This is a genomic window from Streptomyces fungicidicus, assembly GCF_003665435.1.
GTDB classification, from domain to species: Bacteria; Actinomycetota; Actinomycetes; order Streptomycetales; family Streptomycetaceae; genus Streptomyces; species Streptomyces fungicidicus.
Map to the genome: position 1 here is coordinate 3,232,740 of NZ_CP023407.1, position 226,156 is coordinate 3,458,895.

Genomic DNA, 226,156 nt, shown 5'->3' on the forward strand with positions numbered 1-226,156 from the left:
GGCCTTCCAGGGCCGGGTCGCCCCCGGCTCCACCATGAAGATCGTCACCGCCGCCATGCTCATCGACAACGGCGTGACCTCGATGAACGGCCCGGCCCCCTGCCCGCCCACCGCGACCTGGCAGAGCCAGACCTTCAAGAACCTCACCGACATGGAGCCGAACGAGGGCGCCAGCCTCGCCAACAGCTTCCTGCGCTCCTGCAACACGGCCTTCATCAAGCTCATCGACGAGGAGCCGCTCACCGACTCCTCGCTGACCGAGGAGGCGCAGGAGCGGTTCGGACTCGGCCGGGACGACTGGAAGACGGGCATCGCCTCCTTCGACGGCAGCGTCCCCGCCTCCGGCGGCCCGGACCGCGCGGCGAACGCCATCGGCCAGGGCGAGGTGCAGATGAACCCGCTGAACATGGCCTCCGTGACGGCCACCGCCATCACCGGCGCCTTCCGCCAGCCCCACCTGGTCTCTCCGGAGCTCGACGACCGGGAGCAGGCGCAGGCGCGCGGACTGCGGGCGGACACCGCCGCCCAGCTCAAGCAGATGATGCGGCTCACCGCCACCCAGGGCACCGCCCAGCAGGCCATGGCGGGGCTCAGCGGCGACATCGGCGCGAAGACCGGTTCCGCCGAGGTGGACGGCAAGGCCACCTCCGACAGCTGGTTCACCGGCTTCCGGAACGACGTGGCGGCCGCGGCCATGGCCCAGCAGGGCGGCCACGGCGGCGACGCGGCCGGGCCGATTGTCGCAGCCGTGCTACGAGCGGGCAGCTGATCGCGTAACGGACCGGCCGGGACCCTAGGGTGGGGGCCGTCGTCGGTACACGAGCGCCAGAGGCGTCACGAGGGCCGCGGGGGGCCCGGCGGACAGCGGAGGAACGGACAGCAGTGGGCAACAGAAGGAACGTCGCCGAGCGGCGCAGGACGAGACCCGCCGTGCTCGGCGGAGCGATCGCCGTGGTCGTAGGCGGCGCCGGATTCGGTGCCTACGCGCTGCTCGGCGGCGGCGACGGGGACGGCACGCGGACGTCCTCCGCGCAGCAGGCCGAGACCGTCAGGACCGGCCCGCTGTCCGCGGCCGAGGTCACCGGCGCGGCGGAGCGGTTCCTCACCGCCTGGCAGGCCGGGAAGGTGGGCGAGGCGGCCGCCGCCACCGACGACCCGAAGGCCGCGACCGCCCTGCTCACCTCCTACGCCAAGGACGCCCGGATCGAGGACCTCACCCTCACCGCGGGCGCCCGCACCGGCGGCAAGGTCCCCTTCGCCGTAAAGGGCACGGTGTCGTACGACGGGGCCGGCAAGCCGCTGGCGTACGACAGCGCGCTGACCGTGGTCCGCCGGGCCGGGGACGGGGAGCCGCGGGTGTCCTGGCAGCCGTCCGTCGTGCACCCCGAGATGAAGGACGGCGACAAGCTGGTCACCGGCGAGGCCGGCACACCGCCGGTCAAGGCGCTGGACCGGGACGGCGGTGAGCTGACCACCGCCGACTACCCGTCCCTGGGGTCGGTGCTGGACGGGCTGCGCGAGAAGTACGGGGAGAAGGCGGGCGGCGAGGCCGGCGTCGAGCTGCGGATCGTACGCGGCAAGGAGTCGAAGAAGGCCGAGCTGTCCGACAAGACCCTCCTGGAGCTGAGCGAGGGCACGCCCGGCACGGTGAAGACCACGCTGAGCCCCTCCCTGCAGGCCGCCGCCGAGGCCCAGGTGACGAAGAAGGACCGCGCGTCGCTGGTGGTCGTACGCCCGTCGACCGGCGAGATACTCGCGGTGGCGAACTCCTCGCACGGCTTCAACACCGCGTTCCTGGGTTCGCTCGCCCCGGGTTCCACCATGAAGGTGATCACCTCCTCGCTGCTGATCGAGAAGGGCCTCGCCTCCATGGACGAGAAGCACCCGTGCCCGAAGTACTTCAGCTACGGCGGCTGGAAGTTCCAGAACGACGACAAGTTCCAGATCAAGGACGGCACGTTCAAGGCGAGCTTCGCCCGCTCCTGCAACACGGCCTTCATCAGCCAGGCGCCCGAGCTGGCGGACGACGACCTGACCAAGCAGGCCCAGGAGGTCTTCGGGCTGTCGAGGAACGACTGGCAGGTCGGCGTGCCCACCTTCGACGGCTCGGTCCCGGTGCAGACGAAGGCGCCGATGGCGGCCTCCCTGCTCGGCCAGGGCGGGGTGCGGATGAACCCGCTGAACATGGCGTCGGTGTCGGCGACCGTGCAGTCCGGCGTGTTCCGGCAGCCGTATCTGGTCTCCCCGGACGTCGACGGACGGAAGACGGCGACGGCCTCGCGCACCCTGTCGGCCGGCACGCTGGCCCAGCTGCGGGAGATGATGTCGTACACCGCCTCCTACGGCACCGCCGCGGAGGCGATGGCCGGGGTGAGCGGTGAGCGGGGCGCCAAGACCGGGTCGGCGGAGGTCGACGGGCAGAAGAAGCCCAACGGCTGGTTCACCGCCTACCGCGGGGACCTGGCCGCCGCGGGCGTGGTCCAGCGGGGCGGCCACGGCGGCTCGACCGCGGGACCGCTCGTCGCGGCGCTGCTGAAGAGCGGCGGCTGAACGGGCGCCGTCCGGGGTCAGTGCGGGACGGGTTCGGCGGCGCTGTACGTCCGCCGCAGGAACCGCGCCAGGGTCTTGGTCTCGAACTGCACCACCGACACGCCCTGCGCGGTGTGGAACTCGACCACGGCCTGCACCCGGCCGCACGGCCACACCCTGACCTCGCCCCTGCCCGTGGGGGCGAGCATGCCCCGCTCCAGCAGCTCCCGGTCGACGATCCATTCCCGGGGCGCGGCGCCCGGAAGGGTCACGCGGACGCAGAGCGGGTCGTCCTCGGGGTCGTAGCGGAGCACGACGGGTACCGCTCCCACGTCCTCGTCGAGGACATCGGTGACGACATGGACTCGCGCGTACTGCTCGACAACGGACATCGTGGGCCCCTTACGCTGCGTCGACCTGCATGAAAGGCGTGCAGTCCGTATACCCGCCCCCCGTTCAATCGTGCACCGAATCCGGAATTCGCGCGTCCGAGAGGCGCATATCACAGCCGGGGTCAGCGTGAGGTAAAACAACCGGCTCGCTCTTGCGCAGCGTTTGCAACAGGCCACATCATCGAGTCCGTGCACGCACCTGACGGATTCATCAACGCCCCCGTGTCCGCCGCGGTCGGAGTGGTCGCCGCCGCCGCCGTCGCCGTGAGCCTGCGCGGCGCCCGCCGGGAACTGGGCACGGAGCGCGCCGCGCCCCTGGCCGGGCTGGTGGCGGCGTTCATCTTCGCCGTGCAGATGCTGAACTTCCCCGTGGCGGCGGGAACCAGCGGCCATCTGCTCGGCGGCGCCCTCGCCGCGATCCTGGTGGGCCCCTACACGGGGGTCCTCTGCGTCTCCGTCGTGCTGCTCATGCAGGCCGTCCTCTTCGCCGACGGCGGGCTGACCGCGCTCGGCGTGAACATCACCGACATGGCGATCGTCACGACGGTCGTCGCCTACGCGCTCTTCCGCGGTCTGGTGAAGGTGCTGCCGCGCACCCGCCGTTCGGTGACCGCCGCGTCCTTCGTCGCCGCGCTGGCCTCGGTCCCGGCGTCCGCCGCCGTCTTCACCCTGCTCTACGCGATCGGCGGCACCGCCGACGTCTCGATCGGCAAGGTCGCCACCGCCATGGTGGGCGTGCACGTCCTCATCGGCCTCGGCGAGGCCGTGATCACCGCGCTGACCGTCGGCGCCGTCATCGCCGTACGGCCGGACCTGGTGTACGGGGCGCGCGGACTGGGGCAGCGGCTCAAGCTGCGGGTGAACGGCGAACTCGTCGACGCCCCGGACACCGGGCAGACCGGGGAGCCCGTCCCGGCCGCCGCCCGCTCCCGCCGGAAGGTCTGGGCCGCCGGCCTGGTCACGTCGCTGCTCCTCGCCGGTTTCGTCAGCTTCTACGCCTCCGCGAACCCCGACGGCCTGGAGAAGGTCGCCACCGACCACGGCATCGACGAGAAGGCCGAGGAGCACGCGGCCGCCGGCTCCCCGTTCGCCGACTACGGCGTCGAGGACGTCGACGACGCCCGTCTCTCCGGCGGACTCGCGGGCGTGATCGGCGTCGGCGTGACGGTCGTCGCCGGCACCGGCGTGTTCTGGCTGGTCCGCAGGCGCCGCGGCGCCGAGACGGCCGACACCGCCGCCCCCAGCGGCACGAGCGTCTGACGTGGGAGCCGGCCACGCGCACAAGCTCTACCGGCACGGGCGCTCCCCCGTGCACGCCCTGCCGCCGCACACCAAGCTCGCCGCGGTCTTCGCGTTCGTGCTGGTCGTGGTCTCCACCCCGCGGGAGGCGATGTGGGCGTTCGCGGTCTACGCCGTACTGCTCGCCCTCGTCGCGTACGCCGCCCGCGTCCCGGCAGGGTTCCTGCTCAAGCGGCTGCTGATCGAGGTCCCGTTCGTCGCCTTCGCCGTCCTCCTGCCGTTCGTGGCGGAGGGCGAGCGGGTCGGCGTCCTCGGGCTGTCGCTGAGCGTGAACGGACTGTGGGGCGCCTGGAACGTGCTGGCCAAGGGCACCCTCGGAGTGGCCGCCTCGGTCCTCCTCGCCTCCACCACCGAACTGCGCGACCTGCTGACGGGTCTCCAGCGGCTGAGGCTGCCGCCGCTGCTGGTGCAGATCGCCTCCTTCATGGTCCGCTACGGCGACGTCGTCACCGACGAGATGCGGCGCATGCGGATCGCCCGCGAGTCCCGCGGCTTCGAGGCGCGCGGGGTGCGGCACTGGGGCGTCCTCGCCAAGTCGGCGGGCGCGCTGTTCATCCGCTCCTACGAACGCGGCGAGCGGGTGCACCTCGCGATGCTGAGCCGCGGATACGCCGGTTCCATGCCGGTGATCGACGAGGCGGCCGCGTCCCGGGCGCAGTGGTCGTACGCCCTCGCCCTCCCCTGTGCCGCCCTCGTCGTGTGTCTGCTGGGATGGACCCTGTGAGTACCGCTTCCCTGGAGGTCTCCGGCCTCGCCTTCGCCTACCCCGACGGCCATCAGGCCCTGTTCGGCGTCGACTTCTCGATCGCCCGCGGCGAACGGGTCGCGTTGCTCGGCCCGAACGGCGCCGGCAAGACCACCCTCGTGCTCCATCTCAACGGCATCCTGACCGGGGGCGCCGGCACGGTGACGGTGGCCGGGCTCGAGGTCGGCAAGCGGCACATGGCCGAGGTCCGGCGCCGGGTCGGCATCGTCTTCCAGGACCCGGACGACCAGCTCTTCATGCCGACGGTGCGCGAGGACGTGGCGTTCGGTCCCGCGGCGGCCGGGCTCCGGGGACCCGAGCTGGAGGAACGGGTCGACCGGGCGCTGGGCCTGGTCGGCATGGCGGAGTTCAAGGACCGCCCGCCGCACCACCTCTCCTTCGGCCAGCGCCGCCGGGTGGCCGTGGCGACCGTCCTCGCCATGGAGCCGGAGATCCTGGTCCTGGACGAGCCCTCCTCCAACCTGGACCCCGCCTCCCGCCGCGAACTCGCCGACATCCTGCGCTCCCTGGACGTCACCGTCCTGATGGTCACCCATGACCTGCCCTACGCCCTGGAGCTGTGCCCGCGGTCGCTGATCCTCAGCGACGGCGTGATCGCGGCGGACGGCGCCACCGCCGGACTGCTCGCGGACGACGCCCTGATGCGCGCCCACCGCCTGGAGCTTCCCTACGGTTTCGATCCGCGTTCCGTACCGGCCACGCCCGGCCGTCCGTAGACAATGGGCGCGTGACGAACGAGAAGCCCGCCGAGGAGGGCGCCTCACTGCTGCTCGACGAGCAGTTGTGCTTCGCGCTGTACGCCGCCCACCGCGCGGTGACGGCCGCGTACCGTCCGCTCCTCGACGAGCTGGGGCTGACGTATCCGCAGTACCTGGTCCTGCTGGTGCTCTGGGACCGCGGCGAGACGACCGTCAAGGAGCTCGCGTCCGCCCTGCGGCTCGACTACGGCACGATGTCGCCGCTGCTGAAACGGCTGGAGACGGCCGGTCTGGTGCACCGGGCGCGTGCCGCGCACGACGAGCGGACGGTGCTGATCGCGCTCACCGGCCGGGGCGAGGAGCTGCGCGAGCGTGCGGCGGTGCTGCCGGGCGCGCTGCTCTCGGTGGCGGAGCTGAGCGGGCCGGAGGCCGCGCACCTGCGCGCCACGCTGTGGCAGCTGGCCGGCCGCGCGGACGCGGCGGCGGAGAAGGCCCGCTAGGGACGGCGGTTCCCCGGCCCGGACCGGGACGCCGGCCGCAGGAATCGCGGGTGAAAAATGGCTGTTACACCCACTGGCACAGGAGGGTGGAGCGGGCGAGGGGAAGGGACGCGGGACGTGGACGTGCACGGCACAGTGGCGGGGGGCTTCGAGCCGGTCGGGGAGGCGTTCGCGCGGAACTTCGGCACGCTCGGCGACCGGGGGGCGGCCGTCGCCGTCTACCGGGACGGCCGCAAGGTCGTCGACCTGTGGGCCGGCGTGAAGGACGTCGACGGCACCGAGCCCTGGCGCCGGGACACGGCCCAGGTGGTGCGCTCGGCGACCAAGGGCGTCGCCGCCGCCGTACTCCTGCTGCTGCACCAGCGCGGCGAGCTGGACCTGGACGCGCCGGTCGGCCACTACTGGCCCGGGTTCAAGGCGCACGGCAAGGAGCGGCTGCTGGTCCGGCACGTGCTGAACCACCGCGCCGGGCTCCCGGTCCTGGACGACCCGCTCACCCCGGCCGAGGCGGCCGACCCGCCGCGGGCCGCCGAGGCGGTCGCCGCGCAGGCGCCCGCCTGGGAGCCGGGCACCGACCACGGCTACCACGCGCTGACCTACGGCTGGCTGGTCGACGAGCTGGTGCGCCGGGTGACCGGCAGGGGCTGCGGCGAGTGGATCGCGTCGGAGATCGCCGCCCCGCTGGGCCTGGACCTGTGGGTGGGGCTGCCGGACGAGCAGGCCCACCGGGTGGGCACGGTCGGCAGGATCGAGGGCCCCGAGCCCTCCGGAGCGCTCCGCGCCCGCCCCAAGCGCTCGGTCACCGACGCCTACGCCGACCCGGCCTCCCTCACCCGCCGCACCTTCGCCGCGATCACCCCCTTCCCGGACCACAACGACCCGGCGTTCCGCGCGGCGGCCCTGCCCGCCGCCAACGGCATAGCGACGGCGGACGGCCTGGCCCGCTTCTACGCGTCACTCATCGGCCGGGTCGACGGCGTCCGGCTCCTCGACCCGGCCACCGTCGAGGCCGCCCGCGCCGAGGAGTCGGCGGGCCCCGACCGGGTGCTGGTCGTCGGCACCCGCTTCGGACTCGGCTACATGCTGCACGGCAGCGCCTCCCCCTTCCTGGCCCCGGGCTCCTTCGGCCACCCGGGCCGCGGCGGCTCCCTCGGCTTCGCCGACCCGGAGTCGGGCATCGCCTTCGGCTACGTCACCAACGGCTTCCGCAGGACGGTGACGGCGGACCCCAGGGCCCAGGCGCTGATACGGGCGGTACGGGCCGCGCTCGGCGGCTGATCAGACGTGGATCGGGTGGGAGATCCGGCCCGAGGCGTCGTCGATCTCGCCGTGCGCCTTGGTCAGCATCTGCATGGCGAGTTCGTTCAGCGCCCGCGCACCGGCGATCTCCTCCCCGACCCGGGGCTGATTGGAGTCGGTGTGGTGCCGGTTCGCGTGCCCTTCGGCCCGTACCTCGGTGCCGTCGGGCAGCCGGACCAGGGCGGCGGCGCGGGTCTGCCGCTCGTCCTCCATGAACTCCATCTCGACGTGCCATCCCACTGCGGTGTGCATCATGCGGATCACCTCCGGAATACCTAGTTCCAGGGTGCCTCCCGCTCCGCTCCCGTGCACCCGCCCGTACGACGGCGGAGCGGCTACCCCGTGCGCAGCATCAGCCCGATGCCGACGACCAGCAGTCCGGCCGCGGCGATCCGCGGCGCGCCGAACCGCTCCTTGAAGAACACCGCCCCGATCGCGGCGCCCACGATGATCGACGACTCCCGCAGCGCCGCGATGGGAGCGAGAGCCGCGCGGGTCTGGGCCCACAGGACGAGCGCGTACGCGGCGACGGACAGCGCGGCGCCGAGGAGTCCGAGTCCGGCGTGCGGGCGGAGCCGGGCGTACGTCTCCCGGCGCCAGCGCCAAAGGGCGTACGCCGGGATCACCGTGCCCTGGACGGCCATCAGCCAGGCGATGTAGCCGAGGGACGAACCGGAGGCGCGTACCCCGAGCCCGTCGACGACCGTGTAGACCGCGATGGTCAGGCCGGTCGCCAGGGCCGCGCCGATCGCCGCCCAGTCGGGCCGGCTGCCGCGCAGTCCCCACAGGGCGACGCCGGTCAGGCCCGCGCAGGACAGGGCGATCCCGGCGGCGGCCCAGCGGTCGGGCACCTCGTGCGCGAACACGGCGGCGAGGAGGGTGACCACCAGCGGCGCGCTGCCCCGCGCGATCGGGTAGGCCTGGCCGAAGTCGCCCAGCCGGAAGGACTTCATCAGCAGCGCGTAGTACGCCATGTGGACCGCGGCCGAGAGGAGCAGGTACGGCCACGCCCCGGCCGCCGGGAACGGCAGGAACGGCACTGCGGCGAGCCCGATCAGCAGCCCGCCGCCGGAGATCAGCGTGAACCCGACCAGTTTGTCGGTGATCCGGTGCGCGATGGCGTTCCAGCTGGCGTGGGTGACCGCGGCGAGCAGCACGGCCGCGGTGACCAGCGGGGTCAAGGGGTGCGCTCGCGAGTCGTTGTGTACACCTGGGACACCATGTACCGTTGGGCCATGACCGAGATGCCCATAGAGTCCATTCGTGACGTGCGCGCCCACCTGGCCGAGGTGGTCGAACGGGCGGACCGGGACGACACGCCCACGGTCATCACCCGGCGAGGCAAGCAGGTGGCCGCAGTCGTGTCGATGGAGGTCCTTCGCAAGTACCAGGAATGGGAAGAGCGCGAGATCAACCGGATCATCGACGAGCGCATGGCGAACCCGGCAGCCGGTATCCCGATCGAGGACGTCATGCGGGAGACGCTGGAGCGCGGTGAGTAGCGGCTACCGCACCGTCTTCCGGCCGGAGGCTCAGGCGGAGCTTCGCAAGATTCCCCGGGACATGGCCCTGAGGATCCTGGTCAAACTGACGGAACTGGAAACGGACCCGCTCGGCTTCCGCACCACGGCGCTCGTCTCCCGGCCCGACCGGCGCCGGCTCCGTGTCGGCGACTACCGCGTCATCTACACGATCGACAACGGCGAGTTGACGGTCTGGGTCGTTCATGTCGGACACCGCTCCACGGTATACGACACCTGACACGGCGTCCGTCTTCTTCCGCCGCCCCGGCCGCGGAAGCAGCCGGTGAGGGCTCTCCGTCCCCACGGAGCCCTCACCGGCCGGTCTGTGCGGTCGTCCCTGGCGGTCAGGCCCGGACGAGTTCCCGGTTGTCGTCCTTCTTGTCGTCCTCCGTGCGCAGGCCCTCGCCCTCGACGTCCACGTTGGGCAGGATCCGGTCCAGCCACTTCGGCAGCCACCAGGCCTTGTCGCCGAGCAGGGCCAGCACGGCCGGGACGATCGCCATGCGGACGACGAACGCGTCGAAGAGGACGGCGACGGCGAGGCCGAAGCCGATCATCTTGACCATCTGCTCGCTGGAGCCGATGAAGCCGGAGAACACCGCCATCATGATCACCGCGGCCGCGGTCACCACCCGGGCGCTGTACTTGAAGCCGGTCACCACGGCCTGGGCGGGCTTCTCACCGTGGACGTGGGCCTCCCGCATCCGGGTCACGAGGAACACCTCGTAGTCCATGGCCAGTCCGAAGACCACACCGACCATGAAGATCGGCATCATCGACATGATCGGGCCGGTCTCCTCGACGCCCATCAGGCCGGACAGCCAGCCCCACTGGTAGACCGCGACGACCGCGCCGAGGGCGGCCAGGACGGAGAGCAGGAAGCCGAGGGCCGCCTTCAGCGGGACCAGGATCGAGCGGAACACCACGATCAGCAGCAGGAACGCCAGCCCGACCACCAGCACCAGGTACGGCACCAGCGCGTCGTTGAGCTTCTGCGAGACGTCGATGTTCATGGCCGTGGAGCCGGTCACCAGGACGTCGGCTTCGGTGCCGGCCTTGATGTCCGCGCCGGTGTCACGGATGTCGTGGACCAGGTCCTCGGTGGTCACCGAGGACGGCTTGGAGTCGGGGATCACGGTGATCGTCGCCGTGTCGCCGGCCTCGTTGGGGGCCGCCGGGCTGACGTTCACGACGTTGTCGAGGCCCTTGATGTCGTCGCCGGCCTGCTGGAACACGGCCTTCGGGTCGTCGCTGTCCTTGGCGTCGACCACGACCACCAGGGGGCCGTTGAAGCCGGGGCCGAAGCCCTCGGAGAGCAGGTCGTAGGCGCGGCGCTGGGTCGTGGACGTCGACTGCGAGCCGTCGTCGGGCAGGCCCAGTTCCAGCGAGGCCGCCGGGACGGCCGCGGCGCCCAGGCCGACGACGCCGAGCAGCAGCACGGCCACGGGACGGCGCACGACGAAACTGGCCCAGCGGGTGCCCATGTTGGGGCGCCGCGGCTTCTTCGCGGCCCGGCCGCCGCCGAGCAGCTTGCTCTTCTCACCGGCGGGGCGGACCCGGCGGCCCGCGTAGCCGAGCAGGGCGGGGATCAGGGTGAGGGCGATCAGGACCGCGAGGGCGACGGTGCCGGCGGCGGCGACGCCCATCTTCGTCAGCATCGGGATGTTGACGACGGACAGGCCGACCAGGGCGATGACGACGGTCAGGCCGGCGAAGACCACCGCGGAGCCCGCGGTGCCGACGGCCCGTCCTGCCGCCTCCTCGCGCTCGCGGCCCTCGGCCAGTTCGGCCCGGTAGCGGGAGACGACGAACAGGGCGTAGTCGATCCCGACCGCGAGGCCGATCATCGAGGCCAGGATGGAGGTGGTGGACCCGAGGTCCAGGGTGCTGGCGAGGGCGGTGATGCTCGCGACGCCGATGCCGACGCCGACGATCGCGGTGAGCAGCGGCAGTCCGGCGGCGAGCAGCGAGCCGAAGGTGATGACCAGGACGACCGCGGCGACGCCGATGCCGATGACCTCGGCGGCCCCGGTGTGCGGGACGGCCTGGAGGGCGTCGCCGCCGATCTCCACGGTCAGTCCGGCGTCACGGGCGTCCTCGGCGGCGCCCTCGAGGGCGTCGCGGGAGGAGTCCTCCAGCTCCATGCCGGAGACCTTGTAGCTCACCGAGGCGTAGGCGACGGTGCCGTCCTTGCTGACCCCGCCGCCCTCGTAGGGGTCGGTGACGCGGGCGACCTCGGAGCCGTCGGACAGCTCGCCGACGGTCTTCTCGACGGTCGCCCGGGGGCCGGCGTCGGTCATCTTCCCGCCGTCCGGGGCCTTGAAGACGACGCGTGCGGTCGCCCCGTCGGCACTGGAGCCGGGGAAGCGTTCCTCCAGCAGGTCGAAGGCCTTCTGCGCCTCGGTGCCGGGGATGGAGAAGGAGGAGCTGCCGGCCGCCGGGGCGCCGGCCGCGCCGGCGCCCGCGAGCGCCAGCAGCGCCACCCAGAAGAGGGCTGTGAAGTGCCGTCGCCGGAAGGCGAACCGGCCGAGTCGGTAGAGCAAAGTGGCCACGAGGGCGTACTCCCGGTCAGGTCGTGGTTGCTTCGGGGCAGGTGTGATCAGCCCGACGACGTGAGCGGTGACGTCAGGTGGTGGTCGGCCGAGGGGACGGTCAGTGAGGGGGCACGCCGAGGGCGGGGAGCACCACGGCGTCGATGTACGAGGTGAGGAACGCCTGAGTGGGCGGCAGGTCGTCGATCAGCGTCCGGGTGGCGAACGCGCCGACGAGCATGTGCACCATGAAGTCCAGCGCCGGGTTGTCCGGGCGGATCTCGCCCCGGTCGACCGCCCGCCGGATCATCCGCCGGAACTCCTCCATCTCCGGTTCGACCAGGAGGTCCTTGAACGCCTGGCGGAGATCGTCGTTCTGGTGCACCGCCATGGCCAGGGCCCGCATCAGCGCCGCGTTCTGCGCCATGACGCAGTCGTCCTCGCGCCCTGCGATGGCGTGCAGGTCGCCGCGGAGGGTGCCGGTGTCGATGTCGGCGATGCCGCCGGGCTTCTGGCTGCGCATCGCTCTCACCACCAGCTCGGCCTTGCCGCCCCACTGGCGGTAGAGGGTGGCCTTGCTGGACCGGGTGCGGGCGGCCACGGCGTCCATGGTCACGGCGTCGTACCCGACCTCGCGGAGCAGGTCGAGCACGGCCCGGTACAGCTCGGCCTCGCGCTCGGGGGTGATCCGGCTGCGACGCGTCGTCGCTACTTCGTTCATAACCGCTCACCCTTCCGCTCCGACGTCCACCGCGTCAAAGGAACGACACGGTTTCGTACAGGACGAAGGTACTCCTTCCCGCTAGCGAAACGAAACGGTTTCGTTCGTGTTCTGCGTCACGGTTGTCGGTTACTCATAAGTTGCCGGGGTCCGGGCCCCGGCAAAGCATGGGAAAGGTGACCTATCTGCGTCTGCCGCACCTCAAGGACGACCTGCTGTGCTTCGTGGCGGAGGACGACCTGTGGCTCGCCCCGCTCGACCGCCCGGGCCGCGCCTGGCGGCTCACCGCCGACCGCACCAAACTCGGACACCCCCGCTTCTCCCCCGACGGCCGGCACATCGCGTACACGAGCTGGCGCAGCCTCGACCCCGAGGTGCACCTCGTCCCGGTGGACGGCGGACCGGGGCGGCGCCTCACCTACTGGGGCAGCAGCGACACCCGGGTCTGCGGCTGGGCGCCCCCCGACGACGGCGGCCACGCCGAGATCCTCGCCGTCGCCTCGCACGGCGAGCCCTTCTCCTACTTCACCTGGGCCTACAAGCTCGGCCCCGACGGCAGCCCGGGCCGCAAGCTGCCCTGGGGCCCGGTCTCCGACATCCAGGTCGCCGACGTCGCCGGGGAGCGCAGGTCACTGCTGCTCACCGGCACCCCGCCGCACGAACCGGCCTCCTGGAAGCGCTACCGGGGCGGCGCCACCGGCAGGCTGTGGCTGCACGGGCACCGGCTGCTCGACGGCCTCGACGGCCATCTGCACTCCCCCATGTTCGTCGGCGGGCGGATCGCCTTCCTCTCCGACCACGAGGGCGTCGGCAACCTCTACTCGTGCGCGTACGACGGCACCGGCCTGCGCCGTCACACCGACCACGACGCCTTCTACGCCAGGCACGCCTCCAGCGACGGCACCCGGGTCGTCTACCAGTGCGCCGGCGACCTGTGGATGGTGGACGACCTGTCCCCCGGCGCCGTCCCGCACCGCCTCGACGTGACGCCGGGCGGCAGCCGCTCCGGGCGGCGCCCCTACCAGGTGCCGGCCGCCCGGCACCTCGACGGGATCTCGGTCGACGAGACCGGCCGCGCGAGCGCCGTCGTCGTGCGCGGCAGTCTGTACTGGCTCACCCACCGCGACGGCCCGGCCCGCATCCTCACCGACACCCCGGGCGTACGGGTCCGGCTGCCGGAGATGCTCGGCGCCGGCGACCGGGTTGCCTATGTGACGGACGCCGAGGGCGACGACGCCGTCGAGATCGCCTCGCTGCCCCGGGCCACCGGCCAGCGCGATCCCCGGCGGCTGGCCCGGGGCCGGCTGGGCCGGGTGCTGGAGATGGTGGCCGACCCGGAAGGGCAGCGGCTGGCCGTCGCCGCGCACGACGGCCGGCTGCTGCTCGTCCCGACCGACGAGCCGGCCGACGGCACGGAGGGCGAGGTCACCGAGCTGGCGCGGTCCGTCAACGGGCCGGTGCGCGACCTCGCCTTCTCCCCCGACGGGGCATGGCTGGCCTGGTCCCACCCCGGGATCGGCCGGTCGCTGCGGCAGATCAAACTCGCCCGGATCGAGGACCGCACGGTCCTCGACGTCACCAACGGCCGGTTCGAGGACGAGAACCCGGTCTTCACCCGGGACGGCCGCTATCTCGCCTTCCTGTCCTGGCGCGGCTTCGACCCGGTGTACGACGTGCACACCGGCGACCTGTCGTTCCCGCTGGGCTGCCGCCCCTATCTGGTGCCGCTGTCGTCCGCGACCCCCTCGCCGTTCGCCCTGAGCCCCGAGGGCCGTCCGGCCGCCGGCGGCCTGGACCCGGTCGAGCGCGAGGAGGCGGAGGAGGGCGCCGAGGGCGCCACGGTCGCCGTCGAGGCGGAGGGCCTGGAGAACAGGGTCACCCCCTTCCCGGTGACCGCCTCCAAGTACTCGGGCCTGTACCCGGTGGCGGGCTGCGGCCTGGTCTGGCTGCGCTGGCCGATCTCCGGCGCGCTCGGCGAGACCTTCGTCAACCCCGACGACACCAGCGGCCGGCCGGCCCTGGAGCACTTCGACATCGGCAAGGCGAAGAGGACCGAACTCGTCTCCGACCTGGACTTCTTCGCGGTGAGCGGCGACGGCTCCCGGCTGGTCGTGGTCGACGAGGGCGAACTGCGCGCGGTGCCCGCCACCGAGTCCGGCGACAGCGACTCCACGGTGTGGATCGACGCCCGCCGCATCCTCCACCAGGCCGACCCGGCGGCCGAGTGGCGCCAGGCGTACGCGGAGGCCGGGCGGCTGATCCGCGCCTACTTCTGGGAACCGGACATGTGCGGCATCGACTGGGACGCGGTCCTGGAGCAGTACCGCCCGCTGGTCGAACGCGTCGCCTCCCCCGACGAGTTCGCGGACCTGCTGCGCGAGGTCCTCGGCGAACTCGGCACCTCCCACGCCTATGTGACCGCCGCCCGCCGCAACGAGGGGCCCCCGCACTACCAGCGCCGGCAGGGACTGCTCGGCGCCAACCTGGTGCCCCGCGAGGAGGGCTGGACGGTCAAGCGGATCCTGCCCGGCGACTCCTCCGACTCCCGCGCCCGCTCCCCGCTGGCCGGCACCGGCATCCGCGAGGGCGCGGTCCTCACCCATGTCGACGGCCGCCCGGTGGACCCGGTCGCGGGCCCGTATCCGCTGCTCGCGGGCGCGGGCGGTACGACGGTGGAGCTGACGTTCGTGCCCGCCGGCGCCGCGGGCCCGCCCCGGCGGGTCGCCGTCGTCCCGCTGGTCGACGAGACGCCGCTGCGCTACCAGGACTGGGTGGCCAAACGCCGCGAGGTGGTGCGGGAGTTGAGCGACGGGCAGTGCGGCTATCTGCACATCCCCGACATGGGCGGCTCCGGCTGGGCCCAGTTCAACCGCGACGTGCGCATGGAGATGTCCCGTCCGGCGCTGATCGTGGACGTGCGCGGCAACGCCGGCGGCCACATCAGCGAACTCGTCGTGGAGAAGCTGACCCGCACCATCATCGGCTGGGACCTCACCCGGGACGCCCAGCCGGTGTCGTACGCCTCCAACGCCCCGCGGGGACCGGTCGTCGCGCTGGCGGACGAGGCGACCAGCTCCGACGGCGACATGATCACCGCCGCCTTCAAACTGCTCCAGCTGGGCCCGGTGGTGGGCCAGCGCACCTGGGGCGGCGTGGTCGGCATGACCGGCCGGCACCAACTCGGCGACGGCACGGTGATCACGGTGCCGATGAACGCGGCCTGGTTCGACGCGTACGGCTGGTCCGTGGAGAACAAGGGCGTGGCCCCGGACCTGGAGGCGCTGCGCACCCCGCTGGACTGGGCCGAGGGCCGCTACGCGGTGCTCGACGACGCGGTACGGCTCGCCCTGGAGCTGCTGGAGTCCAATGCCCCCGCCACTCCGCCGACTTACCGCGACGTCCCGGACCGCTCCCGGCCCCGGCTGCCGCCGCGGGCATGAGAAAGGGGTGCCCTTCGCCGGGGCACCCCTTCCGGTCACTCATGACGCGTCAGGCGTCCGTCGCGCTCGGCGTCAGACCTCGTGGTCCTGGTCGAAGCGCTCCTCGGACGGCCGCTGACGCTGCTGCTCGTCCATGCCCTCGTCCCGGCGGCGGCCGCGGTTCTGCAGCTGCTCCTTGCCCTGCTGGGCACGCTGCTTGGCCTGCTGCTGGAACTGCTCGGACTTCTCCTGGAACTGATCCTTCATACCCATGTGGGTTCACTCCCGTTGTGGGGTGGGGGAACTTGCCCGACCAGATTCACACGGGCCATCACCCTGCGCATGTCGATCAGTTACGGACCGTGTTCCGGTGCTGTTCGTCGGCGTTCCCGCCCGCCCCGACCAGTCCCGTGCGGAGGCCGGTGAGCCGGTCCCCGAAGCGCCGCATCTCCCGCTGGCCGACGGTCCCGATGATCCCCGGCAGGGCTCCGCGCACGCCCTGCATCCCGCGCAGCCACCACTGCCCGTAGACATGGCTCGCCCGCCGTTCGACGCCGGCCACGAGCCGGTCCACCGCGGGGCCCAGCGGGTAGGTCTTGTTCGACGGCCACGGCAGCCGCTGCCGCAACTCCCGCATCACGTCGTCCTGGTCGGCCCCGCGCACCATGTCGGTGTCGGTCCACGACAGATACCCGACGCCCACCTTCACGCCCCGGTGCCCGACCTCGGCCCGCAGCGCGTGCGCGTACGCCTCCACACCGGACTTGGAGGCGCAGTACGCCGTCATCATCGGCGCCGGGGTGAGCGCGGCGAGGGAGGCGATCTGCAGCAGATAGCCCCGGCTCTCGGTGAGCAGCGGCAGGAACGCCCGCGCGGTGACCGCCGATCCGACCAGGTTCACCTCGATCACCCGCCGCCAGGACTCCGGATCGGAGTCGGCGAACGGACCGCCCGTCGCCACACCGGCGTTGGCGACCACGATGTCCACCCGGCCGAACCGCTCCCGGACCTCCTCGGCGACCCGGGCCATCGCCTCGTGGTCGGTGACGTCCGCGTGCCAGTGGTCGCTGTCGCTGTGCAGCCGCGCGCAGACGTCCTTCAGCGCGTCCGGCTCCAGCCCGACCAGCGCCACCCTCACCCCGCGCGCGGAGAGCTTGCGGGCCATCAACTCCCCCACGCCGCGCGCCGCTCCGGTGACGACGGCGACCTTTCCCTCGAGATCTACCCTGCTCATGCGCTCTCCTCGGCGGGTGCGGCGTGGATGTGGGCGGCGGCGAGGTCCCGGATCCTCCGGGTGACCTGGCCGGGCGCCTCGACGGGCGTCATGTGGCCGACGCCGGGCAGTTCGGTGACGCCGACGCAGTGGGGCAGCGCCGCGGCGATCGCCCGGGCGTGCACGGGCGGGGTGAGCCGGTCGTCGGCGCCGGCGACGATCTCCACCGGCACCCGCAACTGCCGTACGCCGTCGTCGAGATCGAGCCGGTCGAGCACGTGCGACCAGGAGTGGCGCACCGCCCGCGGACAGGCGTGCACGATACGGGCGCAGGCCTCGACCATGTCCGGGGCCGAGGCGGGTCCCATCGTGCCGTACCTGAGTATCCGGCGGGCGAGCGGCGTGACCGGTCCGAGCGGGGCGCGGGAGCCGAGTATGCGCCCGGTCAGCCAGGTCCGCAGCCGGCCCGGCCGCAGCGGCAGCACCGTCGACTCGGCGACCAGCCGCGAGCTGCCCGTGCTGCACAGCAGCACGGCCGCCGCGTGCGCGCGGAACGCGGGTCTGGTGGCGGCGGCCATCACCGTCATCCCGCCCATGGAGTGCCCGGCGATCACGGCCCGTTCGCCAGGGCCGAGGGTGGCGGTGAGGACGGCCTCGAGGTCGTCGGCGAGCGCCTCGGTGCTGCACGCCGGGCTCGCCGGGGTGCGTCCGTGGCCGCGCTGGTCGTAGGCGATGACCCGGTGGTCGGCGGAGAGGTCGCGGATCTGCGCCGCCCAGAAGGCGGTCGAGCAGGTCCAGCCGTGGGCGAGGACGACGGCGGGCGCCCCGTCGGGGCCGTGCACCTCGACGTGCAGCCGGGCGCCGTCGGCGGAGAGCGCGGTCAGTTCGCGGGCGGCGGCGGGCGGGGCGTACGGCCCGGAGCCGACGTGGGTGAGGCGGCTCACGCGGTCACCCCGGCGCTCTCCCCGGCGGTGGCGGCCGGGGAGCCGGCGGACGCCCGCAGCACGGCGTACTCGGCGAGGTCCACGCGCCGGGTCTCCCGCCGGAACTCGCTCGTGGTGCCCGGCCAGATGGTGGTGTTGCGTCCGCTCTCGTCGAGGTACCAGCTGGTGCAGCCGCCGGTGTTCCACACCGTGCGCTTCATCCGCTCCTGCACCCGGTGGTTCCAGGCGCGTACGGCGCTGGGGCGGGCGTCGAGGGCGACCCGGCCGCCGAGCACGTCCAGCTGGCGCAGGTAGTCGGCCAGGTAGTTCAGCTGGGACTCGATCATGAGGATCATGGAGGAGTTCCCGAGGCCGGTGTTGGGCCCGATGATCGTCATCCAGTTGGGGAACCCGGCGGCCGCGGCGCCGCGCAGGGCCTGCATGCCGCCCGCCCAGCTCTCGGCGAGGGTCTTCCCCTCCGCGCCGACCACCCGCTCGGCGATGGGCATGTCGGTCACGTGGAACCCGGTCCCGAACACGATCGCGTCGACCTCGGCCTCGGTGCCGTCGGCGCCGACGACGGTCGACCCGCGCACCTCGCTCAGGCCGCTCGCGACGACGTCCACGTTGGGCCGGGCGAGCGCCGGGTAGTACGTGCTCGACAGCAGGATCCGCTTGCAGCCGATGCGGTAGTCGGGGGTGAGTGCGGCGCGCAGGGCCGGGTCCTTGATGGCGCGGCCCATGTTGCGCTTGGCCAGCTGCTCGACGAAGCCGAGCTCGCCGGGGTGCTTGGTGAACGCCTGGACCTGCAACTCCCTTACGCCCCAGAGCAGTCCGCGCCGCATCTTGGTGGTGAAGGGCAGCCTGCGGTGCAGTGCGCGCTCGGCGGCGCTGATGGGCCGGTCGACGCGGGGCAGCACCCAGGCGGGCGTGCGCTGGAAGAGCGTCAGCCGTGACACGAGCGGCTGGACGGCCGGCACGATCTGGATCGCCGACGCCCCGGTGCCGACCATGGCGACCCGCTTGCCGCGCAGGTCGTAGTCGTGGTCCCACTGGGCGGAGTGGAACACCTTGCCGGGGAAGGTGTCGAGGCCGGGGACGTCCGGCAGTTTGGGCTCGGACAGCGGGCCGGTGGCGGACACCACCACGTCGGCGCTGAGGTGGCCGCTGCTGGTCTCGATGTCCCACCGCAGCCGCTCGGTGTCCCACACCATCCGCTTCACCTCCGAGTCGAGGCGGATGTGGGGCCGCAGCCCGAAGACGTCGGTGACGTGCTCGAGGTAGGCGCGGATGTGCTGCTGCCCGGAGAAGGAGCGGGGCCAGTCGGGATTGGGCGCGAAGGAGAAGGAGTACAGGTGCGACGGCACGTCGCAGGCGCAGCCGGGATAGCTGTTGTCGCGCCAGGTGCCGCCGACGCTGCCCGCCCGCTCCAGGACGACGAAGTCGGTGATCCCCTCGCGTCGCAGCCGCACGGCGGCCCCGAGCCCGCCGAATCCCGACCCGACCACCGCCACCCGTACGTGTTCGTGCTCGTGCTCGGCCATCCCGAAGCCTCCACGCGTCGCTCAGTAACCCTGCCAGTGAACACTGGCGCAATGGGGAGAGTAGAGCAGGCGCGTACTGATGGGTAGGGGGCGGGCGAGGAAAGTTACCGCCGGTACGGCCTAGGCTGCTGACGTGGCAGAGGACACCTCAGGACCCGGCGAGCGGCGCGAGTACCGCATGGACGAGCTGGCCCGGCTGGCCGGCATCACCGTGCGCACCCTGCGCTTCTACCGCGAGCGCAAGCTGATTCCGCCACCCCGCAGGGAGGGCCGAATCGCCTGGTACGACGACCAGCACCTGGCCCGGCTGCGCACGATCACGGCGCTCCTGGAACGCGGCCACACCCTGAACGGCATAGCCGAACTCGCCGAGGCCTTCGACCACGGCCGGGACGTCGGCGACCTCCTCGGCATGGACAACCCCACCGAGGAGACCCCGGTCCGCCTCACCCCCGAGGAGCTCGCCGACCACTTCTCCGGAGAGGTCACCCCGGAGAACCTGGCCGCCGCGCTGGACCTCGGCTATCTCGGCGTCGACGGCGAGGAGATCGTCCACATCAGCCGGCGTCTGCTGGACGTCTCCTCCGCACTGGTCCGCGAGGGGATCCCGCTCGCGGAGGTGCTCCGCACCGGCGCGGAGGCCCGCGTCCACGCCGACGCCCTGGCCGACCTCTTCGCCGCCCTGATCCTGCGCCACGCCCCGGAGGAGACCGTCCACCGCCTGCGCCCCCTGGCCCGCAGCGTGGTCGACGCCGAACTCTCCCTGGCCCTGGACCGCCGCCTGCGCAAGCCTGACTAGCGCGCGAGCCGGACCAGTGCCTGTTGCTAGGCGTTCCCCACGTACCCGAGGTCGACGGGTGTCACCGGCGGTCCGTTCCGGCGGACGTCGGCCAGCAGCTCCGGCAGCCGCGGCGGCCACAGCTGCTCGGTGGCACCGGCCAGCTCCCGGGGCGACCACCACCGCCACCGCAGGATGCCCTCCTCGGCGTGCAGGGCGAGGAGGTCGCCCTCGGGGTCACGGCGCGGTCCGGCGGCGAGGAAGATGTGCTCGCTCTGCCGCACCGGCACTCCGGCCCGGGTGAAGTCGTGCTCCCACCGGCACAGCAGGGTGCCGTCGAGCGCGATGTCGTCCCACCCGGTCTCCTCGCGCAGCTCCCGCCGCGCGGCCTGCCCGGGCGTCTCCCCCGGCTCCATGCCCCCGCCGGGCAGCGCCCAGTGGACGCCGACCTCGTCGTTGTCGTACCGGAACATGAAGACGGCGCCGTCCGGATCCAGCACGGCGACCCGGGCGGCCCGCCGGGGCGTCCGCATCAGCCGGCCGCCCGCTCGAAGACGACCGTCACCGGCGCGTGGTCCGACCAGCGCTCGGCGTGTGTGGCGGCGCGCTCGACGTAGGCCTTCACCGCACGGCCCGCGAGCCCGGGCGTCGCGACGGCCAGGTCGATCCGCCATCCGGTGTCGTTGTCGAAGGCCCGTCCCCGGTAGGACCACCAGGAGTACGGTCCGTCCACGTCCGGGTGCAGCGCCCGCACCACGTCGACGTATCCGCCGTCCGCCGGGTCGAGCACCCGGGAGAGCCACTCCCGCTCCTCCGGCAGGAACCCGGAGCTCTTGGTGTTCCCGCGCCAGTTCTTCAGGTCGGCCTTCTCGTGGGCGATGTTCCAGTCCCCGCAGACGACGACCTCGCGCCCGTCGGCGGCGGCACGCTCCCGCAGCCCCTTGAGATGGGCGAGGAACTCGCCCATGAACCGCATCTTCTCGTCCTGCCGCTCGGTCCCGACCTCCCCCGAGGGCAGATACAGCGAGGCGACGGTCACACCGGGCAGGTCGACCTCCACGTACCGCCCGGCCGTGTCGAACTCCGCCGACCCGAACCCCACACGCACCCGGTCGGGCTCACGCCGGGTGTACAGGGACACCCCCGCACGCCCCTTGGCGGCGGCCGGCGCGTGCACGACATGCCACCCCTCGGGCTCCCGCACGGTCTCCGGCAGCTGCTTCGCCTCCGCCCGCACCTCCTGCAGACACAGCACATCGGCGGAGGTCCCGGCCAGCCACTCCACGAATCCCTTCTTGGCGGCGGCCCGCAGTCCATTGACGTTGACGGAGGTCACAGTGAGCATCAGGGAACGATACGACACTCCCCGTCCGGTCGTGTTTTACCGTAATCGGCATGGATATCCGCCCGGTCCCCTACGACCACCCCGACGCCGTGAAGCTGGACAGTGAGGTCCAGGCCGAGTACCACGTCCGCTACGGCGACGGCGGCGACGCCACCCCCATGGACCCCGCGGACTTCAGGCCCCCGAACGGCGTCTACCTGATCGCGTACGACGAGTCCGGCGTCCCCGTGGCCTCCGGAGGCTGGCGCGTCCAGGACGCCAACGGCGAGGGCAACCGGGACGGCGACGCCGAGCTCAAGCGCATGTACGTGATCGAGCAGATGCGCGGCCGCGGCCTGGCCCGCCGCATCCTGGCCGCCCTGGAGGACGACGCCCGCGCCGCCGGCCGCGTCCGCATGGTCCTGGAGACCGGCACGAAGCAGCCGGAGGCCGTCGCCCTGTACGCCTCCAGCGGCTACGAGCCCTGCGAGAAGTTCGGCTACTACCGCTTCCACGCCGACAGCCTCTGCTACGCCAAGCCCCTCTGACCCAGGGCTTCGGGTCGCTCTCCGGCAACCCCCGTAAATAGTCGGGGTGTTGTCGGCGCCGCACCCTAGGGTGGGCCTCCCGATCGCATCGAGCGGTCGACGCGTTTCAAGGGGAGGTCACGCACTTGCGTACACGAAGATCCGCGGGAGGAACGGCACTCGCCGCCATCGCCGCGTCAGTGACCCTGTTCGTCAGCCCGGCCCAGGCCCAGGGTCAGGCACAGGACCAGAGCCAGAGCCAGAACAGCGTCGTGCTGCCGGTGACCTCGCACTGGCAGACGCTCGCCGACAGCCGGCACGTCTACGTCTCGGCCCCCGGACAGGACTCCGTGGTGGCCACCGACCACGACGGACAGGTGATCAAGACCGTGGAAGGCCTCGACGGGGCCCGCGGCATGACGCTCACCGCCGACGAGTCCCACCTGTACGTCGCCCTCCCCGAGGCCGACGCCATCGCGGAGATCGACACGGTCACCCTGACCGAGACCCGTCGCTTCCTCACCGGCACGGACACCGAACCGGAGAATCTCGCCCTCGCCGGCGGCCGGCTCTGGTTCTCCTACCAGGCGACCGTGTTCGACAGCGGCATCGGGTCCGTGGCCGTCGCCGAGACCGCCCCGAGCGTCGATCTGGACGACAACCCGGTCTGGTACGGCAAGCCCCGGCTCGCGTCGTCGCCGGGTGCGCCCGACCGGCTGGTCGCCGCGGAGAGCGCGGGTGCGGCCGGAATGCGGGTGTACGACGTGGCGTCCGGCACCGCCGAGGAGATCGCCTACACCGACGGCGTCGTCGACGTCGAGGACCTGGCCGTCACGGCGGACGGCAGCAGCGCGATCACCGCGAACGGCGGCACCTACTACCACCAGCGGTGGTCGCTGCCGGACCTCACGGAGGAGACCGGGTACGACACGGGGGCCTACCCCAACGCCGTCTCCATCGCCTCCGACGGCACCGTGGCCGCGGGAGTGATGGCCTCCGGGGACTGGGACATCTTCGTGTACCGGCCGGGTGAGACCGCCCCCTTCCGCACCGTCTCGCTGAACTACGGTCATATGGAACTGCTGGAACGGGGAGTGGCCTGGGTACCGGACGGCAGCCGCCTGTTCGGCACCCGTTTCCCGTACTCCGGCGAGGTCGTCCTCGACATCATCGACGACGTGCACAAGGCGAACAGCGACATCACCCTCACCGCGCCGCAGACGCACCCCTACGGCCAGCCGGTGACGATCAGCGGGAAGCTCACTTCCCTGGTGCCGTTCCCGAAGCACAAGGTGGTCACCGTCACGCGGAACAACGAGCCCTTGACGACGGTGAAGGTGAAGTCCGACGGCAGCTTCCACTTCACCGACCTGCCGGCCGACTACATGCGCTACCCCGAGTACGTCGTGACCTACGCGGGCGACGCCGAGCACGTGTCCGGCAGGGCCGCCGTGACGGTGGAGATCGTCACCTAGACGGCAGTTCCGAGCGGGGCCGGACGACCGGCGTCCGGCCCCGTCCTCACCCGTGACAGGAGACCTTTCCCATGAATGTTCCGGAGCCGGCGGCGGACGGCGGCCGCAGGACCGACGTCTGGCCGTTGATCCGCGCCGAGCGGGCGGCGCTGGCGGCCGATCTCGCGGGCCTGACCGACGAGCACTGGCGAACGCCCTCGCTGTGCGCCGGTCTGACCGTGCGTGAGGTGCTGGCGCATCTCACCGCGGGCGCGAGCCTCAACTCCGTGCGCTGGATGGCGGGCGTGATCCGCTGCCGGTTCGACTTCGACAAACAGGTGGCCGTGCAGCTGGCCAGGCAGCTGGGCGCGGGTCCGGCCGAGACCCTCGAGCGGTTCCGGCGCGTCGTCCCGAGCACGACGAAGCCTCCCCTGCCCGCCGTCGCCATGCTGGGCGAGACGCTGGTGCACGGGGAGGACATCCGGCGCCCGCTGGGCATCCGCCGGGACTACCCGATCGGTGCCGTCACGCGGGTGGCCGCGTACTACCAGGGCTCGGACCTCGTGGTCCTCGCCAAGGGACGCATCGGCGGGCTGAGACTCGCCGCGGACGACGGCCCCTTCACCACCGGCTCCGGACCCGTGGTGTCCGGGCCCACCGTGGCCCTGGTGATGGCCATGACCGGACGCGCGGCGTACTGCGACGAACTCGACGGCGACGGCGTGGAACTGCTCCGCAGCCGCTGCGGGACCGCCTGAGAAGCCGGTTCCGCCGCGGCCGATGATTCCCGCAGGCCGGTGGAGTCTGCCCCGACGGGGAGCAGTCACGCGTCCGACCACATGAGGCAAGGAGTCAGTGATGGCGGTAGGCATCTTCGCCGGTATCGCGGTACGGGACTACCGGAGCGCGCTGGAGTGGTACCGGCGGCTGTTCGGAGCGGAGCCGGCCTTCTTCCCGAACGACGTCGAAGCGGTGTGGCAGCTGGCCGAGGACCGGTACGTGTACATCATCGAGGACGCCCGCCGCGCCGGCGGTGCGGTGGGCATGGTCTGGGTGGACGACCTCGAGTCCGAGGTGGCGGAGATCGGCGAGCGGGGGCTGCGGCCGGTGGACGTCGAGAAGCACGGCGATGTGTGGAAGTACGTCTACCACGATGCCGACGGCAACGAGACGGGGATCGGTGGCAGGGCCTCAAGGCCCGAGTGAGGGCGTGCCGTTCCGCGGCAGCCGGTACGACATGTCAAAGCCCCGGTCGGGAAATCCCTACCGGGGCTTTGAGCTGCGTGGACCTGAGGGGATTCGAACCCCTGGCCCCCTCGATGCGAACGAGGTGCGCTACCGGACTGCGCCACAGGCCCTTGCAACGAGTGAAACTTTAGCACCCCGATCCGGGTGCTCGGAAATCCGTTGTCCTGGGCCTATTCGTTGGCGGCCTTCGGGCGCTCGCCGTCCTCGTACTGGTCGAAGAGGGGGGTGCGGCCGCGCTCGCGGGAGCGGCGGGCGGAGGCCGCCCGGCGTGCGTCGGTGCGGTCGCCGTCGTCGTCGGAGGCGTCGGCGTCCGGCTCCTCGGCGGCGGCCCGCGCCTCGTCGGCGGGCACGGCGCTGGAGCGTGCCGAGCTCCACGTGTCCGGGGCTCCGAGGTCCACGTCCCTGGTGGCACGGGGGGCGACCGGGGCGGTCACATACGTCGGGAGCGGCACCGGGACCGGGTCCCAGCTGTCGCCGCCCCGGCCGGGCCGGTGCTGCCGCTCGCGCTGCTGGTCGACCCACTCGGCGTGGTCGGTCTGCTCGACGAGCGCGCGCCGGTCCGCGGCGAGGGCGGAAAGGCCGGGGTCGGTGGTGATCCCGGCTTCCGGGCCCTCCGGTTCGTCGGGGTCGGCGTCCTCGACGGACGGGCGGCGGCGCGGCTGGCGCTCCCGCTCGCGCAGCCGCTGGGCCGCGACCTCGGCCTGACGGCGGTCCATCTGGTAGGCGAAGCGGCGGCGCTCCTGGGAGCGCAGATAGACGATGTAGGCGCTCAGCAGCAGGGCCGGTACGCCGGGCGCCCACAGGAACGCCAGTCCGCCGACCGCCGCGACGACCGCGCCCAGCGTGAAGGCGGCGAACAGCAGGGTGGTGGTGCGCCGGCGGCGGGCCAGTGCCTTCGTGCGCCGGGCGCGGGCCGCGGCGGCCTGCGCGGCCCGTGCGTCGGGGTCACGGCGGGCGGCCGGGACGCGTCCGCGCGCGGCGGCCGGTTCGGGCGCCCTGCGGTCCACGCGCTCGCGCGGCGGCCGGACGGGTTCCGGTTCCGGCCGCTGCGCGGGGGGTGACGGTAGGGGCGCCTGGGTCTGCGGACGGGTCTGGGACACGGCGAAGGCCCGGACGTCCACCGAGTCGGTGGCCGCGTCCGGGTCGTGGACGCCGTGCTCCTCCTCGTCGGTGGAGCGCGCCCGCAGGTCCTTGGCGTACCGGCGCTCCATGCCCGCCCGTCCGGACAGCAATCGGATGGCGGTGCTGAAGCGTTCCGTCGGACGGGCCTCGTTCAGCTCGTCCTGCCTACGGAGCCACATCGGCACCAAGTAGGCGGCCCAGGCCCCGACGATGACTGCGTAGATGAGGCCGCTGCTGCTCACGCCTCACACGGTAGAGGGGTTTGCACGGGGCCATCCGCCAATTGGGCCGGTGTGTCGCACGATCTGGCTGATATTTCGAACTTTTCTTGTGATCGATGCGATCAGACAGCCACTCGAACCCGGAATTCCGCGCCCGAAGGCGGTCATCCATCGCTCAAATTCGAACGTATATTCAATTTCCCGGTCCGTGCGGGATTCCCGGGTGGTGCCGCTCGCGTCCGGGCAGCTCGTGGCCCGACCGCCCCCGGGAGCGTGCCCGGCGCCACCGGGCGAGCAAACCGTCGGGGACTTCCTCCGCCGTGAGCGCGTAGACGAGATGGTCGCGCCAGGCGCCGTCGATGTGGAGATAGCGCGGACGCAGCCCTTCCTCGCGGAATCCGAGTTTCTCCACGACCCTGCGGCTGGGCCCGTTCTCGGGGCGAATGCAGACCTCGATGCGGTGCAGTCCGACGGTGCGGAAACAGTGGTCCACGACCATCGCCACGGCGGTCGGCACCACTCCCCGGCCGGCCACCTCCTCGTCCACCCAGTAACCGATGTGGCCCGAGCACATCGAGCCCCAGGTGATCCCGGCGACCGTCAACTGACCGACCAGACGGCCCTGGTACTCGATGACGAACGGCAGCATCCGGCCCGCGTGCGCCTCGGAGCGCAGATGGCGGACCATCTGACGGAAGGTCGGCCGGTGGGTGACCGGTCCGCTGGGCGTGGGCGGCGGGATGGTCGCCTCCCAGGGCCGCAGCCAGTCGCGGTTGCGCCGGTTGACCTCGCGCCAGGCCTTCTGGTCGCGCACCTTTATCGGCCGGAGGACGATGTCGCCGTCCACCAGCACGGCCGGCCAGTGTGGGCTGTTCAGCTCGCACCCCCGCCGGTGGCGTCCGCCCGCGGATGGTCCCCGCCGCGCAGCTGGTCGACGGCGTGCTTCAGCAGCGGCTCCAGGACGGCCAGGCCGTCCTTCACCCCGCCGCTGGACCCGGGCAGGTTGACGATCAGCGTGCCGCCCGCGACTCCCGCGAGGCCCCGGGAGAGGGCGGCCGTGGGCACCTTGTCCCGGCCGTACGCGCGGATGGCCTCCGCGATGCCGGGGACCTCGAAGTCGATGACCCGGCGGGTCGCCTCGGGGGTGCGGTCGGTGGGCGAGACGCCGGTGCCGCCGGTGGTGACGATCACGTCGTAGCCGGCGTCGGCTCCCGCGCGCAGGGCCGCTTCCACGGGGTCGCCGTCGGGGACCACCCGAGGGCCGTCCACGGCGAATCCGAAGCGCCTGAGCCCTTCCGCGACCAGCGGGCCGCCCTTGTCCTCGTAGACCCCGGCGGCCGCCCGGTTGGAGGCGGTGACCACGAGCGCGGCGTACGACGCGAGGAGTGCTCCGCCGATTGTCGCGTCCCCTGTCATGACCGGCTCCAGTCGCCCGACTTGCCGCCGGTCTTCTCCTCGACCCGCACGTCCGTGATGACCGCCTCCTTGTCGACCGCCTTGACCATGTCGATCACGGTGAGCGCGGCGACGGAGACCGCGGTGAGCGCCTCCATCTCGACGCCCGTGCGGTCCGTCGTCCGCACGGTCGCCGCGATCTCCACGGCGTCGTCCGCGACCGACAGGTCCAGTTTCACACCGGACAGCGCCAAGGGGTGGCACAGCGGGATCAGGTCGGGGGTGCGTTTGGCGCCCATGATGCCCGCGATCCGCGCGGTGGCCAGGGCGTCGCCCTTGGGGACGCCCTCGCCGCGCAGCAGCTCGATCACGCGCGGGGCGACGAGGACGCGGCCGGTGGCCCGCGCGGTGCGCGCGGTCACGTCCTTGCCGGACACGTCGACCATGCGGGCGGCGCCCGCCTCGTCGATGTGGGTCAGACGGGACTGCCCCGAGGGGGCCGAGGGGTCGGAGGGTCCGGGGGTCGCCCCCCGGGAAGGCACGGTCATGATCGTGTGGCGCTCCCGGTCCTGGCCCGTGGCGGTGCGGCGCGCGGGCCTGCTGTGCGCGACACGGTACCGCCAACCGGTCCCGCTCAGCCGAGCAGGACCACCTCGACCTCGGTGCCGGGCGCGACGGACTCGGCGTCCTCGGGGACGACGATCAGCGCGTCGGCCTGTGCGAGGGCCGCCACGAGATGGGAGCCGGCGCCGCCGACGGGCGTCACCGTGCCGTCGGTGTACCGGGCGCGCAGGAACTGGCGGCGTCCCCGGGGCGAGGTGAGCGGGCGGTCCGCGGTGAGCTTCGCGCGGGCCCTCGGCCGGTGCACGTCCGTCAGGCCCATCAGGGTGCGGATGGCGGGGCGGACGAACAGCTCGAAGGAGACGTAGGAGGAGACCGGGTTGCCGGGCAGGGCCAGCAGCGGGGTGTGGTCGGGGCCGATGGAGCCGAAGCCCTGGGGCTTGCCCGGCTGCATGGCCAGCTTGCGGAACTCGACGCCGCTGCCGGGCTCGTCCTCGTCCGCCGCGTACGACAGCGCCTCCTTGACGACGTCGTACGCCCCGACGCTCACCCCGCCGGTGGTGACCATGAGGTCGGCGCGCACCAGCTGGTCCTCGATGGTGTCCCGCAGGGTCGTGGCGTCGTCGGCGACGGCGCCCACCCGGTAGGCGATCGCGCCGGCGTCCCGCGCGGCGGCGGTGAGGGCGAAGCTGTTGGAGTCGTAGATCTGACCGGAGCGCAGTTCCTCGTCGGGCTGGACGAGTTCGCTGCCGGTGGAGAGCACCACCACGCGCGGGCGCGGCCGGACCCGTACGGTGCCGCGGCCGATCGCGGCGAGCAGGGAGATCTGCGGCGGCCCGAGGACGGTGCCGGCCGCCAGGGCGCGGTCGCCGGCCTTGACGTCGCTGCCCTTGGCGCGCACGTGCGCGCGCGCCTCCGCCGGCCGGTGGACGCGGACCTGCCCGGTGGCGCCCCCGGGGTCCAGGCTGCCGGCGCGCATCCCGGTGACCGGGCCCTCGCCGAGGCCGCCGTCGGTCCACTCGACGGGGACGACGGTCTCGGCGCCGGGCGGGAGCGGGGCGCCGGTCATGATGCGCGCGGCCTGGCCGGGGCCGACATGGAGGAGGTCGGCCTGTCCGGCGGCGACGTCCCCGACGACCTCGAGGGCCGCCGGGTACTGCTCGCTTGCGCCCGCGACGTCCGCGACCCGTACCGCGTACCCGTCCATGGAGCTGTTGTCGAACGGGGGCAGGGAGACCGGCACCGTGATGTCCTCGACGAGGACGCAGCCCTGGGCGTCGAGGAGATGCAGTTCGATGGGTTCGAGGGGCCGGACGGTCGCGAGGATGTCGTCCAGGTGCTCGTCCACCGACCAGAGGTGGTCCGGTCCTGCGGTGCGGGGCGCGGCGGTGCTCAACGTTGCTGCATCTCCTCGGTCACGTAGCGCTGGAGCCAGGTCCGGAAGTCCGGTCCCAGGTCCTCACGTTCGCACGCGAGTCGGACAATGGCACGCAGGTAGTCCCCGCGGTCGCCGGTGTCATAGCGGCGGCCCTTGAAGACGACGCCGTGCACCGGACCGCCGATCTTCTCGTCCGCCGCGAGCTGCTGGAGGGCGTCGGTGAGCTGGATCTCGCCGCCGCGGCCCGGCTCGGTCCTGCGCAGTATGCCGAAGACGGCCGGGTCGAGGACATAGCGGCCGATGACGGCGTAGTGGGACGGCGCGTCCTCGACGGCGGGCTTCTCGACCAGGCCGCTGACCTTGACGACGTCGGCGTCCGTGGTGGTCTCGACGGCGGCGGAACCGTAGAGGTGGATCTGCTCGGGGGCCACCTCCATGAGGGCGATGACGCTGCCGCCGTACTCCTGCTGGACGTCGATCATGCGCTGGAGCAGGGGGTCGCGCGGGTCGATCAGGTCGTCGCCGAGGAGGACGGCGAAGGGCTCGTCGCCGACGTGCGGGGCGGCGCACAGCACGGCGTGGCCGAGGCCCTTGGGGTCGCCCTGGCGGACGTAGTGCATGGTGGCCAGGTCACTGGACTCCTGGACCTTGGCAAGGCGGCCGGCGTCGCCCTTCTTCTGAAGAGCCGACTCCAGTTCGTAGTTGCGGTCGAAGTGGTCCTCCAGGGGGCGCTTGTTGCGGCCCGTGACCATGAGGACGTCGTCGAGACCGGCGGAGACGGCCTCCTCGACCACGTACTGGATCGCCGGCTTGTCGACGACCGGCAGCATCTCCTTGGGAGTGGCCTTGGTGGCCGGCAGGAACCGGGTGCCGAGACCGGCCGCCGGGATGACAGCCTTGCTGATCCGAGGGTGTGACTGAGACATGTCGGACACCATATCCGGTGCCATTGTGCGGAATCTGTGGCTCCGAATATTTGCTGCTCATATGAGCATTTTCGGAACGGTACAGGGACGAACTTGAGACACAACGATCGCGCCGACGAGTCTGACAAGCGGGAACGGCGCCGGGAAATCCTCTCGGTGAGGAACGGGTTGACACCCGATGACGTGCGGGTGTCGGCCGCCGCGCTGGCCCGGCGGGCACTGGAGCTGCCCGAACTCGCGCACGCGCGCACGGTGGCCGCGTACGTCTCGGTGGGGAGCGAACCCGGCACGCTCGCGCTCCTGGACGCGCTCCGCGCCCGCGGGACCCGCGTGCTGCTGCCCGCGCTGCTGCCCGACAACGACCTCGACTGGGGGGCGTACGAGGGCGGGGAATCACTCACCCGGGTCCAACACGGCACGCGAATGGCGCTCTTCGAGCCGTCGGGGCCGCCGCTCGGACCGGACGCCGTGACCGGGGCGGACGTGGTGCTGCTGCCGGGCCTCGCCGTCGACGCGCACGGGACGCGTCTGGGACGCGGCGGCGGCTCCTACGACCGGGTCCTCGCCCGCCTGGACCGCGCGGGCGCGCACCCGTCCCTGGTGGTGCTGCTGTACGACACGGAGGTCGTCGCCCGTGTCCCCGCCGAGCCGCACGACCGGCCGGTGCACGCGGTGGTGACACCGTCCGGGGTGCGCCGGTTCGACTGAGCCGCCGGTTCCGCCGCACACGCGGAAGCGGCCCCCACACGCGTGTGCGGAGGCCGCTTCCGGCGGGACGGTGACGGGGTCAGGGCTTCAGCAGCAGGGTGTCGCTGGTGCTGCCCTCGACCGCCTTCTCCGAGTACGACCACTCCAGCAGCTCGCCCTCGGCCCACTTGTCCGTCTGGTCGACGTAGTGGGCGCTGTAGGCGTGGCCGGAGGCGCCGGTGAGGTTGATCCACCGGGACTTGTCGAGGTCGCCGAGGTTGACCACCATCCGCATGGACGGCACCCACACGACCCCGTAACCCCCGGCGGCGTTCCAGCCCGTCGCGTTGACGGTGGCCTCGCCGCCGCCGAGCTTCCACGGGCCGCGGTTGAGGAGGTACTGCAGGAAGCCCGGGCCCTCGGTGCCGAGGGTCTGGTTCTTCAGGAACAGGCGGTGCAGCCGGCCCCAGCTCCAGGTGTCGATGTCCTTGCCGAGCTTGGCGGTCAGCTCCCAGCGGGCGTCGATCATGGCGCGCTTGAACAGCTCGTCACGGTTCTCCGCGGCGGGGCGGGTGCCCGACTTGGGCGTCGTCCACCAGTCGCTGTCCTCCTTGTCCATCAGCTTGCGGACCACCTCGAACCAGCGGTCGCCGCCGTCCGGCTGCGCCTGGTCGGCGGCGCGCTGACCGCACTCGCGGACCTTGGCCGCCTCGTCGGCGGGACCGGTGGTGTTGACCGGCTCGACCCACAGGCACTGGCCCTTGACCCGCAGTTCCTTGGGCAGCTTGTGGGCGAAGGCGAGCCTGAGGATGTTGCGCCAGACCGAGTTGAAGTAGGCGGCGGCCGCCGAGTCTGCGTCCTGGGTGTAGTCCCAGCCCTCCAGCAGCTTCTGCGCCTCGCGGACGTCCGCGTCCTCGGTGTCGATCTTGAGCAGGTGCGGCACCAGCAGCTTGGCGATGGTGCTGGAGTTGTCGAGCTGCATCTGCCGCATGTCGTCGGTGGAGATCTTGCCGCCGTCCTTGATCTTCGACTGGATCAGCTCGGTGATCCGCTGGCTGCGGGCGCCGTAGCCCCAGTCGGTGGTCAGGGTGTACGGGTAGTCCTTGCCGACGACGGCCTGGTTGGCGGTGACGATGTAGCCGCGCTCCGGGTTGTGCTCGTAGGGCAGCGCGTCCTGCTCGATCCAGCCGGTCCACTCGTAGTCGGGGTCCCAGCCGGGTGCGGGGAGGGAGCCGTCGTGGTTCTCCGCGCGGGTGGGGATCTTCCCGGGGAGGGTGTAGCCGATGTCGCCCTCGGTGTCGGCGAAGACGAGGTTCTGCGAGGGCACCTCGAACAGGGCGGCCGCCTCGCGGAAGTCGTCCCAGTCCTTCGCGCGGTTGATCGCGAAGACGGAGTCCATGGTGCGGCCGGGGTCCAGGGCGGTCCAGCGCAGCGCGACGCCGTAGCCGTCGCCGCGGTCGGGCGCCGCGCTGTTGACGGTGGCCTTCTTGCCGGTCTTCACGAGCTCGCTGGAGCGGTCGGAGAGCAGCGGGCCGTTGTTGGTCTCGCGGACGACGATCTTCTGCGCCTTGCCGCCGGCGACCTCGATCGTCTCCTCGCGCGTCTCGAACGGCACGACCTTGCCGTCGTACTGGTAGCCGTCGCCGGTGATCTTCTCCAGGTAGAGGTCGGTGACGTCGACGCCGGAGTTGGTGAGGCCCCAGGAGATGTCCTGGTTGTGGCCGATTATGACTCCCGGCATGCCCGCGAAGGTGTAGCCGGTGACGTCGTACTGGCACTTGGCGGAGACGCTGCGGCAGTGCAGGCCCATCTGGTACCAGACGGACGGCAGCGCGGCCGAGAGGTGCGGGTCGTTGGCGAGGAGCGGCTTGCCGGTGATGGTGTGCTCACCGGCCACCACCCAGGAGTTGGAGCCGATGCCGTCGCCGTTGACACCGACGGCCGTGGGGAGGTCCTCGAGGACCTGCTGGAGACCGGTCAGCTGACCTTCCAGGGCGGAACCGCCGGTGCCGGTTCCGGTGCCGGTACCCGTGCCGGTTCCGGTGCCGGTACCCGTACCGGTTCCCGTGCCAGTTCCAGTGCCGGTTCCGGTTCCGGTGCCGGTCTCCGTACCCGTCCCGGTCCCGGTGCCCGTTCCCGTGTTCTCGCCCTGCTCGTACGCCCCGGTGAGCTCGTTGTACTGGCCCTCCTGGATCACCGGCTTGTTCCGGCTGTACGGGTACTCCGGGTACAGGTCGGCGATCTGCTTCGGGCCGAGGCGGCTGGTCATCAGCGCGCGGTCGATCTCGTCCTGCATGTTGCCGCGCAGGTCCCAGGCCATCGCCTTCAGCCAGGCCACGGAGTCGACCGGGGTCCACTCCCCGGGCCTGTAGTCGTTCTCGAAGCCGAGAGCCGCGTACTCCAGGGAGATCTCCGCGCCCTCCTTGCCCTCCAGATAGGCGTTGACCCCCTTGGCGTACGCCTGGAGGTACTTCTTCGTGGCGGGGGAGAGCTTCTTCTCGTACTCCTCCTTCGCGACCCGGTCCCAGCCCAGGGTGCGGAGGAACTCGTCGTTGTCGACCTGGCCCTTGCCGAACATCTCCGAGAGGCGGCCGGCGGTCATGTGCCGGCGCACGTCCATCTCGTAGAACCGGTCCTGCGCCTGGACGTAGCCCTGCGCCATGAACAGGTCCTCGTCGGAGGAGGCGTAGATCTGCGGGATGCCGTAGCCGTCGCGTTTGACGTCGACGGTCCCCGACAGTCCCTGGAGCGTGGCCGAGCCCTCGGTCTGCGGGAAGGAGGCGCGCACGGTGCTGACGGACCAGTACCCCCCGTAGGCGACACCGCCGATCAGGGCCAGCACCAGGACCAGCACGATCAGCCGGCCTTTGCGCCCTTTCTTCCTGCCGGACTTGCCGGGCTGCTGACCCGTGGAGGCGGTGGTGTCGGTGGGCATCGCTGTCCTTGCTGTCCTAACGCGAGCGGCAGGTCGGGCTGTGCTTTTAACTGAGCGCTGGAGCAACGATAGGCGCAGGGGCCCGCGGTACTTGACGCGGAGTACGGAACCAGCCCGGACGGACGTTCGATCTTGCCGTCAACAGCGTCAAGAACGCGTCAAGAGTTAGGTAAGGTAACGAAGTAGTTTGCCGCGGAAGCGGTGGCTCGCACGCGATGTACGTGAGCTCACGCGCGGTGCGCAGGAGCCAGGGAAGGGAACGCCGCTGACTGTCCACCACCTCAACCAGCTTCTGCTCGTCTGTTCGGTCGTCCTGCTCGTCGCCGTCGCAGCGGTCCGGATCTCCTCGCGCAGCGGGCTCCCCAGCCTGCTCGTCTACCTCGGCATCGGCATCGCCATGGGCCAGGACGGCATCGGCGGCATCCACTTCGACAACGCCGAACTGACCCAGGTCATCGGCTACGCGGCCCTGGTCGTGATCCTGGCCGAGGGCGGTCTGGGCACCAAGTGGTCGGAAGTGAGACCGGTGCTGCCCAGCGCCGCCGTGCTCGCGCTGGTCGGTGTCGCGGTCAGCGTCGGCGTCACCGCGTCCGCCGCGCACTTCCTGGTCGGCCTGGAATGGCGGCAGGCGCTCATCATCGGCGCGGTGGTGTCCTCGACCGACGCGGCGGCCGTCTTCTCGGTGCTGCGGAAAATACCCCTCCCGTCGCGGGTCACGGGCGCGCTGGAGGCCGAGTCCGGCTTCAACGACGCACCCGTCGTCATCCTGGTCGTCGCCTTCTCCTCGGCCGGACCGGTCGAGCACTGGCAGGTCCTGGTCGGCGAGATAGCGCTGGAGCTGGCCATCGGCGCCGCCATCGGGCTCGCGGTCGGCTGGCTGGGCGCCTGGGGACTGCGGCACGTCGCGCTGCCCGCCTCCGGCCTCTACCCGATCGCCGTCATGGCCATCGCCGTCGCCGCCTACGCCGTCGGCGCCATCGCCCACGGCAGCGGCTTCCTCGCCGTCTATCTCGCCTCGATGGTGCTGGGCAACGCCAAACTGCCGCACTGGCCCGCCACCCGCGGCTTCGCCGAGGGGCTCGGCTGGATAGCCCAGATCGGCATGTTCGTCCTGCTCGGTCTGCTGGTCGCCCCGCACGAGCTGGGCGACGACATCGTGCCCGCGCTGGTCATCGGGCTGGCGCTCACCATGCTGGCCCGTCCGCTGAGCGTCGTCCTGAGCCTGCTGCCGTTCCGGGTGCCCTGGCAGGAGCAGACGCTGATGTCATGGGCGGGACTGCGCGGCGCGGTGCCCATCATCCTGGCGACGATCCCCATGGTCCAGGGCGTCGACGGGAGCGAGGAGATCTTCAACATCGTCTTCGTGCTGGTCGTCGTCTACACCCTCATCCAGGGTCCGACACTGCCCTGGCTGGCCGGAAAGCTGCGCCTCGGCGGGGACACCGCCGCCGACCTCGGCATCGAGTCGGCGCCCCTGGAGCGGCTGCGCGGGCACCTGCTGTCGGTCGGCATCCCCGAGGGGTCGAGGATGCACGGCGTGGAGGTCGCCGAACTGCGGCTGCCGGCCGGAGCCGCCGTCACCCTCGTCGTACGCGACGGGACGTCCTTCGTGCCGTCGCCGGCGACGGTGCTGCGACGCGGCGACGAGCTGCTCGTCGTCGCCACGGACCCGGTGCGGGACGCCGCCGAGCGGCGGCTGCGCGCGGTCGGCCACGGCGGCAAGCTGGCCGGCTGGCTCGGCACCGACGGACCGGCGACCGGACGCTGACCTGGTGCTCCTTCTCACAGGAACCCCCGCGAAAGATACCTGTACGATGCAAACGCACCCCAGATCGAACCAACTCTGCCTGACGCAGAGCTGGCGCGACCGTATGGCGGCCGGAACGCCCTGAGCTGTGGCCCCGGCATCTACCGCAGTCAGCGCAAGAGGACAGCTCTCGGCGCGCCCGCGCGGGCCGCGCTACCAGGTGGCGGAAAGGCACGGGCCGTGGCATCCACGGTCACCCCGTCGAAGGACTCGGCGGCCGCCTCCCGGCCGGGATACGGCCGTCTGCTGCGCACCCCCGGCGCGTGGACGTTCCTGCTCCCCGGCTTCGCGGCACGCCAGCCCTTCGCGATGCTCACCATCTCCCTCGTGCTGCTGGTGCAGCACACCACCGGCTCGTACGGCGCGGCCGGCGCCGTCGCGGCCGTCACCGGCGTCTCCATGGCGCTGTTCGCGCCCTACGGCGGCCGGCTCGCCGACCGCTACGGACAGCGCGCCGTCCTCGTTCCCGGCGTACTGCTGCACACGGCTTCCGGGCTGGCCCTCACCGCGCTGGCGCTGACCGGCGCGCCCCTGTGGGCGCTGTTCGTGGCCGCCGTGCCGACGGGCGCCTCGGTGCCGCAGATCGGGCCCATGGTGCGGGCCCGCTGGGGCGTCACCCTCAAGGGCTCCCCGCTGATGACCACGGCGGCTGCCTTCGAGTCGGTCACCGACGAGTTCACCTTCGTCGTCGGGCCGCTCCTCGCCACGGCGCTGTGCACGGCCGTCGACCCGGCCGCGGGCCTGATCACCGAGGCCGCGCTCACCCTGGTCGGCGGTCTGCTGTTCGCCGCCCGGAAGGGCACCCAGCCCGAGGTCGCCGCCCGCGACGGCCGCGCGCGCGTGGAGCACGTCTCCGCGCTGCGGGTGCCCGGGGTGCGCGTGCTGATCGTGACCTTCCTGGGCATCGGTTCCGTCTTCGGCGGCATGCAGGTCTCGCTGGCCGCGTTCAGCGAGTCGATCGGCAACCCCGGCCTGAACGGCGTCCTCTACGGCGTCTTCGCCGCGGGCAACATGCTGTCCGGCGTCGTCTGCGGCGCGATCGCCTGGAAGAAGGCCCCGCAGCGGCGCCTGGTGATCGGCTACGCGGCGCTCGCGCTGACCGCCTCCGCCCTGTGGACCACTCACTCGGCGCTGTCGCTGGCCGGGATCGGCCTCCTGGTCGGCATGTGCATCGCACCGGCCCTGATCACCGGCTACACCCTGGTGGAGAGCCTGGTCCCGGCGGGCGCCCGCACGGAGGCCTTCACCTGGCTGACCGGCGCCGTCGCGCTCGGCCAGGCAGTCGCCGTCACGGCCGCCGGACAGCTGGAGGACCGCCTCTGGGACGGCGCCGGATTCCTGGTGCCGATGGCCGGCACGGTGCTCGCGCTCATGACGCTGCTGGCGCAGCGGTCGCGGCTGGTTCCGGCCCCGCGCGGGCGCACGGTGGCACGTGGCGTGGGTCACCGCGAGCCCGTCGCAGTGGACTGAATCCCGGGAATGCGTCACTATGGACCGTCGTTAGCACTCATCGAGTGAGAGTGCCAGGAGGAAGACTAGTGCCGACCTACCAGTACCAGTGCACCGAGTGCGGCGAGGGCCTCGAGGCGGTGCAGAAGTTCACCGACGACGCCCTGACCGAGTGCCCCAACTGCCAGGGCCGCCTGAAGAAGGTGTTCTCGGCGGTCGGCATCGTCTTCAAGGGCTCCGGTTTCTACCGCAACGACAGCCGCGGCTCCTCGTCGAGCAGCTCCCCGGCGTCGAAGCCGTCGGGCGCCTCGTCGTCGACGTCCTCCGCGGCCTCCTCGACGTCTTCCGCTTCGTCGTCCTCCTCCTCGAGCTCCGGTTCGGGCTCGAGCTCGTCGGCCGGTTCCACCACCGCCGCGTAGGACCGCTCTTCCCCGGAACCCCGTCGTCCGCCGACGACGGGGTCTTCGGCGTTTCCGGGGGCCGTTAGGGTGCGGGCATGGCGAACAAGGCGAACGCCCGGATCGGCGTGATCGGCGGCTCCGGTTTCTACTCCTTCCTCGACGACGTGACCGAGGTGCAGGTGGACACCCCGTACGGGGCGCCGAGCGACTCCCTGTTCCTCGGCGAGGTGGCCGGCCGGCGGGTCGCCTTCCTTCCCCGGCACGGGCGCGGCCACCATCTGCCGCCGCACCGGATCAACTACCGGGCCAACCTCTGGGCGCTCCGCTCGGTCGGGGTGCGCCAGGTCCTCGGTCCCTGCGCGGTCGGCGGTCTGCGGCCCGAGTACGGGCCGGGCACGCTGCTGGTGCCGGACCAGCTGGTGGACCGTACGAAGTCCCGGACGGGCACCTACTTCGACGGGCTGCCGCTGCCCGACGGCACGGTGCCGAACGTGGTCCATGTGTCCCTGGCCGACCCCTACTGCCCCACCGGACGGGCCGCGGCGCTGAAGGCGGCCCGCGGCCGGCACTGGGAGCCGGTGGACGGCGGCACGCTGGCGGTGGTCGAGGGGCCCCGCTTCTCCACCCGCGCCGAATCGTTGTGGCACCGGGCGCAGGGCTGGTCGGTGGTGGGCATGACCGGCCACCCCGAGGCGGCGCTCGCCCGTGAACTGGAGCTCTGCTACACCTCCCTCACCCTGGTCACCGACCTGGACGCCGGCGCCGAGACCGGTGAGGGCGTCTCCCACGACGAGGTGCTGCGGGTGTTCGCCGCCAACGTGGACCGGCTGCGGGGCGTGCTCTTCGACACGGTGGCGGCGCTGCCGGAGACGGAGGCACGGGACTGTCCGTGCACCTCGGCGCTGGGCGGCATGGACCCGGGATTCGCGCTGCCGTAACGGCTCACGGGCTGCTCACGGGCTGCTCACGGGGCGGCGGAACTGCCCGTTCGGGTGGGGTGGTTGTCCACAGGTCCGGGGTGGATGCACAGGGCCCGGCGGGCCGCCGCGGAAGGCCTCATCGTGGGATCCGCAAGCCGGTCCCTCGTCGCAGGTGGTGATCCCCGTGTCCCGTCCTCCCTCTCCTCCCGCCCCCTCCCCCGTCGTCCCGCGCCCGCCCGGCGCGGACGTCCCTCCGCCGTGCGAGGTGCCGCACTTCGCGCCGGTGCGGGTGCGTGGCGGCCTGCCGCTGCCGGGCCGGCTCGTCCGGCACCGGAGGCGGGCCGTGGCGGTGGGCCTCGCGGTCACGGCGGCGGCGCTCGTGGCGGCGGGCCCACGGGAAGCGGACGGGGCCCGCGGCCGTCCCGGGGGCTCTCCGGCGGCCAGGACGGCGCCTGCGGCCCCCGGTGATCCTCCCCCACGGCCCCGGCAGGCGGGCGCGACCGTCGCGGCGCCGGTGCGGATCGCCGACGCGGCGGCGGTGCGGCTGCTGCGTCCCGGCGACCGGGTGGACGTGATCGCCGCCGGGGAGGCGGTCTCCGGGGGCGGGGCCCGGGTGGTCGCGCGCGGGGCACGGGTGACCGAGGTGCCGGAACCGGTGGACGGCGCCGGCGACGAGGGCGCTCTGGTGGTGCTGTCGGTACCGCGCGCCACCGCCGCGGACCTCGCGGGCGCGGGCGCCTCGGCGCGGCTGGCCGTGACCCTGTGGTGAACGGCGCCCCGCCGGCGCGCATCCTCGGCACGGCGGGCGGCTGCCCCCCCCCCGGGGCTCGATTGGACACACCGGCATACGGGTGACGTAGGTTGCGGAGCGTTTTCTTCCGCAGGCTGTGCACAAGGAATGAGGGCTCGAAGTGAGCGACCAGGAGAAGACGAGCGTGCTGCAGGGCTTCAAGGCCTTCCTGATGCGCGGGAACGTCGTCGATCTGGCTGTCGCGGTGGTCATCGGCGCGGCCTTCACGAACATCGTCAACGCGGTCGTGAAGGGTGTCATCAATCCGCTGGTGGGAGCCTTCGGCACGCAGAACCTGGACAGCTACAGCTCGTGTCTGAAGGCCCCCTGCGAGGGCACCGGCGACGACGCGACCGGCATCACGATCATGTGGGGCTCGGTCCTCGGCGCGACGCTGCAGTTCGTCATCACCGCGGCGGTCGTCTACTTCCTGATGGTGTTGCCGATGGCGAAGTACCTGGCCCGGGTGGAGGCCCGCCGGAAGGCGAAGGAGAGCACGCAGGAGGTCATCGAGATCACCGAGCTGGAAGTGCTCAAGGAGATCCGCGACACCCTCGTCGCCCAGCGCGGCCAGGGCCCGGGCGAGCGCTAGTCAGATGTGGTGGGGCGGCTTCTCGTCCAGGAAGCGCTTCAGATCGGACGCGCTGTCGCCGGACGGGCGCTCGCCCCATCCGCGGTCGGTGTCGTCCGAGGACTGCTGGTCCAGCGGGTCGTCGAAGACCAGCGCCGGCTTCGGCTCACGCGGCCGGGGATCGGGGGCGGTGCTCATACGTCCAGAGTACGGCCGCGCCCGACCGGGCATGACTGGCCGCATGACAGCTGACGCTCTGACGGATGTGGCCGGTGTGCGCGTGGGGCATGCGACACGTGCCGGTGCCGGGTGGCTCACGGGCACCACGGTGGTGCTCGCGCCCGAGGGCGGGGCCGTGGCCGCGGTGGACGTGCGCGGCGGCGGCCCCGGCACCAAGGAGACCGACGCGCTCGATCCGCGCAACGTGGTGCAGAGGATCGACGCGATCGTGCTGACCGGGGGCAGCGCGTACGGGCTCGACGCGGCGTCCGGGGTGATGGCCTGGCTGGAGGAGCGGGGCCGCGGGGTGCGCGTCGGTCCGGACCCCGCGCATGTGGTGCCGGTGGTGCCGGCGGCGTGTGTCTTCGACCTGGGCCGGGGCGGCGACTTCCGGGCCCGGCCGGACGCGGCCACCGGCCGGGCCGCGGTCGAGGCGGCGGCGCGTGAGCCGGGCGGGCCGGTGCCGCAGGGGTGTGTGGGCGCCGGCACGGGGGCCGTGGTCGGACAGCTGAAGGGCGGCGTCGGCACGGCGAGCACGGTGCTGGACTCGGGCGTCACGGTGGCCGCGCTGGTGGTGGCCAACGCGGCGGGGTCGGCGGTGGATCCGGAAACGGGGGTGCTGTACGGGGAGTTGTTCGGGGGCCGGGTGCGCTACCCGGAGCCGGAGGTGCACGAGGCCGCGCTGCGCCGGCTCGCGGAGGTCGCCGCGCGCCACGCCGCTCCCCCGCTGAACACCACGCTGGCGGTGGTCGCCACGGACGCCGCCCTGTCCAGGGCACAGGCGCAGAAACTGGCCGGCACCGCACACGACGGCATCGCGCGGGCGGTGCGGCCGGTGCATCTGCTGAGCGACGGCGACACGGTCTTCACCCTGGCCACGGGCGCCCGCCCGCTCGACCCGGCGGACCCCCTCGCCCTCAACGAGGTCCTGGCGGCGGGCGCGGACACGGTGACCCGCGCGATCGTCCGCGCGCTGCGCTCCGCCGCCCCGACGGACGGACCGGGTGGATCGTGGCCGTCGTACGGGGAGTTGTACGGCGAGCGCTGACGACGGCCCTACCGCCGGGAACTTGTCGCGCGGCCCGCGCGTTTTCCAGCCACACGTTTTCTCGGTTCCTGGACATGACGTCCGACCGAGGGGCTACGGTATGCACCCACAAGGTGACATGCAGCAACGCCGGGAGAAACCTTGAGCGTTCCGTACGAGACGGCAGCGTACGAATCACCCGACTCGCCCGAGTCTCCGGAGGAGCACCTCGCGCGCCTCCTCGGCCGCGCCCTGAACTCCTTCGAGTTGCCGGACGAGACGCTCCGGCGGCTGGACTGCGCGCTGGCGCACGACGGTTCGCTGCACTCCGCCCACCACAGCGCGGGGCTGCACCGGGAGACGTACCGGCACACCTGGCTGCTCGCCGACGGTTCGGCGCTGACGCTCTGGGAGCTGGTGCACAACACCGCGCCGGGAGCCGAGCCGCAGCACGAGGTGTACGTGGACGAGGAGGAGCTGCGCACGGCGACCTCCCGGCTGCCGTTCCCGCCGGACGCTCCGGACTTCGAACTGCCGGTGACGGTGCAGCTGTCCGCGCCCCCGGCGTTGCGGCAGGTGTATGTGCCGGACCGGTCCGCGGACCACGGGCGCCGCTTACTGCGCCGGGCGGAGAACGCGGACCGGCCCGGCGCGGAGACGGCCGCGCTGCTGGCGACGGCGCGCGCGCACCGGATCACGCAGGCGTTCGGCCGCCCGTCCCGCGCGGGGCGTCCGGGCCAGTGCTTCTCGCTCTACGAGCACGCGTTCCTGCTGGGCGACGGCGCGGAGTTGTCCCTGTGGGAGGTCGAGCACACGGTGACGCCGGACGGGCGGCACATGTGCGAGGTGTACGTCAGTGAGGACGCGGCACGGGACGCGATGGAGCGCCGGGCGGCACAGGTCTCCTGACGCGAGGGTCAGCCGCCCTCGCCGAAACGCCGTACCAGCACGGCGAACGCGTCGCGCTCGGCGTCGGTGAGCGGTACCGCCTCCACGTGCGGGCCGGTCCGCCGCTGGCGCGGGATCGCCGGGGTGCCGTGGGGCGTGTGCCGGGGGGCGGGCGGCCCGGAGTGGTCCGGGGTGCGTGCGCGCGTCCGTTCGCGCCGCCGCCGCAGGGCGTCGGCCAGACCCGCCGCGCAGGCCACGGCGACCAGGGTGACGACGGTGGCGCCCGCCGTCCGCGAGAGCGTCTTGTCCTCAGACATGCGCCCCAGTACACACCACGGTCCGGGACTTTGGGCCCGGACCGTGATGAGCGTGATCTATATCGCAGTACGCATGAACCGCGCACACCTACCCAAACGGGCGCATCGCCGTGTGTCCTGGGCCATGTCGGCCTAGGCGGCCACCGGCTCCCCGGCCCGCGCCGCCGGGGCCGTGCCCGCGCCGGAGTCCGCGCCGGCGGCTCCCGGCGCCGGCTTGCGCAGGCCCTTGAGGACGATCACCAGGGCGGCGGTGACACAGACGCCGGCGGCGACCGCGACCAGGTAGAGGAACGGGTTGCCGATCAGCGGGACCACGAAGATCCCGCCGTGCGGGGCGCGCAGGGTGGCGCCGAACGCCATCGACAGGGCTCCGGTGACCGCTCCGCCCGCCATGGAGGCCGGGATCACCCGCAGCGGGTCGGCCGCCGCGAAGGGGATCGCGCCCTCGGAGATGAAGGAGGCGCCCAGGACCCAGGCGGCCTTGCCGTTCTCGCGTTCGGTCCGGTTGAAGAGCTTGCCGCGGACGGTGGTGGCCAGGGCCATCGCCAGCGGCGGCACCATGCCGGCGGCCATCACCGCGGCCATGATCTTCATCGCGGAGTCGCCGGGGTTCGCGACGGCGATCCCTGCGGTGGCGAAGGTGTAGGCGACCTTGTTGACGGGACCGCCGAGGTCGAAGCACATCATCAGGCCGAGCAGGGCGCCGAGGAGGACGGCGTTGCTGCCGGTGAGGCCGTTCAGCCAGTCGGTCATGCCCTTCTGGGCCTCGGCGATGGGCTTGCCGATGACGACGAACATCAGGAAGCCGACGACCGCCGCGGAGATCAGCGGGATCACCACCACCGGCATGATGCCGCGCAGCGCAGCCGGTATGCGCGCCTTCTGGATCGCGATCACCACACCGCCGGCGATCAGGCCGGCCGCGAGGCCGCCGAGGAACCCGGCGTTGATGGTGAGGGAGATCGCGCCGCCGACGAAGCCGGGCACCAGACCGGGCCGGTCGGCCATGCCGTAGGCGATGTACCCGGCCAGGACCGGGACGAGGAAGCCGAAGGCGACGCCGCCGATCTGGAAGAGGAGGGCGCCCCAGCTGGCGGCCTGGGTCCACACGAAGTGGTCCATCACCGAGGGCGCCTCGTTGATCTCGTAGCCGCCGATCGCGAAGCCGAGGGCGATGAGCAGACCGCCGGCCGCGACGAACGGGACCATGTAACTGACGCCCGACATCAGCCACTTGCGCAGCTTGGTGGCGTAGCCCTCGCCGCCGTCGCCGGTGCGCTCGACGGGTGTGCCGGACGCGGCGGCCGCGGTGGTCTCGCCCCGCTCCGCCTTGCCCCTCACCTCGGCGATCAGGTCGGCGGGGCGGCTGATGGCCGCCTTGACGCCGGTGTCGACGGTGGGCTTGCCCGCGAAGCGGTCCTTCTCCCGTACGGGGACGTCATGGGCGAGGATCACGCCGTCCGCGGCGGCGATCACGGCCGGGTCGAGGCGGGTGAAGCCGGCGGAGCCCTGTGTCTCCACGACGACCTCGACGCCCGCCTCGCGGCCGGCGTTCTCCAGCGACTCGGCCGCCATGTAGGTGTGGGCGATGCCGGTGGGGCAGGAGGTGACGGCGACGACCCGGAAGGGGCGGTCCGGCTCGGGGGCGGTGCTGCCCGTGGCGGCGCCGGCGGAGGCCGCCGCCGGCGCCGCCACGGTGTCCTCGGATCCGCCGGTGTCCTCGCCCCGGACGAGCGCCGCCGCTGCCGCCGCGTCGCCGGCCGACCGGAGGGCGTCGGTGAACGAGGTGTTCATCAGCTGCCGGGCCAGCGACGACAGGATCGTCAGATGGGCGTCGTCCGCACCGGCCGGGGCGGCGATCAGGAAGACCAGGTCGGTGGGTCCGTCCGCCGCGCCGAAGTCGATCCCGGTGGCGCTGCGCCCGAAGGCCAGGGTGGGCTCGGTGACGTGCTCACTGCGGCAGTGCGGGATGCCGATGCCGCCGTCGAGCCCGGTCGGCATCTGCGCCTCGCGGGCGGCGACGTCGGCGAGGAAGCCCTCCAGGTCGGTCACCCGGCCCTGGGCCACCATGCGCTCGGCGAGGGCGCGTGCCGCCGCCTCCTTGGTCTCGGCGGACAGGTCGAGATCGACCAGCTCCGCAGTGATCAGGTCACTCATCGCGGGCTCCTTCGCACGCGTATCGCCCGTACAGCGGGGTGGGCGGGAAAGGGGACGGGGGGTGCGGGTGCTTTCATGACGCCGGCTCCCGCAGGGGGCGGTTCACCGGTACCTCGGTCGTGACCGTCACCGCCGAGTGCTTGAGGTCGGCGGGGCCGGGCATCACGCTGCCGGGGAGCTGGACGGCCGCCGCGCCGTGGGCCACGGCGGAGGCGAGCGCTCCGGGGCCCCGGCCGCCGGCGACGAGGAACCCGGCGAGCGAGGAGTCGCCGGCGCCGACGTTGCTGCGGACGGCGTCGGCCGGGGCGGTGCCGAACCAGGCGCCGTCGTCGTCGACGAGGAGCTGTCCGTCGGCGCCGAGGCTCGCGAGGACGGCGCGGGCGCCCGCCGCGCGCAGTTCCTCGGCGGCCTTCAGCGCGTCGCCCACGGTGGCCAGGGGCCGCCCCACGGCCTCGGCGAGTTCCTCGGCGTTCGGCTTCACCACGTCGGGCCGCTCGCGCAGGGCCGCCGGCAGCGCCGGTCCCGAGGTGTCGAGGGCGATGCGTGCGCCGGCGTCGTGCACCCGGGCGACCAGTTCGGCGTACCAGGAGGGGGCGAGGCCGCGCGGCAGGCTGCCGCAGCAGGCGATCCAGTCGGCGCCGGGCGCGAGCCGGCGCACGGTGTCCAGCAGCAGTTCCTGTTCGTCCGCCGTCAGCTGCGGACCCGGCGCGTTGATCTTCGTCAGTACGCCGTCCGTCTCGGCGAGCGCGATGTTGGAGCGGGTGGCGCCGGCGACCGGGACCGGGGCGACCTCGATGCCCTGCGCGTCGAGCAGGCCGGCGACGAGGGCGCCCGGCGCGCCGCCCAGGGGCAGCACGGCGACGGTGCGCCGGCCGGCCGCGGCGACGGCGCGTGAGACGTTGACCCCCTTGCCGCCGGGGTCGACGCGTTCGCCGGTGGCCCGGACGACCTCGCCGCGGTGCAGCGAGGGGACCTCGTAGGTGCGGTCCAGGGACGGGTTGGGGGTGACGGTGAGGATCATGCGCGTACTACTTCCGTGCCGCCGTGCTCGATCGCGGCGGCGTCCTGCGGGCTCAGCCCGGTGTCGGTGATCAGCAGGTCCACGTCGCCGAGGCCGCCGAAGCGGGCGAAGTGCTCCTGGCCGTGCTTGGAGGAGTCGGCGAGGAGCACCACGCGGCGGGCGGCGGCCATGGCGGCCCGTTTCACGGCGGCCTCGGCGAGGTCGGGGGTGGTCAGCCCGTGCTCGACGGAGAACCCGTTGGCGGCCACGAACAGGACGTCGGCGCGGATCTCGGCGTAGGCGCGCAGCGCCCAGGCGTCCACGGCGGCGCGTGTGCGGTGCCGTACGCGCCCTCCGACGAGGTGCAGCTGGATGCCGGGATGGTCGGCGAGACGGGCCGCGATGGGCAGGCTGTGGGTGACCACGGTGAGGGAGAGCTCCACCGGCAGGGCCCCGGCGAGACGCGCGGCCGTCGAGCCGGCGTCGACGATCACGGTGCCGTCGGCCGGGAGTTCGGCGAGGGCGGCCCTGGCGATGCGGTCCTTCTCGTCGGCGGCGGTGGTCTCCCGCTCGGCGAGGTCCGGCTCGAAGTCGAGGCGGCCGGCGGGGATGGCCCCGCCGTGCACCCTGCGGACCAGTCCGGCCCGGTCGAGGGCCTTCAGGTCCCGGCGGATGGTCTCGGCGGTCACCTGGAACTCCTCGGCCAGCGAGACGACGTCCACCCTGCCGCCGTCGCGGGCGAGCCGCAGGATCTCCTGCTGGCGTTCCGGTGCGTACATGCCCGCCTGCCTTCAAGTCCGTTCGTGCCCGAACATGTGGTTTCGTTCGGAGCGTACGTCCGATCGACGGCAAAGTAAACAGCAAAGCAGACACGTGCGGGCATGAACGGGCACGAACGGGCATCCCCGGGTGGCGTGCTCCGGCGCACGGGAAGGGCCCGGCACCCCCGTGGGTGCCGGGCCCTTCCTCACAGACGTTCGCTCAGGAGACGAGCTCCCGCTCCTTCTCCACCGCCGTCGGAGCGTCCCCCGTACCCTCCACGTGCTGCGCGGGCCGCCTGGGCAGCGCGAACATCAGCAGGAAGATCACGCCGAGCACCGCGGCGACCCAGCCCAGCGCGTGCCGGAAGCCCTCCGCGAAGGCCGGGCCCACCTCGGCGGCCGCGAGCGGCTCGTCGATCACGCCGAAGAACACCACCGACACCAGACCGAGCCCCAGCGCGTTGCCCATCTGCTGCACGGTGTTGATCAGCCCCGAGGCCGACCCGGCGTGCTCACGCGGCACCTCGGACAGCACCGCGTCCGTCAGCGGAGCCACGATCAGGCCCATGCCGGCGCCCATGACCACCAGCGGGAGCGCCATCTGCCAGGAGGTGATGCCGAGTCCGTACCGCTCCGCCTCCCACATGTAGAGCAGCACACCGGCGCCCATCAGCAGCGCGCCCGCCTGGAGCACCTTGCGCCCGTAGCGCGGGACCAGCAGTTGCACCGACATCCCGGCCGCCGCGGAGACCGCGACGGAGAACGGCACGCCGGTCAGCCCGGCCCGCAGCTCGCTCCAGCCGAGGCCGACCTGCATGTACAGCGTCCACACCAGGAAGAAGATGCCGAGGCCGACGCCGAACACCGTCTGCACGGCGATGCCCGCCGCGAAGCTCTTCACCCTGAACAGCGACAGCTCGATCAGCGGGGAGCCGTCCCGGGCGCCCTTGCCCCGCTCGTACGCCACCAGCGCCGCGAAGACCAGCAGCGACCCGGCCATCGACACGTACCCCCACACCGGCCAGCCCAGCTCGCGGCCGCGGGTGAGCGGGTAGAGCAGCATCAGCAGGCCCACCGTCACCAGCGCGGCGCCCACCAGGTCGAGCTTCAGGGCGCGCGGCGCCTTCGACTCGGTGATGAACCGGGCGCCGAGGACGAGTCCGGCGATGCCGACCGGCAGGTTGATCAGGAAGATCGGCCGCCATTCCAGGCCGAACAGGTTCCCTTCCGTCAGCAGCGCGCCGAGCAGCGGCCCGGAGACCGCGCCCAGGCCGACGATCGCGCCGAACAGCCCGAACACCTTGCCCCGCTCGTGCGGCGGGAAGGTCGCGTGCACGATCGACAGCACCTGCGGCACCATCAGCGCCGCCATGGCCCCCTGCAGGATGCGGGAGGCGACTAGCATCTCGGGGTTGACGGCGAAGCCGCACAGCGCGGAGGCGAGGGTGAAGCCGCCGATGCCGACGAGGAAGATCCGCTTGCGGCCGTGGATGTCGCCGAGCCGACCGCCGGTGACGAGACCGGCCGCGAAGGCCAGCGCGTAGCCCGCGGTGATCCACTGGATCTGGCTGAAGGTGGCGCCCTCGTTGCGCTGGATCGACGGGATCGCGATGTTGACGATCGTGACGTCGACGAGGTCCATGAAGGCCGCCGTCATCACGATCGCCAGCGCGAACCAGCGCCGGCGGTCGCCGGCCACGGGCTGCGCTGCTTGCGGGGTGTCGGTGAAGGTCATGTACCGCAACCTATGGCCCCAGTAGGTCGGATCGTGTCCTAGATCTGCGGCATCCTCGTTCCCATGACGACGGACACCCCGGCCCGGCTCCTCCAGCTGCTGTCCCTCCTGCAGACGCCCCGCGAATGGCCCGGCGGCGAGCTGGCCGACCGGCTCGGGGTGTCCCGGCGCACGGTCCGGCGGGACATCGACCGGCTGCGGGAGCTCGGCTATCCCGTGCGGGCGACGATGGGCGCGGACGGCGGCTACCGGCTGGTCGCCGGAAAGGCGATGCCGCCGCTGGTGCTGGACGACGAGGAGGCGGTGGCCATCGCGGTCGGGCTGCGGGCCGGCGCGGGGCACGCGCTGGAGGGCGTGGACGAGGCCTCGGTGCGGGCGCTGGCCAAGCTGGAGCAGGTGCTCCCCGGCAGGCTGCGCCACCGGGTCAGCACGCTCCAGGCCGCGACCACACCGCTGACCACCGGGGACGGGGCGACGATCGCCCCCGAGACGCTGACCGTCATGGCCTCCACGATCGCCGGGCACGAGCGGCTGCGGTTCGCCTACCGCGCGGCCGACGGCACCGGCTCCCGGCGGGTGACGGAACCGTACCGGCTGGTGTCGACGGGGCGGCGCTGGTACCTCGTCGCCTACGACCTCGACCGCGCCGACTGGCGCACCTTCCGCGTCGACCGGGTGAGCGAGCCCTTCGCGACGGGGGCGCGCTTCACCCCGCGCGAGCTGCCGACCGGGAACGCGGCGGAGTTCCTGCGCCGCTCCATGTACGGGGCCCGGGAGTCGTACGCGCTCGACGTCACCTTCGCCGCACCGGCCGACGTGATCGCCGCCCGTCTCCCGGTCCGGCTGGGCCCGCCCGAGCCGCTGGACGAGGGCAGCTGCCGGCTGCGCGCGACGGTGAGCGAGGCCAAGGACTGGATGGCGGTACGGCTGGCGATGCTGGGCCACGACTTCACGGTGCACGCGCCCGAGGAACTGGTCCGGGAGGTCCGGGAGCTGGGCGCACGCCTGAGCCGTGCGGCCGGGACCGAACCCACGTGAGATGACGCCCCGACCGACCACTGACCGCCGGCCAGGCCGACACTTCCCGGGGACAGCTCCCGTGGCGGGCCACCCGAAACCGGCCGCCCCTCACGCCAACTCCCCCAGGCCGGCCCCCATGACGCGCCGACCGGCCCCGGTCGCCGCCGGTCAGGCTGACTCACCCCCAGGGCAGCCTCCGTGGCGCGCCACCCGCCCCGAGCGCCCATCTCGCCGACTCCCCCCGAAAGCTCCCGTGGCGGGCCACCCGACCCCGCCCGCGCATCAAGCCGACGGCTCCCAGGGAAAGTCCCGTAGTGCCGCGAGGTTGGCGATCGCCAGGTCGGCCGGGCCCTGGGGGCCCTCGGAGGGGCCGTCGCCCGACGCCCAGCTCTCCATCGCCGTGCGGACGGCGGCGCTGGCGACGGCGGCGGTGAAGTCCAGCCGTGACCGCGCGGCAACGTTGTCGGCGCCGGTGGGGACTTGAGCCGCCGTCAGCCGTTCCGCCAGCACCTCGGCGAGCTGCCGCTCCGCCGCCCGGCACGCCTCCGCCCACACCCTGCGCAGCGCCGGGTCCGCCTCGGCCAGCCGGATCAGGGTGCGCGCCCAGCCGAAGGAGGCCTCCGACACCAAGCGGCCGGGCGTGAGCGTGTGACGGGCGGCGTCCTCGAGGACCCGCGGCAGGGGCCTCCCGGCGGGGGCGGCGCGCACCGCCTCCACCCAGCGCCGGGCGCCGTCGGCGTACAGCGGGCCGATGGCCTCTTCCTTGCTGGCGAAGTACCGGTAGAAGGTCCGCGGGGCGACGCCGGCCGCCTGGGCGATGTCCTCGGCGCGGGTGGCCCGCAGTCCCTGGCGGACGAAGAGACCGGCCGCCACACGGGCGATCTCCATACGGGTCTCGGCCTTGCGCCGTTCGGTCAGCGAGACCGCGGGAGGCGGAGGGGGCGGCGTCGGGGTGGTGCTGCTCACGCCCGGCAGGCTATGCCCATGTGGCACAATCTGCCATCTGGTGGGCCACCCCGGGGTTCAGGTTCGGGGTGGCCCGCTTGTGCTGTCGGCGGCATGGGGAAGCCGGGCCCGGCACCCGGGGGGAGGGCGCCGAACCCGGCTTGGGAAGTCCCGGCGCCGGGGGGGTGGTGCGTCGGGACGTGGCTCTGTGGATCCAGGGTCTCAGATTCCCGGAGTACGAACTCCTATGCCTGGCATTCTTGTTCCCTGGCCCCCAAGGGTTGAAGCGGCGGGGAACGGCCATGTTTTGCGCGGTCTTGCGCCACCCGGCGTACGCGCCCGTGAGCCGCCCGGGACCCGGCCGCTCCCCAGGTCCACCCGGCGGCCCCGGACGCCCTCCCCGGACCCGGCCGCCCCAACGGCCGAGTCCAGCAGCGGACTACGCGTCATCACGCCGTCCCCGGTCTCACGCCGCCGCGTCGAACCCGGTGTCGCGGGCCAGCTTCTTCAGCTCCAGCAGCGCGTGCTTCTCGATCTGGCGGATGCGCTCGCGGGTCAGACCGTGCTCCTTGCCGACCTCAGTCAGCGTGCGCTCGCGGCCGTCCTCGATGCCGTACCGCATCTTGATGATGGAGGCCGTGCGCTGGTCGAGGCGGCCGATCAGGTCGTCCAGCTCCTCGCTGCGCAGCAGCGTCAGCACCGACTGCTCGGGCGACACCGCGGAGGTGTCCTCCAGCAGATCGCCGAACTGGGTCTCGCCCTCGTCGTCCACCGACATGTTCAGCGACACCGGGTCACGGGCCCAGTCGAGCACGTCGACGACGCGCTCCGGCGTGGAACCGAGCTCGGCGGCGACCTCCGCGGGCTCCGGCTCCCGGCCGTGCTCGCGGTTGAACTCGCGCTGCACGCGCCGTATCCGGCCCAGCTCCTCCACCAGGTGGACGGGGAGGCGGATGGTGCGCGACTGGTCGGCGATCGACCGCGTGATGGCCTGACGGATCCACCAGGTCGCGTACGTGGAGAACTTGAAGCCCTTGCGGTAGTCGAACTTCTCGACCGCGCGCACCAGACCGGCGTTGCCCTCCTGGATCAGGTCGAGCAGCGGCAGACCGCTCCTCGGGTACCGGCGGGCCACGGCGACGACCAGGCGCAGGTTGGAGCGGATGAAGACGTCCTTGGCCCGCTCACTGGCGTCGTAGAGGGCCTGGAGCTCCTCGGTGGTGGCCCCGGCCTTGTTCTCCTCGGTGCCGTCGAGGATCTGCCGCGCGAACACGCCCGCCTCGATGATCTGCGAGAGCTCGACCTCCTTGGCGGCGTCGAGCAGCGGTGTGCGCGCGATCTCGTCCAAGTACATGCCGACCAGGTCGCGGTCGGCGATCTCGCCGCCATGGGCGCGGACACTGCGTGCCGAGTCGGCCGTCTCGCCTGTGGCGGACTGACGACGGGCGACGGCGCGGGTTGCCATGCGTGCTCCCTTGCGATGATGAGGTCGGCAGGTGGTCCTGTGGACGCCCGACACGCCTCTCAGGTCCCTCCGGACTCTGGTCGAGTGCCCTGCATCCGATGGAAACAACGACTGGAATCCGGACAGAATTCCCAACCCGCCCCCCGAATTTTCTGATCATGCAGTACCCTGTCCGACCACGTGGGGGAGGCGCGATGCCGTCGGAACACGAAGAGGTCCAGGTCAGGCCGGGCGAGGAGGGTGATCTGAGGGCCCTCACCGACCTGTACAACCACTACGTCCGTGAGACGGCGATCACATTCGACACGGCGACTTTCACCCCGGAGGAGCGCCGGCCCTGGCTGCTCTCCCACCCTGTAGACGGCCCGTACCGCCTGATGGTTGCCACGGACACCGGTTCACGGCGGATTCTGGGGTACGCCACCTCCAGCCCCTTCCGGCCCAAGCCCGCCTACGCGACCTCGGTGGAGACGACGGTGTACGTCGCCCCGGACGCCGGCCGGCGCGGCGTCGGCACCCTTCTCTACAAGACCCTCTTCGAGGCCCTGGCGGGCCAGGACCTGCACCGCGCCTATGCCGGCGTCGCCCAGCCGAACGACGCCTCGACGCGGCTGCACGAGCGCTTCGGCTTCCGGCACGTCGGCACGTACCGGGAGGTGGGCCGCAAGTTCGGCCGCTGGTGGGACGTGGCCTGGTACGAGAAGGAGCTGTAGCCCCGCCCGGCTCGCACGGCCCACCCGGCCCGCCGGCCGGCGGGCTCAGCCGAACTGCACCGAGCGCTTGGCCAGCCCCATCCAGAACCCGTCGATCACGGACTTCTGTTCCCCGAGCTCCCCCGCGGCGTCCGCGGCGCCCATGGTCACGAAGAGCGGGGCGAAGTGCTCGGTGCGCGGGTGGGCGAGCAGGCCCGCCGGGGACTTGCGGGTGAAGTCCAGCAGCGCGTCCACGTCCCGCGCCTCCAGAGCCTCCCGGCCCCAGGCGTCGAACTCCGTCGACCAGGCGGGGATGCCGCCCTGGCGCAGCGCGGCCAGGTTGTGGGTGAAGAACCCGGAGCCGATGATCAGCACGCCCTCGTCACGCAGCGGCGCGAGCCTGCGGCCGATCTCCATCAGCTTCACCGGGTCCAGCGTCGGCATGGAGACCTGGAGCACCGGGATGTCGGCGCCGGGGAACATCTCGACCAGCGGGACGTAGGCGCCGTGGTCCAGGCCCCGGTCGGGGACGTCCTGCACGGGCATGCCGGGGGCGCGCAGCAGCTTGCGCACCGACTCGGCGAGCGCGGGGGCGCCGGGGGCTCCGTACTTGACCTGGTAGTAGTGCGCGGGGAAGCCCCAGAAGTCGTAGACGAGGGGCACGGTCTCGGTGGCGCCGAGGGCGAGCGGGGCCTCCTCCCAGTGGGCGGAGACGACGAGGATCGCCTTCGGGCGGGGCAGCCCGGCCGACCACGCGGCCAGCTCGCCGGGCCAGACCGGGTCGTCGGCCAGCGGCGGCGCTCCGTGGCTGAGGTAGAGAGCGGGCATGCGGTCCTGGGTGGCGGCGGTCATGACAGCGGCTCCCTTCACGGGCGGTGTCGTGCTTATTACTTGAACTCTCAATTGACACAACCGACTGTACGCCGAACTTGTTTAACATTCAAGGAGAGCGGCCGTACAGTGGAGGCATGAACACGGCACCCGCAGCATCGGCGGCATCCGCCGAGGAACCCCGCTGGCTCACCGACGAGGAGCAGCGCGTCTGGCGCTCGTACATCGAGGCCGCCACCCTCCTGGAAGACCACCTCGACCGTCAGCTCCAGCGCGACGCGGGCATGCCGCACGTCTACTACGGCCTGCTGGTGAAACTCGCCGAGGCCCCGGACAACCGGCTGCGGATGACCGAGCTGGCGATGTCCGCGAAGATCACCCGCTCCCGGCTCTCGCACGCCGTGGCCCGCCTGGAGAAGAGCGGCTGGGTGCGTCGTGAGGACTGTCCCTCCGACAAGCGCGGCCAGTTCGCCGTCCTGACCGACGAGGGTGAGCAGTGGCTGCGCCGGCACGCGCCCGGCCATGTGGACGCCGTGCGCCAGGCGGTCTTCGACCGGCTGACCCCCCAGCAGCAGAAGGCCCTCGGCGAGATCATGCGGATCATCGCCGAGGGACTGCAGCCGAGCGGAGCGGGCGCGGACCTGCCCTGGCTCCGCTGACGTCGACGCGGCGCGGGGCCGCGGCACCGGCACCGTAGACGGCGGCCCGCCCCAGAGGTGGAAACGGACCTGCCCCGGCCCGCCGACGAGGCGGGGCCGGGGCAGGTCCGGGGAGCCGTACGGGCGAGGCGTCCCCTCCTCGCCCGTACGGATGGCCTTCCGAAGCGGTGAGGGAGAGTGGTGTGCGGCCGTCCGTCAGTGCGCGACGACCGGCACCGCCAGCTCCTCCCCGGCGTTCTCGGCGTCCCGGCCGGCGGACCCGGCGACCGCGGTGCCGCCCGGCCGGCCCGCGTTGATCAGGGTCAGGGCGATGACCGCGGCCAGCACCAGGATCCCGACGGCGAACCAGATCGCGCTCGTGTACCCCTGCACCTGTCCCTGGAGCTGCACCAGCTGCTGCTGGGACCGGCTCGCGGCGCCGCCGATGTGGTCGGTGATGTAGGACGTGGTGGCGGAGGCGGCGATGGTGTTCAGCAGGGCCGTACCGATGGCGCCGCCCACCTGCTGCGAGGTGTTGACCATCGCCGAGGCGACACCGGAGTCACGCGGCTCGACGCCCAGCGTGGCCAGCGACATGGCCGGCATGAACGCCGTGCCCATGCCGAGGCCGAGCAGCAGCATGCCGGGCAGCAGGACGGCCGCGTACGAGGAGTCGATCTCCATCTGGGTCAGGAAGAGCATGCCGACCGCGGCGACCAGGAAGCCGGGGCCCATCAGCAGCCGGGGCGCGACCCGGGTCATCAGCCGGGTGCCGATCTGCGTCGAACCCGTGATCATGCCCGCGACCATCGGCAGGAAGGCGAAGCCGGTCCTGACCGGCGTGTACCCCTTCACGACCTGCAGGTAGTACGTCAGGAAGAGGAACAGGCCGAACATCGCGATGATCGCCAGACCCAGCGACAGGTACACCCCGCCGCGGTTGCGCTCGGTGATCACGCGCAGCGGCAGCAGCGGCGCCTTGACCCTGGCCTCGACCGCCACGAACGCGGCGAGCAGCACGGCGGACGCGACGAACATGGCGACCGTGACGGAGTCGCTCCAGCCCTCGGACTCCGCGCGGGTGAAGCCGTAGACCAGCGCGACCAGGCCCAGGGTGGACAGCACCACGCCAGGGATGTCGAGCGGCGAGCGGTTGCGGCCGCCACCCGGCTCCCGGATGACGAAGTACGCGCCGGCCGCGGCGACGACGGCGAACGGGATGTTCACGAAGAACGTCCAGCGCCAGTTCAGGTACTCGGTGAGGAATCCGCCGAGGATCAGGCCCACGGCGCCACCGCCACCGGCGATCGCACCGTAGATGCCGAACGCCTTGGCGCGCTCCTTGCCGTCGGTGAACATCACCGCCAGCAGGGACAGCGCGGCGGGCGCGAGCAGCGCGCCGAACACGCCCTGCAGCGCGCGGGCGCCGAACATCATGGCCTCGTTGGTGGCCGCGCCGCCGAGCGCCGAGGCCAGCGCGAAGCCGCCGAGACCGAGCACGAAGGCCCGCTTGCGGCCCCACAGGTCGGCGATCCGGCCGCCGAACAGCAGCAGTCCGCCGAAGGCGAGGGCGTAGGCGGTGACCACCCACTGGCGGTTGCCGTCCGAGATGCCCAGGTCCGTCTGGGCGGAGGGCAGGGCGATGTTCACGATGGTGGCGTCCAGGACGACCATCAGCTGGGCGAGCGCGATGAAGACGAGCGCTTTCCAGCGGTTGGCGTCCGGGGCGCTCCGCGCACTCAAGGCCTTTCCGGCCGCTGAGGCTGTTTCAGACATGGGGGTACCCACTTCGGAAGTTCGTGACGGAAATTGTGATGAATAAAGAGAAAAAACGGTGTCGTCAGGGAACGGCTCGCCCTAGGGACGGCCGCTGGAACGGGATGGTGCTCGCGTCAGAGATCGCTCAGCAGCGCAGATCCTCCACGGTCACGGCCGTACCCGGCAGGACGGCAGGGGACGGAGCCCGCATCCCGTCCAGGAACAGCTGCAGAAGGCGGTGGAGGAAACGGTCGGCGTTGCCGCAGCCGGTACCGGCCGGGGGCCGGCTCAGCTGGGCGACGCCCACCATCAGATCGCCGTACTCCACGTCGGCACGGAGCTGACCGGCCGCCTTGGCGCGGTCCATCAGCTGTGCGACGAGGCTCTCGGCGCGCCGGCGCGCGTCCTCCAGGTCGGGGTGGTGCTGGTCGAAGGTGCTGGAGACCATCGGGCACAGCGCGCTGATCCGCTCGTCGGCGGCCGTGTGCGCGAAGCGCTCGAGTGCCTCGAAGGCGTCCCCCGTCTCACTGAGCGCCTGCTCGGCCGCCCGCACCGTACGGTCCATCACGGAGCAGACGACCTCGCGAACCAGCGCGTCGCGGTCGGGGAAGTTGCGGTACACCGTCGCATTGCCGACACCCGCCCGGCGGGCGACCTCGTCGAGCGGCACATCGGGCCCGAACTCGACGAACATCTCCCGGGCCGCGGTGACGATCCGCTCCCGGTTACGCAGGGCGTCGGCGCGGGGCCGGGGCGCCTTGCGCGGTACGGGGGTGGCGGTCTGCACGGTGCACTCCTCGCGTCGTCGTTTCGTGGTTCCTGTGAGTCCTGTGCCGTGCAGGTGATCCGGGGAAGGAGTCCCCGTTTCGCACGGACACAGGTCTAAACGGGGAAACGATCCCCGGTTATTTCCCGCTCCCGAACTCTTTTCATGTGACCCACCCCACACCTTGGTCGGGCGAGGGGCTCACGTCTCCCTCGGGTGAGGGGCTCACGTCTCTCTCGGGTAGGGGCCTCACGTCTCCCTCAGGCGAGGGCCCCACATCTCCCGCCGGACGAGGGCCCCACATCTCCCCTCGGACGAGGGCCCCACGCATTCCTCCCGCGAGGGCCCACGATCGGCCCTCCCAGCGAGCGCCGCCACACCCCGCGGCGGAGGGTGATCGAGAGGGTGCAGTCGGAGACCGGCGGCTGCCGTGTGGAGCGGAGGTCCCCGCATGCAGCCGCAGCCGCGCCGACGCCGGATATCCCCGCGCCGACTGGCCGCACTGGCATCCGTGGCCGCCCTGACCCTCGCGGTCTGCACCTCCGCCGGGAACGGCCACCTCTCCCCCGGCACCTCCACCGCCGGCGCCGGCCCCAGCGCCCTGTCCCGCACCTCCGCGCACGGCCCCTGCATGATCACCGGCGACGGCGAGGTCCAGATGTCCGAGGGCATCCCCACGACGCCCGGCTACACCCGCTCCACCGGCACGGTCCGCGCCCTCACCCTGATGATCGACTTCTCGGACGCCCCCGGCGACGGCGACGCCCTCGACCGCTACCGGGAGTTCTTCCCCCAGACCCGCGAGTGGTTCACCACCAGCTCCTACGGGCGCCTCGACTACCGCCCCGAACTCCCCGTCCCCGACTGGCTCCGCATGCCCAAGTCCTTCCGCGCGTACGGCATAGAGCGCGGCGCCCCCTTCGACCCCGGCTACCGCGAACTGGTCCACGACATCGTGGCCGAGGCAGATCCCGACGTGGACTTCCAGTCGTACGACCTGCTGAACATCCTGGTGACTCCCAACGCGGGCCCGGCCGCCCTCGACACCGTCCTCTCCGTCACCTTCGCCGGCAACAAGGAGGCCCCGAGCGCGGACGGCGTAGCCGTGGCCAACGCGTCCTTCGTCTACTCCCGCCAGGACGACGGCTCCGGCTCCTACGACCGCACCGGCTACCGCGTCCTGCCGCACGAGAACGGCCACGTCTTCGGCCTGCCCGACCTCTACACCGCCGAGGGCGGCGGCGCGGTCGGCCACTGGGACATCATGAGCGAGGACTGGGGCGCCAACAACGACCTCCTCGCCTGGCACAAGTGGAAACTGGGCTGGCTGGACGCGTCCCAGGTCGGCTGTGCCACCGGCAAGGGCACGAGGGAGTACCCCCTCACGCCCCTCGCCCGGGCCGGCGGCCCCAAACTCGTCTTCATCCCCCTGAACGCCCACTCCGGCTACGCCGTCGAACTGCGCACCCGCGCCGGCAACGACGAGGCGGTGTGCCGCCCCGGCGTCCTCATCTACCGCGTCGACGCCGACGTCGACACCGGCATGGGCCCGATCACCGTCTACGACTCCACCCGCGACAGCGGCGGCTGCACCCGCGCCCCCAACGTCCACGCGGAACTCTCCGACGCCACCTTCACCCCCGGCCAGAGCTTCGTCGACCGCCGCAAGGGCATCCGCGTCAAGGTCCTCCCGACCCACCGCGTCGAAGTCACCCGAACCTCCCAGGGCTGACGCCCGCGCCCACCCGTACCGGGTCTGCGTCCCCGCTGCCGCAGGTCACCCCCTCACGGCGGCACCGCCCCACACTCCTCACCACCACTCCGCCCCTATCCGCTACGCTGTTCACGTCAGCGGCCAGGTCGCGCGACGTGTCCGCCCGGGATTCCGGAGCAGCCACGAGCAGACCCCCACTGACCAGCGGGCTTGTACACCTGGGCCGAAGATCCACCCGATGGACCTTCACCAAGGCCTCCCACAAGCCCCCGCCTTCGTAGCTCAGGGGATAGAGCACCGCTCTCCTAAAGCGGGTGTCGCAGGTTCGAATCCTGCCGGGGGCACCAGCGCAAAGGCCCCGGACCGATCATGGTCCGGGGCCTTTGACATCCACTTCTGACATCAACGAGGGCGGTCACTGACGACCGGGACGCCTCCGCAGCAGCCGATCCATGTGGCTCATGGCCTCGCGCTGGGTGTCCTGCACGACGTGCGTGTACACGTCCATGGTGATGCTGATCTGCGAGTGGCCCAGGATCTCCATCACGACACGGGGTGCGACCCCGGCCGCCGTGAGAAGTGTGGCCGTGCCGTGCCGGGCATCGTGCAGGCGGATCACGCGGAGGCCGGCGGACTGGGCGACGCGGGTGAAGGAGCGGTAGAGGTTCCGCGGCTCGACCGGGCGACCGGTGCGGGTGGTGAAGACGTAGGCGGACTCCTGCCAGGTCTCCCCCGCTTTCGCACGAGCCGCCGCCTGCCGCATGCGGTGCCAGCGCAGGGGCGCGATGCAGAGCGCGGGCAGCGGGATAGCACGGCGACGACGGCTCTTGGGATCGTCGTCGTACAGGACGCCACGGCGACGCTGCATCTGCTGGCGGACGTACAGGACGCGGCCGTCGAGGTCGACGTCCGACCAGCGCAGCCCGACGATTTCTCCCCGCCGAAGGCCCATGGCGATGGCCAGCACAAAGGCCGCATAGAGAGGGTCTTCACGCGAGGCTGCCAGGAAGTCGAGCGTCTCGTCCAGGGTCCAGGGCTTCAACTCACGGTTGTCGGTACGAGGAGGTTCGACAAGCTTGGCGACGTTACGCGTGATCATTTCCTCGCGGCAGGCGGAGGACAGCGCCGACCGCAGCACACGGTGTGCCTCCTTGGCCGTCGCCGCCGTGGTCTTCTCCTCCAGGCGGACGAGGAAGCGGCGTACGTCGGCGACGCCGAGGGATTCGAGCCGCTTGGCGCCGAGGAGCGGCACCAGGTAGAGCCGAACGTGCGCTTCGTACTTGTCGTACGTGCTGAGCTTGCGCCGGGGCTTGATGACGTTGTCCAGCCAGTACGGCAGCCACTCTGCGAGCCTGGCCGACCGGGTCGGCACGGGCACGCCCTGGTCGACCTTGTCGAGCAGTTCCCGACGCTTGGCGTCGCACTCGGCCCAGGTCTTGCCGTACGCGAACTTGCGGGCGCGGGTGCCGTCCGGCTGGAGGACGTACACCGCGCACTGGAAACGGCCGTCCTTGCGCTTGGTGATGGTGCCGGCGCCGTTGGGGTTCCGCTTGCGTTGCTGGGCCATCAGGCCGCCGCCTCCAGTTCGTTGGTGATGTACTCGCGGACGGCCCGCGCCGGAATGCGGCGGCACCGGCCGATGGTGATCGAGGGCATGCGACGGGACCGGATCAGGTCGTAGACCGTGGAGCGACCGACCTTCAGCCGTGCCATCACCTCGGGCACCGTCAGCAGCTCGTCATCACGCATGGGTCGGTTCTCCTTCCGTACCGGGAGAGGGTTGGCGAGAGGCGGCGAGCCAGGTCTCTGCGGCGGTCAGTCCCGTGCCGGCGAAGCGCCAGTGCGAGAGGACGAGGACGGTGTCCGGGTCGGGCAGCGGGTGACCGGCTTCGGCTGCGCGTTCGCGGGTGAGAGCTTCGTTGTGGTCGGCGCGTTCCTGGCGGAGGGCGCCGAGGGTGACGGAGTAGGCGCGGGACTTGGTGGAGAAGTGGCCGCGGAAGCCGAGCATGTGGGCCCACTTGCGCAAGCGCAGGTCTTCGAGTTCGGGCAGCGCGCCGAGGTGCCAGCAGGTGAGGATCATGCGTCGGGCGTGGTCGGTGACGCCGGAGCCGATCAGGTCGGTAATCGGGTTGCGGATGGGCCGGTCGAGGGTGCCCGCGGTCTCGGCTCCCTTGGTGGCGTACTTGGCGATGTAGGCGGCCACGGCGCGGCTGGACAGTTCCGAGCTGCCTGCGAAGTCGGCCGAGCGGATGGGGCGGGTGTCGAGCTGGTCGCCGAAGCGGAAGGTGTACGCGCGTCCGTCGAGGACCGGGCCGGGAGTCTCGGCGAGCCGGGCCGCTGAGCGGATCGCGTCGGTGAGGAGTTCGGTCGTGGCCCAGGCCGGCGGGGCGTCCTCGGCGCCGTCCGGGCCGTCGAGGCGGATGACGGCGTGGAAGTGGACGGCGCCGCGCCGCTGGTACTCGGCGACCTTGGCGTAGGAGACCTTGAGGCAGTGACGCAGCGCCGAACGGCTGAGGCCCGCGCGGGAGGCGAGGTGCTGGCGCAGGTAGGTGGTGAAGCGGCCCCAGAGCTTCCCCGCGTGAGCGTTCCATAGGACGGCCGCGCGGTAGTCGTATCGGTCCGGGTCCAGGGGCGTGCCGAGGGCGGGGTCGTCGTCCGGGTGGAGGCGTCCGCAGCGGCACCGGCCGCCGCCTGGGCGGTTGTGGACGGGGCCGAAGGACGGGGCGGTGAAGGTGGCGAAGACGCGCGGGTGTTGGGCGACCGACGGCCCGATGCCCTTGCCGCCGCTCAGGCCGGCCGTGACGAGGTGGAAGGTGTCTTTGCGGTACACCTCGGCGCAGGTGGCGCACCGGGTGGCCCGGCGGTTGTTGCAGCGGATGAGGAGTTGTCCGGCCGGAAGGTCGCGGTCGACGACGTCACGAACGATCTCTCCCGTGGCGGCGTGGACGTCGAGCCGGTGGCCCTCCATCCGTACGGGCCGCTCGCAGCCGCCGAGGCGCTGGATCTGTCGGGCGTAGGCGCTGAGGTCACCGTGCCGGGCGAGGGATGCCAGTTGGCGGATGGCTCCGGCCGGAGCCGTGGAGTGCATGTGCGGTTTCCTCCTGGCAGAGAGGTCGAGGATCGGAAGCTGGCCACACCCGGCCTGTCGAGGGGGCTAGACAGTGCAGGCAAGCCGGTCGGGCGGGACGCGACGAAGTCAGCGGCGATGCAGAAGAGAGCGGAGGACGACGGCGCACACGGCCACGGACGCAGCCGTGATGGCGACGGCAAGGAGCATGGAGACCAGGACCGCGCCGACGACCAGGACCACGGCGGTACCGCCGCCGACGAGGGCGAGCGCGGTGCCAGGGGTCAGCTGGACAGCCGGGCGTGACGGCGCGGCGGGCACGGGGGCCGGCGGCGGGGTCGAGGCGGCAGGGGTGACGGTGGTCGGCTCGACGACGGCGGGCGGGGCAACCGGGCCGGTCGGCTGGGGCATGGGCGGGATCTTCGGCTGGAACACGAGCGGTCTCCCTTCGCGGTTACTTGACGGTGGAGTCGATGACGGGGGCCAGCACGCTGTCAGCGAGGAGGTAGCCGCCCAGGAGCAGTGCGGCGATCAGCCACCAGGGCGGGCGGATGAGCTTGACGCCGAGGACCCCGACGACGAGCAGGGCGAGCCAGAGCGGAACGTCCATGGCGGTGGTCTCCTGTCAGGCCGAGCAGCGGTGGGTACGGGCGGCGAGTTCGGCGGCGGCGCGGCTGTCGTACTCGGCGGAGAAGTCGCAGCGGGGCGCGGTGCAGGCCGCCAGGTGGCGGTTACGGCCGCGGTCGATGTACGAGGCGACGTTGACCGGGCCGATGCGGCGGACGTTGCGGAAGCGCGGGTTCATTGGTGGTGCTCCTCTCTCAGAGGTGAGCGGCGACTGATGCGGTCATGGACGGAGGCAAGCCGAGCCGGGCACGTACGGCGTCGGGATCAGCGGGGCGGCCGGTGGTCGAGCGGTGTTCGTCGGCAAGGGCCCGGACCCGGTCGACGAGGGCGGGCGGAAGGGCCACAGCGGGGACAGACACCGGAGCGGGAGCGGCTACCGGTTCGGCGGGATCTGGATCGGTGAGCGGCGCAGGGAGCGCATCCCGGTCGGTCACCTCAGCGGCGGTCGGCGGGGCCGGGTGCGGCTCCGGTTCCGCGTTTGTGGTCAATGCGGTTGGCTCCCCCGCCCCTTCGCGAACGTGGGGTGCGTGGGCCAGGAGAGTTCCGCCGAAGAAGGCGACGGCGGGCCAACCCGCAACCGTGACGCGGAGCCAGGCCGGCACGTCGTCCAGGTCGAGGAGTCCGGCCGTGGCGACGTTGGCGCCAAGGGAGGCGGCCAGGGCGATCAGGAACCACAGCCGCGGACCACCGGCCGCCTGTCCCGCTTGCTGCGACTGACGCATCCGGCGCCAGGCGGCGACCAGGAGCAGGTCGACACTCACGGGGTAGGCCCATGCCTTCCAGCCGCTCTGTCCGGCCGCCGCAGCGAGGTCGTGCAGGTGGGAGAAGGACAGGGCACCGGCGATGACGGCCTGAACGATCACGGCGTCCACGCGAGCCAGGTGAGCACGCATCGGCTCGGTCTCCTTCCGGTTTCGGGCATGGGAGGGGTAGGGACAAGGCGCGAGGCGGTCACGCCGACCGTGGGAGAGGGGAGCGCGCCTACTCGGTCACCGGGCCGGCGACTGGAGCCGTAGCCGAGGGCGAGGGAGCCTTGGCCGCCTTGATGGCGACGACGGGCCGGAAGGATTCGAGCCGGGGCAGTTTCGGCACCAGGGCGGCGGTGTCACGGCAGACGGCCGCAGCGTCGTCGAGGGTCAGGTGCGGTGAGCGGACGCGGGACCAGCCGCCGGAGGAGTCACCGACGACGGCGACGCCGGGCCGCTCGGCCGGGATCGAGGTCGCTGCCAGGGCCGCTTCGGGGGAAACGTCGGCCAGCGCCATATTGGCCGAGGACTCGTCGTTGACGCGGTGGCAGATCCGGCCGGTCAACTGAGCACGGAGCATCGTTGCCCCCTTGCCGAGTTCGGAGCCGAAGCGCTGGCCGCACACCTCCAGGTAGATGCCGGCCGCGCGGCCGAGCTGGGCGAGGCGGATGAGCTTGGTGACCATGGCGTCCCGCCGCTTCTCGTCGTCCTTGCTCGCGGCGAGGAAGAGTTCTGCCACTTCGTCGACGACGACCACGACCGGCACCGGCCGTACGGCTTCCGGCAGCCCCCACACATCCGAGGTGAGCACGGAGTCCGGACCGGCCACGCTCGAGAGCCCGATCAGGCGGAACCGCGCCTCCATCTCCTCCAGCAGGACATCGAGGAGATCGTTGGCCCGGTCCGGCTGGTCGGCGAGGGCGGACAACCGCGGTGCGAACGGCGCCAGTTCGACACCCCACTTGCAGTCGATACCGACGAGCACGACCCGTTGCCGGGCCAGGCCGCACAGCAGGTTGCGCAGATAGACGGACTTGCCGGACTGTGTGGCTCCGAGAATGAGTTCGTGCGGCACGGTGCGGAAGTCCCGGACGTGCCATGCCCCGTCCTCCCGCAGCGCGAGAGGCAGGCGAAGCGGGCCGTCCGTCTGTCGACGCCGGGCGGGACGGACCTCGGCGAGTACGTCCCAGCCGACCAGGCGCAGTTCGAGGCGTCCCGGCTTGGTGGAGCGGACGTGCACGGCATGAGCGCCCCAGGCGTGCCGCAGCCGGTCGGCCGAGGCGGTGAAGTCCTCGGGCGCCTGCCCGGCCGCCAGACGCAGCCTCATCACGAGACCGGATCCGGTCGGCCACGGCAGCGAGTGACGCGGCGGTACGGGAGCCGCCTGCCACCCCACCACCCTGGCCGTGGCCCGGCGCACCGCCGAGGCCGGGACCGTCAGGCCGCACGCATCCATCGTCGCCCGGTACGAGGTGAGCACCCGCAGCGCGACGGCCGGGTACCCGACGAGCCACCAAAACAGGACCGGTAGCCGACGGCGAAGTACGAGTAGCGCGGCCACGACCAGCAGGACCGGTAACAGCACGCGGACGATGTCAGCCATGGCCGTCAGCCCTGAGCCGGTGCGGCGGCGTTGACCATGACGGCGTCGGCCCGGTAGGCGATGCCGTGCCGGGCCCGCCCGCCGAACTCGCTCTCCCAGGGCCGGGCCACCAGGCCCGACAGGAAGACCGGTGCGCCCATCACCAGGCCGTCACCGATGCCCTGTTCGGGGACGGTGACCTTGATCATGTCCGAGCCGCCGGCCGCGATGAACACCAGCTCCAGCGTCATGAGCCGCTGATTGGTCACCGGGTCCACCGCGACCTCTCCGGTCTGCCGGTCCCTCACCTTGACCTCGGGCAGCTTGGTGACGAGGAGCGTCGCGTCCGAGGTGTTCACGGGGATGACACGCATTTCTGAACCTCACTGGTCTGGCGGCGCCAGTCGACCCGGCACCGCGCGAACTGAATACCCCCCTAGACACCGCCAGGGAGAGCCACCCCATCTGTCTAGGGGGGTTGACGACCACCGTAAACCGACGCCCCGTCAACTGTCTAGGGGGGTATACGCGCGTGTCTTGGCGTCCGCGGACGAACTACGGCAGCACCCAGTGAAGGACGGTGGCGTCGTCCCGCGCCTTGCCGCGCGGCCAGCGTCGGCCGTCGGGGTCGCCGGCCTCGGCTTCGCGCACGCGGCGGATCAGCTCGTCCGGCCCGGAGGAGTCGAGGACGGCCAGGGTCTGCCGCCAGTCGGCAAGTTGGAAGCGGTCAACGAGTCGGGTCGCGCCGTCGCTGAGCAACGTCACGGATGCCAGTGATTCCAGCGGCACCGCCCCTGTCAGGGCGTGTTCGGCCGCCCGCGGGTCGGGGCCCGCGATCCAGAAGCCGCCCGGCCGATTACGGAGACCCGTCAGGGCGTCCCGGTACTCGGCGAGCGCAGCGGAGTGCTCGGGCGAGCCGGTGGGCAGAGCGTCGACCGGCCCGCGCAGCCGCTTGCCCACCTCGTCCAGGCGCCGGTCGGTGACCACGTCCGCGCTCCCGCCCTTGTCGGCGAGGAGGAGTGAGGAGTCACCGAGGACGAGGTACTCCAGCACTCCCCCGCCGGACCGTACGGCGACGACCGTGCTGGTGGGACTGGCCCGGTAGGTCAGATCACAAGTGTCCTCGTGCAGGGCCCGGACGAGGCCGATGGAGTCGGCCAGACAGTCAGCGAGCGGCCGGGCCGGCTGCACGGTGATACTGCGCAGCAGCAGGCCGCCCAGCGTCGAGGAGAACCAGGCGACGCCATGCGTGCACCCGGTCTCAGCACCTGCAACACCGGCACCGTCGAGGAGGACGGCCGCGCCGGGAGCAGCAGCGGCGAAGTCCTCATTACGACTGTCCGGGTCAGCGGAGAGCGACGCGAGGGCGATCCTCACGCCTCGGTCTCCTCGTCGTGCCGATACAGAGGGCAGAGCAGCTCGACGGACTGCGGTTCGCTGGTCTCGGGGTCGTACTCGACACCCACCAGCGTGGAGAAGCGGCGGTCTCCCACCTGCCCCCACAACGTGTTGAGGTCATTGGCGAGCAGCTGCACGACGCCGAGGGAGCCTTGCGTGTGGATGCCGGCGATGGCGAGGAGTGAGCCGGAGCCGTCCGGGCGGGACAGTCTGCCGATGTATCCGACGTCGTACGGCCGTGCGGGATCGCTGTCCTGTCCCGAGCGGTGCACGGTGCCGGTGCGTCGGTCCACCACCGTCCAGGGCCCGTCTTCCGCGCGCTCCCAGCGCAGTACGGGATCCTGCCCGTATGTCTCCCACATCTCCTGAGACATGCGCGGCCCGCAGACGACGACCAGGCCGTCCCGGTTGAGGTCGATCTCACCGCTCACCGGCACGTGTTCCGAGGTGACGTCGAGCCCGTAAGACCGCGCCAGGTCCTCCAGACGCTTGCCGGAACTGACGTCGTCCACAGCGACGACCGTCCGCCCGCGCTCGTCGTCACGCCGCAGCGGAGTGGCCACCGTGACCGCGCCCTGTCCGAGGAAGGCGCCTTCCGGCGCCGGACCGGTGTGCCGGATCTGGTGAATGCGCCCGCGGCTCAGGCCGGCCTTCGCCGCGATCTGCGCGTACGACAGCCCTTGCGCGTGGAGGTCCTGCACCACACGCCGGCGAAGCCGGGCCAGCTCGGTCACCTCTTGCTGCGCATCGGCCAACCGGGTCGTGACCTCGCGCAGGAGCAGGTACGGATCGTCAATCGCCATGATCCGTTGCAGCTCGTCCGACATGACCTCACCTCCTAGCAGTAACCAGGAGTCTAGGGCCCTAGACGAAATGGGCGGGAGACGCCGTCCCGTACGAACGCCTACGACGAAGAACCTGGCCCGCCTCCGAGGAACACCCCGAGGACTCACCCGCCACTGCCCGCGAGGTGACCATGAGGCGTTGCCACCATGAGGGCGGTCACACGCCCTCCCGCGCGAGGTCTGCCCACACCGAGCGACCCTCGGGCCAGGTCTTCACGCCCCAGTCCTTCGCGCAGGCGGCGATCATCTGCAACCCGCGGCCGCCCTCTTCCTGACCGGTCGCGTCACACAAGTGCGGCACGCGGTCGCCGCCCTGGTCGACGACCTCGATGCGCACGAGATCGTCACCGAGGCCGATCACCACGAGGAACCAGCCGCCGACCGAGCCGCTCAACGTGTGCCGCACGGCGTTGGTCGCGAGCTCACTCACGACCAGTACGGCGTCGTCGACAGGCCCCTGTTCTTGCAGCAAGGCAGCGATGAAGTGACGGGCATGCGCCACTTCCTCAGGCAGCCCGGGGAAGGCACGGCACCACTTGGAACGCATGGGACTCTCCTCACCTATGTCTAGGGGGCTAGACAGCCCAGCGGGAAGAGTATTCCCATGCGCGACCAACAAGCCAGGCATCATGAGGAATTATTCCTCTAAGGGGTGACGGCGTCTCCCAAGTCACGGAACTCCTTCATCACCCGCACCAGCAGCTCCCGCACCTCACCGCCGAAGACCGCAGCCCGCTCGAAGTGGCCGAACGTCTCCTCATACGCGGCAACTTCATCGGCATCGTCGGACACGCGCTCACCGCTGAAGTTCTCCACCACGACGGCCCGCCGGTCGCACAACGTGAACCCGTGACGAGGCAGAACCGGCACCGGCCGACGCCAGGGGATGACTCCGAGCCGCACCGTGCTCAGACTCTCGACCACCAGCAACCGATCGAGCTGGGCGAGCATGAGGGCCGGAGTCCCCGGCCAGGTCCGCAGCACAGCTTCCGTCAGCACGAACACCGACTCCCGCCCCGGCTCGTACAGGACGCTCTGCCGATCCACGCGAGCAGCGACAGCCCGGCCAACTTCTCCAGGCATCACAGCCGGCGCGCTCTCGAAGACGTGCCGGGCGTACTCCGCACTCTGCAGCATGGCCGGAAGAACGACGCACTGGAATGAACGCACCAGTTGAGCGGACCGAACCTCCTCATCAACCGTCATGCCGGCCGGAGTAGCGCCGCCCGTCGGCTGGTCAAAGTCGGACGCAGCTTCCACCGCGGCCAGCAGCTCCCGGACTTCACCTGCAGTCGGCTCGTCGAGCCCGAGAGCACGCGAGAGCCTGTCAAGCACATCGGCACTCGGAACCATGCGCCCGGTCTCGACCTTGGAAACGGTCGGCTGTCCCACCCCAGCCCTCTGCGCCAACGCGGCACCCGTAAGGCCAGCCTCTGCACGAAGCCCACGAAGACGCGCCCCGAGTACCTTCGTCCGCTCCCGCCGTTCACTCCCCATGCCCAGGGTTCTACACCACTCGCCAGTAGCAACCGGGACTGCGAGCCGCTCCAACCGTCGGCAGGGACCGAACCGTCAAGCATTTACCGGGACCGGACACACCCGTAGCCCGATGTCGGGTCCCAGTTGATGCCTGACGTTCGGGTCTCACCTGATGCTTGACGGTGGGCCTAGACAACATCGGAAATTTTGTGGGGCTTGTTGGCTTTCACGTTACGGACCGGGACGTCGGTGGTGCGCCGGATGACTCGGATCTGGCCGTCGAGGTCGACGGTGATCGTGGTGTCCGAGACGTGGACGGTCACGGTCTGGCCTGCGTAGGGGCGACCGAGGGAGACGGTCTGGCGGCAGACCATGACCGTGCCCACCGCGCTGACCTTCCGCTGCACCCGGACCGGCTCGACACGGGGCCGGGGCGGCGGGCCGGCAGGCCGCAGACCCCGCACCCTGCGGACTTCCTCGCCGGTCAGCGGGTTGGGCCGCACTCGCAGCAGTTCCCGTGAGGACGGATCGAAGAACGACAGCGTCTCGTCGTCGATGCGGACACCCACCTGGCGGCCGCCGAGGATCTCCGCCGCCAGCACCTGGTGGCCGCCCAGGCCCACCAGGCCGCTGTTGTTCACGACCCGGTCCACCTCGAACGCGGCCCCGTCACTGTCACCGGCGGGAAGCGGCGGAGGGCCGGCCGCACGACCGCCCCGGGCCGCCAGCCGCCCCAGATCCGCAACCGACAGATGCGACCGCACCGTCTTGATCCGCGTCCCGGCGATCAGCAGATGGATCACCGACGTGTCCGCCCAGAACGTCACCGTCAGCCCCGCCCGGGCCGGCCCCAGCCAGAACTGCTTGCCCGCGACCTGCAGATTCCCACTCGCCGGCACCACCCGCTCGAACTCCACCGGCCCACCCGCCTCCACCGGCACCGGGGCCAGCCCCGGAAGGCCGGGCGACACGGGCGCCTCAACGACCGGTTCCGGCTCCGCGGGAGGTGTCCGCTGCGGCGGCACCACCGCCAGCATCCCGGGCACCCTCAGGCCCAGCATGTCCCGCTCCTCGTCTGGAACGGGGGTGAACCGGTCGGCGGGAGACTGCATGTCCAGCGCCTGATGCGGACGCATCGAGTTGTATTCATCCACCCACACATCCAGCGCCGCCTGAGCATCCTCGATGCTCACGAAGGCGCCGCAGTCGTCGAGGAGTTCGCGCCGCAGCGTCTGGTGGAACCGCTCGACCTTGCCCGTCGTGGTCGGCGAGGCCGGCTGGGTGAGCCGGTGGGCGATCCCGTTCTCCCGGCAGATCCGGTCGAACAGCACCTCACCGCCATGCCCGAACCGGTCGGTGAACTGCTTGCCGTTGTCGGTCAGCACCTCTTCCGGCACTCCGAACCGCTGCAAGGCCCTCGCGAACGCCGAGCAGACCGCCCGACCGGTCGCCCGCTCCACCACCGACGCGATCACGCAGTACCGGGAATGGTCGTCCACCCCGGTCACGACCTTCGCCTCGGTCAACTCACCCGTCACTGGGTCGACGAGCATCACACCGCCGACGATGTCCATCTGCCACAACTGCATCGGACGGTCCCGCTGCCAGCGCTTGTAATCCGACCGCTTCCGGCGCCGCACCCCCGGCTCCACCAGCCCATGACGGACCAGGATCCGATACACGGTCATCCGCGACGGCACCGGCAGGACTGCCCCGGACTTCTCCAGCACGAACGCGATCCGCCGCGGCCCCCACTTCGAGTGCTTGCGCCGCAGCTCACACACCGCCGCCTCCACCTCGGCAGACGCCTGATGCGGACACGACGCCGGCCTACGCGACCGATCCGCCAACCCAGCCAGGCCCGAGGCCTCATACCGGGACTTCCACCCGCTCACCGTCTGCCGCGACACCCCCAGCGAGGCGGCGACCTCCGTCACCGTCGCACCCGCCAGCACCGCAAGCACAGCCCGGTATCTCTGCTCGACAACCGACAACTCCACCAGCGCCAATCCCGGCCTCCCCACACGCACCGCAACGACGCGCACAGAAAAGCCGAACACGGCCACTGTCAACCATCAGCTGGGACCGAACTGTCAAGCATCTACTGGGACCGGACACACCCGTAGCCCGAGCGTGATTCAAACTTTCTCTACTGGTTCAAGGCCCGCGCACGGCGCGGGCGCGCGCCGCCTCTGCGGCGCGGCCTGCCTCCTGTCTTCGCCCCGGCTGGCCGCGCCCGGCGGCGCGCTGATGGCTGCGAGCATGGGTCGAAAAACCCTCTGTGGCTGAGGCCGGTCGGCTCCACGGCTTTAGCCACCTCCCTGGTTCGGGTCCCGCGTCGAGCAAGACCAGGGGGCCACTCGCGCACATTGCGGGCAGGTCCAAAGCCTGCCCGAGTTTCCAACCAGTGTACGGCCCCCTGATCATGCTCGACCCCAAACCGTGCAGGCCACCGGCCAAACCTGTTCCGCCGACCTCTCATTAAAAACATCAGCCGATCAGGCTGACCGGACGCTAGGCTACCCCGAAGACCAACTCTGGGGGCTCACAGATGAGCGATTTTTACGGCAAGCAGGAGCTTCACAAAGCCGCGGATAAGTTCCCGGCAGGTAAATGGCCACGACTCCTCTGCCCCCGTTGCGAAAGCGGAACACTGCAAGTAAGGGATGCAGACAGTGTAATGAAAGTCGAGGCCGCTGATTCTGCATCGGAGCTCTGGAAGCAGCATGAGGGATGGGAGCCCGACTGGGTTTACGGCTACTTTCATGGGGTTTTGCACTGCTCATATTCCGAGTGCGGCGAACCTACCATCGTCACGGGCGAATACAAGGTCGACGCTATACCTGATCCCGATTGGGGGATCGATTACGAAGAGAGACTGCGACTGCGGTTTTCGATTCCTGCACTGTGCATCATGAAAATTCCGGAGAATTGCCCGAAGCCTGTCAAGGATCGCATTCAGGACGCCGCAAAGTTACTGTGGAGCGATCCGGCATCTGCCGCCAATCGCCTTCGCTCTGCTATTGAGGAACTCCTCACATCGCAGAGGATACCGCGGACCAAGCTAATTTCCAGGGCAGGAGCTCAATCCAAGCGACGCAAGAGACTAAGCACGCACGAACGCATCATCATGCTCAAGGCAAGAGAACCTGACGCGGCGAACCTACTGGAGGCAGTTAAATGGATCGGTAACAGTGGAAGCCACGAAGGGTCGGTACGACCGGATGATGTGCTCAATGGGGTCGCCCTCTTGGAACATGCATTGCACGATCTATATGACGATAGAGGAAAAGAGCTAGCCAGGATCGCCAAGGAGATTAATGCAAGGAAAGGACCCGTACGCAAAGGAAACAGGTGAAGAACTCGACAAAATGATCACACGCGAGGGCATGTGACCTAGCGTGATGCGCCGGCCTTCTCAGGCGAATCATAAGACGCAAGAACGAGAACGGCCCCGATCCGGCTGCTGGGGGGCGTTGGCACGCTACCCAAGAAGCGGCAGGCGCGGCCACGCAAGCTGACTAACTGACGGGGCGGAGCCGCCGGAAATCGTATTCCTGCCTCCATTCTTCGGCTTGCATCCCGAGAGAATTACGGCGAGGCGAGAGGGCATACCGCTCCGAGATACCTTGGAGCGACTGAGGTTGAGTGACCAAGCCGGCATTGGGTCATCCGGCGTGAGCGCCTAACTGAGTGATAACGCCAGCGGACAGCGGCGGACACTCAGGCACACTTGCGGACCATCGCAGCAGGTAAGTGGCAGACCAGCCCAGGGTCAAGCGCCCGCTCACGTCGCTTCGGGACGAAGAGGCCAGCGGATGCGAGCGCTTACTCCGGAATTTCTCCGGAGCATACCGGAGTCATTCCGTCATCCACCTAAGGCTAAAGGACGTGGAAGGTCTGCATCTGCTGTGAGGAAGTTTTTCACCTTGCCCATCTGCGCCGAGAAGCCAACCGGGCTGTGGTCCGCGAGGACATCGAGGTGATCCGCAGGCCAATCCTGGGGCACACCTTTCAAAATCACCAACCGTTGGTTAAAATCGTAGTCAGCCCTTCCAATCCGCTGCACAAGCGACAAGGCGTGCTCAATGCCTGCCTCAGTGCCGCCAACCGCTTGAATAATCACCGGCCTTGTTGGCGCGTCAACCCTAGCTGTGGGACGTACCTGAGAGCCGCGGGGCAGCCTGATCGTGGGTCGTTTGGTGTAGTGCATATGAGCAGCATCTAGGAAGTCGTAGAGCTGCCTGATCAGTGGACTTTCTCGCTCAGGCGCTACCATCCAGCGCAGCCCATCAGCGGTGAGCATGGCACTAGCGATATCGGACGCCAACTGCTCCGCTTGTTTGACCGGGCGCCGGCCTACAATGCGTCCGTCAACTTCCCTCAGGTGGAAGGCGGCCAGCAACTCGGTCCATGCGGCTGCCGCCTTAGTCGTTCCCCATACGTCGATCCCTGCGTCGGCCAGCCGGGCAGCGGTCCTGCCGCCGTCGCTGGCAAGTGCATCGTTGCCTGATACCCGGATCAGGACGGTGACTCCGTCACCATCGGCAAAGTATTGGCGGCCAGTGAGCGCGATCGTGCCAGGCTTGTTGCCAGGCGCGATGTGCCAGCACTTCAACGCACTGCCGAGGCGCTCGTCGATGTAACTCGGAGTGCTCACGGGTAGTCCTCCAGTCCATCGAACGTGGGCTGCGTCAGTGGAACCGCTGGCGGCACCCAGGCGTAGGCCCCTCCTATCGTCATCTTGCACTCTGCGATGAAATCGCGCACTACCCGGTCGTACTCCTCATCCATGCTTTCGAGCGTTGCGCCGAGGATCGGGTCTGGGTTGTGGCGTATGTCGTTGGGGGCGTAGACGTCCTTGTTGCCTCGGGCCTTGCTCCACTTGTGCTTGTGAGTACGGTTGAGGTAACCCTCACCGGTCTCACGGTCGAGGTGAGTGCCACGGATGTCCAGTCGCTTCAGGCAGGTTCTATCTGACGGGTGAAGCACCATGAGGGTGTACTCCCAGAGCACATCGAGCCCTATGCGCATCCGCAGTTCCAACCGACATGATAAGTCGGTCTTAAGCGGTGCCCACGCCTCAACGTGGACGGGTTTGTGTGCACGCTTCGGCATGTTCTTCTGCTTCCAGGTCAGCGGCGTGTTCAGTACTCCCCCTACCGTTCCACTGAAGATCTTTTCGGCCAAGGCGTCGGTCATCTCGTCGTCAGGTTGCACCTGCCCCCCTTCCTCCCTGCGAAGCACAGACGTTAGCGCTGGGAGAGCGACTCTGCACCGTGCGGTACCAAATCGCTCCCAAGAGGTATTCGAGCAGCGGTTTCGAATCAGACCATGATCCCGGACTACAACCGCTCACCACAGACGACGCTGCCGCGCGTGCGGGCCGTCTCTGGGCCGTGCGGGGGCGCACAACGACGACCAACGCTGAGTATCACTGACAGCAAAGTCACAGGTCGCAGCGTTGATCGACTACACGGTCACAGGTCAGAAACCTGGCCCTTCACTTCTAGCTGTCCCCTCGCGAAGCCCTTGGGAGAGCCCTTCCCTCCTGACCAGGGCAAGGGCAAGGGCAGCTAGTAGTATTCCCGGATGTATCCCAGTGCCTTCCCGAAGACATCCTGGTCACGGATCTTGAACTTGATGTAGAGCGCCTTGCGGAGCGCCTGCTGGACGAGACGATCGCCTTCGCTGGTGCTCTGCCAGCCGTCAAAGCGGACGGTACGGACGACGGAGTCGACCTCGTCGACGACCTTCTCGACGATGATCGGGGTCTCCTCGCTCTTGAGCGACTCGAAGAGGTCGGTCAGGGCGGCCTTTCCGCGTTCCTCGCGGGGCACCTCGGCGGCGGCCTTCTCTGCTGCGACTGTGTCTCGCGCCAGCGCGAACAGTTCCTTGAGGAACTCCAGCGATGCTTGCTGGGAGTGGGCGTACTTCTCCCGCAGAGCATTCAACCGCTGGCCGAGCTCGACGAAAGCCGGGTTGCCGACGTGCTTGGCGATGCGGGCGGTGATCCACTTCTCGACCTCCACGGGGTCGATGTCCTTGCGCTTGCCGGTCATCAGGTCCTCGATGACCTGCGCATCGAGGACGATGGTCTCCAGGTCGGTGCGGGGGACCTCGACGGTGACGTGCTCGTTTATGAGCTCGAGGGTCTTGGCGCCCAGCGTGTGCCAGACCAGCCGGCCGGTGACGTCGGTGGGCTGCACGGACTGGTAGACGTCGGTCAGCCAGCGGTAGTCCGACTCGTACTCGGACAGGATCGGGTCCGGGGAGAGGGTCTCCCACAGCTGGGCGACGACGCTGTACGCGGCTCCGAAGGCGTCGCGGGACTCGTCGGAGTCGATCGCGGTCTGCGCCTGGATCAGGCCCTCATAGCCGCCCACGGTGCGGTCGACGCCTGGGAAGAACGCCAGAGCAGCCTCGATCGCGGGGCCGAGCTGCTCGCGGAGTACAGCGATGTTGGAGATGACCTGCTGGACGGACTTGTCGTCGAACTCGAAGGCCTTGGCGACGGCGTCAAAGATGCCGAGGTAGTCCACTATCAAGCCGTGGGTCTTCACGGGCGGGTAGACCCGGTTGGTGCGGCAGATTGCTTGGAGCAGGGTGTGTTCGCGCAGGGGTTTATCGATGTACTGGGCGTAGAGGATCGGGGCGTCGAAGCCGGTGAGCAGCTTCGCGGTCACAATGATGATCTTCAACGGGTCGGCCGGATCGTTGAAACGGGCGGTGATCCGCTCCAGCTCCTCCCGACCCGGGGTCCACTGCTTCCACGCCGGCTTGTCGCTGCGGCTGGTGGACATCACGATCGTGGACACGTCCGGGCCGAGCAGGCGGTCGAGCTCCTCCTTGTACGCCACGCAGGTGGCCTTGTCGTAGACCACGATCTGCGCCTTGAAGCCCTGCGGCTCGACCTTGGTGGTGAAGTGCTCGGCAATGTCGGCGGCGATCTTGCGGACCCGGGCGGGGGCCTTGATCAGTGCCTCCAGGGAGGCGGCCTTCTTCGACAGGGTGGTGCGGTCCTCCTCGGTGAGCCCGTGGCGGTCGGCGAGCTCGTCGAAGGCCGTGGTGATCGCTTCCTCGTCCAGATGGATCTCCGAGAGGCGTGGCTCGAAGTGCAGCGGCAGGGTGGCGCCATCGCGGATGGAGTCGGAGAAGGAGTAGCGCGAGAGGTACCCGTGCTCGTCGGCGTCGGAGCCGAACCACATAAACGTGTTGCGGTCGCGCTTGTTGATCGGCGTCCCGGTCAGCCCGATCAGGAACGCGTTGGGCAGCGCCTCGCGCATCTTGCGGCCGTAGTCGCCCTCCTGGGAGCGGTGAGCCTCGTCGACCATCACGATGATGTTGTCACGTGCGTCCAGCACACCGGGGGCTTCGCCGAACTTGTGGATCGTGGTGATGATGATCTTCCGCGCCCCCGCAACCAGGAGTTCCTGTAGCTCCCTGCGGGACTCGGTGGAGACCAGGTTCGGTACGTCGGAGGCGTTGAACGTCGCGGTGATCTGGGTGTCCAGGTCGATCCGGTCGACCACGATGAGCACCGTCGGCGAGGTCAGCCCCGCCATCGCGCGCAGCTTCCGCGCGGTGAACACCATCAGCAGCGACTTCCCTGATCCCTGGAAGTGCCAGATCAGCCCTTGCTTGATCCGCCCGTGCAGCACCCGCTCCACGATCAGGTTGGTCGCCTGGAACTGCTGGAACCGCGCTATCACCTTGATCTTGCGGTGCTTCTTGTCGGTCGCGAACAGCGTGAAGAACCGCAGGAAGTCCAAGATCAAATTCGGATCCAGAACGCCCTCGACCGCCTCCTTGACCGCCCCGAGGCCTACCTTCACCGGCGTGTGGTCGTCACCGGACTCATCCGCCCGCCACGGTCCCCACAGCTCCACCGGCATCCCGACCGCCCCGTAGCGGAAGTCCTTGCCCTCGGTGGCGAAGTTGAGCACATTCGGCACGAGGAACGCCGGCACGTTGACTTCGTAGTCCTCCTTGACCTGCGCGGCCGCGTCGATCCAGGAGTACGCCGGCCGCACCGGTGACTTCGCCTCCCCTACGACCAACGGGAAGCCGTTGCACCAGATCACCAGGTCGAAGCGCCGCTCCAGCCGCCCGACCCCGTAGGTCACCTCGGTGGAGACGAACCAGTTGTTCGCACCGTGCTCGCGGGGGTGGTCGAAGTCGATCAGTTTGACGGTCACATGCTCGCCATCGGGCCCGAACGGCATCGACTTCTGCCCTGTGAGCCAGGCCGCGAACTCCTCGTTCGCCACCACCGGATTCGGCGTGCTGCGCGCGGAGATCAAGATCGCCCGCAGCTGGTAGATCACCTCATCGGCCAGACGCGGATCCGCCTCGATGGCCGGGTTGAGGCGGATTAACGCCTCCCGCACCTGCTGCTCCAGCATGACCTCGTCGGTGCGCCGCGGCAGATGCCTCCCCGGCACGAACCGCACATCGACCGACTTCACCAGATCCCGGACGAAATCGCGCACGGTGTTAGCCTCGCTGAAGGTCACCCGGCGCCTCCGAAGACGTTGTTGAGCATCCCACTCCGCACGACTCGCAGACTGTCCAGCTCATCCGCGAAGCGGTCCGATGCTGACTGAATTGCCGTCGTCGCACTCACGAGCACTCGCTGCTCGTCCAACGAGAGAGCCGGGATCTGGACCTTCTTTAGAGCGCCTACGTTGAAGTGCTGCTGCGCAGTTCCAGCCGACCTGCGCGTGATCTGGGCGCGCCCGTAACCAGAGTTCAGGAACAATTCGACGAACTTCGAGTCGACGTGTTGCCCAGGTCTGACAATGATTAGATCAATACAGTTGTATCCTGCGACTTCTGCTGGCACGACAGCCGCATCCCCGGGGCGGCCCGTTCGAATCACGACAATGTCGCCTTCCCGCAGCGTGGACTTTTGAAGATCCGCAGCGCTTTCCGGGCGGAAGTACACGAGATCTGTTAGGTCGAAGCCGCCAGGTAGGACGTTGAGGCCCCGAAGGGCAGGAACGCCTGCACTTCGATCATTGGTGTAGTACTGGGTTGGCTTCACAACAACGCCTACCGTCATCTCGTCAATGACGTCCGGCGCTGGCACCAGCTCGGCAGCATGCCTGGCTAGCATCTCGGAAAAGTACGCGTCCGCTGCGGCAGCAGCGCTTACCTTCGAATCTGTCACAGTCAGACGATGGCGCTCGACGGCCCAGAGCAGGTCGGCTAGGCGTCGCTGTTCGTCGAGGGGTGGGAGGTCGAACTCGTACGCGGCCAGCTCGCCCCAGTTCAGGTAAGGGTTGACCGAGCCACGTGAGTGAGCGATCGCGTACGCGTGGAACCTCTCGGCCGAGAGAACGAACGGGAGAAACTCCTGCAGGAGCAGGTTCTCGTCGAGGGTCTCCAGTACGAAGGTCTTCTCGCCCGTGATCCCCTCGAATTGCGGGACGGCGACCTTGCGGAGGTACGTTCGCCTGGAGACGTAGAGGACGTGGCCGGGCTTGAACCGCTTGTAGAACATCGGCCCTATCGGGTCGCGCCCGATGACGCCCCAGTCGGTGATCGAGAGGCTGCCGCTGGGGATGTGCTCGCCGGCGAGGAACCGCTCCAGGCCAGAGGTCTCGGCGTCAACCCGGTCGGTGACATGCCGGACCACCTCTTTAAGGGTGACGCGCTTCCAGGTGGTCTTGTCGAGGCTCAGGCTCATGCCGAGGCCTCCGTTCGCATCAGGGACAGGACATCGGCGACGGCCGTGTCAGAGCTCTGCGCAGCAGTACGCCAGGCAGCGAGGGCCTCGGCGAGGTCGATCTGTTCTTCCTCGCCGCTGTCCACGACGCCCCCGACGTACGTCGCGATGGCCAGGCTGAAGCCCTTGGCAGCAATCTCATCGGGGGTGGCGACCGTCGCGAACTGCTTTATGTCCGTGAAGCTGCGGTAAGCATCGAGGATCCTCTGCTGGTGAGTCTCGCGCAGGAAAGCCTGTCCCTGTTCGCGGGAGACCTCATTGAGGGCGTTGATGAAGAGAACCTTGCCCTGACGCTCGGCGGGCTTGCGTGTCCGCAGGATGATGACGACGGCCGGCATCGGGGAGTTGTAGAACAGGCCCTCGCCGAGGCCGAGCACACACTCGACTAGGTCGGACTTGACCAGCCGCTCGCGCATGGCGGCCTCGTCACGGCGGAATAGGACCCCGTGGGGGAACAGGATCGCGGAACGCCCGGTGATGGGGTCCAGACTCTTGACGATGTGCTGGAAGAAGGCGTAGTCGGCGCGCCCCTGGGGCGGTAGGCCCCACATGTTGCGCCCGTAGGGGTCCTTGGCGAACGCGTCGCGGTTCCATGCCTTGATGGAGTAGGGCGGGTTGGCCAGGACGACGTCGAAGGTCTGCAGGCCGCCCCGGGCGTTGAGGAAGGCAGGCTTGGTGAGGGTGTCACCATGGGCGATACGGCTGTCGGTGACGCCGTGCAGGAACAGGTTCATGCGGGCGATGGCAGAGGTTCCGTAGTTGAGCTCCTGGCCGTACAGGCGCAGGTTTCGCCACTCCTTGCCCTGGCGCTTGACCTCGGCTGCGGTGGAGATGAGCATGCCGCCGGTGCCGCAGGTCGGGTCGTAGACGGACTCGCCGGGCTGGGGCTCGAGCATGAGCGTCATCAGGTGCACCAGGGTGCGGTTGGTGTAGAACTCCTGGGCGGTGTGGCCGGAGTCGTCGGCGAACTTCTTGATCAGGTACTCGTAGCCCTGCCCAAGCTCGTCCTCGGGCAGGTTCGCCACCGACAGCGTCTTGGTCGAGAAGTGCTCGATCAGGTCCGAGAGGGTTGCGTCCGGGAGCAGGTCCTTGTTGGTCCACTCGCCGTCGCCGAAGACGCCGGGGAGGGTGTCAGGGTTGGCGGACTCGATGGCCCGCATAGCGGCCTTGAGTGCGGTGCCGACGTTGCTGGTGACCTTGCGCAGGTCGGCCCAGTGGGCACCGTCGGGGATGGCGAAGCGGTGGTTCTCCGGGAGGTCGGCAAACTCCTCATCGCCGTACTCCTCCAGGGCGGCGGCGTGCTCCTCGTCGTAGACGTCGGAGAGGCGCTTGAGGAAGACCAGCGGGAAGATGTACTGCTTGTAGTCACCGGCATCGATCAGCCCCCGCAGCAGCACTGCAGCACCCCACAGGTAGGACTCCAGATCCCGCTGGGTGATCCGCTTCGGGCTCGTCGTGGTCATACGCCCAGCCCCCATTCCGCCAGCTCGGCCTCCAGCGCTGCGCGGGTCTCGCGGGCCTTCGCGTGCGCGGTCTCCAGGTCGGCCACGGCCTGCTCCAGGGTGACCTGCTCGCCGACCTCGGCGGGCTCGACGTACAGCCGGATGTTCAGGTTCCAGCTGTTGTCCTTGATGTCGTCCAGGGTCGCGACCGCGGCCAGGCCGGGCTGGTCGGCGTACTGCTGATACGCCTTCAGGAGGGTCTCGGCGTGGTCGGGCTCCAGGGTGTTCTGGTTGCGGCCTCGCTTGAAGAGCAACTCTCCGTTGACGAAGAGCACCTTGTCCTGTTGCTCGACGGGGCGCTGACGGCGCAGGATCAGCACGCAGGCGGCCAGGTTGGTGCCGTAGAACAGGTTAGGCGCCAGGCCGATGACGGCCTCCACGATGCCGGCTTTGAGGATGTGCTCGCGGATGCGGCTCTCGGCGCCCTGGCGGAACAGGGCGCCCCGTGGGAGGACGACTGCGACCCTTCCTCCGGTGGGTGCAGCGGAGGTGAGCATGTGCTGGGCCCAGGCCCAGTCGGCGTACCCCTTCGGCGGCACCCCACCCAGTTCATTGCGGCCCCACGGATCGGAGGCCCACTGCTCATGGCCCCAGTTCTCCAAGGAGAACGGCGGGTTGGCGATCACGCAGTCGAACCTGGCCAGCCGGCCGTGGTTGAAGTAGGCCGGGTCGCGCAGCGTGTCGCCGCGCTCGATGTGGAAGTCCTCCATGCCGTGCAGCAGCAGGTTCATACGGGCGATCGCGGAGGTGGTGAGTACCTTCTCCTGGCCGTACAGCTTGCCGAGCACGGTCTTCGGGTCACCGCCGAGGGCCTTGATGTGCTGGATGACCTCGATCAGCATGCCGCCGGTGCCACAAGCCGGGTCGTAGACCGTCTCGCCCTCCTGGGGGTCGAGGATGTTGACCAGCAGCGCGATCACCTCGCGCGGGGTGTAGTACTCGCCAGCCTTCTTGTTGGACTGGTCGGCGAACCGCTTGATCAGGTACTCGTATGCCTGCCCCAGCACGTCGGGGGCGGCCTGGGAGATCGAAAGGGTCTTGGTCGAGAAGTGCTCGATCAGGTCAATCAGTTTGCGGTCCGGGAGCTTGTCCTTGTTGGTCCAGGTCGCGCCGCCGAAGATGCCGTACAGCGTGCCCTGGTTGGCCTGTTCGATCCCGCGGAAGGCGGTCTTGAGCGCTTCACCGACGCTCTCGGTGCGTTCGCGCACGTCAGCCCAGTGGCATCCCTCGGGGATGGTGAACCGGTGGTTCTCCTCGAACGCCGCATACGTGTGGTCGCCACCGGACTCGTCCAGCGCGCGGGCGTACTCCTCGTCGTACACATCGCTGATCCGCTTGAAGAACATCAACGGGAAGATGTACGCCTTGAAGTCCGCCTGGTCGATGCTGCCCCGCAGCAGATCAGCCGCCTTCGCCAGATACGACTCCAACTCCCCCAGCGTCAACGGCATCGGAAGCTCCTGCTCCCCAACACCGACCGCACTCGACCCCACTCGATCACTGCCCGTTTCCATACTCGGCCTGCTCGGCTCGCCGTCCCGGCGCACGTGTCGGAGCCTAACGGGATCCGCCAAGGCTGTACCAAATACATGTCGAAATTTCGACCTCCCAGTCCAGGCCACGGCATAGGTCAACTGATGCACGTCGGGGACGAAAGCGCATAAAATTTCGCAAGCCGCCACAAGAGCGACTGGGCCCGCCGGTTCCCGTTCCCCGAGCCGGATACTGTCCGGGCGCGGTGGGAGGCTCGACAATCCCGCCGCGTGGAACTGGACGCGATCCGTATCAGCTCCTTGTTCAGCGAGGAGGGCAGGCCGACGATGAGGTCGCCGACCCCAACGGCTTTACCCCTTCGGAACGACGCGAGCGGGAGCGGGAGGAGATCGTTCAGCGTTTCCGCGTCGAGGAATCCATGAAGTACGCCGAGGGCGTCGCCAAGCTGAGGGTTCAGGCACGTCAGCACGTGCCGGCCGTCGTGACTTGCTCTCGTCGATGGCACTGCCAACGTGGTGAAGGCCGGTGGGGGTGCAGCGAGGCACACGCGCGCCTGATCGGTCAGCGCACCCGCCATCGTGGCTGACTGTCGTCGGCTGAGGTTCGTGCCACAACCGTGCCAGATACAGGGGTCAGCCACGGTCAACACCGGTGTTTTGTGGTCGAGTAGCCACTTGCTTCCCCAGCCAGCAGAGCCGCAGCTCAGGCGCGAGATCACCCAGCCTCTCTCCTAAAGTGGTTATCCAACCCTGTGACTGGGGCCAGACCCGCTGGAATTCTTCGGCCGTCATGGCTTCCAGCGGGCCCTCCTCAGGGGTTCGATCGCCTGGTCTGTCAATAAGCCGTGCTCGCCGTCTGGGTGCTGCCAGCAGTGCCGGAGGAGTCGGCCGGCCAGAGAGCCAGCTCAGCCTGCTTGATGGCGATCAACTCGCTGGCTTCCCCTGGATCGCCAGACGAAACTCAAGGCGCTAGCTCCCCCGCCAAGATTGTCGCTGCTTCGAGGATACTTTTCTCCTCTACATCGTAACCTCGACGCAGCAAAACTGTCTTAGCCTCCATAGGTCGCAAGACGATCTCCTCCACGGGCCCTTCGTCAAATCGCAGCGGACGATACGGATGAATAGCCTCAGGATTATCGTTTCGCACAGAAACAAAGATTGAAGGATACCGTTTTACTGAACCATCAAGGTCACGCAGGACCTCGCTCTTGAACCCGTACCAGAGGAGCCATTGCGGCACTCGATCCTCGTCCAATACTTTCCCGAACCAAGAATTACCCTCAAGATCAAGGTCCTCCAGCAAGGCATACGAACTCAAATCCGGGGTGCCCTGGAGCAGGATGGACCACCCCCGGGCCTTGAATGCATCCGACAAGGCCATGAAAAACTGATCTGGAAGGATCTTCCAGAGATCAAACCTGTCTCTCACGGTGGACAACAAGCGATCTGCGACGATTTCCCGGACGTAGTCCGGGCGCGACATGAGCCGAACCGTCCGATTCAGCACCAGAACAAACAGGTCGTAGAGCGGGAGCATGTCGCCGTCGTCACTTCGCGCCAGAGCGTCATAATACTGTCCGCGGTCTACGCTTGAACGCACCAAGAGAGGCGGGAATCCGTTTCGCGCCAGAGACATGTTCGCAAGCAGGCGAGCCATTCGGCCGTTTCCATCCTCGAATGGATGAATGTGCGTGAGCCAGGCGTGGACAACGGTGGCCTCCAGTGCAGGGTTCACATCGCACTGCTGCCACCAGTCGGAGAGCTCACTCATGTGAATGGGTACTTCCCAAGGAGCAGAGGTGCGATGCTTGGTGCCACCGATTTCATTCTCCACCTCCTTATACCGGCCGGCATATACTTCCCCGCTAGCGATTAGCTCATGCAGCGAGCGCATCTCATACTCGCGCGGCCTCACAGAGCCACGCGCCCATTCGTCTGCGATTTCGTGTGCCTTATAAAGCCCGAGCGCCTCGTAGACTCTCGGATCTTGCCTGACTGCCTGCATCAAGGAACCCACGGGTGCCTGCAGTAGCTCTCTGTAGGTGAGAGCAACTTCGTTGACCTGCCTGTAAGTCCAGTCATAGCCTTCAATGCGATTACTTTCCGCGACGAGTCGAGTCCTGATTGCCCGCGCGTAGGGCTCGAACATCTCTTGGCCTTCGAGGGCGATGCGCTCCTGTACGGCAATCGACTTTTCCCGTGAGCGCGTTGCCTTTTCTTCCACGATTCTGAAACGAGAAATAGCTGCCTCATCTTCAGCAATCAAGTAAGGGGTGCCCGCGAAAATTTCATCAACCTCTCTCATGAGCCAACCTTACGGGCCGAAACGCACCTGTGACAGGCTTTCAGTCATTCCTGACCGCTAGCCTCGATCTTGCATGACGGTCCGCCGACGGGGTCGGTGGACCGTTTCGCTTTCGGTGGCTGATGGCGGGCATTCCGAGGGCCCGAGTGTCGCCTCGGGTGGGCGCCGGGTTCCACTGTTCCGGGCTGGGTCCTCTTCTCGTAGGGACAGGCGAATCTGCTGGTCAGCCGGGGTTGGGCAGGAGCGCAAGCCGTTCAAGGGCGGCGGTGATCTCGCCGGTCCAGGGCCAGTGGCGGGCGAGGCGGAGGATGCGGCGCCGGCCGGTGGTGACGAGCTGGCCGGCCGCGGAGAACAGGCGGAACCGCAGCCGGCGGGGCTCGAAGAGGCGGGCCTGGCCGGTCAGGGCGAGCATGGGCATCCAGGCGAGCAGGTCGAGGGCGATCTGGACGATCTCCAGCCAGACCTTGTTCTGGGCGGTGTGGTGCAGGGGCAGGTTGCGCAGTCCGGTCGTGCGGGCGGCCCGGATGCGGTCTTCGGCCCGGGCCCGCAGGCGGTGGCGGAGCTCGAGCTCGGCGATCGGCCGGTCAGCGGTGTTGGTGGCGAAGCAGGTGATCCGCATGCCGTCCGCGTCGGTGATCCTCAACTGGGCCCCGGGATCCGGCCGTTCCTTTCGGACGATCAGTCGCATGCCCGTGGGCCAGCCGTCCAGCAGCCTGCCGGTGAGCTCGGCGACCCAGGCCCCGTCACGGACCTCACCATTGGTCTCGACGGCCGGCGTCCAGGCCGGGGCGGGGACCTTCAGCACGTGTTCGTGGATCGCTTCGGTGACCGTCATGCCGACCGAGTAGGACAGCCAGCGTCCTCGCTTCGCGAGCCAGGACACGAAGTCGTGGGTGCCGCCCGCGGAGTCGGTGCGGATCAGGGTCCGGCGCCCGCGCCGGTACTTCTTCGGCAGTTGGGCCAGGGCCAGCTGGGTGGCGGTGATGTGGTCGGTGGCGGTGTTCGAGCCCGCGTTCCCGGGCCTGAGCAGGGCTGCCACCGGCTCTCCGGTGCCGCCCGGCCCGTGGTCGACGAACCTCATCAGCGGGTGGTGACCGTAGGTCCGCTTCCAGGTCGGGGCCGCGTCCTCCTTGTCGGAGTGCGCGATCACCAGCACCCCGTCGAGATCGACGGTCACCGTCCCGTCGGCATCTGCGCTTCCCGGTCGGCCAACCGCCAGACTCGTTCGCGTGCTTCGGCCCGCGCGGCCCGGATGGCCTGCAGAGCTCGGTCGCCGGAGGCGGCGAGGGTGTCGATCAGGCGGGAGACCGTCGGGTCGGAGGCGACAGGCCCGAACACGGCCGGCTCGGCCCGCAGCATGCCGACATCGGCGAGGCAGTCTCCGCCCAGCGCGACCGCCAGGGCCACGTCCAACAGGATCTTGCCCGGATCGTGCACCGCCCGCGGCTTCCGCCACGGCGTCAGCGCCGCGGATATCGCGGTGTCCAAGCCGGCCTTGCGGACGGTCTCGACCAGCAGCACGCTCCCGGCCTGCGAGACCACCGCCCGGCCGCCGCCCTCGGTGCGGACAGACGGGTAGGACCCGATACGCTTCTTCACCTGGAGAGTGCTTCTTTCCCTACGGCGACATGACCCTAGACAAGTCACATCGTTGCAGGTCAGGAGCACTCTCCGCTTATTTGATCAAGCCTCGGACGCCCCACCTCGTGAAAGCGCGAGGCTAGGAGAGGCAGTGCCGTGTTGACGGCGCCCAACGAAGCACAGCAACCCCCGTAACCGTCAGCGCCCAGCGCCGGCCCGCACAGCACTCCCCGCAACATGACCGCACCACAAACGCACCAGATCCAGCGAGGAACCACGGTGAAGGCAACCGGGCCCAATGTGGCTGCATCACAGCCATTCGCCCAGGTCAGCGCCCAACCAGCCTGCACATGATCGCTGCTTCCCAAGCTGATGGCTTTGCGCCGGCCTTGACCCGATCGCTCGGTGCTGATCGAGTCACCCCCATGGCTACGGACCCAAGCGAGTACGACAAGGCAATGCCGATCGTGGCCGCCCATCTCGCCAAGATCGAACCAGCGGTTGTCCGGACCCGTGCCTCGTATGGGGGGCAACCGTTCGCGGCGGTCCATCAGGCACTCGCCGAAGCGCTGCAAGACGAGGGCGCTCAATGGGTCGTGCCCCAGGTCGTCGCGGAGTTGGCGCGCCAGATCTCGGATGCAGCAACCGATCCGAGAGGAGCGGCGGGGTGAGTGTGCAGTTGCGTGACAACGCCGACGAACAACGGCGGACGCGGACGTCAGCGGACCGTCAGCGCAGATGAGAGGCGCACCAGCCCAAGGCAGAGCGCTCACCCAAGTTGCTTCGGGACGAAGAGGTCATAGACCCCGCTACTCAGTTCGGCCGAGGGATCTCGTGCTGCTGCAGTGCGTCCTCGTAGCGCGTCAGCAGAGCGTCGAGGCCCACCAGGAGCAGGCCGGCTGAGTCCCGCGCTTCGGCCAGGTCGCCCCGCGCGCACGCTTCCACCACCTCGGCCAGGTCACTGCGAAGGATGTGAAGGGAGTCGCCCTGCATCAGCACACCCGGGAACTTCCGGCCGGGCAGGCGAACCACAGCATCATTGCCACCATCAGTGAACAGCTCTGCCTCAACGCGCTCCATCACACCATCCAACCTGACATCACCATCTGACATCAACGACGGTGTACAAAGGCAGCCTTGAGCGACCGAACACGCCGGACGGGCGAGCGCGTCAAAGCTCCAGGGTGGCCGATGGATCGAACTCCTGAAGCGGGTGTCGCAGGTTCGGATCGTGCCGGGGGCGCAGCCAGAAGAGCCAGCTCAGGAGGGGTTTCCTCCCAGGCTGGCCCTTCGTCGTGTCCGGGGTCGTATAGCTCTGAGCTTCCCTAGTTCAGAGCGCGAGTTCGATTCTCCTCACCCGCTCCACGATGAGGGCCTTGGTCAACGACCGGGGCCTTCACGTCTTCCCGAGAGGCCGCCCAGGTGCCGCACCGCCGCCGGCCTCGCACGCCGGGGAACCTCTCACGACCTCTGAGTAAAGTGCGGAGAAGGTAGCGCGTTCGGACGCACGAGGCACCTGAGCTCCACGGAACATCGCATGGTGGGGGCGGAGATGACTAGATCAGGGCGCCGAGATTGGCAGCGGGAGCTCGAGGCCGAAGTGACGCCCTGCGGCGAGGTGTTGGCCGGGCACGCCTTCGTTCCGGGCGTCCCCGGGACGCCGCCGAAGGCGGTGGACGACTGGGCACGCGGCCTCGACGCGTACGACGCCGCTTCTCGCGCCTTGCATCGCCGCAGACAAAACAAGGACGTCCAGCGAAGCCCCGAACCCCGCACCCCTCCGGACCGTGTCGGCCTGCCGTTCCTTCTCAGTAGCGCGGCTGCCACCCTGTACCTGATCCCTGGACGGCTGCTCATGATTCTCCTCTCCTGACTGCCGCACCCGCCTCGCCTCGCTTTGGCAGCGAAGCGAGCACCGGCCAGCCGGCCCGCATGGCGCTTGACTGCGTAGTTCCTCATGATCTGAGCCCTACGGTAGCCATGTGCCTCTGCGCGCATACTCCAGTATGCTTGACTTATGTCCTCAACGACTCGCATCACCGTCACGCTTCCCAGCGACCAGGTGGCGGAGCTCCGCAAGCTCACGGACAACGTCTCCGGCTACGTGGCGGAAGCTGTAGCCCGCCAGATCCGACACCAACTCCTGGGCGACGACCTTCGCCACCATGAGGAGGAGCACGGACCCTTCAGTGACGAGGAACTCGCCGAGGCCCGGGCGAAGATCTTCGGCTCCGGCGGCTCCTCCAAGGACGCGGACGCCGCGTGAGCGAGCGCATCGAGACCGTCGTCCTGGACTCGGAAGGGCTCTCCGCCTGGATCGCGCAGGACCGCAAGCTCCTCGCGATGCTTCAGGTCTTCCACGACATGGGAGCCGACCTCGTGATCGGGGCGAACACCATCGTGGAAGTCAGCCACTCCCGTATCAACGTCCCCCGCTTGAACTGGGCCCTGTCCCGGGTCAAGGTAGAACCGGTCACCGAGCAGGCGGCCAAGGCTGCGGCGGCGCTCCTCAAAGGCGCAGGGCTGCACGGGCACAAGTACGCAATCGACGCCACGGTCGCCGAGGTCGCGCTCCGCCAACCGAAACCCGTCTCCCTGCTGACGTCCGACAGCGACGACATGACCAAGCTCTGCGGCAACCAGGTCCGCGTCATCCCCCTCTGACCCACCAGCCCACCCGGAGCATGTACCTCGGTAGGGTCCGCCGTACCGCCGCCCTCGTGCCCCATCCGTACCGCACTGAGGTGTCAGCCCGCGCTCGTCCACGCGTCCGGGCGGGGTGCCAGCACCGCGGAGACAACCGCTCCGGACGAGGCCGCGACATCAGCCACGAATCGCAGGCGTCCGATGCCGAGTCGTCGCAGCGCGGGACCGTGGTCGGTGGCGACGACGAGGGAGACCGCGAGCAGAAGAAGCTGCCACAGGGCCATCACCGGGCGACGCATCGCGCGGGGCAGCTCCACCAGGGAGGCGTGCAGCCGCTCGCAGTGGAACGGAACGTGGCGCTGCTCGTCGGACAGGATCCGCCCCGCCACATCCGAAGTGAGCGAGTCGTGGGTGCCATCGCGCAGGGCCCGGTAATACCGCAGTGCCACCACTTCCGCGATCATCAGCGTCAGCAATTCCATGCGCAGGCCCAGGAGACGCCGCAGCCGTACGAAGACCGTGTCGCTCCAGTGGCCGGGCAACGTCGACACGCCACCCGCGGCCAGCAGCCGAGCGAGGAGACGGGCGTGGTTCTGCTCCTCGGCGACGAAGAGCCGGATTGCCTGCGCGTAGTCGCCGTCGCCGGCCTCCTCCGCCTTGCCGACGAGGTTGGCGCCGTCACCGTCCTCGCCGACCTGGAAGCGTTGAATGCTGGCCCACACCGCCGGATGCAGTGTGGCGCTTTGCCCCCAGTCCGGGTCGCCCTGGACGCGCCTGCGTTCGCGCTCGTCCTCGAACCGCCTTGTCCACTTGGCGAAGTCGCCCGTACGCACCCGGCCTCCCCTCTCCGGGGGCACGGCCACCGTGCCCTGGAGAGGGGAGACGCCGGCGGACATCAAACCGTTCCGCTGGTGTCCGGCGTCGCCAACTGCACGAGTTCAAACGCGCGCACCGTGCGAGAGACGGACAGGCCATCTCATGAACAGCAACTTTTTACAGTCATGGATCCGGGTAGTCCGAGGAGAATCAGCAGCCCCCGAAGCTCTTAGTCGTGGGTCGTGCCGCACGTGTGCTGCTATGTCCCGCTCGGCACCTCCTCGGAGCGGCAGGGAGGCCGGGATCAGCCCACCGTACGAACCACGACTTCGAATCCGAGGTCGCTCAGCAGCTTGGCAGCGTGGTTCTTGCCGCCGGAGAACTCGTCGCGTCCCAGAGGTTCACGGCCGGACAGATAGCCGTGCGCCGCGCCCACGATGGCCTTCGAGTCGTATTGCTTGCCGTCGATCTCGAGCAGGTAGCTGCGCGACGGTCCGAATCCGTATCTCTCCAGGAACGCATCCCGACCGAGCCGGTCGTACTCCGCAACCGCCTGCAGGACCGCGGATCGAGTGATTTCGTTCAGCGTCATGGTGGGAAGGTAGACGAAGCCGCCGACAAACGGGGCCGCACCGGCCGACAAGTGCCGGGGCGCAGGGGAAAGGGCCAGCTCAGGAGGGGTTGCATCCCAGGCCGGCCCTCTCGTGACCGGAGTTCCGCCAGCCGGCGGCCTCCTCCTTCGAGTGAGGTCAGGCGCCGGTGGCCGCGGTGTAGCGGGTGGCGACGTCCTCCCAGTTGACCAGGTCCCAGAGCTTGGTGACGTAGTCCGGTCGGACGTTCTTGTACTGCAGGTAGTAGGCGTGCTCCCAGGCGTCGAAGACGAGCAGCGGGGTGCTGCCCTGGCCGACGTTGCCGTGGTGGTCGTAGACCTGCTCGACGATCAGGCGCTTGCCGAGAGGTTCCCAGGCGAGCACGCCCCAGCCCGAGCCCTGCACGGATGTGGTGGCCACGGTGAGCTGCTTCTTGAATGCCTCGAAGCCGCCCAGGTGCTCGTCGATCGCGGTCGCCAGCGCTCCGTCGGGGCGGTCGCCGCCGTCCGGGGAGAGGTTCTCCCAGAAGATCGAGTGCAGGACGTGCCCGGAGAGGTTGAAGGCGTAGGTCTTCTCCAGGCCGACGAGGCCGGTGGGCGTGATCTGGTCCTTGTCGCGGATCTCCGCGATCTGCTCCAGCGTGTCGTTGGCTCCCTTGACGTAGGCGGCGTGGTGCTTGGCGTGGTGGAGTTCCAGGATTTCCGGCGTGATGGCCGGCGCGAGCGCTGAGTAGTCGTAGGGCAGGTCGGGAAGCGCGTAGGTGCCCATCTGGCGCGTCTCCTTCGGTGGGTTGATCTTCCTGGGACAGCCTACGGCGTTATTGCGCATGACTTGCAACAGCTTGCTAATTGCATCAGCATGAGTCGCAGCGGGGTCGGCCCGTCAGCTTTCGGTGGTGCGGCACCCGGCACGGGTGCGGTCCTTCCAGGAAGGTGATCGTCTTCTCAACCGGCGTCCGCCGGATCCGGCCGGCCCCGCACCCCCGGAGTGGTCGGCCATTGAGCGGTGAGTGTCTGGCGCCGCCCGCCGCGGGCCGTGGTGAGATGGTGCCGTGAGCCGTGCTGCCGAAGAGACCAATCGCCGTATGCTCCGAGCACGTGACGTGATGGACCGCGACTACGCGCAGCCGCTGGACGTGCCCGCCCTGGCCCGCATCGCGCATGTGTCGCAGGCGCACTTCACGCGTACCTTCCGGGCCACGTTCGGCGAGACACCGCACCGCTACCTGCAGCGTCGCCGCGTGGAACGGGCGATGTTCCTGCTGCGGGAGACCGACCACAGTGTCACGGCCATCAGCTTCGAGGTCGGTTTCACCAGCCCGGGCACCTTCAGTCGCACCTTCCGCGACATCGTCGGCCGGTCGCCGCGGACGTATCGCAAGGAAGCGGTCGCCGCGAGCGTGCCGACGTGCTTCACGATGGCGTGGGCGCGACCGTACGCATGAGCGGCCGGCGCAACTTCGGGTCGGCTGAGCAGTTTTGGATAAGTTTTCGTCCTGCCTGATCGCTAACGTCTGAGTCATGTTCAACGCCATCACGCAGTCACAGATATACGTCCTCGACCAGGACGAGGCCGTCGACTTCTACGTCGGCAAGCTCGGCCTGGAGATCACCGCAGACATCGACATGGGGTTCATGCGCTGGCTGACCGTCAGCCTCCCCGGTCAGCCGGAGCGGCAGATCCTCCTGGAGAAGCCGGGCGCGCCGGCGATGTCGCAGGAGACGGCCGAGCAGGTGCGCGAACTGGTGACGAAGGGAGCCATGGGCGGTTGGCTCATCCTCACCACGGACGACTGTCGCAAGACCTACGAGACCCTGCTCGGGAAGGGGGTGGAGTTCACCGAGGAGCCCACCGAGCGTCCGTACGGGATCGACTGCGGTCTGCGCGACCCCTTCGGCAACCGCATCCGCTTCACCCAGCCGAAGGCTTGAATGTCTCGGCCCGTAGACGCACCGGGCTTGACCGGTTACGGCGGAGGTTACGGGTTCGCCCGAGTGGCCCGGTGCAGGGGCGGGATGCTCACCGGTGCGGTGGCCCCGGACGGATGTGGTGCGGGGCCACCGCCACTTGTGGGCCTGCTCAGTCCTCGTACATGGCGATGAGGCGGCCGACGACGCCGCCCTTGCGGAGGCGTTCCAGGCCCTCGGGGATGCGGTCCGGGGTGATGCGGTTCAGGGGCGGGTTGAGGTCGCCCGAGCGCATGAGGTCGTAGAGCTCCTCGAGGTCCTGCTTGGTGCCCGACTTGGAGCCGAGGACCCGCAGCTGCTTCAGGATGATCGCGCCGGTGCTGATCGTGGACTCGAGGCGGCCCATGCCGACCTGCACCAGGGTGCCGAACTCGCCGAGTGTCTCGATGGCCTCGGCGGTGGTGGTGCCGAAGCCGGCGTAGTCGACGATGAGTTCGAGTTCCTTGTCGGCGAACTCGGTGATCGACTCGGCGACGCCGGCCAGGCCGACCTCGTCGGCGAGCTCGCGGGTGGCCGGGTTCACCTCGGCCGCGTACACCTCGGCGCCCTTGAGGACGGCGGCGCGGGCGCCGATGTAGCCGAGGCCGCCGAGGCCGATCACGCCGACGCGCATGCCCTGCTTCGCTCCGCCGAGCGTGACCATGGCGTGGTACGAGGTGAGGCCCGCGTCGGTCGCCATCGCGCCCAGCTCGAACGACACCTCGTCCGGCAGTCGCACCAGGTTGGCGTCGGTGGCGCGCACCTTGGGCCCGAAGCCGCCGTCCCAGGCTCCGTAGCCGATGGCGTCGCCGTCCGGCATCATCGGCGAGAGGCCGACGCGGTCGCCGACCTTCCAGTGCTCCATGCCCTCGCCGACCTCGCTGATCACGCCGGCGTTCTCGTGTCCGAGCGTCATCGGGATCCGCGGGAACATGGGCATCCAGCCCGGGTCGTCCATCGCGCTGACGTCGGAGTGGCAGAGACCGGCGGCTTTGATGTCGACGACGACCTCGCCCGGTCCCGCGTGCGGCGCTGCCACCTCCTCCGAGGTGAGCGGCTGGTTGGTTCCGTGGAAGCGCCAAGATTTCATGGTGTCGCCTGTCCTCGCTCTGGCCTCTCGACCGGACGGCGCCTCGGTGGAGGCTCTCTCCGGACGATGCGGACGGTGCCCGGGGTGGTGGGCCCGTCACCGACGCTACCCCGGATTTTGTTGAAGGGTAAACTTTTTACGCGTGGGCTATTTCACCGCCTCCGCGGTCCCCGACGCGCGGAGTACCGGGCTCGCGCGCCCCTGTCACGCGGCGCCTCGATCACGCGACGCCTCGATCACGCGACGCCTCGATCACGTGACGCCTCGATCACGCGACGCCTCGATCACGCAGCGCCGCGATCACGCGACACCCTCCGGGCTATACCGCGCACAATGCACATTCTGCGCTTCTCCTCCGCGAGGACACGAACCGGGACGGTCGGAGGGCGGACGGACCCCCGCCACCCACGTGGCGTACGTCCGCTGTCAGGCGCGGGCTGCCGCTCGTAGCCTCCGAGAGACACGGCAGACGATGCGAGAGGTGCCCGCGGTGGCTCTGCACAACGCCAAGGAGACGGCCGCTGATCCGGCCGCCGACATCTTCACGTCGCCGATCAGCGAGCGCCCCTTGCCCAAGCGGACGATGCCGGAGCTGCCCGCGCCCCCGCACGTCGTCCACCAGCTGCTGCGCAACGAACTGCTCCTGGACGGCAACGCGGCCCAGAACCTGGCGACGTTCTGCACCACGTGGGCCGACGACGAGGTGCGCCGCCTGATGGACCAGTGCCTCGACAAGAACATCGTCGACAAGGACGAGTACCCGCAGACCGCGGAGATCGAGTCCCGGTGCGTCAACATCCTCGCCTCCCTGTGGCACGCGCCCCTCGGCTCCGGCGGCGACGGCGCCGAGCCCGCCGTCGGATGCTCCACCACCGGCTCCAGCGAGGCCGCGATGCTCTGCGGCCTCGCGCTGAAGTGGCGGTGGCGCGACCGCCGGCGCGCGGCCGGGCTGCCGGCCGACCGGCCGAACCTGGTGTGCGGGCCGGTGCAGGTGTGCTGGGAGAAGTTCGCCCGCTACTTCGACGTGGAGCTGCGCCAGGTCCCGGTGGAGTCGGGCGCCACCGGTCTTCAGGCGCACCAACTGCGCCAGTACGTCGACGAGAACACGATCGGCGTCGTGGCGATCCTCGGGGTGACCTACACCTGCACCTACGAGCCGGTGGCGGAGATCGCGGCCGAACTCGACCGGATGCAGGCGGAGAACGGTCTGGATGTGCCCCTCCACATCGACGCGGCCTCCGGCGGTTTCATCGCGCCGTTCCTCCACCCGGACCTGGAGTGGGACTTCCGGCTGCCGCGGGTCGCCTCGATCAACGCCTCGGGCCACAAGTACGGGATGGCGCCGCTCGGCGTCGGCTGGGCCCTGTGGCGCGACAAGGCGGCGCTGCCGGACGACCTGGTCTTCCACGTGGACTACCTCGGCGGCGACATGCCCACCCTCGCCCTGAACTTCTCCCGCCCCGGCGGGCAGGTCGTCGCCCAGTACTTCCTGTTCCTGCGCCTGGGCCGCGAGGGGTACCGGCGCGTCTACCAGGCGTGCGCCGACTCCGCGCAGCACTTCGCCTCGCAGGTCGCCGGCATGGGGCCCTTCACCCTGCTCTACGACGGCGCCGGAGCGCTGCCCGCCGTCTCCTGGACCCTGACCGATCCGGGCTCGACGGGCTGGAGCCTGTACGACCTGTCCGACCAGCTCCGGATGCGCGGCTGGCAGGTCCCCTCCTACCCGCTCCCGCCGGACCGCCAGGAGACCGTGATCCAGCGCGTCCTCGTACGGCACGGCGTCGACCGAGACGAGCTGGAACTCCTCGCCGAGGACATGCGCAGGGCGATCAAGCGCCTCGACGCGGGCCACCCCCCGAGCGACTCGGCCCGCGTCGGCTTCCACCACTGACCACGGCCACCCGGCCGCCTCGGGGGAAAGGTCAGGCGCCGATCGTGTAGAGGTTGAACTCCTCCCAGCTGCCGGAGATGGTGGTGGAGCGGGCGCGCAGGGCGTACTGGAGCGAGCCGGTGTAGTTGTTCTCCATGGCGACGAAGAGGCCGTTCAGCGTGGACTGGAGCGCCCAGCGGTCCAGGCTCTCGCTGTAGTAGAGGACGAACCGCTCCCAGCCGCCGACGCTCGTGGAGCGGGCGCGCAGCTCGTTCTGGGCGGCGCCGGTGAAGTTCTTCTCGACCGCCACGTAGCGGTCGTTGGCCAGGGACTTCAGCGCGTAGGTGCCGGTGGTCTCGTCCCACTCGAAGGCGAAGCCCTCCCACGAACCGCCGTACGCGTCGGAACGGGCGCGGAGCACACCGGTGTGGGGGGCGGGGTAGGTCTTCTCGGTGGTGACGAACTTCTGGTTGCGGAGCGACTGCATGGCGAGCAGCTCGGGCTCCTCGGCCTGCGCGGAGACGTCGCCTGCGGCGAGCGGCGCCTGCCGGGCGCCGTCGTTCTGGGCGATGCGCGTCAGGTCGGTGGCGTCGACCTTAGCCCAACCGCTGGGGACGGCCGCGGGGCGGTCGGCCCGCGGGGCGGCGCCGGCGGCGGGTGCGGCCCAGGCGGAGGCCGCCAGCAGGGCGCTCAGGGACAGGCTCAGGGACAGGAGGACGGGGGTCATGCGTCTCACGGCTTCTTCTCACCCTTCGTGGAACGGATTCCGGGCGTGGCGAGACGGTGGGCCCACGATGGGTTTCCGGCCGTTCTCCGGGAAGACGCACGGCGCCGACGGCACCGGTCCACCGCACGCGCACCGGGACATGTCCCTGACGCGCGGCAGGACGCCCCCCGTTTTCCTCGCCCCCCGACGACTGCGGTCGGCACCCCTCCCCGGGCGCCTCGGCAGCGGCTGCCTCAGGTGACGCAGCCGCACCAGAGTAGGAAGAGGGGCGGGCGTTCCGGGAGTGACTTCACCTCGAATTACGTGAGGGTTCACCGACTGGGCGCCGCGATTTACCGAAGCGTGAAACACCAGGTCAGGGGTGTGTTCGGGGCGTCAGCGCGGTGATCTGTGCCCGCGACCACAGCGGGCGGGGCGCGCTTGGGGTCATACTGAGCCATGACAAAGCCTGCGGCACCGAAGCGTCATCTGCCCACCAGCCCCTTCAAGGCCCCGGTCGCACCGGCCCCCAAGCACTTCGCCATGGGCGACCAGGTCACCCACGACATGTACGGCCTCGGCCGGGTGGTCGGCATCGAGGACGGAGTCGCGGCGCTCGTGGACTTCGGCTCGGCGCAGCGGCGGATCCTGAGCCCGTACGCCAAGATGACCAAGTTGTAGAACCGCTGTGCCCGGTCACGGCACACCAGGCCCCGGACGGGGCCTGTGACGAAAGGCAGATCCCTCATCGACTCGACGTCGCTTTTCTCGGCCCTGGAAGGGCAGCCCCGCCGTTCCTCCGCAGTGATCCCGCCCCCGACGACGCAACCCTTCCAGTCCCCGGACTTCGGGGAGGACGAGAGCCTCTGGTCTCCCGAGGACGAGCAGGAGCCCGCGCCCGGCGCGCGGGCGGCGCGGCGGCCCACGGCCGCCTGACGGCAGGCCCCGGCACCGGCCCACGCGTGGGGACACCCTCGGCGGGGTGAGGTGACCGTGGCGCCGACGCGGCCCTGGCGGCGCGCCGCGTCGGCGCCGAAGAACGACCGGGTTATGCGGCGGCGGTCCTGTGCAGCATCCGGGTCAGCAGCAGCGCGCCGCCCGCCGCCGCGCCCACCGCCCCCACGGCCAGGAAGCCGTGCGTGGAGCGCCAGGACAGCACCGACCACCGGGAGTGGGCGGAGAGCAGCGATCCCTTGCTCATCCATGAGCCGGCGGACAGCAGTGACTGCGAGGACCCGATCGAGCCGACCGAGAGGGCGCTGCCGATCGAGGCGACCGACAGGGCCGACCCGACGGACCCGATGGACAGCACCGAACCCACCGAACCGATCGACAGCACGGAGTCCTGGGACCACAGGGACAGCACCGAACCGGAGGGGTGACGACGGACCGACGGAACGGGCAGCTTTGTCATGGGGCCATCCTGCCGGTGTCCGGCCGCGGATGGGGCCAAGTCGGCCGCGCTGCTCCGGAGACTCCCCCGGAATCCGGTTGACATGAGGGCGTCAGGACGGGGCATTCGGAACGCGTAAGCCAATAGTAAGGACATTGCGGCCCGTTCGGTCCGTTTACCCCACAACCGGGAGTATTCCATGGCGACTTACGGTGGTTCTTCTACGGCGTCCTCCGGATCGCGCACCAACGGCCTGGCGATCGCGAGCCTGTGCTGCGGCGTCGTCGGCCTGTTCATCCTGAACATCGTCCTGGGCCCGCTGGCCATCATCTTCGGCGCGATCGCCCGCCGTCAGGCGGGGGTCAAGGGCGGTGCCGGGATGGCGAAGGCGGGCATCATCCTCGGCGTCGTCGACGTGGTGCTCTGGCTCGTGCTGCTGACCGTCGCCGCGAGCAACGGCGGTTTCAGCTGGTACGTGGGCGGCTGACGGCACCACGGAACGAGATCGGCGTGCGGGCGGGCACCGGCGGGGAGCCGGGGGCCCGCCCGCGCCGTTCGTCGCGGCCCCAGCTCCCCGTGGGGCGTCCGCGACACCCGAGGCTTCCTTGAACTCCCGGCGTGTACAAGCCGGTTCGCCTAGGTTGGGCGTACTGGTCACCACACCCCCCAGGGAGGCTCGCCCGTGTCCGACGACATCAGCCAGGACGGCGCCGGTTCCGACGTACGTTCTCGGATCGACACCACCAAGCCGCACTCGGCGCGGTTCTGGAACTACTTCGTCGGCGGCAAGGACCACTACGAGGTCGACCGGGAGATAGGCGACCAGATCAAGGAGATCTTCCCCGGGCTGGTCGACGTGGCGCACACCAGCCGCCGGTTCCTGGGCAGGGCCGTCCGGTACCTCGCCGCTGAACAGGGAATACGGCAGTTCCTGGACGTCGGGACGGGGCTGCCGACCGCCGACAACACCCATGAGGTGGCCCAGCGGGTCGCTCCGGACGCCCGGATCGTGTACGTCGACAACGACCCGATCGTCCTCACCCACGCGCACGCCCTGCTCACCAGCACGCCCGAGGGGCGGACCGCCTATCTGGACGCGGACCTCTACGACCCCGAGGCGGTGCTGCGGACCGCCGCCGGGACGCTCGACCTGTCCCAGCCGGTCGCCCTGATGATCCTCAACACGCTCGGCCATGTCTCCGACTACGAGCAGGCCCGCGACCTGGTGCGCCGGCTCATGGCGGGGCTCCCGCCCGGCAGCCATCTGGTGATCAGCGACAGCACCTCCACCAGTGAGGGCATGATCGCCGCTTCGGACGCCTACAACTCCAGCGGCGCCGTGCCGTACCACGTGCGCGGCGTCGACGAGATCGCCGGGTTCTTCGACGGGCTGGAGCTGGTCGAGCCGGGCGTGGTGCGGGTGCCGGACTGGCGGCCCGACGTGGACGGCGGCGACGGTGGTGACGGCGACGTGGGAGCCGTGGACGCCTACTGCGGTGTGGGCCGCAAGCCCTGAGGCCGGTCCGGCGCGATAATCGGCGCATGGTCTCTCCTCCCGCCGGCGTGGACGCCGCGCACGAGCGGCTGGTGGCCGGGCTGCTCGCCGCCGGGGCGCCGTACGGCCTGCTGCTGGCCGGAGGGGACGCCGTGCGGGCGCACGGGCTGGTTCCGGCCCGGGTCAGCCGGGGCGTGGACCTGGTCACCGAGCATCCCGCGGCCATGGCGGAGATCGCCGGCGCGCTGCGCGCCGGGGCCGAGGGGCGCGGATGGGCGGTCGAGGGGCTCGACGTCGATCCGCTGGCCGCGCGGCTGGTCGTCGGCGATCCGGCGTCCGGTGCGCGGTGGCGGGTAGACCTCCGCAAGGAGGTGCTGTGGCGTCCGGCGGCGCGGACCGGGGCCGGGCCGGTGCTGTCCCTGGAGGACCTCGTCGGCACGACGGTGCGGGCGCTGGCGGACCGGGGGCTGCCCCGTGATCTCGTCGACGTCCACGCCGCCGCCCGCCGGTGGAGCCACCCGGAGCTGGAGGAACTCGGGCGCCGTCACGCCCCCGACACCTTCGACCTCGCCGAGCTCCAGTCCCGGCTGGCCGGCACGGAGTGGCTCGACGACGGCGAGTTCCGGGCCCAGGGGCTGGACGGCCCCGCGGTCGAGGAGCTGCGCCGCTGGGCCCAGGTCTGGGCGGACGACATCGCGGAGCGGCTGGTGGAGGGGGAGGACCCGGAGCCGGATCCTCCCGGGGACTGACGCGGCCGCTCAGACCCGGCGCGCCCGCATGATCCGCTCCATCCGCTCCTCCAGCTCGGTCCGCTCCCGTGCCGCGCGCTCCGCCTGCGCCCGCTGGTGGGCGTGCTCCGTGCGGCGCTTGCGCTCGGCGGTGTCCTGCTCCACCCGGTGCCGGCGCACGTCGTGCTCCATGCGGACGCACGCCTGCTCCACCTGGAGTTCCTCCGTGTGCAGCCGGCGGCTGGCGTCGAAGCGGGCGCCGAGTACCCGGTCGTACATCGTGGCGCCGCTCATGAACTTGGCCAGGACCGGGAGGGCGTCCAGGGAGACCAGGAGCAGGTGCAGGACGACGGTGATGAAGAGGGCGAAGCCGTCGGAGCCCGCGACGGTGTGCAGGGCGTGCGCGCGGGTGAGGATGCCCTGCGAGTCGAGGCCGGCGGCCCGCTCCCGGGTCTTGTCGTCGATGGTCTTCTGCAGCAGCGGCTGGTAGGCGTCGGAGGCCCGGTTCCTCTTGGCCTCCAGCGTCTGCGCCTTGTCCCGCATGCCCGCGAGCTGCTTCTCGTACGTGTCGATCTTGCTGGTGGTGCGGTACGACGAGGAGTCCTTGCGGGCCCGTTCGCAGGTGATGGTGACGTCCCAGCCGCCGCCCCGCCGGATCCAGCGGTCCGGGCCGCACTCCCGCTGTTCGGTGGCCATCTTGCCGTCGAGCGCCTCGTTGATCCTGGTGACCTGGGCCTGCAGGGTCGTCATGCGGGTCTCGTTGCTCTCGATCTGCGCCGCCAGCTCGGCCGGGGAGCCGGCCACCTTGAGCTGGTGGCGGCCGCACCCCGGGCGGTCGGCGGTGGACGCGCCGTCGGCGGGGTTGCAGGCGACGAGCATGCCCCGGTAGTCGGCGACCTTCTGCGCGTTGCCGACGGAGATCTCCTGGCGTATCTCCTTGTCGAAGATCTGGAAGAGGATCGGCTCGGCGATGAACAGGCCGAGCAGCACGGACAGGAACAGCCGCAGCGTCAGCGACCACTTCTTGACGGCGGTGCCGTGGGTGCTGGACACCAGCCAGCTGTCCATGGCGAGGACCACCCAGAACCAGACCGCGGCGGCCCCGAGCACCGCGGCGAGCGGCAGGTCGGAGCGGAAGGTGCCGAGGGCCAGGGACATGGAGAGCGCGCCGAGCAGCGCGGTGTTGAGGACGAGCGCGCCGTACCAGGTGTAGCGGGTGCGCTCCTCCGGGACCCAGGACAGCAGGGCCTCGTCGACGCCGATCAGACGGCGCAGCCGCGTCCCCGGGCCGCCGCTCGGGGCGGGCACGGGGCGGCCGGTGCCGGGGTCGTCCAGGGGTGCGCTGCCGGCGGGGCGCAGCGGGGTTTCAGTGGCCAAGGTTCGCCTCCGAGTCGGTGCCTCCGAGGTCCAGGTCGGCGTCGTCGTCGAAGCCGTCGGGCTCCCCGTGCGGGATGCTCCTGGGGGCCGTGCCCGGGACCTCCCGTCCGGCGCCGCGGTCCGGCGCCGGACGGTCCTGGTCGTACGAGATGTCCTGGACGCGGTTGATGTGCGCGCCCGGGTCGGTCAGCTGGCCGTCGAAGAGTCCGCGGTCGAAGGCCTGCTTGCTCAGCTGGGTCCAGGCGGCGAGCCCCTGCTGGTTCAGTTCGTGGCGGTCGCGGTGCAGCTGGTGGGCGTCCTCGCGGGCCTCGTGGCGGGCCCGTACCCGGTCCTCGTGCGCGAGGTCCCAGCGGCGGCTCTCCTCGCGCTGCCGCGCGGCGGTCTCGTCGCGCCGCGCCTCACGGTCGAGTTCCTTGCGCCGGTCCTCCCGCTCCACCTGCCAGCGCACCTCGTCCCGGTCGAAGGCGCGCCGCTTCAGGTCGTCCTCGAGCTCGTGCCGCCGGCGGCTGTCGGCGAGTCCGGAGCGGCGCTCCTCGTCGGCGTGCAGCCGCTGGGACAGCTGGTCGGCGCTGATGTCGCCCTGCCGCCAGGCGTTGAAGTCGGCGAGGATCGGGTCGGCGCCGATCAGCCGGACGTCCTCCTTGAGTTCGTCGCGGGTGAAACGGTTGCGCTCGGCCCGCTGTGACAGCTCGTGCCGCTGGTCCTCGGCGCCGGACTCGCGCCGGAACCGGGAGAGCAGCGTCTCGTGCTTCTGCCGCCCGTACTCCTTCTCCAGCTCCTCCTCCTGCCGGTTGCGCTCCCGGTGCAGGGCGCTGGTGCTGCGCAGTTCCTCGCGCTTCAGCTCCAGTTCGGTCTCCAGCAGGGAGCGCTTGAGGGCGGCCTCCTGCTCCCACTCCTGCCTGACCCGGTCGCGTTCCCGCTGCCGGCGCTCCTCCTGCAGCTTGGCGATGTCCTCGGCGAGTTCGGCCGGGGTGAGGACCTCGACGAGACCGTGCCGGGCGCGCAGCCCGGACAGCGCGGCGGGCCGCATCTCGTGGTACGCGGTCAGCCGGGCGTCGATGCGTTCCCGTACGGCGTCGGCGTCGACGATCGGCAGGTCGCCGCCGTCCGCGGTGAGGCCGGGGACCTCGCGCAGATGGCCGAGGAGCAGGGCCTCGATGTCGGTGACTCCGTCGCGCACGACGGCGCAGGCGTCGGTGACCGTGCAGTAGAAGGTCGTCCGCACGGTGAAGTCGCCGGCCTCGGCGGACGGGATGCGGGTCTCCACGACGACCGGGACCTCGACCCGCCGGTCGACGACGGTGACGGAACTCGCGCCGGTGACCAGCGGGTCGTCGGGCCGCAGGTTCCCGGGGTCCTCGACGTAGTCGTCGCCGACCCGGAAGACGCGCACCTGGTGGGCCGCGATCAGCGGCAGTTCGTCCTCGCCGCGCACGCTGCGCCGGTTCAGCCAGCCGACGGTCTTCTCCGGCCGCCGGTACTCCCGTTGATCGACGAGGGGATAGTTCTCGGCCATACCTGTGTCAGTCCTCCGTGCTCAGTACGGCGGTAAGGAAGGTGTCGGTGAGGGCGGTGGTCTCCGGGGTGGGGCGTACGGCGCTCCGCCGCAGCGCCGGGCCGAGGTGGGTCCGCTCCGGAGGCGCCAGGGCGCCGCCGAGGGAGCGGCCGAACCGGTCGGCCACCGGACCGGGTTCCGCCGTCACGGTGGTCAGGTCGCGCAGGGTGGCGTGCAGGTAGCGCAGCGCCCACCCCCGGCGGGGGCGGTTCTCCAGGACGCCCGCCCACAGCTCGGCGATCCGGTCGCTCTGCTCGGGGGCGCCCTCCAGCAGCGAGGCGCCGACCAGCCGGCCCGTCCTCGTGTCGCGGCCCCCGAGGAGCGTCTGGACGGTGTCGAGGACGCTCTCCCTGAGGTGTCCGGTCGACGTGGTGCGCAGGGCCCGGAGCCGGTAGGCGAGCGGCCGCAGCACGGCCCCGGTGTCCTCGCCGCAGTCCAGCAGCAGGGCGACGAGTCCGGCCAGGGCGAGCCTGGCCTCCTCGGACCGGCCGGTCAGCCGCATCAGCACGTTCACCGCGTCGGTGGGGAACCGTACGCCGAGCGCGCCGGCGAAGGCCGCCATGGCCGTCGACCGCAGCGCCGGCTCCGGGGAGCGGGCCCAGCCGCGGCCCACGGCGAGGGCGGTCGCGGCGAGGCCCTCGTCCAGGCACATGCACTGCAGCACCAGGGTGGCCGTGGACTGCCCGGCCGGCCCGGCCACGCCGCTCGCCCAGGGGTGCAGGTAGTTCTCCGCGACCTCGTCGAAGGCCGGCCGGGTGAGCAGGGCGAGCGCCGAGGCGACGGAGAGCTGCGTGCCGAGGCCGGGCTGGGTGCGGACGAGTTCGGTGAGCCAGTCGCGCACGCCGTTCCAGTACGCCGTCGAGCGCTTCGCCCACAGCTCCTCCAGCACCCACGGCCGGTAGTGGGGGTTGGCGAAGACCAGCGCGCTGCGGGTGAGCGCGCCGTCCTTGCGCTGCTCCACGGCGACGAGGGTGTTGCGGCCCAGCATCAGCCGCCGGTCGGCGTCGCGGCGGTGCGCCTCGGCGCCGTCGGTGTTGACCGCCAGCTCGGGGAAGGTGGGCGCCACCCATTCCTCCAGGCGCTCCTGGCAGGTCTCGAAGTCGCGGTAGCCGGCGCCGGTGACGAAGGCGAGGGTGGTCACCTCGGCCCACTCGCGCGGTTCGCGACCGGCCGCGAACCAGTCCCGTACCGGCTCGGCCGCGCCGCTGCCGTACTCCTGCCAGACCTCGTCGGGGGCCGCGCCGCGGGCGATCCGCTCGGCCGCCTCGGCGACCTCCGCGACCCCGCATCCGCCGGGCAGCCCGGCCACCGCCCGCTCGACGGTGTCCGCGGCGCACCCCGCCCGCAGCAGCCGCACCCGCAGTACGGCGGTGAGGTCCGGCAGCCGCCACGGCACATGGCGTACGGAGCCGGGGGCGTCGCCCTCCACCGGGTGCACGGTGGTGATCACCAGGTGCGCGCCGTGGTCGCGCACGGTGTCCCGGACGCGCCGCCAGTCGAAGTCCGCCGTCCCCGAGGAGGTCTCCGGCATGCGGTCGATCAGCACATAGCCGACGCCCTTCTCGAAGCTCACCCGCCCGTCGGCGAGGTCGTCCAGGCTCCGGCCGGGCGAGAGCACCACGTACTCCGTGCCCTCGGCGGCCCTCGCCACCAGCGCCACCGCCGCGGACCGCTTGCCGATGCCGGGCGGGCCGACGAGCACCACCACACCGTCCTGCTCCAGGGCGGCGGCGGCCTCCTCGAAGCAGTCGGGTTCGACGTAGGGGGCCAGCAGGGCGTCCGCCTCGCCCGCGTCCAGCCGGCCGACCGCGCGGCGGCGGACGTTGGCGAAGTCGCCGACGCCGATGCCGAAGTGGGCGCCGGGGGCGTCGAGTGCTCCGTAGAAGTACTGGTTGACGCGGTTGTGGTGCACGGGGGCCGTGTCCGGCCGGCCGGGCGGGGGCGGCTTGCTCTCCCCGGTCTCCCCCGTCTCACCGGACTCTCCGGTCTCCCCCGTCTCGTCGTCCCGCGTCCGCGGGGCACCGGGGTCCCGATCCGGCGCGGGCTCCGCGCCGGGCTTCGGCTCCGGCTCCTCCTGGTCCCGCCGCTCGCTCTGTTCCTCGTCCATCCTCAGCCGTCACTCCGTGTCACTTGGAGATGCCGAAGACGGCACCCGGAGCGTGGACGGTTCCGGAAATGACCTGAACTACGGTGTCGCCAGGAGGCGTTGGAGCATTTAGGGGGCGCGCGTCAGAGGATTCACCACCCTCCGCGCCCCCCGGTGCGGGCCCGGCGGGCCCGGAAGGGGCGGCTCCGGCCCCGGCGGCCCCGGGACCCGGCAGGGGCCCGTCGTGTCCGGGCACCCGGATCCATATCCGGCCGGCGTACTCCTTCTCCTCGATCCGCACCTCGTGGAACTCCCGCGCCCGGATCGTGGTGTACGCCTCCCGGACCACGTCGTTGAAGACGGTCGAGGACACCGCGAGGGCCATGCAGGCCTCCGGCGCGGCGTCCAGGGCCGACCGCAGCGGCGCGCTGTCCAGCATCCGGCCGATCTCGACCGGGGCCCGCCCCTCGAAGCCGTTGGCGGCCACCGCCGCCGTGCCGAAGTGCACGGCCACCCGCAGGCGCAGCCAGGCCTCACGCGTCCGGGTGTGGTTGAACTCGCGCAGGCCGGCGTCGAGATGACGCATGAAGGTGTCGACGAGGTGCGGCTCGGACGCGCCCTCGGGCAGTACGGCGAGCACCGAGTCGCCGCCCACCTGCGTCTCCCAGCGCTCCCGCTCCAGGCCGGACGCGTCGGCGGCGGCCGTCAGCAGATTCTGAATGGCCTCCTGCAACTGCCGCTGCGTCACGACGTCGACGCGGCCGTACCCCTTGGCGTCGACCGCCAGCAGCAGTCTGCGACGGAACGTACCCATGCTCGAACTCCCCGTTCGTTCTGCGGAGTCGGACCCAGGACGGACACGTCAGGGGACTCCGTGGCATACACCGGCGTCCGCTCCCCCGGTCCACGCGGACGCCGGTACGTCAGTCGTACACGGCCCGCCCAGAGGGAAACCCCGTCGAAGTACGGGATGCGGAAGGGTGCGAAACATACAGCGGGCCACGGAAGTGACGGGCGGGTTCCGGTGCGCGGGGTCGAGAACAAGTCACTCGCGGTCCCGCGGAGGCGCCGTTCCCTGCCGTGACGGCGAATCCCGCAGAAATGCCGGTTCCGGACGCCCGCACCGGTCCTCAATGGGGAGCGGGAGCCGACCACCGACCGCGGGAGACCGTATGCCGTGCACCGGAGCCGACCGGGAGAGGGACAGCCGACCGGCGCAGTACATGTTCACCGCCCTGCAGACCACCCACCAGCACGCCGACGCCAAGGCGGGGGTGCTGGCCGCCGTCCAGGCGGTCCTGGTGGGCACCGCGGGCTGGTGGAGCGGACCCGCCCTGCGCGCCGTGCGGGACGGCGGGGCTCCCGGGGTGCTCGCGGGGGTGCTGCTCGCGCTGTTCCTGGGCGGTCTGTTCGCCGGCGCGGGCTTCCTGGCAGCCGCGTTGCGGCCGCGGGTCATGCGTCCCCGGGGCGCCAACCGCTACAGCTTCGCGCACTTGGCCAGCGGCCCGGACATCCTCCCGTCCGCCGCCCCGGCCGACGGCGGGGAGGTGGCCGGAACGGCGCGGGAGCGCCGGGAGTTGTCCCAGGCGGTGCGCTTCCTGGCGGGGGTGGCGCTGAGCAAGTACCGGTGGCTGACCGGGGCGGTGGCGTGCACGGCGGTGATGGGCGTCAGCGCGGGACTGCTGGTGGTGGTGCGGCCGCTGCTGTCGTGACGGCCGGGGCACGCGGGGGCGGGGGTTAGTCCCCGGGGGCGAGGTCCGCGATCCGGCGGAGGTGGGGGAGGTCGCGGATGACCGTGGTGCCGTAGCCGGTCTCCAGCAGTCCCTCCTCGCGCAGTTCGCGCAGCCCCTTGTGGACCGTCGTCTCGGCGGCCCCGGTGAGGGCGGCCAGCTCGGGCTGGGTCAGCCGGCAGCCCAGGACGACACCGCCGCCCACCGGGTGCCCGTAGGTGGTCGCCAGCTCCACCAGCAGCCGGGCCAGCCGCACCTTGACCGGATAGCCGCGGAAGTCCAGGCGGCGGCGGTTGGCCCAGCGCAGCCGGTCGGCGACGATCCCGGTGAGCGTCATGCCGACCTCGGGGCGCCGCATCAGCAGGGCGCGCAGGACGCCCGGCTGGAGCACCCGCGCCCGCATCGGCCCGCACGCCGTCACCGTGGCCGAGCGGGGCGCCCCGTCCATGGCCGCCATCTCGCCCACCGTGTCACCGCCGACCCGCACCGCGAGCAGTGACGCCTCCCCGTTCTCCACGCGCGCCGTCACCTTCGCGAACCCGGACAGCAGCAGCAGGACGTGCCGGTCGTGCGCGCCCTCGCTGAGCAGCACGTCCCCCGCCTCGAAGCGGGTCTCCACGCCCAGTGTCAGCAGTTCCCGCCGGTCCTGGTCCGGCAGCTTCCCCAGCAGACTGCGCGCGGGCCATTCGGCGGAGCTGTACGGCGGCATCGGCACGGTTCCCCCCGACCGGTCGGTGAACACCCCGATCCTGCCCGCCCGTTGCGCCACGCGCCATGGAGTCGGGCGACGTGCTCACACCCGGACGGCCGTCCGGCGCTCCGGGGAGGTGGCCAGCAGGAGCAGGGTCGTCCCGGCCGACGCCGCCGCCAGCGCCGTCATGGCGGTCGCGGGCGAGGTGAGCTGGGCGAGGCCGCCCGCCAGGGCGGCGCAGGCCCCCTGCAGGGTGAGCATGCCGGAGGAGTGCAGGCCGAGGGCGTGCCCGGAGAGCCCGGCCGGGGTGAGGGCCATCAGCCGCTGCTGCTGCACCAGACTCGCCGCGAATCCCGCCGAGGCCACGGCGACCAGGGCGGCGGCCACCGCGAGGGGCGGGCGCAGGACGAACGCCAGGTAGGGCGTGGCCAGGAGCAGCAGCAGCGGGGCGCCCAGCCTCCGGCGGCGGTCCGGCGGCACCAGTCGGCCGACCGCGATGTCACCGGCCAGCATGCCGAGGGCCGCGCAGGCGAAGAGGGTGCCCGCGGCGTCGGGGGCGAAGGAGACGTAGAGGGACTCGCAGCCGACGATCAGGCCGTTGGGGATCCACAGGGCCAGGTAGACGTGGCGGCGGGGCGCGGAGGACCAGAGCTGGGCGTTGGCGGTCCAGGTGGCCCGTACGGACGGGCGGCCCGTGGCGCGCGGGGGCCGGCGGGTCAGGCCGAGGCGGGCGACCGCGGCGGCCGTGACGTAGAGGGCCGCCGCCAGCAGCAGCGCCCGGCGCGGGGACAGGACCGCCACCAGGACACCGCCGGCCGCGTACCCGGTGATCTGCATCAGCCCGTTCATCATGTTGAAGACCGAGCGGCCCAGGAGGTAGCCGTCCTCGGGGAGGATCTCGTTCAGCAGGCCCCAGCGGACTCCGCCGCCCACCGACGCCACCAGCCCGTTGAGCAGCAGGACCGCGAAGACGGCCGCGACGGGCAGGCCGGGCAGCGCCAGCAGGGCCGTGAGCGCCGCGTAGACCAGCGCCGTGCCGGTGGTGGTCGCCCGGGGCGGCAGCCGGTCGGCGGCCGACATCAGCAGGGTCGCGCCGAGGACGTGCGCGAGGGACGGGCCGAACATGCTCAGCGCGGCCAGCAGCGGTGAGGCGGTCTCCCGGAAGACCAGGGTGGCCAGGGCGAGGCCGCTCGTGGTCCGGGCGACGGTCTGGGCGGAGGAGGAGAGGAAGAGCGGGGTGAACTCGGGCGTGCGGAAGAGGTCGCGGTAGCTGCGCATGCGCGGAGTCTGCGGACGGCCGCCGGGCGGCCGTTAATGTTTCGCCGGGGTGCGAAAGATACGGGGAGGCGGCCGGCCGTGGGGTGGTGGCAGATCAGTGCGGACACGCTCGCCGGGAGCCGCTTCGTGCTCTCGCCCCTCGCCGAGACGTTCGCGGCGCTGCGGCTGCTGGAGTCGGCGCGGCCCTCGCATCCCGGAGAACGGGAGTGGCTCGCCGCCCATCTGCCCGCCCACCGTGCCCGGCTGGCCGCGGACCCGGTGACGGCGCTGCTCGTGCGGTCCGCGCTGGGGACGGTGTGGATCGCTGACTTCCTCACCGGCGCCCCGCGGGGCGGGGAGACCTTCGAGGAGGAGGTCGAACGGGTCCGTGCGGTCCCGCCCGCCACGGCCCGCGCGCATCTGAGGGTCTCCCTGCGCGGCCCGCTCCCCGCCCTCCTGGAACGCGAGGACCTGCCGGACCGCGCCGCCGGGCTCCTCACCGGCGTCTGGCGGGAGGCCGTGAGCCCGTACTGGGCGCGGCGCCGGCGGATCCTTCAGGCCGATGTGCTGGCCCGGGTGGCGCAGGTGGGGCGGGGAGGCTGGGCGACGGTGCTGGACGCGCTGGGGCCGGGGACGCGCTGGCTCGGGGAGAACCGGTTCCAGGTGAACGCGCACGAGCTGCCCCCGCGGGAGATCTCCGGGGCCGAACTGCTCTTCGTGCCGGTGACGACACAGGGGGTGGGCTGGGTGTCGTGGGAGGGCACCGCCCGGTACGCGGTGGTGTACCCGTGCACGGGCGCGCTGGCCGGCGTCCCCGCGGCCGTGCCGGCGAGCCTGGGCGCGCTGCTCGGGGACGCGCGGGCCCGGGTGCTGGTGCTGCTCGGCTCCCCGATGAGCACCAGCCATCTGGTCGCCGTGACCGGGCAGCGGCTGGGGTCGGTCGGCCGCCATCTGCGGGTGCTGCGGGACGCGGGGCTGGTCGAGCGGGCGGGCCGCGCGGGCCGCTCCGTCCTTTACGCGCGCACACCGGCGGGCGAGGTGCTCGCCGAGGCCGCCCGGGGGGACGGCGCCGCGCGAAGCTAGGCTCGCGCCATGACGACTGCAGAGAACAACGGCGCCTCCCCGCTCGATGTCGAGATCGGCGCACTGACCGGCGGTCCGGCCGGGCTCGACCAGTACGCGGGCCGGGCCGTGCTGGTCGTGAACGTGGCCTCCAAGTGCGGGCTGACCCCGCAGTACACCGGTCTGGAGCGGCTGCACGAGCGGTACGCGGAGCGCGGGTTCACCGTGCTCGGCGTGCCCTGCAACCAGTTCCTCGGACAGGAGCCGGGCGACGCGTCGGAGATCGCCGAGTTCTGCTCGGCGACGTACGGGGTGACGTTCCCGATGACCGAGAAGGTCGAGGTGAACGGGGACGGCCGGCACGCCCTGTACGAGCGGCTGACCGGGTTCGCCGACGCCGAGGGGCACAGCGGCGACATCCGCTGGAACTTCGAGAAGTTCCTGATCGGGCGGGACGGCGCGGTCGTCGCCCGGTTCTCCCCGCAGACCGAGCCGGAGTCGGCGGAGGTCGTCGCGGCGGTCGAGCGGGCGCTCGCTTGACCTTGCCCCTGGGGCAGGGCCGAGCGTTTCCGTCGCCGGGCGGAGAGGCCGTCCGGCGACGGAGGATGCCGGCGTGGACGAGGAACTGATCGGCATCGGGGCGTTCGCGGCGCGGGCGCGGCTGTCGGCGAAGGCGCTGCGGCTGTACGACCGGCTGGGGCTGCTGGCCCCGGCACGGGTCGACACGGCGACCGGATACCGGTTCTACCGCCCGGATCAGGTTGAACGGGCGCGGCTGGTCGCGCTGTTGCGGCAGCTGGACATGCCGCTGGCCCGGATCGCCGGGATCGTCGACGCGGACGACGGCACGACGGCCGCCGCTCGGCTCGCCGCCTACTGGGCGGACGTCGAGGAGCGGCTCGCCGGGCAGCGGACGCTCGCCGACTACCTCCGTGGACGGCTGTCGGGGAGGAGTTCCGAGATGTACGGGAAGTTCGTGGTCGAGACGGTGGACGTGCCGGCGCAGGTGCTGATCACCGAGTCGCGGCACACGCTGGCGGACGAGTTGCCGACGTGGATCGGGGCGTCGCTGGGCCGGCTGGAGGAGGCGGCCCCGGAGTGCGGGGGCGTCGCCGGGGTGCCGTTCGTGGCGTATCACGCCGAGGTGTCCATGGAGAGCGACGGTCCCGCCGAGGCGTGCGTCCCGGTCGCCGACGAGGCGGCGGCGCGGGCCTGGGCGGAGCGGCGGGGCAGGGCCTGGGAGACGGCGGTACGGGTGGAGCCGGCCCAGCGGCTGGCGTTCACCCGGATCACCAAGGCGCAGGTGGCGCACCCGCAGATCCTGGCCGCGTTCGAGGCGGTGGAGGAGTGGATGAGGGAGCGGGGGCTGACGCCCGCGGGCCCCTGCCGGGAGGTGTACTTCGCGGACTGGGAGGCCGCGGGGCCCGAGGACCCGGTGTGTGACGTGGCCTTCCCGGTGGCCCGCGCGGAGCACTGAGCCGAGAAGGCACGAGCCGGGCCCTCTCGGCCAGGACGGCGGAACTCGTCGAGAGGGCCCTGTCGGTGGTGCTCCTGCCGGTCAGCCCTTGACCGAGGTCACGAAGGCGCTCCACGCGTCCGCGCGGAAGGCCACCTTCGGACCCTCGGGGACCTTGGTGTCCCCGAGTTCCAGCGCCGCCTCGGTGGTCGACCTGACCATCAGGCACGCGCCGTTGTTGTTGGTGTAGGAGGACGTCGTCCACGTTTCCGTGGCGCCCAGACGAATTGCCATGTTCGCTCCGTAGCCAGATGCTGAGTGCTGTCACCGGCCTGCGCATTCCGGCATGGACCCGCAGAACGGATTTCGCCAACCCCCGCTGGTGGCTGGCGTGATCGACGCTACTCGCCGACATCTTCCTTCGGAGCGGTCGTTCACTCGACCGGGTGGCATATTCCAGGCGAGACTTCCACACTGGCATGTCAGGGGGTTATTATCCCGCCCCTTCACCGCCGGCGGGGTCTCAGCGCGCGTAGTCCTTCGCGAGGCGCTCGACGAGCTGCCGCGACTGCTCCACGTTGAGCGACTGCGCCCGCAGGTGCTCGTACATCACCGTGTACTTCTGCACGTCGTGCGGCTTCTCCAGGTACAGGTCGCTGGTGACGCCCTCGATGTAGACGACGCTCGAGTCGGCCGCGTCGGCGAACTCCAGGATCGAGTACTGGCCGTTGATGCCGGCGTGCGCGCCGACCTCGAACGGCAGCACCTGCACGGTGACGTGCGGCAGCTGCGACAACTCCATGACGTGCTCGAGCTGTTCCCGCATCACCTGCCGGCTGCCGACGACCCGGCGCAGCGACGCCTCGTCCAGCACCACCCACAGCCGCAGCGGGTCCTTGTCGGCGGTGATGCGGCTCTGCCTGCGCAGCCGTACCTCGACCCGCTTGTCGTTGTCCTGCCCGGACGACTCCGGCGAACCGCCCTGGACGATCGCCTCGGCGTACGCGCGGGTCTGCAGCAGGCCGGTGATGATCTGCGGTTCGTAGACCCGCAGCGACTCCGCGTCCGTCTCCAGGCCGATGTAGACGCTGTACGGGATGTCGCCGAAGGCGTGCCACCAGCCCTGCTGGCGCGAGTCCTTGGCCATCTGCATCAGCGACTCGACGATCCGCTGGTCCTCGACCTCGTACACCCCGCACAGGTCGCGGACGTCGCGCTGGCTGATGCTGCGCCGGCCGTTCCCTAGGCGGCTGATCTTCGACTGCGACACCAGCAGCCGCTCGGCCACCTCCTCGGCGGTCATGCCCTTGAGCTCACGGAGCCGGCGCAGCTCCTGGCCCAGCCGGCGCCGCCTGACGGTGGGATTGACATTGGACGCCACGGGACGGGCACCTCCGGCTGTGTGTCTCGCACTTGCCACTTTGCGTGTCTGCTGATGAGCAGACTGCCACCACAGCGCTGACGACCGCTGGAAAATGGTGGATAAACGACGGGCGCGCGCGACTTCGGGGCCGCGGGCACGCCGAGCGGGGCGGAGAGAACCCGTGTGTTCTCTCCGCCCCGCTCGGACGGCGGCTCCCGTGACCGGGTCTGCGGTGCCGTGGATCCGTCGGACGTGCCGTGCCGTTGGCCCTGGGGACGAACTGCTCAGTGGGCCGCGACGCGTGCCATGGATCCTCGGTGGGGTTGCGCCGGAACTCCACGGGCGGGCTCCGGTGCGCCCCTGCCGCCGGCGGGGGCCTGCCGGCCTGCCGGAGCGGGGCTGCGGCGCGGCTGTGCCGCCACGCCGTTCTGGACGTCCATCACGGCGTGCGCCACGAGGCCGCCCATCGGGTCGTGCCGGATCAGGTCCCGCAACCGGGAACGCGAGGAGCGTCCCTCGTTCCCCGGGTACAGGTGCTTGCCGAGACCCACCGCGTGCGCCAGTGCGGCGAGCGCCGCGGTCCGCGGGTCCGGCGGGACGCCGGTGCGGATCGCGGAGTCCAGCCGGGACCTGATCTCCCGGCTGATCTCGGTGTCCGTCGCCTGGTAGCGAGTCGTCGGCAGCACCCCGCACATCTGTCCGGCCACGGCGTGCACCATGCCGCACCGCTCCAGATGCGAGAGGTAGGTCTGGCGCAGCCCGAGACGCGGCCCGCCGATCCAGTTGACCGCCCGTACGGGAGCGCCGCGCCTTCGCAGCAACTCCAACGCGCAGTCCAGTGTTGGGTCTCCAGTCGGCCGTGGCACCACCACGGCGATACGATCCCCGTCTGGGGCTATCCGTCCGGCCAGCGCCAGCTCCACTAGCTGTGCTCCGGCCAGACCGAGGTCGAGCGACTGCGGCTGTGCGGTGGTACCCGTGGTCGGGTCCAGCGCCAGCAGCAGAAGCTCCTCCGGAAGTGTTCTGCGGCTCCTGCCCATCCATGCCTCCCCGCGTGGATGTCTGACAGGGTGACCCCTCTCACATTGGTCTGTCGAGGGTGCGTGACCGGTTCGTAAGGGAACCGGTAGCTATGTCGTTCTCGTCTACCACGTGGGGTAAGCCCGCACACAGGACACTGGTACATGGTTCGGACAGCGCTGCGGAGCGCTGTCCGGTGCGGGCGGTTCACGGTTCGGTTGGCGCACGCGGGGCGTGCGGCACAGCGAGGAGGCATCGGTGGCGGGCGAGTCCCCCGACAGGTCGAAGCAGCGCGAGTCGTCGGCAGAACCGACGTCGGGGAGCGCGGGTCCGGTTCCCGAGAAGCGGGATCCCCGGTTGGCGGTGGCCCGCGAGGCCGCCGGGCCCTCGGAGAAGCGTGACCGCGTCGACACGGCCACGCGGGTGCTGTCGACGCGCGACGGCCGGCTCCGCGAGGCGGTGGCCTCCTGGGTCCGCTCGGCGGAGCCGGACGAGACGCCGCACACGAACGGCACGGACACCGGCGCCGGCACCGGCACCGGGGACGGTCCGGCGAAGCCCGCCGCCGCCCCCGAGGGCGACGAGACGCCCGCCGGGGCGACGGAGACGGGCACGGCCACGAGCGAAGCCCCCCGCGCCCCGGAGACGCCCGCGGAGACCGCCAGGGACGCCTCCACGGGCGACGGGGACGCCGAGGGCCGGACACCCGCCGTCCCGGTCCGGTCCGCGGCCGACACGGAAGCGACCGACGCCTCCGAGGACGAGCCCGCCGCGACGGCGGAGACCGGCACGCCCGCGAGCAACGCTCCCCGCGACCCGGAGACGGCCGCCAAGGACGCCCCGGACGCGGACACTGACGCGACGGACGCCTCCCCGCGCGGCGAGGACGCCGAGGACCAGGCACCCGCAGCCACGGCACGGTCCGCGGCCGACGTGGACGCGACCGACGCCTCCGAGGACGAGAAGCCCGCCGCGACGGCGAAGACGCCCGCCCAGACCGCCACGGACGCCTCGGACCACGCGGACGACGCCGCCGAGCCCGCGAAGAGCGCCACGGACGCGGACGCGACCGATGCCTCCACGGACGCGGAGGACGCCGAGGACGAGAAGCCCGCCGTAACGGCGGCAACCGGCACGCCCGCGAGCGCCCCGGAGAAGCCCGCGGAAGCCGCGACGGACGCCGAAGGCCGGGCAGCCGCCGGTACGGCACGGTCCGCCGCCCCCGCGAGCGAGGCCTCCCGCGACGCGGGGCCACCGGCGAAGACCGCCCCGGAGGGGGACTCGGACGACGGCTCCGAGGACGAGGCAGTCGCCGGCAAGGGAGGGGCTGCCGACGAGCCCGAGAGCGAGGAGCCGGAGGCGGAGGCGGACGCGAAGGCCGCCTCGGGCGACGACGACTCCGAGGGCGACGAGCCCGACGGCACGGCGAAGCGTGACGAGGGCGGTTCGGGCGCGAGCGCGCCGAAGTCCGGGGGCGGCGACCCGGACGGGGGCGGCAGGCCCAAGCCCAAGGGCCCCGTCGACCAGCCCACCGCGGTGTTCCGGACCGGACGCGCCTCCGCGCCCGCCGTGGACCAGCCCACCACCATGCTCAAACTGGGCGACGTCAGCCGTCGCGAGGCCGAGGCCGAGCGGACCAGCAAGTTCGTGGCGCTCAAGCGGGACGAGGACCTGGGCGGTGGCAAGCCGCCCACCGCTCCCGGCGGCACGGCCGGCCCGACCGGGCCCACCACCGCCCTCCCCCAGGTCGGCCCCGAGCGGACCACGCAGCAGCCGCTGCCGCCCAAGCCGCCGCTGGACCTGCTGGCCGAGCTGACCAACACCCCGCCGCCCCCGCAGACCCCGCTGCGGACCGCGGTGCGCCGGGTCAAGATCTGGACGCCGCTGGTCCTGCTGCTGGTGATCGTGTTCGCGGTCGTGCAGAACTTCCGCCCGCTCCCGACGCCCACCCTGGTGCTCACCGCCGAGGACAGCTACACCTTCGAGGGCGGCAAGCCCGAGATCCCGTGGCCGGCCAAGGGGCAGGCCGCGCTGGACGTCGACGGCATCGGCACCTTCGGCTCGTCCGGCGAGCAGAAGCCCGTGCCGATCGCCAGTGTCGCCAAGGTCATGACGGCGTACCTGATCCTGCGCGACCACCCGCTGAAGAGCGGCGCCGACGGTCCGATGATCGACGTCGACCAGACCGCCGAGAAGCAGTCCAGCGCCGGTGACGAGTCGACCGTCCAGGTGACCGCCGGGGACAAGATCTCCCAGCGGGAGGCCCTCGAGGCCATTCTGATCGCGTCCGCGAACAACGTGGCGCGACTGGTCGCCCGCTGGGACGCCGGTTCGGAGAAGGCGTTCGTCGAGAAGATGAACGAGGCCGCGAAGGACCTCGGCATGACCAACACGACGTACACCGACCCCTCGGGTCTGAACAACACCACCGTGAGCACCGCCGTGGACCAGGTGAAGCTGGCCAAGGCCGCGATGGAGCAGCCCGCGTTCCGCGAGGTCGCCGCGATGATGGAGTACATCGACTACAAGGGCGTCAAGCACGGCAACTGGAACCGGCTGGTCGGCCACAACAACGTCGTCGGCATCAAGACCGGTACGACCACCTCCGCGCTCGGCAACCTCTCCTTCGCCGCCAAGAAGGACGTCGACGGCGAGACCCGGCGGATCATCGGCGCGGTGGTGCGCCAGCCCGAGGGCGGCGCGGACAACACCATCCTGGCCGGCGCCCTGTCCGCGGGCGACCAGCTGATCCGGGCCGCGCAGGGCGCCCTGGAGTCGGCGACGATCCTGAAGAAGGGCACCGTCGTCGGGTACGCGGACGACGGCCTCGGCGGCCGTACGCCCGTCGCGGTGACCGAGGACGTGAAGGCCGTCGGCTGGGCGGGCCTGTCGGTGAAGCTGACGTTCGCCGGGGACGAGCTGCCGCACACGGCGAAGGCCGGCACCAAGGTGGGCACGCTCACCGTGGGCGACGGCAGCAACGGAGCCGTCAAGGTCCCGGTCGCACTGCAGGAGGACCTCGTGGAGCCCGGCTTCACGGACAAGCTGACGCGTATCACCTGAGCCGGGACACAACCCGCACCCCGCCGGACGGAGCCCACCCGGGCGACGGCCGGCGGGGTGCGTGCTAGCGTCACGAATCGGGCAGGAGCACGGGACACGGGGAGTGCCTTCAGGTGGCCACAGCGGAGCCGACACGCGCCGACGACGCCGATCCGGACCCGGGATCCGGCCCGCGAATACCCGTACCCGTGAACCGGCCGGGGCAGGCCGGGAAGAAGCCCCCCGGCCGCGTCATGACGGCCGTCCTCGCCGTCCGCGCCCGGATGCTGCGGCACCCGGTGCTGTCCGTGACCGCTCTCGCCGGCCTGCTGCACATCGTCTGGTTCTTCACGTTCGCGAACAGCGGCGGTGATCTCGCCGCGCAGGACGCGTGGGCCGAGTTCGTCGGCCGGCACCCGGACTCCGCGTACAACCTCGCCTGGTACGGGGGTATGCACCCGGTGTCGTACAGCGTGGTGTCGCCGTACCTGATGTCGGTCCTCGGGGTGCGGACCACCATGATGATCGCGGGCACCGTGTCGGCGGGGCTGCTGACGCTGGTGCTGATGCGCAGCCGGTCGGTGCGCAACCCGCTGTGGGCGGCGCTCGCGGGGGTGTTCGCGCTGCTGTGCAACGCGGCCTCGGGCCGGGTGACGTACGGGCTCGGCACGGTGTTCGCGCTCGGCGCGGTCGCCGTCGTCTTCTGCTGGCCGTACCGCTGGCGCTACAAGCGCTGGGCGAAGGCCCTGTGCGCGGCCCCGCTGGCGGCGCTGGCCACCATGGCGTCGCCGGTCGCGGGCCTGTTCGTGGGCCTGGTGGCGGTGGCGCTGTTCCTGCAGAAGCGCCGGCCGGGGGCGTGGGCGCTGGGGCTGGCGCCCGCCGCGGTGGTGGCGGTGTCGGCCTGGCTGTTCCCGTTCTCGGGGACCCAGCCGATGGGCATCGGCTCGGTGATCCTGCCGCTGCTGTACTCGGTCCTGGTGTGCGTCCTGGTGCCCGCGGACTGGAAGACCGTACGGATCACGTCCGGGGTGTACGGGCTGGGGATCGTGCTGGTCTGGCTGATCAGCTCTCAGATCGGGTCGAACATGACCCGGCTGGCGATGCTGTTCGGCGGGGTGGTGCTGGTGGCGGCGCTGCCGTTCGCCGTGCCGAAGTCCCGCAAGTGGTACGTGATCGTCGTCGCGATCGCCGGCTTCACCGGCTGGATCGGCTTCAAGTCGGTCGACGACGTCGTGCACACCACGCCGGCCGCGTCCTGGGCGCGCGAGCTGGCGCCGCTGGTGAACGAGTTGCAGGAGGTCGGCGCCGGGCAGGGCCGTGTGGAGGTCGTCCCGGCCCGCTCGCACCGCGAGGCGTCCGCCCTCGCCCCGTACGTCAACCTGGCCCGCGGCTGGAACCGGCAGGCCGACATGAAGCGCAACCCGCTCTTCTACGACGACACGCTCAACTCGGCGAACTACCGCGAGTGGCTGAAGCGCTGGGGCGTGCACTTCGTGGTGCTGCCGAAGGACGAGCCGGACGGCGACGGCGGCCAGCGGGAGCGGGAGCTGGTGCAGCGCGGGCTGCCGTATCTGAAGCAGATCTGGGGCGACGCCAACTGGCAGCTGTTCGCCGTGGACGAGCCGACGCCGCTGGCGGAGCCGAACACGGTCGTGGAGCGGGCCGAGCAGGGCGAGTGGACCCTGCGGGTGGAGAAGGCGGGCCGGATCCTGATCCGCGTCCCGTACTCGCCGTGGCTGAGCCTCGTCGACGCCGACGGCAAGGCGCTGGAGCCGCCGCAGGAGACGGCTCGGTCCCAGGACCGTCCGGAGGGTGAGCCGAAGACGTTCGAGAACGTCAACGGCTGCCTGATGGAGACGGAGGAGGACGCGGACGGCGACGCGTGGACGATGCTGCTCGCGCCGGAGCCGGGGACGTACCGGCTGGCCGCTCCCTACCAGTGGGACCGGGGCACTCCCTGCCCCGACGAGCTGCGCTGACGAGGCTGCCCGGCCTCGAAGGGCGTTCATGTCCATGAACGACGGTCAACTAGTCGAACATCTTTACTCCCTCTTGACCTGACGCTTCCTTGTCGTGCCCTCGCCAGGACGCCCACGATGAGCGGGCACTTCGCACCCTTCCCCGTCCCTACCCCGCTCAGGCGAAGTGCCAACCAGCTGAGTGGAGTTCACAAGGCGGACCCTGGAAGGGGGGACATGAACAGTCTCGACTGGGCGGTGCTCATCAGCTACTTCGCCGTGATGGTCGGCATCGGTGTCTGGTCGCACAAGCGGGTGGACAACGTCAGCGACTTCTTCACGGCCGGCGGCAAGATGCCGTGGTGGCTCTCCGGTATCTCCCACCACATGTCGGGGTACAGCGCGGTGATGTTCACCGGCTACGCCGGCATCGCCTACACGTACGGCGTGACGTCCTTCGTCACCTGGTCCTTCCCCATCGCCCTCGGCATCGCCATCGGGTCCAGGCTGTTCGCCCCGCGGATCAACCGGCTCCGTTCCCGGCTGCACGTGGCCTCGCCGCTGGAGTACCTGAAGAACCGCTACGACCTGAAGACCCAGCAGGCGCTGGCCTGGTCCGGGATGCTGCTGAAGATCGTGGACGTGGGCGCCAAGTGGGCGGCGATCGCCACCCTGCTGTCGGTGTTCACCGGCGTCTCGCTCAACCAGGGCATCCTGATCACCGGCGTGGTCACGGCGATCTACTGCACCATCGGCGGTCTGTGGGCCGACGCGCTGACCGAGCTGGGCCAGTTCGTCATCCAGCTGCTGGCCGGTATCGCCATGTTCGTCGCGGTGCTGGCCGAACTGGGCGACCACGGCGGCTTCTTCGGCGTCTGGGACCAGCCGGAACTCCAGGGCCACGCCAAACCGCTGGTCGGGCCGTACGGCACGATCTTCCTGCTGGCGTTCCTGTTCATCAAGCTGTTCGAGTACAACGGCGGCATGCTCAACCAGGCCCAGCGCTACATGGCCACCCCCAACGCCCGCGAGGCGACGCGCTCGGCGCGGCTGTCGGCGGCGCTGTGGCTCGTCTGGCCGCTGATCCTGTTCTTCCCGATGTGGATGTCGCCGCTGCTGGTGGAGTCCCAGAAGGCGGACGGCTCCGACTCCTACGCCCTGATGACCGAGCAGCTGCTGCCGCACGGCCTGCTGGGCCTGGTCATCGTCGGCTTCTTCTCCCACACGATGGCCATGTGCTCCTCGGACGCCAACGCCATCGCGGCCGTGTTCACGCGTGACGTGGCGCCGGTGCTGTCGGCGAAGGCCCGCGGGTGGGGCGACCGGTCGGGCCTGATCGCGGCCCGGGTGACGACGGTGGTCTTCCTCGGTCTGTCCATGGCGGTCGCCACCCAGGTCAACTCCCCCACCTTCAAGGACATCATCACGGTCGTCATCAAGTGGGTGGCGGGACTGATGGGCCCGATCGCCATCCCGATGATGCTGGGCCTGCTGCGGCCGTTCCGCCGCTCCGGTCCGACGGCGGCGATCACCAGCTGGGGTCTGGGGCTGCTGGCCTTCTGGCTGGTGAACTACCCGATCGACTGGGCCGTCGACGGCGGGGTCCCGCTGGAGTACCAGGTCTCCGTGCCGCTCGCGGTGTCGCTGGTGCTGTACGTCCTGATCGGGTTCGTGAAGCCGGAGGACACGCCTGAACGGCTGGCGGTGATCGACCGTGTCAACACCGATGGTGACGACGACTCGGCTGCGGCGGTGCCGGCGCCGGCGGAGGGTCCGGCGGCGGCTCCTGTGAAGGACTAGGTCCGGCGGGGGCGTTCAGGTGTGGTTTGTCGCCCCCGCCGCCCCTTCCCGTCCCGTCCCCGGGGGCGTTGCCCCCGGACCCCCTTCGCGCAGTTCCCCGCGCCCCTTAGAAAGCAGGTCCCCCGCGTCCCTCTCAGGCGCCGCGGGGGTAGCGGGTCAGCCAGGCGGGGGACGCGCCGGCGGGGCCGTGCAGGGCGGGGCCCTGGGTCATCTCCATCGCGAAGTCGTCGGCGAGTTCCAGGACCGTGGGACGGCCCTCCAGTTCGGCCAGCCAGGCCGGCGGGAGGGCCGTCTCGCCGTGCAGCGCCCCGAGCAGCCCGCCGGTCAGCGCGCCGGCGGCGGCGCTCGGCCCGTCGTGGTTGACGGCGAGGCACAGCCCGTGGCGCACGTCCTCCCCCACCAGCGCGCAGTACACGGCGGCGGCCAGCAGCCCCTCGGCGGTGGCGTTCCCGGTCAGCTCCGAGACCCGCTCCGGGGTGGGCATCCCCTGCCGTACCGCGCCCAGCGCGCGCTGCAGCGCGTCCGACACCGGCTGGTGACCCGGCCGGACGCCCAGCAGGGCCAGCGCCTGCTGCACCGCCGTGTCCAGGCTCTCGCCCCGGGCCAGCGCGTGCACGATCACCGCGTACGCGCCCGCCGCGAGGCAGGCGACCGGGTGGCCGTGGGTCTGCGCCGCGCACTCCACGGCGAGCTGGACGACGAGCTGCGGCTCCCAGCCGACGAGCAGCCCGAAGGGCGCGGACCGGGCGGCGGCCTCGGGACCCGCCTCACCGGGGTTCTTGGGCGCCGACGGCGTCCCCATGGTCTCGTCGCCGAGCCCGAGCAGCAGCGTGCGGACCGGGTCCCGGCGGGCGTACAGCCACTCCTCCCGCGCCAGCCATCCGTCGTCCTTGCGGCGCTCGTCCGGGCCCCAGTCGCGCTGCGTGGTGGCCCAGCGCAGATACGCCCGGTGCACGTCGGTCGGCGGGTGCCAGGCGCCGGTGTCGCGCCGTACCTGGGCGCGGATCAGTCCGTCCACGGAGAAGAGGGTGAGCTGGGTGTGGTGGGTGACCGCGCCGCGCCGGCCGTGCGCGGGGGCCAGATCGGTGATGCCCTCCGCGCCGTGCGCCTCCCGTATCCCGTCGGTCGTCGCCCTGTCGACGGGCGCTCCCAGCGCGTCGCCGAGGGCGACCCCGAGCAGCGTGCCGCGCACCCGGCTGCGGAAGTCCTGCTGCTCGCGACGCCCCCACACGGGCCCGGCAGTACTGCCCACCAAGACCTCCCGGGGCCCCGTCCGTACGTACGACGCCCAGCACTGTAATCGAACGGCGACGGCCGGTTGAGGGGGTGAATCGGTACGCGGAGTGTGAGGAGTGTGAACCGGGTGGCTCCGGAACGTTCCGGAGTGGCCTGTCGTGGACCCATCAAGCTCGGGCATCCTTGGCCCGTCCGCGCAGCCGGACGTCCCTCCACCCCACGCACCTCGTCAGTTCGGAGACAGCATTGAGATCGGCACGCATCGCCCTGCTGGGCCTCATCGCCCTCGTGGGCGGCCTGTTCACCGCGACGCCCGCGCAGGCGGCGCCCCTCTTCAAGGCCCCCTTCGCCTGCGGCCAGAAATGGACGTACAGCCACCACTCCGCGGAGGTCCGGGAGGCGCTGGACTTCGTCCGCAGTGACGGCGGCACCACCAGCGGCTCGCCCGTGCTCGCCTCGGCCTCCGGCACCGCCACCCGTTACTACCAGGCGAACGGCGCCGGCAACTACATCGTCATCGACCACGGCGGCGGCTGGAAGACGTACTACTTCCACCTGAACGCCTTCTCCGTCCCCAGCGGCGCCTCCGTCGGCCAGGGCCAGCAGATCGGCACCACCGGCAGCACCGGCAACAGCTCCGGCGCCCACATCCACTACGAGCAGCTCTACAACGGCGTCGGCCAGAAGATCAAGATCAACGGAACCCAGCTCGCCTACCCCGGCTCGTACGGCGGTTACCACCTGACCAGCGACAACGGCTGCGGCGCCGGCAAGTACTGGGTCGACACCTTCGCCAACGCCACCGGCTACGCGCAGCCGAACACCAACGACGCGCAGGGCGTGCTCAACGCGGGCACCAACTACGTGTACTGCAAGGTGTGGGGCCAGGAGATCCGCGGCGCGAACGGCACCTACAACCACTGGTGGCTGAAGACCGACCTCGACACCGTCTACGCCGGCAAGAACGGGCGCGGAGCCTATGTCTCGGCGTACTACCTGTCCCGCTGGGGCAACGACGAGGCACGGGACAACAACGGCGCGGTCATCCCCAACTGCTGACGCGCCGCCACCGTGTGCGCCCGGCCCGGCCGTCCCTCGTGGGCGACCGGGCCCCGGTGCGCGGGGCGGGTGCAGGACGGGAGTTCCGGACGGTCCTCCGTGCGGACGGCCGGCAGCCACGCGGTGGCCGCCGGGGCGGCGCGCGGGACGCGGACCCGGTACCAGGCGGTGGACCGCCGGCCCGCCTCGTCGACGACGGGCAGGCCCTCGGCCAGCCGGCACGCGGCGTCGAGGACGTCGCCGTGCCACACCCGGCTCGGCACGACGTTCCGCGCGGTGTACGGGACCAGCGGGTCGACCGCGAGGCCGAGACTGCACTGCGGGTCGCGGTCCGCCCGGTCGCGGCACTCCGCCTCGGCGTTGAACACCCGGATCTGGGCGGTCCGCGCGCCGGACCGGCCGTTCTCCGGGTCGGGCCAGAGCACGGCCCCGCCCGCGACGACGGCGCACGCGGCGAGGGTGGGCAGGACGGTACGCAGGCGCGGACGCGCGGACGCGGCACGGCCGGCGTCCCGGCCGCGGATCCGCTCGAGGAGCCGCTCGGCCGTGTGCGGGGCGCGGGCGGCGTGCCCGGGGGCGAGGCAGTCGGTGACGACGGCGCGCCAGAACTCCGGGACGGCCGGGTCCAGCCGCAGCGGCGCACCCCCGTCGGCGTACTCCTGCACGGCGGCCCGGAGCGCCGCCGGAGTCGCGCCGCCGAACGGCACGGCGCCGGCGGCGAACACCTCGTGGATCACGATCCCCAGCGCCCAGATGTCGGCGGTGGGCCGGACCAGCACGCCCTGTTCGCCGAGCGGTTCGCTCCAGCGCTCGGGCGGCAGGTAGCCGAGGGTGCCCATCGGGGCCGCGTAGCCGTGGGTGCCGGTCAGCTCGACGGCGAACCCGAAGTCCGAGAGCCACACCTCGCCGTCCTGGCCGATGAGGACGTTCTCGGGCTTGAGGTCGCCGTGCACCCACCCGGAGCGGTGCAGCTGGGCGAGTCCCTCGCAGATCCCGGTGACGATCCGGGCGCCCTCGGCCTCCTCGAGACCGTCGCCGAGCAGTTCGCGCAGGCTGCACCGGGCGCGCTCCATGACGAGGACGAGCGCGCCGTCCAGGGACGGCCGGTCGGGGGCCTGCAGCACGAGGGTGTCGAGCAGCCCGACGAGTCCCGGATGCCGGGCCCGGCCGAGCTCGGCCTCCCGGCGGGCCGCCTCGGCCACCCTGCGGGCCTGACGGGGCGCGAGTCCGGCGGTCGGCATGACCTTGAGCGCGACCGCCGTCCCGTCGTCCCGCTCCGCGCCGGCGGGACGTCCGGCGTAGACGGTGGCCCAGCCGCCGGCCCCGATCGGCTCGCCGACGATCCAGCCGCCCACCCGGTACCCCGGGGGCAGTGGTTCGGACCCGTCGCTGTCCCAGGCGGCCCGGTCGCGCGCCATCCGCGTCACACCCCGCCGTCCGCCGCGGCGGTCCCGGAGCGCGGCGGCAGGAGCGCGAGGTGCTCCTCGCGCACGATCCCGAACTTCAGGGCGAGCGCGACGACGGCCTCGCGCTTGCCGTTCCTGCGCTGCGCCCTGTCGGCCCCGGGCGCGGCGGGGGCGCCGATCCGCAGCTTCTCGTCCGCGAGGTAGTCGATGTGCGAACTGACCGCGCGGGCGGTCAAACCGGTGCGGCCCGAGTGCCCGCGGAGCCGCTCGACGACCTCGGGGGTGGTCGGCACCGCGACCGGCGAACGGTCCCGCAGCCACGGCTCGCAGAGCGCCACGAGCACCAGGAAGTAGGTGGCGGTCTCGTCCAGCGAGTACGCCGTGAGGGTGCGGCTGTCCCAGGAGCCGCCGCTCGTGTGCGGGTCGAGGTAGACGTGGTCGGGCGCGAACACCAGGAAGGACACCGGGGTGTCGCGGCGCGACGGCAGCACCACCCGGGAGAACTCGAACGGGATGGGCGCCCCGACGCGGCGCGGTGGCACCCGCAGGTACTCGCCCGCGCCCTCCGGGTTCTCCACCAGATAGCCGTGCGTGGTGCTGAGGTTGCTCAGCTGCCAGTGGTCGTCGGTCGCGTGGATCTCCCCGGCGAGCCGGGAGACCGCCTCGTCGGAGAAACGCAGCCCGACCGGTGTGGCCGTCGAGCCGCGGCCGAACAGCACGCGCTCCCCCGGTCCGAGCCGCAGGGTCACCGGTCCGCCGTCGCTCTCCGCCGGTGAATGGACCACGATCCCGCTCACCGCTCCCCCGTTCCGTCCCGCCACCCCTGCCGGACACCCCGAACGTTACTTCCTGCGCGCGAGGATACGACGAGTGGCGCGGGTCACGTCCGCGGCGGGCGCGGGCACGGAACGCCCGCCGCGGAACGGCGGTACCGGAGGTCTTCCCCTCAGGCCCGGCGCAGGTGGCCGATCATCCCGTCGATGTCCCGCCGCATCATCTCGTCGCGGACGAAGTGACCGCCGGGCAGCTCGTGGGCCTCGTGGGCGATCCCGGCCCCGGTCAGCAGGGAGCGGAACTCCCGCTGTCCGGCGAGCACCTGGGTCTCGTTGACGCTGTCGAACCAGTTGATCGGGTCGGGGCTGACGCCGGCGACGAGGAAGATCCGCTTGTGGCGGTAGCTCTCGATCCGCTCCACCGGGTTGTCGGCGCTCACCCGGGCCTCGTCCCACAGCGGGGCGCCGTAGACGGTGCCGCCGCCCAGCTCGGCGGCGGCGGAGGAGACGTTGGCCCAGTGGGTGACGAGTCCCGCGTCGCGGCGCAGGCTGGCCGGGCCGGAGTGGGAGCTGACGGACGCGAAGTGGCCGTAGTACTTGGCGGTGTACTTGAGCGCGCCGAAGCCGCCCATGGAGAAGCCGGACACGGCCCGGCCCGCGTACTCGGCGTAGGCGCGGAAGTTCGCCTCGACCCAGGGCAGCAGCTGGTTGATGTGGAAGTGCTCCCAGTTGCGGGGGCCGACGAGGGAGCTGACGGGGTTGGAGTACCAGCCCGCGCGGCCGCCGTCGGGCATGACGACGATGATCGGCTTGCCCGCGGTCCAGCTCCGGACGCCCAGGCGGTCGAACTCGATGAAGTCCGAGGCGCCGCCGTGCAGCAGGTAGAGGACGGGGTAGGTGCGGCCGCTGTGGTGGTAGTCGTCCGGCAGCAGCACGTTCACCCCCGGGTTCCAGCCGATGGCGTCGGTCCGGAAGCGGTAGTACCGCATCCGGGGGTCTCTCTCGTCGCGTTCCACGATGCTCAGGCCGAAGCCGTCGCCGACCGCCGCGGCCGGTGAGGCCGCCGCGAGCACGCCTGTGGCGCCCAGCGCCATCGCGGCGCCGAGACCGCCGGCGGACCTGAGGACGCTTCTGCGGGTGGGGGGATGCGCGGCCAACGGAACCTCCAGTGCGGAAGCATGCCGAAGCACGGCCCGCCCGGGTGTGGGCGGGCGGTTCGGAACCTACGCGGAGCGCTCCGCCGCGGGAATCCGGAACCTTACGGAGGGACAGGGCTCCGTCACGAAGCGCGACCGCCCGTCCGCCGGTGTGCGGCTGCTCGGCTGCTCGACTGCTCGGCTACTCGACGACCCGGACGGCCGTGCCCGCCGTGCCGAAGGTCCACAGGGCCTTGCCGTCGGGTTTGGCGATGCGGATGCCGCCCGTCTGCACGCCCGGGTCCGCCGGCGGGGGCGAGGAGCCGTCGACCGCGTTGGAGAAGGCGACGAAGACACCGGACTTCTGGGCGAAGTACATGATGTGCTCGACCGGCACCCCGTCGCTGCCGGTGGTGGCCTCGGTGCGCTTGCCGATCGCGTAGGTGCCGGGGTCGGGGGAGACCGTGCCCGGCCAGACCGCGAAGGAGCGGCGGGCGGCGTCGCTGGCGTCCACCAGCCAGACCCGCTTCTGTCCGAGGGAGTAGACGATCCGGCGGCCGGTGCCCGAGTCGGCCGGGACCGTCACCGGTTTCTTCTCCTCCGGTTCGGCGGACGGCTTGGCGTCCGCCGTCGCCGGCGCGCTCGGCCGGGTCGTGGCGGCAGTGGGCTTCGTCCCCTGGTCGGCCTGGACGGCCAGGACCACCACCGCGGCGATCGCCCCCGTGGTCAGCCCGGTCACCCAGGCCCACGAAGGAAGACGGGCAGGCACCGGTACGCATCTCCTCAGCTACGGGCACCCGGCCGGAGGCGGCCATGGGTCCCGACGAACGCGGGTCGGATCATCCTACTGCCCGTACCCGCGCTCTCCCGGCCCGTCTCAGTCCAGTACCGGCAGCAGCTCCGGCAGATGACCGTCCGAGGCCTCGGCCGCGCGGACGCGTTCCTCCGGGACCTCCCCGTACAGGGTGGTACGGGGCCTCGCCGGGCGGCCGGCCGCCTCCGCGACCGCGATCAGGTCCTTGACCGACTTGTAGGAGCCGTACGAGGAGCCCGCCATCCGCGAGATCGTCTCCTCCATCAGGGTGCCGCCGAGGTCGTTGGCGCCGGAGCGGAGCATCTCCGCGGCGCCCTCCGCGCCCAGCTTCACCCAGCTCGTCTGGATGTGGGGGATGTGCGGGTGCAGCAGCAGGCGGGCCATCGCCGTGACCGCGCGGTTGTCGCGGACCGTCGGGCCGGGGCGGGCGATGCCGGCCAGATAGACCGGGGCGTTGGTGTGCACGAAGGGAAGGGTGACGAACTCGGTGAATCCGCCGGTCCGCCGCTGGATGTCCGCCAGCGTCCGCAGATGGCCGAGCCAGTGACGGGGCTGGTCGACATGGCCGTACATCATCGTGGACGAGGAGCGGATGCCCAGCTCGTGGGCCGTGGTGACCACCTCGGTCCAGGTCGCCGCCGGCAGCTTGCCCTTGGTGAGGATCCAGCGGACCTCGTCGTCCAGGATCTCCGCCGCCGTGCCCGGGATGGTGTCGAGGCCGGCCTCCTTCGCCGCCGTCAGCCACTCCCGGATCGACAGGCCGGTGCGGGTCGCGCCGTTCACCACCTCCATCGGGGAGAAGGCGTGCACATGCATGCCGGGGACGCGTTCCTTCACCGCCCGCGCGATGTCGAAGTACGCGGTGCCCGGCAGGTCGGGGTGGATCCCGCCCTGCATGCACACCTCCACCGCGCCGACGTCCCACGCCTGCTGGGCGCGGTCGGCGACCTGGTCGAGCGAGAGGGTGTACGCGTCGGCGTCGGTACGGCGCTGGGCGAAGGCGCAGAAGCGGCAGCCGGTGTAACAGACGTTGGTGAAGTTGATGTTGCGGGTGACGATGTACGTCACGTCGTCGCCCACCACCGACTTCCGCACGTCGTCCGCCACCCGGCACAGCGCGTCCAGCGCCGGGCCGTCCGCGTGGAACAGGGCGAGGGCCTCCGCGTCGGTCAGCTTCTCCGGGTCGTCGGCCGCCGTGCGCAGGGCGTCCCGCACATCGGTGTCGATGCGCTCGGGCGCCATCCCGGGGACGGCGGCCTCCCGCAGGGCCTCCCAGTCGCCGTACACCTCGTCGAAGTCCTCGCGGCGGTCGCCCGTACGGCCCTCGGTGTCGATGGTGCGGTGCAGATCGGTGCGGCCGGTCGCGGTGAACGCCTCGTCCGGCTCCTGCCAGGGCAGCCCCTCCGGGAGCGCGTCCGGGCGGGCGAGTCCCGTCTCCGGGTCGGCGAGCGCGGCCACGTGCGGACGCAGCCGGGGGTCCAGCCACGGCTCCCCGCGCCGGACGAACTCCGGGTAGACGCAGAGTCGTTCGCGCAGCTCGAAGCCGGCGGCCCGGGACTTCTCGGCCAGTTCGTCGATCCTCGGCCAGGGCCGCTCGGGGTTGACGTGGTCGATGGTGAGCGGGGAGACCCCGCCCCAGTCGTCGATGCCGGCCGCGATCAGCCGTCCGTACTCGGAGTCGACCAGGTTCGGCGGGGCCTGGAGACAGGCGGAGGGGCCGAGGACGAGCCGGGCGACGGCGACCGTGGCGACCAGCTCGTCCAGTTCCGCGTCCGGCATGCCGCGCATCGCGGTGTCCGGCTTGGCGCGGAAGTTCTGGATGATCAGCTCCTGGATGCCGTGGTGGGCGCGGGAGACCTTGCGCAGCGCGAACAGGGACTCCGCGCGCTCCTCGTACGTCTCGCCGATGCCGATGAGGACCCCGGAGGTGAAGGGCACCGAGGAGCGGCCGGCGTCCTCCAGCACCCGCAGCCGTACGGCCGGTTCCTTGTCCGGGGAGCCGTGGTGGGGGCCGCCGGGCTCGGACCACAGACGGGTCGCGGTGGTCTCCAGCATCATGCCCATGGAGGGCGCGACGGGCTTGAGTCGCTGGAAGTCCGTCCAGGTCATGACGCCCGGGTTGAGGTGCGGGAGGAGGCCGGTCTCCTCCAGGATGCGGATCGAGATGGCCCGGACGTACGCGATCGTGTCGTCGTAGCCGTGCGCGTCGAGCCACTCGCGCGCCTCCGGCCAGCGGTCCTCGGGCTTGTCGCCGAGGGTGATGAGGGCTTCCTTGCAGCCGGCGGCGGCGCCCTTGCGGGCGATGTCCAGCACCTCGTCCGGCGACATGAACATCCCGTGCCCGGCGCGGCGCAGCTTGCCCGGCACGGTGACGAAGGTGCAGTAGTGGCACTTGTCCCGGCACAGCCGGGTCAGCGGGACGAAGACGCTCTTCGAGTACGTGATGACGCCGGGCCGCCCCGCCGCCTCGAGTCCCGCGTCCCGGACCCGGGCGGCCGACGCGGAGAGGTCCTCCAGGTGCTCACCGCGCGCCTGGAGCAGGACCGCCGCCTCGGAGACGTCCAGGGAGACGCCGTCCCGGGCGCGTCTGAGGGCGCGGCGCAGGGAGTTCCCGGTCGGGCCGCCGGTTCCGGAGGTCGCGGAAGTCGTCATTCTTTGAGCATACGTTCGCGGTGATCAGGGCTCTGGGCGGTCCGCGCCGTCCCGGCCGGCCCGGCCGCGCCCTCCATGTCGTCCGCCCCTCAGCCGACGAAGGACTGGCAGGCGTCCAGGGCCCGCAGCACCCCCGCCTCCCCCTCCGGGGGCAGCTGCACCACGACCTCCTCGATGCCCAGCTCCGCGAAGTGGGCCAGCTTGCCCGCGCTGGGCACGACCGCGTACGGCACGACCTGGAGCGCGCCCGGATCGCGGCCCGCGTCGGCCCAGGCGGCGCGCAGCACGGGCACCGCCTCCGTCAGACCGCGCCCGCCGATCGGCAGCCAGCCGTCGGCGTACTCGCAGATGCCGGCGAACAGCTTCGGGCCCGCCGCCCCGCCGACCAGCGTGCGCGGGCCGACCACCGGGCCGCGCGGCTTCTGCACCGGCTTGGGGTGCGCGAAGCTGGCCCGCACGCTCCCGAACTCCCCTTCGTAGCCGGTCGGTTCCTCGGACCACAGGGCCCGCATCAGCCCCAGCCGGTCCCGCACAAGATCGCGCCGGGTCCGCCACTGCACCCCGTGGTCGGCGGCCTCCTCCACGTTCCAGCCGAAGCCGAGGCCCAGGGTGAACCGGCCCCCGGAGAGGTGGTCCAGGGTCGCCACCTGCTTGGCCAGGTCGATCGGGTCGTGCTGCGCGGCAAGGGTGATGCCGGTGCCGAGCCCCAGCCGCTCGGTGACGGCGGCGGCCTGGCCGAGCGCGACGAAGGGGTCCAGCGTGCGGCCGTACTCCCGCGGCAGCTCCCCGCCCGCCGGGTACGGGCTGGTCCGCTCGACGGGGATGTGCGTGTGCTCCGGCAGATACAGCCCGGCGAACCCGCGCTGCTCCAGCTCACGGGCGAGCCGGACCGGACGGATCGTCTCGTCGGTGAGGAAGATCGTGACGGCGATGCGCATGAGCGGCCTTTCGTACGCGGACGACGGACCCATCAATACCCGCGCCGACCCCTCCTGTCCATACCGACCGGTCGGCACAGTCCGGCCGCACCCGCGCGCAAGCCGCCGATTCCCTTCCCTTCCCGGGGAGTTCACTGCTCAATACAAGGGTCGCACCGCACCACCCCTGCACCACCCAAGCCCTGTCATCACCACACGACACCCTGGGAGCAGCAGCATGTGCGAGGAACACCCGAGCGGGACCGGGCACGGCGTCGGACGGCGCGCCGTCTTCCTGACGGGCGCCGCCACCGCGCTTACGCTGGGAAGCGTGGACTTCGCTTCCGCGGCGGACGGCGACCGCGCCCGGGACGGCCGGGAGACGAGGACGGTGCGCGGCACCCTCCCGCCCGGCGCCCCCGACTTCGTCCACCTGCCCGTCGAGGTGCCGGACGGCGTCCGCGAGATCAAGGTCTCCTACGCCTACGACCGGCCGGCCGTGCCCGCCGGTACCGCGGGCAACGCCCTCGACATCGGCATCTTCGACGAACGCGGCACCGAGCTGGGCGGCCGGGGCTTCCGGGGCTGGTCGGGCGGGGCCCGCACGGAGTTCTTCCTCCGCGCCGACGACGCCACCCCCGGCTACCTCCCCGGCCCGGTCCGCGCGGGCACCTGGCACATCGCGCTGGGCCCCTACACCGTGGCCCCGCAGGGACTGCCGTACGAGATCACCGTCACGCTCACCTACGGGACGCCCGGCGCGGCGGTCCGGCCGGTGTACCCGCCGGAGCGGGCCAAGGGGCGCGGCCGGGCCTGGTACCGGGGCGACTGCCATCTGCACTCCTGGCACTCCGACGGCCGCCGCACCCCCGCCGAGATCGCCGCGCTCGCCCGCGCGGCCGGGCTGGACTTCATCAACAGCAGCGAGCACAACACCCACTCCGCGCACGCCCACTGGGCCGGGACGGCCGGCGACGACCTGCTGGTGCTGCTGGGCGAGGAGATCACCACCCGCAACGGCCACGTCGTGGCGATCGGCACCGACCCCGGCACCTTCGTCGACTGGCGCTACCGCGCCCGCGACAACCGCTTCGGCCGGTTCGCCCGGCAGATCCGCCGCGCCGGGGGCCTGGTCGTCCCCGCCCATCCGCACGCCACCTGCATCGGCTGCAACTGGAAGTTCGGCTTCGGCGAGGCGGACGCCGTGGAGGTGTGGAACGGCCCCTGGACGCCCGACGACGAGGTGGCGCTGGCCGACTGGGACGGGATGCTGGTCGCGTCGGTGCGCGAGGGGCGGGACGGGCGGGACTGGATCCCGGCCATGGGCAGCAGCGACGCCCACCGCGACCCGGACGCCGTCGGCCTCCCGCAGACCGTCGTCCTCGCCGACGACCTGACCCGGGAGGCCGTCCTGGACGGCATCCGCGCGGGCCGCTCCTACGTCGCCGAGTCCGCCGGGGTGTCCCTCGCCTTCACCGCGTCCGGCGGGCGCGGTGAACACGCCGGTATCGGCGAGCGGTTGCGGGTGGACGACGACACCCCGGTCACCGTCCGGCTGGAGGTCGAAGGCGCCCCGCGCTGCACCGTCCGGTTCGTGACCGACCAAGGGGTGCTGCACACCGGCGCCCCGCTGCCGGTGTCCGGGTCGGGCGTGCTGGAGTGGCGGACCACGCCGTCGTACGCCGCCTACGTACGCGCCGAGTTGCGGCACGAGACGGCCGCCGGGTTGCTGCCCGGCGCCCTGGCCGGATTCACCAACCCGATCTTCCTCGGCCGCCGGTAGGCTCACCGCACCATGACTTCTGGGACCCCGCACGCCGAGCGCAAGTACCGGACCGCCACCGCCTTCCAGCGCAGGATCGCCAACCCGGTGCTGCGCAGGCTGCCGTTCCAGACGGCGCTGGAGACCACCGGCCGGGTCTCCGGCCTGCCGCGCCGGACACCGGTGGGCGGACGTCGGGTCGGGTCCTCGTTCTGGCTGGTGTCGGAGTTCGGCGAACGGTCCCAGTACATCCGCAACATCAAGGCGGACCCCCGGGTGCGGGTGCGCGTCCGGGGCCGCTGGCACACCGGCACCGCGCACCTGCTCCCCGACGACGACCCCGTGGCCCGGCTGCGCACCCTGCCGCGCTTCAACAGCGCCGCCGTACGGGCCTTCGGGGCGGGGCTGCTGACGGTGCGGGTGGATCTGGACGACTGAGCACCGAATTGTGTGGGCGCGGTGGTGGCCCGCAGCGCCCCGTGTGATCGCCGTCTCGCACGGCTGCCGCATCCGCCATGAACAAGGCAAACTGGCGTAGTTGCTCAGGATGCATAGGGGGACTGCATGGACGGTGTGCCGCGAGGACCGGAGCAGCGGCGTCCCGGCTCCTCGACGGAGCCCGAGTCGCTGCGCTTCAGCGTGCTCGGTCCGGTGCGCGCCTGGCGCCACGACGAACCGGTCGCCACCGGCAGCCCGCAGCAACGGGCGCTGCTCGCGGCCCTGTTGCTGCGCGAGGGCCGTACGGCCACGGCGGCCGAACTCATCGACGCCCTGTGGGGCGAGGAACCCCCGTCCCAGGCACTGGCGGCGGTGCGCACCTACGCCTCCCGGCTGCGGAAGGTGCTGGACCCCGGGGTGCTGGTCAGCGAGTCCGGCGGCTACGCGGTGCGCGGGCTCGGCGAGGGGGCGCTGGACCTCGCGGCGGCGCAGGAGCTGGCGGCGGAGGCGGAGAAGGCCCGCAACACCGGGGACCTGTGCCACGCCCGCGAGGTGCTCAACCGGGCCCTGGCCCGGTGGGACGGCGAGACCCTGGCCGGGGTCCCCGGCCCCTACGCGGAGGCCCAGCGGGTCCGCCTCGAGGAATGGCGGCTCCAACTCCTCGAATCCCGCCTGGACATGGACCTGGACCAGGGCTGCCACGCGGAGACGGTCTCGGAACTGACCGCGCTGACGGCCGCCCACCCCCTGCGCGAACGCCTGCGCGAGCTGCTGATGCTGGCGCTGTACCGCAGCGGACGGCAGGCCGAGGCGCTCGCCGTGTACGCCGACACCCGCCGCCTCCTCTCCGACGAGCTCGGCGTGGACCCGCGCCCCGGCCTCCAGGAACTCCAGCAGCGCATCCTGCGGGCCGACCCGAACCTGGCCGAGCCCTCGGCCCCCATGGCGGAGCCCGTGACGGTCCCCGTCCGCCCGGCCCAGCTCCCCGCCACGGTCCCGGACTTCACCGGGCGGGCGTCCTTCGTACGGGAGCTGAGCGACGTACTCGCCTCGGCGACCGGCGCGCAGGCCCAGGTGATGGCGGTGTCGGCGCTGGCCGGCATCGGCGGCGTCGGCAAGACCACCCTCGCGGTCCACGTGGCGCACGCGGCGCGCTCCGCCTTCCCCGACGGCCAGCTGTACGTCGACCTCCAGGGCGCGGGAGCGCGGTCCGCGGAACCGGAGACCGTCCTCGGCTCCTTCCTCCGCGCCCTCGGCACGGCGGACTCGGCGATCCCGGACTCGCTCGAGGAGCGCGCGGCGCTGTACCGCTCGGTGCTGGACGGCCGCAGGGTCCTGGTCCTGCTGGACAACGCGCGGGACGCCGCTCAGGTGCGGCCCCTGCTGCCGGGGACGGCGGGCTGCGCGGCGCTGGTGACGTCACGGGTCCGGATGACGGGCCTGGCCGGCGCGCACCTGGTCGACCTGGACGTGATGTCGCCGGAGGAGGCGCTGGCGCTCTTCACCAGGATCGTGGGCGAGGAGCGGGTCGGGGCGGAGCGGAAGGCCGCCCTGGACGTGGTGGCGGCGTGCGGGTTCCTCCCGCTGGCCATCCGCATCGCCGCGTCCCGCCTGGCGGCCCGCCGCACCTGGACGGTCTCCGTCCTGGCGGCCAAGCTCGCCGACGAACGCCGCCGGCTGGACGAGCTCCAGGCGGGCGACCTCGCGGTCAAGGCCACCTTCGAACTGGGCTACGGCCAGCTGGAACCCGCCCAGGCGCGGGCGTTCCGCCTGCTGGGCCTGGCGGACGGCCCGGACATCTCCCTCGCGGCGGCGGCGGCGGTCCTGGACCTCCCGGTGGAGGACACCGAGGACCTCCTGGAATCCCTGGTCGACACCTCGCTCCTGGAGTCCGCCGCACCGGGCCGCTACCGCTTCCACGACCTGGTCCGCCTCTACGCGCGCGCATGCGCGGAACGCGACGAACAGCCCCCCGGCGAAAGGGAGGCGGCGCTGTCGCGGGTGCTGGACTTCTATCTGGCGACGGCGGCGGGCATCTACGCGATGGAGCGTCCAGGTGATCGCCTGGTGGATCACCTCGAACCCACTCAGCACAAGGGGTTGCGATTCGCCGAGGGCACTGCCGCGCTGGACTGGCTCTACACCGAAGGGGCGTCCCTGTTGGCGAGCGTTCGGCAGTCGGTGGCGACGGACCGGCTGCGTCGTGGTGTGGACCTGCTCTGGGCAGCCAAGGACCTCGCGGAGTCGGGCGCCAACTCCCGCCAGTACGAGACCACGGCCAGCGCTGTGTGTGAGGCCGCCCAGCTCGCCGGGGATCACCGCACGGAGGGCCGCGCACGGACCACGCTCACGAACGTCCTGCTCGTGTCCGGCCGGATCCATCAGGCAGCGGAAGAGGCTCGCCTCGCCATGGACCGAGCGGCCGCCGCTCAGGATGTCGCCGCCGGGAGTTGGGCTGCCAACGACAGAGGGCTCATCTCACTGCATCAACACCGGTACTCGGACGGAAAGGCCCTCTTCGAGCAGGCGATCCAGGGTTTCAGCGCGGCGGGAAACCGAGCGGGGGAGGCAACGACCTTGTTCAACCTGTCCCGCGCCCACCTCGCCATGGGAGACGTCGCGAAAGCGGTGGACATCGCCCGGCACGGGCTGGCGCTGCTCTCCGAATTGGGCAGAACCATGCGACTCGCCAACGGGCACTACGCGCTCGGCATGGCGCTGACCAAGGCCGAACGGCACATGGAGGCGCTCAGTCATTTCGGCGAGGCCCTGACCATCTTCGCTGATCACCGCCAGCGGCTGTGGGAGGGGACGACTCACTTCAGAGTCGCCGAAGCCCACATTGCCGCTCGGCGCGCCGCCCAGGCGGCCCAGCACGCCGAGCAGGCCCTCGCCATCGGGTGCATCGGAGGCGACCGGATGCGGGGTCACGTGCTGACACTGCTCGGGCGGGCGCTCTCCGCTCTGGGTCAGTCGGACAGGGCGAAGGCCTGCTGGCACGAAGCGCTCCGGCTCTACGAGGAGAACAGCCCCACGGAGGCCGACGAGGTCCGCGCCTTGCTCGCGCCCGTTGACGCGGCCTGAGCAACGACATCTCAGGGGAAGGACCGGGCGTTCAGCGTTCGTTTATCTCTCTGCAGCATGCTTCGAAAGCCAGACCGTCGCGTCGGGGGGCAGGCGGTCTGACGGGGAGCCGACCGGAGTTAGGGTTCGGCTTCGAACGCCCGTCCGGTGGTCCTCGGGGGAGCTTCCGGGCGGGCGTTCCGCACCAGACCTGTTGCCGCGAAGGAGTACATGTCGATGAGCGAGAAGAAGGCCACGCCCGCCCAGCCGCTGGACAACCAGATGCCCGTCCCGCCGGCCAAGGACGAGGCCATCGTCACGATGGACAACCAGATGCCCGCCCCGCCGGCCAAGACCGAACCCATCACCACGATGGACAACCAGATGCCCGCCCCGCCCGCTCTGGACCTGGACCGGGACGGCAAGTAGACCGCTTTCCCGCACGGGGATCGGCCGCGGCGGCGCGGAGGGGGAGCCGCCGCGGCCGAGGTGCGTCCGGGGAACCGCGACTCCGGCTCCCAGCGGTCAGCGGGCCGGCGGGGCGTACGGGTCCGGGGCGCAGTCGGCGATGCGGGGGAGGTTCGTGCTGTCCTCGACGTCCACCTGTGCCGTCACCGTGGCGTTCGCGGGTACGTCGACCTCCTCGGAACGGGAGACGACCTCGGCGCCGGTCGAGTCCCGGAAGGTCAACGTGACCGTGAAGACGCCGGCGGACGCGTTCGGGTTGGTGACCTCCACGGTCGCGTACGGGGTCTTCGCCGACGCGCAGCCGACCAGCTCCACCGTGGCGTCCTGGGGGGACATCGACGCGCTGCCGCCGCTCCCGCCGCTGCCCGAGGTGCCGTAGTCGTAGTCGTCGTCATCGTCGTCGTAGTCGCGGTGCGTGCCGCCGCCCGAGCTCGACGAGTCGTGGTTCTGGCTGGAGCTGCTGCAGCCGCCCCCTCCCCCGTCGCCGTGGCCGCCGCCGTGGCCGCGGCCGGTCGAGAAGCCGGTGAGCGCCAGGACGACCAGGGCCGAGACCGCGGTGAGCCTGAGTGTGTTCCCCCGAGAGTTCATGGCCGCCAGGCTAGCGATCTCCATGTCACGGACATGTCACCGCATGGCGACCGTCCCGTACCCGGCGTAGCGTCGGCCGTGGGAGCCGCGAACGCGCCGCCCCCGCAGCGGCGGCCGCCGTCCGACGAACCCTTCCGTGCAGCCCGGCACGACGGCCGTCCCGCGACCCCCGCCTACGCCGTACGGGCCGTCCCCGTCCCCTTCTCCGCGTCCAGCGCGTACACGCAGCGGTCCTTGCTGCACGCGTACACCACGCCGTCCCGGACCACCGGGGAGCCGGTGATCTCACCGCCGGTCGCCAGCTTCCACCTCAGCCGGCCGTCGTCGGCCTTGAGGGTGTACAGCAGGTGGTCGCTGGAGCCGAAGTGGATGCGGCCCTCGGCGACCGCGGGCGCGCCCACGATCTCGCCGCCCGACTGGAAGCGCCACTTGGGCGTGCCCGTGACCGCGTCCAGCGTGTAGAGCCCCTTGCCGCTGCCCACGTGGACATGGCCGGCGGCGACCAGGACGGGCTCCGTGGAGGCGCGGGACTCGGTGGCGATGCGCCAGCGGTCGCGGCCGTCGGTGGCGTCGAGGGCGTAGACCGTGCCGAGGTAGTCGGCGAGGTAGACGCCGCCGCCGGTGACCGCGGGGCCGGTGACGAAGGCGGGCGGGGCGAGGAAGACCGCCGGGGCCTCGAAGTGCCAGCGGACGTGCCCGGAGGCGGTCTCCAGGGCGAGGACGCGGGTGCCGGCGCAGACGTAGACGTAGCCGTCGGAGGCGTGGGTGACCCGGACCGGCACCCCGCCGCAGGAGGCGGCGTCGCCGATGGGGTACGACCAGCGCTCGTCTCCGGTGCGGGCGTCCAGCGCGCGCAGCCGGGCGTCCTGCCAGACGTAGACGGTGCCCTCGTGCAGGGCGGGGCCGGCCTCCGGGGACTCGAAGTCGGTCTGGCAGCCGCCGACCTCCCACAGCTTCTGCCCGGTGGACGCCTCCCACCCCTGGACGCCGCCGCCGCGCGTGCCGGTGACGACGGTGCCGCGGTCGGCCTTGAGGGAGTACACCCAGGCGTCCGTGGACAGCCGCCACAGGTCGCCGCCCTCGCGGGCGTCGAGGGCGAAGAGGGTGGGTCCGTCGGAGGCGTGGATACGGCCGTCGGCGACCGCCATCGACCAGGCGACGTCACGGGTCTTGAAGCGGCGCCGGCCGGTGGCGACGTCGAGGGCGTGCACCTCGAAGGAGGTGACGTAGACGAGGTCGCCGTCGACGGCGGGGGTGCCCCAGACGTCGTTGGACATGCGGAAGCGCCACGGGCGCCAGCCGCCGGGCTGCTCCGGCGGCGCCACGGGCGCCGGCACGGCCGGGTCGGCGCCGTTGACGCCGGGGCGGGGCTTGGACCAGACGGCGGCGAGGGCGGCCTCGGGCGGGGGCGCCTTGACGGCGGCCGCGCGCGTGTCGGCGACGCGCGGGCCGGGTCCGATGGGCATCGCCGCGCCCGCCAGCCGTACCGGGCCGTCGGGGGCGCCGGTGGGGGCGCCCACCGGAGCGCCCACCGGCGCGGGCATGGACGGCAGCGGCGGGACGACCGGGTCGTGCGGGGGCGGCGGCGGTACGTGGGGGCGGGCCCCGCCGGCGCTGCGGCCGGATCCGTGCACGGGTCTGGGCGCCGGACGGCCGCCCCGGCGGGTCTCGATCAGGCTCACCGCCCGCTCGGGCAGCCACGCCGACGCCGTACCGCTGTCGTCGGAGCCGGAGCCGAACAGGTGCGGGGCGAGCTGGGCCTGGAGGTCGGCCGGGTTGGGCCGGGCGGTGGCCTCCATCTGCATGCACGCCTCGATGAGCGGGCGCAGTTCGTCCGGGAGGCCGTCGAGGTCGGGGCCCTCGCGCAGCAGCATGAAGACGGTCTCGACCGGGTTGGCGCCGTGGAAGGGAGGGTGTCCCGTGGCGGCGAAGACGAGCATCGAGCCGAGCGAGAAGACGTCGCTCGCGCCGGTGACGCTGCGGGAGTCCTTGGCCTGCTCCGGGGACATGTAGGCGGGCGTCCCGACGGCGACGTTGGTCATCGTCAGCCGGGTGTTCGACACTCCGGAGGCGATGCCGAAGTCGATCACCCGGGGGCCGTCCTCGACGACGAGGACGTTGGAGGGCTTCAGGTCGCGGTGGACGAGCCCCGCGCCGTGGATCGACTGGAGCGCCTCCGCGACGCCCGCCGCGAGCCAGCGCACCGCCTGGGCCGGGAGCGGCCCGCACTCGTTCACTATCTCCTCGAGCGAGGGCGCGGGAACGTACGCGGTGGCCAGCCACGGCACGGCGGCGCGCGGGTCGGCGTCCACCACGGCCGCCGTGTAGAAACCGGAGACCGCGCGGGCCGCCTCGACCTCGCGGGTGAAGCGGACCCGGAACAGCTGGTCCTCGGCCAGCTCCGTCCGGACCGTCTTGATAGCCACCCGCCGGCCGGACGCCGAACGCGCCAGATAGACCAGCCCCATGCCGCCGGCTCCCAGCCGTCCCAGCACCTCGAACGGCCCGATACGCCGCGGATCGTGCTGTGTCAGCTGATCCACCACTTGCCTGCCACCTCCCCGTACGAGTCGCGCCACCACCTGTGCGCGACCGTAGTGCAGCGTCTCACCACCGCACCGCCGCGGCGGCACGCCCCCCGATTGTTCCTGTCCGGGCCCCCGGTTGCGAACCGGCCGACAAATAGGATGTCCAGGTTTTCATACGACACAGGGGGAGAAACGGCTCAGCGGCGCAGCAGTGCGAAGGACGCACCCTGATTGTCGGTGACGACGGCCGCGGTGCCGTAGGAGGTCTCGAAGGGCGGAACCTGAACCCGGCCGCCGAGCCGGACCACCTCCGCCACGGCGGCCCCGGGGTCCTCGACGGCGAAGTGGACGAGGAAGTGGGGCGGCATCTCGGCGGCGAAGACGTCGGTGACGGGGGCGCGGCCGAAGTCGGGCTCGGCGTCCGGGCCGAACAGGGCGTCGTGGAAGAGGCCGCCGTAGAAGGTGTTGGCCGCCGCGGTGTCCCGGGTGTACAGCTCGACCCAGGCGAAGGCGCCCGGCTGGTGACGGCGGCCGAAGCCGGGGGCGGACGCGCCCTGCCAGAGGGAGAACACGGCGCCGTCGGGGTCGGTGACCAGCGCGGTGACGCCGAGGTCGCCGAAGTGCCGGGGCGGGGCGACGACCCGCCCGCCGGCCGCCAGGATCCGCCGGCACAGGGCTCCGGCGTCCGGGGTGGCGAAGGACACCGTCCACACGGAGGGCAGCCGGCCGTCCGTCTTGCGGACCAGGGAGGCGACGGGTTCCCCGTCCTTCAGGGCCCGCACGGAGCCCTGCGGCTGGTCCTCGAAGGTCCACCCGAAGAGCTCGCCGTAGAAGCGCTTCCCCGCCGCCACATCAGGAAGCTGCGCGTCCACCCAGCAGGGGGTGCCCTCCGGGTACTCCGGCGCCCTGTACTCCGATGCCCTGTTTTCGGCCATGCCGCCAACGTAACCGCGTCGCGCGCAGGCCGCAGACCAGGCACACCGGCCTCCGCGGACCCGCGCACCCCATTTGCAGTCGGCCGAATAGCGCCCCGATCGCCCGTCGGTAAGCTGACGGCATGACAGGACAAGTGCGTACCGTCGACGGCCGCGTGGCCGGCCGGCGTGGGCAGGCGACCCGGCAGAAGCTGCTCGACTGCCTCAGCGAGATGCTCAGCTCCTCCCCCTACCGGGACGTCAAAGTCATCGATGTCGCGCGGAAGGCGGGCACCTCGCCCGCGACCTTCTACCAGTACTTCCCGGACGTCGAGGGCGCCGTCCTGGAGATCGCCGAGCACATGGCCGCGGACAGCGCCGCGTTGGGCGAGCTGCTGGAGGGCCGTTCCTGGGCGGGGAAGGCCGGCTGGCAGACGGCCCAGGAACTCGTCGACGGGTTCCTGGAGTTCTGGCGGAAGCACGACGCGATCCTGCGGGTCGTGGACCTCGGCGCGGCCGAGGGCGACAAGCGCTTCTACAAGCTCCGCATGAAGATCCTCAACTCGGTGAACGGCTCGCTGGCCGACTCGGTCGCCGAGCTGCAGGCCAAGGGGCGGATCGACAAGGACGTGAATCCCGCCGCGATCGCCGGCTCCCTGGTCGCCATGCTGGCCGCCGTCGCGTCCCACCAGAAAGGTTTCTCCTCCTGGGGCGTCAAGCAGGCGGAGCTCAAACCGAACCTGGCGCTGCTGGTGCATCTGGGGGTCACCGGCAAGAAGCCGGCGAAGTAGCCGCCCGGCCCCCGTCCACGCGCCGGCGCACCCTGTCACGCACGTCCAAGTCCTGTCATACGGGCGGCGGTTCACTCCGGTGGGCCGCCGCCCGTCGCGTTCCGGGCGGCGCTGCCGGATGGTGAGGAGGGAACAGACCACCGCACGCACCGCGTTGTGCTCCAGGAGGCGAGCCGACCGCAGGCCCGAGTGAACGCCCCGGCACACACGTCGCAGGAGGAACCCGGAATGGCCCTGACCCGCGAAGAGCGCGAACAGTTCCTGGCCGAGCCGCACATCGCGGCGCTCTCGGTAAACGCGGGCGGTGGCCGCGCCCCGCTCACCGTGCCCATCTGGTACCAGTACGCGCCCGGCGGCGACGTATGGATCATGACCGGCCTGGACTCGCGCAAGAACCGGCTGATCGGTGCGGCGGGGCGGTTCTCGCTGATGGTCGACCGCGTCACGCCCACCATCCGCTACGTCTCCGTCGAGGGCCCCGTCCTCGGGACGGAGCCCGCCACCGTCGAACGGCTGCGGGAGATGGCCGCGCGCTATCTGCCGGCCGGCAAGGTGGACGGGTACGTCGACTTCGCCTGGAAGAGCCACGGCGAGCAGGTGATCGTCCGGATGCGGCCGGAGCGGTGGGTGTCGTCGGATCTCGGATCGGTGTGAGCGCGGCCGTTCCGGACGACAATCGGGGGATGGAACCCGATCTTCACGAGTTGCTGAGGTCGCTGCGGGTGTGGGACCCGGAGACCACCGACCTGCCGGCGTTCGACCCGGCCGCCGCTCCCGCCGCACCGCTGCCCCTGTTCACGCGGTGGTTCGCCGAGGCGGCGGCGGCCGGGCAGGCCGAGCCGCACACCATGTCCCTGGCCACGGCGGACGCGGACGGGCTGCCGGACGTACGGATCGTGACGCTGCACGGCGCGGACGACGGCGGCTGGTCCTTTGCCACCCACGCGCACAGCCGCAAGGGGGGCCACCTCGCCGCCCGCCCGTATGCCGCGCTGGCCTTCTACTGGCCGGTGCTGGGCCGCCAGGTGCGGGTGCGCGGCCCCGTCCGGACGGCGTCGGCCGAGGAGGCGCAGGCCGATCTGCACGCCCGGTCCACCGGGGCGCTGGCCGCCGCGCTGACCGGCACGCAGAGCGGGCCGCTCGGCTCGCCCGAGGAGCTGGCACGGGCCTCGGAGGCCGCCTGGGAGCGGGCGCGGCGGGAGCCGGACGCCCCGGCGCCGTCGTGGACCCTGTACCGGCTGCGGGCGGACGAGGTGGAGTTCTTCCAGGGCGAGGCCCGGCGGCGGCACGTACGGCTGCGCTACCGGCGCTCCGGGGCGGGCTGGGTCAGGGAGTCCCTGTGGCCGTGACGGCCGGGGGAGGGGGCTCCGGGTCGGTGGCCAGGCGGGCGTGCACATGGGCGTCGCGGAAGGCGTCGCGGCGGCCGGCCGCGAGGATCGCCCCGCGCCTGGTCCCCTCGGGACGGAAGCCGCACCGCCCGGCGATCCGGCAGGAGACGTCGTGTCCGACGGCGTGGTCCAGCTCCAGCCGGTGCAGTCCGAGCCCGGTGAACGCCCACCGGGCGGTGAGCAGCAGCGCCCGGGTGGCGATGCCCCGGCCACGGGCCTCGGGGAGCACCCAGTAGCCGACCGTGCCACGCCGCAGCACCGGGTGGATCTCGTTGACGCCGATGTGTCCCAGCGCCGTGCCGCCGACCGCGTCGGCGATCCGGAAGGACGCCGCCGTGCCGTCCGCGTCCCGCCGCGCGACCCGGCGGAGCGACTCCCGGGCGGCGTCCGGACCGGTGACCGGCCGGTACGGGGTGTTCCAGCGCTGGAACTCCGGGTCCGTGAGGCCGCGCAGCCACACCTCGACGTCGGCCCCGGAGTCCGCGTCCCAGGGGCGCAACAGCAGTCCGTACCCGTGGAGTTCGGACAGGGGCCGGGGTCGTTCGGATGAGGAGGGCATGGGGTCATTCAACCGCGCGATCCCCACAGTCGTGATCGATCCGCAACCAATTCCGGTCTTGACCGAGACCCATCAACCGTGAGCGTGATTACGCTCGCGCTCATGGTCGACACCCCCGACACCCCCGACACCCCCACGCCCGCGTCCGCGCGGCCCGCCGAGGCGGACCGGACGGACCGCCCCGTCTACGTGATCGGCGGCGGCCCGGGCGGACTCTCCGTCGCGTACGCCCTGCGCGCCCGGGGGATACGGGCCGTCGTCCTGGAACGGTCCGACCGGGTGGGCAGTTCCTGGCGGCGCCACTACGACCGGCTGCGCCTGCACACCACCCGCCGTCTGTCCGCGCTGCCCGGTCTGCCGATGCCGCGCCGGTTCGGACGGTGGGTGGCCCGTGACGACGTGGTCCGGTACCTGGAGAAGTACGCCGAGCACCACCGCCTGGAGATCGTCACCGGCGTCGAGGTGTCGCGGGTCGAGCGCACCCCCGACGGCACCGGCTGGCTGCTGCACGCCACCGGCGGCCGTGAGCTGACCGGCGCCGCGGTCGTCGTCGCCACGGGCTACAACCACACGCCGCGCCTTCCGGACTGGCCCGGCCGCGACACCTACGACGGCGAGTTCCTGCACGCGTCGGAGTACCGCAACGCCGAGCCCTTCGCCGGCCGCGACGTGCTCGTCGTGGGCGTCGGCAACACGGGGGCCGAGATCGCCGTGGACCTGGTGGAGGGGGGCGCCTCGCGGGTGCGGCTGGCGGTCCGCACTCCCCCGCACATCGTGCGCCGCTCGACCGCGGGCTGGCCCGCCCAGTACTCGGGGGTCCTGGTGCGCCGGCTGCCGGTCGGCCTCGTCGACCGGCTGTGCCGGGTGCAGGCGAAGGTCGCGATGCCGGACCTGTCGGCCCACGGCCTCCCGCTCCCCGACGCCGGGCTCTACACCCGGGTGCGGCAGGGGGCGGTACCGGTGCAGGACGTCGGTCTGATCGACGCCGTGCGCAAGGGAGCGGTGGAGGTCGTGGCCGCGGTGGAGGGCTTCGAGGAGGGCGAGGTCGTCCTGGCCGGCGGGGACCGGATCCGCCCGGACGCGATCGTGGCGGCCACCGGGTACGACCGCGGCCTGGAGAGCCTGGTGGGCGCGCTCGGCGTCCTCGACAACCGCGGCAGGCCCGTCGTCCACGGCGGCCGCGCGCCGAAGCAGGCCCCCGGCCTCTACTTCACGGGGTTCACCAACCCCATCAGCGGCAACCTCCGCGAACTGGCCCTGGACGCCGAACGCATAGCCCGCGCGGTGGCCCGCACCACCCCGTCCCCCTCCCGCCTCCCGGCCTAGCCACGCACGCGCGGTGCTCCGCCGGGAGGGAAGGCGGGTCGTTCAGACGGCCGCCGGCGCCAGGGGAGCCGGAGGACGGCGGCGGATGATCAGGGCCATCAGCGCCGCCGCCGCGCACAGGGCACCCGAGGCGTACCAGACCACGTCGTACGACCCGAACGTGTCCCGGGCGAGACCGCCGAGGAAGGCGACGAGGGCCGCCCCCACCTGGTGGGAGGCGAGGACCCAGCCGAAGACGATCGGACTGTCGTCGCCGTAGTGCTCACGGCACAGCGCGAGCGTCGGCGGCACGGTGGCGACCCAGTCGAGCCCGTAGAAGACGATGAAGAACAGCATCGGCGGGTGCACGCTCGGCGCCAGCAGGATCGGCAGGAACAGCAGCGAGATCCCGCGCAGCGCGTAGTACACCGCGAGCAGCCGCCGCGCGTCGAAGCGGTCCGTGAACCACCCGGACGCCACCGTCCCGACGACGTCGAAGACGCCGATGACGGCCAGCAGCGACGCGGCGGTGGTGACCGGCATCCCGTGGTCGTGGGAGGCGGGCACGAAGTGGGTCTGGACCAGCCCGTTCGTCGAGGCCCCGCAGATCGCGAAGGTGCCGGCGAGCAGCCAGAACGGCCCCGTGCGCACCGCCGAGGCCAGCACGGTCAGCGTACGCCGGGCGGCGCCCGGAACGGGCGCGGGCTTGGGCACGAACTCCTTCGCGCCGTAAGGCTTCTGGCCCAGGTCGGCCGGATGGTCGTGCAGCAGCAGCCAGACGAACGGCACCACCGCGAGCGCGGCGAGCGCCACGGTGACCGCCGCCGGGCGCCAGTCGTGCCGGGAGACGATCCAGGAGAGCACGGGCAGGAAGATCAGCTGCCCCGAGGCGGAGGCGGCGGTGAGGATGCCGCTGACCAGTCCGCGCCGCTCGGTGAACCAGCGGTTGGTGACGGTCGCGGCGAAGGCCAGTGCCATGGAGCCCGACCCGAGTCCCACCAGCAGGCCCCAGCACAGCAGCAGTTGCCAGGCCGCGGTCATCCACACCGTCAGACCGGAGCCGACCGCGATCACGGTGAGGGCGACCGCGACCACCCGCCGGATGCCGTAGCGGTCCATCAGCGCCGCCGCGAAGGGCGCGGTGAGGCCGTAGAGCGCGAGGTTCACGGAGACCGCCGCGCCGATGGTCCCGCGCGACCAGCCGAACTCGTCGTGCAGCGGGTCGATGAACAGACCCGGCACGGAACGGAAGGCGGCGGCGCCGATGATCGTCACGAACGTGACGGCGGCGACGAACCACGCGCGGTGGACGCGGGTGCGGGCCGGCTTCCCGCCGCTCACCGGCGGCTCCACGGGGGCGGCTGTCTCGCTTGTCTGGGTCACGTCATAGAGCTTCGGTGATCGGCTCCTCCGCGGCGAGTGGCCCGAGGGACAGTGTTCGCTAGGATCGGGCCATGGATCCGGCCGCCCCCGCGCACCCCTCCGCCGACTTCCGGCCCCACCGCGTCGTCGTCCTCGCCCTCGACGGGCTGCTCCCCTTCGAGCTGGGCATCCCGCACCGCATCTTCGGCCGCCCCAGGGACGGGAAGGGCCGGCCGCTGTACGAGGTCGTCACCTGCTCGGTGCGGCCGCCCGGGCCGGTGGAGACCGACGCCGACTTCGCCATCCACGTCGCCCACGGCCCGGAGGCCATCGCCACCGCCGACACGGTGGTCGTCCCCGCCTCCTACGAGCTGGGCCCGGTCTACGAGCGGGGCGAGCTGACGGACGAGCTGGCCGCCGCGCTCGCCCGCGTCCGCCCCGGCACCCGGCTCGCCTCCATCTGCACGGGCGTGTACGTCTTCGCCGCCGCCGGCTATCTCGACGGCCGGCCCGCCACCACCCACTGGGCCGACGCCGAACGCTTCCAGCGGCTGTTCCCGCGGATCGACGTCGACCCGGACGTGCTGTTCGTCGACGACGGCGACATCCTGACCTCGGCGGGTGTCGCGGCCGGCATCGACCTGTGCCTGCACATGGTGCGGCGCGACCACGGCGCCGCCGTGGCCAACGACGCGGCCCGGCGCACGGTCGTGCCGCCGCACCGGGACGGCGGGCAGGCGCAGTACATCGAGCGGCCGGTGCCCGATCCGCAGCAGTCCTCCACGAGCGCCGCCCGCGCGTGGGCGCTGGGCCGGCTGCACGAGCCGGTCCAGCTGCGCGACATGGCCGCGCGGGAGGCGATGTCGGTGCGCACCTTCACACGGCGCTTCCGGGAGGAGACCGGCGTCAGCCCGGGGCAGTGGCTGACCCAGCAGCGGGTGGAGCGGGCCCGGCACCTGCTGGAGTCCACGGACCTGTCCGTGGACCAGGTGGCGCGCGACGCCGGTTTCGGCACGGCCCAGTCGATGCGGCAGCACCTCCAGGCGGCGCTGGGCGTGACTCCCACGGCGTACCGGCGGACGTTCCGGGCCGGCGGGCGGCGGGCGGGGACGACCGTGCCCGCCGGGGGCTGAACCGCGGCCCGGCGAAAAGTTGTCCACAGGCTGTGGACGGGGCCGGTGATCCCGTCGCCGGTGGCGGTGCGGCGCTGTCCGCCCCGAGCACGGCAGCACCGCACCGCTCTTCGGCTCCGGCACTCCTCCCCGAGTCCCCCCGGCCCCGGGGAGCCGCCACCGGATCACGACCCACACTCGTCGAGGGCCCCCGTCGTCGGGCCCTCGCCGTCCCCTCGCGGCGAATCGCTGACGAACAGCGTGATCACGCCGTCACGGCACGTCAACACCTCTTCGGGGGGCAATGACACGATTGGGGCATATGCCCTGTTCATCGGCACCGCGCACGGAAGCACACCCGGCGCACCACCCCACACCCCCACCCGGCCGGCCGCGCCACCGTGCACCCGTACACCTGCGGGAGGCGCGGGAAACCGCGCACGAACGCGGTGCGGGACCGTACCGCCGTGCGGCTCCGCCGGGCGGCAGCGGTCCACCGCGGCCCGCCCCGCCCGCCCTTACACCGCCTCGTAAGCCATCCCGCCGTACGCCGCGGTGCCCGCCTCGCAGGCGGGCGCGCTCCTGGACCCCCGCGCACAGCGGTCCAGCTCGCACCAGATCCGCTTGCCGGTCCCCTCCGCGCTCCATCCCCACCGGTCGGCCAGCCCGTCCACCAGCGCGAGCCCGCGGCCACCCGTCGCCTCGCCGTCCACACAGCGCGGCACCGGCGCCCGGCCGCTGCGGTCGGCCACCTCCAGCCGGACGGTGACCTCCCCGGCCCCCGCCTCCGCCCCCGGCAGGGACAGCCGCAGCACGGCCGGACGGCCGGTGTGCACCACGGCGTTGGTGACCAGTTCGGAGACGAGCAGGATCAGCGTCTCGGCGAGCGGTTCGTCGGCCTCTATCCCCGACCCGGCCAGCCGCGCGCGGGCCCACCGCCGGGCCCGTCCCACCTCAGCGGGGTCGGGCCGGATCTCCAGCTGCACTCGAAGCACCTGCACCGCTCACACCATCCGAACCGGCGGACACTTGGACTCGCGCCTCACGATGGCCACGATCGTAGCCATTTTCTGCATGGCCAGAACAACGGCCGGGACAGGGGTCACACAAGGTGAATTCCCTGTGGGACAGCATGGTTGACGCACAGTCACGTCAACAAGCGCTTCAGGCATATTCCAGCGCGAAGGAGTACGGGTGCGGGATACTGTGCGGCCCCCGGCGGGGCCGGTCGCACGGACGCCGGCGTTCTGCCTGGCCACGCGGCGGGGAGCCGCGGGCACCGGCCGGTACGGAACCGCCTCGGGGGCGGCTCCGGCGCGGCGTGCACCCGGGACCACTCGCATCCCGCACAAGCTACCGGAGCGGACGTCCGACTCCGGGCCGTGACGAGTGCCGCACAGGACACAACCCGGTATCGACGCTGCGTGATCATGAAAATGCCACGATCCGTGACATCCACGCGGAGATCGCGCGGAGATCGCGGGAAAGCGCGGGCCCCGCTACTCGGGAACGGTGAAGTAGCGGGCGAAGGCCCGTACGGTCTCCTCCTCGCCGACCCTGCCGTCGCCGTCCGCGTCCAGCGCGGCGGCGGCCGTGCGGGCGAGGTCGTCCGGGACGCCGAGCACCGTGAGCATCCGCGCGGTGTCCGCGACGGTGGCCGCGCCGTCCCCGTCGGTGTCGGCGACGGCGAGCGCCGCGTGCAGGAAGGGGCGGGCGATCTCGGCGAACCGCTCCGGGTTGTCGCGCAGCCGCTTGACCGCGCCGTTCACGAACTCCTCGCGCGTGATGCGCTGGTCGCCGTCGCGGTCCGCGATCCCCGCCATGCCCTGCCAGAACGCCTCGGCGCCGATGTACAGGGCCTGGCCCCGGTCGGAGCGGGCCGCGGTGCCGAACTCGGCGAGCAGCGCCTTGGCCGCTCCGCTGAAGTCCTCGCGGTCGATGTAGCCGTTGCCGTCCTGGTCGAAGCCGGCGAACCTGGCCGCGATCCTGCTCTCGTACTCGCTGGTGACCATGTCTTCCTCGGGCCGCCTTAGGTCAGTGGGGTCGTCTCGCTGGGAGCGTACGTGCTGGAGGGCCGCCCGAGGGCCCGAAGACGACGCCTGGGCCAAGACCGGGGGAATAACGGGACAAGCGTGTGACACGTGTGAGCGGCCGCACTCCGCGTCAGGCCGAGAGCGGCCGGGAGTTCCCGTCCACCGCGGAGGGGACGTCCGCGTGTATCTCGAAGAGGCGGCGGACCCCGAGGGCCCCGAGCACCTTGTTGACGTGGCTGCCGTCGGCGGCGCCCCGCGCGGGAAGGATCAGGCGCAGGTTCCCCTGGCAGGAGCGGAGCAGCCGGCGGGAGGCGATGAGCACCCCGACCCCGCTGGAGTCGCAGAACCACACCTCCGAGAGGTCGAGAACCAGGCTGTGCCTGCCCTCGGCCACCACGTCGTGCACCCGCTGGCGCAGCACCGGGGACGTCATCAGGTCCAGCTCGCCCGACACCCGGAGCACGGCCCATTCGCCGTGCTCCTTGTCGGTCACTGTGAAGGTCACCACCACGCCCTTCGCTCGCTGAAACGGAAGTAGTCCCTACGCTTCCTTGCAGCGCGGCTGCCCCACCCGCCGTTCCCTGAAACGCGAGCCAAGAAACGGTTATCGAACAGAAAGGGCTTAATACGGGCGCTTTTTCGATCCGATGCGATCGGTTCCGATCGGCACGCGAAGGGGCACACTCTGCCCGTGCGGCATCCGACGTGCGCGGGCGGTCCTTTACCATCTCCGGCCCGATCGGGGGCGCACATTGCCATAAAGGGGCGTGCGCCCTCATACGTGCCGACTACATTCGGGAGATCACCGGCCATACGACGGACCCGGGCACCGACCAACCCGGGCGCGCGGAGGAACAGGGGGTGTGGGGCCGCATGCCGAAAACCGACGTACCGCCCCGGTGGGACCGCAAGATGCAGCAGCGGCTCGCCCGCGGGGAGGCCGCCGCCCTGGGGGAGCTCTACGACCGGTTCGCCTCCCTGGTGCACGGCCTCGCCCATCTCGTCGTCGGCGACGAGCGCGCCGCCGACGCCGTCACCCGGGACGTCTTCGCCCACGTCTGGGAACACCCGGAGTCCTACGACCCCAGGCAGGAGCCTTTGCGCACCTGGCTAGCCACGCTGACCAACCGGCTGGCCGTGCAGCGGCTGCGCAGCGCCGGCACCGCGGCGCTCGCCCGGGGCGGTCCCGGCACCGCGGAGGACCTGGAGCGCAAGGTGCGGCACGCCTCGGTGGCCGCCCGCGCCGACTACATCGTCCAGTCCATGCCGGCGCCGCTGCGGGCCGCCCTGGAACTGGCGTACTTCCAGCGCCGGGACTACCGCCAGACCGCCGCCGACCTGGGCGTCACGGACGACGAGGCCCGCCGCCGGCTCCGCCTGGGCCTGCAGCTGCTGGCCACCGCCCACGACACCGAGGCCCCGGGCACCTCGCCCGGGATCGGGGGTGCCGCATGAGCGTGAGCCCGGAAGGCGAATCCGCCGGTCCACTCGTACTGGAGCACCGCGTGCTGAAGTCGCTGCTGGGCGCCTGGGCGCTGGCCGCCTGCGGACCGGCCGAGGCGGAGGCGGTCGAGGAGCACCTCGGCACCTGCGGGCCGTGCGCGGACGAGGCGCTGCGGCTGCGCGAGGCGGTCGGACTGCTCCAGCGGCCCGAGAGCCTCGACCTGGACCCCGGGCTGCGCACCCGCGTCCTCCGGTCCTGCCTCGAACGGCGCCCGTCGCGCATCCCGGTGCCGGACTGGGCCGCCTCCTACGACGCCGAGACCGCGCGGCTGGACGCGCTGCTCCAGGACTTCGGGGACTCCGAGTGGCACGCGCCGGTGCGGCTGCGCTGGTACGAGTCCGACGAGGCGAGCAGCCGCCGCACCACCGTCGCCGGGGTGATCGCGCATCTGCTGACGGTCGACGGGCTGGTCGCGGTCGCCCTGGGGCTGGCGGACCCGCTCGGCACCGTCGCGGCCGCCCGGCGCACCCCCGCGGACCGCACCGAGGCGTACTGGCGGGCCGCCCACGGCCCGCCCACCCGCTCGGTGCGGGCGCCCTGGCGGGAGCAGAGCCACGCCCTCGTACGGACGGTGTCCTTCACCGGCGGCGGCACGGGCCGGCTGCCCGTGTCGTACGGCGACTACGAACTGCCCCTGCGCGACGCGATGCTGGACCGGGCGTTCGAGTGCTGGGTGCACGCGGAGGACATCGCCGAGGCGGTGGACTACCCCTACGAGCCGCCGTCCGGGCGGCATCTGCACCGCATGGTCGACCTGGCCGCGCGGATGCTCCCGGCCGTGCTGGAGCACCGCCGCCTGCACGGGCTGTCCTCCCGGGTGGAGCGGCGCCTCGTCGCCGCCGGGGAGCCGGGGCGCAGCCTGCGGCTGGAGATCGAGGGGTCCGGCGGAGGCGAGTGGCTGATCCCGCTGGACTCCCCCGCGGCGAAGGGCTCCGCCGAGCACGAGGTGGCGCATGTCGCGCTGGACGGCGCGGAGTTCTGCCGGCTGGCGGCGGGCCATGTGCCGCCCCGGGAGGCGGCCGCGGGGCAGGTCGGCGACCGCGACGCCATCAGGGACGTGCTGTTCGCGGCGGCGAGCATGAGCCGCATGTAGGAAGGGGCCGGTCTCGTCGGCGGGTGCGGGTCGTTCGTGGTTGCTCGCGCAGTTCCCCGCGCCCCTTGAGGCCGGTCCAGTGGACCTACCCGGAAGGGGCGCGGGGAACTGCGCGAACGGCCACCACGCACCCGCACCCGCCGGCGCGGCGGACGACCCGGTGCCGTCAGGCGAAGACCACCGTCCGGCGCCCGTTCAGCAGGATGCGCCGCTCCGCATGCCACTTCACCGCCCGCGCCAGCGCCTGGCACTCCACGTCCCGGCCGACCGCGACCAGCCCCTCGGGCGTGACGTCGTGCCCCACCCGCTCGACCTCCTGCTCGATGATCGGCCCCTCGTCGAGGTCGGCGGTGACGTAGTGGGCCGTGGCGCCGATGAGCTTCACACCCCGCGCGTGCGCCTGGTGGTACGGCTTCGCGCCCTTGAAGCTCGGCAGGAAGGAGTGGTGGATGTTGATGATCCGCCCGGAGAGCTGCTTGCACAGGTCGTCGGAGAGGACCTGCATGTAGCGGGCGAGGACGACGAGTTCGACCCTCTCCTCCCGCACGATCTCCAGCAGCTTGGCCTCGGCCTCCGCCTTGGTGTCCTTCGTCACCGGGATGTGGTGGAACGGCACGTTGTACGACGCCACCAGTTCGGCGAAGTCGGTGTGGTTGGACACCACCGCGGCGATCTCCACCGGCAGCGCGCCGGTCCGCGCGCGGAACAGCAGGTCGTTCAGGCAGTGCCCGAACCTGCTGACCATGAGCACGATGCGCATCTTCGCGTCGGCCCGGTTGATCTGCCAGTCCATCTGGAAGGAGTCGCCGATCGCCGCGAAGCTCGCCCGCAGCTTCTCCACGGTCACCGGGGCGTCCGCAGAGAAGTGGACGCGCATGAAGAACAGTCCCGTGTCGTGGTCCCCGAACTGCTGGCTGTCCTCGATGTTGCAGCCGGTCATGAAGAGGTAGCTCGACACGGCGTGGACGATGCCCTGCTTGTCGGGGCAGGACAGGGTGAGGACGTACTGGTCGGCCGGGGCCGCGGCTCGGGTGGACTGCTCGCTCATGCGGGAAAGGGTCCCACACACGGGGTCACGGCCGGCCGGCCGTTCCGCTACGCGGACCGCGTCAGGATCCGCAGTACCTCGAGCGGGCTCGGCGGGGCGTCGGGGTCGTCGCCGTCGCTCGCCGCCATCCGCATGTGCGCGTCCCGCGCGGCCCGCGTCGCCTCCGGCCACCCCTCGTGCTCGAGGTAGGCGGTCACCGGCGCGTCCGGGCCGACCTGGTGCATGATCCGCAGCACCCGCAGCACCGCGGTGTCGACGAGCGCCGCCTCCTGGGAGTCCCGGAAGATCGTGCCGACGTACTTCTCGGCGGACCAGTTGTCCAGCCAGGTGTCCTCGACCAGCCGGTAGACGGCGTCGGTGACGTCACCGTAGCCGTCGACCCCGGCCAGCCAGACGTCCCGCTGGAAGGCGGTGTCGGAGAGCATGTGCAGCGCGGAGCGCACATTGCTGCGCCAGCGCCACCACGGCATGTCGTTGTGTGGCATGCCGCCCATGGTGGACGAGCGACGGCCGCGACGGGAAGTGTTCTCCGAACCCTGCACGATCGTCGATCGTACGTTTCCGCATCTCCCGGGTCCCACCGGGCCCCGTAATTCACCTCGGTGTCACCGTCCGTTGACCAAGGGTCACTCGCGGGTTGGCCGTGTGGCGGAATCGTGTGTGAGCATGACCGGCAGGCGACGCATCCGCAGTACGTTCCTCCCCCGCCTCCTGACCCGGCGCGCGAGAGCCGGCGCCCTGACCACGGGCGCGCTGGCGGCCTGCGTGTCGCTCGCCGCCGGCTGCGGGGTCGTCCCCGGTGCCACGGGGGGCTCCGGGGACGACGGCCCCATCACGGTGATGACCTGGGCGCCCGAGGACACCGACGCCACCAACAAGCCGGGCATGCCCGCGTTCGCCGAGGCCTACGCCCGCTGGGTGAACTCCCAGGGCGGCCTCAACGGCCGCCCGCTCAACGTGCTGACCTGCAACGACCGCAACGACACCGTGGCCGCCGCGCGATGCGCGCGGCGCGCGGTGCAGGAGAAGGCCGTCGCCGTCGTCGGCTCCTACAGCCAGTACGCCGACTCCTTCATGCCCACCCTGGAGGGCGCGGGCATCCCGTACATCGGCGGCTACGGCGTCACCAACAACGAGTTCACCAGCCCGCTGTCCTACCCGGTCAACGGCGGCCAGCCGGCACTGCTGGCCGGCCTCGGCCGCACCCTCGCCGACACCTGCGGGCCGGTCACCCTGATCCGGCCCGACACCATCGCGGGCGACCAGCTGCCCCCACTGCTCGACTCGGGCCTGGAGGCGGGCGGGCACCCGCCGTCCGGCGACCAGCGCGCGGCGGACGACGCCACCTCGTACGACGGCCAGGCGCGGCAGGCGCTGCTGCGCGCCACCACCGACGCGGCCGACCGGGGCTGTGTGGTGCCCGCTCTCGGCGACCGCACGGGCACCTTCATGGACTCCTTCCGCAGGGCCCGCGAGGACTTCCCCGAGGTGCGCACGGCGACCGTGCTGGGCAGCGTCGACCAGACGGTGCTCGACGCGTCGGGCGGGTCCTCGGGGCCGTACGAGGGGGCGTACGTCACCGGCTGGTACCCGGCGGTGAACGACGCGAGCTGGGGCCCCATGAAGAAGGTGATCAAGGAGGAGGCGTTCGGCGACAACCGGGTCGACGCCGCCGACGCCGGGGTGCAGACCACCTGGATCGCCTACACCGTGTTCCGGCAGGTCGTGGAGTCGCTGGGCGACGGCGAGGTCAGCGCGGACACCGTGACCGGTGCGCTGAACAGCGGTCTGAAGGTCACCACGGGCGGGCTCACCCCCACCCTGCGGTGGAACTTCCAGGACGAGCTCGCCGCCGTCGGCTTCCCCCGCCTGGTCAACGCGAACGTGACCCTGCAGAAGGTGAAGGACGGCCGGCTGGTCGCGGCCGGCGACGGCTTCACCGACGTGACGAAGACGCTCCGCGGCGCGGACCTGGGCTGACCCGGTTCCGCCCGGCCGGGCGGAACCGGGTGCGGCGGGCACCGGTCACAGCTGGGTCGGCTGGCGCTCGGTCAGCCCGTACTGCCTGGCGATCGCGTTCCACAGGTCGGCGGCCTTCTTCTTCTCGGCCGTCGCGGTGCCGCTGGCCCGGTTGCCCGCCTGGGTCTGGCCGGTCGTGCGGGCCTGGCCCTTCTTGCAGCCCTTCTTGCCCGCGGTCTGGTCGGCCCAGGCGGCGTAGTGGTTGTCGGCGGACGCCGACGCCTCCCACGCCTTGGTGAGCGCCGCGGTCAGCGCCTCGTGGTCGGGCAGCTTGTCCACCGACAGCCCGGAGAGGTCGGTGACCAGCCGGCTGCGCTGCCCCGCCGCGTCCCGCAGGTCCTTGGCCGCCTGGCCGAGCTCGCGGCAGGCCTTCACGTCGGCGACCGCGTTGATCACGGTGGTCCGGCTGTCGCCGCTGTCGGCGAGCAGCTTGTCCAGCGCGACGGCCTGCTGCCGGACCGGGTCGGCGGACGGCGACGGGGAGGCCTCCTCGCTCGCGGGCGCGGTGGCGGACACCGTCTGGTTGTCGCCGCCGTCGTCGTCACCGCCGCTGTTGCCCATCAGCGCGCCGGCGCCGACGCCGAGCACCGCGATGCCGACGCCGACGGCCGCGATCAGCGGCACCCGGGAGCCGGTGCGGCCGCCGCCGCGGCCGCCGCTGTCGCGGCCGGCGCGCCGGCCGCCGCCCTGGGCGGGCGGCGGGGTGTGGGCGGCGCGGGCGGGCGACCCGTGGTCGACGCGCGGGAGCTGCTGGGTGGATCCGGCCGGGCCGGCGTCGTCGCTGCGGAAGAGGCTGTCGAACTCGGCGGGCGGCTGCCGGTTGCCGTCACCGGGCGGCATGGCGCCGTAGGGCTGTCCGGCGGGCTGGTCGGTGACGGGGGCGATGTACTGGGTGGCCTCCGCGTCGGGGCTGCCCGCGGCGGGCGCCTGCGGGGACATGCCCGGGTACGGGGCCGCCCCGGAGCCGTGCGCGGGGGGCATCTCGGGCGGCAGCGCGCCGGGGCTCACGGGGGGTATGAGCTGCGTCGCGCCCTCGTCGCCGCCGGCGGGGGGCACCGGCGGCAGGTACTGGGTGGCGCCCTCCGACCCGTCGGGCGCGGTGGCGGGCATGTACTGGGTGGCGCCTTCCGACCCGTCGGGCGCGGTGGCGGGCATGTACTGGGTGACGCCCTCCGACCCGTCGGGCGCGGCGGGCGGCGGGTACGCGACGGCGCCGTCGGGGACGGGGGGCGGCAGGTGCGCGCCGTAGCCGCCGGGGGCGGGGGCGCCGTAGGGGGCCGCGGGCGGCGGCGCGGCTCCGGCGGCGGAGCCGTACCGGCCGGGCGGGGCGGCTCCGCCGGGGTGGCCGCCGTATCCGGCGTTCGGGTCGTACGGGGCGGGGCCGCCGTGGGCCGGGGCGCCCTCGGGCGGGAGCGGGCCGGGGCCGGGAGCCGGGGCGGGCGGGTGCTGCGCGCCCCAGGGGGACGGCTCCGGGGCGCCCCACTGGCCGTCCGCCTGCGGCTGCCAGTCCTGGCCGTGCGGCGGCGGGGCGGGGTTCTGCTGCTCCGGGCCCCAGGGCGTGCCCCAGGTCTGGCCGCCGGGCGGGGCCGAGGCGGGGTACCCGCCGCCGGAGTTCCGGCCGTCCGCGCCGCCGCCGGGCGCGACCGGTCCGGTCGTCATGCCCGGCAGCAGGGGTTCACCACCGTCGGAGGGCAGCACGATGCCTTCGCGCGCGGGGCGCGCCGAGGGCTCCTCGCCCTGTCCACTCTGCGTCACCGGGACTCCTACTAATGGGGGACCTTGTGAATCGTCGGCTCACGCTACCGGGTCCCCGGAGCCCGGTGCCACGCAGCACAGAGCCCGACCTCCTGCCCTGTGAGCGCGGTAACAAAACCGGGTCACCGCACGCTGGTTACTCCACCTCCGTTTCCGGCCCGTCCCCGCGCGGCCGGCTCACGCCGCCGCCTGGAGCTCCATGCGCGCCCCGAACTCCCTCACCACGGACTCCTCCCGGTACGGCTCGAGGCGCTGCTGGAGGTCCTCCAGGTACTCCGCGCCCCGGTTGGACCGGAGCCCGTTGAGCAGTTCCATCGCCTTCAGGCCCGTACTGCAGGCCTGCTCGATTTCACGTTGCTGCACCTGGGCCGTGGCCAGCAGCACGAGGCCGATCGCCCGCCGCCGCGCTCGGGACGGGGGATGCCCGTCCAGCGACTCGCGGGCGCACCGCGCGGCGGCCTCCGCCTGACCGAGGTCCCGGTGGCAGTGCGCCAACTCGTCAGCCAGATAGGCCTCGTCGAAGTGCGCGATCCACACCGGGTCGTCGCCGGCCGCCGGGTCGGCCGCCTCCATGGCGGTCACCGCGCGCCCGGCCGTCGTGAGCGCGGCGCTCGCGTCCCCCATGAGCGCGTGCCCGCGCGCCTCCGCCGCGAGGAACATCGCCTCCGCGCGGGGGGTCACGCGCCCCCGCGCGCCCTCCTGCGCGGCGCGCGCCAACTGCGCGATCTCACGCGGGTTTCCGAGCTGCGCGGCCAGATGGCTCATGGAGGCGGCGAGCACATAGCCGCCGTATCCGCGGTCCCCGGCGGCCTGCGCCAGCCGCAGCGCCTGGATGTAGTAGCGCTGGGCGAGGCCCGGCTGCCCGGTGTCGACGGCCATGTACCCGGCGAGTTCGGTGAGCCGGGCGACCGCCGCGAACAGGTCGCGCCCCACGGCCTCGCGGTAGGAGCCCGCAAGCAGCCCCGAGACGACGCTGTTGAGGTAGTGGACCACGACCGGGCGGACGTGCCCGCTGCCGAACTGGTGGTCCAGGTCGACCAGCGCCTGCGTCATGGACCGTACGGCCGCCACGTCGGACTGTCCGACGCGCGGCCCGGCGGAGCGCGCCACCTGCCCGTCGGGCGCGGAGATCAGCCAGTCGCGGCTCGGCTCCACCAGCGCGGAGGCGGCGACGGAGGAGCCGGACAGGAAGTCCCGCCGGCCCACGTCGCTGCGCCACAGCTCGCAGACCTGCTCGATGGCCCCCAGTACCGTCGGCGAGAACTGGAGACCGACGCCCGAGGCGAGGTTCTTGCCGTTGGCCATGCCGATCTCGTCGATCGTGACCGTACGGCCCAGTTTGCGGCCCAGCGCCTCCGCGATGGTCGCCGGCGCCCGGCCCCGCGGCTGCTGTCCGCGCAGCCAGCGGGCCACCGACGTCTTGTCGTAGCGCAGGTCGAGGCCGTGCTCCGCGCCGCACATGTTGACCCTTCGGGCCAGCCCGGCGTTGGAGCATCCGGCTTCCTGGATGAGCGCCTGCAGCCGTTCGTTCGGCTGCCGGGCGACGAGCGGCCTTGCGGCCATGGCGTACCCCCTGAGGCTGCGGTGCCCTGCCCACGCACCGGGTTGACGTGTCTTCCGCGGCCGTACGTCTCGCGTCCCGGCGAGAAAATCCGGCCGGGAAGATCAATGCCCCGGCGAAGTGCCTACAATGCGGGACATATGAGGTTTGCCGGGGTAACGGCAGTTGCCGGCCCCACTCCTGGTTACCCCACCCCGGGCGGGGATCCTCCCGCGCGCCCCCATGGATGCACCCATGCGCCCCGAACGGGGGGCCGGTGCTCCTCCCCCGCGCATGTGCGGGGGCGTAACCCCTGGTGACGGCCGTAGTTGTGTTCATCGTGGAAGAGACGATCGCGGGCGCCGACGCCGTACAGATCCCGACGCAGCGCGGGGAATCGCTGCTGGACACCGCCGTGCGGTACGCCGAGGAGCGGCACTGGGACGTGGTCCCGGGGACCTGGCTGGAGTCCGCCGGCGGGGTGCGGCGCTGCTCGTGCGGTGACGCCGCGTGTCCCGCGCCCGGCGCGCACCCGGACCGTCCGGACTGGGCGGCGCGGGCGACCGGCAGCGGCACCGCCGCCCGCCGTATGTGGCGGACGCGCCCCGACGCCTCGATCCTGCTGCCCACCGGCCGGACGTTCGACACGGTCTCCGTGCCGGAGACGGCGGGGTTCCTGGCGCTCGCCCGGATGGAGCGGATGCGGCTGACGCCGGGTCCCGTCATGGTGACGCCGGACCGGCGGACGGAGTTCCTCGTGCTGCCGGGGGCTTCCGCGAAGGTGCCGGAGCTGCTGCGCCGGCTGGGGTGGGAACCGTCGGCGATCGACCTGGCGGTGCGCGGGCAGGGCGACTTCGTCGCCGGGCCGCCCACCCGGGTCGGGTGCCGGGGGGCCGTGCAGTGGGTCCGCCGGCCCACGGCTGCGAACCGGTGGCTGCCCGATGTGGAGGAGCTGGTCCCGTCGTTGGCGTACGCCTGCGGTCTCGACCGGTGAGGGTTCCGCACTCCCCGTAGGCTTCGTCGCCGACGGAGGGAGACGTGGTGACTGTCAGCGCCGTGAGCGTGCGAGGGCTGTGGAAGCGGTTCGGGGAGCAGGTCGCGGTCGGGGGGATCGATCTGGAGTTGCCCGCCGGGCGGTTCATCGGACTGGTGGGGCCCAACGGGGCCGGGAAGACGACCACCCTCTCCATGGTGACCGGGCTGCTGCGCCCCGACGACGGCACCGTCGAGGTCGTCGGGCACGACGTGTGGCGGGACCCGGTGGAGGTCAAGGCGCGCATCGGGGTGCTGCCGGAGGGGCTGCGGCTGTTCGAGCGGCTCTCCGGGCAAGAACTGCTCGCCTACTCCGGCCGGTTGCGGGGGATGCCGGGCGCCGAGGTCGACAAGCGGGCCACGCAGCTGCTCGACGTCCTCGACCTGGCCGGGGCCCGGCACAGACTCGTCGTCGACTACTCGACCGGCATGCGCAAGAAGATCGGCCTGGCCGCCGCGTTGCTGCACAACCCCGAAGTCCTGTTCCTGGACGAGCCGTTCGAGGGCGTCGACCCGGTCTCCGCGCAGACCATCCGGGGAGTGCTGGAGCGGTACACGGCGTCCGGCGCCACGGTGGTGTTCTCCTCCCACGTCATGGAGCTGGTCGAGTCGCTGTGCGACTGGGTGGCGGTGATGGCCGCGGGCCGGATCCGGGCCCACGGGCCGCTCGCCGAGGTGCGCGGCGACGCGCCGTCGCTGCAGCGGGCGTTCCTGGAACTCGTCGGCGCGGAGGGCCGCCACGGCGGCTCGGACCTGGACTGGCTGGGCGGGGGCTCCCGGTGAGCGCCCCCGCGGCCGCCGCCCTCACCCCCGTCCTCGTCCGGCTGAAACTGTCCCTCCTGCGCAACGGCTTGCGGCAGTCCGGCGGGCGCCGGACTGCGTACATCGCCTCCGCCGTCGTCGCCCTGCTGTTCGCCGCGCTCCAGCTGGTCGGGCTGATCGCGCTGCGCGGCTTCGACCACGTCGACTCCCTGGCCGTGCTCCTGGTGACGGTGCTGGGGCTGGGCTGGGCGGTGATGCCGCTGTTCTTCCCCGGCGGGGACGAGACCCTCGACCCGACCCGGCTGGTGATGCTGCCGCTGCGGCCGCGGCCGCTGGTGCGGGCCCTGCTGGTGGCCTCGCTGGTCGGCATCGGGCCGCTGTTCACGCTCTGCCTGCTCGCCGGCTGCGTGATCGCCGTGGCGCACGGCGGGGCGGCGTTCGCGGTGGGCGTGCTCGCCGTGCCGCTGGCGCTGCTGGTGTGCGTGGCGCTGGCGCGGGCGGTCGCCGCCGCCAACGTGCGGCTGCTCACCAGCCGCAAGGGGCGGGATCTCGCGGTGCTCAGCGGGCTGGTGATCGCCGTCGGGGCCCAGCTGGTCAACTTCGGGGTGCAGCGGCTGGGTTCCTCCGGTCTGGAGCAGCTGGAACCGGCGGCGGCCGTGCTGCGGTGGCTCCCGCCGGCGTCGGCGATCGGCGCGGTGCACTCGGCGGGCGAGGGCTCGTACGGCGTCGCGCTGGCGCAACTGGCGCTGAGCGCCGCCGCCTTGGCGGTGCTGCTGGTCCTGTGGTCGCGGTCCCTGACCCGGCTGATGACGTCGCCGGACGGTTCCACCCTCCAGGCGGCCGGGGACACGGTGGCCCGCGACCGCACACCGGGGGGCCTCGCCGGGCTGCTGCCGCCGGGCCGTACCGGTACGGCCGTGGAGCGCAGTCTGCGCTACGTGCTGCGCGATCCGAAGACGAAGGCCGCGTGGGTGACCTCGCTGGCGATCGGACTGATCGTGCCGCTGTTCAACGCCTGGCAGGGCACCGGCTCGGTGTACCTGGCCTGCTTCGCGGCCGGGATGCTCGGCGTCCAGATGTACAACCAGTTCGGGCAGGACACCTCGGCGTTCTGGATGGTCGCGATGACGATCTCGTCCACCCGGGACGCCTACGTCGAGCTGCGTGCCCGCGCGCTGGCGCTGCTGCTGATCACGCTGCCCTACGCCACGCTCGTCACCGTGCTGACGGCGGCGGTGCTGGGCGACTGGGCGCGGCTGCCGGAGGCGCTGGGACTGTCCTTCGCGCTGCTGGGCGCGATGCTCGCGACGGGCGCGTGGGCCTCGGCCCGGTTCCCCTACTCCATCCCGCAGGAGGGCTACAAGAACGTCGCCCCCGGGCAGGCGGGGCTGGCCTGGATCTCCCTGGTCGGCGGCATGGTCGTGGCGGCGGCGCTGTGCGTCCCGGTCATCGCCCTCACGGTCTGGGTGAACGTCGGCGAGGGCGGCGAGCAGTGGCGGTGGCTGCTGCTGCCGGCGGGCACGGCGTACGGGGCGGCGCTGACGCTCCTCGGCCTGCGGCTGGCCGCCCCGCGCACGGCCGGCCGCCTCCCGGAGATCCTGACGGCGGTCAGCAAGGGCTGAGCTTCCCGGACCCCGCGCGGGCCCGCGGAAGCGGGGTCAGGGGGTGCCGAGCGAGTCGAGGAAGGGTTCGATCGCCGCCAGCCAGGTCTCCGGCTGGTCGTAGTGGACCAGGTGGCCGGCGTCGGCGACCTCCGCGTACTGGCCGCGCGGGAGGACGCGGACCATCTCCTGGGCCTCCGCGCGGCCCAGTTCGCCGTCGAGGCCGCGGACCACCAGGGCGGGGCAGCGCACCTGGGCCAGCTCCTCCCAGTGGGCGTCGAACACCCAGGTCTCGCGGGAGCGGAGCATCTGCTCGGGGTCGAAGACGGGGCGCCAGCCGTCGGGCGACTCGGCCATCACCTCGGCGTAGAACTCGCCGCGGGCCGGGTTGGGCCGCTCCACCCAGGGGTCGTCCTCGCCGAACCACTTGCGCACGTCGGCGAGCGTGGCGAACGGGACCGGCCAGGCCTTGAACCACTCGGCCCACTCGCGCTGCGAGGCGGCGCCGAGGGCGGAGGCCCGCATGTCGCAGACGATCAGCCCGCGCACCAGGTCGGGGCGTTTCGCGGCCAGCTGCCAGGCGGTCAGCGCGCCCATCGCGTGGCCGATGAGGACGGTGGGGCCGAGGCCGAGCTGCTCCAGTGCGGCCTCGGCGTCGTCGACGTAGGCGCCGCGGGTGAAGGAGGCCTGTGGGGGCTTGTCGCTGCGGCCGTGGCCGCGCTGGTCGAGGGCGACCGCCCGGTACCGCCCGGAGAGCCGGCGGGCGGTGGACGCCCAGTGCGAGGCGCGTCCCATCAGGCCGTGCAGTAAGAACACTCCGGGGGCGTGCTGCGCGGCGCTCTCCGCCGGGTCGGCCCCGTCCTTGGGCGGGTCCCCGAACTCCCAGGCGGCGAGCCGTACGCCGTCCGCCCCCGTCACGTCGATGCGTCGCGCCATGCCCTGGCACCCCCCAAGCTCGCTGCCTGCCCGCTGCCCGTTGTGCTGGCCCTGCCTGTTGCTACCGCCCGCAGATTATCGAATGCGCATTCGAACACGCCTTCTTGCCCGGTAACACCCCTCGTTCGAGTGACCCCCGGCGGGGATTGATCGCCGTGGCCCGGGGGAGATCTTCAGCGGGAGGCGGGCCGCTCGGGGAAAACGGTCCGAGGGGATTGACCCTGGGAGCTCGGGGCTCCGGGTCAGCACAGGGGAGGACAGGCCCCGGCGCCGTGCGGCGCCGGGGCTCCTCACGTGGTCACGGCACATCGTCCCGCCCCTCCTCCGCCGGGATGACATCGCTGTCGGGCCCGGCCAGAGCCCTCAGGTCATATGCCTCACGCGACAGCCTCGCACGCGAACCCCGCGGGCGCTGCCCTTCCACAGACCGGATCCGGAAATCGGCGCGTTCACACCCGCTCAGGGCTTGGCGACGAAGACGTGCGACGCCACCTCCGACTCCAGCTCGGCCGCCTCGCCGCTGCTGCCCACCAGCACCCCGCCCGCCGACTCGGTCACGCTGACCACCGAACCGGGCTGCACGCCGGCCCGGCGCAGCGTGTACATCAGCTGCGCGTCCGTCTGGATCGGCTCGCCGATCCGGCGCACCACGACCGTCTTGCCCCCGGCGCCCGGGTCGAGGTCGGCGAGGGAGACCATGCCCTCGTCCAGGAACGGGTGGGCGCCGTCCTTCTCGCCCAGCTCCTCCAGGCCCGGGATCGGGTTCCCGTACGGCGACTCGGTCGGGTGCCGCAGCAGCTCCAGGACACGGCGCTCGACGGCCTCGCTCATCACGTGCTCCCAGCGGCACGCCTCGGCGTGGACCTGCTCCCACTCCAGGCCGATCACGTCGACCAGGAGACACTCGGCGAGGCGGTGCTTGCGCATCACGCGCGTCGCCAGCCGGCGGCCCTCGTCCGTGAGCTCCAGGTGCCGGTCGGGGGCGACGGAGACAAGGCCGTCACGCTCCATGCGGGCCACCGTCTGGCTGACGGTCGGCCCGCTCTGGTCGAGCCGCTCGGCGATCCGGGCACGCATGGGGACCACACCTTCCTCTTCCAGCTCGAGGATGGTGCGGAGGTACATCTCCGTGGTGTCGATCAGTCCGGACATACATGCCCCTTGATGAGATCTGCGGATGGCTCTGCCGGAGGCCGGCCGGCTCACCGGCGCGTGCGCCGGCCCGGGACTCAATTCTTGCGCATGGGACCGACAAGCGGGCCGCGCCATGGAAACGGAGGGCTTCCGGGCGTGGAAACCACGCCATCGGGCGCTGTATTGACACGGCACTGGTCCAGACCGCACGGTGATCCGCAACACTCCTCCGCGAAGGGATGCCGCATGAGCGACCGCACGCCGGCCGGTCAGTTCCTGGACGCCGCGATCGACCTGCTGCAGCGGATCCGCGACGAGGAGGCCGGGCCCGTCGCGGCCGCCGGCACGCTGCTGGCCGACACGGTCGCGGACGGCGGCCGTCTCTTCGCCTTCGGCGCGGGGCACTCCTCGCTCGCGGCGCAGGACCTCGTCTACCGGGCGGGCGGGCTCGCCCTGATGAACCTGCTCACGGTGCCGGGGGTCGTCGGCGTCGACGTACGGCCGGCCACGCTGGGCTCCGCCCTGGAGCGGGTCGACGGGCTCGCGGGCGTCGTGCTGGAGTCCTCACCGCTGCGCGCCGGCGACGCGCTGATCGTCGTCTCCCTGTCCGGGCGCAACGCGCTGCCCGTGGAGATGGCGGTGAAGGCCCGCGAGCTGGGCGTGAAGGTGATCGGCGTGACCTCGGTGGCGTACGCGGCGCAGACCACGTCCCGGCACTCGTCGGGGACCTTCCTCAAGGACCACTGCGATGTCGTCCTGGACTCCCGGATCGCGGTCGGCGACGCGGAGCTGACGCTCGACAGCGTCCCGGCGCCGTTCGCCCCCGCCTCCACGGTGGCCACCACGGCGCTGCTGCAGGCCGTCGTGGCCACGGCGGCGGCCGTCCTCGCCGACCGGGGCATCGAGCCGCCGCTGCTGCGCTCCGGCAACGTGGACGGCGGCCACGAGTGGAACGCCCGCGTCATGGACCGCTACGCGGACCGGATCTTCTACCGCCACTGACCCGGAGGCCCGGAAGGGCTGGAATCAGCCCCTCCGGCGGGTGAGGAGCGGGGTCCCGGGGCAGCCCTCCCGGTCGGGTTCAGTGGTCCCGGGGCACCAGGGCCGACAGGTCGAGGGCCGACGCGATGTGGGCCGCCACATCCTCCGCGTACATGGCGTCGGACCGTTCGAACGCGTTCCGCCCCGCCGCCCGCAGAAACGTCACGGCACCCAGCGTGCGCCCCCGGCTCCGCAGCACCGTGCACAGCGCGTGCACCGCGTCCGCCGGCCACTGCCGGGACAGCGCCCACGCCCGCGCCGCCTCCGCCCCCATGGAGCCGACACCGGCCCGCACCGTCCCGGCGCGCTCCACGCACTGCACCGCCGGATGCCCCTCGCCGTACCGCACCGGCAGCCCCGCGCGGCCGGCCAGCCTGCTCGGGCCCGGCGCGCCGGACGGGGTGGCCGCGATCCGCACCAGCCGGACCCGGTCGGCGTCCTCCCCGCCGTCGGCCACCCGGTCGATCAGCGCGTGGTCGGCGAACCCGGCGAGCGCGAAGTCCAGGTGCACCGTCGCCGCCTCGGCCGGGTCCTCGCACTCCGCCGCCGCGCGCGCCGCGCGGTGCAGCTGCTGCGCGCGGAACCGCAGCAGCGCCGCCTCCTGCTCGCCCTGCCGGGACTCGGTCACGTCCTGGAACAGCCAGCCGACGCCGAGCGGCACCGGCTCCTCCGCGAGCGGCGACGCCAGCCGCACGAACCCGCTGCGCCAGCACCGGCGCCGCTCGCCCTCCGGCGTGCGCACGCTCACCCACAGCTCGGCGGGCGCGGGCGGCGCGCCCTCCGCGAGGACGTGGGTGAGCGCGCTCTCCAGTTCCTCCACGCCCTGCGCGAGCAGCTCCCCCAGCGGCCGCCCCAGTACGGACGTCCGCCCCGCGCCCAGCGCCCGCGCGGCGTGCGCGTTCACCACGGCGGGCCGCAGATCGGCGTCGACCAGGACGACGCCCCAGCTGGCGTCCTCCAGCAGCGCCTCGCTCAGCGCGATCGACCGCTCCAGGTCGATCTGGGCGTGCACCTCGCTGAACGCGCAGTAGATCCCCGCCGGCTTGCCGTCCGGCCCGCGCACGGCCGCGGACTGGGTCCGCACCAGCACCCGGCCGCCGTCCTTGGTCAGCAGCGCGAACTCGTTGACCTGCCGGCCCGGCGCGTCCATGGCCGCCATCAGCCGGGTCTCGACCTCCTCGGCGTCCGCGCTGCGCACCGCCCAGCCGGCGAACCCGGCCCTGCCGACCGCCTCGGCCGCGGTCCAGCCGAGGATCCGCTCCGCCTCGCGGTTCCAGTGCGTGACCGTCCCGTCCGCGTCCAGCGCGCACAGGGCGGCGTCCATGCCGTCGAGCAGCGCGGCGAGCAGATCGGAGCCGTCGGAGCCCTCCCGCCCGGGCTCGGGCTCGTCCGGCCCCAGCTCGTCGGTGGTCCCACTACGCCGGGAAGCACTCACCTGGAACCCCCTGCAGGCCGCGTCCGCACGTACGGCACGGCGGTACGCTCACTTGCAATCATTCAACTTGAACGTGACTCAGCGCACATCAAGTTCCCGCAAGATTGAGTGAATCGTTGCGCGCCGGGGCTCAGCCGCCTTCTAACCGCGTCCAGAAGTGGTGGACGATCTCGTCGAGGTAGCGCTTCCCGTTCTCGGCGGCGTCGACGCCGCCGGCCCGGCTGAGGGTGGCCGCCATGAGTGTCTGGTACTCGTCGTGCATGGCGCGCAGCGTGCTCTTGAGCTCCTTCTTGTCGAGGGAGACGAGGTTCGCGATCTCGCGGATGTGCGCCTGCCACCGGGTGGAGACGGCCTCGGTGAGCAGCCGGGCGAGTTCCTCCTCGCCGCCGGTGATGGAGAGCAGGGCCCGCGGGGGGAGCTCGAGGGCGGCTCCGAGGAGGGCCGACTCCCGTCGGCCGCCGGTCCAGCGGCTGTGCTCCTCCATGGCGAGGTAGTCGTGGAGGGGGATGCCGGTGGCGCGGGCGACGTCCTCAGGGGCGATGCCGCGGGCGATGCGGTGTTCCCGCAGGGTGCGGGGGGCGCCCATGAGGTCGCGGGGGGCGCACCACAGCGCGCCGGCCAGGGCGGTCAGTTCATGGGCGCCGGGGACGGCCAGGCCGCGTTCCCAGGCCGTGATGTGGTCGGGGGTGATGTGGGACATTCCGTAGGAGGCGCGCATGCCGTAGGCGACGTGGCCGGGAGCCATCCCGACTTTCTCGCGCAGGATGCGTGCGGCGCGTGCGCTGAAGGGGAGTGGAGGATGCACGCTGCGAGAGTAGGGAGCGACACAGGGTGAGCACCATGGCCGCTGTCGCCTGCATCCCGTTATGGCGGGAAGGTCGCCGCTGATTCTGTAGGAAGCAACGGAGATCATTGCGCTCGCAACTTCCTTTTCCTGCAGTGCTATTGACCTTCCGGCACGGCTCCGTAGGATCTCCGCTCGCAGGCCGCCGCGCGTGTGACCGCGTACCGATTGCCAAGCTCTCCGGCGGCATCGTCGTGCACCCTCCCCCGCGTATGCCCAGGAGACACCCCTTGCAGACCAAGACGACCGGCCAGGCCGACCCCGCACCCCCCAGAGCCGGCGGCCTCGACAAGTTCTTCCGTATCAGTGAACGCGGCTCGACCTACGCTCGTGAGATACGCGGTGGATTCGCGACGTTCTTCACCATGGCGTACATCCTGGTGCTGAACCCGATCATCCTGGGCAACACCGAGGACAAGTTCGGCGACAAGCTCGACGCCGCCCAGCTGGCGACCGCCACGACGCTGGTGGCCGCCGTGATGACCATCATCATGGGCGTGGCCGGCAACCTCCCGCTCGCCCTGGCCGCGGGCCTGGGCCTGAACGCCGTCGTCGCCTTCCAGATCGCCCCCCAGATGGGCTGGGACGACGCGATGGGGCTGGTCGTCCTCGAGGGTCTGCTGATCTGCGTCCTGGTGCTGACCGGTCTGCGCGAGGCCGTCATGCACGCCATCCCCCAGCCGCTGAAACAGGCGATCAGCGTCGGCATCGGCATGTTCATCGCGTTCATCGGCTTCGTGGACTCCGGTTTCGTCACCCGCATCCCGGACGCGGCCAACACCACGGTGCCCGTCCAGCTCGGCACCGGCAGCCTCACCGGCTGGCCGATGCTGGTGTTCTGCCTCGGTGTGCTGCTGACGGTCGTCCTCATGGCCCGCCAGGTGCAGGGCGCCATCCTGATCAGCATCGTGGCGATGACCGTCCTCTCCGTCATCATCAACCAGCTCGCCGACGTCGAGTCCTGGGGCCTGACCGCGCCGGAACTGCCCGACACGGCCGTCGCGGCCCCCGACTTCGGGCTGCTCGGACAGTTCGACCTGTTCGGCTCGTTCGGCCAGATCAGCGTGCTCACCGTGGTCCTGCTGGTCTTCACGCTCATCCTGTCGGACTTCTTCGACACCATGGGCACCGTCGTCGGCGTCACCGCCGAGGCCGGTCTGCTCGACGAGCGCGGCCAGGTCCCCGGTCTCGGGCGCGTCCTGTTCATCGACAGCGCCGCGGCCGTCGCGGGCGGCGCGGCCTCCTCCTCGTCCGCCACGACCTACATCGAGTCCGCCGCCGGTGTCGGCGAGGGCGCCCGGACCGGCTTCGCCAACCTCGTCACCGGCGGTCTGTTCACGCTCGCCCTCTTCTTCACCCCGGTGCTGACCATCGTGCCGATGCAGGCCGCCTCCCCCGCCCTGATCGCGGTGGGCTTCCTGATGATGACGCAGGTCAGGCACATCGACTGGAACCGCTACGACCTCGCCGTCCCCGCGTTCCTGACCATCGTCGTCATGCCGTTCACCTACTCCATCAGCAACGGCATCGGCGCCGGCTTCATCGCCTACGTGGTCATCAAGGCCTGCCTGGGCAAGGCCCGGGAGGTGCACTGGCTGCTCTGGGGCACCGCGGCGCTCTTCCTCGCCTACTTCGCGATCGAGCCGGTGAAGGAGCTCCTGGGCATCTGACCCGGGCGGATCTCCTCCGGAGGGGCCGTCCGGAAAAAAGTGGTTGATCCGGCGGCGATCGCTTCCTAGGGTGGCGGTACTTCGGAAAGGAGGTGGTTCGGCAGATGTATGCACACCGGACGGAAGAGGTGGCTGCGGGCTAGTGGCCCGTCGCCGTACTCGGTTCGGCGCCGGACCGGCGTGTGAGTGATACACGCAACCGGCCCCATCCCAACGCAGTCACCCGACCCGCGAGTCGCCGGTACGTCCGGCCGGCTCCTCCCCAGGGAGGAACCAGACTCGCGGGTCGTCTGCGTTGCCGGGCCCGGCGGGTCGCGCGGGCCCGGCGGACTCGGCGGACTCAGCGGGCGATGTCCGCGTAACCCTCGATCTCGCGCGGGTCGCGGGTGCCCGGGCCGACGTAGCGGGCCGACGGGCGGACCAGACGGCCGGTGCGCTTCTGCTCCAGGATGTGCGCCGACCAGCCCGCCGTACGGGCGCAGGTGAACATCGACGTGAACATGTGCGCCGGTACCTCGGCGAAGTCCAGCACGATGGCCGCCCAGAACTCCACGTTGGTGGCGAGCACCCGGTCGGGGCGGCGGGCGTGCAGCTCGGTCAGCGCGGCCTTCTCCAGCGCCTCGGCGACCTCGAAGCGCGGGGCGCCCAGCTCACGGGCGGTGCGGCGCAGCACGCGGGCGCGGGGGTCCTCCGCGCGGTAGACGCGGTGCCCGAAGCCCATGAGGCGTTCGCCCTTGTCCAGGGCCTGCTTGACGTACGCCTCGGCGTCCCCGGTGCGCTCGATCTCCTCGATCATGTGCAGCACGCGCGAGGGGGCGCCGCCGTGCAGCGGTCCCGACATGGCGCCGACGGCTCCCGAGAGGGCCGCCGCCACGTCCGCGCCGGTCGAGGCGATGACCCGCGCGGTGAACGTGGAGGCGTTCATGCCGTGCTCGGCGGCCGACGTCCAGTACGCGTCGACGGCGGCGACGTGCTTCGGGTCGGGCTCGCCGCGCCAGCGGATCATGAAGCGCTCGACTATGGACTCGGCCTTGTCGATCTCGCTCTGCGGCACCATGGGCAGACCCTGGCCGCGCGCGGACTGGGCGACGTAGGACAGCGCCATGACGGCGGCGCGCGCGAGGTCGTCGCGGGCCCGCTCGGCATCGATGTCGAGGAGCGGTTTCAGACCCCACACCGGGGCCAGCATGGCCAGCGCGGACTGCACGTCGACACGGATGTCACCGGAGTGCACGGGGATGGGGAACGGCTCGGCCGGCGGCAGTCCGGGGTTGAACGCCCCGTCGACGAGCAGCCCCCAGACGTTGCCGAAGGAGACGTGACCGACCAGGTCCTCGATGTCGACGCCCCGGTACCGCAGGGCGCCGCCCTCCTTGTCCGGTTCGGCGATCTCCGTCTCGAACGCGACGACTCCTTCGAGCCCGGGTACGAAGTCGGACATCTGGCGGCTCCTTGTGAGGTGGGTGACAGATGGTGTTGTGGGGTGGGACGACCATGTGTCGGCAGTCGGCAGAAGCTGGGCGCGCGTCCGGTGGATCCACGGTCCGTTCGAACGGGCTCGCGGTCCGGGACGTCACCCCTGTGATGCCCGGCTGGCGGTCACCCAACCGGATCAGTGACAGCACGATATCCCCGAGTGCCATCTTTGGGGAGGGTCCGCGGCACTCAGTGCCACCACGTGACGAAGGACACCGAGCCCCCGGGCGCCGCGCCCATGCGGCAGGATGACGGCGTGACCGATCGAGACGCCGCCCCCTTCGATCTCGCCTCGATGCGCAAGCAGTACCGGACCGAGGGGCTCTCCGAGACCGACCTGGCCGCCACGCCCGTCGAGCAGTTCGCCCGGTGGTTCAAGCAGGCCGCGACCGACGGCGGCCTCTTCGAGCCGAACGCCGTGATCGTCTCGACGGCGGACGCGGAGGGAAGGCCCAGCTCACGCACGGTGCTGCTGAAGCACTTCGACGACGACGGGTTCGTCTTCTACACGAACTACGACTCCCGCAAGGGCCGCGATCTGGCGGCGAACCCGCACGTCTCGCTGCTGTTCCCGTGGCACCCGATGGCCCGGCAGGTCATCGTCACCGGCACCGCCCGCCGCACCGGCCGCGACGAGACGGCGGCCTACTTCCGCACCCGGCCGCACGGCTCCCAGCTCGGCGCGTGGGCCAGCGGCCAGTCCTCGGTGATCGCCGGCCGCGCGGAGCTCGACGCCTCCTACGCCGACCTGGCGGCCCGCTACCCGGAGCACGAGCGGGTGCCGGTGCCACCCCACTGGGGCGGCTTCCGGGTGGTCCCGGAAACGGTGGAGTTCTGGCAGGGCCGGGAGAACCGCCTCCACGACCGCCTGCGCTACGTCGCGCGGCCGGACGGGGGCTGGCGAGTGGAACGCCTCAGCCCGTGAGCCGTGCGCTCACCCCAGCGCCTCGTCCAGCAGGGTCGCCCACTGGGACACCACGCGGTCGCGGCGGGCCCGGTCGTCGGTGAGGAGGGTGGCGAGACCCAGGCCCCGGGCCATGTCGAGGAGGCCCTGGACGGTCTCGCGGACGCCGGGGCGGGACTCGTCGGCGCCGAGGAGTTCCACGGCCGCGCGGTGCGACTCGCGGCCGACGCGCAGTTCCAGCTCGGTCACCCGCGGGCGCAGCTGCTCCTCGTTGGAGGCGGCGACCCACAGGTGGAGCGCCGCCCGGAAGACGGGCCCGGTGTAGAGGTCGACGAGGGCCGTGATCACCGCGCGGCGGTCGCCGGCCGCGGCGCCCTCCGGGAAGAGGGCGCGCAGGGCGGTGGAGCGCTCCTCGGCGACGTACTCGACGGCGGCCGTGAAGAGGTCCTCGCGGGTCGGGAAGTGGTGCTGGGCCGCTCCCCGGGAGACGCCCGCGCGTTCGGCGACGACGGAGACCGTGGAGCCCGCCCAGCCGTGCTCGGCGAGGCAGGCCACGGCGGCCTCCAGGAGCCGCTGCCGGGTGGCCCGGCTGCGGTCCTGCTTGGGGACTCGTTCCGCACGGTCGGCCGTGCTCACACCACCCATTCCGGATCCCGTCGTTCGAGGAAGGCCGTCATTCCCTCGCGCGCGTGGGCGGAGGCGAAGAGGCGGGCCGAGAGCGCGGTCAGGGCGGCCGCGTCCCGGTCGAAGGTCTCCAGCACCCTAGCCGTGAGCAGCCGTTTCGTCTCGGCCAGGGCTTCGGGGGCGGATCTGCGCAGTCCGTCGAGGATCGGTGCGAGGACCTCGTCCACGTCGTCGCCGGCGGCGGTGAGCAGGCCGATGCGGACGGCCTCCGCGGTGTCCAGGCGTTCCCCGGTGAGGTAGTAGCGGGCCAGCGCGCGCGGGTCGGTGCGGGGCAGCAGCGGCAGCGAGATGACGGCCGGCGCGACCCCGATGCGGACCTCGGTGAAGGCGAACGTCGCCGCGCGGGAGGCGACGGAGACGTCACAGGCGGCGAGCAGCCCGAGCCCGCCCGCGCGGACGTGCCCGGTGACCCGCGCGACGACGGGTTTCGGCAGCTCGACGATCCCCCGCAGCAGACCCACCAGCGCGTCGGGCGCGGGCGGGTCGCGCAGGTCCGCGCCCGCGCTGAAGGTGTTGCCGGTGTGGGTGAGCACCACCGCGCGGACCCCGGGGTCCTCGCCCGCTTCGTCCAGCGCGCCGGCCAGTTCGCCCACGAGGGCGGCGGACAGGGCGTTGCGGCGCTCCGGGGCGTCGAGGGAGAGCGTCTCGACGCCCCGTGCGCGCGTGCGGCCGATCAGGGTCACGAGGGCTCCTCGTGCGCCGCGCGGAGCTCCCGGCGCAGGATCTTTCCGGAGGCGGCGCGCGGGACGCCGTCGATGAAGGTGACGCGCCGGACCCGTTTGTACGGGGCGACGCGTTCGGCGACGTACATCATGATCTCGCCCTCGGCGAGCGCGGGGGCGGACGGCTGGCGGACGACGTGGGCGTGCGGTATCTCGTTGCCGTCCTCGTCGTGGTCGCCGACGACTGCGGCGTCGGCGACGCCCGGGTGGGTGAGGAGCAGCGCCTCCAGTTCGGCGGGGGCGACCTGGAAGCCCTTGTACTTGATGAGTTCCTTCACCCGGTCGACGACGAAAAGCCAGCCCGCCCCGTCGACGTGCCCGACGTCCCCGGTGTGCAGCCAGCCGTCCTCGTCGATCATCGCGGCGGTGGCGTCGGGGCGGCCGAGGTAGCCCTTCATGACCTGGGGGCCGCGGATGAGGATCTCGCCGGACTCGCCGGGGCCGAGGTCCTTGCCGGGGTCGTCGAGGGAGACGATCCGCATCCCGGTGCCGGCGATGAGCTTGCCGACGGTGCCGGGGGGCGCCTCGTTCATGGCGTCCAGCGGGACGACATGGGTGCCCGGCGACAGTTCCGTCATGCCGTACGCCTGCCCGACCGGCGGCAGCCCCAGCCGGCGCGAGCAGGCGGCGGCGAGGTGCGCGTCCAGCGGCGCGGCGGCGCTGACGACGTACTTCAGCGAGCTCAGGTCGTAGCGGGCGACCAGCGGGTGCTTGGCGAGGGCCAGGACGATCGGCGGGGCCACGTACAGGCTGGTGATGCGGTGGTTCTGGATGGCCGCGAGGAAGGTCTCCAGGTCGAAGCGGGGCAGGACGACGACGGTGGCGCCCTGGCGCAGGGGCGCGTTCATCAGGGCGGTCAGGCCGTAAATGTGGAAGAACGGGAGCACGGCGAGGATGCGGTCGCCGGGCCCTGCCGTGATGGACGGCTGGAGCTGGGCGAGGTTGGTGGCGATCTGCCGGTGGGTGAGCATCACGCCCTTGGGGACGCCGGTGGTGCCGGAGGAGTACGGCAGCGCGGCGACGTCCTCGGCCGGGTCGATGTCCACGACCGGCTCGGGGGCGGTGGAGGCCAGCATGTCGATCAGGGAGCGGTGTCCCGGCGCGCTGTCGCAGACGAGGATCTCCTCGACGCCGCCGGCGAGTTCGGCGGCCCTGCGCGCGGTGTCCAGCAGCGGCGAGACCGTGATGACCCAGCGGGCCGCGCAGTCCTTCAGCTGTTTGCCGAACTCCTCCGCGGTGGCGAGCGGATGCACGGTGGTGACGGAGGCGCCCGCGCGGGTGGCCGCGTAGAAGGCGAGGGGGAAGGCGACCGTGTTGGGGCTGTGCAGGGCGACCACGTCGCCCTTGCGCACGCCCGCCTCGGCGAGGGCGGCGGCGACCCGCCGGTGGAAGCGGTCCACCTGCTCGTAGGTGAGGGTGGTGCCGTCGGTGCCGTCGATCAGCGCCGGGGAGCTACCGAACTCGGCGGCCCGGGCCAGTACGGCCTCGTGGATGGGGAGTTCGACGGGTGGGACGTCTGCGTACTCGCTGCGGAACATGGTTCCTCCAAGACTGCCGGTGAGGCGTCCTAGTACGACTTGGGAAGGCCCAGGGTCTGGTGGGAGACGTAGTTGAGAATCATCTCCCGGCTCACCGGGGCGATACGAGACACGCGCGCGGCGGTTATCAGCGAGGCGAGCCCGTACTCGCGGGTGAGGCCGTTGCCGCCGAGGGTGTGCACCGCCTGGTCGACGGCCTTCACACAGGCCTCCCCCGCCGCGTACTTGGCCATGTTGGCGGCCTCGCCGGCGCCGATGTCGTCACCGGCGTCGCACAGGTGGGCGGCCTTCTGCATCATCAAGCGGGCCAGCTCCAGTTCGATGTGCGCCTGGGCGAGGGGGTGGGCGATGGCCTGGTGGGCGCCGATGGGGACCTTCCAGACGGTGCGCTCGCGGGCGTACTCGACGGCCCTGGCGAGGGCGTACCGGCCCATGCCGATGGCGAAGGCGGCGCCCATGATGCGCTCGGGGTTGAGGCCGGCGAACAGTTGCAGCAGGCCCGCGTCCTCCTCGCCGACCAGGGCCCCGGCGGGCAGCCGCACGTCGTCGAGGACCAGCTCGAACTGCCGCTCGGAGGCCTGGAGTTCCATGTCGATGGCGTGGCGCTGGAAGCCGTCGGTGTCGCGCGGGACGATGAACAGACAGGGCTTGAGGTTCCCGGTGCGGGCGTCCTCGGTCCGGCCGACGACGAGCGTGGCGTCGGCGGTGTCCACCCCGGAGACGAACACCTTGCGGCCGGTGAGCAGCCAGTCGCCACTGGCCGGGTCGCGCCGGGCGGTGGTGGTGATGCGGTGCGAGTTGGAGCCGGCGTCGGGTTCGGTGATGCCGAAGGCCATGGTGCGGGTGCCGTCGGCGAGGGCGGGCAGCCATTCCCGCTTCTGCTCCCCGGTGCCGAAGCGGGCGATGACGGTGCCGCAGATCGCCGGGGAGACGACCAGCATCAGCAGGGGGCAGCCGGCGGCGCCCAGTTCCTCGAGCACGATGGAGAGTTCGGAGACGCCGCCGCCCCCGCCGCCGTACTCCTCCGGGAGGTTGACGCCGAGGTAGCCGAGTTCGGCGGCCTCCGCCCAGAGTTCGGCGGGGTGCCGGCCGGAGGAGACGGCGTTGGTGAGGTAGTCGCGGCCGTACTTGGCGCCCAGGGCGGCGACGGCCGCGCGGAGGGCCTTGTGCTCTTCGGATTCGATGACGGGCATGACGCTCCTAGAGGGGAGGGGCTGCGGTCGTCGGGAGGGTGCGGGTTCGTTGGGGGTTCTCGCGCCCACGGGGTGCTAGGGCGTTGCCTCGACGACGGCCAGGAGGGTGCCGGGCTCCACCTGCTGGCCGGGGGTCGCGTGGAGGGCGGTCAGCGTTCCCGTCGCCGGGGCGGTGATGCTGTGCTGCATCTTCATGGCCTCCAGCCACAGCAGGGGCTGTCCGGCCTCCACCGCGGCTCCCTCGGTCAGGCCCTCGGCGACGCGGACGACGGTGCCCGGCATGGGGGCCAGCAGGGAGCCGGGGGCGTGCCGGGCGGTGGCGTCGGGGAAGCGGGGCAGGGCGGTGAGGGCGGTGGCGCCCACGTACACGCGGTCGCCGTAGCGGCCGACCTCGAACCTGCGGCGTACGCCGTCCACGTCCAGGATCACCAGCCCCGCGTCGGCGTGCACCACCCGCACGCCCTCGGCCGCGAGGCCCCCGCGGGTGTGCCGGTAGCGGACCTCGTGTTCCTCGCCCCCCATGGCGTACCGCTTGACCTGCGGCTGGGAGGCGACGTTGCGCCAGCCGCCGAAGCGGGAGCGGCCGTGGGCGTCGGCGAGGGCCGCGGCGAGCGGGGCGTACGGGTCGGGGGCCGGGGTGGTCAGTTCGGGCAGGTGACGGTCGTAGAAGCCGGTGTCCGTCCGGGCCTCGGCGAACTCCTTGTGGCGCAGGGAGCGGACGAGGAGGTCCCGGTTGGTGACCGGGCCGTGGATCACCGCGCGGTCCAGGGCGGAGGCCAGCTTGCGGACCGCCTCCGCGCGGGTGGGCGCGTGGGCGACGACCTTGGCGAGCAGGGGGTCGTAGTGGACGCCGATGTCATCGCCGTCCGTGTAGCCGGTGTCCAGGCGTACGGCGTCGGGGACGGCCAGGCGGTGCAGGCGGCCGGTCTGCGGGGCCCAGTCGTGGGCGGGGTCCTCGGCGTAGAGGCGGGCCTCGACGGCGTGGCCGCGGGCGCGCGGCGGGTCGCCGTCCAGGGCGTGGCCCTCGGCGACCCGGATCTGCTCGGCGACCAGGTCGAGGCCGAACACGGCCTCGGTGACCGGGTGTTCCACCTGGAGGCGGGTGTTCATCTCCAGGAAGTGCGCCCGGTCGTCGGCGACCAGGAACTCCACGGTGCCGGCGCCGACGTAGGAGACGGCCCGCGCGGCGCGCACGGCGAGTGCGTGGAGCTCCTCGGTGAGCCGTGCGGTCAGTCCGGGGGCGGGGGCCTCCTCGATCACCTTCTGGTGGCGGCGCTGCAGGGAGCAGTCGCGGGTGCCGAGCGCCCACACCGTGCCGTGGGTGTCGGCGAGCACCTGCACCTCGATGTGCCGTCCGCCCTCCACATAGGGCTCGGTGAAGACCTCGCCGTCGCCGAAGGCGCTCGCGGCCTCCGCGCGGGCGGCGGCCAGCGCGCCGTCGAGGTCCGCGAGGCGCCGTACGACGCGCATGCCGCGCCCGCCGCCGCCCGCCGCCGCCTTCACCAGCACCGGCAGGTCGGCCTCGGTGACCTCGCGCAGGGGCGCGATGCCCATCAGCTCCTTGGCGCGCGTCTTGGACGCCATCGCCTCGATCGCCTCCGGGGGCGGTCCGATCCACACCAGTCCGGCGTCCTGAACGGCCCGCGCGAAGCCGGCGTTCTCGGAGAGGAAGCCGTAGCCGGGGTGCACCGCGTCCGCCCCGGCCGCCAGGGCGGCCTTCACGATCAGGTCGCCGCGCAGATAGGTGTCGGCGGGCGCGGCTCCCGGGAGTCGTACCGCCGTGTCCGCCGTGCGGGCGTGCAGGGCGTTCCCGTCGGCGTCGGAGTGCACGGCGACCGTGCGGATTCCCAGCTCGTGGCAGGTGCGGACGATGCGGCAGGCGATCTCGCCCCGGTTCGCCACCAGTACGGAAGTAATCATGGGCCTCACATCCGGAAGACGCCGAAGCCGCCGCGCGCGCCCTCGTAGGGGGCGGTGTGCAGGGCGGACAGGCACAGGCCGAGGACGGTGCGGGTGTCGCGCGGGTCGATGACGCCGTCGTCGTACAGCCGCCCGGACAGGAACATGGGCAGCGACTCGGACTCGATCTGCTGCTCCACCATGGCGCGCAGCGCCGCGTCCGCCTCGTCGTCGTAGGGGTGTCCCTTCGCGGCCGCCGACTGCCGGGCGACGATGGACAGCACGCCGGCGAGCTGCTGCGGGCCCATCACCGCGGACTTGGCGCTGGGCCAGGCGAACAGGAAGCGCGGGTCGTACGCCCTCCCGCACATGCCGTAGTGGCCGGCGCCGTAGGAGGCGCCGATGAGGACGGAGAGGTGGGGGACGCGGGAGTTGCTGACCGCGTTGATCATCATCGCGCCGTGCTTGATGATGCCGCCCTGCTCGTACTCCCTGCCCACCATGTAGCCGGTGGTGTTGTGCAGGAACAGCAGCGGGATGTCGCGCTGGTTGGCGAGCTGGATGAACTGGGCGGCCTTCTGGGACTCCTCGCTGAAGAGGACCCCCCGGGCGTTGGCGAGGATGCCGACGGGATAGCCGTGCAGGGCGGCCCAGCCGGTGGTGAGGCTGGTGCCGTAGAGGGGTTTGAACTCGTCGAAGTCGGAGGCGTCGACGATCCGGGCGATGACCTCGCGCGGGTCGAAGGGGGTCCTAAGGTCGCCGGGGACGATGCCGAGGAGTTCGTCCTCGTCGTACTCGGGGGGCGCGGCAGGTCCCGGATCCGGGTACGCCTTGCGGTGGTTGAGGCGGGCGACGACCCGGCGGGCCTGGCGGAGCGCGTCCCGCTCGTCGACGGCGAAGTGGTCGGCGAGGCCCGAGACGCGCGCGTGCATCTCGGCGCCGCCGAGGGACTCGTCGTCGCTCTCCTCCCCGGTCGCCATCTTCACCAGCGGCGGGCCGCCGAGGAACACCTTCGCCCGCTCCCTGACCATGATCGTGTGGTCGGACATGCCGGGGACGTACGCGCCGCCCGCCGTGGAGTTGCCGAAGACGACGGCGATCGTGGGGATGCCGGCCGCCGAGAGCCGGGTCAGGTCGCGGAAAATGGCGCCGCCCGGGATGAAGATCTCCTTCTGGGAGGGCAGGTCTGCGCCGCCGGACTCGACGAGGCTGATCACGGGCAGCCGGTTGGCGAGCGCGATGTCGTTGGCGCGCAGCGCCTTCTTCAGGCTCCAGGGGTTGCTGGCGCCGCCGCGCACGGTCGGGTCGTTGGCGGTGATCAGGCACTCCACGCCCTCGACGACGCCGATGCCGGTGACGAGCGAGGCGCCGACGGTGTAGTCGCTCCCCCAGGCCGCCAGCGGGGACAGCTCCAGGAAGGGCGTGTCGGGGTCGAGGAGCAGCTCGACGCGTTCGCGGGCGAGGAGCTTGCCGCGGCCCCGGTGCCGTTCGACGTACTTCTCGCCGCCGCCCGCGAGGGCCTTGGCGTGTTCGGCGTCGAGTGCGGCGAGCTTGGCGAGCATGGCGTCACGGTTGGCCCGGTGGTCGGGGCTCGTGGTGTCGAGGGCGGATGCGAGGACCGTCACAGCAGTGCCTCCGGGATGTCGAGGTGCCGGGAGCGCAGCCATTCGCCGAGCGCCTTGGCCTGCGGGTCGAAACGGGCCTGCGCGGCGACGCCCTCGCCGAGGATGCCCTCGACGAGGAAGTTCAGGGCGCGCAGGCGGGGCAGGACGTGCCGGGTGACGGGCAGCTCGCGGGCCTCCGGGATCAGCTCCCGGAACCGCTCGACGGTCAGCGCGTGGGCGAGCCACCGCCAGGCGTCGTCGGAGCGGACCCAGACGCCCACGTTGGCGTTGCCGCCCTTGTCGCCGCTGCGGGCGCCGGCGACGAGTCCGAGCGGGGCCCGTCGTGCGGGGCCGGGTGGCAGCGGCTCGGGGAGCGCGGGGGGCGGCACATCGTCGAGTACGGCGGTGTCGTGCGGCGCGTCCACGGTGACCCGGCGTCCGTCGTGGAGGACGGCCACATGGTCGACGTCACCCTGGGGGACGTACACATCCTCGAAGACCCCATAGGGGGAGCCCTTGCCCGGTGGTGCCAGCACATGGAACCCGGGGTAGCTCGCCAGCGCCAGCTCGATCGCGGCCCCGCTCAGCACCCGCCCGACCGCCTCCTGCGAGGGGTCCCGTACGACGAGCCGCAGCAGCGCGCTGGCGGTCTCCTCGGTGCCGGCGTCGGGGCGGTCGGTGCGCGCCAGCTCCCAGCGCACCCCGGCGGGCGACGACTTGGCGAGCGCCTCGCCCATCTGCTCCTTCACCAGGTCCGCCTTGGCCTCGATGTCGAGCCCGGTGAGCACGAACACGACCTCGTTGCGGAAGCCCCCGAGCCGGTTGAGCCCGACCTTGAGGGTGGGCGGCGGGGCCTCCCCGCGGACCCCTTCGACGCGCACCCGGTCGGGGCCGTCCTGGCTCAGCCGCACGGTGTCCAGCCGGGCGGTGACGTCCGGCCCGGCGTACCGGGCGCCGCCCGTCTCGTAGAGCAGCTGCGCGGTGACGGTGCCGACGTCGACGCGGCCGCCGGTGCCGGGGTGCTTGGTGATGACGCAGCTGCCGTCGGCGTGCAGCTCGGCGAGCGGGAAGCCGGGCCGCCGGAGGCCCCCGGAGTCACGGAAGAAGGCGTAGTTCCCGCCGGTGGCCTGCGTCCCGCACTCCAGCACGTGTCCCGCGACCACGGCCCCCGCGAGCCGGTCGTGGTCCGTCGCCGTCCAGCCGAAGTGGGCGGCGGCGGGACCGGTGACCAGGGCCGCGTCGGTGACCCGCCCGGTGACGACCACGTCGGCGCCGGCCCGGAGGCATTCCGCGATCCCGGCGCCGCCGAGGTAGGCGTGGGCGGCGAGGACGCCGGGGTACCGCGCGGTGAGGTCGTCGCCCTCGACGTGCGCGACCCGTACGGGGATGCCGAGCCGGCCGGCGAGGGCCCGTACGGCGTCGGCGAGTCCGGCCGGATGGAGCCCGCCGGCGTTGGTGACGATCCTGACGCCCCGCTCGTGGGCGAGGCCGAGGGTCTCCTCCAGCTGCCGCAGGAAGGTGCGGGCGTATCCGGCGGAGGGGTCCTTCAGCCGGTCCCGGGCGAGGATGAGCATGGTCAGCTCGGCGAGGTAGTCGCCGGTGAGGACGTCCACCTCGCCGCCGGTGAGCATCTCGCGCGGGGCGTCGAAGCGGTCGCCGTAGAAGCCGGAGAAGTTCCCGATGCGCAGGGTCACCGGGCGTCCTCCTCCGGCTCCCGTCCACCGCCGGGCGGCCCGGCGAAGGCCTGGGCGATGTCCAGCCAGCGGTCGGCGTCGGGGCCGTCGGCGGTCAGGGCGAGGTCCGCGCGGTGGGCGCGCTGGGTGACGAGGAGGCAGAAGTCGAGCGCGGGGCCGGTGACGCGCTGGGCCGCGTCCTCGGGGCCGTACGCCCACACCCCGCCGCCCGGTCCGGTGAGCTCGACGCGGAAGGGCTCGGCGGGCGGGGTGAGTCCGTGCACCCCGTAGGCGAAGTCCCGGGTCCGCACCCCGAGCCACGCCACATGCCTGAGCCGGTCGCTGGGTGGCCGCACCACACCGAGGGCGTCGGCCATGTCCAGACCGTGGGCCCAGGTCTCCATGAGCCGGGCGGTGGCCATAGAGGCGGCGGACATGGGCGGCCCGTACCAGGGGAACCGCGCCCCGGCCGGCGCCTCCCGCAGCGCCTTCTCCAGCGCCGCCCGCCCCTCCCGCCACCGCGCGAGCAGCTCGGCGGGCGCGGCCCGGGCGTACTCCTCGGCGCCCTCGTCCACGAAGGTGTGCGGTGCGGCGAGAGCCCGCTCCACCAGCTCGCGGAACCCGTCCGCGTCGGTGACGGCGAGCAGCGCGGAGCGGTCGGTCCAGGCGAGGTGGGCGATCTGATGGGCGACGTCCCACCCCGCGGCGGGCGTCGCCGTCCCCCACCGCCCCGCCTCCACCCCGGCCACCAGCCGGTCCAGCTCGTCGCTCTCGGCACACAGGTCGTCGATGACACGCGTCGGGTCGGCCATGAAGGGAGCATGGCAGCACCCCCCAAAACAATCAAGCACGCTTGCTGGCTCTTACCGCGACCCCAACGTGAAGTGGGTCCGGCGCTTCGGCGGCCGACGGTCGGCGCCATCGAGAGGAGCCGCTTCCGGAACATGCGGGAGTTACGCCCACGCAACGGCGGGACGGTGAGCATCCGGATGCTGTTCGTCTTCGACCCCGAGCGTCGGGCCATCTTCCTGGTGGCGGGCAACAAGGCGACCGGACGCCGCTGGGCGTCCTGGTACCCGCGAGCGATCAAAGAGGCAGACGACAAGTACACGGCATACCTTGAGGCGCTGGAGCAGGAAAAGAAGGAAGGGCAGGGCAGATGAATCTCGGCTCCATGGACGATCTGACGGCCGACATCACCCCCGAGAAGCGCGAACGCATCGACGCCATCAAGGCGGAGATGATCGACGCGGAACGGGGACACGAGCTGGCCGCCCTCCGCAAGGCCCAGGGTTTCACGCAGGTCCAGGTCGCCAAGGCGATGGGCGTCACTCAGGGCCGGGTCAGTCAGATCGAGCGGGGTACCGCCCGTCTCGACACCTCAACGATGGCGGCCTACCTGCACGCAATCGGCGGCGAGCTGACCATAACGGCCACTGTCGGGAACCTTTCGGTACGGCTGTAGCGTGCAGCACTCCCCGCCCGCGGGCGCGGTGTGCGCCGTGCGCGGCCGGGCGGCGGTGGGGCCGTCGGGGCAGGCTAGTCCCGCCGCGCCGGGGTGATGGCGGACGGTGTCGCCCCCTTCACCCTGCCCCGCCCCACCTGCGTGCGCACCGCGCCCATGCTCGCCGCGATGACCAGGGCGATGGCGGCGGCCTGGGCGGTGGAGAGGGCCTGGTCGAGGATCAGGAAGCCGGCGGTGGCGGCGAGGGCCGGTTCCAGGCTCATCAGAATGGCGAAGGTCGAGGCGGGAAGGCGGCGCAGCGCCAGGAGTTCGAGGGTGTACGGGAGGACGGAGGAGAGCACCGCGACCGCCGCGCCCAGGGCGAAGGTGGTCGGGTCCAGGAGCTTCGTGCCGGACTCCACGATCCCGAGGGGCAGGAAGAGGACCGCCGCGACGGCCATGGCGAGGGCGAGCCCGTCCGCCTGCGGGAAGCGGCGCCCCGTACGGGCACTGAAGACGATGTACGCGGCCCACATGGCGCCGGCGGCCAGTGCGAAGACCACACCCAGCGGGTCGAGACTGTCGAAGCCGCCGCCACCGCCGAGCAGGAACACTCCGGCGAGGGCGAGGCCGGCCCAGACGAGGTTCACCGCCCGCCGGGAAGCCAGGACGGACAGGGCGAGCGGGCCGAGGACCTCCAGCGTGACCGCGGGGCCCAGCGGGATCCGGGCGACGGACTGGTAGAAGAGGCCGTTCATCGCCGCCATGGCGACACCGAAGACGATCACCGTGCCCCAGTCGGTGCGGGAGTGCCCGCGCAGCTTCGGCCGGCACAGCACCATCAGCACGATCGCCGCGACCAGCAGTCGCAGCGTCACGACCCCGAGCGCCCCGGCCCGCGGCATCAGCGTCACCGCCAGCGCCCCGCCGAACTGCACGGAGACGCCCCCCGCGAGCACCAGCCCGACCGGCCCGAGGGAACCCCGCCCGCCCGGGCCGCCGCCCGGGGTGGGTGCATGGCCGGGCTGCCCCGTCGCGGGTGCGGTGGACGGGGTGGTGGCGCTGGGGGTGGTCACGGGCCGGGCCTTCCTGGGTGTCGGGGCGGGCGCCTGCCCGCGCTGAGCGCATACGTGAGTGGGTCCTGCCGGGCTTGATGCGACTCGGTGGACTGTCCGGTCCAGAGTATTGGACTAAGTCAGTACCGTGAAGCACTTATATGCCTGACGATGCGGCCGGGGTCCCGCCCCGGTCAACTCCGTCCATCCCGTGGACCCCGAACGGGTACCGTTCCCCGTGGTGACACCCGCGTCCGTTCCCCCTTCATCCGAGGTCCCGTGCGACGACTCCTCGTCCGTCTCTGGCGGCTGCTGCGCCCCGTGCAGAGCCGCGTCATGTGGTTGCTGCACGCCAAATTCGTGGTCGGGGTGACCGGCGTGGTGCGCGACGACGAGGGGCGGGTGCTGATGCTCCGCCACCGGATGTGGCCGCCGGGCCGCCAGTGGGGCCTGCCGAGCGGCTTCGCCCGCAAGGGCGAGGACTTCCGGGAGACCGTGGTGCGCGAGGTCAGGGAGGAGACCGGCCTCGATGTGGAGGTGGGCCGTCTGGTCATGCTGAACAGCGGCCTCCGCACCCGTCTGGAGGTGGCCTTCGAGGCCCGTCTGCTCGGCGGCGAGCTGCGCCTCGACCCCTTCGAGATCATCGAGGCCCGCTGGTGCCGTCCCGACGACCTCCCGGAGGGCACCCAGCCGGTGTGCCACCCCTTGGTCCGCGGCGAGACGGCCCCCTAGGCCGGCCGTCCACCGAAGCCGCCCGGGCCGCCTACTCCTCCAGCGCCTCCGCCAGCACCTCCGCCAGGTGGCGGCCCCGGACGCCCGCCAGCTGGTCCAGCTGGGTGCGGCAGGAGAAGCCGTCGGCCAGGACGACGGACGACTCCGGGGCCTCGCGCACCGCGGGGAGCAGCTGCTCCTCGGCGCAGGCCGCCGAGACCTCGTAGTGGCCCTTCTCGAAGCCGAAGTTGCCCGCCAGGCCGCAGCAGCCGCCCGCCAGGTCGCCGGTGAGGCCGGCCGCCGCGCGGAGGCGGCGGTCGGGTTCCTCGCCCAGGACCGCGTGCTGGTGGCAGTGGGTCTGGCCGGTGACGGGGCGGTTCACCGGCGGTGGCGTCCAGTCCGGGGCGTACCGCTCCAGGGTCTCCGCGAAGGTCAGGACGCGTGCGGCGAGCCGTGCAGCGCGGGGGTCGTCGTGGAGGAGTTCCGGGGCGTCCGTGCGCAGGGCCGCCGCGCAGCTCGGTTCCAGGACGACCAGGGGGGCGTCGGTGGCCAGGACCGGTTCCAGCAGGTCGAGGGTGCGGGTCAGGACCGTACGGGCGCGGTCGAGCTGGCCCGTGGAGACATAGGTGAGGCCGCAGCAGACCCGGGCCCTGCGGGCGGTCAGCAGGGCGAGGGCGGAGCGGGAGCGGGCGTCGCCCACCCGTCCGCCCGGCCGCAGGGTCGGGGGCAGCGCCACCCGCAGGCCCGCCGCCTCCAGGACCCGCACGGCAGCCCGGCCCACCGACGGCGAGAGGTGCTCGGTGAAGGTGTCCGGCCAGAGGACCACCAGCGCGCCGTCCCCCGGGGACGCCCGCCGCCCCCGCCACCACCGCGTGAAGGTCTCCCCCGCGACCCGGGGGATCCCCCGCTCCCGCGCGATCCCGCCCAGCCTTTTCGCCGCCCGGGCCAACAGGCCCACGGAAGCCAGCCCGTTGGCCACCGCGGCCGTCCGCGTCCGCGCCAACCAGCCCAGCCACACCGGCAGCCACCCCATCGCGTAGTGCGCGGCGGGACGGCGGCGGCCCTCGTAGTGGTGGTGCAGGAACTCCGCCTTGTACGTGGCCATGTCGACCTCGACCGGGCAGTCCGAGCGGCAGCCCTTGCAGGACAGGCACAGGTCCAGCGCGTCCCGCACCTCCGTCGAGCGCCAGCCGTCGGTCACCACCTCGCCCGCGAGCATCTCGTGCAGCAGGCGGGCGCGCCCGCGCGTGGAGTGCCGCTCCTCCCCCGTCGCCCGGAACGACGGGCACATCACCGCGGGGCCCGACGCCGACTCCGTACGGCACTTGGCGACGCCCACGCAGCGCCGCACCGCCGCCGAGAAGTCGCCGGCGTCGGCCGGGTAGCCGAAGGCCACGTCCACCGGTTCGCGCGGAAGGACGGCGAAGCGGAGGTTCGCGTCCAGGGGCGCGGGGCGGACCAGCATGCCCGGGTTGAGCAGGTCGTCCGGGTCCCAGAGGGCCTTCACGCGCTCGAAGAGGGCCACCGTCCGCGCGCCGTACATGCGCGGGAGCAGTTCGGCGCGTGCCTGGCCGTCGCCGTGCTCGCCGGACAGCGAGCCGCCGTGCGCCACAACCAGGTCGGCCAGCTCCTCCGAGAAGCTCCGGAAGCGGGCGACGCCCGGCCCGGTCAGCAGGTCGAAGTCGATGCGGACGTGGATGCAGCCGTCCCCGAAGTGCCCGTACGGCGCCCCGCGCAGCCCGTGGGCGGCCAGCAGCCCCCGGAAGTCGCGCAGATACGCGCCGAGCCGGGCGGGCGGCACCGCGCAGTCCTCCCAGCCGGGCCAGGCCTCCGTGCCGTCCGGCATCCTCGTCGCCGTGCCGCTCGCGTCCTCCCGGACACGCCACAGCGCGCGCTGCCGCGCCGGGTCGGTGACCACCAGGGAGTCCACGACGTCCGCCGCGCGGACGATCGCGTCCGCACGGGCGCGCGCCTCCCCGTCCGTGTCCCCGCCCGTCTCGACGAACAGCCAGGCGCCACCGCGCGGGAGGTCCACCGAGGACGGCACCAGATCCGCCGCCATCCCCTCCACGGTCAGCGGCCCGAACGGCAGCAGCCCGGCCGCCGCCTCCGCGGCCCCGCTCTCGTCCGCGTACGCCAGCACGGCGAGGGCACGGGCGCACGGCGCCCGCACCAGCTCCACGACCGCCTCCGTCAGCACGCCCAGCGTGCCCTCGGAGCCGCAGAGGGAACGGGCGACGTCAGCGCCCTTCTCGGGCAGCAGGGCGTCCAGGGCGTATCCGGAGATGCGGCGGGGCAGGTCGGGGAAACCGGTGCGCAGCCGGGCGAGTTCGCCGTCCACCAGCTCCCGCAGTCCCGCCGGGGCCCCGGCCCACCCCCGTCCGGGCCGCAACCGCTCACCGCGCGGGGTGACGACCGACAGTTCCCGCACGCTGTCCGCGGTCGTGCCCCAGGCCACCGAGTGGGAGCCGCAGGAGTTGTTGCCGATCATGCCGCCGAGGGTGCAGCGGCCGTGGGTGGAGGGGTCGGGCCCGAAGCGCAGTCCGTGCGGGGCGGCGGCCTCCTGGAGGCGGTCGAGGACGAGTCCGGGCTGGACCACGGCCGTGCGCGCCCGGGGGTCGAGGGACAGCAGACGGTTCATGTGCCGTGTGAAGTCGAGCACTACGCCGGTCCCGGTCGCCTGCCCCGCGATCGACGTGCCGCCGCCGCGCGGCACCACGGGGACGCCGTGCGTCCGGCACACCGACAGTGCCGCGGCCACGTCGTCGGCGTCCCGCGGCGCCACCACGCCGAGCGGCACCCGGCGGTAGTTGGAGGCGTCCATCGTGGTCAGCGCCCGTGCGGTGGCGCCGAAGTCGACCTCGCCGCGCACGGCCGCCCGCAGTCCGGCCAGCAGGTCCCGGTGATCCGTCATGCCCTCAGGATGCCTCCGCCTCGGCCGGGGAGAGGCGGCGGCGCACACGGTTCACGGCGTCCCGGGCGGCTCCACAACCGGGGATCTAAAGAATACGCAAGCGGAATCTTCCCAAGACGATCACGAACTCTCATATAGTGACCGCGAGTTGCGCGCAGTTGTCGGACCTCGTTCGGAAAAGCCACCCCAGAATCAGGTCCGGCGTTCCCATGGAACCCACCCGAGGGCCGCGCGGAGACGAAGGCGCACGCCCGCGGACCGACCGAGGACCCGACCGAGGACCCTGATTGATGACCTCCCCCCTGCTCCCCGGCGACCGCCCCACCCCCCGCAGCCTGCTGCCCGTCCCCCTGCTCACCGCGGCGCTCTCCGCGCTCGCGGTCCTCGCCGCCTGCTTCCTCGTCCCGGACGCCGCGGTCGGCGCCACCGCGGCGGTCGGGACCGTCGCCGCCGTGCTGCTGTGCGCCGCCGCCGCCGTGGCCGCCTACCACGCGCTCTCGGCGCGTGCGGCACGGGCCCGGCTGGAGTCCGTCACCCAGGACGTGGGCCGGCTGCTGCAGGAGCGGGCCCGGCTGACGGAGGACTCCCGCCGCCAGCACGAACGGCTGACCGGTGAACTCAACCGGGAACGCGCCCGGTTGTCCGCCGACCTGGACCAGGAGCGGGCCCACCTCGCCGAGTCCCTGGCCGCCGAACGCGACCGGCTGGCCGAGCAGCACGCCGACGACGTCGCCCGGCTGGCCCGGGAGCACGCCGACGAGCGGGCCCGGCTCACCGCGTCGCACACCGCCGAACTGGCGCGCCTGGAGGAGGAGCACGGCAAGAAGCTGCACCTCATCACCGAGGAGCACACGGCCCACACCGCCCGGACGGCCCGCGACCACCTCGACGAGCGGGAGCGGCTGGAGGCGGAGCGGGCGAAACTGGTGTCCGAGGGCGACCGGCTCCGCGAGCAGAACTCCCGGCTGACCGACAAGCTGCGCGAGGCCAACGGCGCCCGCGCCGCCGCGGTGTCGGCGACCGCCAACGCGGCCGGCCGGATGCAGGCCCTGTCCACCGGGATGCTGGCCGACCTGCGCGCGATGGAGGAGAAGCACCAGGACGAGGAGGTCCTCAGCGACCTGCTCCACCTCGACCACCGCACCGCCCAGGCGGGCAGGCTCGCCGACTCCGTCGCCGTCCTCACCGGCGCCCGCTCGGGCCGCCGCTGGGCCCGGCCCATCGCCATGGAGTCGATCCTGCGCGGCGCCATGGGCCGGATCAGCGGCTACCAGCGGGTGCGCGTCCACTCCGCGAGCGACACCGCCGTCGCGGGGCACGCCGCCGAGGGCGTGATGCACGCGCTCGCCGAACTCCTCGACAACGCCGCGAACTTCTCCCCGCCGTCCGCCGAGGTCCACGTCTACGTGGAGGAGGTCCCGGCCGGGGTCATCGTGTCCGTCGAGGACAGCGGGCTCGTGATGGGCGAGGCGCAGCTGCGCCGCGCGGAGCGCGCGGTCTCCGGCGAGTCCACCGAGCTCGGTGGACTGACCGGCACCCGTCTCGGCCTCGCCGTGGTCGGCCGGCTGGCCCGGCGGTACGGCCTCCGGGTCTCCTACCGTCCGTCGGCCCGCGGCGGCACGGGCGTGCTGATACTCGTCCCGCAGGACATCCTCGTACCGGCGGACGCGGCGCCCACCGCCCCGCTCCCGGCGGCCACGACGCCCGCCGCCGCCCCGAAGCCGTCGAAGAACCTCCAGGAATCCCCGGACGCGAAGGACACCGCGGACACCGGCCTCCCCCACCGCCGCGACAGCGGCCAGGCGGCCATCCCGACCGCCCGCTCCACCGCCCCCGACCGGCCGGAGCCGGAGACCACGCACGCCACCGCGCACGGCGGCACCACCACCCCGGCCGGCGCCGCGCCGGCCGGGCGGCCCGCATCCCGCGACGACGACCGCCCCGCCGCCTCCTACGCCGCCTCCCGCGCGGGAGCCGACCTCGACCCCGATCCGGTGCCGGTCCACGAGTCCCCCGCTCCGGACGGCGACGCCGCACCCCTGGTGCTGCCCCGCCGCCGCCGGGGCCGCACCCTCGCCGAGGCCGAGCGCACCCGTTCCGGCAGCGACCGTCCCGCCGCCCCCCGGCCCGCCCCCACGGCCGAGGAGACCAGGGCCCGCACCGCCCGCTTCAGCAGCTTCCGCCAGGCCGTCCGCCCGCCCACCCCGGACGACACGGCCGACCCGGACACCGGCGCCGTCACGGACACCCCCGGCGCCGCGCGTACGACTCCCGAAGCACAACCCACCCCCGCAACACCGGAAGGCGACACCACCACATGACCGGCACGACGACCGCCGACGAGAAGCTCACCTGGCTGCTGGAAGGCCTGCTGGAGCGCACGCCGGGCGCACGGCACGCGCTCGTGCTCTCCCGTGACGGCCTGAAACTGTGCCGCACCCCGGAGCTGTCCGCCGACCAGGCCGACCAGCTCGCCGCGATCGCCGCCGGCATCCAGTCGCTGTCGCACGGCGCCTCCGTCGAGTTCGGCGACGGCAGCGGCGGGGTGCGCTCGGCGATGACCGAGTTCTACGGCGGCGTGCTGTTCATCGTGGAGGCCGGCGCCGGCGCGCACCTGGCGGTCGTCACCAGCGAGGACGCGGACGCCGGGCTCATCGGGCACAACATGAGCGAACTCGTGGAACAGCTCGGCGAGCACCTGACCGCCCTGCCCCGCAGCTCATGAGCAGGCCCGGCAGGGACGACGCCCCCGACCGGCTGTACACCCTCACCGGAGGGCGCAGCCGGTCCGGGCCCGACAACCCCTTCGACCTGGTGACCCTGGTCGTCGCCGAATGCGATCCGGTGCCCGGCATGCAGTCCGAGCACGCGGCGATCCTGCGGCTGACCGAACGCCCCACGGCCGTCGTGGAGATCGCGGCCGAGCTGAAGCTGCCCATCAGCATCACCCGGATCCTGCTCTCCGACCTCCAAGCGGTGGGCCGGGTCAGCGCCCGTCACCCCCGCAAGGCCGCCGTACCCGACCCCGACATCCTGGAGCAGGTGCTCGTTGGACTCCGCAACCTCTGAGACGCGCACGGAAACGGTCGACGAGACCCGTGCACCGCTGGGCGCCTCGGCCGACAACGGCCTGAAGATCGTGGTCGTGGGCGGCTTCGGCGCCGGCAAGACGACGATGGTCCGCTCGGTCAGCGAGATCCGTCCCCTCAACACCGAGGAGACGATGACCCAGGCCGGCGAGGCCGTCGACGACACCAGCGGGGTGAGCGGCAAGACGGCGACCACCGTCGCCTTCGACTTCGGCCGCATCACCCTGGACGCGCACAACGTGCTGTACCTGTTCGGCGCGCCCGGCCAGGAACGTTTCTGGTTCCTGTGGGACCGGCTGTTCTCCGGCACCCTGGGCGCCGTCGTGCTGGTCGACACCCGGCGCATCGACGACTCCTGGTACGCCATCGACCGGCTGGAGAGGCACGGCACGCCGTTCATCGTGGCCTGCAACGACTTCGGCGGGGACACCTTCACCCCGCAGCAGATACGCGAGGCCCTCGACCTCGACCCGCACGTGCCGCTGGTGAACTGCGACGCGCGCTCCCGGGAGTCCAGCAAGATCGTGCTCATCACGCTGGTGGAGCACATCCAGAGCCTGTACGCCGACCCGGCCCGAGCCCCCCGTCAGGAGCTGGTGTGAGTCCCGCTTCCGTTCCCAACGCCGTCCGCTTCCAGGGATCCCTGCTCCAGGACGACCCGGCCCGCGTGTACCGGGAGCTGCGGCGCGAGCACGGCAGCGTCGTCCCGGTGGTGCTGGACGGGGACGCACCGGCCTGGCTGGTGCTCGGCTACCGCGAGCTGCACCAGATCACCGGCGACCCCGGGCTGTTCAGCCGCGACTCCGAGCTGTGGAACCAGTGGGAGAACATCCCCGACGACTGGCCGCTGCTGCCGATGATCGGCCGCAGGCAGCCCTCGATCCTCTACACCGTCGGCGACCGGCACCGCGAGCGGGCCGGGATGCTGGTGGACGCGCTGGAGGCGGTCGACCCGTTCGAACTGCGCGGCTACGCCGAGAAGTTCGCCGACGAACTGATCGACGGGATCTGCGCCAAGGGCACCGCCGACATCATCGGCGAGTTCGCGATGCTGCTGCCGGTGCGGGTGCTGGCCCGGCTGTACGGGTTCCCCGACGACGAGGGCCCGGCCCTGGTCACCGCCCTCAACGACATGGTCAACGGGCGGGAGCGGGCCCTCGAGGGCCAGATCCACCTGTTCACGTCGATGACGGCCCTGGTGGCCGCCCGTGGGGAGAGTCCCGCCGAGGACGTCACGTCCCGGATGCTCGCCGACACCGCGGGATTCACCCCGGAGGAGGTCTGCCAGGACCTCATGGTGATGATGGCGGCCGGGCACCAGCCGACCGCCGACTGGATCGGCAACTCGCTGCATCTGATGCTCACCGACGCCCGGTTCGCGGCGTCCCTCTTCGGCGGCCGCAACAGCATCGCCGAGGCGATGAACGAGGTGCTCTGGGAGGACACGCCCACCCAGAACGTGGCCGCCCGCTGGGCGTCCCGCGACACCCAGCTCGGCGGACGCCGGATCCGCGCCGGCGACATGGTGCTCCTCGGCCTCCAGGGCGCCAACTCCGACCCCCAGGTGCGCACCGACGGCTCGGCGCTGACCGGCGGCAACGGCGCCCACTTCTCCTTCGGCCACGGGGAGCACCGCTGCCCCTTCCCGGCGCAGGAGATCGCCGAGGTGATCGCCCGGACCGGCATCGAGGTCGTACTGGACCGGCTGCCGGACATCGACCTCGCGGTGCCGGCCGCGCAGCTGACCCGCCGCCCCTCGCCGTGGCTGCGGGGACTGTCCGAACTCCCGGTCACGTTCACACCCACTCCCGCCCTTGGAGGCACGCGCGCATGACGGCTGCTACGGACACCGCGACGACGGACACCGGACAGACGCGTATCCCCCTCGACCCGTTCGTGTCCGACCTGGACGGGGAGAGCGCGGCGCTGCGGGCCGCGGGGCCGCTGGCCGCCGTGACGCTGCCGGGCGACGTGCCGGTGTGGGCGGTCACCCACCACGCCGAGGCGAAGAAGCTGCTCACCGACCCGCGCGTGGTGAAGGACATCAACGTCTGGACCGCCTGGCAGCGCGGCGAGATCGCCCCCGACTGGCCGCTGATCGGGCTGGCGAACCCGCCCCGCTCCATGCTCACCGTGGACGGCGCCGACCACCGCAGGCTGCGCACCCTGGTCGCGCAGGCGCTCACCCCCCGCCGGGTGGAGCGGATGCGGGAGCGGATCACGGAGCTGACCGAGGGCCTGCTGGACGCGGTGGCCGCCGAGCCCGGCGACACGGTCGACCTGAAGGCCGCGTTCGCCTACCCGCTGCCGATGTACGTGGTCGCCGACCTGATGGGAGTGGCGGAGGAGCGGCTGCCGCGGCTGAAGGAGCTGTTCGAGAAGTTCTTCTCCACGCAGACCCCGCCGGACGAGGTCGTCGCGACGCTGACCGAACTGGCCGGGATCATGGGCGAGACGGTCGCGCACAAGCGGGAGAACCCGGGCGACGACCTGACCTCCGCGCTGATCCAGGCGTCGGAGAACGGCGACCGCCTCACCGACGAGGAGATCGTCGCCACGCTCCAGCTGATGGTCGCGGCCGGCCACGAGACGACGATCTCCCTCATCGTCAACGCGGTGGTCAACCTGTCCCTCCACCCGGAACAGCGACAACTGGTGCTGTCCGGCAAGGCCGACTGGTCGGCGGTGGTCGAGGAGACCCTGCGGTTCGCCACGCCGACGTCCCACGTGCTGATCCGGTTCGCGACCGAGGACGTCCCGGTGGGCGACAAGGTCCTGCCGGCCGGTGACGCGCTGATCGTGTCGTACGCGGCGATCGGCCGGGACGAGCAGGCGCACGGTCCGACGGCCGGCGTCTTCGACATCACCCGGGAGACCGCCAGCCGGCACATCTCCTTCGGCCACGGCCCGCACGTCTGCCCCGGCGCGGCCCTGTCCCGTCTGGAGGCGGGCGTGGCCCTGCCGGCCCTGTACGCCCGCTTCCCCGGACTGGACCTGGCGGTCCCGGCGAGCGAGCTGCGCAACAAGCCGGTGGTCACCCAGAACGACCTGTTCGAGCTCCCGGTGAAGCTCGGCGGATGACCTCGGGGGCGGTGGCCGGGCCTCCCCGGCCCGTCCACCGCCCGTTCACCGCCCGTCCCGCCACGCGTCTCAGCGGACGGACGATGTTTCGCCCGGGTTTCCCTCAGCCGCTAGGCTCCGACCGTGGCTGAGATCCGGATTCCTGCTGACATCAAGCCCGCCGACGGTCGTTTCGGCGCGGGTCCCTCCAAGGTGCGGACGGAGGCGCTGGACGCCCTGGCCGCGACCGGCACGTCCCTCATGGGCACCTCCCACCGCCAGGCCCCGGTGAAGAACCTGGTCGGCAAGGTGCGCGAGGGCGTCCGCGAGCTGTTCCAGCTCCCCGACGGCTACGAGGTGGTCCTCGGCAACGGCGGCTCCACCGCGTTCTGGGACATCGCGACCCACGGCCTGATCGAGAACAAGTCGCAGCACCTGACCTTCGGCGAGTTCAGCTCCAAGTTCGCCAAGGCGGCCAAGCTCGCCCCGTGGCTGGCCGACCCGTCCGTCGTCTCCTCCGACCCGGGCACCCACCCCGAGGCGGTCGCCGAGGCCGGCGTGGACGTGTACGCCTTCACCCACAACGAGACCTCCACCGGCGTCGCCATGCCGGTCGAGCGCGTCGCCGGCGCCGACGAGGGCGCCCTCGTCCTGGTCGACGCCACCTCCGGCGCGGGCGGCCTCCCGGTCGACATCGCCGAGACGGACGTCTACTACTTCGCCCCGCAGAAGTCCTTCGCCTCCGACGGCGGCCTGTGGATCGGCGTGTTCTCCCCCGCCGCGATCGAGCGCGCCGAGCGGATCCACGCCTCCGGCCGCCATGTCCCGGAGTTCTTCAGCCTGCCCACGGCGATCGACAACTCCCGCAAGAACCAGACGTACAACACCCCGGCCCTGGCCACCCTGTTCCTGCTCAACGAGCAGCTGGAGTGGATCAACGGCCAGGGCGGCCTCGCCTGGTCCACGGCCCGTACGAAGGACTCGTCGACCCGTCTGTACGGCTGGGCGGAGAGCGCGAAGTTCGCGGCCCCGTTCGTCGCCGACCCGGCCAAGCGCTCCCAGGTCATCGGCACCATCGACTTCACGGACGAGGTCGACGCGGCCGCCGTCGCCAAGGTCCTGCGCGCCAACGGCGTCGTCGACACCGAGCCGTACCGCAAGCTCGGCCGCAACCAGCTCCGTGTGGCGATGTTCCCGGCGATCGACCCGGCGGACGTCGAGGCCCTGACGAAGTGCGTCGACTACGTGATCGAGCAGCTCTGACCGCTCCCCTCACGGCGACGAAGGGCGCCCGGCGGCAGGCCCGCCGGGCGCCCTTCGCGTGCTGCGACGACTCTCACGCGTCGTTCACGTCGCCGTGCAGCTCACGCTCGGCACACCTCCGCCGCCGGGCGCGCCCCGCCCGCCTCACCGCGCCGTCCGGCCCTCAGCGGCTGAGCCGCTGGAACCTGCGCACCGCCAGCGGCAGGAAGACTGCCGTCAGGACGAGCGGCCAGACCCCCGCCATCAGCAGCGCGTGCCGCTCGACCCAGGAGCCGCCGCCGCCGACCGGGGTGCCGAACAGGTCGCGGGCCGCCGCAGCCGTGGAGGAGATCGGGTTCCAGGCCGCCACCCAGCCCAGCCAGTCCGGCATCAGCTGCGGGGCGACGAAGATGCTGGAGATCATCGTCAGCGGGAAGGCGACCGCGAACAGGCCGCCCGCCGCCTCCGGGTTGGGCACCAGCAGGCCCAGCCAGACGCCGATCCAGATGAGCGCGAACCGCAGCCACAGCAGCAGTCCGAACGCCGCCAGGAAGCCCCAGCCGCCGTCCGGGCGCCAGCCCATGGCCAGCGCGGTCAGCATCATGATGCCCAACTCGGCGCAGGCGACGGCCAGATCGGTCACCCCGCGTCCGGCCACCACCGCCGACGAGGACATCGGCATGGAGCGGAAGCGGTCGATGACCCCCTTGGTGGAGTCGTGGACCACCACGGTCGCGGTGTTGATGAAGCCGAACGCCATCGTCATCACGAACATGCCCGGCATCAGGAAGTCCTTGTAGTCCCCGCCGCCGGGCACCGTCATCGCGCTGCCGAAGACATAGCCGTAGAGGAGGACCGACAGGATCGGGAAGCCCAGCTGCCAGGCGATGTTGACCGGCTGCCGCCGGTAGTGGGTCAGGCCGCGGCGGACGATGTTCCAGCAGTCCGCCAGCGCCCAGTACGCGCGGCCGTGCGCGGCCGGTGCGGTCAGGTCGAGCGCGCTCATGCCGCCGACTCCTCCTTCTCCGTGCGGTGTCCGGTCAGGCGCAGGAACACGTCGTCGAGGCTGGGCCTGCGCAGCCCGATGTCCTCGACCCGTACGCCCTCGTCCTGGAGGGTGCGGGCCACGTCCGTCAGCGCGGCCACCCGGTCGGTCACCGGGGCGTGCACCCGCAACTCGGACTCGTCCGCCTCCGGTTCGCCGTCCGCCACCCGGGCGACCACCTTCACCGCCCGCGGGATGTCGGTCCGTTCGGCGACCACGACCTCGATGCGGTCGCCGCCGACCAGGTTCTTCAGCCCGTCCGGGGTGTCGTCGGCGATGGCCCGGCCCCGGTCGATGACGGTGATCCGGGAGGCGAGCCTGTCGGCCTCCTCCAGATACTGCGTGGTCAGCAGCACGGTCGTCCCGCCGGCCACCAACGCCCGGACCGAATCCCAGACTTCGCCCCGGCTGCGCGGGTCGAGGCCCGTCGTCGGCTCGTCCAGGAACAGCACGGCAGGCGCCAGGATCATCGAGGCCGCGAGGTCGAGCCGCCGCCGCATGCCGCCGCTGTAGCCGCCGACCCCCTTGTCGGCGGCGTCGGTCAGGTCGAACTGCTCCAGCAGCTCGGCCGCCCGTGCCCGGGCACGGGCGCCGCCCAGATGGAACAGCCTGCCGAACATCTCCAGGTTCTGCCGCCCGGTGAGCACCTCGTCCACCGCCGCGTACTGCCCGGTGAGCCCGATCCGCGCCCGCACCTCGCGCGCCCTGCGGGCCACGTCGAGCCCGGCCACCGTGGCGCGGCCGCCGTCGAGCCGGATCAGCGTCGACAGGATGCGCACGGCGGTGGTCTTTCCCGCGCCGTTCGGCCCGAGCAGCCCGTGCACCGTGCCGGCGCGGACGGCGAGGTCGAAGCCGTCCAGGGCGCGCTTCTCGCCGTACCGCTTCTCCAGGCCCTCGGCCCGTACCGCGTAACCGTCGTCGTCCATGGGTCCCCCTTCCACTAACTGAGTACACCGTACTCGATTACGCGTACGGTGTACTCAGTTTTTCGCGGCGGACTTAAACTGCCCCCATGAGCAGCGGCACGGGCGGCACGGAGACCAGCGGCAGCGGCGACATCGCCCGCACCCTCGACCTGCTGTGGGACACCGGCCCGCGGGCCAGCCGCGGCCCCAAACCGGGCCTGACCCTGGACCGCGTCGTGGAGACCGCCGTCGAGGTCGCCGACCGGGACGGGCTCGGCGCGCTGTCCATGCGCCGGATCGCCACGGAACTCGGCACCGGCGCGATGTCCCTGTACCGCTACGTCCCCGGCAAGGCCGAACTGCTCGACCTGATGCTCGACCGGGTCCAGCGGCCCTCGCGGAACCCGGCCGACCTCGGCGACGGCGGCTGGCGCGGCGCGCTGGAGGCCCTGGGCCACGCCACCCTCGCCCTGTACCGCCGGCACCCCTGGCTGATGGAGGTCAACCAGTCCCGCCCGGTCCTCGGCCCGAGCGCGCTGGACGGCATGGAGAAGGTGCTCTCCCGGATCAAGCCGATGGGCCTGTCCGACCCCGAGCTGGTGTCGGTGATCATCCTGATCGACGGGTACGTCGTCGGCGCGGCCCGCACCCAGCTCTACCAGGAGCACGCCGAACGCAGCTCCGGGCTCACCGACGCCCAGTTCTGGGAGGCCCAGCGCCCGGCGCTGGAGAAGGCCATGAAGAGCGGACGCTACCCCGTCCTCGCGGGACTGTCCGAGGACACCTTCGGCCCCGGCTTCGACCACTTCGACTTCGGCCTGCAGCGGATCCTGGACGGCCTCGAGGTGCTCGTCGCCGGGCGGCGCACCACGGAGTGATCAGCGGGCCCGGCGGCGCGTCAGCCGGAGGACGAGCAACAGGACCAGGGCCGCCACCACCACGCCGCCCGCCTTGACCGTGCCCCCGGTCCCGTCGCCGCCGCCGCTCTCCGCCCCCTCGGCGCTCCCGCCGCCGGCCGACGCCCCCTTCCTGCCGCCCCCGCCGGGCGCCTCCCGGGACTCGACCGCGCTCTGCGTGCCCTCGCTGCCGTACATCAGCCGGGACCCGTCGGCGGAGTACGTCACGGACTCCCCCTGCCCCTGGAGCGGCACGCTCAGCCGCCCCTTGCGCTGCAGCTCGCCGCCGTTCCAGGAGTAGTGGATGCCGCCGAAGTAGCCGCGCACCGCGAGCTGTTCGCCGTCCGGGGAGAGCGCCGCGTCGGTGGCCCACAGCTCCACCGGGGCGATCGGACGGAACACGTTGTCCCCGGTCGCCGAGAGCTTCGCGGGCCCCTCGTACAGGTGCCCGCCCTCCTCCTTCTTGTCGACGATGTAGACGCGCCCGGTCTTCGGGTGCACCACCATCGACTCGGCGTCCCGGGCCCCGTCGGAGTACTTCACGACGTACTGCGTGGCCCGCACGGTGGCGTCCTTGAGCTCCTTCGGCTCGGGCAGCTCGTAGATCCAGACGTAGGGCCAGGTGCCGCCGAGGTTGTCGCCGATGTCCCCGACGAAGATCCGGTTGCCGGGCCCGATGGAGACGGCCTCGACGTCCCGGGGCGAGCCGATGCCGGTGAGGGTGAGGCGGGCGACGGTCTCACCGGTCGCGCTGTCGACGGCGTAGAGGTAGGGGCCGTCGTCGCTGTCGTTGTGGGTCCAGTAGACGCCGGGGTGGAGACGGGAGGCGGCGAGCCCGCTGGACTCGGTGATGCGCGGGTCCTTGACGGTGAACCCCTCGTCGCCGTCGGCTGCGGAGGCGGGCACGGCCGGGGCGCTCATGAGGAGTGCCGCGGCGAGCAGGGCGAAGGGTCGGCGCATGTGCCAAGAGTGCCATCCCGCACCGCACTTCACGGCGGGTGTTCGGGCTCACATCGCGGTGACCGGGCCGATCGACCATGATGACGGGGTGCTCAGGTTCATGCCCGTAGGTGACTCGATGACGATCGGGAGCGCGGGTGAACACACCTGGCGCTACCGGCTGTGGCAGCACCTGTGCACGGCGTACGGCGGCCCCTTCACGCTGGTCGGCCCGCGCGAGACGCTGCACGACCCGGCGACGGACGCCCCCACCTCCCACGCCTACGCCGACCCCGGCTTCCCGCGCGGCCACCTGGCCGGCTGGGGCGAGGGCTGGCACCACATGACCCCGCTGATCGGCGAGACCGCGCGCTCCTGCCGCGCGGACGTGCTGCTGGTCTCGCTGGGCCTGATCGACCTCGGCTTCTACACCGACGCCGAGCAGACGGCGGACAACGTCCGCGCGTTCGTCGCGGAGGCCAGGGCGGCGAGGCCGGGCATCCGCATGGCCGTCATGCCGGTGATCCGGAACATCCGGGCGGAGGCCGACACGGCCTTCGCCGACCAGGTCGCCCACTTCAACGAACTCCTCGCCAAGACCCTCACCGACCTGGACGCACCGGACTCCCCCCTGCTCCTCGTCCCCCCGCCCGCGTCGTACGACTTCCACACGGACACCTACGACGGCACCCACCCCAACGAGACCGGCGAACACAAGATCGCGGGAGCGTTCGCGGAGGCGCTGTGGCGCGAGTGGGGTCTGGGCGGCCGCTACGAGGCGACCTAGCCGCCGGGGGCGCCCCTGGCATATGCACCCGGCCCCGTGTCCCACCCGCCGTGCGTATCGTTGTACCGCGCGGCCGACTCGTCCGTGGGCGGCCGGGGAGGAGCGCCACGATGACCGTCCTCGACGACAGGATCGCGATGGCCGAGAGCGACAACACGCGCCAATTGGACGAGATGTTCGAGCGGCTCGAGAAGATGCCCGTCCCCGAGGGATACAAGGTCGAAATCGTCGGGGGGGCTGTCTACATGGCGCCGCAGCGGGACATCCACTGGGAGACCATTCGCATGATCCTCTGGGCCCTGGAAGACCGGTTCGGGCGACAGGCCAGGCTGTTCTCGGATGTCCGCATCGACTTCCCCGGCCACCGCAACGGGTTCTGCCCGGACGTCGCGAAGATCAGAGACGGAGCGCGCAAGGACGACCAAGGCAAGTGGCGTTACCAGGACGTGGAGTTCGTCGCCGAAGTCATCTCCAAGGACACGGCGCAGAACGACTATGACCCCAAGAAGACCGCGTACGCCCTCGCACAGGTGCCGGTCTACCTGATCGCCGATCCTTATGTCCGCAAGTGCCGCCTGTTCACGCACCCCAAGAACGGCACCTACGTGAGCGACACGTCCATCGACTACGGCGGCGAGGTCGACATGACGACCACCCCTGTGGGCCTGGTCCTCAAGACCGACGGCTTTCCGTGCGACCGGCCTCCTCTTGCATAGAGCGCACTCCAAGTCGTTGGCTTGACGACCATGAAGTACACGCAGCTCGGACGCACGGGACTCAAGGTCAGCCGGCTCGTCCTCGGGACGATGAACTTCGGTCCGCAGACCGACGAGGCCGACAGCCACACCATCATGGACGCCGCGCTGGACGCCGGCATCAACTTCTTCGACACGGCCAACGTCTACGGCTGGGGCGAGAACAAGGGCCGTACGGAATCGATCCTCGGGAACTGGTTCGCCAAGGGCGGCGACCGCCGGGACAAGGTGGTCCTCGCGACCAAGGTGTACGGGAACATGGCCGCCGACGGCGACGCCTGGCCCAACCACGACAAGCTGTCGGCGGTGAACATCCGCCGGGCCGTCGACGCCTCGCTGAAGCGGCTCCGGACGGACTACATCGACGTGTACCAGTTCCACCACGTCGACCGGGACACGCCGTTCGAGGAGATCTGGCAGGCGATCGACGTCCTGGTCCAGCAGGGCAAGATCCTCTACGCCGGTTCCTCGAACTTCCCCGGCTACAAGATCGCCCAGGCCAACGAGATCGCCGCCCGGCGCGGCGGCACCATCGGCCTGGTCAGCGAGCAGTGCCTCTACAACCTCGCCGAACGGCGCGCCGAGATGGAGGTCATCCCGGCCGCGCAGGAGTACGGCCTCGGGGTCATCCCGTGGTCACCGCTGCACGGCGGTCTGCTGGGCGGTGTGCTGAAGAAGGAGGCCGAGGGCGGCCGCCGCGCCTCCGGGCGGGCCGCCGACACCCTCGCCGATCCGTCGTCCCGGGCGCAGATCCAGGCGTACGAGGACCTGCTCGACAAGCACGGCGTCGAGCCCGGCGAGGCCGCGCTGGCCTGGCTGCTCACCCGGCCGGGGGTGACCGGCCCGATCGTCGGTCCGCGCACCGCCGCGCAGCTCGCGTCCGCGCTGAAGGCGGTCGAGCTGGAGCTGGGCGAGGAGCTGTTGACCTCGCTGGACGAGATCTTCCCGGGTCCGGGGCCGTCGCCGGAGGCCTTCGCCTGGTAGCGGCGGGTACGGCGGCCGGCGGCGGCGCTACCTGCCCAGCGCCGCCGCCAGAGCCACCACGACGAACATCAGTACGAGCGCACCGGCCATGATCCGGTTCCGGGTCTTCGGGTCCACGTCGTCGAGCCTAACCGGCCGCGCCGAGTGCCCGGCGGGCGACCGCCTCATAGCGGGGCTGTTCGCCGGGCACACCGGACCTCGGCAGGCTGCTGCGCACGAGCACCAGTTCGTCCACGGTCCAGACCCGGCTCCGGAAGTCGCGCAGGGCGTCCACGTACGGCCGTACGTCCAGGCCGTCCCGGCTGCGGGCCACCGTCAGGTGGGCCTTGTAGCGGCGGTGCTCACCCATGTCCAGGCCGGCCTTCCGCGCCGCCGCCTCGGCCCGCCCGGCCAGCAGCCGCATCGTGCGCAGGTCGCCCTCGGCCCCGGCCCACAGCGCCTTCCCGCGCCCGAACTGCCCGCCGCCGAGCAGCCCCAGCCGGAACGGCTCGGTCCGGGACGCGGCCCGCCCCAGCCGCGCCGCCAGCTCGGGCACGAGCCCGTCGTCGACCTCGCCGTAGAACGCGAGCGTGAAGTGCCACCCGGCCCGCTCGGTCCACCGCATCCCGTCCGCCCCGGGCAGCCCCCGCAGCCCCCGCAGCGCGACGGCCAGCTCCCGCACCACGTCCTCGGGCGGCAACACGGCGGCGAAGAGTCTCATACGCCCAGTCTCGCAAGGGAACGTACGTACGCTCACGCGTGTCCTGGTCGCCGTGCGTATCGTTGTACCGCGCGGCTGTGCGCATTGAGCGGCAGCCGGGGAGGAGCGCCACGATGACCGTCCTCGAAGACAGGATCGAGATGGCCGAGAGCGGCGACGAGCTCACGCTCGACATGATGTTCGAGTGGCTGGAAAAGATGCCCATCCCCGAGGGTTACAAGACCGAGATCGTCGGGGGGCACATTTTCATGACGCCACAGCGGGACACGCACTGGGACATCATCGCGGACCTCTACGATCAACTGCGCGCGAAGTACCCGCGCAAGCGAGTCAAGTCCGACGTCCGCATCGACTACCCGGGGCACCTCAACGGATTCGCCTCCGACGTGACTCTGATGGCCGAGGGCGCAACCAAGAACGCCGACGGGCGGTGGCGTTGCGAGGACGTCCAGTTCGTCGCCGAGGTGATTTCCAGGAAGACCGCCGGCAACGACTACGGTCCCAAGAAGGACGCGTACGCCGCCGCCGGGGTGCCGGTGTACCTGATCGTGGACCCGTACACCGGCGAGTGGCACCTGCACACGCTGCCGGGGGACGGGAAGTACCACGGCAGCGTGTGCTTCGGCTTCGGCATCGAGATCGATCTGGCCAGGACCGCCGTCGGTCTCGTCCTCAGGACCGACGAGTTCCCCCGCGGCTGACCCCGGCCCGGCGGATGTCATACCGCCGGGGCCAGGGCCTCCTGGTGTTCCCGGGGGACGAAGCGCACGCGGGGGTGGCCGCCGTGCCAGCCGACCGAGAGGCGCAGGCCGCCGGCCCTCGCCAGGATCAGGCCGATGACGGCCGCCGCGGCCACCGCGACCGCGCCGCCCGCCGCGAAGCCCACGCGGGCGCCGTAGGTGTCGGTGACCCAGCCGACGATCGGGGCGCCGACCGGGGAGCCGCCGAGGAAGACCATCATGTAGAGGGCCATCACGCGGCCGCGCATCGCCGGGTCGGTGGACATCTGGAGGCTGGTGTTGGTGGTGACGTTGACCGTCATCGAGACCAGGCCCAGCGGCACCATGATCAGGGCGAACATCCACAGCTCGGGCGAGGCCGCGGCCAGGATCTCCAGCCCGCCGAAGGCCAGTGCGGCGACGATCAGCAGCCGCAGGCGGGCCGTGCCGCGCCGGGCGGCGAGCAGGGCGCCGGAGACGGAGCCGACCGCCATCAGCGTGTTGAACATGCTGTAGACGCCCGCGCCCCCGTGGAAGACGTCGTCGGCGAAGGCCGAGAGGTAGACGGGGAAGTTGAACGCGAACGTGCCGATGAAGCCGACCAGGACGATCGGCCAGATCAGTTCGGGGCGCCCGGTGACGTAGCGCAGGCCCTCGCGCAGCTGGCCCTTGCCGCGCGGGGCGCGTTCGACGGTGTGCAGCTCGCGGGAGCGCATCAGCAGCAGGCCGGCGAGCGGGGCGATGAAGGACAGCCCGTTGAGGAGGAACGCCCAGCCGGTGCCGACGCCGGTGATCAGCAGGCCGGCGACGGCGGGGCCGACCAGGCGGGCGGACTGGAAGTTCGCGGAGTTCAGGCTGACCGCGTTCTGCAGCTGGCCGGGGCCGACCAGCTCGGTGACGAAGGACTGGCGGGCCGGGTTGTCGACGACGGTCGCGAGGCCGAGGGCGAAGGCGGCGACGTAGATGTGCCAGACCTGGACCTGTCCGGTCAGGGTGAGGGCGGCCAGCGCGAGGGAGGTGAGGGCCATCGCGGTCTGGGTGACGAGCAGCGTGGGCCGCTTGCGCAGACGGTCGACGAGGACGCCGCCGTAGAGGCCGAAGAGCAGCATCGGCAGGAACTGCAGGGCCGTGGTGATGCCGACGGCGGCCGAGGAGCCGGTGAGGGTGAGCACCAGCCAGTCCTGGGCGATGCGCTGCATCCAGGTGCCGGTGTTGGAGACGACCTGGCCGAGGAAGAACAGGCGGTAGTTCCTGATCCGCAGCGAGGAGAACATGGAGTTCTTGCGGGCGGAGGTGTCGAGGGCGGACAACGTGTCGTGGGGTTCAGGTGCGGGGGCGGAAGCTGCTCCGGATCCCGTACTCAAAAGGTTCGCCTCCTTGCTGCCGCCGCTGCCCGCGGCGCTGCTGCGTACTCAGATGTGTGCGAGTTTCTCCAGTACGGGGGCGGCGGCGCGCAGGGTGGCCCACTCGTCCTCGTCGAGGTCCTCGACGAGGGTGGCCAGGAACGCGTTCCGCTTGCGGCGGCTCTCCTCGAGCATCGCCTCGGCCCGCTCGGTCTGGGTGACGACCTTCTGCCGGCGGTCGTCGGGGTGCGGTTCCAGCCGGACGAGACCCTTGGCCTCCAGCAGGGCCACGATGCGGGTCATCGACGGCGGCTGGACGTGCTCCTTGCGGGCGAGTTCGCCGGGGGTGGCGCGGCCGAAGCGGGCCAGGGTGCCGAGCACCGACATCTCGGTGGGGCTCAGTGACTCGTCGACCCGCTGGTGCTTGAGCCGACGGGACAGCCGCATGACGGCGGAGCGAAGGGCGTTCACGGCGGCTGCGTCGTCGCCATGGCTGAAGTCCGGCATGTTCTTTAGCTTAACTCATTACTCTCGCTAAAGACCACTCGTGCGACGCGCCTCGCCCGTGACTCCCGCCACTGTCGCACAGGATCACTCGTAAGAGTGATCCAACCGCGATTCGGCACACATCGCACCGCGGGGTGCGGCAACGCTCCTCCGTATGGCGACCGAGGTGCTCAGCCTGCGCATGGACCACGACTTGCTCGAACGGCTCCGGGAACACGCCGCCAAACGCGGCATGAGCGTCCAGGACTATGTCGTCCGGACGCTCATGCGCGATGACTTCGACCAGCGGTTCCGGACCGCCGTCGAGGAGACGGAGAGGTTCTACGGGGTCACGTGAGGCCGTGGACCCCGGCGCGGGATCAGGTCAGGCCCAGCGCCGGCATCAGGTAGTAGAAGGCGAAGACCGCCGCCACCACGTACATCGCCGGCGGCACCTCCCGCCCGCGGCCCGCCGCCAGCCGCAGCACCACGAAGGTGATGAAGCCCATGCCGATGCCGTTGGTGATCGAGTAGGTGAACGGCATCATCACCATGGTCACGAAGGCCGGGATGGCGATGGTGTGGTCAGCCCAGTCGATCTCCTTGACGGAGCCGGCGAGGATCAGGAAGCCGACCGCGAGCAGCGCCGGGGTGGCGGCCTGGGACGGGACCATCGTGGCGACGGGCGTGAGGAACAGCGACACGGCGAACAGGCCGCCGGTGACGACGTTGGCGAAGCCGGTCCGCGCGCCCTCGCCGACACCGGCCGTGGACTCCACGAACGCGGTGGTGGCGGAGGCGGAGCTGGCGCCGCCGGCCGCGACCGCGACGCCGTCGATGAAGAGGACCTTGTTGATGCCGGGCATCTGGCCCTCGCCGTCGGTCAGCTTGGCCTCGTCCGAGACGCCCATGATCGTGCCCATCGCGTCGAAGAAGCACGACAGCAGCACGGTGAAGACGAACAGCACACCGGTCAGCACGCCGACCTTGGAGAAGCCGCCGAACAGGCTGACCTGGCCGATCAGGCCGAAGTCGGGGGTGGCGACCGGGTTGCCGGGCCAGGTCGGGGTCGTCAGGCCCCAGGAGGGGACGTCCGCCACCGCGTTGATGATCATCGCGACGCCCGTCATCGCGACGATCGAGATGAGGATCGCGCCGGGCACCCGGCGGGTGATCAGGGCCAGCGTGAGCAGCGCGCCGAGGATGAAGACCAGGACCGGCCAGCCGTTGAGGTGGCCGGTGGCGCCGAGCTGGAGCGGGACGGTGGTCTGCGCGGCGTCCGGGATGCGGGAGACGAAGCCGGAGTCGACCAGACCGATCAGCATGATGAACAGGCCGATACCGATCGCGATGGCCTTGCGCAGACCGAACGGGACGGCGTTCATCACGCGCTCCCGCAGACCGGTGGCGACCAGCACCATCACGACGAAGCCGGCCAGCACCACCATGCCCATGGCGTCCGGCCACGACATGCGCGGCGCGAGCTGGAGCGCGACGACGGAGTTCACGCCGAGGCCGGCGGCCAGGGCGATCGGGACGTTGCCGATGACGCCCATGAGGAGCGTGGTGAACGCGGCGGTCAGGGCGGTCGCGGTGACCAGCTGGCCGTTGTCCAGCTGATGGCCGTACATGTCCTTCGCGCTGCCCAGGATGATCGGGTTCAGCACGATGATGTAGGCCATCGCGAAGAAGGTGGCGAGACCGCCGCGGATCTCGCGGGGCAGGGTGCTGCCCCGCTCGGAGATCCGGAAGTAGCGGTCGAGGGCGCCAGACGCGGCACCGGACCCCGGCTGCTCGGGGGTGGGGGCCTTGGTGGGGGCCGACGTGGGCATGCGGGGACCTCATCACCGGCGGGCGCCCCCCGAAGCCCTTTGGTGTTTTCTACGAATGAAAGTGGCCAGAGACAAACAGATTCAGTATGAACATATAACGTCGCCGAATCCATCTCCGCGCGTAGAACGCGCGCCACCCTGCGGTACGCCTCACACTCCCGATCCCTCGTAAGCTGTGCGCATGGCCGGGCTATTCACGGGATCCCCCAAGCACGAGGCGCCGGAGCCCCTGGAGGGCCCCGTGGTCGCCACCATCATCGGCGGCACGATCATCTGGTTCGTCCTGTTCCTGGTGCAGCTGCCGTTCTACGGCTGGTTCGACGACCACGGCCACACCTGGTGGCTGTGGACCTGCCTGGCCGGCGGCGGGCTCGGCTTCATCGGCATCTGGTACGTCCGCAGGCGCGACGCCGCCATCAAGCGGGCGGCGGCGGACGGGGCGGCGGCCCCGGACCCGTCCGCGACGGCCGAATGAACCCGGCCGGCGGGCGCGCGGCCGCCGTACGACCACGGCACTACGGCCGTCCTCCCCAGGTCTGATCTTCCTCCGACGCGGTGGGTGAACCCCCAATTCCGCCCGTACTGTCGAATGCATGACGCATCTCGACACGGGGGGCCAGGTCGACGGCGCGCACCCCGCCACGGTCACCTCCCCGGAGACCGGACTGACCTCGTCGGAAGTGGCCGAACGGGTCGCCCGCGGACAGGTCAACGACGTGCCGGTGCGCAGCAGCCGGTCCCTCGCGGAGATCGTCCGGGCCAACGTCCTCACCCGGTTCAACGCGATCATCGGCGTGCTCTGGATCATCATGCTGGTGGTCGCGCCCATCCAGGACAGCCTGTTCGGCTTCGTGATCCTCGCCAACACCGGCATCGGCATCGTCCAGGAGTGGCGGGCGAAGAAGACCCTGGACTCCCTCGCGGTGATCGGCGAGGTACGGCCCACGGTGCGCCGGGACGGGACGGCCGCGGAGGTCGCCACCTCCGAGATCGTGCTGGACGACCTGATCGAGGTCGGGCCGGGTGACAAGGTCGTCGTCGACGGGATGTGCGCCGAGGCGGACGGCCTGGAGATCGACGAGTCCCTGCTCACCGGCGAGGCCGACCCCGTGGTGAAACGCCCCGGGGACCGGGTCATGTCCGGCAGCTTCGTCGTCGCGGGCGGCGGCTCCTTCCAGGCGACCAGGGTGGGCCGCGAGGCCTACGCGGCACAGCTCGCCGAGGAGGCGTCCCGCTTCACCCTCGTCCACTCCGAGCTGCGCAGCGGCATCTCCACGATCCTCAAGTACGTGACGTGGATGATGATCCCGACCGCGATCGGCCTGATCGTCAGCCAGCTGGTGGTCAAGGAGAACGAGCTGAGGAACTCCGTCGCCCGCACGGTCGGCGGGATCGTGCCGATGGTCCCCGAGGGGCTGGTGCTGCTCACCTCCGTCGCCTTCGCGATCGGGGTGATCCGGCTGGGCCGCAAGCAGTGCCTGGTGCAGGAGCTGCCCGCCATCGAGGGACTGGCCCGGGTCGACACGGTCTGCCTGGACAAGACCGGCACGCTCACCGAGGGCGGCATGGACGTCACCGGGCTGCGGGTGCTCGGCGACGGCGACGAGACGTACCTGCGCAAGGTGCTGGGCGAGCTCGGCTCGGCCGACCCCCGCCCGAACGCCTCCCTGCAGGCGATCATCGACGCCTACCCGGACACCACCGGCTGGCGCCTCACCGACACGCTGCCCTTCTCCTCCGCCCGGAAGTACAGCGGGGCCACCTTCGAGGAGCGGGAGGGCTCCGGGGAGACCGTCAGCTGGCTGCTGGGGGCGCCCGACGTGCTGCTGGACCCCGCCGACCCGGCGCTGGCCGAGACCGAACGGATGAACGAGCAGGGGCTGCGGGTACTGCTGCTCGCCCGCGCCCGCGACGGCGTGGACGTCGACGACCCCGCGGCCGCCGAGGGCGTGCGGCCGGCCGCGCTGGTGGTGCTGGAGCAGCGGCTGCGCCCGGACGCGGCCGACACCCTGCGCTACTTCGCCGAGCAGAACGTCCGCGCCAAGGTCATCTCCGGCGACAACGCGGTGTCCGTCGGGGCCGTCGCGTCGAAGCTGGGCCTGTCCGGTACGGCGGTGGACGCGCGCCGGCTGCCGGCCGACCGGAAGGCGATGGCCGGGGCGCTGGACGAGGGCACGGTGTTCGGGCGGGTCACCCCGCAGCAGAAGCGGAACATGGTGGGCGCGCTCCAGTCGGACGGCCATACGGTCGCGATGACCGGGGACGGCGTCAACGACGTGCTGGCGCTGAAGGACGCGGACATCGGCGTGGCGATGGGCTCCGGTTCGGAGGCGACCCGGGCGGTCGCGCAGATCGTGCTGCTGAACAACAGCTTCGCCACGCTGCCGTCGGTGGTGGCGGAGGGGCGCCGGGTGATCGGCAACATCACCCGGGTCGCGACGCTGTTCCTGGTGAAGACCGTGTACTCGGTGCTGCTCGCGGTGCTGGTGGTGGTCTCGCGGGTGGAGTACCCGTTCCTGCCGCGCCATCTGACGCTGCTGTCCACGCTCACCATCGGGGTCCCGGCGTTCTTCCTGGCCCTGGCGCCGAACAAGGAGCGGGCGCGGCCCTACTTCGTGCGGCGGGTCATGCGGTACGCGATCCCTGGCGGGGTGCTGGCCGGGCTGGCGACGTTCGCGTCGTATCTGGTCGCCCGGGAGCACTACACCGGTCCCGGCTCGCTGGACGCGGAGACGAGCGCGGCGACGCTGACGCTGTTCCTGATCTCGATCTGGGTGCTGGCGATCATCGCCCGGCCGTACACGTGGTGGCGGATCGGTCTGGTGGCGGCGATGGGCGGGGCGTTCCTGGTGGTGCTGGTGGTGCCGTGGCTGCAGGACTTCTTCGCGCTGAAGCTGGTGGGGGTGACCATGCCGTGGGTCGCGACCGGGATCGCGGTCTTTTCGGCGGGGGTGCTCGAGCTTCTGTGGCGGTGGGTGGACCGGCGGTTTCCCGCGTGAGCGCGGGTGCGTGGGGGGTTTCGCGCAGTTCCCCGCGCCCCTGAGGGGGGTGGGTGCCTGCGGCCGGGTGGCTTCCGCGGGTCTGTGGGGGGTGAGCGCGCAGTTCCCCGCGCCCCTGGAGGGGGTGCGGGGAACGTCGGTCGAGATGGTGCGGGATTACTTCACGTCGACGAAGTCGCCGGCGGCGTTGATCGCCGGGGTGGTCGAGGTGCCGGCGAACGCGTAGCGGTAGTAGCCGTCCACGCCGGCCGTGACGGTGGTGGACAGGTTGCCGGTGCTGTTGGTCTTGATGGTCTTCAGCGTGGTGTACGTGCTGGAGCTCTTCTTACGGAACTGCAGCTTCACCGACTGGCCGGTGTAACCGGCGTACTTGCCGGTCTCCCAGTTGGCCCGGGACAGCTTGCCCGTGACGGTGATCGTCTTGCCCTTCTTCACCGGCTCGGGGGAGGCGTTGACGGTCAGCTTGGAGTAGCGCTGGACCTTGTGGGTGCCGTGGTAGTCGTTCCAGTACATGCTGCCGTCGCCCGCGAGCGCGCCGACGGTCACCTTCCAGGTGCCGGCCAGCGCGTTCTTGTACAGGTCGACGCCCGGGTAGGCCGTGATGGTGAGCTTGCAGGTCGAGGTGGTGGCGCTGGAGGCCGTGCAGGTGGCGGCGTCCTGGTTCGGGCCCAGGTAGCCGTCGAGGCCTTCCTCGACGTCGGTGCCGTGCCACAGGTCGACGTAGGCGTCCTGGATGCCCGTCGCGTGGCTGGCGGTCACCGACACGGTGACGGTCTTGGCGTTGGTGGTGCCGACGACCACGGCCTTGCCCGAGTTGACGGTCACCTTGGTGATGACCGGCAGTTCGTCGGCGGCGGCAGCGGCGCGGAACGCCGACTTGGCGGAGGGGTTGCCGAAGCGCTCGGTGGCGCTCGGCTTGTCGAGGTCCGCGTTCCCGGCGTCGGCCTGGGCGGCCGGGGCGGCGAGGGCGGTGAGGGCCAGGGCGCCGGTGACGGCGGCCACGGTGGCACGAATTCGCATGTGTTCCCCACGTGGAGAAGGGGACCCCGGCTCTGGTCGTTTCGTACGGCTCGTCGTCGGCGCGGGGCCCCGAATGATCGTGGAGTCTGTTGACTCGCAAGATCAGATGCGCCTCCCGGCCGAATGGTTGTACGAGCAGTGAACATTTTATGGAGACGCCAACCGGAGGGTTCCCTCTCACTTCTCGGTGTGTGAGCGACCATGGAATCTGCCGGCCCAGTGATCGGAGGCAGAAACCCTGATGGTGCGCAGGAAGAAGACCGGGGACTCGCAGTCGCAGACGGAGTCCCAGTCCCGGTCGCGGACGAGCGAACTGGCGGGTCAGCTGGCCGCCCCGGTGCGTGCCTTCATGGCGACCGAGGCGGGCAGCGCGGGACTGCTCCTCGCCGCCGTGGCGGTCGCGCTGATCTGGGCGAACTCGCCCTGGTCGGAGGCGTACACCTCGCTGTGGCACACCGAGGCGTCCATCGCCGTCGGTGACGCCCGGCTGTCGATGGACCTGAGCCACTGGGTCAACGACGGCCTGATGGCCCTGTTCTTCTTCGTGATCGGCCTGGAGGTGCGCTACGAGATCTCCGTGGGCTCGCTGAACGACCGCCGCCGGATCGTGATCCCGGGCCTCGCCGGGCTCGGCGGCATGCTCGTGCCCGTCCTGCTGTACCTGGCGGTCGCGCCGGGGGGCGAGGCCGCCCAGGCCTGGGGCGTGGTCATCGGCACCGACACGGCGTTCATGCTGGGCGCGCTCGCCGTGGTGGGCCCGCGGTTCGTCACCCAGCTCCGGGTCTTCCTGCTCGCCATCACCGTCATCGACGACATCGTGGCCGTCACCGTGATCGGCCTGGTCTACTCCGGCAGCATCAGCGTGCCGGAGCTGATCGCCGCGCTCGTGCTGGGCGTGATCCTGTCCGCGCTGACCCGTTTCGGCGTCTGGCACGCGGCCCCGTACGTGCTGGTCGTCCTGGTGCTGTGGTTCGCCGTGCTGTACGCCGGTCTGCACGCCTCCATCGCCGGCATGCTCGGCGGTCTCCTCATCCCCTCCCGCAACCCGTCACGGGAGGGCGTGGACCAGGCCACGCGGCTCTTCCGCGCCTTCCGCCAGTCGCCCCGCGCCGACGTCGGCAAGACGGCGCGCAAGGGACTGCAGAAGGCCGTCTCGGTCAACGAGCGGCTCCAGACGATGCTCCACCCCTGGTCCAGCTACGTCATCGTGCCGGTGTTCGCCCTGGCCAACGCCGGTGTCGATCTGCGCGACGGCGTCCTGACCAACGCGCTGACCTCCCCGCTCACCTGGGCCGTGGTCGTGGGTCTCGTGGCCGGCAAGCCCCTCGGCATCTGGGGCGGCGCCGTCCTCGGCGCGCGGGCCGGCCTCGGGAAGCTCCCGACCGGCGTGGGGCAGGGGCACGTCCTGGGCGGCGGCGCGCTCTCCGGCATCGGGTTCACCGTCTCCCTGCTGATCGTCGGGCTCGCCTTCGAGGACCAGGTCGCCCGCACCGAGGCGACCGTCGGCGTCCTGCTCGCGGCCCTGTTCGCAAGCCTCCTGGGCTGGCTGGTGTTCCGTCTGGCCGCACGGCGCGGCCAGACGGACGCGGACCTGCCCCGCTATCTGGACCGCCCGGTCGACCCGGAGCACGACCACATCCTCGGCCCCGTGGACGCGCCCCTGACCCTGGTGGAGTACGGCGACTTCGAGTGCCACTTCTGCGCCCGCGCCACCGGCGTCACCAAGGAGCTGCGCCAGCGGTTCGGCGACCGGTTCCGCTACGTGTTCCGGCACCTCCCGCTGCCCGACGTGCACCCGCACGCCGAGCTGGCGGCGCGGGCGGCCGTCGCCGCCGCCGCGCAGGGCCGCTTCTGGGAGATGCACGACCTGCTCTACGAGCACCAGGACGCGCTGGAGTACGAGGACACCGCGGGCTACGCCATCGACCTGGGACTCGACATGGAGCGGTTCCTCCACGACATCGACGCCGACAGGACCGCCGAGCGGGTCCGCGAGGACGCCGCCAGCGCCGAGGCGAGCGGGGTCCGCGGCGCCCCGACGTTCTTCATCGGCGAGCGCCGGCACACCGGCCCGTACGACGCGGGGACCCTCGCCCGCGAGCTCGAGGAGTACGCCGCCGCGCAGTCCGGCGCCCACCGGGCGGACTGACCGGACGCCCCGCCGGGCGGGCCGGTCCGCCCGGCTTACCCGTCCAGCTCACCCGGCCGGTTCACCCGGTCGCCCCGGCCGACGGGGCGGACTGACCGCCGGGGCGGACTCACCAGACGCCCTGCCCGACCGGCCCGCCCGGCCCGCCCGGCCCGACCGGCCCGCCCGGCGGGCCGGTCCGGCCGGGGCCGGTCCTGCCGGCGGGCCGGTCAGTCGAACCAGCGGTCGCGGGCCAGCTCCTCCGTCCGCGAGGGGTCCTCCAGCAGCGCCGCCACCTCGAAGCGGCGGGGCCACTGGCCGGCCGCCCAGGCCAGCCCCGCGGCCACGCCCTCCAGCGTCGCGGCGTGCAGCACGCCGTCGCCGGCCAGCCGCCAGTCGATCTCCACCCCGTCGACGACGAGCTCCTCGTGCTCGACGTACGAGGCCGGGGTGCGCGGGCCCAGCAGCACCCGCACCGGCTCCGGCACCTCGTGCTCGGCGCCCTCGGAGTCCACCCCGCCGGTCACGGACTCGCTGAGCCGCCGCACCTGGAACAGCTCGGCCAGCTCGGCGGCGCGCGCCGGACGCACCGGCAGCAGCGGCACACCGGACGTGAACGGCAGCAGATCGGGCGAGTCCACGACCACCGCTTCGGCGGCCTCCACCACCTCGACCCGGCCGTCGACCACCGCGCGCAGCTCGTCCGGCAGGGTCACCTGCTCGGGGTCCAGCTCGGCCAGCGCCCCGTACAGGGCGTGCAGCTGGGCGGCGGTGACCGGGCGGCCGGGGTCGGCGAGGCGGTCCAGCAGTTCGGCCGCGCCGCCGGGCTCGTCGAGGAGGGCGGCCACCGAGGTCCGTACGCCGAGCGCCCGGAGCACCTGCTCGTCCTCGAAGCCGGTCGCGTCGGCCTCGTCGTACAGGCCGCGCAGCAGCGGGTCGCCGCCGGCCGCGCGCAGTCCGGCGGGGCGGCGGCCGCCGATCACCGGGTGACCGCGCAGCCACCAGGCGGTGTACGGCCGCACCACCTCGTGGGTGCCGTCGTGCAGCAGGATCCGCACCTGTTCGACGAGGGCGTCCCGCAGCGGGGGCCGTGACAGCAGGGCCAGCGCCTGCGGCCACCGGTCGTCGGCCACCAGGTCGAGGTCGCGCACGGCGACGATCTCGGTGGCGACCGGCGGGACGGGGCTGTCCGGGAAGCGGTCCTGGACGTCCTCGCTCCACACGTCCACGGCGTCCAGCAGACCGGCGTCGTCGGGCTCGGCGAAGTCGCCGTCGCGGGGCTCCAGTTCGTCCGGGTCGAGGACCACGTCGGTGGCGCGGACCAGCGCGAAGCCGACCAGCACGCCACAGGCGGCCAGCGGCTGTTCGCCCCACCTGGCGGCGAGTTCGGCGTCCACGGCGGCGAGTTCACCCTCCCGCATGACCCGGGCGAACGGCCCGTCGGGGAAGACCAGTTCGCAGGCCGGGGAGAGTTCGCCGTCCTCGTCGGGCAGGGCGAGGGCGCCCAGCCAGGGCTCGTCGCCGGGTTCGAGCCCCGCGTCCCGCACCAGCCCCAGCACCACATCGGCGAGTTCCTCGGCGTCGGGGGCGTCCTCCTCCCAGTTCACCCCGCCGTCGTCGTCGAGCGACGCGGCGACGGCGGCCCGCACCTGCGGGGTGGTGAGGACGGCCCGCGGGGTGGCGGGGAGGGCGCCGAGCTTCTCCAGGAGGGGGTGGGCGGCGTCCGGGTGGGCGACCTTGAGGCCGAGCCGGGCGAGCAGTTCGGCGTCGGGGGACGCCGAGTCCGCGGTGGGCAGCAGCACCTGCCGGGGGCCGAGCGTGGTGCGCCCGTCGGCCAGCGGGACGGGCAGCCCGGACAGCCGGTCCGGGTCGACCCCGGCGAGGCTGTCGTACAGCCGCCGCCACCAGTCGGGGGACTTCTCCAGTCCGGCCAGCCGGTCGATCGCGTCCGCCAGCGGCACCCGGGCCACCCCCAGGGTGCGCAGCTCCGCACGGCGTTCGAGGCCGGCGGGCAGCAGGGTGGGGAGCACCTCGGCCAGCACCCGTACGGTGTCGGCGCCCGCCCCCTCGACGACCTCGGCGTCCCGGGGCCGCAGGGACTCGGGCAGCTCGGAGTCCTCCTGGCGCCCGACGGCGGGCGGCAGGAAGGAGGTGCGGGGCAGCCGTTCGAGGACGGCCTGGCGCAGGGCTCCGTCGAGTCCGCCCTTGCCGAGCGGCCCCGGCACCAGGCCGATGATCCCGGCGGTCACCGGGTGCCAGTCGGCGAGGAGCCCGGCGTATGCGTCGGCGGCGCGCTGCACCAGGAAGTCGGTGAGCGGGCCGGGGGCGGCGTGCCGGCGGGTGGAGTCCAGCGGGAACGAGGCGATGAGCAGCGCGGGCACGCCGAGCGGCTCGTCGCTGGGGGTGGGGGCGTGCACGACGGGGCTGGTGCGGGGGCGGGCGGGGCCGCCGTCGGAGTCCACGGGGACGGCCCAGGTGACCGACCAGTGCGGCCGCAGCCGCTCCTCGACGGGCCGGTCGGCGAGCAGGTCGGGGGTGAGCGGGCCGTGCGCGGCCGCGGTGCGCCAGCGGGTGGCGCCCTCCCGTGAGTCCTCGACGACGACGGTGCCGTCCTCGTCGCGGCGGCTCAGGGTGCGCGGCTCCGCGTCCCCGGTCTCGACGACGACCTCCTCCAGGCCGGGCAGGGCGAGCAGCAGGGCGTCGTCGACGGCGTCGAGCAGCCGCTCGGCGAGGTCGGCGGCGGCGGTGTCGCGCAGCGGGAGGATGACGGCGGTGTCGTACGGTCCCGGCGCGGTGCCCTCGGCGGGGAACGGCAGCCGCAGCAGCGGTACGTGCCCGTCCCGGCGGCGGATCTCGTCGCCCAGTCCCGGACTGTTCCGGGCGGTGTCCCCGGCGAGCTCCCGCGCCTCGGGCAGCGACCAGCGCACCCCGCCGTGCCGCCCGACGACGGCCGGCTCGTCGGTCACGGCGAGCACGGCGGCGAAGCCGACGCCGAACCGTCCCACGGCCCGGTCGGGGGCGTCCCGCTTGGCGGAGGCGCGCAGCGTGGACAGCGACTCCACGCCGGCCGCGTCCAGCGGCGCCCCGGTGTTGGCGGCGACGAGGACGTTGTCGCGCAGGGTGAGCCGGAGCCGTCCGGGCACGCCCGCGCGGGCGGCGGCGTCGGCGGCGTTCTGGGCGAGTTCGACGACGAGGCGGTCCCGGTAGCCGCCGAGGACGAGGTCCTCCTCGGCGTTGGCGTCCTCACGGAAGCGGGCGGGGCTGGTGGCCCAGGCGTCCAGGACACCGCGTCGCAGACGAGCCGTACCGAACGGATCGGCCCCCTCGGCGGCGGGCCGCACGTACTTGCTCACGTTGACTCTCCTCATCGGCCCTGATCGGCGTGAGGTCGAAGGTACCGCCCCACGACACCCCGGCGACGCGGTGTCCGCCTCCGGCGGCACGGTGTGGATGATCGGTGCTGTGCTGCTCGAGTCGCTGTCCGTCGCCGCCCTGGCCGTGGTGCTGGTGTGTGCCGTCGTCCGCCCGTTCCGCTGGCCGGAGGCGGTGTTCGCGGTGCCCGCGGCCGGCGTCGTGGTCGCCACCGGGGCGATCTCGCTGGAGGCGGTGCGCGAGGAGGCCGCCCGGCTCGGGCCGGTGATCGACTTCCTCGCCGCCGTGCTGGTGCTCGCCAGGCTCTGTGACGACGAGGGGCTCTTCCACGCCTGCGGGACCTGGATGGCCCGCTGGGCCCGCCGGGGGCCGCGCAGGCTGCTGGGCGCGGTCTTCGCCCTCGCCTCGCTGATCACCGCCGCGCTCAGTCTGGACGCCACCGTGGTCCTGCTGACCCCGGTGGTGTTCGCCACCGCCACCCGCATGGGAGCCCGGCCGGCCCCGCACGTCTACGCGGGCGCGCACCTGTCGAACACGGCGTCCCTGCTGCTGCCCGTGTCGAACCTGACGAACCTGCTGGCGTTCACCGCCACGGGTCTCACCTTCACCCGCTTCGCGCTGCTGATGACCCTGCCGTGGCTGGCGGCGATCGCCGTGGAGTACGCCGTCTTCCGCCGTTTCTTCGCCGCCGACCTCGACGCGGAACCGACCGCCCCGGAGGTGGCGGAGGGCCCCGTGGAGCTGCCCCTGTTCGCGCTGCTGACCGTGGCCGCCACGCTCGCCGGGTTCGCCGTGGCGTCCGCGTTCGGCGTCGACCCGGCGTGGGCGGCGGCGGCCGGCGCGACCGTGCTGGCGGTGCGCGCCCTGGCCCGCCGGCACACCACACCGGCCGCGATCGTCCGCTCCGCCGACCTGCCGTTCCTCGCGTTCGTCCTCGCCCTGGGCGTGGTCGTACGGGCGGTCCTGGACCACGGCTTGGACGACGCGCTCGGCGCGGTGCTCCCCGACGGCACGAGCCTCCCGGCCCTGCTGGCCGTCGCGGGCCTGGCGGCGCTGCTCGCCAACCTGATCAACAACCTGCCGGCGGTCCTCGCCCTGGTCCCGCTGGCCGCCCCGTCCGGCCCCGGCGCGGTCCTCGCCGTCCTGCTGGGCGTGAACATCGGCCCGAACCTCACCTACGCGGGCTCGCTGGCCACCCTGCTGTGGCGCCGCATCGTCCACCATCACGCCCACGAGGTCAGCCTCAAGCGCTTCACGCTGCTGGGCCTGGCCACCGTGCCCGCGGCGCTGGTGGCGTCGACGGTGGCGCTGTGGGTGTCGCTGGAGCTGCTGGGCGGCTGATCGCCCTCCACGGCCGGGAGGCAAGTACTACGATCACGCGAACCGGTTACCGGACGTTCACAAGGCGGGGGCATGAGCGACGAGACGGTTTTCCAGGCGGCGTACGACGAGGTCCTGCGCAAATGGCCGGACGGGGTGACCGCCATCGACGTGCCGACCCCGTACGGCAGCACCCGGGTGCACGACTGCGGCCCCGAGGACGGTACTCCCCTGGTCCTGCTGCCCGGCGGCGGGACGACCTCGATGGCCTGGTACGCCAACGCCGCCGCGCTGGCCGCCGCCCACCGGGTGTACGCCGTCGACCTGATCGGCGACTACGGCCGCAGCGTGCACGACGGGGCTCCGCTGCGGGGCGCCGGGGATCTGACAGCCTGGCTGGACGCGCTCTTCGACGAGCTGGACCTGGACGGGGCGCACCTGGCCGGTCACTCCTACGGCGCCTGGATCGCCCTGAACCACGCCCTGCACGCGCCGCACCGGCTCGGCGGGCTCGCGCTGCTCGACCCGGTCCAGTGCTTCGCCCGGATGAGCCCGCGCTACCTGCTGCACGCGGTGCTGACCACGCTGAAGCCCGCCGCCGAGCGGCCCGGCGCCCTCCACCGCTGGGAGACCGGCAGCGATCCGGAGGACCCGGTGTGGCGGGCGTTCCTGGCCGGCACCGCCGTGGCGAAGCGGTCGAAGGTCGTCACCATGCCGCGCCCCCGCGAGGACGCCCTGCGGGCCTGTTCCGTACCGACCCTGGTCTGCCTGGCCGGGAAGAGCCGCGCCCATGACGCGCCCCGGGTGGCGGCCGCCGCCCGCCGGCTGATGCCCCGGGCCGAGGTCGTCATCCTCCCCGACGCCTCCCACCACTCACTCCCCACCGAGCGGCCCGCCGAGCTCAACCGCCTGCTGGTGGACTTCTTCGCCTGACCGGGAGACGCGGACCACATTCACCGGGCGTCCGGACCGGCCTCCCGGTGACAAGCGGCACAGGCGCGTCATCGCGTACTACCCGGAATAGTGGACAAGCCCGGCTTCTTATATCGGACATTTGCCACCCAGAGCTGATGGATCAGCTTGAAATGGGGGCTTTCGCCCTACCTGGAGCCCTCCGTCAAGAGACGTGCGTCTCACGCCCGAAGTACGGCCTTTCGTCGTAGGTCACACCTTTGCGGCTTTTGACCGGTGCCGGTTACCAAGGAACGGCCAGCACGGCACGGACCCGTTCCGCCACTGGCTTCCCCCGTCCCCTCCCCCATGAGGTTTCGATGTTCCAGCGCGTCACGTCCCGTCTCCCCCGTACGTCCCTGACCCGCACCCGCGCGACCGTCCTGGCCGCCGGCCTGGGCACCACGGTCGTCCTGGGAGCCGGGGTCGCGGTCGCCGCCGAGACTTCGGCCGCTCCCGCCACCGCCGTCCAGGCGCAGGCCGCCAAGGCGAAGGCCTCCTGGACCTCCCCGGTGAAGAACTACAAGCTGTCCGCGAGCTTCGCGCAGAACGGCGGCATGTGGGCCTCCAAGCACTCCGGCCAGGACTACGCCGTCCCGACCGGCACCGCGGTGAAGGCCGCCCACGGCGGCACCGTGGTCAAGGCCGGCGGCAACGGCGCCGGTGACGGTCCGGCCTACGGCAACGCGATCGTCATCAAGCACGGCAACAAGACGTACTCCCAGTACGCCCACCTGTCGCAGATCAACGTGAAGGTCGGCCAGGTCGTCAAGACCGGCCAGAAGATCGCCCTGTCCGGCAACACCGGCAACTCCAGCGGCCCGCACCTGCACTTCGAGATCCGCACCACCCCGAACTACGGCTCCGCCGTGGACCCGGCGAAGTTCCTGCGCGCCAACGGCGTCAGCCTCTGACCCGACCCCGCCGCAGCACCCGAGCGACCCCGAGCACGGCCCCACGGCCGCACTCGGGGTCGCTTTCGGCGATCAGCCCTCGGACGCGTACGGGACGAAGCGGGCCCAGGTCTCGGGGGTGAAGGCGAGGCGGGGGCCTGTGACGTCCTTCGAGTCGCGGACGTGGACGGTGCGGGGGGTGAGGGCGAGCTCGACGCAGGAGTTGCCGTCGGTGCCGTCGCTGTAGCTGCTCTTGAACCAGGCCAGCTCGGAGGCGTCACCAGCGGAGATCTTGCGGATCATGTTTCTCCCAGCAGTAGGTGCTCGATGAAGGCCAGCGACTCCCTGGGCGAGAGCGCCTGCGCGCGGATGGTGCCGTACCGCAGCTCCAGGATGCGCAGCTGCTTCGGTTCGGAGGTCGGCCGGCCGTTGAACGCGCCGTCGGAGCGCCCCACCGCCGTGCCGTCCGCGAATTTCAGCACTTCGATCCTGCCGTCCACCCCGGGGTGGGCTTCGGTTTTCGTCGGCATCACCTGAAGCGTGACGTTGTGCAACCGCCCCACCTCAAGCAGACGTTCGAGCTGCTGTCGCCACACCATTGTGCCTCCGACTTCCCTCTGCAACGTCGCCTCTTCCAGGACGAAGCTGACTGCAGGGGCCGGGACGCGTTCAAAGACCGACCGCCGTTCCATGCGAGCGGCCACCATCCGCTCCACATCGTCCGGCGCATACGGCGGCTGCGCCGCCCGGAACAGCGCCCGTGCGTGCTCGGGTGTCTGCAGCAACCCGCTGATGCTGTTGCACACGTACACCCCGATCTCGACCGCCCGCCCTTCCAACTTCGCGATGTCCCGGACGGTCTTCGGATACCGGACCTTCTTCACGTCCTCCCAGGCCGCCGCGATCAACCCGCCCGCCCCCAGGACCTCGTCGGCCCTGTCCAGGAACTCTTGCTGGGGGATCCGCTTGCCGCCCTCGATCTTGTAGATCATGTCCTCGCCGTAGCCGACCGCCCTGCCGAACTCGGCGGCCCGCATCCCCGCCGCCTCGCGCCGCAGCTTCAGCTGCCGCCCGACGGTCGTGATGACCGCGACGCCCCACTCGTCGTCCGGGTCGACCTCCCAACCCGGCTCGTCCGCCTCGCCCTTGAGCCGACCCGCCTCCGCCTCGACCGCCGTCATGCCGCACCTCTCCCTCGTAACCGTCCGTGACGCACCCCGGCGCCCTACCCGTACCAACTGTCGGCACAGCCCCGACAGCACCGGACAACCACCGGACAGTGACCGTACGCACGCGCTGAGTGACACTCCACGGTAGGCATATCCGGCCACGCTGAGTGATGTGAATCAGCGAACTGCCGAACCCAGCGCCACTGTCAGGAACTTCAGCGTGCTGCTGTCCGCGACCCCCCGAAGCGCCCGCCTCGCCCGGCTCCTCACGGACGCCCACCTCAGCGACTGGGGCTACGACTCCGAGGCCGCACGCCACGTCGTGGCCGAACTGGCGACCAACGCCGTCACCCACGGCCGCGTGCCCGGCCGGGACTTCCGCCTCGCCTTCTACGTGGTGGACCACACGCTCCGTATCGAGGTCACCGACACACGCGGCGAACGCCTCCCGGACCCTCAACCGGCCTCCCACGACGCCGAGTCCGGCCGCGGACTGCTCCTGGTCGAGGCACTCGCGGACCGCTGGGGCGTGTCCGAGGACCGCTTCCCGCGCAAGACCGTCTGGGCCGAACTACGGCTTACGGCACCGGAACCCGAGATCTGAAGCTCCGGTGCCGTCGGCGCCTTCCCAAAGCAAGAACCCGGGGAGAAAACACCCCACCAAGCCCCACCCCTCCCGCCCGAGACACGCGATCACTCGGGCGGGTGAACATCACCGGCTCAGCTGGATTTTCGAACCCCCGACACCTCTACGCTCAGCGCACACAACCCCGAAAAAGACTTCGGCCCCCGCCGGGACGGCAATCCCAGTGCGAGGGCCTGACCACCAAGGAAGTCGGCCTTCCCGATGGATACCCAAAACCCTAGCGCGCCCCCGCGCGCCGAGTCAGCCGCCGACCGCAATCCGACCCGATCGCGTCACCACACCGGCGGCGTCATCCACGAGAACACCCGCCACACCACCCGCTTCGTGGTGATCGGCAACCACCTCACCCAGCACAAGGAACTCTCGCTCCTCGCCATCGGCCTCGGCTGCCACATCCAGTCGCTGCCCACCGGTGCCGGCGCCGACATCAAGTCGCTCGCCGCCCGCTTCCCCGAGGGCACCACGCGGATCGCCGCCGCCCTGCGCGAGCTCGAAGCCCACGGCTACCTCCGCCGCGAACGCGTCCGCACCCCCACCGGCCGCATCATCACCCGCACCGTCTCCTGCAACCAGCCCGGCCACCCACGGCGCCCCGCCGACACCAACTGCCCCGACCCACAGCCCCGACCCGCACAGCCGCGACGGGCCCAGCCCCGCCCCCGCAAGGCCCTCCCCGCCGTCCCCCAGCCCAGTTCCACGGCCCCGGCCCTCCACCAACAGGCCGCCGATCTCCTCACCGGCCTGCGCCGCCAAGACCCCCGCCTCCTGCTCTCCACCACCGATACAGAGCACCTGGCCCCCGGAGTCATCGCCTGGCTGGAACGCGAGGTCACCCCCACCGCCGTACGCCACGCCCTCACCGCCGACCTCCCCGACGACCCCCTACGCCGCCCCGCAGCCCTCCTCGCCCACCGCCTCACGGCCCAACTGCCACCCCCACCCCCGTACCGCACCCCGGCCGACCCACCGCCCGTCCGCCACGGCCTCCGCACCTGCGACAGCTGCGACCGCGCCTTCCGCGCCCCCGAGACCGAGACCCACTGCCGCGACTGCCGCCCGACCGCACCACGCATCCGTTGAGCAGGAGGAAGACACCACGATGTTCGCGCACGAGTACCTCAGCCGCCCCGAGCAGACCCCGGACGCCCTTCGGGCCGCCCTCGCCGCGGTCGACCCGAAGCGGCTGCCCGAGATGCAGCGGACGAAGGACGACGCCTTCGCCAAGGCCGTGGAGTGGCAGTCCCTCAGCCCTGTACGGAGCTGGGTCCTGGCCTGGGCGCGGGACATCGAGATCGCCCGCCGCCCCGACCTCGCCGCCCGTCACGCCCGCGCCAGGAGCAACCTGGAACACGACGACGCCGCGACCGCCCGGGAGGCCCTGCGGGAGCTGAGCGGCGTCCTGAGCGAAGCCTCGGAGGCGGTACGCGTCCGAGCCGCGCCGCCCCCGACTGCCGCTACGAGTGCCCCAGCTCCGCCGTCGAGGCGTCCTCCGTCGCCGGGACCGAGCCGGAGTCGGGGGACGGGCGCAGCGGGAAGGGGTCCACGCGGGTCTCGTCGATGACAGGCGGGGCCGGCTGCGGGGGCTTCGGCATGACCGCGGCCTCGGAGTGGCCGCCGCAGCCGTAGGCCAGGGAGACGACGTGGCCGTCGGCCGGGGAGAACTCGTTGGCGCACACGCCGAACGCCTGGCCCAGGGAACCGCCGATCGGGTTGAGGAAGCCGCACGACATGCACGTCGCGGGGGCCGCCTGCGCCATCGGGGTCTTCGCGCCGAACGACTCCTCCCAGCGATCGGCGGCGGTGTGCAGCCCGTAGCGGGACAGGACCCGGGCGCGGCGCATGCCGAGTTCCTCGGCCACCGCCGCGATCGTGCCGCGGGACGGGGCGACCTGCAGATGGGCCGGGGTTCCCTCGGTGACGTCGGCGTCCTCCGCCTCCACCAGGTCGGCCATCTCGTGGGACACCGCCGAGCTGGGCAACGGCTCCTCCTCGCCGGAGTAGCCGGGCTCCAGGCGCAGGTCCTCGGCGTCGGTGGGGAGGAGGTCGCCGGGGCCCATGTCGCCGGGGCGCAGCCGCTCGCTCCACGGCACCCACTCCGGCGCGAGGACGGCGTCGGGGCCGGGCAGCAGCACCGACTCGTCGACCGTGACGATCTTGGCGCGGGAGGCGCGGGCGACGGTGACGGCCCAGCGCCAGCCGCGGTAGCCGGGCTCGCTGCACCCGAAGAAGTGCGTGACGACACGGTCCCCCTCGGAGACCATCCCCTCGTGTTCGCCGACGACGCCGGGCGCGGCGGCCTCCTCGGCTGCGGCGCGGGCGAGGTCGACGGCCTCGGCGCACAGACGGTCGGGGGTGCGGCTTCGCGTTGTCGCTGCGCTCACAGGTATCGCTTCTCTCCTACGCCGTCTCACGAGTGCGCCACTCCCAGCGCGGGGGGCGGACGGAGCGGACAGTGGGACCGCGTCGACGTCCGCGCCGCAACGTGCTCGGGCGCGCCTCCATCCATTCTGCGGGATGGCTGAGATAGGCACGCTACCTTCTCCTGTGCGCTGGGCCTACACCGACGGTTGTTCCATCGGTCCCGCGCGCCGGTTTCCGGGCCCTCGACGTTGCGCCGTACAGCGGGAACCACGGCGGCGTCCACGGTGATACTGCACTACACACCGGGTTCTCGGGGCACTATGTCGTCGTGGCTACCGCGAGGACACCTGAGGGCGCCACCGGGACCGGTGGGCCGAAAGGGGTAAGGGGCAGCGGCCGACGCTTCGGGACGAGCCGGGCGGGCGGCCCCTTCCGCGCGCTCGGGCGGGCCCTGCGCTTCCCGGTGACCAGAACCGCGCGGGGCATCCGCCGGGCGACGCACGCGCACGGCGCCGGGGAGTCCGGACTCGGCAAGCTGATCGAACTGCACGGCGTGAACGGCGCCGGCGACGTCATGATCACGGTCGCGCTCGCCTCCACCGTCTTCTTCTCCGTGCCGACCGACGAGGCGCGCGGGCGTGTCGCCCTCTACCTCGCCATCACCATGGCGCCGTTCACCCTCCTCGCCCCGGTGGTCGGGCCGCTCCTCGACCGCCTCCCGCACGGCCGCCGCGCCGCCATGGCCGGCGCGATGCTCGCCCGGGCGCTGCTCGCGCTGGTGCTGTCCGGCGCGGTCGTGACCGGCGGGCTGGAGCTGTACCCGGCCGCGCTGGGCGTGCTGGTCTCGTCGAAGGCGTACGGAGTGGTCAGAAGCGCGGTCGTGCCACGGCTGCTGCCACCCGCCTTCTCCCTGGTGAAGGCCAACTCACGGGTGACGCTCGGCGGGCTGCTGGCGACCGGGATCGCCGCGCCGATCGGCGCGGGCCTCCATCAGATCGGGCCGCGCTGGCCGCTGTACGGCGCGTTCGTGATCTTCGTGGCGGGAATGTTCCTGTCCTTCCGGCTGCCGCCGAAGGTGGACTCCGCCAAGGGCGAGGCCATGGCGCTGCTCGCCGCCGACGAGCAGCACCTGCACGGCCCGCACCGCAAGACGGAGAAGCGCCCCGGGCTGCGCACGGTCGGCCCCGCCGTCACCCACGCGCTCGCCGCCAACGCCTCCATCCGCTGCCTCACCGGCTTCCTGATCTTCTTCCTCGCCTTCCTGCTGCGCGAGCACCCGATGACCGGTCAGAGCGCCGCGGTGTCGCTGGGCATAGTGGGCGTGGCGGCCGGCACGGGCAACGCGCTGGGTACGGCGGTCGGGGCGTGGCTGAGGTCCCGCGCCCCGGAGGTCATCATCGTGACGGTGGTGGCGTGCGTGGTGAGCGCCGCGATCCTGGCAGCGGCCTTCTTCGGCGCGGTCCTGGTGGCGTGCCTCGCGGCGATCGCCGGGTTCGCGCAGGCGCTGGCCAAGCTGTCGCTGGACGCGCTGATCCAGCGGGACGTGCCCGAGCTGGTGCGGGCGTCGGCGTTCGCCCGTTCGGAGACGCTGCTGCAGATGTCGTGGGTGCTGGGCGGAGCGATCGGCATCGTGATGCCGCTGATCGGGCCGCTGGGCCTGGCGGTGGGCGCGTCGATCGTGGCCACGGGCTGGCTGACCACCGTCCGGGGGCTGATCCGCTCGGCCCGGCAGGGGCACGGGGGGCAGGAGCGAGTGGCGTAACGCTCCGGCCACGCCGTACCCCCACGTGGGGAGACTGGCACACGTGCCCGATAGCCTTCGCCCATGACCACGTTGCAATCCGTAGTGCGACGCCGCCGTGCCGTCGCCGCCGCCGGCGCCGTATCCGCCGGGCTGCTCGTCCTGGCCGCCTGTGACAAGCCGACGCCGATGGCCACGATCACCGTGGGCAGCGACTCGGTGAGCTCGGAGGCCACCTGTGGCGGCGAGGGCGAGGCCATCAAGGCCGCCGACCTGAACAAGTGCCTGCAGGACAAGGGCATCGACGAGATCTCCGTCGACCCCACCGAGACCGTGCGCTTCGGCGTCGACCCGGACATCGCCGACAAGGGCTGGACCATCCTGATGAACGGTCAGCCGCTGGTCGAGTCCAGCAAGAAGACCTACCAGGCCATCCCCGGCAGCGTGTTCTTCAACGCCCAGTACGGCGCCCAGGGCAACTCGACCCTGGTGTCGATCAAGGAGGGCGAGAGCGAGACCACGGGGCTGTGGTCCTTCCGCCTGAAGAAGTCGGACGACTGATCACGTCGCCGTCACACGTCCTCGTGGCCACCGCGGTCCCCGCCGAGCGGGACGCGGTGGCCCGGGCGTTCCCCGGCGGGACGGAGCAGGTGTTCCTCCCCGGCGTGGAGCTGGTCCGTACGGGCGGCGGGTGTGACCTGGTGGCCGCCGGCGTCGGCCCCGCCTCGGCCGCCGCCTCCACCGCCGCCGCGCTCACCGCGGCCGCGCTCGGCGGCACGCCCTACCGTCTCGTCGTCTGCGCCGGTATCGGCGGGGGTTTCCCGCCCGAGGCGCCGGTCGGCTCGCTCGTCGTCTCCCGCACGATCACCGTGGCGGACCTCGGCGCCGAGACCGCCGACGGTTTCCTCCCCGTCACCGAACTGGGCTTCGGGCGCGTCGCCCACTTCCCGCCGAGGTCACTGGTGCGGGAGGCCGCCGAGGTGACCGGCGCCCGCTCCGGCACCGTCCTGACCGTCTCCACCGTCACCGGCACCGCAGCCCGCGCCGCCGCGCTGCGCGCCCGGCACCCGGACGCGCTCGCCGAGGGCATGGAGGGCTTCGGGGTCGCCGAAGCGGCCGTCGCCCAGGGCGTGCCCGTGCTGGAGGTGCGGGCGGTGTCGAACCCCGTCGGCCCGCGCGACCGCGCCGCCTGGCGCATCGGCGACGCCCTGACCGCCCTCACCGAGGGCTTCGGGAAGCTCGCGCCCGTTCTGAGGAGTTGGACTCAGCATGACCACCAGTGAGCAGCAGCGGCTGCGGATCGCCTACTCCCCCTGCCCGAACGACACCTTCACCTTCGACGCCCTCGCGCACGGCCGCGTCCCCGGCGCGCCGGCCGTCGACGTCACCTTCGCCGACATCGACATCACCAACGGCATGGCCGAGCGCGGCGAGCTCGACGTGCTGAAGGTGTCGTACGCGGTGCTGCCGTACGTCCTCGACGAGTACGCCCTGCTGCCCTGCGGGGGTGCGCTGGGCCGGGGCTGCGGGCCGCTGGTGCTGACCCGCGAGGAGGGCGTGGACCTCACCGGCCGTACGGTCGCGGTGCCGAGCGAGAAGTCGACGGCGTACCTGCTGTTCCGGCTGTGGGCGGCGGAGGTCGTCCCGGGCGGGGTGGGGGAGATCGTGGTGATGCCGTTCCACGAGATCATGCCCGCCGTGCGGGACGGGAAGGTCGACGCGGGACTCGTCATCCACGAGGCCCGCTTCACGTACCAGGACTACGGGCTGACCCGGCTCGCCGACATGGGCGAGCACTGGGAGCGGACCACCGGGCTGCCGATCCCGCTGGGCGCGATCATCGCGAAGCGGTCGCTGGGCGGGGAGACGCTGACGCGGCTCGCCGACTCCATCCGCACATCGGTGCGGGCTGCCTGGGACGAGCCCGAGGTGTCCCGTCCGTACGTCATGGAGCACGCCCAGGAGATGGACCCGGCCGTCGCCGACCAGCACATCGGGCTGTACGTCAACGAGTTCACGGCGAACCTGGGCGAGGACGGCTACGCGGCCGTACGGGGACTGCTCACCCGTGCGGCGGCCGAGGGACTGGTGCCGCCCCTCGGCCCGGACGCGCTGCGGTTCCCCTGAGTCTCAGACGTCGAGCTGGTCGGCGACCGCGCGGAGCAGACCGGCGATCTTCTTGCCCGCGGCGCGCTCGGGGTAGCGGCCCCGCTCCAGGGACGGAGTGATGTTCTCCAGCAGGGTGGTGAGGTCCTGGACGATGGAGGCCAGCTCGTCGGGCTTCTTGCGCTGGGCCGCCGCCACCGACGGGGTCGGGTCCAGGATGGTCAGGGAGAGGGCCTGGTCGCCGCGCTGCCCGGCGACCACGCCGAACTCCACGCGCTGGCCCGGCTTGAGGGCCTCGACTCCGGCGGGGAGGACCGAGGAATGCACGAAGACGTCGCCGCCGTCGTCACGGGAGAGAAAGCCGAAGCCCTTCTCGCTGTTGAACCACTTCACCTTGCCGGTGGGCACGTCTGTCCTCGTCCTCGTACTCGTCGGGAAAACTGCTTCTGAAATCGGCTCGTGATAGCACTCGGGCGGGCCCGATGACCCGCCGGTCCAAGGCTAATGGTCTTCAGGCCGGTGACAAGACGTCACCGGGTTGTTCCTTCGCGCAGGAACTACCCTGGTCCGGTGCGTGACAAAACCCAAGCGAATTCCAGCGCGCCCGGTGACGGTCTGGTCCGTGCCGGTGCCATCGTCTTCTTCCTCGGCGCAGTGGCCACACTGGTCACTGTGGCCCCGTTGTTCCTCGACACGACGCCCTTTCCGACGTACATGTTCGGATTGAGCATGCTCATGGCCGTCGGATTCCTGATGGCCGGAGCGGGCGTACTGCGTTCGGCCGCGGCGGGACGCCGTCAGGCGCGGGCGGCCGGGGTTTCCGGCCAGTTGTCCGAGTAGTAGTCCGAAAACCATCGCGGGAATTCCGTCAGGCCGGTGAGGACGACATCCGCGCCGGCCTCGCGGAGTTCCTCCGGGGCGCAGGGGCCGGTGGCGACGGCGACGGCCAGCGCGCCGGCGGTCCGCGCGCCGCGCACGTCGCCGACGTGGTCGCCGACGTAGACGGCGGCCTCGTGCTCGCGCAGCGCCAGCGCCTTCTGCTCGGCCCACAGGTTCCCGATCACCGCGTCCGGCTCGATGCCGAGGTGGGCCAGGTGCAGCTTCGCGTTGGGCTCGTACTTGGCGGTGACGACGATCGCGCGCCCGCCGGCCGCCCGTATCGCCGCTATCGCCTCGCCGGCGCCGGGCATGGCGGGCGTGGCGGCGACGGCGTACGCCGGGTACATCTCCCGGTACAGGTCCGCCATCTCGTCGACCTGCTCGGCAGGGAACCAGTTGATCAGCTCGTCCACGAGCGGGGGGCCGAGCCGGCTGACCGCGAGCTCGGCGTCGATGTACGTGCCGGTGCGCTCGGCCAGGGCGAGGTAGCAGGCGCGGATGCCGGGGCGGGAGTCGATGAGGGTCATGTCGAGGTCGAAGCCGACGGTGGGCGGGGTGGTGAGGGCCATGCGAGCCATTCTGCCCGGGCGGACCCCGTCCCGGGCCGGGGCTGGGGTGCGCTGCACCGGTGCCCGGCGTGGGTGCGGGCCGGGGGGGTGTTGCGCAACCCGGCGACAGCGGGGTGCCGTCGCGCCCACCCGTGCCGCCCCAGCGGCACGACTGCCCGCGGCTCGCGAGGGTCGCTCACGGCGCGGAGGGGGCGGGGCGGGGGTGGTCGCCCGCAGTGGCTGGCGCGTCCGCGCCCTGTGCCCCTTCCAGCCGGCGCAGTCGCGCCAGTCCGAGGACGGCCACCCCCGACCCGGCCCCGCCCCACCCACCGCCGGGGCTCAGGTGCGGCGTTGGGAGCGCCAGGTCAAGAACAGGGCCGTCGTGAGGGCAGCGGCGCGAATGACCCAGGGCCAGGTCTCGGAGATCGCCGCGTTCATCTGCCCCTCGGCAACGGGCGTCCCCCAGCGCCCCTCCGTGCGCCCCCAGAGCCACACCACACCCCCCGCCAGCGCGAGACCCGGCAGGATCACCACCGCCCACTTGACCTCCGCCCTGGTCAGCCGCCGCGAGGCGTAGGCGATCAGCCAGCCCAGGATCAGCGCGCGCCAGTCGCCGATCACCGTCCCGGCGACCAGCAGCCCGGCCGCGACAAGCAGCAGAGGGTTGCTCCAGCGCCCGGACGGCAGCCGCGGCAGAAAGCGGCGCCGACGCCCCGCAGCAGCGGGCTCCTCGGCAGCCTCCACAACCACCGGCTCCGCCACCGCCGCGTCCTCGTCCTTCTCCTTCGCGGGAGGCGGCTTGAGCAGTTCCGGGATCTCCACACCGCCCACGAACCCCGGCACCTCGTCACCGATCCCGAAGGCGGAGTTGTCCACCCGCCACCAGTCGGGCTGCGACGCGCTGTCCCCCAGCTCGTCCATACCGGCCCGGTGCGGCGGCGACGGCCCGTCGTCGGGAGCCTGACCCGCGGCCCCGGCCCCGGCCCCGGTCGGCCGCGGCCGGGGCACCACCCGCCGCAGCACACCCTTCGGCCGGTCCCCACCGTCCCGCCCAGACTCCCGCTGCACCGGCACCGCGGCGGCAGGCTCCGCCGGGGCATCCGCGGGCGCACCCGAGGACTCGGCCGCCGTCACGACCTCCGTAGGCGTCCCCATACGGGAGATGATGCGCCGCACCGCCGCGGGGGAGTCGACGACCGTCTTCGCCCTGCGCCGGTCGATCTCGTCACGCAGCCCGGCCACCAGCCGCATGCGTGCCGCCGACGGCAGCTGCCGCTGCTGGGCCACGTCCCCGACGCGGCTCAGATACTCGTAGACGACCTGGTCACTCTCGATTCCCACGAAGTCCCCTCCGGGGCGGATGCGTTGGGACACCGTCGCCCGACGGTACCGCGAGTCCACCCGCCCGACCCAACTCCCGGCACGCCACGGACACCCCCACCCGCTAACGTGATGCGGATGAGCACCGAGGAGAACCCCGCGGCGGCCCCCCGTTCCCTCGCCGAGGCACTCCGGGGCCGGGACGACGCGGCCCTGGCCGCGCTCCTGCGCAGCCGGCCGGATCTCATCACGCCCGTGCCCACCGACCTCACCCAGCTCGCCACCCGCGCCGGCACCCGCGCCTCGGTCGTCCGGGCGCTGGAGCGCCTCGACCGGTTCGCGCTGCAGACGGCGCAGGCGCTGGCGGTGGCCGCGGACCCGGCGTCGTACGGGGAGCTGCTCGGCCTGCTGGCGGGCGACGACGGCGACCCGGCGGTCTCCGCCGCGCTGCCGCACGCCCTCGCCACCCTGCGCGAACAGGCCCTGGTGTGGGGCGGCGACGACCGGCTCCGGCTGGTGCGCACCGCCCGCGAGCTGCTGTCGCCGTCGCCGCAGCACCCCTCGCCGACA

210 protein-coding genes, 2 tRNA genes and 3 pseudogenes (2 of these 215 only partly in view) are annotated in these 226,156 nt (G+C 71.9%); 98 read left to right on the top strand and 117 right to left on the bottom strand.

The features are described 5' to 3' along the window. On the top strand, positions 1-769 hold the end of the coding sequence (locus CNQ36_RS14475; RefSeq protein ID WP_121546312.1) for a penicillin-binding transpeptidase domain-containing protein. It extends 869 nt beyond the left edge of the window; the window shows 769 of its 1,638 coding nt (coding positions 870-1,638); its start codon lies beyond the left edge, outside the window; its stop codon occupies positions 767-769. A gap of 113 nt (positions 770-882) precedes the next feature. Next, entirely contained in the window at positions 883-2,550 is a 1,668-nt protein-coding gene (locus CNQ36_RS14480; RefSeq protein WP_004930338.1) for a penicillin-binding transpeptidase domain-containing protein, read from the top strand. A gap of 17 nt (positions 2,551-2,567) precedes the next feature. On the opposite strand, the gene CNQ36_RS14485 is transcribed toward CNQ36_RS14480, so the two are convergent. Continuing rightward, positions 2,568-2,921: an SsgA family sporulation/cell division regulator gene (locus CNQ36_RS14485; RefSeq protein ID WP_121546313.1), complete on the bottom strand. Its 354-nt coding sequence runs from the start codon at positions 2,919-2,921 to the stop codon at positions 2,568-2,570. A gap of 189 nt (positions 2,922-3,110) precedes the next feature. On the opposite strand from CNQ36_RS14485, the gene CNQ36_RS14490 reads away from it, so the two are divergent. The 5 genes from CNQ36_RS14490 to CNQ36_RS14510 are packed head-to-tail and all read left to right on the top strand — an operon-like array spanning position 3,111 to position 7,462. After that, the gene (locus CNQ36_RS14490; protein ID WP_121546314.1) at positions 3,111-4,181 is read left to right on the top strand and encodes an energy-coupling factor ABC transporter permease; all 1,071 of its coding nucleotides are present in this window, start codon (positions 3,111-3,113) and stop codon (positions 4,179-4,181) included. Between the two features lies 1 nt (position 4,182). Further along, positions 4,183-4,944, top strand: coding sequence for a cobalt ECF transporter T component CbiQ (gene cbiQ / locus CNQ36_RS14495; protein WP_121546315.1), 762 nt, complete (start codon positions 4,183-4,185; stop codon positions 4,942-4,944). Continuing rightward, positions 4,932-5,702 (top strand): energy-coupling factor ABC transporter ATP-binding protein, encoded by a 771-nt coding sequence (locus CNQ36_RS14500; protein WP_121546316.1) that lies wholly within the window; start codon positions 4,932-4,934, stop codon positions 5,700-5,702. The genes cbiQ and CNQ36_RS14500 overlap by 13 nt, the downstream gene beginning before the upstream one ends. Before the next feature lie 11 nt (positions 5,703-5,713). Further along, positions 5,714-6,184: a MarR family winged helix-turn-helix transcriptional regulator gene (locus CNQ36_RS14505; RefSeq protein WP_004930328.1), complete on the top strand. Its 471-nt coding sequence runs from the start codon at positions 5,714-5,716 to the stop codon at positions 6,182-6,184. Between the two features lie 57 nt (positions 6,185-6,241). Further along, positions 6,242-7,462: a serine hydrolase domain-containing protein gene (locus CNQ36_RS14510; RefSeq protein WP_121546317.1), complete on the top strand. Its 1,221-nt coding sequence runs from the start codon at positions 6,242-6,244 to the stop codon at positions 7,460-7,462. On the opposite strand, the gene CNQ36_RS14515 is transcribed toward CNQ36_RS14510, so the two are convergent. After that, positions 7,463-7,738, bottom strand: a complete 276-nt coding sequence (locus CNQ36_RS14515; protein ID WP_121546318.1) for a DUF1876 domain-containing protein — start codon at positions 7,736-7,738, stop codon at positions 7,463-7,465. Positions 7,739-7,818: 80 nt separating this feature from the next. Then, positions 7,819-8,664, bottom strand: coding sequence for a DMT family transporter (locus tag CNQ36_RS14520; RefSeq protein ID WP_004930321.1), 846 nt, complete (start codon positions 8,662-8,664; stop codon positions 7,819-7,821). Between the two features lie 54 nt (positions 8,665-8,718). Between CNQ36_RS14520 and CNQ36_RS14525 the strand changes: the two genes are divergently transcribed. After that, the gene (locus CNQ36_RS14525; protein WP_040908670.1) at positions 8,719-8,985 is read left to right on the top strand and encodes a type II toxin-antitoxin system Phd/YefM family antitoxin; all 267 of its coding nucleotides are present in this window, start codon (positions 8,719-8,721) and stop codon (positions 8,983-8,985) included. After that, complete coding sequence (locus CNQ36_RS14530) at positions 8,978-9,244, top strand: type II toxin-antitoxin system RelE family toxin (protein ID WP_121546319.1); 267 nt, start codon at positions 8,978-8,980, stop codon at positions 9,242-9,244. The genes CNQ36_RS14525 and CNQ36_RS14530 overlap by 8 nt, the downstream gene beginning before the upstream one ends. Before the next feature lie 106 nt (positions 9,245-9,350). Here CNQ36_RS14530 and CNQ36_RS14535 read toward each other — a convergent pair whose 3' ends face one another. Further along, complete coding sequence (locus CNQ36_RS14535) at positions 9,351-11,558, bottom strand: MMPL family transporter (protein WP_121546320.1); 2,208 nt, start codon at positions 11,556-11,558, stop codon at positions 9,351-9,353. 100 nt (positions 11,559-11,658) lie between these two features. Continuing rightward, positions 11,659-12,258 carry a TetR/AcrR family transcriptional regulator gene (locus CNQ36_RS14540; RefSeq protein ID WP_004930314.1) on the bottom strand — a complete coding sequence of 200 codons (600 nt, stop codon included), beginning with the start codon at positions 12,256-12,258 and terminating at the stop codon, positions 11,659-11,661. Between the two features lie 176 nt (positions 12,259-12,434). Here CNQ36_RS14540 and CNQ36_RS14545 point away from each other — a divergent pair, with 176 nt between their 5' ends. Then, positions 12,435-15,698, top strand: a complete 3,264-nt coding sequence (locus CNQ36_RS14545; protein WP_121546321.1) for a S41 family peptidase — start codon at positions 12,435-12,437, stop codon at positions 15,696-15,698. A gap of 72 nt (positions 15,699-15,770) precedes the next feature. On the opposite strand, the gene CNQ36_RS14550 is transcribed toward CNQ36_RS14545, so the two are convergent. The 4 genes from CNQ36_RS14550 to CNQ36_RS14565 form a co-directional block, all read right to left on the bottom strand. Further along, positions 15,771-15,950 carry a hypothetical protein gene (locus CNQ36_RS14550; protein WP_040906934.1) on the bottom strand — a complete coding sequence of 60 codons (180 nt, stop codon included), beginning with the start codon at positions 15,948-15,950 and terminating at the stop codon, positions 15,771-15,773. Positions 15,951-16,026: 76 nt separating this feature from the next. Then, positions 16,027-16,911: an SDR family oxidoreductase gene (locus tag CNQ36_RS14555; RefSeq protein WP_004930311.1), complete on the bottom strand. Its 885-nt coding sequence runs from the start codon at positions 16,909-16,911 to the stop codon at positions 16,027-16,029. Further along, positions 16,908-17,834 carry an alpha/beta fold hydrolase gene (locus CNQ36_RS14560; RefSeq protein ID WP_121546322.1) on the bottom strand — a complete coding sequence of 309 codons (927 nt, stop codon included), beginning with the start codon at positions 17,832-17,834 and terminating at the stop codon, positions 16,908-16,910. Before CNQ36_RS14560 ends, CNQ36_RS14555 begins: the two co-directional genes overlap by 4 nt. Next, entirely contained in the window at positions 17,831-19,357 is a 1,527-nt protein-coding gene (locus CNQ36_RS14565; protein ID WP_121546323.1) for a flavin-containing monooxygenase, read from the bottom strand. Before CNQ36_RS14565 ends, CNQ36_RS14560 begins: the two co-directional genes overlap by 4 nt. Positions 19,358-19,535: 178 nt before the next feature. On the opposite strand from CNQ36_RS14565, the gene CNQ36_RS14570 reads away from it, so the two are divergent. Next, positions 19,536-20,156: a MerR family transcriptional regulator gene (locus CNQ36_RS14570; RefSeq protein ID WP_121548460.1), complete on the top strand. Its 621-nt coding sequence runs from the start codon at positions 19,536-19,538 to the stop codon at positions 20,154-20,156. Between the two features lie 26 nt (positions 20,157-20,182). Here the strand turns inward: CNQ36_RS14570 and CNQ36_RS14575 are convergent, their stop codons facing one another. Further along, positions 20,183-20,668, bottom strand: a complete 486-nt coding sequence (locus tag CNQ36_RS14575; RefSeq protein ID WP_121546324.1) for an NUDIX hydrolase — start codon at positions 20,666-20,668, stop codon at positions 20,183-20,185. Then, positions 20,668-21,480 carry an exodeoxyribonuclease III gene (locus CNQ36_RS14580; protein WP_121546325.1) on the bottom strand — a complete coding sequence of 271 codons (813 nt, stop codon included), beginning with the start codon at positions 21,478-21,480 and terminating at the stop codon, positions 20,668-20,670. The genes CNQ36_RS14575 and CNQ36_RS14580 overlap by 1 nt, the downstream gene beginning before the upstream one ends. Before the next feature lie 50 nt (positions 21,481-21,530). Here CNQ36_RS14580 and CNQ36_RS14585 point away from each other — a divergent pair, with 50 nt between their 5' ends. From CNQ36_RS14585 to CNQ36_RS14600, 4 genes are all read left to right on the top strand, one after another. Further along, positions 21,531-22,007, top strand: a complete 477-nt coding sequence (locus tag CNQ36_RS14585) for a GNAT family N-acetyltransferase (RefSeq protein WP_004930300.1) — start codon at positions 21,531-21,533, stop codon at positions 22,005-22,007. A gap of 179 nt (positions 22,008-22,186) precedes the next feature. Beyond that, on the top strand, positions 22,187-23,461 hold the full coding sequence (locus CNQ36_RS14590; RefSeq protein ID WP_228312974.1) for a lactonase family protein: 1,275 nt from the start codon (positions 22,187-22,189) through the stop codon (positions 23,459-23,461). 71 nt (positions 23,462-23,532) lie between these two features. Then, on the top strand, positions 23,533-24,198 hold the full coding sequence (locus tag CNQ36_RS14595) for a maleylpyruvate isomerase family mycothiol-dependent enzyme (protein WP_121546327.1): 666 nt from the start codon (positions 23,533-23,535) through the stop codon (positions 24,196-24,198). Between the two features lie 100 nt (positions 24,199-24,298). Next, positions 24,299-24,646 (top strand): VOC family protein, encoded by a 348-nt coding sequence (locus CNQ36_RS14600; protein WP_040906930.1) that lies wholly within the window; start codon positions 24,299-24,301, stop codon positions 24,644-24,646. Between the two features lie 78 nt (positions 24,647-24,724). On the opposite strand, the gene CNQ36_RS14605 is transcribed toward CNQ36_RS14600, so the two are convergent. From CNQ36_RS14605 to galU, 7 genes are all read right to left on the bottom strand, one after another. Further along, positions 24,725-24,798 (bottom strand) — tRNA-Ala (locus CNQ36_RS14605). Between the two features lie 60 nt (positions 24,799-24,858). Further along, complete coding sequence (gene sepX / locus CNQ36_RS14610; protein ID WP_121546328.1) at positions 24,859-26,052, bottom strand: divisome protein SepX/GlpR; 1,194 nt, start codon at positions 26,050-26,052, stop codon at positions 24,859-24,861. A gap of 172 nt (positions 26,053-26,224) precedes the next feature. Next, positions 26,225-26,884: a GNAT family N-acetyltransferase gene (locus tag CNQ36_RS14615; RefSeq protein WP_206278454.1), complete on the bottom strand. Its 660-nt coding sequence runs from the start codon at positions 26,882-26,884 to the stop codon at positions 26,225-26,227. 20 nt (positions 26,885-26,904) lie between these two features. Then, entirely contained in the window at positions 26,905-27,447 is a 543-nt protein-coding gene (locus CNQ36_RS14620) for a MogA/MoaB family molybdenum cofactor biosynthesis protein (protein WP_121546330.1), read from the bottom strand. Then, positions 27,444-27,974 (bottom strand): cyclic pyranopterin monophosphate synthase MoaC, encoded by a 531-nt coding sequence (gene moaC, locus CNQ36_RS14625; protein ID WP_004930289.1) that lies wholly within the window; start codon positions 27,972-27,974, stop codon positions 27,444-27,446. Before moaC ends, CNQ36_RS14620 begins: the two co-directional genes overlap by 4 nt. An 86-nt stretch (positions 27,975-28,060) precedes the next feature. Continuing rightward, positions 28,061-29,383, bottom strand: coding sequence for a molybdotransferase-like divisome protein Glp (glp, locus tag CNQ36_RS14630; RefSeq protein ID WP_121546331.1), 1,323 nt, complete (start codon positions 29,381-29,383; stop codon positions 28,061-28,063). Beyond that, positions 29,380-30,291: a UTP--glucose-1-phosphate uridylyltransferase GalU gene (galU, locus tag CNQ36_RS14635; RefSeq protein ID WP_004930287.1), complete on the bottom strand. Its 912-nt coding sequence runs from the start codon at positions 30,289-30,291 to the stop codon at positions 29,380-29,382. Before galU ends, glp begins: the two co-directional genes overlap by 4 nt. A 93-nt stretch (positions 30,292-30,384) precedes the next feature. On the opposite strand from galU, the gene CNQ36_RS14640 reads away from it, so the two are divergent. Further along, positions 30,385-30,999 (top strand): 5-formyltetrahydrofolate cyclo-ligase, encoded by a 615-nt coding sequence (locus CNQ36_RS14640; protein ID WP_121546332.1) that lies wholly within the window; start codon positions 30,385-30,387, stop codon positions 30,997-30,999. 79 nt (positions 31,000-31,078) lie between these two features. On the opposite strand, the gene CNQ36_RS14645 is transcribed toward CNQ36_RS14640, so the two are convergent. After that, a complete protein-coding gene (locus CNQ36_RS14645; RefSeq protein ID WP_121546333.1) occupies positions 31,079-33,913 on the bottom strand; it encodes a penicillin acylase family protein in 2,835 nt (944 codons plus the stop codon). Positions 33,914-34,100: 187 nt separating this feature from the next. On the opposite strand from CNQ36_RS14645, the gene CNQ36_RS14650 reads away from it, so the two are divergent. The 6 genes from CNQ36_RS14650 (at position 34,101) to mscL (ending at position 39,872) form a co-directional block, all read left to right on the top strand. Next, the gene (locus CNQ36_RS14650) at positions 34,101-35,681 is read left to right on the top strand and encodes a potassium/proton antiporter (protein ID WP_004930283.1); all 1,581 of its coding nucleotides are present in this window, start codon (positions 34,101-34,103) and stop codon (positions 35,679-35,681) included. A 219-nt stretch (positions 35,682-35,900) separates the two neighbouring features. Next, a complete protein-coding gene (locus tag CNQ36_RS14655; RefSeq protein WP_121546334.1) occupies positions 35,901-37,190 on the top strand; it encodes an MFS transporter in 1,290 nt (429 codons plus the stop codon). Positions 37,191-37,258: 68 nt separating this feature from the next. After that, positions 37,259-37,588 (top strand): FmdB family zinc ribbon protein, encoded by a 330-nt coding sequence (locus CNQ36_RS14660; RefSeq protein WP_121546335.1) that lies wholly within the window; start codon positions 37,259-37,261, stop codon positions 37,586-37,588. 77 nt (positions 37,589-37,665) lie between these two features. Next, a complete protein-coding gene (locus CNQ36_RS14665; RefSeq protein WP_121546336.1) occupies positions 37,666-38,508 on the top strand; it encodes an S-methyl-5'-thioadenosine phosphorylase in 843 nt (280 codons plus the stop codon). 166 nt (positions 38,509-38,674) lie between these two features. Next, complete coding sequence (locus CNQ36_RS14670) at positions 38,675-39,259, top strand: CpaB family protein (RefSeq protein ID WP_121546337.1); 585 nt, start codon at positions 38,675-38,677, stop codon at positions 39,257-39,259. Between the two features lie 142 nt (positions 39,260-39,401). After that, entirely contained in the window at positions 39,402-39,872 is a 471-nt protein-coding gene (mscL, locus tag CNQ36_RS14675; protein ID WP_121546338.1) for a large conductance mechanosensitive channel protein MscL, read from the top strand. Here the strand turns inward: mscL and CNQ36_RS14680 are convergent, their stop codons facing one another. Next, entirely contained in the window at positions 39,873-40,049 is a 177-nt protein-coding gene (locus CNQ36_RS14680; protein WP_004930276.1) for a hypothetical protein, read from the bottom strand. A 43-nt stretch (positions 40,050-40,092) separates the two neighbouring features. Between CNQ36_RS14680 and CNQ36_RS14685 the strand changes: the two genes are divergently transcribed. Both CNQ36_RS14685 and CNQ36_RS14690 read left to right on the top strand, forming a co-directional pair. Continuing rightward, the gene (locus CNQ36_RS14685; RefSeq protein ID WP_121546339.1) at positions 40,093-41,118 is read left to right on the top strand and encodes a P1 family peptidase; all 1,026 of its coding nucleotides are present in this window, start codon (positions 40,093-40,095) and stop codon (positions 41,116-41,118) included. Positions 41,119-41,259: 141 nt separating this feature from the next. After that, entirely contained in the window at positions 41,260-42,006 is a 747-nt protein-coding gene (locus tag CNQ36_RS14690; protein ID WP_004930271.1) for a DUF6227 family protein, read from the top strand. Positions 42,007-42,014: 8 nt separating this feature from the next. On the opposite strand, the gene CNQ36_RS14695 is transcribed toward CNQ36_RS14690, so the two are convergent. The 5 genes from CNQ36_RS14695 to CNQ36_RS14715 form a co-directional block, all read right to left on the bottom strand. Then, positions 42,015-42,302, bottom strand: a complete 288-nt coding sequence (locus CNQ36_RS14695; RefSeq protein WP_040906927.1) for a hypothetical protein — start codon at positions 42,300-42,302, stop codon at positions 42,015-42,017. 132 nt (positions 42,303-42,434) lie between these two features. Beyond that, positions 42,435-44,459: a PTS fructose transporter subunit IIABC gene (locus CNQ36_RS14700; protein ID WP_121546340.1), complete on the bottom strand. Its 2,025-nt coding sequence runs from the start codon at positions 44,457-44,459 to the stop codon at positions 42,435-42,437. Between the two features lie 73 nt (positions 44,460-44,532). Beyond that, on the bottom strand, positions 44,533-45,480 hold the full coding sequence (gene pfkB / locus CNQ36_RS14705) for a 1-phosphofructokinase (protein WP_121546341.1): 948 nt from the start codon (positions 45,478-45,480) through the stop codon (positions 44,533-44,535). Further along, positions 45,477-46,238 carry a DeoR/GlpR family DNA-binding transcription regulator gene (locus CNQ36_RS14710; RefSeq protein WP_121546342.1) on the bottom strand — a complete coding sequence of 254 codons (762 nt, stop codon included), beginning with the start codon at positions 46,236-46,238 and terminating at the stop codon, positions 45,477-45,479. Before CNQ36_RS14710 ends, pfkB begins: the two co-directional genes overlap by 4 nt. Before the next feature lie 202 nt (positions 46,239-46,440). After that, positions 46,441-47,955, bottom strand: coding sequence for an MFS transporter (locus tag CNQ36_RS14715; RefSeq protein WP_121546343.1), 1,515 nt, complete (start codon positions 47,953-47,955; stop codon positions 46,441-46,443). A 63-nt stretch (positions 47,956-48,018) separates the two neighbouring features. Here CNQ36_RS14715 and CNQ36_RS14720 point away from each other — a divergent pair, with 63 nt between their 5' ends. Further along, positions 48,019-48,993 carry a helix-turn-helix transcriptional regulator gene (locus tag CNQ36_RS14720; RefSeq protein ID WP_121546344.1) on the top strand — a complete coding sequence of 325 codons (975 nt, stop codon included), beginning with the start codon at positions 48,019-48,021 and terminating at the stop codon, positions 48,991-48,993. A 264-nt stretch (positions 48,994-49,257) separates the two neighbouring features. Here CNQ36_RS14720 and CNQ36_RS14725 read toward each other — a convergent pair whose 3' ends face one another. Then, positions 49,258-49,941 carry a TetR/AcrR family transcriptional regulator gene (locus CNQ36_RS14725; protein WP_121546345.1) on the bottom strand — a complete coding sequence of 228 codons (684 nt, stop codon included), beginning with the start codon at positions 49,939-49,941 and terminating at the stop codon, positions 49,258-49,260. A gap of 445 nt (positions 49,942-50,386) precedes the next feature. After that, complete coding sequence (locus tag CNQ36_RS14730; protein ID WP_004930256.1) at positions 50,387-51,385, bottom strand: sigma-70 family RNA polymerase sigma factor; 999 nt, start codon at positions 51,383-51,385, stop codon at positions 50,387-50,389. A 194-nt stretch (positions 51,386-51,579) separates the two neighbouring features. Here CNQ36_RS14730 and CNQ36_RS14735 point away from each other — a divergent pair, with 194 nt between their 5' ends. Continuing rightward, positions 51,580-52,098, top strand: a complete 519-nt coding sequence (locus CNQ36_RS14735; protein ID WP_121546346.1) for a GNAT family N-acetyltransferase — start codon at positions 51,580-51,582, stop codon at positions 52,096-52,098. Between the two features lie 45 nt (positions 52,099-52,143). Here CNQ36_RS14735 and CNQ36_RS14740 read toward each other — a convergent pair whose 3' ends face one another. After that, the gene (locus tag CNQ36_RS14740) at positions 52,144-52,905 is read right to left on the bottom strand and encodes a dioxygenase family protein (RefSeq protein WP_004930252.1); all 762 of its coding nucleotides are present in this window, start codon (positions 52,903-52,905) and stop codon (positions 52,144-52,146) included. Positions 52,906-53,045: 140 nt separating this feature from the next. On the opposite strand from CNQ36_RS14740, the gene CNQ36_RS14745 reads away from it, so the two are divergent. Next, positions 53,046-53,567, top strand: a complete 522-nt coding sequence (locus tag CNQ36_RS14745) for a MarR family winged helix-turn-helix transcriptional regulator (RefSeq protein WP_004930250.1) — start codon at positions 53,046-53,048, stop codon at positions 53,565-53,567. Positions 53,568-53,762: 195 nt separating this feature from the next. On the opposite strand, the gene CNQ36_RS14750 is transcribed toward CNQ36_RS14745, so the two are convergent. Both CNQ36_RS14750 and CNQ36_RS14755 read right to left on the bottom strand, forming a co-directional pair. After that, positions 53,763-55,322, bottom strand: coding sequence for an MFS transporter (locus CNQ36_RS14750; protein WP_121546347.1), 1,560 nt, complete (start codon positions 55,320-55,322; stop codon positions 53,763-53,765). Positions 55,323-55,449: 127 nt separating this feature from the next. Then, complete coding sequence (locus tag CNQ36_RS14755; protein ID WP_121546348.1) at positions 55,450-56,091, bottom strand: TetR/AcrR family transcriptional regulator; 642 nt, start codon at positions 56,089-56,091, stop codon at positions 55,450-55,452. Between the two features lie 430 nt (positions 56,092-56,521). Here CNQ36_RS14755 and CNQ36_RS14760 point away from each other — a divergent pair, with 430 nt between their 5' ends. Together CNQ36_RS14760 and CNQ36_RS14765 are read left to right on the top strand one after the other, a co-directional pair. Continuing rightward, the gene (locus tag CNQ36_RS14760; RefSeq protein ID WP_121546349.1) at positions 56,522-57,802 is read left to right on the top strand and encodes a M6 family metalloprotease domain-containing protein; all 1,281 of its coding nucleotides are present in this window, start codon (positions 56,522-56,524) and stop codon (positions 57,800-57,802) included. A 253-nt stretch (positions 57,803-58,055) separates the two neighbouring features. Beyond that, a tRNA-Arg gene (locus CNQ36_RS14765) sits at positions 58,056-58,131 on the top strand. A 68-nt stretch (positions 58,132-58,199) separates the two neighbouring features. On the opposite strand, the gene CNQ36_RS14770 is transcribed toward CNQ36_RS14765, so the two are convergent. From CNQ36_RS14770 to CNQ36_RS14835, 14 genes are all read right to left on the bottom strand, one after another. Further along, positions 58,200-59,351: a tyrosine-type recombinase/integrase gene (locus CNQ36_RS14770; RefSeq protein ID WP_121546350.1), complete on the bottom strand. Its 1,152-nt coding sequence runs from the start codon at positions 59,349-59,351 to the stop codon at positions 58,200-58,202. Beyond that, the gene (locus CNQ36_RS14775; RefSeq protein WP_121546351.1) at positions 59,351-59,533 is read right to left on the bottom strand and encodes a helix-turn-helix domain-containing protein; all 183 of its coding nucleotides are present in this window, start codon (positions 59,531-59,533) and stop codon (positions 59,351-59,353) included. Before CNQ36_RS14775 ends, CNQ36_RS14770 begins: the two co-directional genes overlap by 1 nt. After that, positions 59,526-60,872: a replication initiator gene (locus CNQ36_RS14780; RefSeq protein WP_121546352.1), complete on the bottom strand. Its 1,347-nt coding sequence runs from the start codon at positions 60,870-60,872 to the stop codon at positions 59,526-59,528. Before CNQ36_RS14780 ends, CNQ36_RS14775 begins: the two co-directional genes overlap by 8 nt. A gap of 108 nt (positions 60,873-60,980) precedes the next feature. Then, positions 60,981-61,286: a SpdD-like protein gene (locus CNQ36_RS14785; protein WP_121546353.1), complete on the bottom strand. Its 306-nt coding sequence runs from the start codon at positions 61,284-61,286 to the stop codon at positions 60,981-60,983. Between the two features lie 19 nt (positions 61,287-61,305). Continuing rightward, positions 61,306-61,461: a hypothetical protein gene (locus CNQ36_RS14790; RefSeq protein ID WP_121546354.1), complete on the bottom strand. Its 156-nt coding sequence runs from the start codon at positions 61,459-61,461 to the stop codon at positions 61,306-61,308. 15 nt (positions 61,462-61,476) lie between these two features. Continuing rightward, a complete protein-coding gene (locus tag CNQ36_RS14795; RefSeq protein WP_037930767.1) occupies positions 61,477-61,656 on the bottom strand; it encodes a mobile element transfer protein in 180 nt (59 codons plus the stop codon). 16 nt (positions 61,657-61,672) lie between these two features. After that, positions 61,673-62,371 carry a DUF2637 domain-containing protein gene (locus CNQ36_RS14800; RefSeq protein WP_121546355.1) on the bottom strand — a complete coding sequence of 233 codons (699 nt, stop codon included), beginning with the start codon at positions 62,369-62,371 and terminating at the stop codon, positions 61,673-61,675. An 88-nt stretch (positions 62,372-62,459) separates the two neighbouring features. Continuing rightward, entirely contained in the window at positions 62,460-63,827 is a 1,368-nt protein-coding gene (locus tag CNQ36_RS14805; protein ID WP_121546356.1) for an FtsK/SpoIIIE domain-containing protein, read from the bottom strand. Positions 63,828-63,832: 5 nt separating this feature from the next. Further along, positions 63,833-64,180: an SCO3933 family regulatory protein gene (locus CNQ36_RS14810; RefSeq protein WP_121546357.1), complete on the bottom strand. Its 348-nt coding sequence runs from the start codon at positions 64,178-64,180 to the stop codon at positions 63,833-63,835. Between the two features lie 181 nt (positions 64,181-64,361). Beyond that, the gene (locus CNQ36_RS14815; protein ID WP_121546358.1) at positions 64,362-65,183 is read right to left on the bottom strand and encodes a protein phosphatase 2C domain-containing protein; all 822 of its coding nucleotides are present in this window, start codon (positions 65,181-65,183) and stop codon (positions 64,362-64,364) included. Beyond that, positions 65,180-66,031, bottom strand: coding sequence for a sigma factor-like helix-turn-helix DNA-binding protein (locus tag CNQ36_RS14820; protein WP_121546359.1), 852 nt, complete (start codon positions 66,029-66,031; stop codon positions 65,180-65,182). Before CNQ36_RS14820 ends, CNQ36_RS14815 begins: the two co-directional genes overlap by 4 nt. Positions 66,032-66,206: 175 nt before the next feature. Further along, entirely contained in the window at positions 66,207-66,596 is a 390-nt protein-coding gene (locus CNQ36_RS14825) for an ATP-binding protein (protein WP_121546360.1), read from the bottom strand. A 98-nt stretch (positions 66,597-66,694) separates the two neighbouring features. Further along, the gene (locus CNQ36_RS14830) at positions 66,695-67,546 is read right to left on the bottom strand and encodes a helix-turn-helix domain-containing protein (RefSeq protein WP_121546361.1); all 852 of its coding nucleotides are present in this window, start codon (positions 67,544-67,546) and stop codon (positions 66,695-66,697) included. Positions 67,547-67,716: 170 nt separating this feature from the next. Next, positions 67,717-69,522 carry an IS481 family transposase gene (locus CNQ36_RS14835; protein ID WP_410177132.1) on the bottom strand — a complete coding sequence of 602 codons (1,806 nt, stop codon included), beginning with the start codon at positions 69,520-69,522 and terminating at the stop codon, positions 67,717-67,719. Between the two features lie 557 nt (positions 69,523-70,079). Here CNQ36_RS14835 and CNQ36_RS14840 point away from each other — a divergent pair. Beyond that, positions 70,080-70,886, top strand: coding sequence for a DUF4145 domain-containing protein (locus CNQ36_RS14840; protein ID WP_121546363.1), 807 nt, complete (start codon positions 70,080-70,082; stop codon positions 70,884-70,886). Positions 70,887-71,396: 510 nt separating this feature from the next. On the opposite strand, the gene CNQ36_RS34700 is transcribed toward CNQ36_RS14840, so the two are convergent. From CNQ36_RS34700 to CNQ36_RS14875, 8 genes and pseudogenes are all read right to left on the bottom strand, one after another. Further along, entirely contained in the window at positions 71,397-72,188 is a 792-nt protein-coding gene (locus tag CNQ36_RS34700; protein ID WP_163013268.1) for a hypothetical protein, read from the bottom strand. Continuing rightward, complete coding sequence (locus CNQ36_RS14845) at positions 72,185-72,748, bottom strand: hypothetical protein (RefSeq protein ID WP_121546364.1); 564 nt, start codon at positions 72,746-72,748, stop codon at positions 72,185-72,187. Before CNQ36_RS14845 ends, CNQ36_RS34700 begins: the two co-directional genes overlap by 4 nt. 356 nt (positions 72,749-73,104) lie before the next feature. Next, positions 73,105-76,044, bottom strand: coding sequence for a type I restriction endonuclease subunit R (locus CNQ36_RS14850; protein ID WP_121546365.1), 2,940 nt, complete (start codon positions 76,042-76,044; stop codon positions 73,105-73,107). Beyond that, positions 76,041-77,219, bottom strand: a complete 1,179-nt coding sequence (locus CNQ36_RS14855) for a restriction endonuclease subunit S (protein ID WP_121546366.1) — start codon at positions 77,217-77,219, stop codon at positions 76,041-76,043. The genes CNQ36_RS14850 and CNQ36_RS14855 overlap by 4 nt, the downstream gene beginning before the upstream one ends. Beyond that, entirely contained in the window at positions 77,216-78,721 is a 1,506-nt protein-coding gene (locus CNQ36_RS14860; protein ID WP_121546367.1) for a type I restriction-modification system subunit M, read from the bottom strand. Before CNQ36_RS14860 ends, CNQ36_RS14855 begins: the two co-directional genes overlap by 4 nt. Then, positions 78,718-80,211, bottom strand: coding sequence for a type I restriction-modification system subunit M (locus CNQ36_RS14865; RefSeq protein ID WP_121546368.1), 1,494 nt, complete (start codon positions 80,209-80,211; stop codon positions 78,718-78,720). The genes CNQ36_RS14860 and CNQ36_RS14865 overlap by 4 nt, the downstream gene beginning before the upstream one ends. Before the next feature lie 1,003 nt (positions 80,212-81,214). Further along, positions 81,215-82,558 (bottom strand): Fic family protein, encoded by a 1,344-nt coding sequence (locus CNQ36_RS14870; protein ID WP_121546369.1) that lies wholly within the window; start codon positions 82,556-82,558, stop codon positions 81,215-81,217. A 223-nt stretch (positions 82,559-82,781) separates the two neighbouring features. Continuing rightward, positions 82,782-84,157: pseudogene (locus CNQ36_RS14875) on the bottom strand (IS1380 family transposase). A 332-nt stretch (positions 84,158-84,489) separates the two neighbouring features. On the opposite strand from CNQ36_RS14875, the gene CNQ36_RS14880 reads away from it, so the two are divergent. Further along, a complete protein-coding gene (locus tag CNQ36_RS14880; protein ID WP_163013269.1) occupies positions 84,490-84,810 on the top strand; it encodes a hypothetical protein in 321 nt (106 codons plus the stop codon). Positions 84,811-84,952: 142 nt separating this feature from the next. Here the strand turns inward: CNQ36_RS14880 and CNQ36_RS14885 are convergent, their stop codons facing one another. Then, positions 84,953-85,252 (bottom strand): DUF6959 family protein, encoded by a 300-nt coding sequence (locus CNQ36_RS14885; protein WP_228332705.1) that lies wholly within the window; start codon positions 85,250-85,252, stop codon positions 84,953-84,955. 904 nt (positions 85,253-86,156) lie between these two features. Here CNQ36_RS14885 and CNQ36_RS14895 point away from each other — a divergent pair. Both CNQ36_RS14895 and CNQ36_RS14900 read left to right on the top strand, forming a co-directional pair. Beyond that, entirely contained in the window at positions 86,157-86,405 is a 249-nt protein-coding gene (locus CNQ36_RS14895; RefSeq protein WP_121546372.1) for a type II toxin-antitoxin system CcdA family antitoxin, read from the top strand. Beyond that, complete coding sequence (locus CNQ36_RS14900) at positions 86,402-86,803, top strand: DNA-binding protein (protein ID WP_121546373.1); 402 nt, start codon at positions 86,402-86,404, stop codon at positions 86,801-86,803. Before CNQ36_RS14895 ends, CNQ36_RS14900 begins: the two co-directional genes overlap by 4 nt. 83 nt (positions 86,804-86,886) lie before the next feature. On the opposite strand, the gene CNQ36_RS14905 is transcribed toward CNQ36_RS14900, so the two are convergent. The 3 genes from CNQ36_RS14905 to CNQ36_RS14915 form a co-directional block, all read right to left on the bottom strand. Next, the gene (locus tag CNQ36_RS14905; protein ID WP_121548462.1) at positions 86,887-87,618 is read right to left on the bottom strand and encodes a ferritin-like domain-containing protein; all 732 of its coding nucleotides are present in this window, start codon (positions 87,616-87,618) and stop codon (positions 86,887-86,889) included. Between the two features lie 287 nt (positions 87,619-87,905). Further along, a complete protein-coding gene (locus CNQ36_RS14910) occupies positions 87,906-88,193 on the bottom strand; it encodes a ScoMcrA-related endonuclease (RefSeq protein ID WP_121548463.1) in 288 nt (95 codons plus the stop codon). Between the two features lie 157 nt (positions 88,194-88,350). Next, positions 88,351-88,959, bottom strand: coding sequence for a superoxide dismutase (locus CNQ36_RS14915; RefSeq protein ID WP_121546374.1), 609 nt, complete (start codon positions 88,957-88,959; stop codon positions 88,351-88,353). A 316-nt stretch (positions 88,960-89,275) separates the two neighbouring features. Here CNQ36_RS14915 and CNQ36_RS14920 point away from each other — a divergent pair, with 316 nt between their 5' ends. Further along, positions 89,276-89,635, top strand: a complete 360-nt coding sequence (locus CNQ36_RS14920; protein WP_040906918.1) for a helix-turn-helix domain-containing protein — start codon at positions 89,276-89,278, stop codon at positions 89,633-89,635. A 76-nt stretch (positions 89,636-89,711) separates the two neighbouring features. Continuing rightward, positions 89,712-90,122 (top strand): VOC family protein, encoded by a 411-nt coding sequence (locus CNQ36_RS14925; protein WP_004930224.1) that lies wholly within the window; start codon positions 89,712-89,714, stop codon positions 90,120-90,122. Positions 90,123-90,270: 148 nt separating this feature from the next. On the opposite strand, the gene CNQ36_RS14930 is transcribed toward CNQ36_RS14925, so the two are convergent. Beyond that, on the bottom strand, positions 90,271-91,227 hold the full coding sequence (locus CNQ36_RS14930; protein ID WP_121546375.1) for a zinc-binding dehydrogenase: 957 nt from the start codon (positions 91,225-91,227) through the stop codon (positions 90,271-90,273). Between the two features lie 490 nt (positions 91,228-91,717). Between CNQ36_RS14930 and gad the strand changes: the two genes are divergently transcribed. Further along, entirely contained in the window at positions 91,718-93,118 is a 1,401-nt protein-coding gene (gad, locus tag CNQ36_RS14935) for a glutamate decarboxylase (RefSeq protein WP_410177119.1), read from the top strand. A 31-nt stretch (positions 93,119-93,149) separates the two neighbouring features. Here the strand turns inward: gad and CNQ36_RS14940 are convergent, their stop codons facing one another. Further along, positions 93,150-93,824, bottom strand: a complete 675-nt coding sequence (locus CNQ36_RS14940) for a fascin domain-containing protein (RefSeq protein ID WP_121546376.1) — start codon at positions 93,822-93,824, stop codon at positions 93,150-93,152. 438 nt (positions 93,825-94,262) lie between these two features. Between CNQ36_RS14940 and CNQ36_RS14945 the strand changes: the two genes are divergently transcribed. Beyond that, on the top strand, positions 94,263-94,484 hold the full coding sequence (locus CNQ36_RS14945; RefSeq protein WP_004930216.1) for a hypothetical protein: 222 nt from the start codon (positions 94,263-94,265) through the stop codon (positions 94,482-94,484). Positions 94,485-94,529: 45 nt separating this feature from the next. After that, a complete protein-coding gene (locus CNQ36_RS14950; RefSeq protein WP_121546377.1) occupies positions 94,530-94,739 on the top strand; it encodes a hypothetical protein in 210 nt (69 codons plus the stop codon). Between the two features lie 112 nt (positions 94,740-94,851). Here CNQ36_RS14950 and CNQ36_RS14955 read toward each other — a convergent pair whose 3' ends face one another. Continuing rightward, on the bottom strand, positions 94,852-95,217 hold the full coding sequence (locus tag CNQ36_RS14955; protein ID WP_040906914.1) for a hypothetical protein: 366 nt from the start codon (positions 95,215-95,217) through the stop codon (positions 94,852-94,854). A gap of 178 nt (positions 95,218-95,395) precedes the next feature. On the opposite strand from CNQ36_RS14955, the gene CNQ36_RS14960 reads away from it, so the two are divergent. The 3 genes from CNQ36_RS14960 (at position 95,396) to CNQ36_RS14970 (ending at position 97,440) form a co-directional block, all read left to right on the top strand. Further along, a complete protein-coding gene (locus CNQ36_RS14960) occupies positions 95,396-95,683 on the top strand; it encodes a DUF4190 domain-containing protein (RefSeq protein WP_040906912.1) in 288 nt (95 codons plus the stop codon). Positions 95,684-95,878: 195 nt separating this feature from the next. Beyond that, positions 95,879-96,712, top strand: coding sequence for an SAM-dependent methyltransferase (locus tag CNQ36_RS14965; protein ID WP_121546378.1), 834 nt, complete (start codon positions 95,879-95,881; stop codon positions 96,710-96,712). Between the two features lie 26 nt (positions 96,713-96,738). Then, on the top strand, positions 96,739-97,440 hold the full coding sequence (locus CNQ36_RS14970) for a nucleotidyl transferase AbiEii/AbiGii toxin family protein (protein ID WP_121546379.1): 702 nt from the start codon (positions 96,739-96,741) through the stop codon (positions 97,438-97,440). 9 nt (positions 97,441-97,449) lie between these two features. On the opposite strand, the gene CNQ36_RS14975 is transcribed toward CNQ36_RS14970, so the two are convergent. The 4 genes from CNQ36_RS14975 to CNQ36_RS14990 are packed head-to-tail and all read right to left on the bottom strand — an operon-like array spanning position 97,450 to position 103,251. Beyond that, on the bottom strand, positions 97,450-98,796 hold the full coding sequence (locus CNQ36_RS14975; protein WP_121546380.1) for a DUF4407 domain-containing protein: 1,347 nt from the start codon (positions 98,794-98,796) through the stop codon (positions 97,450-97,452). Then, positions 98,786-100,312: a coiled-coil domain-containing protein gene (locus CNQ36_RS14980; RefSeq protein ID WP_121546381.1), complete on the bottom strand. Its 1,527-nt coding sequence runs from the start codon at positions 100,310-100,312 to the stop codon at positions 98,786-98,788. Before CNQ36_RS14980 ends, CNQ36_RS14975 begins: the two co-directional genes overlap by 11 nt. Positions 100,313-100,319: 7 nt before the next feature. Then, positions 100,320-102,458 carry an nSTAND3 domain-containing NTPase gene (locus CNQ36_RS35590; RefSeq protein ID WP_121546382.1) on the bottom strand — a complete coding sequence of 713 codons (2,139 nt, stop codon included), beginning with the start codon at positions 102,456-102,458 and terminating at the stop codon, positions 100,320-100,322. A gap of 19 nt (positions 102,459-102,477) precedes the next feature. After that, positions 102,478-103,251 carry a hypothetical protein gene (locus CNQ36_RS14990; protein WP_121546383.1) on the bottom strand — a complete coding sequence of 258 codons (774 nt, stop codon included), beginning with the start codon at positions 103,249-103,251 and terminating at the stop codon, positions 102,478-102,480. 358 nt (positions 103,252-103,609) lie between these two features. On the opposite strand from CNQ36_RS14990, the gene CNQ36_RS14995 reads away from it, so the two are divergent. Continuing rightward, positions 103,610-104,149 (top strand): Pycsar system effector family protein, encoded by a 540-nt coding sequence (locus CNQ36_RS14995; RefSeq protein WP_121546384.1) that lies wholly within the window; start codon positions 103,610-103,612, stop codon positions 104,147-104,149. A 25-nt stretch (positions 104,150-104,174) separates the two neighbouring features. Here CNQ36_RS14995 and CNQ36_RS15000 read toward each other — a convergent pair whose 3' ends face one another. Together CNQ36_RS15000 and CNQ36_RS15005 are read right to left on the bottom strand one after the other, a co-directional pair. Further along, the gene (locus CNQ36_RS15000; RefSeq protein WP_121548465.1) at positions 104,175-104,876 is read right to left on the bottom strand and encodes a Crp/Fnr family transcriptional regulator; all 702 of its coding nucleotides are present in this window, start codon (positions 104,874-104,876) and stop codon (positions 104,175-104,177) included. 84 nt (positions 104,877-104,960) lie between these two features. Next, positions 104,961-106,136, bottom strand: coding sequence for an MFS transporter (locus CNQ36_RS15005; RefSeq protein WP_121546385.1), 1,176 nt, complete (start codon positions 106,134-106,136; stop codon positions 104,961-104,963). 78 nt (positions 106,137-106,214) lie between these two features. Here CNQ36_RS15005 and CNQ36_RS15010 point away from each other — a divergent pair, with 78 nt between their 5' ends. From CNQ36_RS15010 to CNQ36_RS15020, 3 genes are all read left to right on the top strand, one after another. Beyond that, positions 106,215-107,198, top strand: coding sequence for an ArsR/SmtB family transcription factor (locus tag CNQ36_RS15010; protein ID WP_004930197.1), 984 nt, complete (start codon positions 106,215-106,217; stop codon positions 107,196-107,198). 9 nt (positions 107,199-107,207) lie between these two features. Then, the gene (locus CNQ36_RS15015) at positions 107,208-107,717 is read left to right on the top strand and encodes a glutathione peroxidase (RefSeq protein WP_121546386.1); all 510 of its coding nucleotides are present in this window, start codon (positions 107,208-107,210) and stop codon (positions 107,715-107,717) included. 73 nt (positions 107,718-107,790) lie between these two features. Beyond that, a complete protein-coding gene (locus tag CNQ36_RS15020; RefSeq protein ID WP_121546387.1) occupies positions 107,791-108,654 on the top strand; it encodes a MerR family transcriptional regulator in 864 nt (287 codons plus the stop codon). An 81-nt stretch (positions 108,655-108,735) separates the two neighbouring features. Here CNQ36_RS15020 and CNQ36_RS15025 read toward each other — a convergent pair whose 3' ends face one another. The 3 genes from CNQ36_RS15025 to CNQ36_RS15035 form a co-directional block, all read right to left on the bottom strand. Continuing rightward, positions 108,736-108,927: a DUF397 domain-containing protein gene (locus tag CNQ36_RS15025; protein WP_004930189.1), complete on the bottom strand. Its 192-nt coding sequence runs from the start codon at positions 108,925-108,927 to the stop codon at positions 108,736-108,738. A 229-nt stretch (positions 108,928-109,156) separates the two neighbouring features. Continuing rightward, positions 109,157-110,014: a helix-turn-helix domain-containing protein gene (locus tag CNQ36_RS15030; protein ID WP_121546388.1), complete on the bottom strand. Its 858-nt coding sequence runs from the start codon at positions 110,012-110,014 to the stop codon at positions 109,157-109,159. Positions 110,015-110,280: 266 nt separating this feature from the next. After that, positions 110,281-111,036 (bottom strand): GOLPH3/VPS74 family protein, encoded by a 756-nt coding sequence (locus CNQ36_RS15035; protein WP_004930184.1) that lies wholly within the window; start codon positions 111,034-111,036, stop codon positions 110,281-110,283. A 238-nt stretch (positions 111,037-111,274) separates the two neighbouring features. Between CNQ36_RS15035 and CNQ36_RS34705 the strand changes: the two genes are divergently transcribed. The 3 genes from CNQ36_RS34705 (at position 111,275) to CNQ36_RS15050 (ending at position 117,816) form a co-directional block, all read left to right on the top strand. Continuing rightward, complete coding sequence (locus CNQ36_RS34705; RefSeq protein ID WP_163013270.1) at positions 111,275-114,079, top strand: D-alanyl-D-alanine carboxypeptidase; 2,805 nt, start codon at positions 111,275-111,277, stop codon at positions 114,077-114,079. Positions 114,080-114,192: 113 nt separating this feature from the next. Then, the gene (locus CNQ36_RS15045; RefSeq protein ID WP_121546389.1) at positions 114,193-116,037 is read left to right on the top strand and encodes an MFS transporter; all 1,845 of its coding nucleotides are present in this window, start codon (positions 114,193-114,195) and stop codon (positions 116,035-116,037) included. Positions 116,038-116,253: 216 nt separating this feature from the next. Continuing rightward, entirely contained in the window at positions 116,254-117,816 is a 1,563-nt protein-coding gene (locus CNQ36_RS15050; protein WP_121546390.1) for a sodium:solute symporter family protein, read from the top strand. A 133-nt stretch (positions 117,817-117,949) separates the two neighbouring features. On the opposite strand, the gene CNQ36_RS15055 is transcribed toward CNQ36_RS15050, so the two are convergent. After that, positions 117,950-119,068, bottom strand: a complete 1,119-nt coding sequence (locus CNQ36_RS15055) for an ADP-ribosylglycohydrolase family protein (protein WP_121546391.1) — start codon at positions 119,066-119,068, stop codon at positions 117,950-117,952. 230 nt (positions 119,069-119,298) lie between these two features. Here CNQ36_RS15055 and CNQ36_RS15060 point away from each other — a divergent pair, with 230 nt between their 5' ends. Continuing rightward, a complete protein-coding gene (locus tag CNQ36_RS15060) occupies positions 119,299-120,111 on the top strand; it encodes a M23 family metallopeptidase (RefSeq protein ID WP_004930176.1) in 813 nt (270 codons plus the stop codon). On the opposite strand, the gene CNQ36_RS15065 is transcribed toward CNQ36_RS15060, so the two are convergent. The 6 genes from CNQ36_RS15065 to CNQ36_RS15090 all read right to left on the bottom strand — a co-directional run bounded on the left by CNQ36_RS15065 (position 120,045) and on the right by CNQ36_RS15090 (position 127,830). After that, complete coding sequence (locus tag CNQ36_RS15065) at positions 120,045-121,529, bottom strand: serine/threonine-protein kinase (protein WP_121548467.1); 1,485 nt, start codon at positions 121,527-121,529, stop codon at positions 120,045-120,047. The two genes, CNQ36_RS15060 and CNQ36_RS15065, sit on opposite strands and share 67 nt — an antisense overlap. Before the next feature lie 5 nt (positions 121,530-121,534). Beyond that, positions 121,535-122,314, bottom strand: coding sequence for an FHA domain-containing protein (locus CNQ36_RS15070; RefSeq protein ID WP_206278455.1), 780 nt, complete (start codon positions 122,312-122,314; stop codon positions 121,535-121,537). A gap of 149 nt (positions 122,315-122,463) precedes the next feature. Continuing rightward, on the bottom strand, positions 122,464-123,447 hold the full coding sequence (locus tag CNQ36_RS15075; protein WP_121546392.1) for an alpha/beta hydrolase: 984 nt from the start codon (positions 123,445-123,447) through the stop codon (positions 122,464-122,466). A gap of 181 nt (positions 123,448-123,628) precedes the next feature. Continuing rightward, the gene (locus CNQ36_RS15080) at positions 123,629-124,195 is read right to left on the bottom strand and encodes a hypothetical protein (RefSeq protein WP_163013271.1); all 567 of its coding nucleotides are present in this window, start codon (positions 124,193-124,195) and stop codon (positions 123,629-123,631) included. A 108-nt stretch (positions 124,196-124,303) separates the two neighbouring features. Beyond that, positions 124,304-126,892: a bifunctional FO biosynthesis protein CofGH gene (locus CNQ36_RS15085; RefSeq protein ID WP_121546394.1), complete on the bottom strand. Its 2,589-nt coding sequence runs from the start codon at positions 126,890-126,892 to the stop codon at positions 124,304-124,306. An 89-nt stretch (positions 126,893-126,981) separates the two neighbouring features. Continuing rightward, on the bottom strand, positions 126,982-127,830 hold the full coding sequence (locus tag CNQ36_RS15090; protein WP_004930169.1) for an LLM class F420-dependent oxidoreductase: 849 nt from the start codon (positions 127,828-127,830) through the stop codon (positions 126,982-126,984). 217 nt (positions 127,831-128,047) lie between these two features. On the opposite strand from CNQ36_RS15090, the gene CNQ36_RS15095 reads away from it, so the two are divergent. The 4 genes from CNQ36_RS15095 (at position 128,048) to afsS (ending at position 133,501) form a co-directional block, all read left to right on the top strand. Beyond that, the gene (locus tag CNQ36_RS15095) at positions 128,048-129,592 is read left to right on the top strand and encodes a CehA/McbA family metallohydrolase (RefSeq protein ID WP_121546395.1); all 1,545 of its coding nucleotides are present in this window, start codon (positions 128,048-128,050) and stop codon (positions 129,590-129,592) included. Between the two features lie 12 nt (positions 129,593-129,604). After that, positions 129,605-130,009, top strand: a complete 405-nt coding sequence (locus CNQ36_RS15100) for a nitroreductase/quinone reductase family protein (protein WP_004930162.1) — start codon at positions 129,605-129,607, stop codon at positions 130,007-130,009. Positions 130,010-130,135: 126 nt separating this feature from the next. After that, positions 130,136-133,093, top strand: a complete 2,958-nt coding sequence (afsR, locus tag CNQ36_RS15105) for an SARP-family global regulator AfsR (protein WP_121546396.1) — start codon at positions 130,136-130,138, stop codon at positions 133,091-133,093. Positions 133,094-133,309: 216 nt separating this feature from the next. Next, positions 133,310-133,501, top strand: a complete 192-nt coding sequence (gene afsS, locus CNQ36_RS15110) for a regulatory protein AfsS (RefSeq protein ID WP_121546397.1) — start codon at positions 133,310-133,312, stop codon at positions 133,499-133,501. Positions 133,502-133,597: 96 nt separating this feature from the next. Here afsS and CNQ36_RS15115 read toward each other — a convergent pair whose 3' ends face one another. The 3 genes from CNQ36_RS15115 to kbpA all read right to left on the bottom strand — a co-directional run bounded on the left by CNQ36_RS15115 (position 133,598) and on the right by kbpA (position 137,591). Beyond that, positions 133,598-134,128, bottom strand: a complete 531-nt coding sequence (locus tag CNQ36_RS15115; RefSeq protein WP_121546398.1) for a hypothetical protein — start codon at positions 134,126-134,128, stop codon at positions 133,598-133,600. Positions 134,129-134,301: 173 nt separating this feature from the next. Next, complete coding sequence (gene afsK / locus CNQ36_RS15120) at positions 134,302-136,674, bottom strand: protein serine/threonine kinase AfsK (RefSeq protein WP_121546399.1); 2,373 nt, start codon at positions 136,672-136,674, stop codon at positions 134,302-134,304. A gap of 179 nt (positions 136,675-136,853) precedes the next feature. Next, positions 136,854-137,591, bottom strand: coding sequence for an AfsK-binding protein KbpA (gene kbpA / locus CNQ36_RS15125; protein ID WP_121546400.1), 738 nt, complete (start codon positions 137,589-137,591; stop codon positions 136,854-136,856). A 134-nt stretch (positions 137,592-137,725) separates the two neighbouring features. On the opposite strand from kbpA, the gene CNQ36_RS15130 reads away from it, so the two are divergent. The 3 genes from CNQ36_RS15130 to CNQ36_RS15140 all read left to right on the top strand — a co-directional run bounded on the left by CNQ36_RS15130 (position 137,726) and on the right by CNQ36_RS15140 (position 139,710). After that, the gene (locus tag CNQ36_RS15130) at positions 137,726-138,361 is read left to right on the top strand and encodes a TetR family transcriptional regulator (protein WP_004930147.1); all 636 of its coding nucleotides are present in this window, start codon (positions 137,726-137,728) and stop codon (positions 138,359-138,361) included. Positions 138,362-138,589: 228 nt separating this feature from the next. Further along, positions 138,590-139,015, top strand: coding sequence for a pyridoxamine 5'-phosphate oxidase family protein (locus tag CNQ36_RS15135; RefSeq protein ID WP_121546401.1), 426 nt, complete (start codon positions 138,590-138,592; stop codon positions 139,013-139,015). Positions 139,016-139,044: 29 nt separating this feature from the next. Beyond that, the gene (locus tag CNQ36_RS15140; protein WP_121546402.1) at positions 139,045-139,710 is read left to right on the top strand and encodes a pyridoxine/pyridoxamine 5'-phosphate oxidase; all 666 of its coding nucleotides are present in this window, start codon (positions 139,045-139,047) and stop codon (positions 139,708-139,710) included. On the opposite strand, the gene CNQ36_RS15145 is transcribed toward CNQ36_RS15140, so the two are convergent. Further along, complete coding sequence (locus tag CNQ36_RS15145) at positions 139,688-140,308, bottom strand: GNAT family N-acetyltransferase (protein ID WP_121546403.1); 621 nt, start codon at positions 140,306-140,308, stop codon at positions 139,688-139,690. The genes CNQ36_RS15140 and CNQ36_RS15145 overlap by 23 nt on opposite strands. Before the next feature lie 102 nt (positions 140,309-140,410). On the opposite strand from CNQ36_RS15145, the gene CNQ36_RS15150 reads away from it, so the two are divergent. Then, positions 140,411-141,634, top strand: a complete 1,224-nt coding sequence (locus CNQ36_RS15150) for a flavin-containing monooxygenase (protein ID WP_121546404.1) — start codon at positions 140,411-140,413, stop codon at positions 141,632-141,634. 42 nt (positions 141,635-141,676) lie between these two features. On the opposite strand, the gene CNQ36_RS15155 is transcribed toward CNQ36_RS15150, so the two are convergent. After that, positions 141,677-142,996, bottom strand: coding sequence for an MFS transporter (locus tag CNQ36_RS15155; RefSeq protein WP_121546405.1), 1,320 nt, complete (start codon positions 142,994-142,996; stop codon positions 141,677-141,679). A gap of 71 nt (positions 142,997-143,067) precedes the next feature. Between CNQ36_RS15155 and CNQ36_RS15160 the strand changes: the two genes are divergently transcribed. After that, positions 143,068-144,108: a GlxA family transcriptional regulator gene (locus CNQ36_RS15160; protein WP_121546406.1), complete on the top strand. Its 1,041-nt coding sequence runs from the start codon at positions 143,068-143,070 to the stop codon at positions 144,106-144,108. 497 nt (positions 144,109-144,605) lie between these two features. Here the strand turns inward: CNQ36_RS15160 and CNQ36_RS15165 are convergent, their stop codons facing one another. The 3 genes from CNQ36_RS15165 to CNQ36_RS15180 form a co-directional block, all read right to left on the bottom strand. Next, positions 144,606-145,073 (bottom strand): ATP-binding protein, encoded by a 468-nt coding sequence (locus CNQ36_RS15165; RefSeq protein WP_040906903.1) that lies wholly within the window; start codon positions 145,071-145,073, stop codon positions 144,606-144,608. Positions 145,074-145,586: 513 nt separating this feature from the next. Next, the gene (locus CNQ36_RS15175) at positions 145,587-146,099 is read right to left on the bottom strand and encodes an EF-hand domain-containing protein (RefSeq protein WP_004930128.1); all 513 of its coding nucleotides are present in this window, start codon (positions 146,097-146,099) and stop codon (positions 145,587-145,589) included. Positions 146,100-146,250: 151 nt separating this feature from the next. Beyond that, on the bottom strand, positions 146,251-146,631 hold the full coding sequence (locus tag CNQ36_RS15180) for an STAS domain-containing protein (protein ID WP_004930125.1): 381 nt from the start codon (positions 146,629-146,631) through the stop codon (positions 146,251-146,253). A 362-nt stretch (positions 146,632-146,993) separates the two neighbouring features. Here CNQ36_RS15180 and CNQ36_RS15185 point away from each other — a divergent pair, with 362 nt between their 5' ends. Next, positions 146,994-147,575, top strand: a complete 582-nt coding sequence (locus CNQ36_RS15185) for a sigma-70 family RNA polymerase sigma factor (protein WP_004930124.1) — start codon at positions 146,994-146,996, stop codon at positions 147,573-147,575. 26 nt (positions 147,576-147,601) lie between these two features. Then, positions 147,602-148,717: pseudogene (locus CNQ36_RS15190) on the top strand (maleylpyruvate isomerase N-terminal domain-containing protein); the annotation flags it as partial. Positions 148,718-148,883: 166 nt separating this feature from the next. Here the strand turns inward: CNQ36_RS15190 and purU are convergent. Then, positions 148,884-149,765 (bottom strand): formyltetrahydrofolate deformylase, encoded by an 882-nt coding sequence (purU, locus tag CNQ36_RS15195; RefSeq protein WP_004930117.1) that lies wholly within the window; start codon positions 149,763-149,765, stop codon positions 148,884-148,886. Positions 149,766-149,812: 47 nt separating this feature from the next. Further along, positions 149,813-150,259, bottom strand: a complete 447-nt coding sequence (locus tag CNQ36_RS15200) for an SCO4402 family protein (protein WP_050782503.1) — start codon at positions 150,257-150,259, stop codon at positions 149,813-149,815. Positions 150,260-150,431: 172 nt separating this feature from the next. Between CNQ36_RS15200 and CNQ36_RS15205 the strand changes: the two genes are divergently transcribed. Continuing rightward, on the top strand, positions 150,432-151,745 hold the full coding sequence (locus CNQ36_RS15205) for an ABC transporter substrate-binding protein (protein WP_121546409.1): 1,314 nt from the start codon (positions 150,432-150,434) through the stop codon (positions 151,743-151,745). Between the two features lie 45 nt (positions 151,746-151,790). Here CNQ36_RS15205 and CNQ36_RS15210 read toward each other — a convergent pair whose 3' ends face one another. Continuing rightward, positions 151,791-153,539: a hypothetical protein gene (locus CNQ36_RS15210; RefSeq protein WP_121546410.1), complete on the bottom strand. Its 1,749-nt coding sequence runs from the start codon at positions 153,537-153,539 to the stop codon at positions 151,791-151,793. Between the two features lie 177 nt (positions 153,540-153,716). Then, positions 153,717-155,102 (bottom strand): NsdA family TPR-like regulatory protein, encoded by a 1,386-nt coding sequence (locus CNQ36_RS15215; protein ID WP_121546411.1) that lies wholly within the window; start codon positions 155,100-155,102, stop codon positions 153,717-153,719. 308 nt (positions 155,103-155,410) lie between these two features. Between CNQ36_RS15215 and CNQ36_RS15220 the strand changes: the two genes are divergently transcribed. From CNQ36_RS15220 to CNQ36_RS15230, 3 genes are read left to right on the top strand one after another with little or no spacing between them, the layout of a single operon-like run. Then, the gene (locus CNQ36_RS15220; RefSeq protein WP_121546412.1) at positions 155,411-156,073 is read left to right on the top strand and encodes a bifunctional DNA primase/polymerase; all 663 of its coding nucleotides are present in this window, start codon (positions 155,411-155,413) and stop codon (positions 156,071-156,073) included. A gap of 44 nt (positions 156,074-156,117) precedes the next feature. Continuing rightward, positions 156,118-156,894: an ABC transporter ATP-binding protein gene (locus CNQ36_RS15225; protein ID WP_121546413.1), complete on the top strand. Its 777-nt coding sequence runs from the start codon at positions 156,118-156,120 to the stop codon at positions 156,892-156,894. Continuing rightward, positions 156,891-158,495, top strand: coding sequence for a transporter (locus CNQ36_RS15230; protein ID WP_163013272.1), 1,605 nt, complete (start codon positions 156,891-156,893; stop codon positions 158,493-158,495). The genes CNQ36_RS15225 and CNQ36_RS15230 overlap by 4 nt, the downstream gene beginning before the upstream one ends. Before the next feature lie 36 nt (positions 158,496-158,531). On the opposite strand, the gene CNQ36_RS15235 is transcribed toward CNQ36_RS15230, so the two are convergent. Both CNQ36_RS15235 and CNQ36_RS15240 read right to left on the bottom strand, forming a co-directional pair. Beyond that, on the bottom strand, positions 158,532-159,410 hold the full coding sequence (locus CNQ36_RS15235; RefSeq protein ID WP_004930098.1) for an alpha/beta fold hydrolase: 879 nt from the start codon (positions 159,408-159,410) through the stop codon (positions 158,532-158,534). A 459-nt stretch (positions 159,411-159,869) separates the two neighbouring features. After that, positions 159,870-160,562: an iron-dependent transcriptional repressor DtxR gene (locus CNQ36_RS15240; protein WP_121546414.1), complete on the bottom strand. Its 693-nt coding sequence runs from the start codon at positions 160,560-160,562 to the stop codon at positions 159,870-159,872. Between the two features lie 228 nt (positions 160,563-160,790). On the opposite strand from CNQ36_RS15240, the gene CNQ36_RS15245 reads away from it, so the two are divergent. Continuing rightward, on the top strand, positions 160,791-161,546 hold the full coding sequence (locus CNQ36_RS15245) for an SIS domain-containing protein (RefSeq protein ID WP_121546415.1): 756 nt from the start codon (positions 160,791-160,793) through the stop codon (positions 161,544-161,546). 79 nt (positions 161,547-161,625) lie between these two features. On the opposite strand, the gene CNQ36_RS15250 is transcribed toward CNQ36_RS15245, so the two are convergent. Together CNQ36_RS15250 and CNQ36_RS15255 are read right to left on the bottom strand one after the other, a co-directional pair. Next, the gene (locus CNQ36_RS15250; RefSeq protein ID WP_121546416.1) at positions 161,626-163,020 is read right to left on the bottom strand and encodes a PAS domain-containing protein; all 1,395 of its coding nucleotides are present in this window, start codon (positions 163,018-163,020) and stop codon (positions 161,626-161,628) included. 130 nt (positions 163,021-163,150) lie between these two features. Continuing rightward, on the bottom strand, positions 163,151-163,825 hold the full coding sequence (locus tag CNQ36_RS15255) for an XRE family transcriptional regulator (RefSeq protein ID WP_121546417.1): 675 nt from the start codon (positions 163,823-163,825) through the stop codon (positions 163,151-163,153). 251 nt (positions 163,826-164,076) lie between these two features. On the opposite strand from CNQ36_RS15255, the gene CNQ36_RS15260 reads away from it, so the two are divergent. After that, a complete protein-coding gene (locus CNQ36_RS15260) occupies positions 164,077-165,534 on the top strand; it encodes an NCS2 family permease (RefSeq protein WP_121546418.1) in 1,458 nt (485 codons plus the stop codon). A gap of 340 nt (positions 165,535-165,874) precedes the next feature. Here the strand turns inward: CNQ36_RS15260 and CNQ36_RS15265 are convergent, their stop codons facing one another. Continuing rightward, the gene (locus CNQ36_RS15265) at positions 165,875-166,975 is read right to left on the bottom strand and encodes a citrate synthase 2 (protein WP_121546419.1); all 1,101 of its coding nucleotides are present in this window, start codon (positions 166,973-166,975) and stop codon (positions 165,875-165,877) included. 273 nt (positions 166,976-167,248) lie between these two features. Between CNQ36_RS15265 and pdxH the strand changes: the two genes are divergently transcribed. Next, positions 167,249-167,935 (top strand): pyridoxamine 5'-phosphate oxidase, encoded by a 687-nt coding sequence (gene pdxH / locus CNQ36_RS15270; protein ID WP_121548470.1) that lies wholly within the window; start codon positions 167,249-167,251, stop codon positions 167,933-167,935. A 9-nt stretch (positions 167,936-167,944) separates the two neighbouring features. On the opposite strand, the gene CNQ36_RS15275 is transcribed toward pdxH, so the two are convergent. From CNQ36_RS15275 to CNQ36_RS15310, 8 genes are all read right to left on the bottom strand, one after another. Beyond that, entirely contained in the window at positions 167,945-168,559 is a 615-nt protein-coding gene (locus tag CNQ36_RS15275; RefSeq protein WP_121546420.1) for a TetR/AcrR family transcriptional regulator, read from the bottom strand. Further along, on the bottom strand, positions 168,547-169,281 hold the full coding sequence (locus CNQ36_RS15280) for an enoyl-CoA hydratase family protein (RefSeq protein WP_121546421.1): 735 nt from the start codon (positions 169,279-169,281) through the stop codon (positions 168,547-168,549). Before CNQ36_RS15280 ends, CNQ36_RS15275 begins: the two co-directional genes overlap by 13 nt. Next, a complete protein-coding gene (locus CNQ36_RS15285; protein ID WP_121546422.1) occupies positions 169,278-170,858 on the bottom strand; it encodes a 4-coumarate--CoA ligase family protein in 1,581 nt (526 codons plus the stop codon). The genes CNQ36_RS15280 and CNQ36_RS15285 overlap by 4 nt, the downstream gene beginning before the upstream one ends. Before the next feature lie 29 nt (positions 170,859-170,887). Continuing rightward, on the bottom strand, positions 170,888-172,051 hold the full coding sequence (locus CNQ36_RS15290) for an acyl-CoA dehydrogenase family protein (RefSeq protein WP_121546423.1): 1,164 nt from the start codon (positions 172,049-172,051) through the stop codon (positions 170,888-170,890). A 75-nt stretch (positions 172,052-172,126) separates the two neighbouring features. Further along, complete coding sequence (locus CNQ36_RS15295; protein ID WP_121546424.1) at positions 172,127-173,971, bottom strand: acetyl/propionyl/methylcrotonyl-CoA carboxylase subunit alpha; 1,845 nt, start codon at positions 173,969-173,971, stop codon at positions 172,127-172,129. Between the two features lie 5 nt (positions 173,972-173,976). Then, positions 173,977-175,575 carry an acyl-CoA carboxylase subunit beta gene (locus CNQ36_RS15300; protein ID WP_121546425.1) on the bottom strand — a complete coding sequence of 533 codons (1,599 nt, stop codon included), beginning with the start codon at positions 175,573-175,575 and terminating at the stop codon, positions 173,977-173,979. After that, entirely contained in the window at positions 175,572-177,248 is a 1,677-nt protein-coding gene (locus CNQ36_RS15305; RefSeq protein WP_121546426.1) for an acyclic terpene utilization AtuA family protein, read from the bottom strand. Before CNQ36_RS15305 ends, CNQ36_RS15300 begins: the two co-directional genes overlap by 4 nt. Next, positions 177,245-178,039, bottom strand: a complete 795-nt coding sequence (locus CNQ36_RS15310; protein ID WP_121546427.1) for a TIGR03084 family metal-binding protein — start codon at positions 178,037-178,039, stop codon at positions 177,245-177,247. The genes CNQ36_RS15305 and CNQ36_RS15310 overlap by 4 nt, the downstream gene beginning before the upstream one ends. 9 nt (positions 178,040-178,048) lie before the next feature. On the opposite strand from CNQ36_RS15310, the gene CNQ36_RS15315 reads away from it, so the two are divergent. Both CNQ36_RS15315 and CNQ36_RS15320 read left to right on the top strand, forming a co-directional pair. Then, entirely contained in the window at positions 178,049-178,390 is a 342-nt protein-coding gene (locus CNQ36_RS15315; RefSeq protein ID WP_121546428.1) for a type II toxin-antitoxin system RelE/ParE family toxin, read from the top strand. Continuing rightward, entirely contained in the window at positions 178,387-178,692 is a 306-nt protein-coding gene (locus tag CNQ36_RS15320) for a helix-turn-helix domain-containing protein (RefSeq protein WP_121546429.1), read from the top strand. The genes CNQ36_RS15315 and CNQ36_RS15320 overlap by 4 nt, the downstream gene beginning before the upstream one ends. Positions 178,693-178,766: 74 nt before the next feature. Here the strand turns inward: CNQ36_RS15320 and CNQ36_RS15325 are convergent, their stop codons facing one another. After that, entirely contained in the window at positions 178,767-179,747 is a 981-nt protein-coding gene (locus CNQ36_RS15325) for an EamA family transporter (protein ID WP_121546430.1), read from the bottom strand. 258 nt (positions 179,748-180,005) lie between these two features. On the opposite strand from CNQ36_RS15325, the gene CNQ36_RS15330 reads away from it, so the two are divergent. Then, entirely contained in the window at positions 180,006-180,458 is a 453-nt protein-coding gene (locus tag CNQ36_RS15330; protein WP_121546431.1) for an NUDIX hydrolase, read from the top strand. Positions 180,459-180,489: 31 nt separating this feature from the next. On the opposite strand, the gene CNQ36_RS15335 is transcribed toward CNQ36_RS15330, so the two are convergent. Beyond that, positions 180,490-183,351, bottom strand: a complete 2,862-nt coding sequence (locus CNQ36_RS15335) for an FAD-binding and (Fe-S)-binding domain-containing protein (RefSeq protein WP_121546432.1) — start codon at positions 183,349-183,351, stop codon at positions 180,490-180,492. Positions 183,352-183,641: 290 nt separating this feature from the next. Between CNQ36_RS15335 and CNQ36_RS15340 the strand changes: the two genes are divergently transcribed. The 7 genes from CNQ36_RS15340 to serC all read left to right on the top strand — a co-directional run bounded on the left by CNQ36_RS15340 (position 183,642) and on the right by serC (position 190,763). Continuing rightward, positions 183,642-185,672 carry an ATP-binding protein gene (locus CNQ36_RS15340; protein ID WP_121546433.1) on the top strand — a complete coding sequence of 677 codons (2,031 nt, stop codon included), beginning with the start codon at positions 183,642-183,644 and terminating at the stop codon, positions 185,670-185,672. Then, on the top strand, positions 185,669-186,076 hold the full coding sequence (locus tag CNQ36_RS15345) for a roadblock/LC7 domain-containing protein (RefSeq protein WP_004930026.1): 408 nt from the start codon (positions 185,669-185,671) through the stop codon (positions 186,074-186,076). The genes CNQ36_RS15340 and CNQ36_RS15345 overlap by 4 nt, the downstream gene beginning before the upstream one ends. Next, positions 186,073-186,420 carry a DUF742 domain-containing protein gene (locus tag CNQ36_RS15350; RefSeq protein ID WP_004930025.1) on the top strand — a complete coding sequence of 116 codons (348 nt, stop codon included), beginning with the start codon at positions 186,073-186,075 and terminating at the stop codon, positions 186,418-186,420. Before CNQ36_RS15345 ends, CNQ36_RS15350 begins: the two co-directional genes overlap by 4 nt. After that, entirely contained in the window at positions 186,401-187,042 is a 642-nt protein-coding gene (locus tag CNQ36_RS15355) for a GTP-binding protein (protein WP_387913458.1), read from the top strand. Before CNQ36_RS15350 ends, CNQ36_RS15355 begins: the two co-directional genes overlap by 20 nt. Next, positions 187,039-188,274 carry a cytochrome P450 gene (locus tag CNQ36_RS15360; RefSeq protein WP_004930019.1) on the top strand — a complete coding sequence of 412 codons (1,236 nt, stop codon included), beginning with the start codon at positions 187,039-187,041 and terminating at the stop codon, positions 188,272-188,274. Before CNQ36_RS15355 ends, CNQ36_RS15360 begins: the two co-directional genes overlap by 4 nt. Then, positions 188,271-189,521, top strand: coding sequence for a cytochrome P450 family protein (locus tag CNQ36_RS15365; protein ID WP_121546434.1), 1,251 nt, complete (start codon positions 188,271-188,273; stop codon positions 189,519-189,521). Before CNQ36_RS15360 ends, CNQ36_RS15365 begins: the two co-directional genes overlap by 4 nt. A 123-nt stretch (positions 189,522-189,644) precedes the next feature. Further along, positions 189,645-190,763 (top strand): phosphoserine transaminase, encoded by a 1,119-nt coding sequence (gene serC, locus CNQ36_RS15370; protein ID WP_121546435.1) that lies wholly within the window; start codon positions 189,645-189,647, stop codon positions 190,761-190,763. 163 nt (positions 190,764-190,926) lie between these two features. Here serC and CNQ36_RS15375 read toward each other — a convergent pair whose 3' ends face one another. Then, entirely contained in the window at positions 190,927-191,748 is an 822-nt protein-coding gene (locus tag CNQ36_RS15375; RefSeq protein ID WP_121546436.1) for an ABC transporter permease, read from the bottom strand. After that, complete coding sequence (locus CNQ36_RS15380; RefSeq protein WP_121546437.1) at positions 191,745-192,713, bottom strand: ATP-binding cassette domain-containing protein; 969 nt, start codon at positions 192,711-192,713, stop codon at positions 191,745-191,747. Before CNQ36_RS15380 ends, CNQ36_RS15375 begins: the two co-directional genes overlap by 4 nt. Before the next feature lie 86 nt (positions 192,714-192,799). On the opposite strand from CNQ36_RS15380, the gene CNQ36_RS15385 reads away from it, so the two are divergent. Beyond that, the gene (locus tag CNQ36_RS15385) at positions 192,800-193,570 is read left to right on the top strand and encodes a TetR/AcrR family transcriptional regulator (protein ID WP_121546438.1); all 771 of its coding nucleotides are present in this window, start codon (positions 192,800-192,802) and stop codon (positions 193,568-193,570) included. On the opposite strand, the gene CNQ36_RS15390 is transcribed toward CNQ36_RS15385, so the two are convergent. Next, positions 193,571-194,548: a WD40 repeat domain-containing protein gene (locus CNQ36_RS15390; protein WP_121546439.1), complete on the bottom strand. Its 978-nt coding sequence runs from the start codon at positions 194,546-194,548 to the stop codon at positions 193,571-193,573. An 88-nt stretch (positions 194,549-194,636) separates the two neighbouring features. Between CNQ36_RS15390 and CNQ36_RS15395 the strand changes: the two genes are divergently transcribed. The 3 genes from CNQ36_RS15395 (at position 194,637) to CNQ36_RS15405 (ending at position 197,053) form a co-directional block, all read left to right on the top strand. Next, entirely contained in the window at positions 194,637-195,314 is a 678-nt protein-coding gene (locus tag CNQ36_RS15395; RefSeq protein ID WP_121546440.1) for a GDSL-type esterase/lipase family protein, read from the top strand. A gap of 110 nt (positions 195,315-195,424) precedes the next feature. Then, the gene (locus CNQ36_RS15400) at positions 195,425-196,030 is read left to right on the top strand and encodes a Uma2 family endonuclease (protein ID WP_121546441.1); all 606 of its coding nucleotides are present in this window, start codon (positions 195,425-195,427) and stop codon (positions 196,028-196,030) included. A gap of 30 nt (positions 196,031-196,060) precedes the next feature. After that, positions 196,061-197,053, top strand: a complete 993-nt coding sequence (locus CNQ36_RS15405) for an aldo/keto reductase (RefSeq protein ID WP_004930008.1) — start codon at positions 196,061-196,063, stop codon at positions 197,051-197,053. A 127-nt stretch (positions 197,054-197,180) separates the two neighbouring features. On the opposite strand, the gene thpR is transcribed toward CNQ36_RS15405, so the two are convergent. After that, complete coding sequence (gene thpR / locus CNQ36_RS15410) at positions 197,181-197,753, bottom strand: RNA 2',3'-cyclic phosphodiesterase (RefSeq protein WP_121546442.1); 573 nt, start codon at positions 197,751-197,753, stop codon at positions 197,181-197,183. Between the two features lie 113 nt (positions 197,754-197,866). On the opposite strand from thpR, the gene CNQ36_RS15415 reads away from it, so the two are divergent. Beyond that, entirely contained in the window at positions 197,867-198,454 is a 588-nt protein-coding gene (locus CNQ36_RS15415; RefSeq protein WP_121546443.1) for a Uma2 family endonuclease, read from the top strand. A 17-nt stretch (positions 198,455-198,471) separates the two neighbouring features. On the opposite strand, the gene CNQ36_RS15420 is transcribed toward CNQ36_RS15415, so the two are convergent. Further along, positions 198,472-199,836, bottom strand: coding sequence for an MFS transporter (locus CNQ36_RS15420; protein ID WP_121546444.1), 1,365 nt, complete (start codon positions 199,834-199,836; stop codon positions 198,472-198,474). A gap of 48 nt (positions 199,837-199,884) precedes the next feature. Then, entirely contained in the window at positions 199,885-200,322 is a 438-nt protein-coding gene (locus tag CNQ36_RS15425) for a MarR family winged helix-turn-helix transcriptional regulator (protein WP_004930004.1), read from the bottom strand. Positions 200,323-200,476: 154 nt separating this feature from the next. Between CNQ36_RS15425 and CNQ36_RS15430 the strand changes: the two genes are divergently transcribed. Continuing rightward, positions 200,477-200,659: a ribbon-helix-helix protein, CopG family gene (locus CNQ36_RS15430; RefSeq protein ID WP_004930003.1), complete on the top strand. Its 183-nt coding sequence runs from the start codon at positions 200,477-200,479 to the stop codon at positions 200,657-200,659. 22 nt (positions 200,660-200,681) lie between these two features. Here the strand turns inward: CNQ36_RS15430 and CNQ36_RS15435 are convergent, their stop codons facing one another. After that, complete coding sequence (locus tag CNQ36_RS15435; RefSeq protein WP_121546445.1) at positions 200,682-202,133, bottom strand: NCS2 family permease; 1,452 nt, start codon at positions 202,131-202,133, stop codon at positions 200,682-200,684. A 181-nt stretch (positions 202,134-202,314) separates the two neighbouring features. Here CNQ36_RS15435 and CNQ36_RS15440 point away from each other — a divergent pair, with 181 nt between their 5' ends. Then, on the top strand, positions 202,315-202,608 hold the full coding sequence (locus tag CNQ36_RS15440) for a DUF2530 domain-containing protein (protein ID WP_121546446.1): 294 nt from the start codon (positions 202,315-202,317) through the stop codon (positions 202,606-202,608). 118 nt (positions 202,609-202,726) lie between these two features. Next, positions 202,727-205,132, top strand: coding sequence for a cation-translocating P-type ATPase (locus CNQ36_RS15445; protein WP_121546447.1), 2,406 nt, complete (start codon positions 202,727-202,729; stop codon positions 205,130-205,132). Between the two features lie 156 nt (positions 205,133-205,288). Here the strand turns inward: CNQ36_RS15445 and CNQ36_RS15450 are convergent, their stop codons facing one another. Further along, positions 205,289-206,152 (bottom strand): calcium-binding protein, encoded by an 864-nt coding sequence (locus CNQ36_RS15450; RefSeq protein WP_121546448.1) that lies wholly within the window; start codon positions 206,150-206,152, stop codon positions 205,289-205,291. A 241-nt stretch (positions 206,153-206,393) separates the two neighbouring features. On the opposite strand from CNQ36_RS15450, the gene nhaA reads away from it, so the two are divergent. Beyond that, complete coding sequence (nhaA, locus tag CNQ36_RS15455) at positions 206,394-208,301, top strand: Na+/H+ antiporter NhaA (RefSeq protein ID WP_121546449.1); 1,908 nt, start codon at positions 206,394-206,396, stop codon at positions 208,299-208,301. Positions 208,302-208,510: 209 nt separating this feature from the next. Here the strand turns inward: nhaA and CNQ36_RS15460 are convergent, their stop codons facing one another. Then, positions 208,511-211,633, bottom strand: coding sequence for a sacsin N-terminal ATP-binding-like domain-containing protein (locus tag CNQ36_RS15460; RefSeq protein ID WP_121546450.1), 3,123 nt, complete (start codon positions 211,631-211,633; stop codon positions 208,511-208,513). Positions 211,634-211,730: 97 nt separating this feature from the next. Here CNQ36_RS15460 and CNQ36_RS15465 point away from each other — a divergent pair, with 97 nt between their 5' ends. The 3 genes from CNQ36_RS15465 to CNQ36_RS15475 all read left to right on the top strand — a co-directional run bounded on the left by CNQ36_RS15465 (position 211,731) and on the right by CNQ36_RS15475 (position 214,837). After that, on the top strand, positions 211,731-212,993 hold the full coding sequence (locus CNQ36_RS15465; RefSeq protein WP_206278456.1) for an SLC13 family permease: 1,263 nt from the start codon (positions 211,731-211,733) through the stop codon (positions 212,991-212,993). A 72-nt stretch (positions 212,994-213,065) separates the two neighbouring features. After that, entirely contained in the window at positions 213,066-213,905 is an 840-nt protein-coding gene (locus CNQ36_RS15470) for an alpha/beta fold hydrolase (protein WP_121546451.1), read from the top strand. 338 nt (positions 213,906-214,243) lie between these two features. Further along, positions 214,244-214,837 carry a M23 family metallopeptidase gene (locus CNQ36_RS15475; protein ID WP_004929986.1) on the top strand — a complete coding sequence of 198 codons (594 nt, stop codon included), beginning with the start codon at positions 214,244-214,246 and terminating at the stop codon, positions 214,835-214,837. 72 nt (positions 214,838-214,909) lie between these two features. Here CNQ36_RS15475 and CNQ36_RS15480 read toward each other — a convergent pair whose 3' ends face one another. Together CNQ36_RS15480 and CNQ36_RS15485 are read right to left on the bottom strand one after the other, a co-directional pair. Beyond that, complete coding sequence (locus CNQ36_RS15480) at positions 214,910-215,119, bottom strand: DUF397 domain-containing protein (RefSeq protein ID WP_121546452.1); 210 nt, start codon at positions 215,117-215,119, stop codon at positions 214,910-214,912. Beyond that, on the bottom strand, positions 215,116-215,997 hold the full coding sequence (locus CNQ36_RS15485; RefSeq protein ID WP_121546453.1) for a helix-turn-helix domain-containing protein: 882 nt from the start codon (positions 215,995-215,997) through the stop codon (positions 215,116-215,118). The genes CNQ36_RS15480 and CNQ36_RS15485 overlap by 4 nt, the downstream gene beginning before the upstream one ends. Positions 215,998-216,157: 160 nt before the next feature. Between CNQ36_RS15485 and CNQ36_RS15490 the strand changes: the two genes are divergently transcribed. The 3 genes and pseudogenes from CNQ36_RS15490 to CNQ36_RS35260 all read left to right on the top strand — a co-directional run. After that, positions 216,158-216,589 (top strand): ATP-binding protein, encoded by a 432-nt coding sequence (locus CNQ36_RS15490; RefSeq protein ID WP_163013274.1) that lies wholly within the window; start codon positions 216,158-216,160, stop codon positions 216,587-216,589. Positions 216,590-216,832: 243 nt separating this feature from the next. Next, the gene (locus CNQ36_RS15495) at positions 216,833-217,711 is read left to right on the top strand and encodes a helix-turn-helix domain-containing protein (protein ID WP_121546455.1); all 879 of its coding nucleotides are present in this window, start codon (positions 216,833-216,835) and stop codon (positions 217,709-217,711) included. A gap of 19 nt (positions 217,712-217,730) precedes the next feature. Beyond that, a pseudogene (locus tag CNQ36_RS35260) lies at positions 217,731-218,057 on the top strand (hypothetical protein); the annotation flags it as partial. 28 nt (positions 218,058-218,085) lie between these two features. On the opposite strand, the gene CNQ36_RS15505 reads toward CNQ36_RS35260, so the two are convergent. After that, on the bottom strand, positions 218,086-219,012 hold the full coding sequence (locus CNQ36_RS15505; protein WP_004929974.1) for a DUF3027 domain-containing protein: 927 nt from the start codon (positions 219,010-219,012) through the stop codon (positions 218,086-218,088). A 308-nt stretch (positions 219,013-219,320) separates the two neighbouring features. Here CNQ36_RS15505 and CNQ36_RS15510 point away from each other — a divergent pair, with 308 nt between their 5' ends. The 4 genes from CNQ36_RS15510 (at position 219,321) to CNQ36_RS15525 (ending at position 222,860) form a co-directional block, all read left to right on the top strand. Next, complete coding sequence (locus CNQ36_RS15510) at positions 219,321-220,754, top strand: MFS transporter (protein WP_121546456.1); 1,434 nt, start codon at positions 219,321-219,323, stop codon at positions 220,752-220,754. Positions 220,755-220,817: 63 nt separating this feature from the next. After that, the gene (locus CNQ36_RS15515) at positions 220,818-221,294 is read left to right on the top strand and encodes a DUF2771 domain-containing protein (RefSeq protein WP_387913486.1); all 477 of its coding nucleotides are present in this window, start codon (positions 220,818-220,820) and stop codon (positions 221,292-221,294) included. A 23-nt stretch (positions 221,295-221,317) separates the two neighbouring features. Further along, a complete protein-coding gene (locus tag CNQ36_RS15520) occupies positions 221,318-222,016 on the top strand; it encodes a futalosine hydrolase (RefSeq protein WP_121546457.1) in 699 nt (232 codons plus the stop codon). After that, complete coding sequence (locus CNQ36_RS15525) at positions 222,003-222,860, top strand: 1,4-dihydroxy-6-naphtoate synthase (RefSeq protein ID WP_121546458.1); 858 nt, start codon at positions 222,003-222,005, stop codon at positions 222,858-222,860. Before CNQ36_RS15520 ends, CNQ36_RS15525 begins: the two co-directional genes overlap by 14 nt. Before the next feature lie 3 nt (positions 222,861-222,863). Here the strand turns inward: CNQ36_RS15525 and CNQ36_RS35595 are convergent, their stop codons facing one another. Then, positions 222,864-223,247 (bottom strand): cold-shock protein, encoded by a 384-nt coding sequence (locus tag CNQ36_RS35595; protein ID WP_004929962.1) that lies wholly within the window; start codon positions 223,245-223,247, stop codon positions 222,864-222,866. A 162-nt stretch (positions 223,248-223,409) separates the two neighbouring features. Between CNQ36_RS35595 and CNQ36_RS15535 the strand changes: the two genes are divergently transcribed. Next, complete coding sequence (locus CNQ36_RS15535) at positions 223,410-223,679, top strand: hypothetical protein (RefSeq protein ID WP_121546459.1); 270 nt, start codon at positions 223,410-223,412, stop codon at positions 223,677-223,679. Here the strand turns inward: CNQ36_RS15535 and CNQ36_RS15540 are convergent. Both CNQ36_RS15540 and CNQ36_RS15550 read right to left on the bottom strand, forming a co-directional pair. Further along, a complete protein-coding gene (locus CNQ36_RS15540) occupies positions 223,637-224,287 on the bottom strand; it encodes an HAD family hydrolase (RefSeq protein WP_121546460.1) in 651 nt (216 codons plus the stop codon). The two genes, CNQ36_RS15535 and CNQ36_RS15540, sit on opposite strands and share 43 nt — an antisense overlap. A gap of 318 nt (positions 224,288-224,605) precedes the next feature. Beyond that, the gene (locus CNQ36_RS15550; protein ID WP_121548474.1) at positions 224,606-225,607 is read right to left on the bottom strand and encodes a hypothetical protein; all 1,002 of its coding nucleotides are present in this window, start codon (positions 225,605-225,607) and stop codon (positions 224,606-224,608) included. A gap of 117 nt (positions 225,608-225,724) precedes the next feature. Here CNQ36_RS15550 and CNQ36_RS15555 point away from each other — a divergent pair, with 117 nt between their 5' ends. Further along, a protein-coding gene (locus tag CNQ36_RS15555; RefSeq protein ID WP_121548473.1) for a helicase C-terminal domain-containing protein crosses the window boundary here: on the top strand, positions 225,725-226,156 show its beginning. It continues 2,166 nt past the right edge of the window; only the first 432 of its 2,598 coding nucleotides appear in the window; its start codon is at positions 225,725-225,727; its stop codon lies off the right edge, out of view.

Excerpts from the sequence above, each read along its gene's own strand:
- CNQ36_RS14485 (WP_121546313.1), bottom strand. The coding sequence starts at position 2,921 with ATGTCCGTTGTCGAGCAGTACGCGCGAGTCCATGTCGTCACCGATGTC.
- CNQ36_RS14500 (WP_121546316.1), top strand. The coding sequence starts at position 4,932 with ATGGACCCTGTGAGTACCGCTTCCCTGGAGGTCTCCGGCCTCGCCTTC.
- CNQ36_RS14510 (WP_121546317.1), top strand. The coding sequence starts at position 6,242 with ATGGCTGTTACACCCACTGGCACAGGAGGGTGGAGCGGGCGAGGGGAA.
- CNQ36_RS14515 (WP_121546318.1), bottom strand. The coding sequence starts at position 7,738 with ATGATGCACACCGCAGTGGGATGGCACGTCGAGATGGAGTTCATGGAG.
- CNQ36_RS14525 (WP_040908670.1), top strand. The coding sequence starts at position 8,719 with ATGACCGAGATGCCCATAGAGTCCATTCGTGACGTGCGCGCCCACCTG.
- CNQ36_RS14540 (WP_004930314.1), bottom strand. The coding sequence starts at position 12,258 with ATGAACGAAGTAGCGACGACGCGTCGCAGCCGGATCACCCCCGAGCGC.
- CNQ36_RS14550 (WP_040906934.1), bottom strand. The coding sequence starts at position 15,950 with ATGGGTATGAAGGATCAGTTCCAGGAGAAGTCCGAGCAGTTCCAGCAG.
- CNQ36_RS14555 (WP_004930311.1), bottom strand. The coding sequence starts at position 16,911 with ATGAGCAGGGTAGATCTCGAGGGAAAGGTCGCCGTCGTCACCGGAGCG.
- CNQ36_RS14565 (WP_121546323.1), bottom strand. The coding sequence starts at position 19,357 with ATGGCCGAGCACGAGCACGAACACGTACGGGTGGCGGTGGTCGGGTCG.
- CNQ36_RS14570 (WP_121548460.1), top strand. The coding sequence starts at position 19,536 with ATGGACGAGCTGGCCCGGCTGGCCGGCATCACCGTGCGCACCCTGCGC.
- CNQ36_RS14575 (WP_121546324.1), bottom strand. The coding sequence starts at position 20,668 with ATGCGGACGCCCCGGCGGGCCGCCCGGGTCGCCGTGCTGGATCCGGAC.
- CNQ36_RS14580 (WP_121546325.1), bottom strand. The coding sequence starts at position 21,480 with ATGCTCACTGTGACCTCCGTCAACGTCAATGGACTGCGGGCCGCCGCC.
- CNQ36_RS14585 (WP_004930300.1), top strand. The coding sequence starts at position 21,531 with ATGGATATCCGCCCGGTCCCCTACGACCACCCCGACGCCGTGAAGCTG.
- CNQ36_RS14595 (WP_121546327.1), top strand. The coding sequence starts at position 23,533 with ATGAATGTTCCGGAGCCGGCGGCGGACGGCGGCCGCAGGACCGACGTC.
- CNQ36_RS14600 (WP_040906930.1), top strand. The coding sequence starts at position 24,299 with ATGGCGGTAGGCATCTTCGCCGGTATCGCGGTACGGGACTACCGGAGC.
- CNQ36_RS14620 (WP_121546330.1), bottom strand. The coding sequence starts at position 27,447 with ATGACAGGGGACGCGACAATCGGCGGAGCACTCCTCGCGTCGTACGCC.
- moaC (WP_004930289.1), bottom strand. The coding sequence starts at position 27,974 with ATGACCGTGCCTTCCCGGGGGGCGACCCCCGGACCCTCCGACCCCTCG.
- galU (WP_004930287.1), bottom strand. The coding sequence starts at position 30,291 with ATGTCTCAGTCACACCCTCGGATCAGCAAGGCTGTCATCCCGGCGGCC.
- CNQ36_RS14645 (WP_121546333.1), bottom strand. The coding sequence starts at position 33,913 with ATGCCCACCGACACCACCGCCTCCACGGGTCAGCAGCCCGGCAAGTCC.
- CNQ36_RS14665 (WP_121546336.1), top strand. The coding sequence starts at position 37,666 with ATGGCGAACAAGGCGAACGCCCGGATCGGCGTGATCGGCGGCTCCGGT.
- CNQ36_RS14680 (WP_004930276.1), bottom strand. The coding sequence starts at position 40,049 with ATGAGCACCGCCCCCGATCCCCGGCCGCGTGAGCCGAAGCCGGCGCTG.
- CNQ36_RS14685 (WP_121546339.1), top strand. The coding sequence starts at position 40,093 with ATGACAGCTGACGCTCTGACGGATGTGGCCGGTGTGCGCGTGGGGCAT.
- CNQ36_RS14695 (WP_040906927.1), bottom strand. The coding sequence starts at position 42,302 with ATGTCTGAGGACAAGACGCTCTCGCGGACGGCGGGCGCCACCGTCGTC.
- CNQ36_RS14700 (WP_121546340.1), bottom strand. The coding sequence starts at position 44,459 with ATGAGTGACCTGATCACTGCGGAGCTGGTCGATCTCGACCTGTCCGCC.
- pfkB (WP_121546341.1), bottom strand. The coding sequence starts at position 45,480 with ATGATCCTCACCGTCACCCCCAACCCGTCCCTGGACCGCACCTACGAG.
- CNQ36_RS14710 (WP_121546342.1), bottom strand. The coding sequence starts at position 46,238 with ATGTACGCACCGGAACGCCAGCAGGAGATCCTGCGGCTCGCCCGCGAC.
- CNQ36_RS14715 (WP_121546343.1), bottom strand. The coding sequence starts at position 47,955 with ATGACCTTCACCGACACCCCGCAAGCAGCGCAGCCCGTGGCCGGCGAC.
- CNQ36_RS14720 (WP_121546344.1), top strand. The coding sequence starts at position 48,019 with ATGACGACGGACACCCCGGCCCGGCTCCTCCAGCTGCTGTCCCTCCTG.
- CNQ36_RS14730 (WP_004930256.1), bottom strand. The coding sequence starts at position 51,385 with ATGGCAACCCGCGCCGTCGCCCGTCGTCAGTCCGCCACAGGCGAGACG.
- CNQ36_RS14735 (WP_121546346.1), top strand. The coding sequence starts at position 51,580 with ATGCCGTCGGAACACGAAGAGGTCCAGGTCAGGCCGGGCGAGGAGGGT.
- CNQ36_RS14740 (WP_004930252.1), bottom strand. The coding sequence starts at position 52,905 with ATGCCCGCTCTCTACCTCAGCCACGGAGCGCCGCCGCTGGCCGACGAC.
- CNQ36_RS14745 (WP_004930250.1), top strand. The coding sequence starts at position 53,046 with ATGAACACGGCACCCGCAGCATCGGCGGCATCCGCCGAGGAACCCCGC.
- CNQ36_RS14750 (WP_121546347.1), bottom strand. The coding sequence starts at position 55,322 with ATGTCTGAAACAGCCTCAGCGGCCGGAAAGGCCTTGAGTGCGCGGAGC.
- CNQ36_RS14760 (WP_121546349.1), top strand. The coding sequence starts at position 56,522 with ATGCAGCCGCAGCCGCGCCGACGCCGGATATCCCCGCGCCGACTGGCC.
- CNQ36_RS14770 (WP_121546350.1), bottom strand. The coding sequence starts at position 59,351 with ATGGCCCAGCAACGCAAGCGGAACCCCAACGGCGCCGGCACCATCACC.
- CNQ36_RS14775 (WP_121546351.1), bottom strand. The coding sequence starts at position 59,533 with ATGCGTGATGACGAGCTGCTGACGGTGCCCGAGGTGATGGCACGGCTG.
- CNQ36_RS14780 (WP_121546352.1), bottom strand. The coding sequence starts at position 60,872 with ATGCACTCCACGGCTCCGGCCGGAGCCATCCGCCAACTGGCATCCCTC.
- CNQ36_RS14790 (WP_121546354.1), bottom strand. The coding sequence starts at position 61,461 with ATGGACGTTCCGCTCTGGCTCGCCCTGCTCGTCGTCGGGGTCCTCGGC.
- CNQ36_RS14795 (WP_037930767.1), bottom strand. The coding sequence starts at position 61,656 with ATGAACCCGCGCTTCCGCAACGTCCGCCGCATCGGCCCGGTCAACGTC.
- CNQ36_RS14800 (WP_121546355.1), bottom strand. The coding sequence starts at position 62,371 with ATGCGTGCTCACCTGGCTCGCGTGGACGCCGTGATCGTTCAGGCCGTC.
- CNQ36_RS14805 (WP_121546356.1), bottom strand. The coding sequence starts at position 63,827 with ATGGCTGACATCGTCCGCGTGCTGTTACCGGTCCTGCTGGTCGTGGCC.
- CNQ36_RS14810 (WP_121546357.1), bottom strand. The coding sequence starts at position 64,180 with ATGCGTGTCATCCCCGTGAACACCTCGGACGCGACGCTCCTCGTCACC.
- CNQ36_RS14820 (WP_121546359.1), bottom strand. The coding sequence starts at position 66,031 with ATGTCGGACGAGCTGCAACGGATCATGGCGATTGACGATCCGTACCTG.
- CNQ36_RS14825 (WP_121546360.1), bottom strand. The coding sequence starts at position 66,596 with ATGCGTTCCAAGTGGTGCCGTGCCTTCCCCGGGCTGCCTGAGGAAGTG.
- CNQ36_RS14830 (WP_121546361.1), bottom strand. The coding sequence starts at position 67,546 with ATGGGGAGTGAACGGCGGGAGCGGACGAAGGTACTCGGGGCGCGTCTT.
- CNQ36_RS14840 (WP_121546363.1), top strand. The coding sequence starts at position 70,080 with ATGAGCGATTTTTACGGCAAGCAGGAGCTTCACAAAGCCGCGGATAAG.
- CNQ36_RS14855 (WP_121546366.1), bottom strand. The coding sequence starts at position 77,219 with ATGAGCCTGAGCCTCGACAAGACCACCTGGAAGCGCGTCACCCTTAAA.
- CNQ36_RS14860 (WP_121546367.1), bottom strand. The coding sequence starts at position 78,721 with ATGACCACGACGAGCCCGAAGCGGATCACCCAGCGGGATCTGGAGTCC.
- CNQ36_RS14865 (WP_121546368.1), bottom strand. The coding sequence starts at position 80,211 with ATGCCGTTGACGCTGGGGGAGTTGGAGTCGTATCTGGCGAAGGCGGCT.
- CNQ36_RS14870 (WP_121546369.1), bottom strand. The coding sequence starts at position 82,558 with ATGAGAGAGGTTGATGAAATTTTCGCGGGCACCCCTTACTTGATTGCT.
- CNQ36_RS14880 (WP_163013269.1), top strand. The coding sequence starts at position 84,490 with ATGATCGCTGCTTCCCAAGCTGATGGCTTTGCGCCGGCCTTGACCCGA.
- CNQ36_RS14885 (WP_228332705.1), bottom strand. The coding sequence starts at position 85,252 with ATGTCAGATGGTGATGTCAGGTTGGATGGTGTGATGGAGCGCGTTGAG.
- CNQ36_RS14895 (WP_121546372.1), top strand. The coding sequence starts at position 86,157 with ATGTCCTCAACGACTCGCATCACCGTCACGCTTCCCAGCGACCAGGTG.
- CNQ36_RS14910 (WP_121548463.1), bottom strand. The coding sequence starts at position 88,193 with ATGACGCTGAACGAAATCACTCGATCCGCGGTCCTGCAGGCGGTTGCG.
- CNQ36_RS14915 (WP_121546374.1), bottom strand. The coding sequence starts at position 88,959 with ATGGGCACCTACGCGCTTCCCGACCTGCCCTACGACTACTCAGCGCTC.
- CNQ36_RS14920 (WP_040906918.1), top strand. The coding sequence starts at position 89,276 with ATGCTCCGAGCACGTGACGTGATGGACCGCGACTACGCGCAGCCGCTG.
- CNQ36_RS14925 (WP_004930224.1), top strand. The coding sequence starts at position 89,712 with ATGTTCAACGCCATCACGCAGTCACAGATATACGTCCTCGACCAGGAC.
- CNQ36_RS14930 (WP_121546375.1), bottom strand. The coding sequence starts at position 91,227 with ATGAAATCTTGGCGCTTCCACGGAACCAACCAGCCGCTCACCTCGGAG.
- CNQ36_RS14940 (WP_121546376.1), bottom strand. The coding sequence starts at position 93,824 with ATGACCCCCGTCCTCCTGTCCCTGAGCCTGTCCCTGAGCGCCCTGCTG.
- CNQ36_RS14945 (WP_004930216.1), top strand. The coding sequence starts at position 94,263 with ATGACAAAGCCTGCGGCACCGAAGCGTCATCTGCCCACCAGCCCCTTC.
- CNQ36_RS14955 (WP_040906914.1), bottom strand. The coding sequence starts at position 95,217 with ATGACAAAGCTGCCCGTTCCGTCGGTCCGTCGTCACCCCTCCGGTTCG.
- CNQ36_RS14960 (WP_040906912.1), top strand. The coding sequence starts at position 95,396 with ATGGCGACTTACGGTGGTTCTTCTACGGCGTCCTCCGGATCGCGCACC.
- CNQ36_RS14970 (WP_121546379.1), top strand. The coding sequence starts at position 96,739 with ATGGTCTCTCCTCCCGCCGGCGTGGACGCCGCGCACGAGCGGCTGGTG.
- CNQ36_RS14980 (WP_121546381.1), bottom strand. The coding sequence starts at position 100,312 with ATGGCCGAGAACTATCCCCTCGTCGATCAACGGGAGTACCGGCGGCCG.
- CNQ36_RS35590 (WP_121546382.1), bottom strand. The coding sequence starts at position 102,458 with ATGGACGAGGAACAGAGCGAGCGGCGGGACCAGGAGGAGCCGGAGCCG.
- CNQ36_RS14990 (WP_121546383.1), bottom strand. The coding sequence starts at position 103,251 with ATGGGTACGTTCCGTCGCAGACTGCTGCTGGCGGTCGACGCCAAGGGG.
- CNQ36_RS14995 (WP_121546384.1), top strand. The coding sequence starts at position 103,610 with ATGCCGTGCACCGGAGCCGACCGGGAGAGGGACAGCCGACCGGCGCAG.
- CNQ36_RS15000 (WP_121548465.1), bottom strand. The coding sequence starts at position 104,876 with ATGCCGCCGTACAGCTCCGCCGAATGGCCCGCGCGCAGTCTGCTGGGG.
- CNQ36_RS15005 (WP_121546385.1), bottom strand. The coding sequence starts at position 106,136 with ATGCGCAGCTACCGCGACCTCTTCCGCACGCCCGAGTTCACCCCGCTC.
- CNQ36_RS15015 (WP_121546386.1), top strand. The coding sequence starts at position 107,208 with ATGACGACTGCAGAGAACAACGGCGCCTCCCCGCTCGATGTCGAGATC.
- CNQ36_RS15025 (WP_004930189.1), bottom strand. The coding sequence starts at position 108,927 with ATGGCAATTCGTCTGGGCGCCACGGAAACGTGGACGACGTCCTCCTAC.
- CNQ36_RS15035 (WP_004930184.1), bottom strand. The coding sequence starts at position 111,036 with ATGGGCAGGAGCCGCAGAACACTTCCGGAGGAGCTTCTGCTGCTGGCG.
- CNQ36_RS15050 (WP_121546390.1), top strand. The coding sequence starts at position 116,254 with ATGAACAGTCTCGACTGGGCGGTGCTCATCAGCTACTTCGCCGTGATG.
- CNQ36_RS15065 (WP_121548467.1), bottom strand. The coding sequence starts at position 121,529 with ATGGCGCGCGACCGGGCCGCCTGGGACAGCGACGGGTCCGAACCACTG.
- CNQ36_RS15085 (WP_121546394.1), bottom strand. The coding sequence starts at position 126,892 with ATGACGACTTCCGCGACCTCCGGAACCGGCGGCCCGACCGGGAACTCC.
- CNQ36_RS15090 (WP_004930169.1), bottom strand. The coding sequence starts at position 127,830 with ATGCGCATCGCCGTCACGATCTTCCTCACCGACGAGACGATCCGTCCG.
- CNQ36_RS15095 (WP_121546395.1), top strand. The coding sequence starts at position 128,048 with ATGTGCGAGGAACACCCGAGCGGGACCGGGCACGGCGTCGGACGGCGC.
- CNQ36_RS15100 (WP_004930162.1), top strand. The coding sequence starts at position 129,605 with ATGACTTCTGGGACCCCGCACGCCGAGCGCAAGTACCGGACCGCCACC.
- afsR (WP_121546396.1), top strand. The coding sequence starts at position 130,136 with ATGGACGGTGTGCCGCGAGGACCGGAGCAGCGGCGTCCCGGCTCCTCG.
- afsS (WP_121546397.1), top strand. The coding sequence starts at position 133,310 with ATGAGCGAGAAGAAGGCCACGCCCGCCCAGCCGCTGGACAACCAGATG.
- CNQ36_RS15115 (WP_121546398.1), bottom strand. The coding sequence starts at position 134,128 with ATGAACTCTCGGGGGAACACACTCAGGCTCACCGCGGTCTCGGCCCTG.
- kbpA (WP_121546400.1), bottom strand. The coding sequence starts at position 137,591 with ATGGCCGAAAACAGGGCATCGGAGTACAGGGCGCCGGAGTACCCGGAG.
- CNQ36_RS15135 (WP_121546401.1), top strand. The coding sequence starts at position 138,590 with ATGGCCCTGACCCGCGAAGAGCGCGAACAGTTCCTGGCCGAGCCGCAC.
- CNQ36_RS15140 (WP_121546402.1), top strand. The coding sequence starts at position 139,045 with ATGGAACCCGATCTTCACGAGTTGCTGAGGTCGCTGCGGGTGTGGGAC.
- CNQ36_RS15145 (WP_121546403.1), bottom strand. The coding sequence starts at position 140,308 with ATGCCCTCCTCATCCGAACGACCCCGGCCCCTGTCCGAACTCCACGGG.
- CNQ36_RS15150 (WP_121546404.1), top strand. The coding sequence starts at position 140,411 with ATGGTCGACACCCCCGACACCCCCGACACCCCCACGCCCGCGTCCGCG.
- CNQ36_RS15160 (WP_121546406.1), top strand. The coding sequence starts at position 143,068 with ATGGATCCGGCCGCCCCCGCGCACCCCTCCGCCGACTTCCGGCCCCAC.
- CNQ36_RS15175 (WP_004930128.1), bottom strand. The coding sequence starts at position 146,099 with ATGGTCACCAGCGAGTACGAGAGCAGGATCGCGGCCAGGTTCGCCGGC.
- CNQ36_RS15185 (WP_004930124.1), top strand. The coding sequence starts at position 146,994 with ATGCCGAAAACCGACGTACCGCCCCGGTGGGACCGCAAGATGCAGCAG.
- purU (WP_004930117.1), bottom strand. The coding sequence starts at position 149,765 with ATGAGCGAGCAGTCCACCCGAGCCGCGGCCCCGGCCGACCAGTACGTC.
- CNQ36_RS15200 (WP_050782503.1), bottom strand. The coding sequence starts at position 150,259 with ATGGGCGGCATGCCACACAACGACATGCCGTGGTGGCGCTGGCGCAGC.
- CNQ36_RS15205 (WP_121546409.1), top strand. The coding sequence starts at position 150,432 with ATGACCGGCAGGCGACGCATCCGCAGTACGTTCCTCCCCCGCCTCCTG.
- CNQ36_RS15215 (WP_121546411.1), bottom strand. The coding sequence starts at position 155,102 with ATGGCCGCAAGGCCGCTCGTCGCCCGGCAGCCGAACGAACGGCTGCAG.
- CNQ36_RS15235 (WP_004930098.1), bottom strand. The coding sequence starts at position 159,410 with ATGGCGCGACGCATCGACGTGACGGGGGCGGACGGCGTACGGCTCGCC.
- CNQ36_RS15240 (WP_121546414.1), bottom strand. The coding sequence starts at position 160,562 with ATGTCCGGACTGATCGACACCACGGAGATGTACCTCCGCACCATCCTC.
- CNQ36_RS15245 (WP_121546415.1), top strand. The coding sequence starts at position 160,791 with ATGAGCGACCGCACGCCGGCCGGTCAGTTCCTGGACGCCGCGATCGAC.
- CNQ36_RS15260 (WP_121546418.1), top strand. The coding sequence starts at position 164,077 with ATGCCCAGGAGACACCCCTTGCAGACCAAGACGACCGGCCAGGCCGAC.
- CNQ36_RS15265 (WP_121546419.1), bottom strand. The coding sequence starts at position 166,975 with ATGTCCGACTTCGTACCCGGGCTCGAAGGAGTCGTCGCGTTCGAGACG.
- pdxH (WP_121548470.1), top strand. The coding sequence starts at position 167,249 with ATGCGGCAGGATGACGGCGTGACCGATCGAGACGCCGCCCCCTTCGAT.
- CNQ36_RS15275 (WP_121546420.1), bottom strand. The coding sequence starts at position 168,559 with ATGGGTGGTGTGAGCACGGCCGACCGTGCGGAACGAGTCCCCAAGCAG.
- CNQ36_RS15285 (WP_121546422.1), bottom strand. The coding sequence starts at position 170,858 with ATGTTCCGCAGCGAGTACGCAGACGTCCCACCCGTCGAACTCCCCATC.
- CNQ36_RS15290 (WP_121546423.1), bottom strand. The coding sequence starts at position 172,051 with ATGCCCGTCATCGAATCCGAAGAGCACAAGGCCCTCCGCGCGGCCGTC.
- CNQ36_RS15295 (WP_121546424.1), bottom strand. The coding sequence starts at position 173,971 with ATGATTACTTCCGTACTGGTGGCGAACCGGGGCGAGATCGCCTGCCGC.
- CNQ36_RS15310 (WP_121546427.1), bottom strand. The coding sequence starts at position 178,039 with ATGGCCGACCCGACGCGTGTCATCGACGACCTGTGTGCCGAGAGCGAC.
- CNQ36_RS15315 (WP_121546428.1), top strand. The coding sequence starts at position 178,049 with ATGGCAGCACCCCCCAAAACAATCAAGCACGCTTGCTGGCTCTTACCG.
- CNQ36_RS15320 (WP_121546429.1), top strand. The coding sequence starts at position 178,387 with ATGAATCTCGGCTCCATGGACGATCTGACGGCCGACATCACCCCCGAG.
- CNQ36_RS15335 (WP_121546432.1), bottom strand. The coding sequence starts at position 183,351 with ATGACGGATCACCGGGACCTGCTGGCCGGACTGCGGGCGGCCGTGCGC.
- CNQ36_RS15340 (WP_121546433.1), top strand. The coding sequence starts at position 183,642 with ATGACCTCCCCCCTGCTCCCCGGCGACCGCCCCACCCCCCGCAGCCTG.
- CNQ36_RS15345 (WP_004930026.1), top strand. The coding sequence starts at position 185,669 with ATGACCGGCACGACGACCGCCGACGAGAAGCTCACCTGGCTGCTGGAA.
- CNQ36_RS15350 (WP_004930025.1), top strand. The coding sequence starts at position 186,073 with ATGAGCAGGCCCGGCAGGGACGACGCCCCCGACCGGCTGTACACCCTC.
- CNQ36_RS15365 (WP_121546434.1), top strand. The coding sequence starts at position 188,271 with ATGACGGCTGCTACGGACACCGCGACGACGGACACCGGACAGACGCGT.
- CNQ36_RS15375 (WP_121546436.1), bottom strand. The coding sequence starts at position 191,748 with ATGAGCGCGCTCGACCTGACCGCACCGGCCGCGCACGGCCGCGCGTAC.
- CNQ36_RS15380 (WP_121546437.1), bottom strand. The coding sequence starts at position 192,713 with ATGGACGACGACGGTTACGCGGTACGGGCCGAGGGCCTGGAGAAGCGG.
- CNQ36_RS15385 (WP_121546438.1), top strand. The coding sequence starts at position 192,800 with ATGAGCAGCGGCACGGGCGGCACGGAGACCAGCGGCAGCGGCGACATC.
- CNQ36_RS15390 (WP_121546439.1), bottom strand. The coding sequence starts at position 194,548 with ATGCGCCGACCCTTCGCCCTGCTCGCCGCGGCACTCCTCATGAGCGCC.
- CNQ36_RS15400 (WP_121546441.1), top strand. The coding sequence starts at position 195,425 with ATGACCGTCCTCGACGACAGGATCGCGATGGCCGAGAGCGACAACACG.
- CNQ36_RS15405 (WP_004930008.1), top strand. The coding sequence starts at position 196,061 with ATGAAGTACACGCAGCTCGGACGCACGGGACTCAAGGTCAGCCGGCTC.
- thpR (WP_121546442.1), bottom strand. The coding sequence starts at position 197,753 with ATGAGACTCTTCGCCGCCGTGTTGCCGCCCGAGGACGTGGTGCGGGAG.
- CNQ36_RS15415 (WP_121546443.1), top strand. The coding sequence starts at position 197,867 with ATGACCGTCCTCGAAGACAGGATCGAGATGGCCGAGAGCGGCGACGAG.
- CNQ36_RS15425 (WP_004930004.1), bottom strand. The coding sequence starts at position 200,322 with ATGCCGGACTTCAGCCATGGCGACGACGCAGCCGCCGTGAACGCCCTT.
- CNQ36_RS15430 (WP_004930003.1), top strand. The coding sequence starts at position 200,477 with ATGGCGACCGAGGTGCTCAGCCTGCGCATGGACCACGACTTGCTCGAA.
- CNQ36_RS15435 (WP_121546445.1), bottom strand. The coding sequence starts at position 202,133 with ATGCCCACGTCGGCCCCCACCAAGGCCCCCACCCCCGAGCAGCCGGGG.
- CNQ36_RS15440 (WP_121546446.1), top strand. The coding sequence starts at position 202,315 with ATGGCCGGGCTATTCACGGGATCCCCCAAGCACGAGGCGCCGGAGCCC.
- CNQ36_RS15445 (WP_121546447.1), top strand. The coding sequence starts at position 202,727 with ATGACGCATCTCGACACGGGGGGCCAGGTCGACGGCGCGCACCCCGCC.
- CNQ36_RS15450 (WP_121546448.1), bottom strand. The coding sequence starts at position 206,152 with ATGCGAATTCGTGCCACCGTGGCCGCCGTCACCGGCGCCCTGGCCCTC.
- nhaA (WP_121546449.1), top strand. The coding sequence starts at position 206,394 with ATGGTGCGCAGGAAGAAGACCGGGGACTCGCAGTCGCAGACGGAGTCC.
- CNQ36_RS15465 (WP_206278456.1), top strand. The coding sequence starts at position 211,731 with ATGATCGGTGCTGTGCTGCTCGAGTCGCTGTCCGTCGCCGCCCTGGCC.
- CNQ36_RS15470 (WP_121546451.1), top strand. The coding sequence starts at position 213,066 with ATGAGCGACGAGACGGTTTTCCAGGCGGCGTACGACGAGGTCCTGCGC.
- CNQ36_RS15475 (WP_004929986.1), top strand. The coding sequence starts at position 214,244 with ATGTTCCAGCGCGTCACGTCCCGTCTCCCCCGTACGTCCCTGACCCGC.
- CNQ36_RS15480 (WP_121546452.1), bottom strand. The coding sequence starts at position 215,119 with ATGATCCGCAAGATCTCCGCTGGTGACGCCTCCGAGCTGGCCTGGTTC.
- CNQ36_RS15485 (WP_121546453.1), bottom strand. The coding sequence starts at position 215,997 with ATGACGGCGGTCGAGGCGGAGGCGGGTCGGCTCAAGGGCGAGGCGGAC.
- CNQ36_RS15495 (WP_121546455.1), top strand. The coding sequence starts at position 216,833 with ATGGATACCCAAAACCCTAGCGCGCCCCCGCGCGCCGAGTCAGCCGCC.
- CNQ36_RS15515 (WP_387913486.1), top strand. The coding sequence starts at position 220,818 with ATGACCACGTTGCAATCCGTAGTGCGACGCCGCCGTGCCGTCGCCGCC.
- CNQ36_RS15525 (WP_121546458.1), top strand. The coding sequence starts at position 222,003 with ATGACCACCAGTGAGCAGCAGCGGCTGCGGATCGCCTACTCCCCCTGC.
- CNQ36_RS15540 (WP_121546460.1), bottom strand. The coding sequence starts at position 224,287 with ATGGCCCTCACCACCCCGCCCACCGTCGGCTTCGACCTCGACATGACC.